Source organism: Pseudomonas protegens (assembly GCF_003363755.1).
Classification (GTDB): domain Bacteria; phylum Pseudomonadota; class Gammaproteobacteria; order Pseudomonadales; family Pseudomonadaceae; genus Aquipseudomonas; species Aquipseudomonas danubii.
This window is the reverse complement of the sequence record NZ_CP031396.1, coordinates 2991729-3216570: the sequence shown is the minus strand read 5'-3', so window position 1 is coordinate 3216570 and position 224842 is coordinate 2991729. Positions and strand designations below refer to the sequence as shown.

At 62.9% G+C, this 224842-nt stretch carries 212 protein-coding genes, 1 other RNA gene and 1 riboswitch (2 of these 214 only partly in view); of the genes, 116 read left to right on the top strand and 97 right to left on the bottom strand.

Annotated elements, in window-relative coordinates:
* The 3 genes from rbbA to DWF74_RS14465 form a co-directional block, all read right to left on the bottom strand.
* A protein-coding gene (rbbA, locus tag DWF74_RS14475; RefSeq protein ID WP_115581179.1) for a ribosome-associated ATPase/putative transporter RbbA crosses the window boundary here: on the bottom strand, positions 1–292 show its 5' end (the start). Its footprint begins 2423 nt before the window's first position; the window shows 292 of its 2715 coding nt (coding positions 1–292); the start codon lies at positions 290–292; the stop codon falls past the left edge of the window.
* On the bottom strand, positions 289–1254 hold the full coding sequence (locus DWF74_RS14470) for an HlyD family secretion protein (RefSeq protein ID WP_102862190.1): 966 nt from the start codon (positions 1252–1254) through the stop codon (positions 289–291). Before DWF74_RS14470 ends, rbbA begins: the two co-directional genes overlap by 4 nt.
* 184 nt (positions 1255–1438) lie before the next feature.
* Entirely contained in the window at positions 1439–1888 is a 450-nt protein-coding gene (locus DWF74_RS14465) for an EVE domain-containing protein (RefSeq protein ID WP_102862189.1), read from the bottom strand.
* 47 nt (positions 1889–1935) lie between these two features.
* Here DWF74_RS14465 and DWF74_RS14460 point away from each other — a divergent pair, with 47 nt between their 5' ends.
* Positions 1936–2232 carry a hypothetical protein gene (locus tag DWF74_RS14460; protein ID WP_102862188.1) on the top strand — a complete coding sequence of 99 codons (297 nt, stop codon included), beginning with the start codon at positions 1936–1938 and terminating at the stop codon, positions 2230–2232.
* Positions 2233–2265: 33 nt separating this feature from the next.
* Here the strand turns inward: DWF74_RS14460 and DWF74_RS14455 are convergent, their stop codons facing one another.
* The 4 genes from DWF74_RS14455 to DWF74_RS14440 all read right to left on the bottom strand — a co-directional run bounded on the left by DWF74_RS14455 (position 2266) and on the right by DWF74_RS14440 (position 3692).
* Positions 2266–2871 (bottom strand): 5-formyltetrahydrofolate cyclo-ligase, encoded by a 606-nt coding sequence (locus DWF74_RS14455; RefSeq protein ID WP_102881235.1) that lies wholly within the window; start codon positions 2869–2871, stop codon positions 2266–2268.
* A gap of 89 nt (positions 2872–2960) precedes the next feature.
* Positions 2961–3139: non-coding RNA, 6S RNA (gene ssrS / locus DWF74_RS14450), on the bottom strand.
* A gap of 23 nt (positions 3140–3162) precedes the next feature.
* Positions 3163–3486 carry a cell division protein ZapA gene (locus DWF74_RS14445; protein ID WP_016962902.1) on the bottom strand — a complete coding sequence of 108 codons (324 nt, stop codon included), beginning with the start codon at positions 3484–3486 and terminating at the stop codon, positions 3163–3165.
* Positions 3483–3692: a TIGR02449 family protein gene (locus tag DWF74_RS14440; protein ID WP_011064144.1), complete on the bottom strand. Its 210-nt coding sequence runs from the start codon at positions 3690–3692 to the stop codon at positions 3483–3485. Before DWF74_RS14440 ends, DWF74_RS14445 begins: the two co-directional genes overlap by 4 nt.
* Positions 3693–3926: 234 nt before the next feature.
* On the opposite strand from DWF74_RS14440, the gene DWF74_RS14435 reads away from it, so the two are divergent.
* From DWF74_RS14435 to gcvH, 9 genes are all read left to right on the top strand, one after another.
* Positions 3927–4484, top strand: a complete 558-nt coding sequence (locus DWF74_RS14435) for a YecA family protein (protein ID WP_102862186.1) — start codon at positions 3927–3929, stop codon at positions 4482–4484.
* 23 nt (positions 4485–4507) lie between these two features.
* Complete coding sequence (gene pepP, locus DWF74_RS14430; protein ID WP_102862185.1) at positions 4508–5842, top strand: Xaa-Pro aminopeptidase; 1335 nt, start codon at positions 4508–4510, stop codon at positions 5840–5842.
* Complete coding sequence (gene ubiH, locus DWF74_RS14425) at positions 5839–7026, top strand: 2-octaprenyl-6-methoxyphenyl hydroxylase (protein WP_102862184.1); 1188 nt, start codon at positions 5839–5841, stop codon at positions 7024–7026. Before pepP ends, ubiH begins: the two co-directional genes overlap by 4 nt.
* Entirely contained in the window at positions 7019–7504 is a 486-nt protein-coding gene (locus DWF74_RS14420) for a DUF4442 domain-containing protein (RefSeq protein WP_102862183.1), read from the top strand. Before ubiH ends, DWF74_RS14420 begins: the two co-directional genes overlap by 8 nt.
* 9 nt (positions 7505–7513) lie before the next feature.
* On the top strand, positions 7514–8731 hold the full coding sequence (locus tag DWF74_RS14415; RefSeq protein ID WP_162884162.1) for a 2-octaprenyl-3-methyl-6-methoxy-1,4-benzoquinol hydroxylase: 1218 nt from the start codon (positions 7514–7516) through the stop codon (positions 8729–8731).
* A 137-nt stretch (positions 8732–8868) separates the two neighbouring features.
* Positions 8869–9870, top strand: coding sequence for an extracellular solute-binding protein (locus DWF74_RS14410; RefSeq protein WP_102862181.1), 1002 nt, complete (start codon positions 8869–8871; stop codon positions 9868–9870).
* A gap of 241 nt (positions 9871–10111) precedes the next feature.
* Positions 10112–11728, top strand: a complete 1617-nt coding sequence (locus DWF74_RS14405) for an ABC transporter permease (RefSeq protein ID WP_102862180.1) — start codon at positions 10112–10114, stop codon at positions 11726–11728.
* Positions 11729–11882: 154 nt separating this feature from the next.
* On the top strand, positions 11883–12965 hold the full coding sequence (gene gcvT, locus DWF74_RS14400) for a glycine cleavage system aminomethyltransferase GcvT (protein WP_102862179.1): 1083 nt from the start codon (positions 11883–11885) through the stop codon (positions 12963–12965).
* A 52-nt stretch (positions 12966–13017) separates the two neighbouring features.
* Positions 13018–13401, top strand: coding sequence for a glycine cleavage system protein GcvH (gene gcvH, locus DWF74_RS14395; RefSeq protein ID WP_115581178.1), 384 nt, complete (start codon positions 13018–13020; stop codon positions 13399–13401).
* 61 nt (positions 13402–13462) lie between these two features.
* On the opposite strand, the gene DWF74_RS14390 is transcribed toward gcvH, so the two are convergent.
* Positions 13463–14602, bottom strand: a complete 1140-nt coding sequence (locus tag DWF74_RS14390) for a DegT/DnrJ/EryC1/StrS family aminotransferase (RefSeq protein ID WP_115581177.1) — start codon at positions 14600–14602, stop codon at positions 13463–13465.
* Positions 14603–14793: 191 nt separating this feature from the next.
* On the opposite strand from DWF74_RS14390, the gene gcvP reads away from it, so the two are divergent.
* Positions 14794–17667: an aminomethyl-transferring glycine dehydrogenase gene (gene gcvP, locus DWF74_RS14385; protein WP_115581176.1), complete on the top strand. Its 2874-nt coding sequence runs from the start codon at positions 14794–14796 to the stop codon at positions 17665–17667.
* Between the two features lie 7 nt (positions 17668–17674).
* Here the strand turns inward: gcvP and DWF74_RS14380 are convergent, their stop codons facing one another.
* The 6 genes from DWF74_RS14380 to DWF74_RS14355 all read right to left on the bottom strand — a co-directional run bounded on the left by DWF74_RS14380 (position 17675) and on the right by DWF74_RS14355 (position 24027).
* The gene (locus DWF74_RS14380) at positions 17675–18607 is read right to left on the bottom strand and encodes a fumarylacetoacetate hydrolase (RefSeq protein WP_115581175.1); all 933 of its coding nucleotides are present in this window, start codon (positions 18605–18607) and stop codon (positions 17675–17677) included.
* A gap of 6 nt (positions 18608–18613) precedes the next feature.
* Positions 18614–19891: an MFS transporter gene (locus DWF74_RS14375; RefSeq protein WP_102862174.1), complete on the bottom strand. Its 1278-nt coding sequence runs from the start codon at positions 19889–19891 to the stop codon at positions 18614–18616.
* A 110-nt stretch (positions 19892–20001) separates the two neighbouring features.
* Positions 20002–21051, bottom strand: coding sequence for a type III polyketide synthase (locus DWF74_RS14370; protein ID WP_115581174.1), 1050 nt, complete (start codon positions 21049–21051; stop codon positions 20002–20004).
* A 208-nt stretch (positions 21052–21259) separates the two neighbouring features.
* The gene (locus DWF74_RS14365) at positions 21260–21700 is read right to left on the bottom strand and encodes a Zn-ribbon domain-containing OB-fold protein (protein WP_102862172.1); all 441 of its coding nucleotides are present in this window, start codon (positions 21698–21700) and stop codon (positions 21260–21262) included.
* A 12-nt stretch (positions 21701–21712) separates the two neighbouring features.
* Complete coding sequence (locus tag DWF74_RS14360) at positions 21713–22909, bottom strand: thiolase family protein (protein WP_102862171.1); 1197 nt, start codon at positions 22907–22909, stop codon at positions 21713–21715.
* A gap of 29 nt (positions 22910–22938) precedes the next feature.
* A complete protein-coding gene (locus DWF74_RS14355; RefSeq protein WP_102862170.1) occupies positions 22939–24027 on the bottom strand; it encodes a hydroxymethylglutaryl-CoA synthase in 1089 nt (362 codons plus the stop codon).
* 462 nt (positions 24028–24489) lie between these two features.
* Between DWF74_RS14355 and DWF74_RS14350 the strand changes: the two genes are divergently transcribed.
* Positions 24490–25092: a TetR/AcrR family transcriptional regulator gene (locus DWF74_RS14350; RefSeq protein WP_102862169.1), complete on the top strand. Its 603-nt coding sequence runs from the start codon at positions 24490–24492 to the stop codon at positions 25090–25092.
* 52 nt (positions 25093–25144) lie between these two features.
* Here DWF74_RS14350 and phlG read toward each other — a convergent pair whose 3' ends face one another.
* Positions 25145–26029, bottom strand: coding sequence for a 2,4-diacetylphloroglucinol hydrolase (gene phlG, locus DWF74_RS14345; protein WP_115581173.1), 885 nt, complete (start codon positions 26027–26029; stop codon positions 25145–25147).
* A gap of 142 nt (positions 26030–26171) precedes the next feature.
* On the opposite strand from phlG, the gene DWF74_RS14340 reads away from it, so the two are divergent.
* The gene (locus DWF74_RS14340) at positions 26172–26846 is read left to right on the top strand and encodes a TetR/AcrR family transcriptional regulator (protein WP_102862167.1); all 675 of its coding nucleotides are present in this window, start codon (positions 26172–26174) and stop codon (positions 26844–26846) included.
* A 72-nt stretch (positions 26847–26918) separates the two neighbouring features.
* Here the strand turns inward: DWF74_RS14340 and DWF74_RS14335 are convergent, their stop codons facing one another.
* From DWF74_RS14335 to DWF74_RS14310, 6 genes are all read right to left on the bottom strand, one after another.
* Positions 26919–27236 (bottom strand): DUF2388 domain-containing protein, encoded by a 318-nt coding sequence (locus DWF74_RS14335; RefSeq protein ID WP_016966055.1) that lies wholly within the window; start codon positions 27234–27236, stop codon positions 26919–26921.
* Between the two features lie 71 nt (positions 27237–27307).
* On the bottom strand, positions 27308–27757 hold the full coding sequence (locus tag DWF74_RS14330) for an NfeD family protein (protein WP_115581172.1): 450 nt from the start codon (positions 27755–27757) through the stop codon (positions 27308–27310).
* Positions 27758–27767: 10 nt separating this feature from the next.
* Positions 27768–28688: an SPFH domain-containing protein gene (locus tag DWF74_RS14325; RefSeq protein WP_102862164.1), complete on the bottom strand. Its 921-nt coding sequence runs from the start codon at positions 28686–28688 to the stop codon at positions 27768–27770.
* A gap of 138 nt (positions 28689–28826) precedes the next feature.
* Positions 28827–30434, bottom strand: a complete 1608-nt coding sequence (locus DWF74_RS14320; protein ID WP_115581171.1) for a methyl-accepting chemotaxis protein — start codon at positions 30432–30434, stop codon at positions 28827–28829.
* A gap of 80 nt (positions 30435–30514) precedes the next feature.
* Entirely contained in the window at positions 30515–32293 is a 1779-nt protein-coding gene (locus tag DWF74_RS14315) for a GspE/PulE family protein (protein ID WP_115581170.1), read from the bottom strand.
* A gap of 111 nt (positions 32294–32404) precedes the next feature.
* Entirely contained in the window at positions 32405–32734 is a 330-nt protein-coding gene (locus tag DWF74_RS14310; protein WP_102881221.1) for a hypothetical protein, read from the bottom strand.
* A 124-nt stretch (positions 32735–32858) separates the two neighbouring features.
* Between DWF74_RS14310 and DWF74_RS14305 the strand changes: the two genes are divergently transcribed.
* Complete coding sequence (locus DWF74_RS14305; protein WP_065902318.1) at positions 32859–33329, top strand: Lrp/AsnC family transcriptional regulator; 471 nt, start codon at positions 32859–32861, stop codon at positions 33327–33329.
* A 9-nt stretch (positions 33330–33338) separates the two neighbouring features.
* Here DWF74_RS14305 and DWF74_RS14300 read toward each other — a convergent pair whose 3' ends face one another.
* Positions 33339–34706: an inorganic triphosphatase gene (locus DWF74_RS14300; protein WP_102862160.1), complete on the bottom strand. Its 1368-nt coding sequence runs from the start codon at positions 34704–34706 to the stop codon at positions 33339–33341.
* A 159-nt stretch (positions 34707–34865) separates the two neighbouring features.
* Here DWF74_RS14300 and argE point away from each other — a divergent pair, with 159 nt between their 5' ends.
* From argE to coaA, 11 genes are all read left to right on the top strand, one after another.
* Positions 34866–36023 (top strand): acetylornithine deacetylase, encoded by a 1158-nt coding sequence (gene argE / locus DWF74_RS14295; protein ID WP_115581169.1) that lies wholly within the window; start codon positions 34866–34868, stop codon positions 36021–36023.
* A 136-nt stretch (positions 36024–36159) separates the two neighbouring features.
* Positions 36160–37458: an amino-acid N-acetyltransferase gene (argA, locus tag DWF74_RS14290; RefSeq protein WP_102862158.1), complete on the top strand. Its 1299-nt coding sequence runs from the start codon at positions 36160–36162 to the stop codon at positions 37456–37458.
* A 499-nt stretch (positions 37459–37957) separates the two neighbouring features.
* Positions 37958–39316, top strand: a complete 1359-nt coding sequence (locus tag DWF74_RS14285) for an OprD family porin (protein ID WP_110652463.1) — start codon at positions 37958–37960, stop codon at positions 39314–39316.
* 274 nt (positions 39317–39590) lie between these two features.
* Positions 39591–40229 (top strand): peroxiredoxin, encoded by a 639-nt coding sequence (locus tag DWF74_RS14280; protein WP_102862156.1) that lies wholly within the window; start codon positions 39591–39593, stop codon positions 40227–40229.
* A 312-nt stretch (positions 40230–40541) separates the two neighbouring features.
* On the top strand, positions 40542–41135 hold the full coding sequence (gene ssuE / locus DWF74_RS14275; protein ID WP_102862155.1) for an NADPH-dependent FMN reductase: 594 nt from the start codon (positions 40542–40544) through the stop codon (positions 41133–41135).
* Positions 41136–41225: 90 nt separating this feature from the next.
* Positions 41226–42191 carry a sulfonate ABC transporter substrate-binding protein gene (locus tag DWF74_RS14270; RefSeq protein WP_102862154.1) on the top strand — a complete coding sequence of 322 codons (966 nt, stop codon included), beginning with the start codon at positions 41226–41228 and terminating at the stop codon, positions 42189–42191.
* Positions 42192–42215: 24 nt separating this feature from the next.
* Positions 42216–43364 (top strand): FMNH2-dependent alkanesulfonate monooxygenase, encoded by a 1149-nt coding sequence (gene ssuD, locus DWF74_RS14265; protein WP_102862153.1) that lies wholly within the window; start codon positions 42216–42218, stop codon positions 43362–43364.
* Between the two features lie 9 nt (positions 43365–43373).
* Positions 43374–44162, top strand: coding sequence for an aliphatic sulfonate ABC transporter permease SsuC (ssuC, locus tag DWF74_RS14260; protein ID WP_115581168.1), 789 nt, complete (start codon positions 43374–43376; stop codon positions 44160–44162).
* On the top strand, positions 44159–44965 hold the full coding sequence (gene ssuB / locus DWF74_RS14255; protein ID WP_102862151.1) for an aliphatic sulfonates ABC transporter ATP-binding protein: 807 nt from the start codon (positions 44159–44161) through the stop codon (positions 44963–44965). Before ssuC ends, ssuB begins: the two co-directional genes overlap by 4 nt.
* Positions 44966–45000: 35 nt before the next feature.
* Positions 45001–45216 (top strand): TOBE domain-containing protein, encoded by a 216-nt coding sequence (locus DWF74_RS14250; RefSeq protein ID WP_011064106.1) that lies wholly within the window; start codon positions 45001–45003, stop codon positions 45214–45216.
* A gap of 201 nt (positions 45217–45417) precedes the next feature.
* The gene (coaA, locus tag DWF74_RS14245) at positions 45418–46254 is read left to right on the top strand and encodes a type I pantothenate kinase (protein WP_240322052.1); all 837 of its coding nucleotides are present in this window, start codon (positions 45418–45420) and stop codon (positions 46252–46254) included.
* A 4-nt stretch (positions 46255–46258) separates the two neighbouring features.
* Here coaA and DWF74_RS14240 read toward each other — a convergent pair whose 3' ends face one another.
* Positions 46259–46897 (bottom strand): TetR/AcrR family transcriptional regulator, encoded by a 639-nt coding sequence (locus DWF74_RS14240; protein WP_110594277.1) that lies wholly within the window; start codon positions 46895–46897, stop codon positions 46259–46261.
* Positions 46898–47032: 135 nt separating this feature from the next.
* Positions 47033–48409, bottom strand: a complete 1377-nt coding sequence (locus tag DWF74_RS14235; RefSeq protein WP_085581012.1) for a glutamine synthetase family protein — start codon at positions 48407–48409, stop codon at positions 47033–47035.
* Between the two features lie 278 nt (positions 48410–48687).
* Here DWF74_RS14235 and DWF74_RS14230 point away from each other — a divergent pair, with 278 nt between their 5' ends.
* The 8 genes from DWF74_RS14230 to DWF74_RS14195 all read left to right on the top strand — a co-directional run bounded on the left by DWF74_RS14230 (position 48688) and on the right by DWF74_RS14195 (position 57873).
* Positions 48688–49470 carry a gamma-glutamyl-gamma-aminobutyrate hydrolase family protein gene (locus DWF74_RS14230; RefSeq protein WP_115581166.1) on the top strand — a complete coding sequence of 261 codons (783 nt, stop codon included), beginning with the start codon at positions 48688–48690 and terminating at the stop codon, positions 49468–49470.
* 38 nt (positions 49471–49508) lie between these two features.
* Positions 49509–50867, top strand: a complete 1359-nt coding sequence (locus DWF74_RS14225) for a glutamine synthetase family protein (RefSeq protein WP_102862147.1) — start codon at positions 49509–49511, stop codon at positions 50865–50867.
* Positions 50868–50923: 56 nt separating this feature from the next.
* Positions 50924–52288, top strand: coding sequence for an aspartate aminotransferase family protein (locus DWF74_RS14220; protein WP_102862146.1), 1365 nt, complete (start codon positions 50924–50926; stop codon positions 52286–52288).
* Positions 52289–52473: 185 nt separating this feature from the next.
* Positions 52474–53571: a polyamine ABC transporter substrate-binding protein gene (locus DWF74_RS14215; RefSeq protein ID WP_102862145.1), complete on the top strand. Its 1098-nt coding sequence runs from the start codon at positions 52474–52476 to the stop codon at positions 53569–53571.
* 189 nt (positions 53572–53760) lie between these two features.
* Positions 53761–54855 carry a polyamine ABC transporter substrate-binding protein gene (locus tag DWF74_RS14210; protein WP_110652456.1) on the top strand — a complete coding sequence of 365 codons (1095 nt, stop codon included), beginning with the start codon at positions 53761–53763 and terminating at the stop codon, positions 54853–54855.
* 71 nt (positions 54856–54926) lie between these two features.
* A complete protein-coding gene (locus tag DWF74_RS14205; RefSeq protein WP_041120308.1) occupies positions 54927–56069 on the top strand; it encodes an ABC transporter ATP-binding protein in 1143 nt (380 codons plus the stop codon).
* Between the two features lie 35 nt (positions 56070–56104).
* The gene (locus DWF74_RS14200) at positions 56105–56986 is read left to right on the top strand and encodes an ABC transporter permease subunit (RefSeq protein ID WP_177431301.1); all 882 of its coding nucleotides are present in this window, start codon (positions 56105–56107) and stop codon (positions 56984–56986) included.
* Positions 56983–57873 carry an ABC transporter permease subunit gene (locus DWF74_RS14195; protein ID WP_102862142.1) on the top strand — a complete coding sequence of 297 codons (891 nt, stop codon included), beginning with the start codon at positions 56983–56985 and terminating at the stop codon, positions 57871–57873. The genes DWF74_RS14200 and DWF74_RS14195 overlap by 4 nt, the downstream gene beginning before the upstream one ends.
* A 176-nt stretch (positions 57874–58049) precedes the next feature.
* On the opposite strand, the gene DWF74_RS14190 is transcribed toward DWF74_RS14195, so the two are convergent.
* Together DWF74_RS14190 and DWF74_RS14185 are read right to left on the bottom strand one after the other, a co-directional pair.
* On the bottom strand, positions 58050–60458 hold the full coding sequence (locus tag DWF74_RS14190; protein ID WP_115581165.1) for a penicillin acylase family protein: 2409 nt from the start codon (positions 60456–60458) through the stop codon (positions 58050–58052).
* Positions 60459–60565: 107 nt separating this feature from the next.
* Positions 60566–61144: a DUF6436 domain-containing protein gene (locus DWF74_RS14185; protein ID WP_115581164.1), complete on the bottom strand. Its 579-nt coding sequence runs from the start codon at positions 61142–61144 to the stop codon at positions 60566–60568.
* 111 nt (positions 61145–61255) lie between these two features.
* On the opposite strand from DWF74_RS14185, the gene DWF74_RS14180 reads away from it, so the two are divergent.
* A complete protein-coding gene (locus DWF74_RS14180) occupies positions 61256–62194 on the top strand; it encodes an alpha/beta hydrolase (protein WP_102862139.1) in 939 nt (312 codons plus the stop codon).
* A 147-nt stretch (positions 62195–62341) separates the two neighbouring features.
* On the opposite strand, the gene DWF74_RS14175 is transcribed toward DWF74_RS14180, so the two are convergent.
* Positions 62342–63094: a DUF2059 domain-containing protein gene (locus DWF74_RS14175; RefSeq protein ID WP_102862138.1), complete on the bottom strand. Its 753-nt coding sequence runs from the start codon at positions 63092–63094 to the stop codon at positions 62342–62344.
* 162 nt (positions 63095–63256) lie between these two features.
* On the opposite strand from DWF74_RS14175, the gene DWF74_RS14170 reads away from it, so the two are divergent.
* Together DWF74_RS14170 and DWF74_RS14165 are read left to right on the top strand one after the other, a co-directional pair.
* Complete coding sequence (locus tag DWF74_RS14170; protein ID WP_162884161.1) at positions 63257–63889, top strand: 2OG-Fe(II) oxygenase; 633 nt, start codon at positions 63257–63259, stop codon at positions 63887–63889.
* A gap of 2 nt (positions 63890–63891) precedes the next feature.
* Entirely contained in the window at positions 63892–64380 is a 489-nt protein-coding gene (locus DWF74_RS14165) for a DUF523 domain-containing protein (RefSeq protein ID WP_102862529.1), read from the top strand.
* Positions 64381–64531: 151 nt separating this feature from the next.
* Here DWF74_RS14165 and DWF74_RS14160 read toward each other — a convergent pair whose 3' ends face one another.
* Positions 64532–65317: a transporter substrate-binding domain-containing protein gene (locus tag DWF74_RS14160; protein ID WP_102862136.1), complete on the bottom strand. Its 786-nt coding sequence runs from the start codon at positions 65315–65317 to the stop codon at positions 64532–64534.
* 132 nt (positions 65318–65449) lie between these two features.
* On the opposite strand from DWF74_RS14160, the gene DWF74_RS14155 reads away from it, so the two are divergent.
* Positions 65450–65887, top strand: coding sequence for a DUF4399 domain-containing protein (locus DWF74_RS14155; RefSeq protein ID WP_115581163.1), 438 nt, complete (start codon positions 65450–65452; stop codon positions 65885–65887).
* 123 nt (positions 65888–66010) lie between these two features.
* Here DWF74_RS14155 and serA read toward each other — a convergent pair whose 3' ends face one another.
* Positions 66011–67240 (bottom strand): phosphoglycerate dehydrogenase, encoded by a 1230-nt coding sequence (gene serA / locus DWF74_RS14150; RefSeq protein WP_011064084.1) that lies wholly within the window; start codon positions 67238–67240, stop codon positions 66011–66013.
* 204 nt (positions 67241–67444) lie between these two features.
* Between serA and DWF74_RS14140 the strand changes: the two genes are divergently transcribed.
* The 4 genes from DWF74_RS14140 to DWF74_RS14125 all read left to right on the top strand — a co-directional run bounded on the left by DWF74_RS14140 (position 67445) and on the right by DWF74_RS14125 (position 71649).
* The gene (locus DWF74_RS14140) at positions 67445–68839 is read left to right on the top strand and encodes an FAD-binding oxidoreductase (protein ID WP_115581162.1); all 1395 of its coding nucleotides are present in this window, start codon (positions 67445–67447) and stop codon (positions 68837–68839) included.
* Between the two features lie 43 nt (positions 68840–68882).
* Complete coding sequence (locus tag DWF74_RS14135; protein WP_102862133.1) at positions 68883–69548, top strand: fumarylacetoacetate hydrolase family protein; 666 nt, start codon at positions 68883–68885, stop codon at positions 69546–69548.
* A 162-nt stretch (positions 69549–69710) separates the two neighbouring features.
* A complete protein-coding gene (locus tag DWF74_RS14130; RefSeq protein WP_102862132.1) occupies positions 69711–70643 on the top strand; it encodes an SdiA-regulated domain-containing protein in 933 nt (310 codons plus the stop codon).
* Between the two features lie 97 nt (positions 70644–70740).
* On the top strand, positions 70741–71649 hold the full coding sequence (locus tag DWF74_RS14125) for an SdiA-regulated domain-containing protein (protein ID WP_102862131.1): 909 nt from the start codon (positions 70741–70743) through the stop codon (positions 71647–71649).
* Between the two features lie 83 nt (positions 71650–71732).
* Here the strand turns inward: DWF74_RS14125 and rpiA are convergent, their stop codons facing one another.
* A complete protein-coding gene (gene rpiA, locus DWF74_RS14120; protein ID WP_102862528.1) occupies positions 71733–72404 on the bottom strand; it encodes a ribose-5-phosphate isomerase RpiA in 672 nt (223 codons plus the stop codon).
* 227 nt (positions 72405–72631) lie between these two features.
* On the opposite strand from rpiA, the gene ilvA reads away from it, so the two are divergent.
* Genes ilvA through DWF74_RS14100 form a run of 4 tightly spaced genes read left to right on the top strand, consistent with a single transcriptional unit; the run spans position 72632 to position 76351 of the window.
* A complete protein-coding gene (ilvA, locus tag DWF74_RS14115) occupies positions 72632–74146 on the top strand; it encodes a threonine ammonia-lyase, biosynthetic (protein WP_102862130.1) in 1515 nt (504 codons plus the stop codon).
* Between the two features lie 40 nt (positions 74147–74186).
* Positions 74187–74615, top strand: coding sequence for a DUF2269 family protein (locus DWF74_RS14110; protein WP_115581161.1), 429 nt, complete (start codon positions 74187–74189; stop codon positions 74613–74615).
* A 15-nt stretch (positions 74616–74630) separates the two neighbouring features.
* Positions 74631–75887: an SDR family oxidoreductase gene (locus tag DWF74_RS14105; RefSeq protein ID WP_115581160.1), complete on the top strand. Its 1257-nt coding sequence runs from the start codon at positions 74631–74633 to the stop codon at positions 75885–75887.
* Positions 75884–76351, top strand: a complete 468-nt coding sequence (locus tag DWF74_RS14100; RefSeq protein ID WP_102862127.1) for a DUF2269 family protein — start codon at positions 75884–75886, stop codon at positions 76349–76351. The genes DWF74_RS14105 and DWF74_RS14100 overlap by 4 nt, the downstream gene beginning before the upstream one ends.
* 52 nt (positions 76352–76403) lie before the next feature.
* On the opposite strand, the gene DWF74_RS14095 is transcribed toward DWF74_RS14100, so the two are convergent.
* Positions 76404–77060, bottom strand: coding sequence for an HAD family hydrolase (locus DWF74_RS14095; protein ID WP_102862126.1), 657 nt, complete (start codon positions 77058–77060; stop codon positions 76404–76406).
* 144 nt (positions 77061–77204) lie between these two features.
* Here DWF74_RS14095 and DWF74_RS14090 point away from each other — a divergent pair, with 144 nt between their 5' ends.
* Positions 77205–77684, top strand: a complete 480-nt coding sequence (locus tag DWF74_RS14090) for an RNA pyrophosphohydrolase (RefSeq protein WP_011064073.1) — start codon at positions 77205–77207, stop codon at positions 77682–77684.
* A gap of 22 nt (positions 77685–77706) precedes the next feature.
* A complete protein-coding gene (gene ptsP, locus DWF74_RS14085) occupies positions 77707–79986 on the top strand; it encodes a phosphoenolpyruvate--protein phosphotransferase (protein WP_102862125.1) in 2280 nt (759 codons plus the stop codon).
* Between the two features lie 73 nt (positions 79987–80059).
* Here the strand turns inward: ptsP and DWF74_RS14080 are convergent, their stop codons facing one another.
* On the bottom strand, positions 80060–80806 hold the full coding sequence (locus tag DWF74_RS14080; RefSeq protein WP_102862124.1) for an NRDE family protein: 747 nt from the start codon (positions 80804–80806) through the stop codon (positions 80060–80062).
* Positions 80807–80929: 123 nt separating this feature from the next.
* Here DWF74_RS14080 and DWF74_RS14075 point away from each other — a divergent pair, with 123 nt between their 5' ends.
* The 4 genes from DWF74_RS14075 (at position 80930) to DWF74_RS14060 (ending at position 84391) form a co-directional block, all read left to right on the top strand.
* Positions 80930–81712, top strand: a complete 783-nt coding sequence (locus DWF74_RS14075; RefSeq protein WP_102862123.1) for a sulfite exporter TauE/SafE family protein — start codon at positions 80930–80932, stop codon at positions 81710–81712.
* Between the two features lie 81 nt (positions 81713–81793).
* Positions 81794–82603 (top strand): prolipoprotein diacylglyceryl transferase, encoded by an 810-nt coding sequence (lgt, locus tag DWF74_RS14070; RefSeq protein WP_102862122.1) that lies wholly within the window; start codon positions 81794–81796, stop codon positions 82601–82603.
* 46 nt (positions 82604–82649) lie between these two features.
* On the top strand, positions 82650–83621 hold the full coding sequence (locus DWF74_RS14065) for a thymidylate synthase (protein ID WP_015637397.1): 972 nt from the start codon (positions 82650–82652) through the stop codon (positions 83619–83621).
* Between the two features lie 179 nt (positions 83622–83800).
* Complete coding sequence (locus DWF74_RS14060) at positions 83801–84391, top strand: undecaprenyl-diphosphatase (RefSeq protein WP_115581159.1); 591 nt, start codon at positions 83801–83803, stop codon at positions 84389–84391.
* Between the two features lie 23 nt (positions 84392–84414).
* Here DWF74_RS14060 and cadR read toward each other — a convergent pair whose 3' ends face one another.
* Positions 84415–84864: a Cd(II)/Pb(II)-responsive transcriptional regulator gene (gene cadR, locus DWF74_RS14055; RefSeq protein ID WP_092308673.1), complete on the bottom strand. Its 450-nt coding sequence runs from the start codon at positions 84862–84864 to the stop codon at positions 84415–84417.
* Positions 84865–84952: 88 nt separating this feature from the next.
* Here cadR and DWF74_RS14050 point away from each other — a divergent pair, with 88 nt between their 5' ends.
* The 7 genes from DWF74_RS14050 (at position 84953) to DWF74_RS14020 (ending at position 94164) form a co-directional block, all read left to right on the top strand.
* Positions 84953–87304, top strand: coding sequence for a heavy metal translocating P-type ATPase (locus tag DWF74_RS14050; RefSeq protein WP_115581158.1), 2352 nt, complete (start codon positions 84953–84955; stop codon positions 87302–87304).
* Between the two features lie 115 nt (positions 87305–87419).
* On the top strand, positions 87420–88283 hold the full coding sequence (locus tag DWF74_RS14045; RefSeq protein WP_102862527.1) for a LysR family transcriptional regulator: 864 nt from the start codon (positions 87420–87422) through the stop codon (positions 88281–88283).
* Positions 88284–88515: 232 nt separating this feature from the next.
* Entirely contained in the window at positions 88516–89592 is a 1077-nt protein-coding gene (locus DWF74_RS14040) for a putative 2-aminoethylphosphonate ABC transporter ATP-binding protein (protein ID WP_102881196.1), read from the top strand.
* A 1-nt stretch (position 89593) separates the two neighbouring features.
* Positions 89594–91318: a putative 2-aminoethylphosphonate ABC transporter permease subunit gene (locus tag DWF74_RS14035; protein ID WP_115581157.1), complete on the top strand. Its 1725-nt coding sequence runs from the start codon at positions 89594–89596 to the stop codon at positions 91316–91318.
* A 48-nt stretch (positions 91319–91366) separates the two neighbouring features.
* Positions 91367–92392 carry a putative 2-aminoethylphosphonate ABC transporter substrate-binding protein gene (locus DWF74_RS14030; protein ID WP_115581156.1) on the top strand — a complete coding sequence of 342 codons (1026 nt, stop codon included), beginning with the start codon at positions 91367–91369 and terminating at the stop codon, positions 92390–92392.
* Between the two features lie 90 nt (positions 92393–92482).
* Positions 92483–93616, top strand: a complete 1134-nt coding sequence (locus tag DWF74_RS14025) for a TIGR03364 family FAD-dependent oxidoreductase (RefSeq protein ID WP_102862116.1) — start codon at positions 92483–92485, stop codon at positions 93614–93616.
* Positions 93616–94164, top strand: coding sequence for a phosphonate degradation HD-domain oxygenase (locus DWF74_RS14020; protein ID WP_102881192.1), 549 nt, complete (start codon positions 93616–93618; stop codon positions 94162–94164). The genes DWF74_RS14025 and DWF74_RS14020 overlap by 1 nt, the downstream gene beginning before the upstream one ends.
* A 125-nt stretch (positions 94165–94289) precedes the next feature.
* Here DWF74_RS14020 and DWF74_RS14015 read toward each other — a convergent pair whose 3' ends face one another.
* Together DWF74_RS14015 and DWF74_RS14010 are read right to left on the bottom strand one after the other, a co-directional pair.
* Positions 94290–95669: a GTPase/DUF3482 domain-containing protein gene (locus tag DWF74_RS14015; protein WP_115581155.1), complete on the bottom strand. Its 1380-nt coding sequence runs from the start codon at positions 95667–95669 to the stop codon at positions 94290–94292.
* Entirely contained in the window at positions 95662–97041 is a 1380-nt protein-coding gene (locus tag DWF74_RS14010) for a DUF2868 domain-containing protein (protein ID WP_115581154.1), read from the bottom strand. Before DWF74_RS14010 ends, DWF74_RS14015 begins: the two co-directional genes overlap by 8 nt.
* Positions 97042–97137: 96 nt before the next feature.
* On the opposite strand from DWF74_RS14010, the gene DWF74_RS14005 reads away from it, so the two are divergent.
* On the top strand, positions 97138–97650 hold the full coding sequence (locus DWF74_RS14005) for a dihydrofolate reductase (protein ID WP_115581153.1): 513 nt from the start codon (positions 97138–97140) through the stop codon (positions 97648–97650).
* A gap of 56 nt (positions 97651–97706) precedes the next feature.
* Here DWF74_RS14005 and DWF74_RS14000 read toward each other — a convergent pair whose 3' ends face one another.
* Entirely contained in the window at positions 97707–99098 is a 1392-nt protein-coding gene (locus tag DWF74_RS14000) for an L-cystine transporter (RefSeq protein ID WP_102881188.1), read from the bottom strand.
* A 240-nt stretch (positions 99099–99338) separates the two neighbouring features.
* On the opposite strand from DWF74_RS14000, the gene DWF74_RS13995 reads away from it, so the two are divergent.
* The 4 genes from DWF74_RS13995 (at position 99339) to DWF74_RS13980 (ending at position 104537) form a co-directional block, all read left to right on the top strand.
* Entirely contained in the window at positions 99339–100394 is a 1056-nt protein-coding gene (locus DWF74_RS13995; RefSeq protein WP_102862110.1) for a phosphorylcholine phosphatase, read from the top strand.
* Positions 100395–100773: 379 nt separating this feature from the next.
* Positions 100774–102174, top strand: a complete 1401-nt coding sequence (locus DWF74_RS13990; protein WP_240322051.1) for an MBOAT family O-acyltransferase — start codon at positions 100774–100776, stop codon at positions 102172–102174.
* Positions 102161–103312, top strand: a complete 1152-nt coding sequence (locus DWF74_RS13985; protein ID WP_115581152.1) for an SGNH/GDSL hydrolase family protein — start codon at positions 102161–102163, stop codon at positions 103310–103312. The genes DWF74_RS13990 and DWF74_RS13985 overlap by 14 nt, the downstream gene beginning before the upstream one ends.
* A gap of 1 nt (position 103313) precedes the next feature.
* Positions 103314–104537: an SGNH/GDSL hydrolase family protein gene (locus tag DWF74_RS13980; protein WP_115581151.1), complete on the top strand. Its 1224-nt coding sequence runs from the start codon at positions 103314–103316 to the stop codon at positions 104535–104537.
* Between the two features lie 148 nt (positions 104538–104685).
* Here the strand turns inward: DWF74_RS13980 and ilvD are convergent, their stop codons facing one another.
* Positions 104686–106527 carry a dihydroxy-acid dehydratase gene (gene ilvD / locus DWF74_RS13975; RefSeq protein WP_102862106.1) on the bottom strand — a complete coding sequence of 614 codons (1842 nt, stop codon included), beginning with the start codon at positions 106525–106527 and terminating at the stop codon, positions 104686–104688.
* A 313-nt stretch (positions 106528–106840) separates the two neighbouring features.
* On the opposite strand from ilvD, the gene DWF74_RS13970 reads away from it, so the two are divergent.
* A complete protein-coding gene (locus DWF74_RS13970) occupies positions 106841–107407 on the top strand; it encodes a hypothetical protein (protein ID WP_115581150.1) in 567 nt (188 codons plus the stop codon).
* 212 nt (positions 107408–107619) lie between these two features.
* On the opposite strand, the gene DWF74_RS13965 is transcribed toward DWF74_RS13970, so the two are convergent.
* The gene (locus DWF74_RS13965; protein ID WP_102862104.1) at positions 107620–108816 is read right to left on the bottom strand and encodes a class I SAM-dependent rRNA methyltransferase; all 1197 of its coding nucleotides are present in this window, start codon (positions 108814–108816) and stop codon (positions 107620–107622) included.
* Between the two features lie 214 nt (positions 108817–109030).
* Between DWF74_RS13965 and DWF74_RS13960 the strand changes: the two genes are divergently transcribed.
* Both DWF74_RS13960 and mutM read left to right on the top strand, forming a co-directional pair.
* The gene (locus DWF74_RS13960) at positions 109031–109843 is read left to right on the top strand and encodes an HDOD domain-containing protein (protein WP_162884160.1); all 813 of its coding nucleotides are present in this window, start codon (positions 109031–109033) and stop codon (positions 109841–109843) included.
* 33 nt (positions 109844–109876) lie between these two features.
* Entirely contained in the window at positions 109877–110689 is an 813-nt protein-coding gene (gene mutM / locus DWF74_RS13955; RefSeq protein ID WP_102862102.1) for a bifunctional DNA-formamidopyrimidine glycosylase/DNA-(apurinic or apyrimidinic site) lyase, read from the top strand.
* A gap of 84 nt (positions 110690–110773) precedes the next feature.
* On the opposite strand, the gene DWF74_RS13950 is transcribed toward mutM, so the two are convergent.
* From DWF74_RS13950 to DWF74_RS13930, 5 genes are all read right to left on the bottom strand, one after another.
* A complete protein-coding gene (locus DWF74_RS13950; protein WP_011064042.1) occupies positions 110774–111025 on the bottom strand; it encodes a YfhL family 4Fe-4S dicluster ferredoxin in 252 nt (83 codons plus the stop codon).
* A 133-nt stretch (positions 111026–111158) separates the two neighbouring features.
* A complete protein-coding gene (gene coaD, locus DWF74_RS13945; RefSeq protein WP_003195136.1) occupies positions 111159–111638 on the bottom strand; it encodes a pantetheine-phosphate adenylyltransferase in 480 nt (159 codons plus the stop codon).
* A 115-nt stretch (positions 111639–111753) separates the two neighbouring features.
* Entirely contained in the window at positions 111754–113349 is a 1596-nt protein-coding gene (locus tag DWF74_RS13940) for a GMC family oxidoreductase (RefSeq protein WP_115581149.1), read from the bottom strand.
* 175 nt (positions 113350–113524) lie between these two features.
* Positions 113525–114070, bottom strand: coding sequence for a twin-arginine translocation pathway signal protein (locus tag DWF74_RS13935; protein ID WP_102862100.1), 546 nt, complete (start codon positions 114068–114070; stop codon positions 113525–113527).
* Between the two features lie 27 nt (positions 114071–114097).
* Positions 114098–115528, bottom strand: coding sequence for a coniferyl aldehyde dehydrogenase (locus tag DWF74_RS13930; RefSeq protein ID WP_102862099.1), 1431 nt, complete (start codon positions 115526–115528; stop codon positions 114098–114100).
* A gap of 145 nt (positions 115529–115673) precedes the next feature.
* Here DWF74_RS13930 and DWF74_RS13925 point away from each other — a divergent pair, with 145 nt between their 5' ends.
* Together DWF74_RS13925 and DWF74_RS13920 are read left to right on the top strand one after the other, a co-directional pair.
* On the top strand, positions 115674–116345 hold the full coding sequence (locus tag DWF74_RS13925) for a TetR/AcrR family transcriptional regulator (RefSeq protein WP_102862098.1): 672 nt from the start codon (positions 115674–115676) through the stop codon (positions 116343–116345).
* 33 nt (positions 116346–116378) lie between these two features.
* Entirely contained in the window at positions 116379–117233 is an 855-nt protein-coding gene (locus tag DWF74_RS13920; protein ID WP_102862097.1) for a sulfurtransferase, read from the top strand.
* Between the two features lie 88 nt (positions 117234–117321).
* Here the strand turns inward: DWF74_RS13920 and DWF74_RS13915 are convergent, their stop codons facing one another.
* From DWF74_RS13915 to DWF74_RS13895, 5 genes are all read right to left on the bottom strand, one after another.
* Positions 117322–118152, bottom strand: coding sequence for an AraC family transcriptional regulator (locus tag DWF74_RS13915; RefSeq protein ID WP_102862096.1), 831 nt, complete (start codon positions 118150–118152; stop codon positions 117322–117324).
* Positions 118145–119146, bottom strand: a complete 1002-nt coding sequence (locus tag DWF74_RS13910; RefSeq protein WP_115581148.1) for a hydrolase — start codon at positions 119144–119146, stop codon at positions 118145–118147. Before DWF74_RS13910 ends, DWF74_RS13915 begins: the two co-directional genes overlap by 8 nt.
* A gap of 74 nt (positions 119147–119220) precedes the next feature.
* A complete protein-coding gene (gene rsmD, locus DWF74_RS13905) occupies positions 119221–119841 on the bottom strand; it encodes a 16S rRNA (guanine(966)-N(2))-methyltransferase RsmD (RefSeq protein ID WP_102862094.1) in 621 nt (206 codons plus the stop codon).
* A complete protein-coding gene (locus DWF74_RS13900; RefSeq protein ID WP_102862093.1) occupies positions 119841–121331 on the bottom strand; it encodes a M16 family metallopeptidase in 1491 nt (496 codons plus the stop codon). The genes rsmD and DWF74_RS13900 overlap by 1 nt, the downstream gene beginning before the upstream one ends.
* Positions 121324–122679, bottom strand: a complete 1356-nt coding sequence (locus tag DWF74_RS13895) for a M16 family metallopeptidase (RefSeq protein WP_115581147.1) — start codon at positions 122677–122679, stop codon at positions 121324–121326. Before DWF74_RS13895 ends, DWF74_RS13900 begins: the two co-directional genes overlap by 8 nt.
* Before the next feature lie 355 nt (positions 122680–123034).
* Here DWF74_RS13895 and ftsY point away from each other — a divergent pair, with 355 nt between their 5' ends.
* The 4 genes from ftsY to rpoH all read left to right on the top strand — a co-directional run bounded on the left by ftsY (position 123035) and on the right by rpoH (position 127219).
* Positions 123035–124564 (top strand): signal recognition particle-docking protein FtsY, encoded by a 1530-nt coding sequence (ftsY, locus tag DWF74_RS13890; protein WP_115581146.1) that lies wholly within the window; start codon positions 123035–123037, stop codon positions 124562–124564.
* Positions 124561–125232 (top strand): cell division ATP-binding protein FtsE, encoded by a 672-nt coding sequence (gene ftsE, locus DWF74_RS13885; RefSeq protein WP_016967614.1) that lies wholly within the window; start codon positions 124561–124563, stop codon positions 125230–125232. The genes ftsY and ftsE overlap by 4 nt, the downstream gene beginning before the upstream one ends.
* Entirely contained in the window at positions 125229–126251 is a 1023-nt protein-coding gene (ftsX, locus tag DWF74_RS13880; protein WP_102862090.1) for a permease-like cell division protein FtsX, read from the top strand. The genes ftsE and ftsX overlap by 4 nt, the downstream gene beginning before the upstream one ends.
* Before the next feature lie 113 nt (positions 126252–126364).
* The gene (gene rpoH / locus DWF74_RS13875; protein WP_016967616.1) at positions 126365–127219 is read left to right on the top strand and encodes an RNA polymerase sigma factor RpoH; all 855 of its coding nucleotides are present in this window, start codon (positions 126365–126367) and stop codon (positions 127217–127219) included.
* 97 nt (positions 127220–127316) lie between these two features.
* Here the strand turns inward: rpoH and mtgA are convergent, their stop codons facing one another.
* Positions 127317–128039, bottom strand: a complete 723-nt coding sequence (mtgA, locus tag DWF74_RS13870; protein ID WP_115581145.1) for a monofunctional biosynthetic peptidoglycan transglycosylase — start codon at positions 128037–128039, stop codon at positions 127317–127319.
* A gap of 74 nt (positions 128040–128113) precedes the next feature.
* Here mtgA and DWF74_RS13865 point away from each other — a divergent pair, with 74 nt between their 5' ends.
* The 4 genes from DWF74_RS13865 (at position 128114) to trmB (ending at position 130458) form a co-directional block, all read left to right on the top strand.
* Positions 128114–128494 carry a DUF423 domain-containing protein gene (locus DWF74_RS13865; RefSeq protein WP_115581144.1) on the top strand — a complete coding sequence of 127 codons (381 nt, stop codon included), beginning with the start codon at positions 128114–128116 and terminating at the stop codon, positions 128492–128494.
* Between the two features lie 71 nt (positions 128495–128565).
* Entirely contained in the window at positions 128566–128766 is a 201-nt protein-coding gene (thiS, locus tag DWF74_RS13860; protein WP_162884096.1) for a sulfur carrier protein ThiS, read from the top strand.
* A gap of 162 nt (positions 128767–128928) precedes the next feature.
* A complete protein-coding gene (locus DWF74_RS13855; RefSeq protein ID WP_007921204.1) occupies positions 128929–129723 on the top strand; it encodes a thiazole synthase in 795 nt (264 codons plus the stop codon).
* A 9-nt stretch (positions 129724–129732) separates the two neighbouring features.
* The gene (gene trmB, locus DWF74_RS13850; RefSeq protein ID WP_102862086.1) at positions 129733–130458 is read left to right on the top strand and encodes a tRNA (guanosine(46)-N7)-methyltransferase TrmB; all 726 of its coding nucleotides are present in this window, start codon (positions 129733–129735) and stop codon (positions 130456–130458) included.
* 79 nt (positions 130459–130537) lie between these two features.
* On the opposite strand, the gene DWF74_RS13845 is transcribed toward trmB, so the two are convergent.
* The 11 genes from DWF74_RS13845 to DWF74_RS13795 all read right to left on the bottom strand — a co-directional run bounded on the left by DWF74_RS13845 (position 130538) and on the right by DWF74_RS13795 (position 138087).
* Positions 130538–131086: an RNA 2'-phosphotransferase gene (locus DWF74_RS13845; protein WP_115581143.1), complete on the bottom strand. Its 549-nt coding sequence runs from the start codon at positions 131084–131086 to the stop codon at positions 130538–130540.
* A gap of 27 nt (positions 131087–131113) precedes the next feature.
* Entirely contained in the window at positions 131114–131437 is a 324-nt protein-coding gene (locus DWF74_RS13840) for a DUF3392 domain-containing protein (RefSeq protein ID WP_011064021.1), read from the bottom strand.
* A gap of 9 nt (positions 131438–131446) precedes the next feature.
* Positions 131447–132649, bottom strand: coding sequence for a radical SAM family heme chaperone HemW (hemW, locus tag DWF74_RS13835; RefSeq protein ID WP_115581142.1), 1203 nt, complete (start codon positions 132647–132649; stop codon positions 131447–131449).
* A complete protein-coding gene (gene rdgB, locus DWF74_RS13830) occupies positions 132646–133242 on the bottom strand; it encodes an RdgB/HAM1 family non-canonical purine NTP pyrophosphatase (RefSeq protein WP_025131031.1) in 597 nt (198 codons plus the stop codon). The genes hemW and rdgB overlap by 4 nt, the downstream gene beginning before the upstream one ends.
* On the bottom strand, positions 133239–133673 hold the full coding sequence (locus DWF74_RS13825; RefSeq protein WP_115581141.1) for a DUF4426 domain-containing protein: 435 nt from the start codon (positions 133671–133673) through the stop codon (positions 133239–133241). The genes rdgB and DWF74_RS13825 overlap by 4 nt, the downstream gene beginning before the upstream one ends.
* 26 nt (positions 133674–133699) lie before the next feature.
* Positions 133700–134320 (bottom strand): methionine biosynthesis protein MetW, encoded by a 621-nt coding sequence (gene metW / locus DWF74_RS13820; RefSeq protein WP_115581140.1) that lies wholly within the window; start codon positions 134318–134320, stop codon positions 133700–133702.
* A 7-nt stretch (positions 134321–134327) separates the two neighbouring features.
* A complete protein-coding gene (gene metX, locus DWF74_RS13815) occupies positions 134328–135467 on the bottom strand; it encodes a homoserine O-succinyltransferase MetX (RefSeq protein WP_102862082.1) in 1140 nt (379 codons plus the stop codon).
* 163 nt (positions 135468–135630) lie between these two features.
* A complete protein-coding gene (locus DWF74_RS13810) occupies positions 135631–135924 on the bottom strand; it encodes a DUF167 domain-containing protein (protein WP_102862081.1) in 294 nt (97 codons plus the stop codon).
* On the bottom strand, positions 135924–136511 hold the full coding sequence (locus DWF74_RS13805; protein ID WP_102862080.1) for a YggT family protein: 588 nt from the start codon (positions 136509–136511) through the stop codon (positions 135924–135926). Before DWF74_RS13805 ends, DWF74_RS13810 begins: the two co-directional genes overlap by 1 nt.
* A 24-nt stretch (positions 136512–136535) precedes the next feature.
* On the bottom strand, positions 136536–137354 hold the full coding sequence (proC, locus tag DWF74_RS13800) for a pyrroline-5-carboxylate reductase (RefSeq protein ID WP_102862079.1): 819 nt from the start codon (positions 137352–137354) through the stop codon (positions 136536–136538).
* A 34-nt stretch (positions 137355–137388) separates the two neighbouring features.
* Complete coding sequence (locus DWF74_RS13795) at positions 137389–138087, bottom strand: YggS family pyridoxal phosphate-dependent enzyme (RefSeq protein WP_102862078.1); 699 nt, start codon at positions 138085–138087, stop codon at positions 137389–137391.
* A gap of 183 nt (positions 138088–138270) precedes the next feature.
* On the opposite strand from DWF74_RS13795, the gene DWF74_RS13790 reads away from it, so the two are divergent.
* Positions 138271–139305: a type IV pilus twitching motility protein PilT gene (locus tag DWF74_RS13790; RefSeq protein ID WP_115581139.1), complete on the top strand. Its 1035-nt coding sequence runs from the start codon at positions 138271–138273 to the stop codon at positions 139303–139305.
* Positions 139306–139391: 86 nt separating this feature from the next.
* On the opposite strand, the gene DWF74_RS13785 is transcribed toward DWF74_RS13790, so the two are convergent.
* Positions 139392–140015 carry a C40 family peptidase gene (locus DWF74_RS13785; protein WP_102862076.1) on the bottom strand — a complete coding sequence of 208 codons (624 nt, stop codon included), beginning with the start codon at positions 140013–140015 and terminating at the stop codon, positions 139392–139394.
* 251 nt (positions 140016–140266) lie between these two features.
* On the opposite strand from DWF74_RS13785, the gene DWF74_RS13780 reads away from it, so the two are divergent.
* The gene (locus DWF74_RS13780) at positions 140267–140686 is read left to right on the top strand and encodes an NINE protein (RefSeq protein WP_102862075.1); all 420 of its coding nucleotides are present in this window, start codon (positions 140267–140269) and stop codon (positions 140684–140686) included.
* 127 nt (positions 140687–140813) lie between these two features.
* Here DWF74_RS13780 and DWF74_RS13775 read toward each other — a convergent pair whose 3' ends face one another.
* The 7 genes from DWF74_RS13775 to gshB form a co-directional block, all read right to left on the bottom strand.
* The gene (locus tag DWF74_RS13775) at positions 140814–142085 is read right to left on the bottom strand and encodes a dihydroorotase (protein ID WP_115581138.1); all 1272 of its coding nucleotides are present in this window, start codon (positions 142083–142085) and stop codon (positions 140814–140816) included.
* A complete protein-coding gene (locus DWF74_RS13770) occupies positions 142082–143086 on the bottom strand; it encodes an aspartate carbamoyltransferase catalytic subunit (RefSeq protein ID WP_011064007.1) in 1005 nt (334 codons plus the stop codon). Before DWF74_RS13770 ends, DWF74_RS13775 begins: the two co-directional genes overlap by 4 nt.
* A 25-nt stretch (positions 143087–143111) precedes the next feature.
* Positions 143112–143618, bottom strand: a complete 507-nt coding sequence (gene pyrR / locus DWF74_RS13765; RefSeq protein ID WP_060841533.1) for a bifunctional pyr operon transcriptional regulator/uracil phosphoribosyltransferase PyrR — start codon at positions 143616–143618, stop codon at positions 143112–143114.
* Positions 143619–143734: 116 nt separating this feature from the next.
* The gene (gene ruvX / locus DWF74_RS13760) at positions 143735–144172 is read right to left on the bottom strand and encodes a Holliday junction resolvase RuvX (RefSeq protein WP_102862073.1); all 438 of its coding nucleotides are present in this window, start codon (positions 144170–144172) and stop codon (positions 143735–143737) included.
* Positions 144172–144741, bottom strand: coding sequence for a YqgE/AlgH family protein (locus DWF74_RS13755; RefSeq protein ID WP_102862072.1), 570 nt, complete (start codon positions 144739–144741; stop codon positions 144172–144174). Before DWF74_RS13755 ends, ruvX begins: the two co-directional genes overlap by 1 nt.
* Before the next feature lie 129 nt (positions 144742–144870).
* Positions 144871–145770 (bottom strand): energy transducer TonB, encoded by a 900-nt coding sequence (locus DWF74_RS13750; protein WP_102881163.1) that lies wholly within the window; start codon positions 145768–145770, stop codon positions 144871–144873.
* 130 nt (positions 145771–145900) lie between these two features.
* The gene (gene gshB / locus DWF74_RS13745) at positions 145901–146872 is read right to left on the bottom strand and encodes a glutathione synthase (protein ID WP_102881162.1); all 972 of its coding nucleotides are present in this window, start codon (positions 146870–146872) and stop codon (positions 145901–145903) included.
* Between the two features lie 236 nt (positions 146873–147108).
* Between gshB and pilG the strand changes: the two genes are divergently transcribed.
* The 6 genes from pilG (at position 147109) to DWF74_RS13715 (ending at position 157103) form a co-directional block, all read left to right on the top strand.
* On the top strand, positions 147109–147513 hold the full coding sequence (pilG, locus tag DWF74_RS13740; RefSeq protein WP_025131048.1) for a twitching motility response regulator PilG: 405 nt from the start codon (positions 147109–147111) through the stop codon (positions 147511–147513).
* 57 nt (positions 147514–147570) lie between these two features.
* Positions 147571–147936: a twitching motility response regulator PilH gene (gene pilH, locus DWF74_RS13735; RefSeq protein WP_011064000.1), complete on the top strand. Its 366-nt coding sequence runs from the start codon at positions 147571–147573 to the stop codon at positions 147934–147936.
* Between the two features lie 10 nt (positions 147937–147946).
* Positions 147947–148486: a chemotaxis protein CheW gene (locus DWF74_RS13730; protein WP_102881161.1), complete on the top strand. Its 540-nt coding sequence runs from the start codon at positions 147947–147949 to the stop codon at positions 148484–148486.
* Between the two features lie 140 nt (positions 148487–148626).
* Complete coding sequence (locus tag DWF74_RS13725; protein ID WP_110652425.1) at positions 148627–150690, top strand: methyl-accepting chemotaxis protein; 2064 nt, start codon at positions 148627–148629, stop codon at positions 150688–150690.
* 55 nt (positions 150691–150745) lie between these two features.
* Complete coding sequence (locus DWF74_RS13720; protein WP_115581137.1) at positions 150746–156661, top strand: Hpt domain-containing protein; 5916 nt, start codon at positions 150746–150748, stop codon at positions 156659–156661.
* On the top strand, positions 156654–157103 hold the full coding sequence (locus DWF74_RS13715) for a chemotaxis protein CheW (protein WP_102862066.1): 450 nt from the start codon (positions 156654–156656) through the stop codon (positions 157101–157103). The genes DWF74_RS13720 and DWF74_RS13715 overlap by 8 nt, the downstream gene beginning before the upstream one ends.
* Before the next feature lie 73 nt (positions 157104–157176).
* Here DWF74_RS13715 and DWF74_RS13710 read toward each other — a convergent pair whose 3' ends face one another.
* Positions 157177–157737, bottom strand: a complete 561-nt coding sequence (locus DWF74_RS13710; RefSeq protein ID WP_110594344.1) for an NADAR family protein — start codon at positions 157735–157737, stop codon at positions 157177–157179.
* A gap of 193 nt (positions 157738–157930) precedes the next feature.
* Here DWF74_RS13710 and mdcA point away from each other — a divergent pair, with 193 nt between their 5' ends.
* From mdcA to madM, 9 genes are all read left to right on the top strand, one after another.
* Entirely contained in the window at positions 157931–159607 is a 1677-nt protein-coding gene (gene mdcA / locus DWF74_RS13705; RefSeq protein WP_115581136.1) for a malonate decarboxylase subunit alpha, read from the top strand.
* A complete protein-coding gene (locus DWF74_RS13700) occupies positions 159607–160482 on the top strand; it encodes a triphosphoribosyl-dephospho-CoA synthase (RefSeq protein ID WP_115581135.1) in 876 nt (291 codons plus the stop codon). The genes mdcA and DWF74_RS13700 overlap by 1 nt, the downstream gene beginning before the upstream one ends.
* Positions 160482–160781 carry a malonate decarboxylase subunit delta gene (locus DWF74_RS13695; protein WP_102862062.1) on the top strand — a complete coding sequence of 100 codons (300 nt, stop codon included), beginning with the start codon at positions 160482–160484 and terminating at the stop codon, positions 160779–160781. The genes DWF74_RS13700 and DWF74_RS13695 overlap by 1 nt, the downstream gene beginning before the upstream one ends.
* Positions 160774–161625 carry a biotin-independent malonate decarboxylase subunit beta gene (locus DWF74_RS13690; RefSeq protein WP_115581134.1) on the top strand — a complete coding sequence of 284 codons (852 nt, stop codon included), beginning with the start codon at positions 160774–160776 and terminating at the stop codon, positions 161623–161625. The genes DWF74_RS13695 and DWF74_RS13690 overlap by 8 nt, the downstream gene beginning before the upstream one ends.
* A complete protein-coding gene (gene mdcE / locus DWF74_RS13685) occupies positions 161622–162425 on the top strand; it encodes a biotin-independent malonate decarboxylase subunit gamma (RefSeq protein WP_115581133.1) in 804 nt (267 codons plus the stop codon). The genes DWF74_RS13690 and mdcE overlap by 4 nt, the downstream gene beginning before the upstream one ends.
* Entirely contained in the window at positions 162422–163048 is a 627-nt protein-coding gene (locus tag DWF74_RS13680; protein ID WP_102862059.1) for a malonate decarboxylase holo-ACP synthase, read from the top strand. The genes mdcE and DWF74_RS13680 overlap by 4 nt, the downstream gene beginning before the upstream one ends.
* Positions 163045–163980: a malonate decarboxylase subunit epsilon gene (mdcH, locus tag DWF74_RS13675; RefSeq protein WP_115581132.1), complete on the top strand. Its 936-nt coding sequence runs from the start codon at positions 163045–163047 to the stop codon at positions 163978–163980. Before DWF74_RS13680 ends, mdcH begins: the two co-directional genes overlap by 4 nt.
* Before the next feature lie 67 nt (positions 163981–164047).
* Complete coding sequence (gene madL, locus DWF74_RS13670) at positions 164048–164440, top strand: malonate transporter subunit MadL (protein ID WP_047306475.1); 393 nt, start codon at positions 164048–164050, stop codon at positions 164438–164440.
* 5 nt (positions 164441–164445) lie between these two features.
* Complete coding sequence (gene madM / locus DWF74_RS13665; RefSeq protein WP_016968745.1) at positions 164446–165213, top strand: malonate transporter subunit MadM; 768 nt, start codon at positions 164446–164448, stop codon at positions 165211–165213.
* Between the two features lie 126 nt (positions 165214–165339).
* Here the strand turns inward: madM and DWF74_RS13655 are convergent, their stop codons facing one another.
* Complete coding sequence (locus tag DWF74_RS13655; protein WP_115581131.1) at positions 165340–166257, bottom strand: LysR family transcriptional regulator; 918 nt, start codon at positions 166255–166257, stop codon at positions 165340–165342.
* Positions 166258–166412: 155 nt separating this feature from the next.
* Between DWF74_RS13655 and trhA the strand changes: the two genes are divergently transcribed.
* Complete coding sequence (gene trhA, locus DWF74_RS13650) at positions 166413–167030, top strand: PAQR family membrane homeostasis protein TrhA (protein WP_102862057.1); 618 nt, start codon at positions 166413–166415, stop codon at positions 167028–167030.
* On the opposite strand, the gene DWF74_RS13645 is transcribed toward trhA, so the two are convergent.
* The gene (locus DWF74_RS13645; protein ID WP_115581130.1) at positions 167025–167930 is read right to left on the bottom strand and encodes a LysR family transcriptional regulator; all 906 of its coding nucleotides are present in this window, start codon (positions 167928–167930) and stop codon (positions 167025–167027) included. The genes trhA and DWF74_RS13645 overlap by 6 nt on opposite strands.
* 106 nt (positions 167931–168036) lie before the next feature.
* Here DWF74_RS13645 and DWF74_RS13640 point away from each other — a divergent pair, with 106 nt between their 5' ends.
* Genes DWF74_RS13640 through DWF74_RS13630 form a run of 3 tightly spaced genes read left to right on the top strand, consistent with a single transcriptional unit; the run spans position 168037 to position 170582 of the window.
* A complete protein-coding gene (locus tag DWF74_RS13640) occupies positions 168037–169278 on the top strand; it encodes a D-amino acid dehydrogenase (RefSeq protein WP_115581129.1) in 1242 nt (413 codons plus the stop codon).
* 21 nt (positions 169279–169299) lie between these two features.
* Entirely contained in the window at positions 169300–169650 is a 351-nt protein-coding gene (locus DWF74_RS13635; protein ID WP_102862054.1) for a RidA family protein, read from the top strand.
* A 29-nt stretch (positions 169651–169679) separates the two neighbouring features.
* Positions 169680–170582, top strand: a complete 903-nt coding sequence (locus DWF74_RS13630; RefSeq protein ID WP_102862053.1) for a transporter substrate-binding domain-containing protein — start codon at positions 169680–169682, stop codon at positions 170580–170582.
* Positions 170583–170710: 128 nt separating this feature from the next.
* Here DWF74_RS13630 and DWF74_RS13620 read toward each other — a convergent pair whose 3' ends face one another.
* Both DWF74_RS13620 and DWF74_RS13615 read right to left on the bottom strand, forming a co-directional pair.
* On the bottom strand, positions 170711–171430 hold the full coding sequence (locus DWF74_RS13620; protein ID WP_102862052.1) for a 16S rRNA (uracil(1498)-N(3))-methyltransferase: 720 nt from the start codon (positions 171428–171430) through the stop codon (positions 170711–170713).
* 121 nt (positions 171431–171551) lie between these two features.
* The gene (locus DWF74_RS13615) at positions 171552–172958 is read right to left on the bottom strand and encodes an adenosylmethionine--8-amino-7-oxononanoate transaminase (RefSeq protein ID WP_115581128.1); all 1407 of its coding nucleotides are present in this window, start codon (positions 172956–172958) and stop codon (positions 171552–171554) included.
* Between the two features lie 298 nt (positions 172959–173256).
* Between DWF74_RS13615 and DWF74_RS13610 the strand changes: the two genes are divergently transcribed.
* Together DWF74_RS13610 and DWF74_RS13605 are read left to right on the top strand one after the other, a co-directional pair.
* A complete protein-coding gene (locus DWF74_RS13610) occupies positions 173257–173808 on the top strand; it encodes a cytochrome b (protein ID WP_016968753.1) in 552 nt (183 codons plus the stop codon).
* Between the two features lie 32 nt (positions 173809–173840).
* On the top strand, positions 173841–174437 hold the full coding sequence (locus tag DWF74_RS13605; protein WP_031320659.1) for a YceI family protein: 597 nt from the start codon (positions 173841–173843) through the stop codon (positions 174435–174437).
* A 303-nt stretch (positions 174438–174740) separates the two neighbouring features.
* Here DWF74_RS13605 and DWF74_RS13600 read toward each other — a convergent pair whose 3' ends face one another.
* The 4 genes from DWF74_RS13600 to ahcY form a co-directional block, all read right to left on the bottom strand.
* A complete protein-coding gene (locus DWF74_RS13600; RefSeq protein WP_102862050.1) occupies positions 174741–176609 on the bottom strand; it encodes a DEAD/DEAH box helicase in 1869 nt (622 codons plus the stop codon).
* A 223-nt stretch (positions 176610–176832) separates the two neighbouring features.
* Positions 176833–177648: a substrate-binding periplasmic protein gene (locus DWF74_RS13595; protein ID WP_102862049.1), complete on the bottom strand. Its 816-nt coding sequence runs from the start codon at positions 177646–177648 to the stop codon at positions 176833–176835.
* A gap of 120 nt (positions 177649–177768) precedes the next feature.
* Positions 177769–178614: a methylenetetrahydrofolate reductase [NAD(P)H] gene (gene metF, locus DWF74_RS13590; protein ID WP_102881139.1), complete on the bottom strand. Its 846-nt coding sequence runs from the start codon at positions 178612–178614 to the stop codon at positions 177769–177771.
* Positions 178615–178803: 189 nt separating this feature from the next.
* On the bottom strand, positions 178804–180213 hold the full coding sequence (gene ahcY / locus DWF74_RS13585; protein WP_102862047.1) for an adenosylhomocysteinase: 1410 nt from the start codon (positions 180211–180213) through the stop codon (positions 178804–178806).
* A gap of 21 nt (positions 180214–180234) precedes the next feature.
* A riboswitch (S-adenosyl-L-homocysteine riboswitch) is annotated at positions 180235–180341 on the bottom strand.
* A gap of 199 nt (positions 180342–180540) precedes the next feature.
* Between ahcY and DWF74_RS13580 the strand changes: the two genes are divergently transcribed.
* Together DWF74_RS13580 and DWF74_RS13575 are read left to right on the top strand one after the other, a co-directional pair.
* On the top strand, positions 180541–180936 hold the full coding sequence (locus DWF74_RS13580; protein WP_060841501.1) for an acyl-CoA thioesterase: 396 nt from the start codon (positions 180541–180543) through the stop codon (positions 180934–180936).
* Between the two features lie 118 nt (positions 180937–181054).
* Positions 181055–181942, top strand: coding sequence for a formate/nitrite transporter family protein (locus DWF74_RS13575; protein WP_102862046.1), 888 nt, complete (start codon positions 181055–181057; stop codon positions 181940–181942).
* Here the strand turns inward: DWF74_RS13575 and DWF74_RS13570 are convergent, their stop codons facing one another.
* Positions 181943–183202: a cation:proton antiporter gene (locus DWF74_RS13570; RefSeq protein ID WP_115581127.1), complete on the bottom strand. Its 1260-nt coding sequence runs from the start codon at positions 183200–183202 to the stop codon at positions 181943–181945.
* A 365-nt stretch (positions 183203–183567) separates the two neighbouring features.
* On the opposite strand from DWF74_RS13570, the gene DWF74_RS13565 reads away from it, so the two are divergent.
* Both DWF74_RS13565 and DWF74_RS13560 read left to right on the top strand, forming a co-directional pair.
* Positions 183568–184401, top strand: a complete 834-nt coding sequence (locus DWF74_RS13565; protein ID WP_115581126.1) for an EamA family transporter — start codon at positions 183568–183570, stop codon at positions 184399–184401.
* Between the two features lie 34 nt (positions 184402–184435).
* A complete protein-coding gene (locus DWF74_RS13560) occupies positions 184436–184819 on the top strand; it encodes an MAPEG family protein (protein ID WP_102862043.1) in 384 nt (127 codons plus the stop codon).
* Between the two features lie 66 nt (positions 184820–184885).
* Here the strand turns inward: DWF74_RS13560 and mltA are convergent, their stop codons facing one another.
* A complete protein-coding gene (gene mltA, locus DWF74_RS13555) occupies positions 184886–186061 on the bottom strand; it encodes a murein transglycosylase A (protein ID WP_110652415.1) in 1176 nt (391 codons plus the stop codon).
* Positions 186062–186193: 132 nt separating this feature from the next.
* On the opposite strand from mltA, the gene DWF74_RS13550 reads away from it, so the two are divergent.
* On the top strand, positions 186194–186643 hold the full coding sequence (locus tag DWF74_RS13550) for a c-type cytochrome (protein WP_025131121.1): 450 nt from the start codon (positions 186194–186196) through the stop codon (positions 186641–186643).
* 67 nt (positions 186644–186710) lie between these two features.
* Here DWF74_RS13550 and DWF74_RS13545 read toward each other — a convergent pair whose 3' ends face one another.
* From DWF74_RS13545 to DWF74_RS13530, 4 genes are all read right to left on the bottom strand, one after another.
* Positions 186711–187106, bottom strand: a complete 396-nt coding sequence (locus DWF74_RS13545; protein ID WP_102862041.1) for a DUF1090 domain-containing protein — start codon at positions 187104–187106, stop codon at positions 186711–186713.
* Between the two features lie 123 nt (positions 187107–187229).
* Positions 187230–188912 carry an NAD-dependent DNA ligase LigB gene (ligB, locus tag DWF74_RS13540; RefSeq protein WP_430757466.1) on the bottom strand — a complete coding sequence of 561 codons (1683 nt, stop codon included), beginning with the start codon at positions 188910–188912 and terminating at the stop codon, positions 187230–187232.
* A gap of 216 nt (positions 188913–189128) precedes the next feature.
* Positions 189129–190319 (bottom strand): methionine adenosyltransferase, encoded by a 1191-nt coding sequence (gene metK / locus DWF74_RS13535; protein ID WP_110594377.1) that lies wholly within the window; start codon positions 190317–190319, stop codon positions 189129–189131.
* A 19-nt stretch (positions 190320–190338) separates the two neighbouring features.
* Positions 190339–191334 carry an ArsR/SmtB family transcription factor gene (locus DWF74_RS13530; protein ID WP_110594379.1) on the bottom strand — a complete coding sequence of 332 codons (996 nt, stop codon included), beginning with the start codon at positions 191332–191334 and terminating at the stop codon, positions 190339–190341.
* Between the two features lie 259 nt (positions 191335–191593).
* Between DWF74_RS13530 and tkt the strand changes: the two genes are divergently transcribed.
* From tkt to fba, 6 genes are all read left to right on the top strand, one after another.
* The gene (tkt, locus tag DWF74_RS13525; RefSeq protein ID WP_102862037.1) at positions 191594–193591 is read left to right on the top strand and encodes a transketolase; all 1998 of its coding nucleotides are present in this window, start codon (positions 191594–191596) and stop codon (positions 193589–193591) included.
* Between the two features lie 157 nt (positions 193592–193748).
* On the top strand, positions 193749–194828 hold the full coding sequence (epd, locus tag DWF74_RS13520; protein ID WP_115581124.1) for an erythrose-4-phosphate dehydrogenase: 1080 nt from the start codon (positions 193749–193751) through the stop codon (positions 194826–194828).
* Between the two features lie 17 nt (positions 194829–194845).
* Positions 194846–196009, top strand: coding sequence for a phosphoglycerate kinase (locus DWF74_RS13515; protein WP_102862035.1), 1164 nt, complete (start codon positions 194846–194848; stop codon positions 196007–196009).
* 32 nt (positions 196010–196041) lie between these two features.
* Entirely contained in the window at positions 196042–196263 is a 222-nt protein-coding gene (locus tag DWF74_RS13510; RefSeq protein WP_102862034.1) for a hypothetical protein, read from the top strand.
* Positions 196264–196323: 60 nt separating this feature from the next.
* A complete protein-coding gene (locus DWF74_RS13505; protein WP_102862033.1) occupies positions 196324–196653 on the top strand; it encodes an MliC family protein in 330 nt (109 codons plus the stop codon).
* A 209-nt stretch (positions 196654–196862) separates the two neighbouring features.
* Complete coding sequence (gene fba, locus DWF74_RS13500; RefSeq protein ID WP_003229012.1) at positions 196863–197927, top strand: class II fructose-bisphosphate aldolase; 1065 nt, start codon at positions 196863–196865, stop codon at positions 197925–197927.
* 73 nt (positions 197928–198000) lie between these two features.
* On the opposite strand, the gene DWF74_RS13495 is transcribed toward fba, so the two are convergent.
* A complete protein-coding gene (locus DWF74_RS13495; RefSeq protein WP_102862032.1) occupies positions 198001–198672 on the bottom strand; it encodes a polysaccharide lyase family 7 protein in 672 nt (223 codons plus the stop codon).
* 319 nt (positions 198673–198991) lie between these two features.
* Here DWF74_RS13495 and DWF74_RS13490 point away from each other — a divergent pair, with 319 nt between their 5' ends.
* From DWF74_RS13490 to DWF74_RS13480, 3 genes are read left to right on the top strand one after another with little or no spacing between them, the layout of a single operon-like run.
* On the top strand, positions 198992–201115 hold the full coding sequence (locus tag DWF74_RS13490; RefSeq protein WP_102862031.1) for a putative bifunctional diguanylate cyclase/phosphodiesterase: 2124 nt from the start codon (positions 198992–198994) through the stop codon (positions 201113–201115).
* A gap of 42 nt (positions 201116–201157) precedes the next feature.
* Positions 201158–201670: a M48 metallopeptidase family protein gene (locus DWF74_RS13485; protein WP_102881129.1), complete on the top strand. Its 513-nt coding sequence runs from the start codon at positions 201158–201160 to the stop codon at positions 201668–201670.
* 23 nt (positions 201671–201693) lie between these two features.
* Entirely contained in the window at positions 201694–201990 is a 297-nt protein-coding gene (locus DWF74_RS13480; RefSeq protein ID WP_102862029.1) for a winged helix-turn-helix domain-containing protein, read from the top strand.
* A 3-nt stretch (positions 201991–201993) separates the two neighbouring features.
* On the opposite strand, the gene DWF74_RS13475 is transcribed toward DWF74_RS13480, so the two are convergent.
* Positions 201994–202446, bottom strand: a complete 453-nt coding sequence (locus DWF74_RS13475) for a GNAT family N-acetyltransferase (protein ID WP_102862028.1) — start codon at positions 202444–202446, stop codon at positions 201994–201996.
* A gap of 277 nt (positions 202447–202723) precedes the next feature.
* Between DWF74_RS13475 and DWF74_RS13470 the strand changes: the two genes are divergently transcribed.
* Entirely contained in the window at positions 202724–203461 is a 738-nt protein-coding gene (locus DWF74_RS13470) for a substrate-binding periplasmic protein (protein WP_102862027.1), read from the top strand.
* A 92-nt stretch (positions 203462–203553) separates the two neighbouring features.
* On the opposite strand, the gene yccS is transcribed toward DWF74_RS13470, so the two are convergent.
* The 9 genes from yccS to betI form a co-directional block, all read right to left on the bottom strand.
* A complete protein-coding gene (gene yccS, locus DWF74_RS13465) occupies positions 203554–205746 on the bottom strand; it encodes a YccS family putative transporter (RefSeq protein WP_115581123.1) in 2193 nt (730 codons plus the stop codon).
* Positions 205747–205975: 229 nt separating this feature from the next.
* Entirely contained in the window at positions 205976–207154 is a 1179-nt protein-coding gene (locus tag DWF74_RS13460) for an NAD(P)/FAD-dependent oxidoreductase (RefSeq protein WP_115581122.1), read from the bottom strand.
* A gap of 160 nt (positions 207155–207314) precedes the next feature.
* Positions 207315–208652 carry an ATP-dependent RNA helicase DbpA gene (gene dbpA / locus DWF74_RS13455; RefSeq protein ID WP_240322050.1) on the bottom strand — a complete coding sequence of 446 codons (1338 nt, stop codon included), beginning with the start codon at positions 208650–208652 and terminating at the stop codon, positions 207315–207317.
* A gap of 242 nt (positions 208653–208894) precedes the next feature.
* Positions 208895–210325: a multidrug transporter subunit MdtD gene (gene mdtD, locus DWF74_RS13450; protein WP_102862025.1), complete on the bottom strand. Its 1431-nt coding sequence runs from the start codon at positions 210323–210325 to the stop codon at positions 208895–208897.
* A 64-nt stretch (positions 210326–210389) separates the two neighbouring features.
* Positions 210390–211727, bottom strand: coding sequence for a TldD/PmbA family protein (locus DWF74_RS13445; protein WP_115581121.1), 1338 nt, complete (start codon positions 211725–211727; stop codon positions 210390–210392).
* Entirely contained in the window at positions 211727–213169 is a 1443-nt protein-coding gene (locus DWF74_RS13440; protein ID WP_102862023.1) for a TldD/PmbA family protein, read from the bottom strand. The genes DWF74_RS13445 and DWF74_RS13440 overlap by 1 nt, the downstream gene beginning before the upstream one ends.
* Positions 213170–213410: 241 nt before the next feature.
* On the bottom strand, positions 213411–215114 hold the full coding sequence (gene betA, locus DWF74_RS13435) for a choline dehydrogenase (protein ID WP_102862022.1): 1704 nt from the start codon (positions 215112–215114) through the stop codon (positions 213411–213413).
* Positions 215115–215288: 174 nt separating this feature from the next.
* Complete coding sequence (gene betB, locus DWF74_RS13430; protein WP_102862021.1) at positions 215289–216761, bottom strand: betaine-aldehyde dehydrogenase; 1473 nt, start codon at positions 216759–216761, stop codon at positions 215289–215291.
* Between the two features lie 81 nt (positions 216762–216842).
* On the bottom strand, positions 216843–217463 hold the full coding sequence (betI, locus tag DWF74_RS13425; RefSeq protein WP_016966359.1) for a transcriptional regulator BetI: 621 nt from the start codon (positions 217461–217463) through the stop codon (positions 216843–216845).
* A gap of 486 nt (positions 217464–217949) precedes the next feature.
* Between betI and DWF74_RS13420 the strand changes: the two genes are divergently transcribed.
* A complete protein-coding gene (locus DWF74_RS13420) occupies positions 217950–219902 on the top strand; it encodes a BCCT family transporter (RefSeq protein ID WP_240322063.1) in 1953 nt (650 codons plus the stop codon).
* Positions 219903–220083: 181 nt separating this feature from the next.
* Here DWF74_RS13420 and choV read toward each other — a convergent pair whose 3' ends face one another.
* From choV to DWF74_RS13405, 3 genes are all read right to left on the bottom strand, one after another.
* On the bottom strand, positions 220084–221262 hold the full coding sequence (gene choV / locus DWF74_RS13415) for a choline ABC transporter ATP-binding protein (RefSeq protein ID WP_102862018.1): 1179 nt from the start codon (positions 221260–221262) through the stop codon (positions 220084–220086).
* Complete coding sequence (gene choW / locus DWF74_RS13410) at positions 221259–222104, bottom strand: choline ABC transporter permease subunit (RefSeq protein ID WP_102862017.1); 846 nt, start codon at positions 222102–222104, stop codon at positions 221259–221261. Before choW ends, choV begins: the two co-directional genes overlap by 4 nt.
* Positions 222105–222169: 65 nt before the next feature.
* Positions 222170–223117, bottom strand: a complete 948-nt coding sequence (locus DWF74_RS13405; protein WP_102862016.1) for a choline ABC transporter substrate-binding protein — start codon at positions 223115–223117, stop codon at positions 222170–222172.
* 427 nt (positions 223118–223544) lie between these two features.
* On the opposite strand from DWF74_RS13405, the gene DWF74_RS13400 reads away from it, so the two are divergent.
* On the top strand, positions 223545–224842 hold the 5' portion of the coding sequence (locus DWF74_RS13400) for an L-serine ammonia-lyase (protein WP_102862015.1). Its footprint extends 79 nt past the window's final position; the window shows 1298 of its 1377 coding nt (coding positions 1–1298); its start codon is at positions 223545–223547; the stop codon falls past the right edge of the window.

Genomic DNA, 224842 nt, shown 5'->3' with positions numbered 1-224842 from the left:
ACAGGTCGGGATACAGGTTGCCCCCCAGCCCCTGGGGCATGAAGGCGATGCGCGGGTATAGGCTTCTGCGGTGGCGGCGCTGGGAGATGGCTCCGCCGAGTACCTCGAGCTCGCCTTGCTGAAGCTTCTTGACCCCGGCAATCAGCCCGAGAAGGCTCGACTTGCCGGCACCGTCAGGACCGATCAGGCCGCAGCGTGTGCCTGCCGGCAGGCTGAAACTGATGTCGATCAGAGCCTGCTGGGCACCGTAGCGATGGCTGATGCCGGTGGCGTGCAGCGCCAGGGCATTCATTGCAGGTTAGCCGGCCAGTCCACGGTGGCTGTGCGCACATAACCGGCACCGGGCATGCCCGGTTTGGCCTGGGGCACGGCGGCGGGTTGAGTCAGGCGCACCTTGACCCGGAATACCAGTTTCTGGCGTTCGTCACGGGTTTCCACTTCTTTGGGGGTGAATTGCGACTTGGCCGCGACGAAGCTGATCTTTGCCGGCAGTGGCTGGTTGGGCAGGGCGTCGAGAACAATCCGCGATTCATCGCCCACCGTCAGGCGCCCGGTGACCGAGGCTGGCAAGTAGAGGTTCATGTATTGGTCGTTGGGGTCGATCAACAGCAGTACTCGGCCGCCGGCACCCAGGACTTCGCCAGGCTCGGCCAGACGCAGTTGGATGATGCCGTCGATGGGGGCTCGCAGGCTGCTGTCGTCGATCTCGCTGGTGAGCTGCGCAACCTGGGCCAGGGCGGCGCCGATAGCGGCCTTGACCGCCGCTACCTGGGCCTGGGCCGCCAGCACGGCGGCATTGCCGGTGTTCAGCCGTGCCTGTTGCTGATCGATGATCTGCTGGCTGGCGAAGCCGCGCCTGAACAGTTCCTGGGAGCGCTTGAGTTCCTGATTGGCCAGGAGCAATTCGCTCTGGCGCAGTTGCACGTTGGCTTCTGCGGCGGAGAGGTTTTCCCGGGCACGCAGCACTTCGGCTTCGGCCTGGCTGCGCTGGGCTTCCAGGGTGCGGGTATCCATCCGGGCCAGCAGTTGGCCCTGGAGCACTTTGTCGCCTTCATTGACCCGCACTTCCGCCAGGCGTCCGGGAATCTTGCTGGCGATCTGCACCTCAGTGGCTTCGAGACGGCCATTGCCCATGCTCAGCCCTTCCGGCAGACGATCCTGGAGGGATTTCCAGTAACCGAAGCCACCAGCGGCGAGCAACAGAATCAAGAGGGAGACAGCGAAAAGGCGGGAAGAACGGTGGTTCGTCGACATGTGTTCTGCGTCCTGCGGCTATAGCGTCCTAGTCTGACGTATCAAGGCTTTTACCCGCTTGATGCTCGTCAAATGAAAGGGCCAAGCCTAAACCTATTGTTCGCAGGCTGCATGGCGATCGGGGCAAAAAACTGGCGCCAGTGCCGTTGCGCTTGCCAGGTCACGGCACACCGGGGCGGGTTGCTCAACGTAGAGAGAGCACAGCCGCCCATTGCTCTGCGGTCACTGGCATGACTGACAGGCGACTGCCTTTTTGCACCAGGGGCATTTCAGCGAGGGCAGTCTGCTGCTTGAGATAGTCCAGGCGCAGGACCTTGTTGAAGGTTTCCACGTGGGCTACGTCGATTGCGCTCCAGGCATTTTTCTCGGCGCTGGACTTGGGGTCGAAGTAGACGCTGTCCGGTTCCAGGGCGGTGGGGTCCGGGTAGGCCGCCTTGATGATTTGGCCGATGCCGGCGATGCCTGGCTCCGGACAACTGGAGTGGTAGAAGAAGAACTCATCGCCGACGGCCATGGCGCGCAGGAAGTTGCGTGCCTGGTAGTTGCGCACACCGTCCCAACGGGCCTTTCCAAGCTTGTTCAGGTCCTGGATCGAGAGTTCGTCTGGCTCGGATTTCATCAGCCAATAGGCCATGTTTCTTACCCTCCAAAGGGTGGTTGGGTAGGTTGTCGGAGGATTTTATGACAAACCGACAGTCGGTTGACGCCAGCATTTGCGTGTCGGTTCACGTTATCGCAGAATGCCGGGATTTTAAGCTTGACGCTGCTGCACGGCCTGTTATGGAAACCGTTGCTGTCATCGTGTGTGACTTGCCCGAGGGGGGGCAATCGATGAAACGCCAACCGGATTTACTATGGATTTTGGTTATTTTGTTCGGTTTGGGCGTTGTGACCACTGGTTATGCGCAGAGCTTATGGGCCAACAAGACCGATGCCCCGATCGAGATTGCCCAACAGCCGCAACCCTTCAAGCGTTGAATCCGTCCCGGCGTCGCTGAGCCAGCGCGACGTCTATCGGGCGCAGTACCATCCCTGATCAGTCACGGTGCCCTGTAGCGGCACATCCCAGCTGGCCTGATCCAGTCTCGCGACCTTCTGACATTCATGGGCCAGCCCCAGCAGCTTCGGCTTGCGCCAGCTCTTGCGCCGCGCCAGGTAAGCCAGGCTGCGGTCGTAGAAGCCGCCGCCCATTCCCAGGCGTCCGCCGTCTTCGTCAAATCCCACCAAGGGCAGGAGCACCAGATCCAGCGCCCAGACCTTGCGTTGGCGTGCGACGTTTATCCTGGGTTCGAGGATGCGAAAGCGGTTGGGGCGCAGTTTTTCTCCGGGCCGTACGCGCTGGAAGACCATCTTGGTCCGTGGCCAGGCACTGAGCACTGGCAAGTAGGTGGCCTTGCCCCGGCGTTGCGCGGCACGTAGCAGCAGGCGCGGATCGATCTCTCCGTCAGTGGGCAGGTACAGGGACAGGTGTCGGGCTCGGCGAAACACTGGATTCTGCGCCAACTGGCGGTACAGCCCGCTGGCGGCCTGGCGTTGCTGGGCAGGTGTCAGGGAGCGACGGGCTTTACGCAGCATGCGTCGAAGTTGCGGGCGGGAAAGCGGCGCAGGTTCGGTCATGGATGAGGCTATGGAAAGTCGGACATGGCAGAACAGCCTACCCGGAAAAACCAATGCCAGCATGGATAACTGGCATTGGCTGAGAATTCAGGCTCCCCAGGCGAACCGCTGTCGACTTAGCCCTTGAACCCGAAAGTTCAAGGCGGAAGATGCAGCAGGCTTTAAGGCTTTCCGTCTAGCGGACATGCACACCAGCCCAACGTGCAACTTCCAGGGTAGTGCGAATCGGCTCAGGGACATCGCCAACTGGCAAGCACCCCAGGGAGTGGCGGGAGTATACCGCAACCGCTGTCAGGAATCAGCCTTGCTTGCGTCCGAATCGGTGGCCAGGACCAGGTCGACGCGTTCCAGAAGATCGCGCACTTGTTCGCGAGTGGTGGCGCTGGCCTGCACGTCCGGACGCTCCTGGCGGTGCAGCAGATCGTGGGTGATGTTCAGCGCGGCCATGACCGCGATGCGATCGGCACCGATGACTTTGCCGCTGCTACGGATCTCGCGCATCTTGCCGTCCAGGTAACGGGCTGCGCTCACCAGATTGCTGCGTTCTTCCTGGGGGCAGATGATCGAATACTCTTTGTCGAGGATCTGCACGGTAACGCTATTGCTTGAACTCATGAGTCTTGCTCCAGGGCCTTGAGGCGCGAAATCATCGATTCGACCTTACGCCGGGCGATTTCGTTTTTTTCAATGAGGTGCGCGCGTTCCTCGCGCCAGGTCTTTTCCTGAGCTAATAAGAGTGCGTTTTGACTCTTTAGTTGCTCGACCCGGGTAATAAGCAGTTCGAGTCTGGCCATCAGTGCGTGCAGGTCGGTGTCTTCCATTGTGTCCCACTGAAGTTGGTCTGATGAGTGGCAACTGGCTGGGCAGCGCCTGGACGGCCCGAACAGTCCTGGCGCATCGGGTGCTGTCGGTCGGCAATCTGTCCGTCGCCCCAGGCCCCGCGGACCGCTGTAACGGGGCGCAAGGCGCAACGCGGCGCTGGCAATGAATGATGACACGCCCTACGATACAAGGCCTTCATTCTAGACATTGCGCCGCTTGGCGCCTAGCTGCCCATGCCCATTCAGAATTCCCCGTACAACGCCTTCGCCACCCTGCTCAGCAGCAGCGGTCATCCTGTTTCTCCTGCCGAATTGCACGGCCTGTTGCTGGGCCGTAGCTGCGCTGGCGCCGGCTTCGAGGTCGACGGCTGGCTGGTGGACGCTTCCGAGTTGCTCGAAGGCGAGCCACAAGAAAATGTGCGCAACGCCCTGATCGGCCTGCAGGAAATGGTCAAGGGCGAGCTCACCAGCGACGACATGACCGTGGTCCTGCTGCTGCCCAGCGACGACGCGCCATTGACCGAACGTGCCGCGGCCCTGGGCCAGTGGTGCCAGGGTTTCCTCGCCGGTTTCGGCCTCAATTCCCGTGACAGCAGCGCCCTGAGCGTCGAGGCCACGGAAGTGTTGCAGGACCTTGCAGCCATCGCTCAGGTACAGGATGCGCTGGAAGAGTCCGACGACGGTGAAAGCGACTACATGGAAGTGATGGAGTACCTGCGGGTCGCGCCATTGCTGCTGTTCACCGAAACCAACAAGACCGTTGCACCGGCTGCCAAGCCTTCTCTGCACTGACTGACAGGGAACTGCATCTGCCCATGATTCATATCCCTAGAGCGGAATACAGCCGTCGCCGCAAGGCGCTCATGGCGCAGATGGAGCCCAACAGCATCGCGATCCTGCCGGCGGCGGCCGTGGCCATTCGCAACCGCGATGTGGAGCACGTCTACCGCCAGGACAGCGATTTCCAATACCTCAGCGGTTTTCCCGAGCCCCAGGCCGTGATCGTGCTGATGCCCGGTCGCGAGCATGGTGAGTACGTGCTGTTCTGCCGTGAGCGCAATGCCGAGCGGGAACTGTGGGATGGCCTGCGGGCTGGTCAGGAAGGTGCGATCCGTGACTACGGTGCGGACGATGCGTTTCCCATCACTGATATCGACGACATTCTCCCGGGGCTGATCGAAGGTCGTGACCGGGTCTATTCGGCCATGGGCAGCAACCCCGAGTTCGATCGCCACCTGATGGACTGGATCAACGTGATCCGCTCTAAAGCGCACCTTGGTGCCCAGCCGCCGAACGAATTCGTTGCCCTGGATCATCTGCTGCACGATATGCGCCTGTATAAATCGGCGGCGGAAGTGAAGGTGATGCGCGAAGCCGCACGGATTTCCGCCCAGGCCCATATCCGGGCCATGCAGGCCAGTCGCCCCGGATTGCACGAGTTCAGTCTGGAAGCCGAGCTGGACTACGAGTTCCGCAAGGGCGGGGCGAAGATGCCGGCTTATGGTTCCATCGTCGCTGCCGGGCGCAACAGCTGCATCCTGCACTACCAACAGAATGACGCCCTGCTCAAGGACGGTGATCTGGTATTGATCGACGCTGGTTGTGAAATCGACTGCTATGCCAGTGATATCACCCGGACCTGGCCGGTCAACGGTAAGTTCTCGCCCGAGCAGAAGGCGATCTACGAACTGGTGCTGGCGGCCCAGGAAGCGGCGTTTGCCGAGATCGCCCCGAACAAGCACTGGAACCAGGCCCATGAGGCAACGGTCCGGGTGATCACCGCCGGTCTGGTGAAGTTGGGTCTGTTGGAAGGCGCAGTCGACGAGCTGATTGCCAGCGAGGCTTACAAGACGTTTTACATGCACCGCGCCGGGCATTGGCTGGGCATGGATGTACACGATGTCGGCGAATACAAGGTCGGCGGCGAGTGGCGGGTGTTGGAGGTCGGCATGGCGCTGACCGTGGAGCCGGGCATCTACATCTCCCCGGACAACCAGCAAGTGGCGAAGAAGTGGCGCGGCATTGGCGTGCGCATCGAGGACGACGTGGTAGTGACCAAGCAGGGCTGTGAAATTCTGACAAGCGGCGTGCCCAAAAGCGTCGCCGAGATCGAGGCACTGATGGCAGCAGCCCGAGTTCAGGCCTCATGAGCCGGGTCAATCTGGCCATCATCGGTGGCGGCCTGGTCGGCGCAAGCCTGGCCCTGGCTCTGCAGGCCGGAGCCAAGGCCCGGGGCTGGAAGATCGTGCTGATCGAACCCTTCGCCCCCGGCGACAGCTTCCAGCCCAGCTACGATGCGCGTTCTTCGGCACTGTCCTTTGGCGCCCGACAGATCTACCAGCGCCTGGGCTTGTGGCAAGCGATCTCCCGGCGCGCCGAGCCGATCAAGCAGATTCATGTGTCCGACCGTGGGCGGTTTTCCACTGCGCGCCTGTCGGCCATGGAAGAAGGGGTTCCGGCCCTGGGTTATGTGGTGGAAAACGCCTGGCTCGGTCAATGCCTGTGGCAAGGACTGGACAAGGACGTGATCAGCTGGCGCTGTCCGGCGGAGGTCACTCGCCTGGAGCCTCTGGAAGGCGGCTATCGCCTGACCCTGAATGACGAAACCACACTGGAATGCGACCTTGCGGTGCTCGCCGACGGTGGCCGCTCCGGCCTGCGCGAACAATTGGGTATCGGGGTCAAGAATCGCCCCTATAACCAGAGCGCGCTGATTGCCAACATTACCCCCAGCGAAGCCCACAACGGCATGGCCTTCGAGCGCTTCACCGATGACGGACCGATGGCGTTGCTGCCATTGCCGGAAAACCGCTGCGCGCTGATCTGGACCCGCCAGGGCATGGACGCTCAGCGTCTGGCCGACCTGGATGACCGTAGTTTCCTCAGCGAATTGCAGGGCGTATTCGGTTATCGCCTGGGCACCTTGAAACAAGTGGGTGCTCGGCATTTGTATCCGCTGTCCCTGGTAGAAGCCGAAGAGCAGGTGCGCTCCCATCTGGTGGTGCTGGGCAATGCCGCCCACAGCCTGCATCCGATTGCCGGACAGGGCTTCAACCTGTCGCTGCGTGATGCCCAGGCCCTGGCGGATGCCTTGCTGGCCAGCGAACAACTGCCGGGCGATTTTGCCGTGCTGCAGGCTTATCGCGAGCGCCAGCGCCTGGACCAGAGCCTGACCGTGGGTTTTTCCGATCAGGTCACGCGGCTGTTCGGCAGCAAGCTGCCCCTGCTGTCGGTGGGGCGCAATCTTGGCTTGCTCGGACTGGACCTGCTGCCCCCGGCCAAGCGCTGGTTCGCGCGCCAGGCCATGGGCCTGGGCACTCGTCCGGATGCGTGAGTGGCTGACTCGACGCGTCGGCAAGGCACGCTTGCTGCGCTGGGTGATGAACCTGTATCCGCCCTATCTGGGGGCAGGTGTGCGGGTTCGCCAGATCAGCGCGGATTTCCGCGAAGTCCAGGTCTCCATGGGTCTGGGCTGGTACAACCGCAACTATGTCGGCACCCAGTTCGGCGGCAGCCTGTATTCGATGGTGGACCCGTTTTTCATGCTGATGCTGATGGAGAACCTGGGACGCGACTACATCGTCTGGGACAAGGCCGCGGCCATCGACTTCATCGCCCCGGGCAAGGGGCCGGTGTTTGCTCGGTTCAGCATTGACCAGGCGCTGCTCGACGAAGTGCGCCAGCAGACCGCAACGGGCGAGAAGTACCTGCCGCAGTTGCAGGTAGAGATTCATGACGGCTCCGGCACCCTGGTGGCGCGGGTCGATAAAACCCTTTATGTGCGGCTCAAGCCGCAAGCGAGACAGGCCTAAAGCATGGAAATGCGCGCAGATGTGCTGATTGTCGGAGCTGGAATGGTCGGCAGTGCCTTGGCGTTGGCGTTGCAGGGCAGCGGCCTGGAAGTGCTGCTGCTCGATGGCGGCTCCCTGAGTGTCAAACCCTTCGACGCCGAGTTGCCGTTCGAACCCCGGGTCAGTGCCTTGTCGGCCGCCAGCCAGCGGATTCTGCAGCGCCTTGGCGCCTGGGACGGTATTGCCGCACGGCGCAGCAGCCCCTACTGCGACATGCAGGTCTGGGACGGCAGCGGCACCGGGCAGATTCACTTCTCGGCCTCCAGCGTGCATGCCGAGGTGTTGGGACATATCGTCGAGAACCGCGTGGTTCAGGATGCCTTGCTTGAGCGTTTGCACGAGTGCGACATCGGTTTGTTGGCCAATGCCCGCCTGGAGCAGATGCGCCGCTCCGGCGATGACTGGCTGCTGACCCTGGCGGACGGCCGGGTCCTGCGAGCGCCTTTGGTCATCGCCGCCGATGGCGCCAACTCGGCCGTGCGTCGCCTGACCGGTTGTGCTACCCGGGAGTGGGATTACCTGCATCACGCCATCGTCACCAGTGTGCGCAGCAGCCAGCCCCATCAACTGACCGCCTGGCAGCGTTTCACCGACACCGGCCCGTTGGCGTTTCTGCCGTTGGTACGGGACGGGCAGCACGACTGGTGCTCCATTGTCTGGTCCACCACGCCCACCGAGGCCGAGCGCTTGATGGCCCTGGATGACGCCGCGTTTTGTGCTGAGCTGGAGCGCGCCTTCGAAGGTCGCCTGGGCACCGTGCTCAGCGCCGACCCTCGGCTTTGCGTGCCGCTACGCCAGCGCCACGCCAAGCGCTACGTGGCCGAAGGCCTGGCCCTGATCGGCGACGCCGCCCATACCATTCATCCGCTGGCGGGACAGGGGGTCAACCTGGGTTTCCTCGATGCCGCAGTGCTGGCCGAAGTGCTGCTGCAAGCGGCCAGCCGTGGCGAGCGCTTGGCCGAGCTCAAGGTGCTGAGCCGTTTCGAGCGTCGGCGCATGCCTCACAACCTGGCGCTGATGGCGGCCATGGAAGGCTTCGAGCGGCTGTTCCAGGCCGATCCGTTGCCGCTGCGCTGGCTGCGCAACACTGGCCTGAAGATGGTCGACCAGATGCCCGAGGCCAAGGCGCTGTTCGTGCGTCAGGCACTGGGCCTGAGCGGCGATCTACCAGAGCTGGCCCAAGCGTAGGCGCCGGCTGGCCGGCGAAGCTTCCTGGCGGACGGCTCTACGCAACATCTGGTAACGCCTCGGCGTCAGGTTCGGTTGAGAAGGCAAATGGGAGTCCTTATCATTTCGCCTCATTTTATAATCGAGAGACTGCTCCCATGTTGGCACCGAAGCGTCTACTGACCGCCCTGGCACTCACTTTCATCGGCACCGCCGCCCATGCTGCCGATGAAGTCGTGGTCTACTCCTCGCGTATCGATGAGCTGATCAAGCCGGTGTTCGATGCCTACACCCAGAAGACCGGGGTGAAGATCAAGTTCATCACCGACAAGGAAGCGCCGCTGATGCAGCGGATCAAGGCCGAGGGCGAAAACGCCACCGCCGACCTGCTGCTCACCGTGGACGCCGGCAACCTCTGGCAGGCCGAGCAGATGGGCATCCTGCAACCGTTCACCTCCAAGGTCATCGACAGCAACATCCCTCTGCAATACCGCTCTTCCAACCACGCCTGGACCGGCCTGAGCCTGCGGGCGCGGACCCTGGCCTACTCCACCGAGCGGGTCAAACCTTCCGAACTGACCACCTATGAAGCCTTGGCCGACAAGCAGTGGGAAGGCCGTCTGTGCCTGCGTAGCGCGAAGAAGGTCTACAACCAGTCGCTGACTGCCACCCTGATCGAGACCCACGGCGCGGCGAAGACCGAAGAGATCATCAAGGGCTGGGTCAACAACCTGTCCACCGATGTGTTCTCCGATGACATCGCGGTGCTGGATGCGATCAACGCCGGCCAATGCGACGTTGGCATCGTCAACACCTACTATTACGGCCGCTTGCACAAGCAGAAGCCCGACCTGGCGGTGAAGCTGTTCTGGCCGAACCAGGGCGATCGCGGGGTGCACGTCAACCTGTCGGGTATTGGCCTGACCAAGTACGCGCCGCATCCGGAGGCGGCCAAGGCGCTGGTGGAGTGGATGACCACGCCTGAAGCGCAGAAGATCTTTGCCGACGTCAACCAGGAGTTCCCGGCCAACCCGGCGGTGGCGCCTTCTGCGGAAGTGGCCAGCTGGGGCAAGTTCGTGGCCGATACCCTGCCGGTTGAGATCGCCGGCAAGCGCCAGGCCGAGGCCATTCGCTTGATGGACCGCGCTGGCTGGAACTGAGACTGCCGTTATACTGCGCCCCGCTTTTGCGGGGCGTTTTGTTTAACGGTTGGGCTTTTGTGGCGAGGGAGCTTGCTCCCGTTCCACCGCGTAGCGGTGGCAAGCCCTGAATACGTGATTCAACTGGCGTAACGTGGTTGCAGCCGTTGGGGCGGCCATGGCACCCAGCGGGAGCAAGCTCCATCGCTCCACGCGTTTTGCGCAAGTATTTTTGTCTGTTCCACCTGCCCGAGAGTTCTTTGTGGCCCATCCTGCCCAACGTCGCTGGTATCCCCTGGTCTTCGCCGTAGCGGCCCTGGTCCTGTTGCCGCTGAGTGTGCTGCTGCTGTCCTGGCAGGCCGTCGACCAGCAGATCTGGTCCCACCTGTGGGACACGCAGATGCCGCGTCTGTTGAGCAACACCCTGACCCTGGTGTTCGGGGTCGGCGTTGGCGTCACGCTGCTGGGGGTGAGCCTGGCCTGGCTCACCAGCCTCTGCGAGTTTCCCGGACGGCGCTGGCTGGATTGGGCGCTGATGCTGCCCTTCGCGATCCCGGCCTATGTACTGGCCTTTGTCTTCGTCGGCCTGCTGGATTTTTCCGGACCGGTGCAAAGTCTGCTGCGGGAATGGTTCGGCACAGGCTTGCGGCTACCGAGAGTGCGCTCCACCGGCGGCGTGATCCTGGTGCTGGTGCTGGTGTTCTATCCCTACGTCTACCTGTTGGCACGCAACGCCTTCCTGGCCCAGGGCAAAGGCTTAATGGAGGCCGCTCGGGTACTTGGGCAGTCGCCCTGGCAGGCCTTTTGGCGCGTGGCGCTGCCGATGGCGCGGCCGGCCATCGGCGCTGGGGTCGCCCTGGCGCTGATGGAGACCCTGGCGGATTTCGGCGCGGTGTCGGTGTTCAACTTCGACACCTTCACTACCGCTATCTACAAGACCTGGTACGGGTTTTTCAGTCTATCCAGTGCCGCGCAACTGGCCAGCCTGTTGCTACTGGCGGTGATGCTGGTGCTGTACGGCGAGCGACGCGCCCGCGGCGCCAGTCGCACCGGCAACGAGCGGCCCCGGGGCAAGGCGCTGTACCACCTGTCTGGGCTCAAGGCCATGGCGGCTACGGGCTGGTGCCTGCTGGTATTTGCCTGTGCCTTCGTGATCCCGCTGCTGCAACTGCTGGTGTGGTTCTGGCAGCGCGGGCGCTTCGACCTGGATGAGCGCTATGCCGGGCTGATTGTCCACACCCTGTACCTGGGAGGCATGGCGGCGCTGATCACCGTCTGCGTGGCTTTGCTGTTGGCATTCGCCCGACGCTTGGCGCCGACCCGAGGCATCCGCGCCGGGGTCAGCCTGGCCAATCTCGGTTACGCCTTGCCCGGCTCGGTGTTGGCGGTATCGATCATGCTGGCCTTCAGCTATCTGGACCGGGAACTGGTGATTCCGTTGTCCGGCTGGTTGGGCGGGGCCGGCAAGCCGCTGTTGCTGGGTAGCCTGTCCGCCTTGTTGCTGGCCTACCTGGTGCGTTTTATCGCGGTGGCCTACGGACCGCTGGAAAACAGCCTGGAGCGGATTCGCCCGTCGCTGCCCGAAGCCGCGCGCAGCCTGGGGGTGGGTGGGCCGCGACTGTTTTTCAAAGTGTATCTACCGTTATTGCTGCCCGGGACCCTGAGCGCGGCCTTGCTGGTGTTCGTCGATGTGCTCAAGGAAATGCCCGCCACCTTGCTGATGCGCCCGTTCGGCTGGGACACGCTGGCGGTGCGGATCTTCGAAATGACCAGTGAAGGGGAGTGGGCGCGAGCTTCGTTGCCGGCGCTGACCCTGGTACTGGTTGGCCTGCTGCCGGTGATTGGCCTGATTCGTCGCTCAGCCCATCGAATCGGTTAGGTGCCAGCCTTGCACCTTGCGGCTACAATGCGCGGCATTCGGTGCGGCCTGTTGTTTGGCCGGGACGCTGAAATCGGCTGCAAGCCATCTATTTCAAGGCTTTCACCCTAGCAGCGCCAGTCCGCACCCTCGCCACGCCCGGAAGGAGAAACCCATGGGACAGCGTACGCCTCTGTATGACCTGCATCTCGCCCTCGGCGCGAAAATGGTCGATTTTGGCGGTTGGGATATGCCTTTGCATTACGGCTCGCAGGTCGAGGAGCACCATCAGGTGCGACGTGATTGCGGTGTGTTCGATGTATCGCACATGACCGTGATCGATGTCAGCGGCGCCCAGGCCAAGGCCTGGCTCCAGCACTTGCTGGCCAATGATGTCGAACGTTTGCAGCACCCTGGCCAGGCCTTGTACAGCACCATGCTCAATGAGCGCGGCGGCATCGTCGACGACATGATCGTCTACCGCCTCGAGGACGCTTATCGCCTCGCGCTCAACGCCGCCACCCGGGATCAGGACCTGGCCTGGATGCAGGCGCAGTTGGGTGAGTTCCAGGTGCAACTGCGCGAGCGACCGGAGCTGGCCATGCTGGCGATCCAGGGACCTCAGGCCCGGCACAAGATCGCCGAGTTGGTGACCCAGTCCCGTGGCGCCCTGATTCAACAGCTCAAGCCTTTCGAAGCCGGCACCGACGGTGACTGGTTCATCGCCCGCACCGGTTACACCGGTGAGGATGGACTGGAAATCGTCCTGCCCGCCGATCAGGCGCCGGCCTTTTTCAACGATCTGGTGGGAGCGGGGATCTCGCCCATCGGCCTGGGCGCCCGGGATACCCTGCGCCTGGAAGCCGGCATGAACCTCTACGGCCAGGATATTCACCAGGATGTTTCGCCCTTGGCAGCGAACATGGCCTGGAGCATTGCCTGGGAGCCGTCGTCACGCAAATTCATCGGTCGTACCGCTCTGGAGGCTGAGCGAGCGTCCGGGGTGAAGCAAAAGCTGGTGGGGTTGGTACTGGAAGAGCGTGGGGTTTTGCGCGCGCATCAAGTGGTTCGCATCGCCGATGTTGGCGAAGGTGAGATCACCAGTGGTAGTTTCTCCCCTACGCTGAGTAAATCGATCGCACTGGCGCGGGTGCCGATGGCCACCGCTGACCGTGCCGAAGTGGAAATCCGCGGCAAGTGGTACCCGGTCCGGGTGGTCAAACCGACCTTCGTGCGCCACGGCAAGACCTTGATCTAACTATTTCCAGCCGGCATTGCGCCGCTGACACTTCTTCTTGAGGACACAGAACATGAGCGATATCCCTGCCCACCTGCGTTTTGCCGATAGTCACGAATGGGCCCGTCTGGAAGCTGACGGCAGTGTGACCGTGGGTATTAGCGACCACGCCCAGGAAGCCCTGGGCGATGTGGTATTCGTCGAGCTGACGGAAGTTGGCAACGTGTTTGGCGCAGGGGACCAGGCGGGCGTGGTGGAGTCGGTCAAGGCCGCTTCCGACATCTATGCCCCGGTGGCCGGTGAAGTGATCGCGGTCAACGAGGATCTGAGCACCAGCCCCGAGCTGCTCAACAGCGAGCCTTACGACGCCTGGATCTTCAAGCTCAAGCCGAGCAACCCGGCCGATCTGGAGAAACTGCTGGACGCCGCCGCCTACAAGGCCGCCATCGGCGAATAAGTCGCTCCTGCAAGCAGGCCCGCTCCTGTTGTGCAGGAGCGAGCTTGCTCGCGAAGGCCCTTTAAGCCTGCAACACCTCTTTCACCGCCGCCACCGCACGTTCCACGTCGGCCTTGCTCATGGCGGTGAACATCGGCAACGAGACGATCAGACGACCGACCCGTTCCGCCACCGGGAACATTCCCTCCTTGAAACCGCGCTCGCGGTACAGGCTCAGCAAGTGAATCGGCGGATAGTGATAGCCGATGCCGATGCCCCGTTCCTGCATCTGCTCCATGAAGACGGCGCGAGCCGGCTTGCCGTCCTTGCGCTCCGGAAGCACCAGCTGGAACAGGTGCCAGTTGCTGTTGCTGAAGTCCGCCGGCGGTAGCTGGGCGCCATAGCGGGCCTCGAAGTCGCTGCCGAAGCATTCGAAGTAGTGCCGGGCCAGCTCGCGGCGGTGGGCGGTGATCGCCTCGATATGGGCAAACTGCCCCAGGCCGATGGCGGCGGCGACGTCGGTCATGTTGAACTTGCCCCCCAGCACATCCACATCCAGACCGTCGAAGCCGTTGCGGGTGACCCCTTGCAGGCGGTACTTCTCGGCCAGGCGCACTTCTTCAGGGGTATTGAGGACCAGGCAGCCGCCCTCGGACGAAGTGACGTTCTTGTTGGCCTGGAAGCTGAAGGACACGAAGTCGCCACCGGCGCCGATGCGTTGGCCATTCCAGCTGGAACCCAGGGCCTGGGCCGCGTCTTCCACCACCCGCAGGCCGTGTTTCTTGGCCAGGGCATACAAGCGGCTCATGTCCACCGGCAAGCCGGCCAGGAACACCGGGATAATGGCTTTGGTGCGTGGCGTAATAGCAGCTTCCACCTGGGCCAGGTCGATGTTGCGGGTGATCGGATCAATGTCGGCGAACACCGGCGTGGCACCCACTTCGAGAATCACGTTGGCGGTGGCCACCCAGGAAATCGGTGTGGTGATGACTTCATCTCCAGGGCCGATGCCGGCAATGCGCAAGGCGATCTCCATGGTGCAGGTGCCGGAGTTGAAGGTACGCACGCTGCGTCCGCCGAAGAACGCCGAGAGCTGGGCTTCGAACGCCTGGACCTTGGGGCCGCTGGTGATCCAGCCCGAACGCAGCACTTCGCCGACGGCGGCGATGGTGGATTCATCGATGGTGGGTTTGGAGAACGGCAGGAAAGACGGTTGGCTCATGACGATGGGGCACCCGATAAGCGGACGATGAGAGCAGGGGTTGCGGCGCACCGGGGCCGGCGCGCGGACGCCCTGCATGATGGTACCGATTGCCTCGGGATGCCAGCGCGTCGACGCGCAGAATCGGCTGCTATGCTGCTTGGCACCCTGTTGCATCGACGCTGAGCGCCGCTTATCGGAGAGAGCCTGCCATGTCCCTGTCGCCATCCCTGAGCCAGTTACGCGAGCCCAACGCATTTCTCCACCGGCACCTGGGGCCCGATGCCGAGGAGCAGCAGGCGATGCTTGCCAGCCTCGGGCTGGGGAGTCGGATCGAGCTGATCGAGCAGACGGTGCCGCCGGGCATCCGCCTCAATCGCGCCCTGGACCTGCCACCGGCACTGGATGAGCAGGCGGCACTGGCCAAGCTCAAGGGGTATGCCGCGCAGAACCAAGTCTGGACCAGCCTGATCGGCATGGGTTACCACGGCACCCTGACGCCGACGGTGATCCTGCGCAACGTGTTGGAAAACCCCGGTTGGTACACCGCCTACACGCCCTACCAACCGGAAATCGCCCAGGGCCGACTCGAAGCCCTGCTGAATTTCCAGCAGATGACCATCGACCTCACTGGCCTTGATCTGGCCAACGCCTCCTTGCTGGACGAGGCCACCGCAGCGGCCGAAGCCATGGCCCTGGCCAAGCGCGTGGCCAAGTCCAGGAGCAATCTGTTTTTTGTCGATGAACACTGCCATCCCCAGACCATCTCCGTGGTGCGCACCCGGGCCGAGGGGTTCGGTTTCGAGGTGATCGTCGACGCTGTGGATAACTTGCCCGCGCATCAGGTGTTTGGCGCGCTGTTGCAGTACCCGGATACCCACGGCGAGATCCGCGACCTGCGGCCGTTGATCGATCAGTTGCATGCCCAGCAGGCCCTGGCCTGTGTGGCCACCGATCTGCTCAGCCTGTTGGTACTGACCCCGCCCGGCGAGCTGGGGGCCGATGTGGTCCTGGGCTCCTCCCAGCGCTTCGGCGTGCCCATGGGCTACGGCGGTCCTCATGCAGCGTTTTTCGCTTGTCGCGACGAGTACAAGCGGGCGATGCCCGGGCGCATCATCGGCGTGTCCAAGGATGCCCGCGGGCAGGTGGCCTTGCGCATGGCTCTGCAAACCCGCGAGCAGCATATCCGCCGCGAGAAGGCCAACTCCAACATCTGCACCGCCCAGGTGCTGCTGGCCAACATCGCCGGCTTCTATGCGGTCTATCACGGTCCGGCTGGCCTCAAGCGCATTGCCCAGCGGGTGCATCGATTGACCTGCATCCTCGCTGCGGGCCTTGAGCGCCACGGCATAACGCGGGTCAACCGGCACTTCTTCGACACCCTGACCCTGGAGGTGGGCGGCAGTCAGACCGCGATCATCGAGAGCGCCAAGGCGCTGCAGATCAACCTGCGGATTCTCGGCCGTGGCCAGTTGGGCCTGAGCCTTGATGAGACCTGTGACGAAACCACCGTGGCCCGGCTGTTGGACGTGTTTCTCGGCGCGGATCATGGATTGGACGTCGCCGAACTGGATGCCGAGGTGCTGGCCTCGGGTCTTCCTGACAGCCTGTTGCGCCGCAGCCCCTACCTGACGCATCCGGTGTTCAGCGCCCATCACAGCGAAACCCGGATGCTGCGCTACCTCAAACAACTGGAGAACAAGGACCTGGCGCTCAACCAGTCGATGATCCCCTTGGGCTCCTGCACCATGAAGCTCAATGCCAGCAGCGAGATGATCCCCATCACCTGGCCGGAATTCGCCAACCTGCACCCCTTTGCCCCTCGGGAGCAGGCCGTCGGCTACACCTTGATGATCGAGGAACTGGAGCGTTGGTTGTGCGCCATCACCGGCTTCGATGCCATCTGCATGCAGCCCAACTCCGGTGCCCAGGGCGAATACGCGGGGTTGCTGGCCATTCGTCGTTACCACGAGAGCCGCCAGCAAGGCGGGCGGCACATTTGCCTGATACCGGCCTCGGCCCATGGCACCAACCCGGCCTCGGCCCAAATGGCCGGGATGCAGGTGGTGATCGTCGAATGCGATGAGGCTGGCAACGTCGACCTGGAGGATCTGACGGCCAAGGCCCAGGCCGCCGGTGATCGGCTGTCCTGCCTGATGGCCACTTACCCCTCGACCCATGGCGTCTATGAAGAGGGCATCAGCCAGATCTGTGAAGTTATCCACAGCCACGGCGGCCAGGTGTACATGGACGGCGCCAACCTCAATGCCCAGGTGGGCCTGACTCGGCCTGCGGACATCGGCGCCGATGTCTCGCACATGAACCTGCACAAGACGTTCTGCATTCCCCATGGCGGCGGCGGGCCGGGGATGGGGCCGATCGGCGTGCGAGCCCATCTGGCGCCCTTTATCGCCAATCACCCGGTGGTGCCCATCGACGGGCCGCTTGCAGAGAATGGCGCGGTCAGTGCGGCGCCCTGGGGCAGCGCCAGTATCTTGCCCATCAGCTGGATGTACATCGCTCTGATGGGGCCGCAACTGGCGGATGCCAGCGAGGTGGCGATCCTCGCCGCCAACTACCTGGCCGCCCAGCTCAGCGGCGCCTTCCCGGTGCTCTATAGCGGGCGTAATGGCCGAGTGGCCCATGAATGCATCCTCGACCTGCGGCCGCTCAAGGCGCTGACCGGGATTACCGAGGAGGATGTGGCCAAGCGTCTGATGGATTACGGCTTTCATGCCCCGACCATGTCCTTCCCGGTGCCGGGCACGCTGATGGTGGAACCCACCGAAAGCGAGTCCAAGGCTGAGCTGGACCGCTTTGTCGAGGCCATGCTGAGCATTCGTGCCGAGATCGCCCAGGTCCAGGAGGGCAACTGGCCGGCCGAGGACAATCCGCTCAAGGGCGCTCCCCATACCCTGGCGGACATCACCGGGATCTGGGCGCGGCCCTACAGCATCGAGCAGGCGGTGCTGCCCAGTGGCCATGCCCGGGCCCACAAGTACTGGCCTGCGGTGAACCGGGTGGACAACGTCTACGGCGATCGCAACCTGTTCTGCGCCTGTGTCCCGGTGGCGGCCTATCGCTGAGTCCGCCTCAGTAGTGCTGGCGTAGCTGCGTGGGACGGCTGCCGTGGGCGCGGCCCCGGTGTGGCTGACTCTCCAGGGGATAGAGGTGCAGCAGCTCTTCTTCGCTGACCTGGTTGCTCAGGCCCAGCTCCAGCTCCGGGCAGTCCAGGTCCAGCCAGTCGCCGTGCTGCAGCTGCAGTTCGTTCTCACGCCGGCAGGCACTGTGGAACACGTAGTGGACCATGCCCGGTTGCAGGAACTGCTCATGCTGTTCGAGGAAGGCCTGGGAGTATTTGCGGATCGCCCACCAGTTCTGCAGATCGAGGCGATAGCTGAGGTAGGACAACTGCACGCCCTGGCGTTCAACCCGTACATTGAGTGACAGGCTGCTCTGCAGCTCGCCGAGGATCAGCGCCGGAGTGATGGCGCACTGGCGCAGGCGTGATTGTGCGCAGGAACTGGCGTCCTGGCGGCTGAGCAGCGGGTCATGGATGTCATGACCCAGGCTGAAGCCGACAAAGCGCAGTTGCTTGAAGTGGTCCACCAGATACACGCAGAACACGCCCGGCTGACTGCAAATGCTCAGGGCGTGATACGGGATCATCAGCGCCTCGCCGTCGGTCTTGAGCAGGCTGCCGTTGCCCTTGTAGAACCAGCCCTGGCGGGTGTTCGGGGTGTTCAGGCTGACCTCGCTGACCTGGGCCAGGAGGCTGTCGCTGGGTTTGAGTGGCGGACGCAGCGGCCCTTGCGGGTGTCCCTCGCAAGGCTGTTGCGGATGGGCTGGCAGGCTGCGCAGGTACTCGCTCCAATCCAGGTGCCGGCGGGCGCAGAAATGCAGGGTTTCGTATAACCCACCGTGTTCGGACAGGGCATGCATGCTGCGACCATTGTGCAAGTCGAACAGCCCGATGGCGCGCTGTTCCTTGTGGCAGACATCCAGCAACAGCAGGTAATCGTCCATGATTCTCTAGTCCTTCAGGGGCAAGGGGGCGGGGAGGATGGGCAGCGGCTCGGGGGCTCGCGTCCGGCGAGGTTCGAGCGCACTTTCCTTGAGCAGAAATGACATCAGCAAGCCGATCAGGCTGCCGCTCAGGGCCACGTACAGGATCGACGGCAGGCCGAAATGGCTGGCGGCAAACCCGGCCACGGCCGGGGACAGCCCGCCCCCGAGAATCTCGCCGAAACCCACGACAATCCCGGTCGCCGTCGGCAGCAGGGCCGGGGCCACGGATTCACTGGTCAGCGGGCCGACCGTCATGCAGATCAGGCTGAAATTGAAAAACGACAGCAGGAACAACAGCAGAAACAGCAGCCAGGGAATCGCCGGGCTGACGATCAGCAGGCCCACCAGGGTGCTGCTGGTCATGAAACAGGCCGATACCACCGGTTTGCGTCCGAGGCGGTCGGACATTCCGGGAATGATCAATTGGCCGATGAAACCGCCTAGGCCGATGGCCGAGATGACAAAGGCCATGGACAGGGTTTCCAGGTGCAGGTGGTCGGTCAGGTAACTGGGCAGCATGGCGCAGAGCACGAACTGACAGGTGAGGATGCAGAACATGATCAGGATGTTCAGGCTGACGTTGCCGCTCTTGAACGCCGCCAGCCAGTTGCGCCCGGCGCTGCCAGACAGGCCTGCGGTGGAGGGCGCCGGCAGCGGCCGGTAGACCTTCCACAGGTAGCCGGCCAGCAGCAGGCCCGGCAGGGAAATGATGGCGAACACCGCCCGCCACGAGCCGGAAAGCTGCAGCAGGTAGGCGGCGATCAGTGGCCCCAGGCACAGGCCGAGAATCGGGAACAGCGCCTGCTGGATACCCAGGTTCAGCCCGCGTCGGTCAGGGCGCGAGACTTCGTTGGTGACAATGATGCTGGTCGGGGTAAAGGCGCCTTCGCAGATGCCCATCAACCCGCGCAGGATCACCAGCCCCAGCACGCCGGTGGCCAGCGCGGAGAAGCCGGACAGCAGCGACAGCACGGCAATCGAGGCCACCAGCACGCGGCGGGTGCCCAGGCGTTCGATCACGCCGCCCATGCCCAGGGCGGACAGCCCCCAGGTGAAGGCCAGCGCGGCGGACAGGTAGCCCAGGTCCTGATAGTCCAGTTGCAGGTCGTGCATGATCACCGGAAACAGCGGCAGGATGATGAAGCGATCAAGCCCCACCAGCCCGAAACTCAGTGACAGCAACAGCACCATGGATCTTTCGTAACGGCTGTCGGCAGCCGTGGTTGGTATTCCAGCGTTCATCGCTCTGCTTCCTTGAAAACCATGAACCCGGCGCGGCGCGCCGTGAGGGTGCGGCCTGACGTTGCCTTACAGCCCGGCAACGTCAGGTCGGACAGACGCAGGTTTTCCCGTCAGGCGGTCCACTCACCGACGGCCATTTCCGCAGTGAAGCCTGGGCCGAAGGCTGCCAGCAGGCCGATATCGCCTCGATTCAGGTTGGAATCGAACTGCCGCTTGAGCACGTCGAACACCACCACGCTGGCGATGTTGCCGGCTTCCGAGAGGCTGCTGCGCGATTGCGAGACCCGGTTCGAGGCCAGGTCCAGGTGCATCACCAGCTCGTCGAGGATCTTGCGTCCCCCGGTGTGGAAGATGAAGAAGTCGTTGTGCGCGCAGTTCTGTTCGAACGTCTCGTAGTTGAGCTTCTCCATCACCGGCGCCACATCCTTGATGGAGTTCATCACCGCCTTGTCCAGGGTGAAGTGGAAGCCGGTGTCCTTCACGTCATATTTGATGTAGTGCTCGCTCTTGGGCAGGAAGAACGACTCGGTCTTCTTGATCTTGAAACCGCCGGCCTGGTCGTCGGCGCGCAGCACGCAGGCCGACACCGCATCGCCGAACAGGGCCGCGGAGATGAAGGCATGCAGCTTGGTGTCGTCTGGCTGATAGCACAGCGAAGAGAACTCCAGGGACACGATCAGCACATGGTTGCGAGCATCGAGCCGGGCGAAATCGTTGGCCCGGTTGATGGCCGCGGCCCCGGCCACGCAGCCCAGCTGGGCGATGGGCAGTTGCGCGGTGGAATTGGGCAGGCCGAGGTCGTTGATCAGGTGCGCGGTCAGCGACGGCATCATGAAGCCGGTGCAGGAGGTGACGATCACCATGCGGATGTCGCTGATCTGCAACCCGGCATTTTCGATGGCCTGGCGCGCCGCCGCCGACGACATCTGCCGGGCTTCACGCTCATAGACGATGCTGCGGTGGGTGAAGCCGGTGTGTACCGCCAGTTCGTCGATCGGCAGCACCAGATGGCGCTCGTTGACTTCAGTGTTGGCGATCATGCGTTTGGCCAGGGCCATGCGCGGATGGTCGGCGTGGAGGTTTTCCAGGTGATCAACCATCTGCTGTTGGGTGATCTTGTGTTGCGGAAACATGACGTGTGGAAGGCAAAGAGTAGACATGATGGGTCCTTGGCTCTAAGTAAGCCAATAAGTTAAGGGGTGGGGATAGTCCCCGTTCATAGGCACAGGAATCTGTAGGCCCTAAAGGAAATCAGGGCCTTAAGGCAACTTCGAGGCGTGAAGCGGCCGTTGATGTAACTTTTAAGTTGGATTTTATTTTAATGGCTAACTTCAAGGTGCCTTATATAAAGGCACCTTGAACAACAACTTATATATCCAGTACGAACTTATAAGCGTATTGCCAGGCCAGGTTGCTTTCGCGCACATGCTTGCGAATCACCATGCGCACTGGCGCGCCGACTTTCAGCTGCTGTGGATCGCAGACATCGACGATCTCCGAGGCAATCACCAGGCCGTCATCCAGGCGCACCATGGCCATGACGCGCGGCACGGTTTCGCCATAACCCATGGCGGCCAGGACCGGGTTCTCGGCGTGGGCCATGACTTCGATCTTGCCCGTGCGCTTGCAGCGGTAAGGCTTCACGCTCAGGGAATTGCAGGCGCCGCAGACGGTGCGCCTTGGGAAGAAGATTTCGTTGCACTCTTCGCACTGGCTGCCTTCGAGGCGGTACTTGCCGCCATGCTCGCGCCATTCGCGGAGCATGCTGGCAGTGGTCATTCTGTGGATCTGTTCTGGGTACATGGACATGGTCCGGGCTCCTTAGTCGTTCGAGAGGACAATCACTGAGTTGTGCGCCGCATAACCGCCAAGGTTCTGCGACACGCCGATGCGTGCGCCCTTGACCTGGTTGTCGGATTCACCCCTCAGCTGCCGGAACAGCTCGGTGATGTGCAGGATGCCGTCGCAGCCCGAGGCGTGGCCGCGGCCGATGTTGCCGCCGTCGGTGTTCAGTGGCAGTTGGCCGTCCAGGGCGATGCCGCCTTCGAGTACGAAGTCGCCGGCCTGGCCCTTGCCGCAGATGCCCATGGATTCCATCTGGATCAGCCCGGCGCCGAGCAGGTCGTAGACCTGTGCCACGTCGATGTCCTTGGCGGTGATCCCGGCTTTCTTGTAGGCAATTTCCGCGCAGGCGATGGAGTTGGCCGAGACGGCCATGCCCACGTCCTTGGGCAGGCCCGGGTGATGCAGGGTCGGATTGTGGAAGCGCGTGCCGAAGTAGTGTGAGACCCCGGTGTAGGCACAGCCGCGCACAAACACCGGCTTGTCGGTGTACTTGTGGGCCAGGTGTTCGGCCACCAGGATGGCGCAGCCACTGGCTTCGCCCCAGGCCAGCATCGAACCGCAGGCTTCGCTGTTCTTCAGCGCTTCCAGGGTGGGAATCGGCTGGCCATAGCGGGTGGCGGTCGGGGTGTTGTGGGCATAGATGCGCATCTGCCGGCCAAATGTGGCCAGTACATCAGCCTCGCGACCGGCGTAGCCGAACTTCTGGAAGTACTCGGCGGTGGCCAGGGCGAAGGCGTCGGTATGGGAGATGCCGAGGAAGTAATCGTATTCACATTCAGTGCTGGAGCCGATGTACTCGGCGTAGTTGAAGTGATCGGTCATCTTCTCGAAACCGCCGCACAGGACGATGTCGTACTCACCGGACGCGACCATCTGGTGACCCATCTGGAACGACACCGAACTGCTGGTGCAGTTGGCGGTGCTCATGAAGGTCGGCGCCGGGCTGATGCCCAGGGCGTCGGAAATGGTCGGCCCCAGGCCGCCATATTCGGAAATGCCTTCACCGTGATAACCATAGGCGACCCCCTGGATTTCCCGGGGGTGCATCTTGGCGTCCTTGAGGGCTTTATAGGCGGACTCGACGATCATTTCCTTGAACGTCTGCCGAACTCGTGAACTTCCGGGCTTCGGCGTATAGGCGGCCGAAACGATTGCAACACGACGTGCGCACATGTACATGCTCCTTGCGTAGACAGGCGTAATCAGAGGTAGGCGGTCAGGGCGTAGTCAGCCCGCAGGTACTTGAACTCGTACTTGATGGAGGTGCCGTAATCGACATAGGTCTTGGCTTCGAGCAGTTCGCGCAGGGGTGTGTTGTGCTTCTGGTACTGCTCGATGGCGTCGGTGACGGTCAGGGCAATGGCGTCACTGCCGGCCCCGAAACCATAGGACACCATGAGGATCTTCTGCCCCGGACGGGCCTGGTCCAGCACGTTGATCAGGCCGAGCAGCGGGCTGGCGGCGCCAGTGTCACCCACATCGCCGGCGTAGATCCCCGGTTCGATCTGCTTGGTGTTGAAACCCAGGTGCTTGCCCAGGGAATAGGGCGTGGACACCAGGTTCTGCTGGAACACCACGTAGTCATAGTCGGCGGCGCTGGTACGCAGTTTGGCCATCAGGCCCTCGGCGGCGCGGCGGGTCTGATCTTCCAGGCCGATGCTGTTCTTGTCCGAGCCCAGGCCCATCCCGGAACGAATGTAGCGATCGCCCTGGGGGCGGATGTTGTCGGCGATATCGGCTGCGCAGGAAAAACTGCCGTCAAACTCGGCGATGACGTTCTGATTGCCGATCAGCAGGGCGGCGGCGCCGGCTCCAGCATAGGACTCGGTCAGGTCGCCCGGCGCGGTGTTGCGGTTGATGGTGTCGGCGCCGATGGCCAGGGCGCTGCCGGTCATGCCGGAGGCCACCAGGGCCTGGCAGATCTGCAGGGCGGAGGTGCCGGACTTGCCGGCAAACTGCACGTCGGCGCAATAGGCGTCGTAACCGCTGCCGAGCATTTCCAGGATGATCGAAGCCGAGGCTCGTGAGTCGTAGGGGTTGGTGCAGGTACCCAGGTACAGGGCTTCGAGCTCATGGCCGGGGACTTTATCCAGGGCCCGTTGCGCCGCCAGCACACCGAGGGTGATGACATCTTCATCGGGCTGCAGCACGGCTCTTTCAGTGACGCCGAGGTTTTCCTCGACCAGCTTGAGCTCGGTGTTTTTCCAGACGTTGATCACGTCCTGGACTTTGAGGCGGCATACCGGAATACCCGCGCCATAGCTGACAATGCCTACTTTTTTCACGTTCATTTTCCTCTTGATTCCATTCTTTTTGAGAAAACTGGGTCGTGCCTGCTCAGAAGCACCCTTGAAACATGCGGAAAACAATTTTGCTGTCTGTCTCGTGGCGACACCGCATAAACCGGCGGCCCAGAGGAGGGGGACAGCAGACTCCGAATAGGGGAAAACCCACTCGAAAGCTGTTTTTCTTAACCTCTCTATGCTATGATACGGAACGTTTCGTTTAGTAATAATTTCAGACGATCTAGTCTCTTTTTGGGAAGCGGACCGCAGCCTCGAATCCGAGGGACTCGCAGTTGCAGGGCCTGATTTACTCAACCCTAATGAGATACTTTAAAAACTAGATAGATCGGTGCAAGAAGTTCATGATTCTTTTAAGAATGAAACGAAACGGACCGTTTCATTTCGATTCGGAGGAATCCTATACCCTGCGTTGCGTTTGTCAAGCGCCCTGCCTGGAGATTTTTTATTGTGGCTCGTACCCCATCTCGCAGCTCCATCGGCTCGTTGCGAAGTCCCCATACCCATAAAGCCATCCTCAGTTCCACCATCGAAATCCTTAAGGAATGCGGTTATTCCGGGCTTAGTATCGAGTCCGTCGCCCGCCGGGCGGGTGCCAGCAAGCCGACGATCTATCGGTGGTGGTCGAACAAGGCGGCATTGATCGCGGAAGTTTATGAAAACGAGAGTGAACAGGTCAGGAAATTTCCTGATCTCGGCTCGTTCAAGGCTGATCTCGACTTTTTGCTACGCAATCTCTGGAAAGTCTGGCGAGAAACCATATGCGGAGAGGCTTTCCGCTGTGTCATCGCTGAAGCGCAGTTGGATCCAGCAACATTGACCCAGCTCAAGGATCAATTCATGGAGCGCAGAAGGGAGTTGCCGAAAAAGCTGGTGGAAAATGCCATCAGCAATGGCGAGCTCCCCAAGGACACCAACCGTGAATTGCTGCTGGATATGATTTTTGGTTTTTGCTGGTATCGGTTGCTGACCGAGCAGTTGACGGCGGAACAGGACATTGAGGAGTTCACTTCTCTGCTGATCAACGGTGTTTGTCCTGATACGCCACGTTGATTCATTGCCAGCCATTAAGCCCTTGAGTTGTGCGGGCTTAATGGCTGTTGTTTCAGGCTGAAGTCGCGCCGAACTCCCGATACAGGTCCGGCAGGAAGCTGGCCAGATGATTGAACTCGCACATATCGTGCACGGCAAATTCATAGGCCAGGGTTTCCAGCTCGGCTTCGCCAAAGCCACTTTCCTTGAGCAGCGCCGATGTTTTTTCAGCTCCGGGAAAGCGGGCCATCGATGGGTGCGATCCGACCCAGTAACGGCTGGTCAGGTACATGCCGCCCGGCACCTCCTTGAACAGATGCACCATCAATGACACCGGCACCTCTGGGTGATCGGCCAGGCTCATCAAGGCACTGACGCTGCCGTCGATTTTCGCTTCGCGATACAGGTCAGGGTCAAGGCCCAGGCTGGCTGGTTCCTGAAAATCGATGTGCAAGTGCATCAGGCGATCGCCGACATACTCCGATGCGCAGAAAGTGTTGCCATACAGCCGCTCCTCGAAGCTCAAGGATTCGTCGCTCAGGCGCTGATGGTTCACGCAGGGGTTGCTGACATGGGCGTAGGGGAACCACAGGGTATAGCGCTCCGATTCCGCCGGGTGCCACATGAACCACCACTTGAACATCTGTGCGGTGCAGCCGGGGAAGAACTTGCGGCTTTGCACATAAGCCATCGGCCCCGGTAGCAGGGCGTAGCCGGACTCCTCACTGACGAAGTCCGGGTCGAGCAGACGATTGATGTCCTCGACGCTTGGGGTCAGGGTGTCTTTCAGGTCCATCGGGCCTTGTTGGATCTTGCGTACAGCGGACAGCGGCACGCGCATTTCCGAGCGGAAATACTTGGCGTAGGGCTTGTTTCGGATTGCCACCTGGTTACGCAGGAAGAGCTTCTGCATGGGCAGTGAGAAGTAGGTGAAGGGAGTCATGATGCGCGCTTCCATGCTGATATCCTTTGGCGTGAATTGACGAGTAGCCGCCACGTTCGTGCAATCCGCTCGCGGAGTTGAACGAGAAACTGGCGCTTTTTAGCTAAGCAGTCCATAAACAAAAGTCAAATTTGAATTTAACTTAGTGAGAGCGTCTATGGTCGTTTCCGCTTCCCCGCCGCCTGCTGCGGCCCGTGCGCCGCGTCAGGATGGCCAGGCAACTCGCCAGCAGATCCTGGAAACGGCTGGCCAGCTCTTTGCCGAGCTGGGGTACGCCAACACCACCAGCAAGCAGATTTGCGAAAACTCCAAGGCCAACAACGCCTCGGTCAACTATCACTTCGAGAACAAGGACGGCCTGTACCGGGCGGTGCTGCGCGAAGCCCACGATCGCCTGGTGCGGATCGAGACCATGATCAGCCTGAGCGAGAGCCAGGACAGTGCCGAAGACAAGCTGCGGGCGATCATCACTGTGCTGATCGAGGGGCTGAACAATCAGCGCGAGGGCTGGGCACTGAAAGTGCTGACCCGCGAGCTGCTGTCGCCTTCGTCGGTGCTGCCGGCGGTCCTGGAGGAGCAGGCGTTCCCCAAGGCGAAGATCGTGCGCACCATTCTCGGCCAAATCATGCACCTGTCGCCGGAAGATCCGGCCACGTTGCGCAGTGCCGTCAGTGTGTTCGCGCCCTGCCTGTTCCTGCTGATCGCCCATCAGCCGCTGGCGCGCAACGTACTGCCCGGCCTGGAGCTGGACCCGCCGGCCCTGATCGAGCACATGATGAGCTATGCCCTGGCTGGCCTGGCGGCGGTGGCCCGGGCTTCTGGCAGAGCCTAGCGTGTCATTCGGGCGAAAAAAAACGCCGACCCTGAGGTCGGCGCTTTCTGTCAGCCATCCCTGGGACGATCCTTACTCCTGTGCGACGGCGTTCTTCGCCAGGATCGCGTTGGCCAGTTCCATATCAGTGGCCTTGAGGCCGGGATTGTCGGCGCGGACTTTCTGCATGGCGGCTTCCAGGTACGGGCCGCGAATGCTGCCTTCGCTGGCGACGAAGCTGCCGGCGTCGTCCTGGGCGGCGACGATCAGCTTGTGATCCTTGAAGGTCAGGTAAGTGGAGCCGGTGGTGGCGCCGGAGGAAATGACGTTACGCCAGAAGGTGTCGGCCATTGCCGAACCAACGGGAAGAGAAAGCAGGGCAAGGGTGGCGACAGCTATTTTCAGACGCATGATGGGTGACTCCAACTGGGGGTTATCTGCACCGTTTGATTCTAGATACCCCAGCGGAGTTCCGTGACCCATCAGTCAAGGTTTTCGACCAGCAGAATGGCGCCTTCCTGGCCAATCACACGCACCCGGGCGCCCACAGGCGCGTCGGCGCCCTTGGCGATCCACACCCCATCGGCGACCTTGATCCGGCCACGGCCGTCAACGATCGCCTGATGCACCACGAAGGTCTTGCCGACCAGCTCCTGCCCTCGCAGGTTCAGGTTCGGCTGGTCGCTGGGGCGCACCACACTGCGTTGGCGACGCCACCAGTACAGGGCAGTCAGCACCGATAGCAGGCCGAACAGGAGGAACTGCAGCTCCCAGGTCAGGCCGGGAATCAGAAAGGTCAGGACCCCTACGGCGGCAGCCGCCAGGCCGATCCACAGCAGGTAGCCGCCGGCACCGAACACTTCGAGAATCAGCAATACGGTGCCCAGGGCCAGCCAGTCCCAGAACGATAGGGCGTGCAGGAATGCCAACATGGATCGGGCCTCAGACCTTCTTGCCGTCGAACGTGGCCTTGACGATTTCGCCAATGCCGCCCACGGCGCCGATCACCTGGCTGGCTTCCAGTGGCATCAGGATCACCTTGCTGTTGTTGGCCGACGCCAGCTTGCCCAGGGCATCGATGTACTTTTGCGCGACGAAGTAGTTGATCGCCTGGACGTTGCCGCTGGCGATCGCCTCGGATACCACCTGGGTCGCCCGGGCCTCGGCTTCGGCCTGGCGCTCCCTGGCTTCGGACTCAAGGAAGGCTGCCTGACGTTCACCCTCGGCTTCCAGAATCTGCGCCTGCTTCTTGCCTTCGGCGGTCAGAATGGCCGCTGCCCGCAGGCCTTCGGCTTCGAGGATCTGGGCGCGCTTGACCCGTTCGGCCTTCATCTGCCCGGACATGGCCGCCATCAGGTCGGCAGGCGGGCTGATGTCCTTGATCTCGATACGGGTGATCTTGATTCCCCAGGGCGCGGTGGCTTCGTCAACGGTTCGCAGCAGTTTCTCGTTGATGCCGTCACGTTGGCTCAGCATCGCGTCCAGTTCCATGGAACCGAGCACGGTACGGATATTGGTCTGCAGCAGGTTGCGGATGGCGTGCTCTAGGTTGTTGACCTCGTAGGCCGCCTGGGCGGTGTTGACCACCTGGAAGAAGCACACGGCGTCGATCTGCACCGTGGCGTTGTCGGCGGTGATGACTTCCTGAGGGGGAATGTCCAGCACGCTTTCCATGACGTTGATCTTGCGACCGATGCGGTCCATCACCGGAATGATGATGTTCAGCCCCGGCTTGAGGGTGTTGGTGTAGCGACCAAAGCGCTCCACTGTCCACTGGTAGCCTTGGGGCACGACCTTGAACCCCATGAACACCAGGGCCACCGCGAGGCCGACAAAAAGTAACAGTACGCTTCCGATCTGCATAACATTCACCTGTTCAGTCATTGCTCAAGGGCTCGAGGAGCACGAGTGTACGGCGGTGTCCGGCCCGGCGCCGGCATACCTTGGTCCTTGCATCATCAGGACACACATCACTGGCGCGATTCGGGCACGCCGCAAGGTTCAAAGCTGGAAGCGGGTGACCGAGGTTTGCAGGGTCGCCACAGAGTTTTCCATCTGCTCCACCGTTTGGGTCAGCTCACGCATGGCCTGGCTGTTGCGCCGGGCTACCTGACTGATCATCTCCACCCGTTGCGCCACTTCGCTGCTGGCCTTGGACTGCTCGCCGATGGTGTGGGAAATCTCTTCCACCATCAGCGCCGAACGTTGGGCACCCTGGCGAATCTCGTTGATCGAAGTCCCCGCCTGCTGGGCCATGTGCACCCCGTCGCTGACCCGGCTGACCCCGGTTTGCATGCTGCTCACTGCTTGCTCGGTGGTTTCACGGATGCGCTCGATCATGCCGGTGATCTCCCGGGTGGATTGCGCGGTGCGCGCCGCCAGGTTGCGCACCTCGTCGGCGACCACGGCGAATCCGCGTCCGGCCTCGCCGGCCCGGGCCGCTTCGATGGCGGCATTCAGGGCCAGCAGGTTGGTCTGCTCGGCGATGCCATTGATCACCTGGATGATCGAATGGATCTCCTCCGAGGACTGGCCCAGGGCGGTGATGCTCTGGGACGACTGGTTCACCGCCTCGGCGATGTGGCTCATGCCGTCCACGACCCCGAGGATCACCTGGCCGCCGCTGCCGGCCAGGGACTCGGACTGGGCGGCAATGCCCTGGGCGTTGCGGGCGTGCTCGGCGACCTGGGCAATGTTGCTGATCATCTGCTCCATGGCTGCTGCCATGTCGGTGGCGCCGTCGGCCTGCTCGGTGGCGCCGTCGGCGATGCCCAGCGAGGTGTCGCTGAGGCTGTGGGAACGCCCCCGCAACTCCTCGCTCTCATGGCGGATGGTGGTGATCATCTGCCGCAGGTTGTCCTGCATTTCGCCAAGGGCCTGTTGCAACTGGCCGGCTTCGTCCCGGCTGTCGACACTGATGGGCATGGTCAGGTTGCCCTGGGCGATGGCCCGGGCCGTGGCGACGGATTTTTCCAGGGGCTTGAGGACCCGGATGAGCAACTGGCGGGTCAACAGGCACAGGGCCAGGGCGGCAATCAGGCTGCCGCCGATCAGCCACCAGGCGGCTTGGCGTACGGCGGTTTCACTGTCTGCGCTGGTCTGTGCGGTAGCGGCTTCGATCTTGCTGCTCAGTGCCGAGTTGCGGGTCTCCACTTCACTGAAACGCTGAGAAAACTCCGGCATTTGCAGGCGCGCGGTCTGGGGGGCCTTGAGGGCCTGTTCGGCGATGCTTTCGGCCGCATGAATGTAGCTTTCCAGGACTGGCTGCAACTCGCTGATGGCATCGCGGATATCCGGCGCCAGGGGCAGCCGGGCGTTTTCCGCCAGGGCCTTGCGGAACCAATCGCCGTGTTCGCGCAGACTGTTGCGCACCTCCTCTGCGGCCGCGCTGTCGCCAGGCTGGCTGCTCAGAGCCTCCAGCACATCGGCCCGCAGGGCGTCGTGCATCATGTCGGCTTCCAGGTGATTGCGCAGGGCACTGGCATTGACTTCATTGTCATGCAGGGCCTTGGCCAGGCGTGACTGTCCCCAGAGGCCGAGGCCGGCTACCAGGGCAATGGCCAGCAGGCTGAGAACCCCGGAGGCGATCATGTTGTGACGAATATTCATGCCTGGCTTCCTGCTTGTCTTGGCGGTGGTTAAAGCGTAGCCCAGCACTTGGGGTTCGCCTCCGGGCGAGCGGGGTCTGGTTACTGGTTTTCGCTTTGAGGTGTCACCCGCAGCACTTCCTCCAGGCTGGTCAGGCCATCGGCAAGCTTTTGTGCGGCGGCCAGGCGCAGGCTGCGCATGCCGTCGTCGCAAGCCTGGCGACGCAGGCTGGCGAGGTCGAGGTCGTCTCGAACAAGGGCTTTGAGCGGGGTACTCAAGGGCATGATTTCGTAGACGCCGGTACGTCCGTGATAGCCGGTGCCACGGCACTCTGCGCAGCCCACGGCCTTTTTGCTCAGGGGCGGGAGCGGCAATTGTCGGGGGGAGGTCAGGCTCTGCCAGTCATCCGGGGCGAGGGCGGCGGGCGCCTTGCAGTGGGGGCACAGGGTACGCAGCAAGCGTTGGGCCATGACGCCGATCAGGGTGGCCTTGATCAGATAGTGAGGCACTCCCAGTTCCAGTAGGCGGCTGATGGCTCCGGGGGCATCGTTGGTGTGCAGGGTGGAGAGCACCAGGTGCCCGGTGAGTGCAGCCTGGATAGCCATTTCGGCGGTCTCCAGGTCGCGGATCTCGCCGATCATGATGATGTCCGGGTCCTGGCGCATCAACGCACGCACGCCGCTGGAAAAACTCAGGTCGATATTGTGCTGCACCTGCATCTGGTTGAACGCCGGCTCGATCATCTCGATCGGGTCTTCGATGGTGCACAGGTTGATCTCGGGGCTCGCTAGCTTTTTCAAGGTGGTGTAGAGGGTGCTGGTCTTGCCCGAGCCTGTGGGGCCGGTCACCAGGATGATGCCGTGGGCCTGCGCGGTCATGGCTTGCCAACGGTTCAAGTCGTCGGCGCCGAAGCCCAGCTGATCGAAATCCTTGAGCAGCACCTGCGGGTCGAAGATGCGCATCACCAACTTTTCGCCAAAGACCGTGGGCAGGGTCGAGAGCCGCAACTCGATCTCGCTGCCTTCTGGAGTACGGGTCTTGACCCGGCCATCCTGGGGTTTGCGTTTTTCCGCGACGTTCATCCGTCCCAGGCTCTTGAGGCGGCTGACGATGGCCAGGGTCACCTGGGGTGGGAACTGGTAGACGCCGTGCAGCACCCCGTCGATGCGAAAGCGCAGGGTGCCGTGCTCGCGGCGGGGCTCGATATGGATATCGCTGGCCCGTTGCTGGAAGGCGTACTGAAACAGCCAGTCGACGATGTTGATGATGTGGGCGTCGTCGGCATCCGGCTCCTGGTCGCTGGCCCCGAGCTTGAGCAGTTGCTCGAGGTTGCCCGGGCCGCTTGTCCTTTGCTCGCTGCTGGCCCCGCTGACCGATTTGGCCAGGCGATAGAACTCCAGGGTCAGGCGCTGGATATCCACCGGGCTGGCCACCACCCGGTGGATCGAGCGCTTGAGGACATGGGCCAGATCGGCCTCCCAGGCGCTGACATAGGGCTGGGCGCTGGCCACGGTGACGCTTTGGGCATCCACCGCCACGGCGAGGATCTTGTGCCGCTGGGCGAAGGCGCAGGACATCAGCGGGGTGATGCTGGCGACGTCGATCTGCAACGGGTCGATGCGCAGGTAGGGCTGGCCGGCGCGCCGGGCCAGCCACGCGGTGAGGCTGTCCAGGTCCAGATGCTGGCCGGGACGCTGCAAGTCCGGCAGATGCTGACTGGCAATCAGTTCCAGGGGATGCAAGGGGGGGCTGGTGCCATGACGTCGGATGCTGAGGGCCTGTTCGGCGGCATCCTGGCTGATGCGGCCCTGGGCCAGCAGTTCACGCAGCAGCTCACTGAGGTCCAGCCAGTGATCCTGGGCAATGTGTGCGGCAGCCATGGGGGCTCCTCGGGGCTGTTGTCCAGACGCGGGTCTCTGACCACAAATGGCCAAGAATAGCCCCGCCAGACTGGGCCGCCGCCTGCCAAGGGTTGCAGGGTTTTTCCGGCCTCAGCCAGCGGCCTGCAGTTGCGCCGGCTCTGCCCGTTCCAGTTCTACCGAGCAGACGCTGATCAGGTTGCGCAACTTGTCGCCGATCACCCGAGCCCGGTGCCAACTCAGGCCGTCGAGTTCCACGTCGATGTGCAGCGTGGCGTCTTGCTGGATCACCGTGACCCGCTGGGGCACCAGAAATTGCAGGGCGAAGTGGTTGAGCACCCGACACAGGACATCGGCTTCGGCCTCGGCCGTCATCTGATAGTGCACGCGACAGTGGACATTGTTCTGGTTCCAGACATCGGCGCGGGATGATTGGCCAGGGGCGGGTTCGAGATGGGGCATGGCAGTCTCCAGATCAGTGGAGAAATTTTTACATTCGGTTTCGGGTATTTCTTATCTAAGATTGAGCGGAATTCATGAAAGTAGAATTGTTTGATTCAAGTTTTTATAGATAAGGGAATTTATTATGCATAGCGAGCTGGACGCCTACGACCGCCGGATACTCGCGTTGCTGCAAGAGGACGCGTCACTTTCCAGTGCGCAGATTGCCGAACAGGTGGGCTTGTCCCAGTCACCGTGCTGGCGGCGGATCCAACGCTTGAAGGAAGAGGGGGTGATCCGTGGCCAGGTGACCTTGCTTGATCGCAAGAAGATCGGCCTCAACACGCAGATCTTTGCCGAGATCAAGCTCAACGCCCACGGACGCTCCAACTTCACCGAGTTCACCGAGGCGATTCGCGGTTTTCCGGAGGTGCTGGAGTGTTATGTGCTGATGGGGGCGGTGGATTTCCTGCTGCGCATCGTGACCGCGGACATCGAAGCCTATGAGCGGTTTTTCTTCGAGAAACTGTCCATGGTGCCCGGCATTCAGGAGGTGAACTCGATCGTTGCCCTGTCGGAGATCAAGTCCACCACCAGCCTGCCGGTACTGCGCTGAGGGGGCGGCTTACATGCGCAGCAGGGTTTTCCAGGCGCGGTTCTGGAACACCGCGATGGCCTGTTGCTTGCGGGCATCGAGGGCTTCGTCGGTAATGGGCTCGTTGGCCAGTTGTGCCAGCTTGTTCAGTTCACCGTAGAGGCGGTCCAGCTCCGGAATGTCCAGCGCGGCGCGGGCGTGGTGCAGCCAGGCCTGGATACGTTCGATCCGCGGCAACTGCTCGGCCAGATCTTCCGGCTGCTGCTGGTAGCGCGGCAGTTGCAGGGAGGTCGCTTCCTCGGCCAGCAGGCGTGGCAGCCAGCTGCCCAGTTGCGCAGCACCCTGGCGGTTGCCACGGGTGTTGCGCTCGGCGGTCCAGGCTCGGGCCAGCAGCCAGCGCGAGGTGTTCAGGGAGAACAGGCCCCAGCGTACGTCCTGCAGTTCCTCGATGAACTGCTCCGGCGCGGCTTTGCGCACGTCTTCATCGTCGAGGCCGGCTTGTACCAGCGGACGCCAGTCTTCCAGCAGGGCATCCAGGGCGCTACGCAGCTCAGCGGTGGATTGGCGTGGCGCCGCTTGGCCCAGGCTGCTGGCCAGAGCTCGCAGCTCGGCGAGGTTATCCACCCAGTCCTGCAGCAGGCGCCAGTGACCGTTGAAGCGATACTGTTCGGCCAGGCGCTGGCTGCTGCCCAGCAGGTGCCAGGCCAGGGCGGCGAAGGCATCGTCCAGTGGAGTTTCGGCGCTCAGTTGTGGCGCCGGCAGGCTCAAGGAGTAGCTACCGGCATCGAACAGGCGATAGCCACGCTCGGCCTTGCTGATGTCGCAGGGCATCAGGGGCAGGGTGAGGGCCAGCTCCGCCGCCAGTTCCAGCAGAGCAGCGGGTTCGCCTTCACGCAGTTCCAGCTCCAGCTCGCAGATTTCTTCCTTGTGCTTGCCGGCGATCACCTGGCCCAGGTCCAGGGCCGCCTCGATCACCACTTTGGCCTTGCCACGGCCCCAGGCGATTTCCGCGCGTTCACGGACAAAGTCGGTGGTGAACAGCGGCTTGAGGGTCTTTTTGTCCAGCTCGGCCAGGGCTTCGGGCCAGCATTCGCCGTCGAGTTTTTTCACGTCGAGCTTGGCTTTGGCCAACGACCAGTCGTACTCGTTGCGCTCGGACAGGCCGGCAACGCTCTGGCCGCTGGTCTTGAGGGTCTGGATCACTGCGTCACCGTCACGACGCAGGCGCAGGGCGACTTTGGCCCGGGCCAGATCGCGCTCTGGGGTGTCGAAGTACTGGTTCATCAGCTCACGGCGTTCCCAGCCACTTTTGTTGCGTTTTTTCAGTAGCGGGTGCTCGCGCAGGGCGGCGAGGGTTTCGCGGCTGACGCGGAGTTTGATTTCGGTTTCTTTCTGCATGGCCGGAAAATCCAGGATCGGGAGTGCAGCCGGGGGAAGAGTTGGCTGCCAAGGCCGTGCAGTGTACAGGACCAGGCGCCCGGAGGCGCCACGACGGTTCCTTCCTCTCACGAGATGCCTCTATGATGGTCCTCATCTTGGGATTTGCGGAGCCAGTTCATGCCATTGCCGTCCATGAAAGATCAGTTCGCTGCACTGATCGCCGCGCCGTCGGTGAGCTGCACTCAAGCTGCGCTGGACCAGTCCAACCGTCCGGTCATCGACTTGTTGGCCAGTTGGCTTGGCGACCTCGGTTTTGCCTGCGATATCCAGCAGGTCAGCCCCGGCAAGTTCAATCTGCTGGCCAGCTTCGGTAGCGGTCCCGGTGGCCTGGTACTGGCCGGGCACAGTGATACGGTGCCGTTCGATGCCGCTTTATGGCAGACCGATCCGCTGAAGTTGACCGAGGTCGACGGCCGCTGGGTCGGTCTGGGCAGTTGTGACATGAAGGGCTTTTTCGCCTTGATCATCGAAGCGGTGCGACCGTTGCTGGAGCAGCCATTCAAGCAGCCGCTGCTGATCCTTGCGACCTGTGATGAAGAAAGCTCCATGGCCGGTGCCCGGGCCCTGGCGGAAGCCGGGCGGCCCCTGGGGCGCGCGGCGGTGATCGGCGAGCCCACGGGCCTCAAGCCGATCCGCCTGCACAAGGGGGTGATGATGGAGCGCATCGATATCCTCGGGCGCAGTGGTCATTCCTCTGACCCGCGCCTGGGGCGTAGCGCTCTGGAGGCCATGCACGACGCCATCGGCGAACTGCGGGGGTTGCGGCTGCTGTGGCAGCGCGAGTACCGCAATCCACAGTTCAGCGTGCCGCAACCGACCTTGAACTTCGGCTGCATCCACGGTGGCGACAACCCCAACCGTATCTGCGGCCAGTGCTCCCTGGAGTTCGACCTGCGTCCCTTGCCGGGCATGGACCCGCAAGTGCTGCGCGAGGCGATCCGGCAGAAACTTCAACCCATTGCCGAGCGGCATGAAGTGCAGATCGACTATGCGCCGCTGTTCCCTGCGGTGCCGCCGTTCGAGCAGCCCGAGGACGCTGAGCTGGTGCGGTTGGCGGAGCGGCTTACCGGGCATCGTGCCGAAGCAGTAGCGTTTGGCACTGAAGCGCCTTATCTTCAGCGCCTTGGCTGCGAGACGCTGGTGCTGGGCCCGGGCGATATTGCCTGCGCCCACCAGCCTGGGGAGTACCTTGAAATGTCACGCTTGCAGCCTACTGTGCAGTTGCTACGAGAGTTGATTGAACATTACTGCCTGACGCCGGCCCAATTTCAGTAAATTACCGTCGTCCTGATCCGTACCCATGAGGAGAGTAAGCGTGTTGCCAAGCCTGTTCCGACGATAACCATCAGCCCGCTGTGCGTTTTCCGTTTCGTCCTTTTATAGGCTGCTTTTTATTTACAGGCTCAGGTTCATGCCCGAATACGTCAATTGGCTCCGCCACGCGTCTCCCTATATCAACGCTCACCGTGACTGTACCTTCGTGGTCATGCTCCCCGGCGACGGCGTTGAGCACCCCAACTTCGGCAATATCGTCCACGACCTGGTGCTGCTCCACAGCCTGGGGGTTCGCCTGGTGCTGGTGCACGGTTCACGGCCACAGATCGAAGCCCGTCTGGCGGCTCGCGGTCTGGCGCCCCATTACCATCACGGCCTGCGGATTACCGACGCGGCGACCCTGGAGTGCGTGATCGACGCCGTGGGCCAGTTGCGCATTGCCATCGAGGCGCGTCTGTCCATGGACATGGCCTCCTCGCCCATGCAGGGCTCGCGGTTGCGGGTCGCCAGCGGCAACCTGGTGACGGCCCGTCCGATCGGCGTGCTGGAAGGTGTCGACTACCACCACACCGGTGAGGTGCGTCGGGTCGATCGCAAGGGCATCAATCGCCTGCTGGACGAGCGCTCCATCGTGCTGCTGTCGCCTTTGGGGTATTCGCCCACTGGCGAAACCTTCAACCTGGCTTGCGAGGACGTGGCCACTCGCGCCGCCATCGATCTGGGGGCCGACAAGCTGCTGCTGTTCGGTGCCGACCCGGGGCTGCTGGATGAAAACGGCAAGCTGGTGCGCGAGTTGCGCCCGCAACAGGTTCCGGCCCACTTGCAGCGTCTGGGCAGCAATTACCAGGCCGAACTGCTGGATGCCGCTGCCGAGGCCTGTCGTGGGGGTGTGGGACGTAGCCACATCGTCAGTTATGCCGAAGATGGCGCCCTGCTGACGGAACTTTTTACCCGTGATGGCGGCGGCACCCTGGTGGCCCAAGAGCAATTCGAGCGGGTGCGCGAGGCGGCGATTGAAGATGTCGGTGGTTTGTTGGATCTGATCAGCCCGCTGGAAGAACAGGGCATCCTGGTACGGCGCTCCCGGGAGGTGCTGGAGCGTGAGATCGAACAGTTCAGCGTGGTCGAGCGCGAGGGCATGATCATTGCCTGCGCTGCCTTGTACCAGATTGCCGACTCCGACGCCGGCGAGCTGGCCTGCCTTGCGGTGAACCCGGAGTATCGTCATGGCAAGCGCGGTGATGAACTGTTGGAAAGGATTGAAACCCGGGCCCGTGCTCAAGGGTTGAAGACTTTGTTCGTCCTCACTACCCGCACCGCCCACTGGTTTCGCGAGCGGGGTTTTGTGCCCAGCAGCGTCGAACGTCTGCCGTCGGCCAGGGCCTCGCTGTACAACTACCAGCGCAATTCGAAGATCTTCGAAAAGGCCCTCTGAGTCCATTTCTGTTCTGCAATACACAGCGCCTCGACCCCAGGATCGAGGCGTTGTCGTTTTCTGCACATGTCAGAAAAATTTCATTTCGACACAAAAACTGTAACAAATTGACGGGAGGATAGGCTCTTAGCCATGATGCGTCGCTTTTTCGATCCTCCATGACGTTTTACGCCTCTGGCGCGGGGAGGACCTTGAAGGGCTGAATCGGGGAAAAATTTTCAGAAATAAGCTTGCGAGTGCCTAGGCCGGGACTCTCGGCTTTACAGTGGCTAGCGTTATTCCTGAAAAGCATGAAAAAGGACTAAACAATTCTTTTTGGGTTTATGAGTAATTCATTACCCTGCATGGACCAAATCACTGCGATTAGACCATGGTCGTAGACATAGATAGTTACGATTGACTTGTCGGTCACGGTCTGGCGCTAATCGCGCATCTGTGGCACCCGGGCGTTCGATCTGGGGCCAGGAACCACAAGAATTAGAAACGAGAGGAGCGAAACATGAACAAGTCCACCTTGGCCCTGGCTGTGGCCGTAGGGGTTTTGGCGCAGCAGGCAGGCGCCGCCGGTTTCATCGAAGACAGCAAGGCTACCTTGGGGCTGCGCAACTTCTACATCAATAACGATAACCGCGACTCCGGCACTAAAGCCGCGAAGGCCCAGAGCAAGGCGGAAGAGTGGGGTCAAGGCTTCCAGCTCAACTTCACTTCTGGTTATACCCAAGGCACTGTTGGCTTTGGTGTCGATGCTATCGGCCTGTTGGGCATCAAGCTGGATTCGGGTGGCGGTACTAACGGCGCTTCGAACAACTCGTATGGCGGCACCGTCTTTCCAAGCAAGTCCAACGGCGAAGCGGTTGATAATTACTCTAGCTTGGGCCTGACTGCCAAAGCCAAGATCTCGCAGACCGAATTGAAGCTGGGCACTCTGCAACCCAAACTGCCGGTTATCGTGACCAACGACGGTCGTATGCTGCCGCAAACCTTCCAGGGCGGTCAGATCACGTCTAACGATATTAAGGACCTGACTCTGGTCGGTGGCCAGATCGAGCATGCCAAAGGTCGTAACTCCAGTAACAATGAAGAGTTGTCGATCGCTGGTGCTAACGGCCGCACCGCGAATGGTCGCGATAGCAACAAGTTCTACTATGGCGGCGGTGACTACAAACTCACCAAAGACCTGACAGCGCAGTACTACTACGGCAACTTGGAAGACTTCTACAAACAGCACTTCCTGGGCTTGACTCATAACTGGTCTATTGGCCCTGGTGTGTTGAAGTCCGACCTGCGTTATTTCAATAGCCGTGACGACGGCGCTAATGGTCACGATGCCAACTACTTCACTACCGGCAACTATTCCGGTGTGCCAAGCGGTAAGGGCAAGGTTGATAACAACCTGTATAGCGGCCTGTTCCTGTACTCGGTGGCCGGTCACACTTTTGGTGGTGGCTACCAAGTCAGCAACGGCAGCAGTGACTTCCCATTCCTCAACCAAGGTGATGGCGCTTCCGCTTATCTGACTACTGATATGCAGATCGCCAAGTTCAACCGTGCTGGTGAGCGTACCTGGCAAGCTCGTTATGCCTATGATTTCGCCAAGCTGGGGGCACCAGGCCTGACCGCTGGTGTTATCTACCTGCGTGGCGACAATATTGACACCGTCACCTCTAAAGGTGCTGTTGCCGGCAGCGGCCGCTCCGAGTGGGAACGCGACCTGACCGTTGCCTACGTGATTCCGGAAGGTCCGTTGAAAAACCTCGGCCTGACCTGGAAGAACGCCATGTGGCGTAACGACATCCCGGGCCAGCGCGATCAGGACGAAAACCGTCTGATCGTCAGCTACTCGATCCCGCTGTTGTAATAGCGCGATAAAGCCTCGCCCGGCGCAATGCCGGGCGAGGTATTGCTTCAAGTCAGGCCCACCCCCGTGAGCCCTTCCTGAATCCCCCTCTTTGTACAGCTACTCAAGGCCTTCTCGAACCTTGTTGAGAAGGGTGGTCTTCGCCTGCGCGCGCGTCCAGTGAAGAGATTTTTAATATTCAATTTGGTTATGAATAAATCGATATTTATTCTTTTTAAATAAGCTCTGGTGCAGGCAGAGTAGCTCCATCACGCACTCACAGGAGCAGCACCCCATGAGCCTCAGACTGGGCGACATCGCCCCCGACTTCGAACAGGATTCCAGTGCCGGCAAGATTCGTTTCCACGAGTGGCTGGGCGATAGCTGGGGCGTGCTGTTTTCCCACCCCGCAGACTTCACGCCGGTGTGCACCACCGAGCTGGGTTTCACCGCCAAGCTCAAGGACGAGTTCGCTCAGCGCGGAGTCAAAGCCATTGCCCTGTCGGTGGACCCGGTGGATTCCCATCACCGCTGGATCGAAGACATCAACGAAACCCAGCACACCATCGTCAATTTTCCGATCCTGGCGGACGCCGATCGCAAAGTGTCGGACCTCTATGACCTGATTCATCCCAATGCCAGCGACACGCTGACCGTGCGTTCGCTGTTCGTCATCGACCCGAACAAGAAGATTCGCCTGACCATCACCTATCCCGCCAGTACTGGGCGCAACTTCCACGAAATTCTCCGGGTGATTGACTCGTTGCAACTCACCGACAACTACAAAGTGGCCACTCCGGCCAACTGGCAGGACGGTGACGAGGTGGTGATAGTGCCCTCGCTCAAGGACGAGGAAGAGATCAAACGCCGCTTTCCCAGAGGTTATCGCGCAGTGAAGCCTTACCTGCGCCTGACGCCGCAGCCCAATCGCTGACCCACTCACTGCTGTAGGAGCCGGCTTGCCGGCGAAGGCGGTGGTGAGGCCGGTGCAGGTTTTGCGGAGCCTTTCGCGGGCAAGCCCGTTCCTACGCAGAGCGCCGAGGTAACAGAACCACAAAGCAGGGGTTTTAAGGCCGTTTCGACGGCCTATTTTTTTGCCTGGAAATCATCGTTCCTTATATTCATTTAAGGAATAAACAAATGAATAAATAAGATTTATGGATATAAAAATAGGCTGTTAAGGTCTGTTCAGTCCGGCGAGATCGCATCCCGCGAATCGCTTTATCTTGTTCAAGGAATCCCCTGCATGCTGGTGGTCTCTCTCGGTGGCAGTCCCAGCCAACGCTCCCGTTCCGGGGTGCTGCTGGAGTTGGCCAAGCGCTGGTTGCAGCAGCAAGGCGTGGAAGTGGTCAGTTACCAGGTGCGGGACTTCCCGGCCGAGGATCTGCTTCACGCTCGCTTTGACAGCGCCATGGTCATCAACCTGCTGCAACACATTGAACAGGCCGACGGCCTGCTGATCGCCACACCGGTGTACAAGGCGTCGTTTTCCGGGGCGCTGAAAACCCTGCTCGATCTGCTGCCGGAACGCGCACTGAGCCACAAGGTGGTGCTGCCCATGGCCACAGGCGGCAGCATCGCCCACATGCTGGCGGTGGATTACGCCCTCAAGCCTGTGCTTTCGGCACTCAAGGCTCAGGAAATGCTCCAGGGCATCTTTGCCGAGGACAGCCAGATCGCTTATGGCGAAGGCAGTGTGCAGCCGCAGCTGGCCGAGGCTCTGGAGCTGCGTTTGAAAGAGGCTCTGGAGCAGTTTCACAGCGCCATGGCCCGTCGCCCCAAACCGCTGGACCCGCATGTATTGAATGAACGGCTGTTGAGTGCTCGCTGGAGCATTTGAGCCACACCCCTGATTTGAAGTACTGGCCTTACTCGCCCGCCAACGGGCAAGCAGGTGCAGCCACAACCCCACAGCAAAAAGGAGAGCGCCATGCGCCCTGTCATTTTGCGTCGCGGTCTGGTCGCTCTGTTTGCTGCGGCTGTGTCCTTCGGCGCCATTGTTCAAGCTCAAGCCGAGACCTTGCGTATCGGTTATCAGAAATACGGCACCCTGGTGCTGCTCAAGGCCAAGGGCACCCTGGAAAAGCGCCTGGCACAGCAGGGTGTGGACGTGAAGTGGACCGAGTTTCCTGGTGGTCCGCAGTTGCTGGAAGGGCTGAACGTCGGTTCCATCGACTTCGGCGTGACCGGCGAAACCCCGCCGGTGTTCGCCCAGGCCGCCGGTGCCGACCTGCTCTATGTGGCCTACGAACCACCGGCGCCCCATAGCGAAGCGATCCTGGTGCCCAAGGACTCGCCGATCAAGTCGGTGCAGGACCTCAAGGGCAAGAAAGTGGTGCTGAACAAGGGCTCCAACGTTCATTACCTGCTGGTCCGCGCCCTGGAAGACGCCGGCCTCAAGTACAGCGATATCCAGACCGTGTTCCTGCCTCCGGCCGATGCCCGAGCGGCGTTCGAGCGTGGCAGCGTCGACGCCTGGGTGATCTGGGACCCCTACCAGGCGGCAGCCGAGCAGCAACTGCAGGCACGCACGCTGCGTGACGGCAGTGGCATCGTCGACAACCACCAGTTCTACCTGGCGACCAAACCCTACGCACAGCAGCACCCCGAGGTGATCAAGGCCCTGGTGGAAGAAGTGCGGGCCGTGGGCGAGTGGTCCAAGGCCAACCCGCAGGAGGTCACCCAGCAAGTGGCGCCGCTGCTGGGTCTGTCTACCGACATCACCCTGACCTCGGTGAAACGCCAGGGCTACGGTGCGGCCTTCCTGACCCCGGAAGTGATCGCCGCGCAGCAGAAAATTGCCGACAGCTTCTATCAGCTCAAGCTGATTCCCAAGCCGCTGAGCATCAAAGACGTGATCTGGACGCCCCCTGCCGCCGTGGCCAAAGCGCCGTAAATCGACCCCTTAGGAGACAACTCCATGAGCCTCAACATCTTCTGGTTTCTGCCCACCCACGGCGACGGCCATTACCTTGGCACCGCCGAAGGCGCTCGCGCCGTGGATCATGCTTACCTGCAGCAGATCGCCCAGGCCGCCGACCGCCTGGGGTTTGGCGGGGTGCTGATCCCCACCGGGCGCTCCTGCGAGGATTCCTGGTTGGTGGCGGCTTCGCTGATTCCGGTGACCCAGCGTCTGAAGTTCCTGGTCGCCCTGCGCCCCGGGATCATTTCCCCGACGGTGGCGGCGCGTCAGGCGGCAACCCTGGATCGCTTGTCCGGTGGCCGGGCGCTGTTCAACCTGGTGACCGGGGGTGATCCGGACGAACTGGCCGGCGATGGCCTGTTCCTCGACCATGAAGAGCGTTACCAGGCCTCCGTGGAGTTCACCCGTATCTGGCGCCGGGTGCTGGAAGGCGAAACCGTGGACTATGACGGCCAACACATCAGCGTGAAGGGCGCCAAGCTGCTCTATCCACCGCTGCAGCAACCGCGCCCGCCGCTGTATTTCGGTGGCTCTTCGGAAGCCGCCCAGGATCTGGCCGCCGAGCAGGTGGACATGGTCCTGACCTGGGGAGAGCCGCCGGCCGCCGTGGCCGAGAAGATCCAGCAAGTGCGGGACAAGGCAGCCAAGCTCGGACGCTCCGTGCGCTTCGGCATCCGCCTGCATGTGATTGTGCGGGAAACCAATGCCGAGGCCTGGCAGGCCGCCGAGCGCCTGATTTCCCATCTGGACGACGACACCATCGCTCGGGCCCAGGCGTCCCTGGCGCGCTTCGATTCCGTGGGCCAGCAGCGCATGGCGGCCCTGCATGGGGGGCGTCGCGACAAGCTGGAAGTCAGCCCCAATCTCTGGGCCGGAGTGGGTCTGGTGCGTGGCGGGGCCGGCACCGCACTGGTGGGCGACGGCCCTACGGTGGCGGCGCGGATGAAAGAGTACGCGGACCTGGGCATCGATACCTTCATCTTCTCCGGTTATCCACACCTGGAAGAGTCCTATCGCGTGGCCGAGTTGCTGTTTCCGCACCTGGATATCGAACGGCCCAAGCTGCCCGAAGCCGCCGGTTACGTCAGCCCGTTCGGGGAGATGGTCGCCAATGACATCCTTCCCAAAGCCGCGTCCCAGAGCTGAGGTGCGGCCATGAATGGACAACGCATAGTGCGTCGGCTGGCGCCCTGGGGGCTGCCGTTGCTGTTGCTCGCGGTGTGGCAACTGTCGGTGTCGGCGGGTTGGCTGTCGACCCGCATCCTGCCGGCTCCCAGCGCGGTGATCGAAGCCGGGATCAGCCTGGTCCGCAGCGGTGATATCTGGACCCACCTGGCTATCAGTGGCTGGCGTGCGGGGCTGGGCTTTGTCATCGGTGGCGGTATCGGCCTGGTGCTGGGCTTCATCACCGGCTTGTCGAAATGGGGTGAACGCTTGCTGGACAGCTCGGTGCAGATGATCCGCAACGTACCGCACTTGGCGCTGATTCCCCTGGTGATTCTGTGGTTCGGCATCGACGAGTCGGCGAAGATTTTCCTGGTAGCGCTGGGCACTCTGTTTCCGATCTACCTCAACACGTACCACGGCATTCGCAACGTCGATCCGGCGCTGGTGGAAATGGCCCGTAGCTACGGCTTGTCGGGGTTTGCGCTGTTTCGCCAAGTGATCCTGCCGGGAGCCTTGCCCTCGATCCTGGTGGGCGTGCGTTTTGCCCTGGGCTTCATGTGGCTGACCCTGATCGTCGCGGAAACCATCTCCGCCAGCTCCGGCATCGGCTATCTGGCCATGAATGCCCGGGAGTTCCTGCAGACCGATGTGGTGGTGCTGGCCATCGTCATGTATGCGCTGCTAGGCAAGCTTGCAGACCTTGCGGCGCGGGGCCTGGAACGAGTCTGGCTGCGCTGGCATCCGGCCTATCAAGTGGCCAGGGGAGATGCCCAATGACGGCTCAACAACCTCCACGGCTGCTGCGGGGCATTCCCCTGGCCGTGCGCAAATTGCAAAAGACCTTTGGGGCGCGGCAGGTGCTGCGGGAAATCGATCTGCACATTCCTGCCGGTCAGTTCGTGGCTGTGGTGGGCCGCAGCGGTTGCGGCAAAAGCACCTTGCTGCGCCTGCTGGCCGGTCTCGACCAGCCTTCGGGCGGTGAGTTGCTGGCCGGTTCCGCGCCCTTGAGCGCAGCCATCGAAGACACCCGGCTGATGTTCCAGGAGGCGCGTTTGCTGCCCTGGAAGAAAGTCATCGACAACGTTGGGCTCGGCCTCAAGGGCCACTGGCGGCCCCAGGCCCTGGAAGCCCTTGAGGCGGTGGGCCTGGCCGATCGCGCCCATGAATGGCCGGCGGCGCTGTCAGGTGGCCAGAAGCAGCGGGTGGCCTTGGCGCGAGCCCTGATTCACCAGCCGCGACTGTTGCTGCTGGACGAGCCGCTGGGAGCACTGGATGCCTTGACCCGGATCGAGATGCAGCAGTTGATCGAACGTTTATGGCAGCAACATGGCTTCACCGTATTGCTGGTGACCCACGATGTCAGCGAAGCCGTGGCAATTGCCGATCGGGTGATCCTGATCGAGGACGGCGAGGTGGGCCTTGACCTGCACGTCGAGCTGCCACGCCCGCGGGTGCGCGGTTCCCATCGCCTGGCGGCCCTGGAAACCGAAGTTCTCAATCGCGTGCTGTCACTTCCAGGCTCACCGCCGGAGCCGGAACCCGTTTCACCCTTGCCCACGCAGTTGCGCTGGGCTCTTTAAAACAGCGACTCATATTCGACCCCAGGAGAAATACCATGACCATTAAAGCCATCAACGTACGCAATCAGTTCAAAGGCACCATCAAGGAAATCGTCGAAGGTGATGTGCTGTCGGAAATCGATGTGCAGACGGCTTCCGGGATTGTCACTTCGGTGATCACCACCCGCTCGGTCAAGGAGCTGGAACTGTCCATCGGCAGCGAGGTGATTGCCTTCGTGAAATCCACCGAGGTGTCGATCGCCAAGTTGTGAGCGATGCAGTGCAACAGCCCCGAAGGGTGCGAGTCCTTCGGGGCTTTTTTCATGGACGCTGTAAATAACGGTCAGATTTGATACTTTCCCTGCTTTCGGCAAGGCCTGAACAGTACAAACATGACAACAGAGCAGGGTCCAAACGTAGGGTATCTGGAGTTTGATCGCGAGCGCTGGTCAGCTCTGCGGGCCGCAGAACCCATGAGTCTGTCACCGTCCGAGATGGAGACGCTGACCAGTCCGACCCAGCCCATGGCGCCCGAGGAGGTGAGGCAGATCCTGCTCCCGCTGTCGCGCCTGCTGCATTTGCATGCGGCCCAGGTACAGTCACTCAAGGCCCCCCAGGCAGGTTTCAAGGCGCCTTATGTCATAGGTGTTTCCGGCAGTGTCGCGGTGGGCAAAAGCAGTTTTGCCAGGGTCCTGGCGGCCCTTCTGGCCTATTGGCCGGACAAGCCCAATGTGCATCTGGTGACTACGGACTCCTTTCTTTTCCCCCTGGCGACCCTTCAGGAAAAAAATATCCTGCACCGCAAGGGATTTCCCGAGTCCTACGATGAGCCGTTGTTCGTGGATTTTCTGCAGTCGGTGTGCAGGAAGGGCGAGCCGGTGAAGATCCCCATCTACTCCCACGTCCGCTACGACATCCTGGCCGATGAGGCGCAGTCGGTGGAGGCTCCGGACATCATCATCCTCGAAGGCCTCAATGTGTTGCAGGGGGAGCAGGGGCAAGGCCTGAGCTCCCGGGATTTCATCGACTTCTCCATTTACGTCGATGCGTCCGAGGAGGCGATCAAAGCCTGGTACCTGGAGCGCTTTGTCTACTTGAAGAACACCGCTTTCCAGGCGGCAGATTCCTATTTCAACAAGTACAAGGGGCTTTCGGACCTTGATGCCTTGTCGGTGGCGTCCGATACCTGGGACCGGGTCAATCTGAAGAATCTCGTCGAAAACATCCTGCCGACCCGGGAACGGGCGAACCTGATCATTCACAAATCAGCGGATCACAGCATCGACAGGTTGCTGCTGCGGCAGGTGTGAGCGCTCAGAGCGGCGTTGGGCGCTTGGGCAGGTAGGGCGGCAAGTAAAGGCTCAGGTAGGCATCGAAGACCCGCATGCCTTCCTCCGCCATGCGCGGGGTGATCTGCCCGTGCTGCTGCACCGATCGCGCGTACACCCGGTCTCCCAGCTCCATGGCCAGGGCGAATACATCCACATCCTGGGGCAGTGTCGGCAGCTCGAAGTGGTGATTGAACAGCTTGTGCATCAGGTCACCCAGCTCAATGTCGTGCTGGCGATCGGCCTGGGTGACTTCCGTCAAACCGTGCTGGGCAAGGATCAACTGGCGGGCCGCCGCGTCCTCGCCGTAGATGTCGAGCATGCGTTGTTCGACCAGGCGTGACAGGTCCCGCCAACTGTCGAGCCGGTCGTGGTCGATGGGCGCTTGCAGGCAGGCGCGAAACGCTGCGTGAACATCGGCGGTCAGGGCTTCCAGCAGGGCCGGGACACTGGCGAAGAAGTGATAGACCGAGGACGGTGGAATCTGCGCCCGTTCGGCCACGCTGTAGATCGACAGGCTGGCCACACCCTCGCTGGCTAGCAGGGTCCGGGCGGCGTCGAGTATCGAGTCGATCCGGGCCTGGCTGCGTGCACGGGGTTTGCGAAGAGGGGCGGTGCGCGTCATCGGTGTCTCCTACTGGGCAGCGGGCATTGTACGCGAGAGCGTCAGAATTCCTGTATCCGCCGGCCATGGATCAGTGGCACAAAAAAACGCCGCGGGGCTGTCAGCTCCGCGGCGTTGTTTTTTTGCAACAACCGCTTAAACGGTGTGCAGGTACCAGTTGTACTCGAGGTCGGAGATGGAGTGTTCGAACTCTTCCAGCTCGCTCTCCTTGCAGGCCACGAAGATATCGATGTACTTCGGATCGATGTACTTGGCCATTACCTCACTGTCGTCCAGCTCGCGCAGGGCATCGCGCAAGTTGTTCGGCAGGCTCTGCTCGTTCTGCTCGTAGCTGTTGCCTTCGGTCGGCGCCGGTGGCTCGATCTTGTTGGTCAGGCCGTGGTGCACGCCCGCCAGGACCGAGGCCATCAACAAGTACGGGTTGGCGTCGGCGCCAGCGACCCGGTGTTCCAGGCGCACGGCATCGGCCGAACCGGTCGGCACCCGCAGGGCCACGGTACGGTTGTCCAGGCCCCAGCTCGGCGAGTTCGGCACATAGAACTGTGCGCCGAAACGACGGTAGGAGTTGACGTTCGGGCAGAGGAAGGCCATCTGCGCCGGCAGGGTCTCGAGCACACCGCCGATCGCGTGACGCAGTGCGGCGTTCTGCTCGGGATCCTCGCTGGCAAAGATGTTCTTGCCATCTTTATCCAGAACCGAAATGTGGACGTGCAGACCGTTGCCCGCCTGGCCTGGGTAAGGCTTGGCCATGAAGGTGGTATCCATCTCATGGTCGTAGGCGATGTTCTTGATCAGGCGCTTGAGCAGTACCGCGTAGTCGCATGCCTTGATCGGGTCGGCCACGTGGTGCAGGTTGACTTCGAATTGTGCCGGGGCACTTTCCTTGACGATGGCGTCGGCCGGGATGCCTTGTTCCTTGGCACCTTCCAGAATGTCCTGGAGGCAGTCGACGTATTCGTCGAGATCGTCGATCAGGTAGACCTGGGTGGAATGCGGGCGTTTGCCGGAGATCGGCGAACGTGGCGGTTGTGGACGGCCGTTCACGTTCTCCTGGTCGATCAGGTAGAACTCCAGTTCGAAGGCGGCGCAGATGGTCAGTCCCAGTTCGTCGAACTTGGCCACGACCTGGCGCAGTACTTCTCGTGGATCGGCGAAGAACGGATCGCCTTCAAGCTCGTGCATGGTCATCAGCAGTTGCGCGGTAGGACGCTTCTGCCAGGGCTCGTTGCACAGGGTATCGGGGATTGGATAGCAGATTCGGTCAGCATCGCCGATGTCCAGGCCCAGGCCGGTGCTTTCCACCGTAGAGCCATTGATATCCAGGGCAAACAGGGAGGCCGGCAGGTTGATGCCTTTCTCGTAAACCTTGTGGAGGCTGGTGCGTTCGATGCGCTTGCCGCGCACCACACCATTCATATCCGCAATCAGAAGGTCAACGTACAGAACCTCAGGATGTTCCTTAAGGAACGCGTTCGCTTCGTTGAGCTGAACGGCACGCGGGGGTACCGACATGATGCAACACCTTTGTTGTTAAAAATATCAATCATTGATCTTTTCTGGTTTCAGTCAACCCGAACGGCATGCCGAAGTCAAGTAAGGCTCTTTACGCCCTAATAAAGGGCTGGCGAGGCTCTTTTGGGGCAAAACAGGGCGTTTTTTGGGACTCGACTGCCTCGGGTAGCGCAGACTTGAGCGGGCCGTGTTGTATTTTTTACGGGGGTGTTGTGTAAAAAAATGAACAAGGCTAAGCTCGAATCAAACCCATAACAGCAATAATACCGGGGTGTTTCATGTCTCGCCTGCCGTTAATCGGCATCACCGCCTGCTCCAGGCAGATCGGTCTGCATGCCTATCACATCAGTGGCGACGAGTATGTACAGGCAGTAGCCAGCGCAGCCCAGGGCGTGCCGGTGATTCTTCCGTCCATGGCGCAGTTGCTTTCCCCGTCCGATATTCTGGACGGTCTGGACGGCATCCTCTTTACCGGTTCTCCCTCCAATATCGAACCTTTCCATTACCAGGGGCCTGCCAGCGCACCGGACACTGCTCATGATTCTGCACGGGACGCGGCCACTCTGCCGCTGTTGAATGCCGCCGTCCAAGCCGGTGTTCCGGTGCTGGGCATCTGTCGCGGATTCCAGGAAATGAATGTAGCCCTGGGCGGCAGCCTTCATCAGAACGTGCATGACGTGCAGCCGTTCATGGACCACCGCCATGATGACGAGCCTGGTCAGCCCCTGGATGCCTGGTACGCGCCTGCCCATGATTTGCACGTCCAGGCGGGTGGGGTCCTGGCGAATCTGGGCCTGCCGCAGAAGATTCAAGTCAACTCGATTCATGCTCAAGGCGTTGAACGTCTGGCGCCGGGCCTGCGGGTCGAGGCGCTGGCGCCTGACGGTCTGGTGGAGGCCATCTCGGTCGAGGGAGGCAAGGCATTTGCTTTGGGGGTGCAATGGCACCCCGAATGGCAGGTAAGCTGCAATCCTCACTATCTGGCCATCTTCCAGGCTTTTGGTGATGCCTGCCGCAAACGGGCAAAACAACGCGACGCCGAAGCGTCACACAACGCCTGACTTAATAGAGAGTCAGGAAACTCAGCCTAGAGGCATTTATGAGTAACAACCTCGACCAGCTCACCGATTGGTTGAAAGACCACAAGATCACAGAAGTCGAATGCATGATCGGCGATTTGACCGGTATCACCCGGGGCAAGATCTCGCCGACCAACAAGTTCATTGCCGAAAAAGGCATGCGCCTGCCCGAGAGCGTGCTGTTGCAGACCGTGACCGGCGACTATGTCGAAGACGACATCTATTACGAGTTGCTGGACCCGGCGGACATCGACATGATTTGCCGCCCCGACCAGAACGCGGTGTACCTCGTGCCCTGGGCCATCGAACCCACTGCCCAGGTGATCCACGACACCTACGACAAGCAGGGCAACCCCATCGAGCTGTCGCCCCGCAACGTCTTGAAGAAGGTGCTCAAGCTCTACGCCGACCACGGCTGGCAGCCCATCGTGGCGCCGGAGATGGAGTTCTACCTGACCAAGCGCAGCGACGACCCGGACTACCCGCTGCAGCCGCCGATCGGCCGTTCCGGCCGCCCTGAAACCGGTCGTCAGTCGTTCTCCATCGAAGCGGCCAACGAATTCGATCCGCTGTTCGAAGATGTCTACGACTGGTGCGAACTGCAGGAGCTGGACCTGGATACCCTGATCCATGAAGACGGCACGGCGCAGATGGAGATCAACTTCCGTCACGGCGACGCCCTGTCCCTGGCCGACCAGATCCTGGTGTTCAAGCGCACCATGCGCGAGGCGGCCCTCAAGCACGACGTGGCGGCCACCTTCATGGCCAAGCCCATGACCGGCGAGCCTGGTAGCGCCATGCATTTGCACCAGAGCATCATCGACATCAACACCGGCAAGAACGTCTTCTCCAACGAAGACGGAACCATGAGCCAGCTGTTCCTCAACCACATTGGCGGGCTGCAGAAGTTCATCCCCGAGTTGCTGCCGCTGTTCGCTCCCAACGTCAACTCGTTCCGCCGCTTCCTGCCCGATACCTCGGCGCCGGTAAACGTCGAGTGGGGCGAAGAGAACCGCACCGTGGGCCTGCGGGTGCCGGATGCCGGACCGCAGAACCGTCGGGTGGAAAACCGTCTGCCGGGCGCCGACGCCAACCCTTACCTGGCCATTGCTGCCAGCCTGCTGTGCGGCTTCATCGGCATGGTCGAAGGCCACAACCCGAGCGCGCCAGTGGTCGGTCGTGGTTATGAACGACGCAACCTGCGCCTGCCGTTGACCATCGAGGACGCCCTGGAGCGTATGGAAAACAGCAAGACCATCGAGAAGTACCTGGGCCAGAAGTTCATCACCGGCTATGTCGCGGTGAAGCGGGCCGAGCACGAAAACTTCAAGCGCGTGATCAGTTCGTGGGAGCGGGAATTCCTGCTGTTCGCCGTCTGATTCGCCGGGCGCCGCTGCCCCCCAGCGGCGCCTTCACTGACACTTAGGAGAGATTGATGACTCATAAAAACCCGCAAACCCGCGAGTGGCAAACCCTCAGCAGTGATCACCACCTGGCGCCTTTCAGTGACTTCAAGCAATTGAAGGAGAAGGGGCCGCGGATCATCACCCATGCCAAGGGGGTGTACCTCTGGGACAGTGAAGGCAATCAGATTCTCGACGGCATGGCCGGTCTGTGGTGCGTAGCCATTGGCTATGGCCGTGATGAACTGGCGGAAGCGGCCAGCAAGCAAATGCGCGAACTGCCCTATTACAACCTGTTCTTCCAGACCGCCCACCCGCCGGTGCTGGAGCTGTCCAAGGCGATCGCTGATATCGCGCCAGAAGGCATGAACCACGTGTTCTTCACCGGTTCCGGCTCCGAAGGCAACGACACCATGCTGCGCATGGTCCGCCATTACTGGGCGATCAAGGGCCAGCCGAACAAGAAGACCATCATCAGCCGGGTCAACGGCTACCACGGTTCCACCGTGGCCGGTGCCAGCCTCGGCGGCATGACCTACATGCACGAACAGGGCGACCTGCCGATCCCGGGTATCGTTCATATCCCGCAACCGTACTGGTTCGGTGAAGGTGGCGACATGAGCCCCGAAGAGTTCGGTATCTGGGCGGCCAACCAGTTGGAAGAGAAGATTCTGGAACTGGGTGTGGATAACGTCGGTGCCTTTATCGCCGAGCCGATCCAGGGCGCTGGCGGCGTGATTGTGCCGCCGGACAGCTACTGGCCGCGGATCAAGGAAATCCTCGCCAAGTACGACATCCTCTTCGTCGCCGACGAAGTGATCTGTGGCTTCGGCCGCACCGGTGAGTGGTTCGGTAGCGATTTCTACGACCTCAAGCCCGACATGATGACCATCGCCAAGGGCCTGACCTCCGGCTACATCCCCATGGGCGGCCTGATTGTCCGTGACGAAGTGGTGGCGGTGCTCAACGAGGGCGGCGATTTCAACCACGGTTTCACCTACTCCGGCCATCCGGTGGCCGCAGCCGTGGCCCTGGAAAACATCCGCATCATGCGCGATGAAAAAATTATCCAGCGCGCTCACGAAAAAGCGGCACCCTATTTGCAGAAACGTCTGCGTGAGCTGAGTGATCATCCGTTGGTGGGTGAGGTTCGCGGGGTAGGCCTGCTGGGGGCGATCGAGCTGGTCAAGGACAAGGCCACCCGCGCGCGCTATGAAGGCCGCGGCGTGGGCATGATCTGCCGACAGTTCTGCTTCGATAACGGTCTGATCATGCGTGCCGTGGGCGACACCATGATCATTGCACCACCGCTGGTGATCAGCGAGGCGGAGATCGACGAACTGGTGGCCAAGGCGCGCAAGTGCCTGGATCTGACCTTGAGTGTGCTGCAGAACTGAGTGCTAGGCTTTGAGCGTGGTGCTTGCGGGCACGGCGCTCGAAGCAGATATAAAGGATGGGTCTTTCCTTGAAAGCCGGCCTTGGATCTTGCCAGACTACCCGCCGTTTTGGTTGCCCTGAGACTGGCCGCTGAGCGAGTGGTTAAAAAAGAATAATTGGAGCATTACGCATGAAGGCATTAGGTATGAAGTTAGCTGGCAAGACCCTCCTCGCCATGTCCCTGATGGGCGTGATGGCGGCGGCAGCGCAGGCGGACGATAAAGTACTGCACGTTTATAACTGGTCCGATTACATCGCCCCGGACACCATCAAGAAATTTGAAGCCGAGTCGGGCATCAAAGTGGTCTATGACGTGTTCGACAGCAACGAAACCCTGGAAGCCAAGTTGCTCGCCGGCAAATCCGGTTACGACGTAGTCGTGCCTTCCAACAACTTCCTGGCCAAGCAGATCAAGGCCGGTGTCTATCAGGAACTGGACAAGTCCAAGTTGCCGAACTGGAAGAACCTCAACGAATCGCTGCTCAAGGCGGTATCGGTGAGCGACCCGGGCAACAAGCACGCCTTCCCTTACATGTGGGGTTCGATCGGCATCGGTTTCAACGCCGAGAAGGTCAAGGCGGTATTGGGTGCCGACGCACCGACCAACTCCTGGGACCTGCTGTTCAAGCCGGAAAACGCCGAGAAGTTGAAGGCTTGTGGCGTCAGTTTCCTCGATTCGCCAACCGAGATGATTCCTGTGGCGCTGCACTACCTGGGCTACCCGACCGACAGTCAGGACAAGAAGCAACTGGCTGAAGCCGAAGCCCTGTTCCTCAAGATCCGTCCTTCGATCGCCTATTTCCACTCGTCCAAGTACATCTCCGACCTGGCTAACGGCAATATCTGCGTCGCCGTGGGTTACTCGGGCGATATCTATCAGGCCAAGGCCCGTGCCGCCGAAGCCGGTGACAAGGTCAAGGTCAGCTACAACATTCCAAAAGAGGGTGCTGGCAGCTTCTACGACATGGTCGCCATCCCTAAAGACGCGGAAAACGTCGACGGCGCCTACAAGTTCATGACCTTCCTGCAAAAGCCTGAAGTCATGGCCGAAATCACCAACGCCGTGCGTTTCCCCAACGGTAACGCGGCTGCAACCCCGTTGGTCGATAAAGACATCACCAGCGACCCGGGCGTTTACCCGCCAGCTGACGTACAGGCCAAGCTGTACGCGATTGCCGACCTGCCGGCCGCGACCCAGCGCATCCTGACCCGCAGCTGGACCAAGATCAAATCCGGCAAATAAGCCAATTTGCAGCACGACCTGTTGCCGTCATCGTGGCGAGGGCGGCAACAGGTAACAATTAAATGACAGAAAGTTTTGCTGGATTGGTTTATCGAGGGTAAGTTGCGCGCCGGTTTTGTTGCTGGGCAGCTCGGAGGCTGTCAGGTAGCGCGGGGCAACTTGGGCCCAACTATTTAAGAGGACCTCCACTTGCCTATTTCTTTATTTCGCAAAGCCATGCTGGTCGCCGCCAGCCTGACGCTGGTGGCTGGCGCGCAGGCTGCACCGACCGTGCATATTTATAACTGGTCCGACTACATCGGTCAGAACACCCTGGCCGAATTTGAAAAAGCCACGGGCATCAAGCCGGTGTATGACGTTTTCGATTCCAACGAAACCCTGGAAGGCAAGTTGCTGGCCGGTCGTACCGGTTATGACGTGGTGGTGCCGTCCAACCACTTTCTGGGCAAACAGATCAAGGCCGGGGCTTTCCAGAAACTCGACAAGAGCCTGCTGCCTAACTACTCCAATCTCGATACGGCGCTGCTCAAGCGTCTGGAGATGAACGACCCGGGCAACCAGTACGCGGTGCCGTACCTGTGGGGCACCAATGGCATTGGCTACAACGTCGACAAGGTCAAGGCCGTGCTGGGCGTGGACAAGATCGACTCCTGGAGCGTGCTGTTCGAGCCGGAGAACATCAAGAAGCTCAACAGCTGCGGCGTGGCCTTCCTTGATTCTGCCGATGAAATGATGCCCACGGTCCTCAATTACCTGGGCCTGGATGCCAACAGCACCAACCCCCAGGACTACAAGAAGGCCGAAGCCAAGTTGCTGGCGGTGCGTCCCTACGTGACCTACTTCCACTCGTCCAAGTACATCTCGGACCTGGCCAACGGCAATATCTGCGTGGCCATCGGCTTTTCCGGCGACGTGTTCCAGGCCAAGGCCCGGGCCGCCGACGCTGGCAAGGGCGTGAACATCGCCTACGCGATTCCGAAGGAAGGCGGTGCCCTGTGGTTCGACATGCTGGCGATCCCCAAGGACTCGACCAACGTCAAGGAGGCTCACGCCTTCATCAACTATTTGCTGCAACCTGAGGTGATTGCCCAGGTCAGTGACTACGTCGGTTACGCCAACCCCAACCCTGGGTCGGACAAGCTGATGGAGCAGTCCATTCGCACCGACGAAGCGGTTTATCCACCGCAAGCTGTACTCGACAAGACCTACGTGTCCATCGAGTTGCCACCCAATATCCAACGCTTGATGACCCGTAGCTGGACCAAGGTCAAGACGGGTAAGTAGTTCCACAGGCTCAAACTATCCAAGGTCCGCCCACGTGGGGCGGGCTGCAAATTTTGTTGGGAGTTTCGCAAATGGCAGTTGCCTCCGGCGCCTATAAGAAAGCCCTCGAGGGCGACCAGACACCTAAGCAGGTGCTGGTCAAAATCGACCGGGTCACGAAGAAGTTCGACGAGACGGTTGCCGTGGACGATGTGTCCCTGGAAATCAAGAAGGGCGAGATCTTCGCCCTGCTCGGCGGCTCGGGTTCGGGCAAGTCCACCTTGCTGCGGATGCTGGCCGGTTTCGAACGGCCAACGGAGGGGCGAATCTTCCTCGATGGTGTGGACATCACCGACATGCCGCCCTATGAGCGGCCGATCAACATGATGTTCCAGTCCTACGCGCTGTTCCCGCACATGACCGTGGCCCAGAACATCGCCTTCGGCCTCAAGCAGGACAAGATCCCAGCGGCCGAAATCGACGCCCGGGTGGCGGAGATGCTCAAGCTGGTACAGATGAGCCAGTATGCCAAGCGCAAGCCGCACCAGCTGTCCGGTGGCCAGCGCCAGCGCGTGGCCCTGGCTCGCTCCCTGGCCAAGCGTCCCAAGCTGTTGCTGCTGGACGAACCCATGGGCGCCCTGGACAAGAAGCTGCGCTCGCAGATGCAGCTGGAACTGGTTGAGATCATCGAACGCGTAGGCGTGACCTGCGTGATGGTGACCCACGACCAGGAAGAGGCCATGACCATGGCCGAACGCATCGCCATCATGCACCTGGGCTGGATCGCCCAGATCGGCAGCCCGATCGATATCTACGAGACTCCGGTCAGCCGCCTGGTCTGCGAATTCATCGGCAACGTCAACATCTTCGAAGGTGAAGTGGTGGACGATGCCGAAGGTCACGCCCTGATCACCTGCAAGGACCTGGACCGCAGCATCTATGTCGGCCACGGCATCAGTACCTCGGTGCAGGACAAGTCGGTGACCTACGCGATCCGCCCGGAAAAGCTCCTGGTGACCGCCGAGATGCCGACCTGCGAGTACAACTGGTCCAGCGGCAAGGTGCACGACATTGCCTACCTGGGCGGCCACTCGGTGTTCTACGTCGAGCTGCCGAGCGGCAAGCTGGTGCAGTCCTTCGTGGCCAACGCCGAGCGTCGCGGCGCCCGGCCGACCTGGGGTGACCAGGTTTACGTCTGGTGGGAAGACGACAGCGGCGTGGTACTGCGCTCATGAACATGCGAAAGCTCAAGCGCCGACTCAATCGAATAATTCCCGGTGGCCGTCAGCTGGTCATCGGGGTTCCGTTCATCTGGCTGTTCCTGTTCTTCATGCTGCCGTTCTTCATCGTACTGAAGATCAGCTTCGCCGAAGCGGACGTGGCCATTCCGCCGTATACCGAGATCTACAGCTACGTCGACCAGAAGCTGCAGGTGCTGCTCAACCTGGGCAACTACGCGATGCTCGGCGACGACGAGCTGTACATCGCGGCTTACCTGGGCTCGCTGAAGATGGCGTTCTTCAGCACCATCCTCTGCCTGCTGATCGGCTACCCGATGGCCTATGCCATCGCCAGTGCCCGTAAAGAGCTGCAGACCGTGCTGGTGCTGCTGATCATGATGCCGACCTGGACCGCGATCCTGATTCGGGTCTATGCCTGGATGGGCATCCTCAGCAACAACGGCCTGCTCAATGGCTTCCTGCTGTCCATGGGCTGGATCAACGAGCCGCTGCAGATCCTCAACACCAACATCGCGGTGTACATCGGCGTGGTCTATTCCTACCTGCCGTTCATGATCCTGCCGCTGTACGCCAACCTGGTGAAGCACGACACCAGCCTGCTGGAGGCCGCGGCCGACCTGGGTTCGAGCACCTTCAACAGCTTCTGGAAGATCACCGTGCCGCTGTCCAAGAACGGCATCATCGCCGGTTGCATGCTGGTGTTCATCCCGGTAGTGGGCGAGTTCGTGATTCCGGAACTCTTGGGCGGCCCGGAAACCCTGATGATTGGTAAGGTGCTCTGGCAAGAGTTCTTCAACAACCGTGACTGGCCGGTGGCATCCGCCCTGGCGGTGGTGATGCTGGCGATCCTGATTGTGCCGATCATCCTGTTCAACCGCAGTCAGGCCAAAGAAATGGAGGGCAAGGAATGAAGCGCTTCAGTTTCTCAAGCATGATGCTGGTGCTGGGCCTGTTGTTCATCTACCTGCCGATGCTGATCCTGGTGATCTACTCGTTCAACGCCTCGAAACTGGTGACGGTCTGGGGCGGCTGGTCGATCAACTGGTACATCGGCCTGCTGGATAACACTCAGCTCATGGGCTCGGTCCTGCGCTCCCTGGAAATTGCCTGCTACACCGCCGTTGCCGCGGTGGCCCTGGGCACCCTGGCGGCGTTCGTCCTGACCCGGATCACTCACTTCAAGGGCCGCACCCTGTTCGGTGGCCTGGTGACGGCGCCGCTGGTGATGCCTGAAGTGATCACCGGCCTGTCGCTGTTGCTGCTGTTCGTGGCCATGGCTCAGGCGGTCGGCTGGCCTCAGGAGCGTGGCATCGTCACCATCTGGATTGCCCACACCACGTTCTGCGCGGCTTATGTGGCGGTGGTGGTGTCGGCTCGCCTGCGCGAGCTTGACCTGTCCATCGAAGAGGCGGCCATGGACCTGGGCGCGCGGCCGTGGAAGGTGTTCTTCCTGATCACCATCCCGATGATCGCGCCTTCGCTGGCAGCGGGGGGCATGATGTCCTTCGCCCTGTCCCTGGATGACCTGGTCCTGGCGAGCTTCGTCTCTGGCCCTGGCTCCACCACCTTGCCGATGGAAGTGTTCTCGGCGGTGCGCCTGGGGGTCAAACCGGAGATCAACGCCGTGGCCAGCCTGATCCTGCTGGCGGTGTCCCTGGTGACCTTCCTGGTCTGGTTCTTCAGCCGCCGCGCCGAAGAAGCTCGCAAGCGCGCGATCCAGCAAGCCATCGAAGAGAGTGCTGCCGACTCCTGGAAGCAGCCTGACGTACGTCGGGCCCAGGCGCCGGAAGCGGTCTGACCTCAGGTTCGCAATAAAAAACCTCGCCCCGTAACCGGGAGCGAGGTTTTTTATTGCCTCATGCCGCCGGTTTCGCCGTAGGAGCCGGCTTGCCGGCGAAAGCGTTCGCGAGATGTTCGCCAGGCTTGCAGGCTTCTTCGCTGGCAAGCCAGCTCCTGCGGGGCGGGGCGGGGCGCTCAGGGGCGGCGCGCCGGCAGCAGCTTCAGGGTGCTGCGGGTGTTGGCAGTGACTTCCTCTTCGCTGAAGTGCGCCTGTTGGTAGACCCCTTCGATGTAGGCCTCGGCCTGGTCGTCGTAGTGCTTGTCGAACAGCACGCCGCTCTGGCCCACGGGGTTGATGGTCAGGCTGTGGGCCGGGTCGGCGAAGTCGATGATGCGCCGGGTCGAGGGGCCATACACCACGGACCAGGGCGCCGGACCGATCTTGGCAGTGAGGTTGTTCGGCACTTCATGGCTGCCTGGGGCGTCCAGGGGGCCGACGTTGAATACCCGGTCCAGAGGCTTCTGCATCCCCAGCGGGTGGCCGTGGGTCAGGGTATGGGCGCTGCCCCAGCGCCATTGCGCGGGGTTGGCGCCCAGGGTGCGCTTGAGGTGGTCGATGCTGGCGTGCCAGGCCACCTTGACCGTGTCGGCCCGGCTTTCACGCTGGGGCGTGGTGCGGTTGTCCCACCAGGGGGAATCGGGATCGGCCGCCAGCCGGGGCAGGGCAGCATCCACCACTCGGGCCTGGATCAGGGCGTCGAAGTAGGCGTCGCCGAGTTTTTCATGGAAGGTGGCGTTGGCCAGCTCGAACAGGAATTGGTTGAACAGGGTGGCGCTGGTGGAGTCCAGCGGGTAGTCGCCCTGCCACTTGGCCAGTTGCTCCACCAGTTTCAGTTCCTCGGGGGCGTCGACCACTTCCCGCAGCACGGGCAACAGCGGTGCCAGCAGGCGCGGCCCGTAGGCGGTTGTCGTGCCCAGCTGCAGCTTCTGGGTGTTTTCCAGGTCCCATTTCACGCTTTTGTCACTGAGCTGACGGTCCAGTTGCTGGCCCCGGTCGGCGAGGTTGTAGTAGCCGGGGATCTCCATGCCGGTCGGGGAGACGGGCTGGAAGTTGGCGGAGACGATATAGCCCCTGGCCGGGTTCTCTTCCTGGGGGTTGGCGCTAAAGGGGTAGAAGCCCTCCTTGTCAGCCATGGCGGTGCTGCCGTCGAGCAGGAACGCCGGTTTCGCCCCGGTCGGGCGCTTGGGCAGCAGCGCCGCCGCCCACCAGCCGATATCGCCCTTGGCGTTGGCCCAGACAATGTTCAGGCCGGGGGCGTGGATCTTGGCGGAGGCCGCTCGGACCTTGGCCAGGGTATCGGCGCGGTTGAGCTGGTAGAAACCATCGAGGATCGGGTTGGGGGTTTCCAAAAAGCCCCACCACATGGCCACCGGGGCCTTGCCTACGGTGGTGCCGAGCATGTCGTTGATGATCGGGCCGTGGGGCGACTGGCGCAGGGTCAGGGTCACCGGCGCCTGTCCCTTGACTGCAATCTGCTGCTCGCTGCTGATCAGATCGACCCATTTGTCATGGAACCAGACCTGATTGGGGTTTTCCGGGTTGACCTTCTCGACGATCAGGTCGAGATCGTCGTTCTGGAACATGGTCAGGCTCCAGCCGAAGTCCAGGTTGTGGCCCAGGAAGGCGAAGGGCACCAGGGCCTGATGATGGCCGTAGAGTTCGAAGCCCGGTGCCGAAAGCTGCGCCTCGTACCACACCGACGGCAGGGAGTAGCGGATGTGCGGATCGCCGGCCAGCAGCGGGCGTCCGCTCTTGGTTCGAGCGCCGGCCACGGCCCAGGCGTTGCTGCCTTCAAATTGCGGCAGTCCGGCCTCGCTCAGGGCTTGCTGGCTCAGGAGGGCGATCTGCCCCAGGTCCTGCCAGTCGACAGCGGCCAGGGGCTGTGAAGGTTGCGGCTTGCCTTTGGCCAGCACGCCCTTGGGCTGCCAGTCGAGGTCGAAGACCTTCAGGTAATCGTTGCCCAACTGGTCGCGGATGTAGGTCAAGAGCGGTTCGGTGCGAAAGGCCATGGCGAAGCTGTAGGCCATGAAGCCGGCGACGCTGACGGTGTCTTCTGCGGTGAATGGCCGCTTTTGGATGCCCAGGACATCGAACTCCATGGGGCTGGCGTGGCTGTCCTGATACTGGTTGATGCCATCCAGATAGGCTTCCAGGGCCTTCCAGGCGGGAGACTGACGGTCGAGCCCGGCCACATAGCTGTCAGCGCGCTCGCGGATGCGCAGGCTGCGGAACAGTTTGTCGGTATCCAGTAGCTTGGGCCCCAGGACCTCTGCCAGTTCGCCCCGGGACAGGCGCCGCAAGACTTCCATCTGGAACAGTCGGTCCTGGGCGTGGACGTAACCCAGGGCGCGATACAGGTCGGTTTCGTTCTCCGCGCGGATATGGGGCACGCCACGCTCGTCGTAACGCACAGTGACCGAGCCTTGCAGGCCACGGACTTCCACCTGGCCCTGCCGCGTCGGCTGCTTGCTGTAGAGATAACCGACGACACCCGCCAGCAGGGCGAGGATCAGGACAGCGACGACGGTCAGGCTGCGTTTCATGCGGGCTCCTTGCTGTTGTTTTCAGTGCCGCCCTGGAAGAGCAGCAGAGATTTAGCACAAGTCATGGGCCTCGCGCAGGAGGCAGTCCTTGAATAGTCGCGAATGCCTTAATTGGCAGTGACTGGCCAGGGACAGTAGCAGCCTACCGCCAGGGTGTGGGTGGCATTGATCTGGCGATGGTTCTCGAGCGCCTGGAGGATAGGCTCGATGAAGCTGTTGCTGGAGTTGCAGGTCAGGCCTTCGCTGTAGGGCCCGAAGTAGGCCAGCTTGCCGTTGCGGTCCCAGATCGCCACCGCCGGACTGGCGGGAATCTGTTCGGCACCGGGCAGGCTGTCGAGGGGCTTCAGGCGGCCCAGGGTGGCGGGCAGTTGGCCGTGGCTGCCGGGCTTCTGCACGGAATAGAACTCCACGCCCCGCGGACCATAGGTTTCGATCAGTTCAGCCAGGTGCTGCTGGTTGCCGACGTTGCAGGGGCAGGCCGGGTCCCAGAAGTGCACCAGGCGGATGGCGCCGGGGCCGGCCAGCTCGGCGGGCAGTTGCAGCGGGTCGCCGGAGAACACCGCGGTGTGCTCACTGAAGGCCCGCAGATAGCGTCCCTGGAACCAGTCGTAGGCGCACCACAGCACCACGGCGCAGATCAGGACGAGCAGGCTGGCAAGCAGGGAGGTGCGGTAAGGCTGGCGCATTAAGATCGGTCCTCGAAGGTCGCGTAGCTTGCCATGCTTGCCGCGACAGATGAATATCGCAGGCCTAGAAAGCCTGTTTTATCCCCGGTGCCCCCCGCTTTGGAAAATCCCATGTCCGTGACCTTCGACCCCGACCACCTGCGTGCCAGTCTGCAACCTCTGGTGGCTGGGCAGCCCTTGTCGGTGGAGGCCCAGGCCTATCAACGCTTCTATGGGCTGGACTTCGCCGGACGGGCGCTTGTGCCACGCAGTCGCCTGGGGCGCTTTCAAGTGGAGGGCTACGAGGTGGTCACGCAGGTGTGGTGGCCGGAACAGCCACAGGCAACGCTGTTTCTGTTCCACGGTTTCTACGATCACATGGGCTTGTACCGGCATGTGATCGAGTGGGCTCTGCAGCGCCGCTTCGTGGTGATTTCCTGTGACCTGCCCGGGCACGGCCTGTCCAGTGGCGAGCGCGCCAGCATCGATGATTTCGCGGTGTATCAACAGGTACTGCAAGGCCTGTTCGCCGAGGCGCGGTCTCTGGAGTTGCCCCAGCCCTGGCACTTGTTCGGGCAAAGCACCGGTGGCGCGATCATCATGGATCACTTGCTCAACCAGGGCGCCGAGAGCCCGGCCCAGGGGCAGGTGGTGCTGCTCTCGCCCTTGGTACGGCCGCGGGCCTGGGGCTGGTCGATGCTCAGCTATTACCTGTTGCGGCCATTTGTCAGCGGCATTGCCCGGCGCTTCAGCGAGAACTCCAACGATCCGGATTTTCTTGCCTTCCTCCAGGCCGATCCGTTGCAGCCACAACGTTTGCCCACTGCCTGGGTCGGCGCGTTGGCGCGTTGGATCAAGCGGCTGGAAGCGGCCCCGCGCAGTTCAAGGCAGCCGCTGATCGTGCAGGGGCAGGCGGACATGACGGTGGATTGGGAGCACAACCTGCAAGTGATTCGCGGTAAGTTCACGGCCCCCGAGGTCTTGATGCTGCCGGAGGCGCGGCATCACCTGGCCAATGAAATTCCCTTGTACCGCGATCAGTACTTCGCCTTTCTGACCCAGCACGTCTGAGCCCCGGGAGATGGGTGTAGCCGCTGCCGTAGGCGGCGAACGGCCCGAAGAGTCGCTGGAGGTTCGGCGCTGGATTGCCAGGCAAGGTCCTGCGGAGCTTTGCGCAGCCTCGCGGGCTCGGCAGCGGCTACAGGTGCGTTGGCTGGATCAGGGGGCGAGGCTGGAGGTACTCTGGCCGACCGCCAGACCGGCGCGAATCGCTGCCAGGGCTGCCTGGTAATAGGCCTTGCCCTCAGTGGATTCGGCGAAGGTTGCGAATTCTTCCAGCTCGGTGTCGGACAGGTCCCGGTAAACGTACAGCAGGGTGTTGTTCAGGTCGTTGCCGATCTGCTGCATCAATCGCTGGCGCTGACCGTTGAGCATGCCCTGGGCCTGCCCCCCTCCCAGCAGGCCGGGAATCATCTGGCTCAGGCTGTCTGCGGCGACTCCGGCGATCGCCAGGCTGACCTCCGCGCCGGCCTCCTTGGCCGGCAGTGCCTGGGCCAGGTGGCCGATGATCAATTGGCGGTTATCGCTGACCTGCATCTTCGGCAGGCCCTGAGCATTCTTGGCCAACTGGTCGCGACGGGTGGCCAGCAGTTCGGCGGCGACGATCTTGCGGCCCAGGGGCGACTGGAAGAAAGCCAGGGCGGGGGCGGGATTGGCGAGATGCCGGCGCAGTTGCTCTTCGGCGCGACGGTCCACGGCCTGGGGCGCAAAGCGCTGGTTGCTGTTGTCCACCAGGGCCTGGTAGACCGCTGGCGGCAAGCTGTTCTGGTAGCGCTGCTGGGCGGCGCTGAGGGCATCGTTGAAATGCGCGCGCTGTTCCGGCCAACCGGCGACCTTGTACAACTGGTCGTGGCTGTCTGCCCAGGCAGGCAAGGCGCAGAACATCAACAGTGAGAAAAGCAAACGGCGCATAAGGACTCCTGTCAGCAGGCGACTATTCTCCGGGGCAAGGCGATGGTTGTCGAGAATTCGTATCAGGATCGCCCGCTAAAGTAATGAGTGGAAAGTGCATTGGAAAAAAATGCGTGATCCTCCGCTCTGTGGCTCTGTCAGATTTATCTGATGCTGGATACTATGCGCGCCATGCAAATACCCTCTGATCATCCGCTGTTGTTGCGTATCGTCGACGACCTGGCCGCCTGTGGCTGGTCGCAGCAGAATATTTTCCTGCCCGAGGGTCTGACCCTCGAACTGGCGGCTGAGTGCCGTAAACGTGCAATAGAAGGTGAACTGGCGCCTGCGGCGGTAGGGCGAGGCCCGGCCCAGGAGATACGCGAGGGTATTCGCGGCGACCATATCCAGTGGCTCGAGCCCGGCCAGGCCGAGGCCGTCGATACCTATCTGGGGTTGATGGACAGCCTGCGCGAGGCCCTCAATCGAGGCCTGTTTCTCGGGCTTGAGGATTTCGAATGTCACTTCGCGATGTACCCGCCGGGCGCCTTCTACAAGCGTCACGTGGATCGCTTTCGCGATGACGACCGGCGCATGGTGTCGGCAGTGATCTACCTCAACTCGCAATGGTTGCCCGAACACGGCGGGCAACTGCGCATGTACCTGAACGATCAGGAACCATACGATGTAGCCCCTGTCGGGGGCCGGCTAGTGGTGTTTCTCTCTGGCGAGGTACCCCATGAAGTCCTCCCAGCGACCCGGGAACGCCTGTCCTTGACCGGTTGGTTCCGGCGTCGTGGTAACGAGCCGTTCTGATGATGCACAAGGTTCTGGTCAGTCGCTGTCTGTTGGGCCACCGCGTACGCTACGACGGCGGCGCCAGCGGCCCGTTTGATCAACTGGCCGCCTGGCTGCAAGAGGGGCGGGTGGTTGCGCTCTGTCCGGAAGTGGCCGGTGGCTTGCCGACGCCACGGGCGGCGGCGGAGATTCCCGGTGGTCAGGGCGGCGATGTGCTTGCAGGGCGGGCACCGGTGATGACCACGGAAGGCGAAGATGTCAGCGCCCAGTTCCTCTCTGGGGCGCGCCAGGCGCTTGAGCTGGTGGAACAGCACGGGATTCGCGTTGCCGTGCTCAAGGCCAACAGCCCATCCTGCGGCAACCTGCTGACCTACGACGGCACCTTCAGCGGGGTCAAAGTCCAGGGCGAAGGGGTGACCGCGGCTTTGCTGAAGCGGCACGGGGTTCAGGTCTTCAGCGAACTGCAACTCCCCGAAGCCGCTGCCGCCCTGGCCACATTGTCCTTGTAGCCGCTGCCGAGCCCCGGCGAGGCTGCGAAAAGGCTCGCAGAGCGTTGCCTGGCGGTCTCTCGCCGACCTCTAGCGGCCAAATCCCTGCGTCCCTTCGGGCCGTTCGCAGCCTGCGGCAGCGGCTACAGGTCAATCCGGCAGGATGTGTCGTTTACTGCCCGGCGTCGCTCTTGGGCGGTTTGCTCGCATCCATGCCGAACCATTTTTCCGACAGGGCCATCAATCGCCCATCGGCCTTGATTCGCTGCAGGGCGCTGTCCAGGCTCGCCTGGAACGCCGGGTTTCCTTTCTGGAAGGGAATCGCCAGGCTCAGGGTCGGGCCCACCTTGGCGCCTTCCTTGACTGGCAGGCGACTGTCGCGAATGGCGTAGGGAATCAGCAGGCGGTCGCTGATGGCCGCGTCGATCTGTTTGTCCGCCACATCCTTGATCGGTTGCTGGGCATCGGCATAGCTGCGCAGGTTGATGCCTTCCACGGTCCGTGCCTGATCAACGAACTGGCTGCCCTGAGCCACGCCCAGCGCCTGGCCACGCAGGGCCTGGAGGGAGAGCAGCGGGCGTTGTTCTTCCTTGCGCACGATCAACTGGGCGCTGGAATAGCTATAGGGCTCGCTGAAATCGAAACGATCCTTGAGTTCCGGGGTCACTGCTATGTGGTTGATGGCCACGTCGAACTTGCCGCTCTCCACACCTGGCAGCAACTCGGCCGCCGCGGTCACCACGAAGTCCGCGCGCACGTCCAGCTCACTGGCCAGCAACTGCCCCAACTCCACCTCGAAGCCGGTGAGTTTGCCGTCGTCCTTGAAGTTGAAAGGTGGCGTATTGGCTTCCAGGGCGATGCGCAGTTCCCCGCGGTCATTGATGTCGTCCATCAGTTCGGCTTGAGCGCCAGTGCTCACAAGGGGTAGCAAAAGTATCAGGCCAGGCAGGAAACGCATGGTCACTCCTTGAATTTATATGAGCGATGCGCCGTTCAGGCTCGCTTTGCTAAGGTGTTGAGTGCCTTCGACAACGAATCGCCACGAAGTTGTCATAACCGTAAAAGATTTGCGGAAAAACTGGAGAAGATAATGAAAAATTTTATGTCCCGTGCGGCCTTGGCCAGTCTGTTGCTTGGAGCTTCGATGCTGGCGGGCGCGGCGGATATTCCTCGTACTCAGGCACCAGCGGGCGCCAAGGTGTTCATCGTTTCACCTGCTGATGGAGCCAGCGTGGACAAGACCTTCAAGGTCAAGTTCGGCGTTGAAGGCATTGCCCTGGCACCGGCGGGCGATCAGACCGCCAATACCGGCCACCATCACCTGCTGATCGATGTCGATCAACTGCCGGCCGAGAACCTGCCGATCCCGATGGACGCCAACCACCTGCATTTCGGCAAGGCCCAGACCGAGACCGAAGTGACCCTGACCCCGGGCAAGCACACCCTGCAGCTGGAGCTGGGCGACAAGAACCACGTGCCGTTCAGCCCGGTCATCGTCTCCAAGAAAATCACAGTAATAGTGAAATAATCGTAAACGCTGCGCAAAAAAAGGGAGCCTTGATGGGCTCCCTTTTTTGCGCAGCTAGCTGCAAGGTTTCAGCTACAAGCTGCAAGCCAGTTATGGCTTGCAGCTTGCAACTTGCCGCTGCTCTTAGAACAGCACACGGCAACGGATGGTGCCGTTGATGTGCTGCAGCTTCTCTTGCGCCAGGTCCGAGTACTCGGCGTCGACGTCGATTACCACGTAGCCGACCTTTTCGTTGGTCTGCAGGAACTGACCGGAGATGTTGATGCCGTTTTCGGCGAAGACCTTGTTGATCTCGCTCATCACACCCGGGATGTTCTCGTGGATGTGCAGCAGGCGGTGCTTGCCAGGGTGGGCCGGCAGCGCCACTTCCGGGAAGTTGACCGAGGAGACCGAAGTACCGTTGTCGCTGTACTTGACCAGCTTCTCTGCCACTTCCAGGCCGATGTTGGCTTGGGCTTCAGCGGTGGAGCCGCCGATGTGCGGAGTCAGGATCACGTTGTCCAGGCCGCGCAGCGGGCTTTCGAACTCTTCGTCGTTGGAGCGCGGTTCAACCGGGAACACGTCGATGGCCGCGCCGATCAGGTGCTTGTCCTTGATCGCGTCCGCCAGGGCGTCCAGCTCAACCACGGTGCCGCGAGCGGCGTTGATCAGGATGCCGCCTTTCTTGATGGCACGGATTTCCTTTTCGCCGATCATCCACTGAGTGGCCGCGGTTTCCGGCACGTGCAGGGTGACGATGTCGGACATGCCCAGCAGTTCGTGCAGGTTGCCCACCTGGGTGGCGTTGCCCAGTGGCAGCTTGGTCACGGTGTCATAGAAGAACACCTGCATCCCCAGGCCTTCGGCCAGGACCGACAGCTGAGTACCAATGGAGCCATAACCGACGATACCCAGCTTCTTGCCGCGGATTTCGAAGGAGTTGGCCGCGCTCTTGATCCAGCCGCCACGGTGGCAGGAAGCGTTTTTCTCAGGGATGCCGCGCAGCAGCAGGATGGCCTCGGCCAGTACCAGTTCGGCGACCGAACGGGTGTTGGAGTAAGGCGCGTTGAACACCGCGATGCCGCGCTCGCGAGCGGCGGACAGGTCAACCTGGTTGGTGCCGATGCAGAAGCAACCCACTGCGACCAGTTTCTTCGCGTGGTCGAAGATCTCTTCGGTCAGTTGAGTGCGGGAGCGAATGCCGATGAAGTGTGCATCGGCGATCTTTTCCTTGAGCTGGGCTTCCGGCAGAGAACCGGTGAGGTACTCGATGCTGGTGTAGCCGGCGGCCTTGAGGACGTCGACAGCGGATTGGTGGACGCCTTCGAGGAGAAGGAACTTGATCTTGCTCTTATCGAGAGAAGTCTTGCTCATCTGCGTAAACCTGTGTCCCGGAGAAAAATGGCAGGGAAATGGACAGCTTGAGCTGACCTGGACGGCATGCAACCGCCACCGCAGAAAGGCCCTTGGGCACTCTCCTGCGGGGGCGGTATGCTAGCATACGCGCCCCGCTAAACACTCATTCCTGCGACGTGAAGCGTTCTCAGGATGACCATGAATTGTTCGAGAGTTCTGTCGATGACCAATCCTGCCCTGATTGATGAACTGAAGACCCTGGTTGAGCCTGGCAAGGTGCTGACCGACGCTGACTCCCTGGAAGCTTACGGCAAGGATTGGACCAAGCATTTCGCCCCGGCCCCCACGGCCATCGTGTTTCCCAAGACCATCGAGCAGGTCCAGGCCATCGTGCGCTGGGCCAATCAGCACCGGGTGGCCCTGGTGCCTTCCGGCGGACGTACCGGCCTGTCGGCCGCCGCCGTGGCAGCCAATGGTGAAGTGGTGGTGTCTTTCGACTACATGAACCAGATTCTCGACCTGAACCTGACGGATCGCACGGCGGTGTGCCAGCCGGGCGTGGTCACCGAGCAGTTGCAGAACCTGGCGGAAGAAAACGGCCTCTACTACCCGGTGGACTTCGCTTCCGCAGGTTCCAGCCAGATTGGCGGCAACATCGGCACCAATGCCGGTGGTATCAAGGTGATTCGCTACGGCATGACCCGCAACTGGGTGGCCGGTATGAAAGTGGTGACCGGCAAGGGCGACGTGCTGGAGTTGAACAAGGATCTGATCAAGAACGCCACCGGCTATGACCTGCGCCAGTTGTTCATCGGCGCCGAAGGCACCCTGGGCTTCGTGGTCGAGGCCACCATGCGTCTGGATCGGGCGCCAAAGAACCTCACCGCGATGGTGCTTGGCACCGCCGATTTCGACTCGATCATGCCGGTGCTGCACGCTTTCCAGAGCAAGCTCGACCTGACCGCCTTCGAATTCTTCTCCGACAAGGCCCTGGCCAAGGTCCTGGCCCGTGGTGACGTGCCGGCTCCCTTCGAGTCCGACTGCCCGTTCTACGCCTTGCTGGAGTTTGAAGCGACCACTGAAGAAGTGGCCAACCACGCCCTGGAAACCTTCGAGCATTGTGTCGAACAGGGTTGGGTGTTGGACGGGGTGATGAGCCAAAGTGAAACCCAGTTGCAGAACCTGTGGAAGTTGCGGGAATACATCTCCGAGACCATTTCCCACTGGACCCCTTACAAGAACGATATTTCGGTCACTGTTTCGAAAGTGCCGGCTTTCCTCAAGGAAATCGATGCCATCGTCGGTAAACACTATCCGGACTTCGAAATCGTCTGGTTCGGTCACATTGGCGACGGCAACCTGCACCTGAACATCCTCAAGCCGGACAACCTGAGCAAGGACGAGTTCTTCGCCAAGTGCGCCACGGTCAACAAGTGGGTATTCGAAACCGTCGAGAAGTACAACGGTTCGATTTCCGCCGAGCATGGCGTGGGCATGACCAAGCGCGATTACCTGACCTACAGCCGCTCGCCGGTTGAGATTGAGTACATGAAGGCAGTCAAGGCAGTGTTCGATCCGAACGGCATCATGAACCCGGGCAAGATCTTCGCTGTTTGAGTGCAAGCAGCGCCCTGATGAAGCACACGAGCAGGAGTCGGTAATGAGCTATCAGCACCAGTATGTCGACGGTACCCGGATTCATTTCCCTCTGGGCAAGGTGGTTTGCATCGGTCGTAACTACGCCGAGCACGCCAAGGAGCTGGACAACCCGGTTCCCACCGAGCCCCTGCTGTTTATCAAGCCCGGCAGTTGCGTGGTGCCGCTGGAAGGTGGTTTTGCCATTCCCACCGAGCGCGGCTCGGTGCACTACGAGGCGGAAATCGCCGTGCTGATCGGCAAGCCATTGTCCACCAAGCCCAGCCGCGAAGAAGTGCTGGACGCCATCTCCGGTTTCGCCCCGGCCCTGGACTTGACCCTGCGCGACAAGCAGGCCGAGCTCAAGGCCAAGGGCCTGCCTTGGGAAATCGCCAAGTCGTTCGATGGCGCGGCGGTTATCGCGCCATTCGTGGTGGGCAGCAGTTTTGCCGACCTGACGGATATCGGCATTCGCCTGACCATCAACGGTGAGGTACGCCAGGACGGCAACAGCAGCGATATGCTCAATCCCATCGTGCCGATGATCCAGTACATGGCCGGCTGCTTTTCCCTGCAGGCCGGCGATGTAATTCTCACCGGCACCCCGGTTGGCGTCGGGCCGCTGAATGTCGGTGATGAACTGGTGCTGGAGCTGCCGGGCGTCAGTCGCTTCACCAGCAGCGTCCGTTGATCGGGAACTTTCTACGAGGACCCGGGAATCCGGCACACCTCGTAGAAAGATCATGGCCTTTTACTGTTTTTTCACATTCGTTCCGGATAATTCCTAGGTCTATGGTTCGCCGATCTGAACACTGCGTGCTATTAACCATGGCCGACCTCTGGAACTCTTGTGATGGATGCTCCTCCCCTGACTAAGCCTCTCGGCAGTCGTATGTCGCGTATTCGCCTGCGCATGCGCTGGTACTCCTGGCTGCTGCTGGCGGGTGTGATCTGCTATGGCGTTGCCAGTCTCCTGCATTGGGACGACCGTGGCGCGCTCTGGGTGCAGGAGCGGTTTGTCAGTCCTTCCGAGCGCAGCGCCAGCATCTGGCTACCCGGTTACCGCGTGGTCATCGATGCCAAGGCGCTGCCTGGCATGGAGAGCGATGAAGCGTCGGATCTCTCCTACAACCCGCAGACCAAAACCCTGTTTTCGGTCATGGGCAAGCATCCGTTCCTGGCGGAGCTGACCCTGCAAGGCGACGTCCTGCGCAAGATCCCTCTGGTGGGCTGGAGCAACCCGGAAGGGGTGGCAGTCCTGGAGAATGGCTTACTGGCGATAGTCGATGAGCGTCAGCATTCGCTGGTGATCGTCAAAGTTGATGCCAGTACCAAAGAGCTGAACATCGCCGATTTTCCGCGCTACGACCTGGGCCCTTCGGAAGATCAGAACAAGGCTTTTGAAGCCATTGCCTGGAACCCGCGCAAGCAGCAACTGCTGTTGGGCGAGGAGCGTCCAGCGGCACTCTTCACCTGGAGCAGCGATGGCAGCCAGGTGCTCAAGGGCAGCAAACAGAAACTCGCCAGTGAGGAGCTCGATTTGCGCAACCTCTCGGCCCTGGGCATTGACCCGCGCACCGGTCATACCCTGGTGCTGTCCGCCGACTCTCATCTGTTGCTGGAGCTGGACGAGCAGGGTGAGCAAGTCAGCTTCATGGCCTTGCTCGGCGGCTTCAACGGCCTGCAGAACACCATTCCCCGGGCCGAAGGCGTGGCCATGGATGAGGCCGGCAACCTGTACATGGTCAGCGAGCCCAATCTGTTCTATCGCTTCGAGAAGCAATGATCTCCTGGTCCGACGCCTTTGCCGGATCGTCGATTAAGCTTGAATTCAGACGGCTGTGATATTTCATCAGCCTGTCCTGATTTCGAGTTCGCCCGCCATGTATCGTCTGACCCGCTTGCAACCTCTCTATCTGATCCTCTGCCTGATGGCGGTGCTGCTTGCCGCGTTTGCCCACAACCATCGGTTGTGGCAGCGCGCCTGGTTCGACTGGCAATCCTACTGGCAAGTGACGGCCCCGCAATCTCTGGGCCTGGGTGATTATCGAGTGGTACTGGAGGCGCAGCCTATTGAGGGGCTGGATGAGGTTTCGGCACTGACCTACGATCCGCTGCGCAACAGCCTGTTCACCGTGACCAACAAGAATTCCGAGCTTGTAGAGCTGTCCCTGGACGGGCAGGTCCTGCGGCGTATCGCTCTGCTGGGCTTTGGTGATCCGGAGGCAGTGGAGTTCATTAGCGCCAATACCTATGTGATCAGCGATGAACGGCAGCACCGGTTGATCAAGATTCAGCTGGACGACGAAACCACCGTGGTGGATGCGGCAGAGGCCGAGCAGATCACGCTCGGCGTGCACCTTTCGGGGAACAAGGGCTTTGAAGGCCTGGCTTACGATTCACAGGGCCAGCGCTTGTTCGTCGCCAAGGAACGCGACCCGATGCTGATCTATGAGGTGCAGGGCTTTCCCCATCACGATCCGGAAAAGTCCTACGGGGTGCATGTGCTGAACAACCCCAAGCGGGATGCCGGGCTCTTTGTACGCGACCTCTCCAGCCTGCAATACGACGAGCGCAGCGGCCATCTGCTGGCCTTGTCGGACGAGTCGCGCCTGGTGGTGGAACTGGACGTCGACGGGCGCCCGCTGAGCACCCTGGCATTGGGCAAGGGCCGCCAGGGCCTGAGCAAGGCCGTGCCCCAGGCCGAAGGAATAGCCATGGATGACGACGGCACCCTGTATCTGGTGAGCGAGCCGAACCTGTTCTACGTCTTCAAGAAGCCTGAACTGTAGAGGCGGTCGGGCGGCATTCTGCTTGCCGGCGAGGCCCTTGGGACGGCCTCGCCGGCAAGACTGAGCCTACCCGCAAAGCAGGCTCAGGCCTTGAGGGTTTTCACCCCTTCGGCCGTACCCAGCAGCAGTACATCCGCGGGGCGCGCAGCGAACAGACCGTTGGTGACCACGCCAACGATGGCATTGATCTGGCGTTCCAGCTCCACCGGGTTGGTGATCTGCATGTTGTGCACGTCGAGGATGATATTGCCGTTGTCGGTGATCACCCCTTCGCGGTACACCGGGTCGCCGCCCAGTTTTACCAACTCGCGGGCTACGTGACTGCGGGCCATCGGGATCACTTCCACCGGCAGTGGGAAGTTGCCCAGCACTGGTACCAGCTTGCTGGCGTCGGCGATGCAGATGAAGGTCTTGGCCACGGCGGCGACGATCTTTTCCCGGGTCAGGGCTGCGCCGCCGCCCTTGATCAGGTTCAGGTGCTCGTCGCTCTCGTCGGCACCGTCGATGTAGAACTCCAGGTCGCTGACGGTGTTGAGCTCGTACACCGCAATCCCGTGGCCCTTGAGGCGTGCGGCGGTGGCTTCAGAGCTGGCTACGGCGCCGTCGAAGGCGCCCTTGTGCAGGGCCAGGGCATCGATGAAGCAGTTGGCGGTGGAGCCGGTGCCGACCCCGACGATGCTCTTGTCATCGAGTTTCGGAAGGATAAGGTCGACGGCGGCCTGGGCGACTGCCTGTTTGAGTTGATCCTGGGTCATGCGGGCTCCGAAGCGGGCAATGGGGGGCACAAAGGCCGGCATTATAGGCGCCGCGACAGATCCGGTCATTGCCCGTTTGGCTAATCGGCCAGGCCGGGCAGGAGAGTTGGCAATCCGCAGGAGGGCGGCGAGGGCGCCGGCTAAAACCTCTGTATTCGTGTGGTCGCCCGGGCAAACGCTGGGTTAGACTCCTTGGCCCTGCCCAACCCGCTCAGTGATGCTTTCCGATGCTCGAACAGTACGTCAAGAAGATCCTCACCTCGCGCGTTTATGACGTTGCCGTAGAAACCCCATTGCAGACTGCCCGCCAGCTCTCCGAGCGGCTGGGCAATCAGGTCTGGCTCAAGCGTGAAGACTTGCAGCCGGTGTTCTCGTTCAAGATTCGCGGCGCCTACAACAAGCTGACCCAACTCAGCGACGCCGAGCGCGCCCGTGGGGTGGTCACCGCATCGGCGGGTAACCATGCTCAAGGCCTGGCCCTGGCGGCCAAGGTGCTGGGGGTCAAGGCCACCATCGTGATGCCCAAGACCACGCCGGAGATCAAGGTTGAAGGCGTGCGCTCCCGCGGCGGCAAGGTGGTGCTGCATGGCGACTCTTTCCCCGAAGCGCTGGCCTATTCGCTGAAGCTGGTGGATGAAAAAGGCTACGTCTATATCCATCCTTACGACGATCCCCACACCATTGCCGGGCAGGGCACTGTGGCCATGGAGATTCTGCGCCAGCACCCGGGGCCACTGGACGCGATTTTTGTGCCGGTGGGCGGCGGCGGGCTGATCGCCGGTATTGCCGCTTATGTGAAGTACCTGCGTCCTGAGATCAAGGTGATCGGTGTCGAGCCGGACGACTCCAACTGCCTGCAAGCGGCCATGGCAGCGGGTGAGCGGGTCGTGCTGCCGACGGTGGGCATTTTCGCCGACGGCGTGGCGGTGGCGCAGATCGGTCAGCACACCTTTGATATCTGCAAGGACTATGTGGATGAAGTGATCACCGTCAGCACCGATGAAATCTGTGCGGCAATCAAGGACATCTACGACGATACCCGCTCGATCACCGAGCCAGCCGGCGCTTTGGGCGTTGCGGGGATCAAGAAGTACGTCGAGCAGCGCGGTATCACCGGGCAGACCCTGGTGGCCATCGATTCCGGGGCCAACGTCAATTTCGACCGCCTGCGCCACGTCGCCGAGCGCGCCGAGCTGGGCGAGGGCCGCGAAGCCATCATCGCCGTGACCATTCCCGAGAAACCGGGCAGCTTCAAGGCGTTCTGCGAGGCGGTGGGCAAGCGTCAGATCACCGAATTCAACTATCGCTACAACACCGGCAGCGAAGCCCATATCTTTGTCGGCGTTCAGACCCACCCGGAAAATGATCCACGTAGCGCCTTGATCGCCAGTCTGACCGAGCAGGGTTTTCCGGTGATCGACCTGACCGACAACGAACTGGCCAAGCTGCATATCCGTTACATGGTCGGTGGCCATGCCGAGAAGGTCAGCGACGAAGTGGTGCTGCGCTTCGAGTTCCCGGAGCGTCCGGGGGCATTGTTCAACTTCCTCAACAAACTGGGCGGGCGCTGGAATATCTCCATGTTCCATTACCGTAACCATGGTGCGGCCGATGGCCGAGTGGTCGCCGGCCTGCAAGTACCGGCCGATGAGCGTCATCTGGTACCGGCGGCTCTGGAGCAGATCGGCTATCCGTACTGGGATGAAAGCGATAACCCGGCTTATCAGCTGTTCCTCGGCTGAACGACTACGCTGAGGATCGGAGTCTTAAGGAAGCGAGAACATGGAAACACTGACCACGCTGAAGACGCTTCATGTGCTGGCCACCGTGCTGCTCTTGGGCAGTGCGCTGGGTTTGGCGATCTGGGTCTGGCGCCTGCGCCGCCAAGGTGATGCGACGGTCTACAGCCGCGTGCTGCACCGCCCGGGACTGTTCGGCTGGCTGCTGCTGGCGGTGGGTTTGCTGGCCCTGCCATTCAGCGGCTGGTGGCTGGTGCATCTGGTGGGTTGGCCGCTGGGGCAGACCTGGGTTCTGGGCTCCAGTGTGCTCTACACCCTGGGCGCTCTGGCCTGGCTTTGGCTGATGGTGCGCCTCAACCGCCTGCGTCTGGCCAAGGCGGCCAGTGGCCTGACCTTCACCCTGGCACTGGCAATCTTCAGTGCGGTGTGTTTCGTCACCATTGCTGGCCTCATGGGCGCCAAGCCGGTCTAAGCCTTAAGGATTGCCATGAAGGTTGTTCTGGTGGGGGCGACAGGGTTTGTCGGCCGTCATCTGCTGGCGGCGTTGCACGCCGCCGGCCATCAACTCATCGCCACCAGTCGCCGTCGGCAAACCCGGAGTCTGCCTGGCGTGGAATGGCGGCAACTGGACCTCGATCGCCTGGGCCTTGAGCCCCAGCCTTTTGACTTGCCCGCTGATACCGACCTGTTGATCAACGCTGCGGGGTTGTTGAGCAATGATGCCCAGGCGTTGACCCTGACTCAGGATCTGGGGACTCGTGCGCTGTTTGATCTGGCGGCGGCCCGGGGTGTGCGGGTGTTGCAGATTTCCGCCTTGGGCGCCGGCCAGCAGCCGCAAGTGCCGTTTCTGGCGAGCAAGGCGGCTGCGGATGATTACCTGCTGCGCCTGGGGATTCCGGCCGTGGTGTTGCGTCCATCCCTGGTGCTCGGCGCGGGTGGCGCCAGCAGTGGCTGGCTGGCCCGGCTGTCGCCCTGGCCGCTGATTCCGTTGTTGTCCGCCAAGGCCCGAATGCAGCCCCTGCATGTGGATGACTTGAGCGCTGCCGTGCTTGCGTTGATCGGGCAATGGCCTGCGCAGTCCATGGTGCTGCCGCTGGTTGGCCCTGAACGGATGACCATGGCGCAGTTGCTGGATCGTCTGCGTGCGGCCCAGGGCTGGGCCCCGGCGCGCTACTTCCAGTTGCCCTCAGTGGTCCTGGCGCTGGTCGCAGGGGTGGGGGAGCGCCTGGGCTGGCGGGCCCTGAACCGGCAGAGTCTGAGCATGGCCCGTTGCGACAACCTGGGGGACCCAGAAGTACTGGCGTCGGTCTGCGGTTATCACGCCGCGCCCTTGGCAGCCCGGCTGCAAGACTGGCCGCAGGCCGCGCAGAGCACCCAGTTGGCCCTGCGACCGCTGCTGCTGGCGGTCATGGTGCTGATCTGGCTGGGTACGGCGGTGGTGTGCATCGGTCCCGGCTACGACTGGGGCCTGCGGATCATGGTCGAGGCCGGGGTGCAGGGCGCCTGGGCGGTACTGGCGGTGATCGCGGGATCGCTCTGTGACGCGGTGCTGGGTGTCGGTCTGCTGCTGCGGCGTTGGCGCCGGCGGGCCCTGCAGGCGCAGCTCGCACTGATGCTCGGCTACACCCTGATCATCAGCCTGATCCTGCCGCATTTCTGGTTTGACCCTTATGCCGCCGTGGCCAAGAACCTGGTGCTGATGGTGGCGACCCTATGGCTGTTGTGGACTGAACCCCGTCGATGAGTGCTTATCTGCTGTTGAAAACCCTGCATATCCTGTCCTCGACCGTTCTTTTCGGCCTCGGCGCGGGCTCGGCCTATTACGCACTGCGAGCCTGGCGCAGCGGCAAGCTGGAAGTGATTGCCGTGACGTTCAAGCATTTGGTGTTCGCCGATTGGGCCTTTACTGCAACGACGGCCGTCTTCCAGCCGTTGAGTGGGCTGGGATTGGTGCATCTGGCGGGCTGGCCGATCCAGCAAGCGTGGCTGATGTGGAGCTTGGGGCTCTATGTCCTGGCGGGGCTGTGCTGGTTGCCGGTGGTCTGGTTGCAGATCCGGGTGCACAAGATGGCTGAGCAGGCGCTGCGGGACGGCGTGCCGATGCCACTGCGGGCCAATCTTTACATGCGCTGGTGGTTCGCCTTGGGCTGGCCGGCGTTTCTGGCCTTCATGGCGATTTTCTATCTGATGGTGGCCAAGCCGGTTTAGCAGCCTTCGCCGGCAAGCCGGCTCCTACGGCTTGCAGGAGCCGGCGAAGTGCTCAATCCCGCAGGCTGATCACCTGCCAGCCGCGCTTGAGAGCCTCGGCACGCAGGTTTGGATCAGGGTCGACGGCCACTGGGGTGGCCACTTGCTCCAGCAGCGGCAGATCGTTCATCGAGTCGCTGTAGAAGTAGCTGCCTTCCAGGTCATGACCGGTTTCTTCCAGCCAGCGCTGCAGGCGGATGACCTTGCCTTCACGGAAGCACGGTACGTCGGTGCTGCGTCCGGTGTAGCGGCCGTCCTGCATTTCGCATTCGGTGGCGATCAGGTGTTCCACCCCCAGGCGCTCGGCGATCGGCGCGGTGATGAAACGATTGGTGGCGGTGATGATCACCAGCTTGTCGCCGGCCTCGCGGTGCTGGGCCAGCAGGGCCTGGGCCTTGGGCAGCAGGATGGGCTCGATGCAGTCGCGCATGTAGTCGCGATGCCATTGCTCGAGCACGGCCATCTCGGTGCGGCCGAGGATTTCAAGGCAGAAGTTCAGGTAGGCGGCGTTGTCGAGTTTGCCGGCCAGGTAGTCCTGGTAGAACTCGTCGTTGCGGGTCTTGTAGGCGACGGCGTCGAGGAAGCCCCGCTCGCACAGGTAGTCGCCCCAGGCGTGGTCGCTGTCGCCGCCCAGAAGCGTGTTGTCCAAGTCGAATAAAGCCAGGCGCATTGCAGTTACTCGCTGAAAAGTCGCGGAAAAAGGTGCCCAGAATACGGTCTTTTCACAAGAGTGCACATAAGGTAAGCAGCCTCGTTGCTGCATTCCCAAGCTTTGTGGAACAATGCGGCGACATGCGTTTGCGAGGTTGTAGCCGTGATCGACCCCGATGGTTTCCGCCCCAATGTCGGGATCATTCTGACCAATGATGCCGGACAGGTGCTATGGGCTCGCCGTATCAATCAAGATGCCTGGCAGTTTCCTCAAGGGGGCATCAACCCCGACGAGACGCCGGAAGACGCCTTGTATCGCGAGTTGAACGAAGAAGTAGGGCTGGAGCGCGAAGATGTGCAAATTCTCGCCTGCACCCGGGGCTGGTTGCGCTATCGTTTGCCGCAGCGCCTGGTCCGGACCCACAGCCAGCCGCTGTGCATCGGCCAGAAACAGAAATGGTTTCTCCTGCGCCTGATCTCCAACGAGCAGCGGGTGCGGATGGATTTGACCGGTAAACCGGAATTCGATGGCTGGCGCTGGGTCAGTTATTGGTATCCGTTGGGCCAGGTGGTGACATTCAAGCGCGAAGTGTATCGCCGCGCTCTCAAAGAGCTTGCCCCGCGCCTTTTAGTGCGCGACTGACGACGGAGTTCGACCCCGAGCCATGCTCAATACGCTGCGCAAGATCGTCCAGGAAGTTAACTCCGCCAAGGATCTCAAGGCGGCGTTAGGGATTATTGTATTGCGCGTCAAAGAGGCCATGGGCAGCCAGGTCTGCTCGGTCTACCTGCTGGACCCGGAAACCAACCGTTTTGTGCTGATGGCCACTGAAGGCTTGAACAAGCGTTCCATCGGCAAGGTCAGCATGGCCCCCAACGAAGGCCTGGTGGGCTTGGTGGGCACGCGGGAAGAGCCCCTCAACCTGGAAAACGCCGCCGATCACCCGCGTTATCGCTACTTCGCCGAAACCGGTGAGGAGCGTTACGCCTCGTTCCTCGGCGCCCCGATCATTCACCATCGCCGCGTAGTTGGCGTACTGGTCATCCAGCAGAAAGAGCGCCGCCAGTTCGACGAGGGTGAAGAAGCCTTTCTGGTGACCATGAGCGCGCAACTGGCCGGGGTGATCGCCCACGCCGAGGCCACCGGGTCGATCCGCGGCCTGGGGCGTCAGGGCAAGGGGATTCAGGAAGCCAAGTTTGTCGGCGTGCCAGGTTCCCCCGGCGCCGCGGTAGGTAGCGCGGTGGTGATGTTGCCACCGGCTGATCTGGATGTGGTCCCGGACAAATACATCACCGACATTGACGCTGAACTGGCGCTGTTCAAGACCGCCCTGGAAGGGGTGCGCGCCGATATGCGCGCGTTGTCGGAAAAACTTGCGACCCAACTGCGTCCGGAAGAGCGCGCGCTGTTCGACGTCTATCTGATGATGCTCGACGACGCCTCCCTGGGCAGCGAAGTGAAGACCGTGATCAAGACCGGGCAATGGGCCCAGGGTGCGTTGCGCCAAGTGGTCACCGATCACGTCAACCGTTTCGAACTGATGGACGACGCCTACCTGCGCGAGCGCGCCTCGGACGTCAAGGACCTGGGGCGGCGGCTCCTGGCCTATCTGCAGGAAGAGCGCCAGCAGACCCTGGTCTACCCCGACAACACCATCCTGGTCAGTGAAGAACTGACCCCGGCCATGCTCGGCGAAGTGCCGGAAGGCAAGCTGGTGGGGCTGGTCTCGGTGCTGGGTTCGGGCAACTCCCACGTGGCCATCCTGGCCCGGGCCATGGGCATTCCCACGGTGATGGGCCTTGTCGACCTGCCGTATTCCAAGGTCGATGGCATTCAGATGATCGTCGACGGCTATCACGGCGAGGTCTATACCAACCCCAGTGACGTGCTGCGCAAGCAGTTCGCCGATGTGGTGGAAGAAGAGCGGCAACTGGCCCAGGGCCTGGACGCCTTGCGCGACCTGCCTTGCATCACCCCTGATGGCCACCGCATGCCGCTGTGGGTCAACACCGGCCTGCTGGCCGATGTGGCCCGGGCGCAGAAACGCGGTGCCGAGGGCGTAGGCCTGTATCGCACCGAAGTGCCGTTCATGATCAACCAGCGCTTTCCCAGCGAGAAAGAACAGCTGGCGATCTATCGCGAGCAGCTGGCGGCCTTCCACCCGCAACCGGTGACCATGCGCAGCCTGGACATCGGTGGCGACAAGTCGCTGTCGTACTTCCCGATCAAGGAAGACAACCCCTTCCTCGGCTGGCGCGGCATCCGCGTGACCCTCGACCACCCGGAAATTTTCCTGGTGCAGGCCCGGGCCATGCTCAAGGCCAGCGAGGGCCTGAACAACCTGCGCATCCTGCTGCCGATGATTTCCGGTATCCATGAGCTGGAAGAAGCCCTGCACCTGATCCACCGTGCCTGGGGTGAAGTCCGCGATGAAGGCACCGACGTACCCATGCCGCCAGTGGGGGTGATGATCGAGATTCCGGCGGCGGTGTATCAGACCCGGGAACTGGCGCGCCAGGTGGACTTCCTCTCGGTGGGCTCCAACGACCTGACCCAGTACCTGCTGGCGGTAGACCGCAACAACCCGCGGGTCGCCGACCTCTACGACTACCTGCATCCGGCCGTGCTGCAAGCGCTGCAGAACGTGGTGCGTGATGCCCATGCCGAAGGCAAGCCGGTGAGCATCTGTGGCGAAATGGCCGGCGATCCGGCGGCGGCGGTGCTGCTGATGGCCATGGGTTTCGACAGTCTGTCGATGAACGCCACCAACTTGCCGAAAGTGAAGTGGATGCTGCGTCAGATCAACATGAGCAAAGCCAAGGAACTGCTGGACGAGATGATGACCATCGACAACCCGCAAGTTATCCACAGCTCGCTGCAATTGGCGCTGAAGAAACTCGGCCTGGCACGGATGATCAATCCGGCTTCGAGCAAGACCCTGTAATCGAAGTATTTGCTTCGCCGGCCAGCCGACTCCTACAACGGCCTGTGTAGGAGCCGGCTGGCTGGCGAACGTTTCACACTTTCAGCTCGACCTCTCCCAGATGCCCGCCATAAGGGCCAAAACTGCGCTCCAGCAGATGCCGCGAGCCGTCCGCGTTGACGATCAGCGCGGTGCTGGCGCGGGTGCCGTAGCTGGGGCTGGCGATGAATACGCTGGACAGCAGGCTTTCCGTAGCCAAACCCACTCCGGTGTCCGGCAGTTCGGCGAAGGGCGCGGTGTGCGGATCGCTGAGTAACGCCAGCAGGGCCTGGGGTTGTGGATTGGACAGCACTTCCTGCAGCGCGGCCTTGGCCTTGAGCAGCTTGGGCCACGGCGTATCGAGCCCGGCATTGGACAGGCCGTAGACGCCGGGCTTGAGCAATTGCGGTTGCACATCCTGGGCGTTGTAGTGCCACAGTTGCTCTGCTGTGCCCAGCAACAGGTTGAACCCGGCGTACTCCACCGAGCGGCCCACCACATCGTGCAGATAATCTTCCAGGGCTACGTCGCCTTCGAGAAAGCGCGCCACCAGTTCGCCCCGGGAGCGTCGTGCCGGGGGCTGATGCGGGTTGCGGATATTGGTCAGGGCGGCAAAGCGGCCCTTGGCACCGACACCAAGCCAGGTGCCTCCGGCCTCCAGGTCGCGTCCGGCGTGGATCTGCGGCGACTCCGGCCATTGCCCCAGGGGCAGGCTGGGCCGGGCGTAGAATTCGTCACGGTTGGCCGCGACGATCAGTGGCTGAGCATGACCCGGCCGCCAGGCGAATACGATCAAGCACATTAAGGTGGCCCCCTGTGTGTTTTTGCCCACTTTACGCACAGATCCAATGGGTATCCATCGCCATCCAGTGGAGTCCGGGGCGGCGCATCCGTTACCATGCCGGTCTTATTTTCGGATGCTCCCATGGAATTTCTGCTCTATCTGCTGCTGGGCGCCTGTGCAGGTGTGCTGGCCGGGCTGTTCGGCGTGGGCGGCGGGATCATCATTGTCCCGGTGCTGGTGTTCAGTTTCACCCTGCAAGGCTTCGATGCCTCGGTGCTGACCCATCTGGCGGTCGGCACTTCTTTGGCCAGCATCATCTTTACCTCGGTCAACGCCGTTCGCGAACACCATCGCCGTGGCGCGGTGCGCTGGCCGATCTTCGCCTGGATGGCCCTGGGCATCCTGCTGGGGGCCGGTTTCGGCGCGCTGACCGCCGAAGCGATTTCCGGCCCGCACCTGCAAAAAATCATCGGCGTCTTCGCCCTGGTGGTGGCCTTGCAGATGACCCTGGAGCTCAAGCCCAAGGCCAGTCGCCAGGTGCCCGGCAAGCTGGGTTTGGCGGCGGCCGGCGGTGTGATCGGCTGGGCTTCGGCGATCTTCGGCATTGGCGGCGGTTCGCTGACGGTGCCGTTTCTCACCTGGCGCAGCGTACCGATGCAGCAGGCGGTGGCTACATCCTCGGCGTGCGGCTTGCCCATCGCCCTGGCCAGCGCCTTAAGTTTCATGATTCTGGGCTGGCATGATCCGCAGCTTCCGGCTCATAGTCTCGGCTTCGTTTATTTGCCGGCGCTGCTGGGCATTGCCCTGACCAGCATGGTGTTCGCCCGTATCGGTGCGCGCCTGGCCCACACACTGTCGCCACGCCTGTTGAAACGCTTGTTCGCCGCGCTACTGTTCTGCGTGGGGATCAGCTTCCTGTTCTGAGTGGTGACGCAATCCTGGCTTAATCCTGGGCTGGCAGTTTGCCCCGGGACATTTGAGTTCTAACCCTTACGAGGAGTCGCAATGCTGCCTTACCCGCAGATTGATCCGGTGGCCCTGGCCATCGGCCCGCTGAAAATCCACTGGTACGGCCTGATGTACCTGATCGGCATCGGCGGTGCCTGGCTGCTGGCCTCGCGCCGGCTGAACCGTTTCGATCCGACCTGGAGCAAGGAAAAGCTCTCGGACATGGTGTTCTGGATGTCCATGGGGGTGATCGTCGGTGGGCGACTGGGTTACGTGCTGTTCTACGACCTCAGCGCCTATCTGGCCAACCCGACCCTGATCTTCGAGGTGTGGAAGGGCGGCATGTCGTTCCACGGCGGTTTCATCGGAGTAATGCTGGCGGCCTGGTGGTTCGGCAAGCGCAACAACAAGACGTTCTTCGAACTGATGGACTTCGTCGCGCCCATGGTGCCAATCGGCCTGGGTGCCGGGCGAATCGGCAATTTCATCAACGCCGAATTGTGGGGTAAACCCACCGACGTGCCATGGGCGATGATCTTCCCGCCGTTCAGCGATCCGGCGCAGTTGCCGCGTCATCCGTCGCAGTTGTATCAGTTCGCCCTGGAAGGCGTGGCGTTGTTCCTGATCCTGTGGCTGTTCTCGCGCAAACCCCGGCCGACCATGGCGGTTTCCGGTATGTTCGCCCTGTTCTACGGGATCTTCCGTTTCATCGTCGAGTTCGTCCGGGTGCCGGACGCACAGCTGGGCTACCTGGCATGGAACTGGCTGACCATGGGTCAGGTTCTGTGCGTGCCGATGATCCTCGGCGGCCTGGGACTGATCTGGCTGGCTTATCATCGCGCTCCGGCCCAGAGCGCGGCGCAATAAATTCGAATCCCGGGGCGTGCCCCGGGTTCAAGGATGCAGGTAATTCATGAAGCAATATCTTGATCTGGTGGCCCATGTCATCAACAACGGCACCAAGCAGGCCAACCGCACCGGTGTGAACACCATCAGCTTTCCCGGGGCCATGCTGCGCTACGACCTCAAGGAAGGTTTCCCGGCCATCACCACCCGCAAGATGGCCTTCAAGTCGGCCATCGGCGAGATGGTCGGCTTCCTGCGTGGGGTGAACAACGCCGCCGAGTTCCGTGCCCTGGGCTGCAAGGTCTGGGACCAGAACGCCAACGAAAACGCCCAGTGGCTGGCCAACCCGTTCCGCCAGGGCGATGACGATCTGGGCGAGATCTACGGCGTGCAGTGGCGCAAGTGGCCGGCCTACAAGCAGATCAAGACCAGCAACCAGGCCGCCATTGACCTGGCGTTGAGCCAGGGCTACCGGCAGATCGCCGCCGGCGAGGAAGACGGCCAGGGTTACGTGGTGCTGTACAAGGCCATCGATCAGGTGCGCCAGTGCGTTGACACCATCATCAACGACCCGGGCAGCCGGCGAATCCTGTTCCACGGCTGGAACTGCGCGCAGCTGGATGAAATGGCCCTGCCGCCGTGCCATCTGCTGTACCAGTTCCACCCTAATGTCGAGACCCGGGAAATCTCCCTGACCCTCTACATCCGCTCCAACGACCTGGGGCTGGGGACGCCGTTCAACCTCACCGAGGGCGCCGCGCTGCTGAGCCTGATCGGTCGCCTGACCGGCTACACGCCGCGCTGGTTCACCTACTTCATCGGTGATGCCCACGTTTACGAAAATCACCTGGACATGCTCAACGAACAGCTCAAGCGCGAGCCGTTCCCGATGCCCAAGCTGGTGATTTCCGAGCGCGTGCCGGAGTTCGCCAAGACTGGCGTCTACCAGCCGGAGTGGCTGGAACTGATCGAGCCGAGCGATTTCTCCCTGGAAGGCTATGAGCACCACGCGCCGATGACCGCGCCGATGGCGGTTTAAGTCTTTTAGCGGCTGCACCCAGGGGCCGCGCGGCCCCTGTCGATTTCCCCCGATATCTTTATCGACCTTTGCCCGGGAGCTATTCCGGGCATTGCCCTGCCTGCCGGGCGTCAAGGCTCTCAGGAGTGGTCCGGGAAAGCCTGGACGTCGTCCTTTTGACGTTGATCGCGAGCCCCTGAATGGAAGAACTCAATCGCAGCCTGTTCCTGGCCATCAATGCCAGCGCCGAGGCATCGCTGCCGATGCGTGAACTGGCGATTTTTCTCGCCCAGTGGGTGGTCTTTTGTGTCCCGCTGCTGCTCCTGATGCTCTGGGTCTTTGGCGAGCGCCGGCAGAAAATGATCGTCCTGCTGGCGACCTCGAGCATCGTGGTCGCCCTGGCCTGCAACCTGGTGATCCGTGGCCTGTGGTTTCATCCGCGGCCCTTCATGCTGGAGTTGGGGCAGAATTTCCTCGCCCATGCGCCTGGAGCCTCTTTCCCCAGCGACCACGCCAGCGGCATGTTCGCCATGGCTTTTGCCCTGATCCTGGCGTCCCTGCGCAAGACCGGGCTGGTCATGCTGGCCCTGGCAGTGCTGGTGAGCTGGGCGCGGGTCTACCTGGGCGTGCATTTCCCCTTCGATATTCTTGGCGGTTGCCTGGTGGGTTTGTTCAGCGCATGGCTGGTGCGCCTGGGCCTGGCCTGGCGACGGCTGGATCAGCGTCTGCTGGATGTGCTGGAGCTTGTGTATCAGCGACTGCTGGCGGCGGCTGGGCGCCGGGGTTCCTGAAACCACGGCGCCCAGCCCCAGGCTCAATGCCCGTGGCTGCGGCCGACATGGGACGGCTCGGCCTCGCTGGGAGCCACCGAACCGCTGACTTCCAGGCGCTGGAGGATGCCGCAGTGATCCAGGTCCGGCCCTTCGCTGCAGCGCTGGCGCAGGTCCAGCAGTTGTTCCTGGAGCACCAGTAGCCCGTCGATGCGCGCCTTGACGTGGTGGATGTGCTCGTCGATCAGGGCGTTGACGCTGGCGCACTGGCCTTCGGGGCTGTCCCGCAGGTTGAGCAGGCTGCGGATTTCCTCGAGGGTCATGTCCAGGCTGCGGCAGTTGCGGATAAAGGTCAGGCGCTCGGTGTGGGCCTGGGTGTAGAGGCGGTAGTTGCCTTCGCTGCGGGCCGGTTCCGGCAGCAGTCCTTCGCGCTCGTAGTAACGGATGGTCTCGACCTGACAGTCGGTGAGTTTCGCCAGTTCGCCAATCTTCATTGCCGCCGTCTCCGAATGGGTGCTTGACCCTATAGTGGCTACAGGGTGTTCACTTGGCAACAAGCACCTTTATACGGACGCGACCCCTATGAGCGACTCCATTCACAACCCGCGCAAACCCGACGCCCAGCACGCCCATGCTGATCACGATCACGATCACGATCACGATCACGATCACGATCACGATCACGATCACAGCCATTCCCATGCCCCTGCCTCTGCGGGCAAGCTGCAGCCGGTCAAGGCGCACGATCACGCCACCCACGGTGCCTCCTGCTGCGGTTCTGCCGGCCCGGCGCCGTCCAAGGTCACCCTGAGCGAAACACCGACTGCCGGCGCGCGTCTGAGCAGCTTCCGCATTGAAGCCATGGATTGCCCCACCGAGCAGACCCTGATCCAGAACAAGCTGGGCAAGCTGGCGGGGGTTCAGGCGCTGGAGTTCAACCTGATGAACCGCGTGCTGGGGGTGACCCACGACCTGCCGAGCACGACGCCGATCATCGAAGCGATCAAATCCCTGGGCATGCACGCCGAGCCTCTGCAGCAGGACGGCGCCGAAGTCGCGCCTGCCGCAGCGCCGGTGAAGAAAGCCTGGTGGCCGCTGGCCCTGTCCGGTATCGGCGCGCTGGCCGCCGAAGTCATTCACTTCACCAATGTCGCACCCGACTGGGTCGTGGCGCTGGTGGCCCTGGTGTCGATCCTCAGTGGCGGCCTGGGCACCTACAAGAAGGGCTGGATCGCCCTGAAGAACCGCAACCTGAATATCAATGCGCTGATGAGCATTGCCGTGACCGGTGCAGTGCTGATTGGCCAATGGCCGGAAGCGGCGATGGTGATGTTCCTGTTCACCGTGGCCGAGTTGATCGAGGCCCGCTCCCTGGACCGGGCGCGCAACGCCATCAGCGGCCTGATGCAGATGACCCCGGAACAGGTCACGGTGCAGCAGGCGGACGGCAGCTGGAGCGAACTGGAGGCGAAAAACGTCGAACTGGGCGCCCGCGTGCGAGTTCGCCCGGGAGAGCGCATCGGTCTGGACGGCGAGGTCGTGTCCGGCAGCTCCACCATTGACCAGGCGCCGATCACCGGTGAAAGCCTGCCGGTGGAAAAAACCGTGGGCGACAAGGTGTTCGCCGGCACCATCAACCAGGCCGGTTCCCTGGAATATCGCGTGACCGCCGCCGCCAACAACTCGACCCTGGCACGGATCATCCACGCCGTGGAGCAGGCCCAGGGCGCCCGGGCGCCGACCCAGCGCTTCGTCGATACCTTCTCGAAAATCTACACCCCGGCGGTATTCGCCTTCGCCCTGGCCGTAGCGCTGATTCCACCGCTGTTCATGGGTGGCGTCTGGTTCGACTGGATCTACCGCGCCCTGGTGTTGCTGGTGGTGGCCTGTCCCTGTGCCCTGGTGATCTCCACCCCGGTGAGCATCGTCAGCGGCCTGGCGGCTGCGGCCCGCAAGGGCATCCTGGTCAAGGGCGGGGTCTACCTGGAGGGCGGTTACAAGCTCGACTACCTGGCCCTGGACAAGACCGGCACCATCACCCACGGCAAACCGGTACAGACCGATTTCCTATCCCTGGACCCGTTGGCGCAGGACACGGCTCCGGCCCTGGCCGCGAGCCTGGCGGGACGTTCCGATCATCCGGTGTCCCTGGCCATTGCCCAGGCGGCTGTGGATAAGCAGCTGGCGCTGCATGCTGTGGATAACTTCGAAGCCCTGACTGGGCGCGGAGTGCGCGGCGAAATAAACGGCCAGCTGTATCACCTGGGCAACCACCGCCTGGTGGAAGAGCTGGGCCTGTGCTCCCCGGCCCTGGAGGAAAAACTCTTCGCCCTGGAGAAGCAGGGCAAGACCGTGGTGCTGTTGCTGGACAGCAATGGCCCCCTGGCACTGTTCGCCGTGGCCGACACGGTCAAGGAATCCAGCCGCGAGGCCATCCAGCAGTTGCATGAGCTGGGGATCAAGACCCTGATGCTCACCGGCGACAACCCTCACACCGCCCAGGCCATTGCGGCCCAGGTGGGCATCGATCAGGCCCGGGGCGACCTGTTGCCCACCGACAAGCTGCAAGCCATCGAGGCGTTGTATGCCCAGGGGCATCGGGTGGGCATGGTGGGCGACGGCATCAACGACGCCCCGGCCCTGGCCCGGGCCGAGATAGGTTTCGCCATGGCCGCGGCGGGCACCGATACGGCCATCGAGACTGCGGATGTAGCGCTGATGGACGACGATCTGCGCAAGATTCCGGCTTTTATTCGCCTGTCGCGCCAGACCTCGGTGGTGCTCAAGCAAAATATCGCCCTGGCCCTGGTCATCAAGGCGATCTTTCTTGGGGTAACCTTTGCCGGGCTCGCCACCATGTGGATGGCGGTGTTCGCCGACATGGGCGTCAGCCTGCTGGTGGTATTCAACGGCCTGCGCCTGCTGCGCAAATAGGCCACCGTAGCGGCAAGCAACAAGCAACTGAGGGGAAAACCAGAGTGATGAACTCACACGCACCGGCTTCAGCTTGCGGCTTGCCGCTCAAAGCTTGCAGCTGCGGCAAGCCGCCATGCTGAGTGCCGAGCTGAAGGCTTTTTACATGGTCGCCCGCCTGGGCAGCATCACCCTGGCGGCGAAGAAGCTTGGCCTCAGTCAGCCGACGGTGACCACGCAGATCCGCAACCTGGAAAGCCAGTATTCGGTGGAGCTGTTCTACCGCGGCGGTCGGCGCCTGAGCCTCAGCGACGAAGGCACGCGCCTGCTGCCCATGGTCAAGGACCTGTTGCAGCAGGAGGCTGACATCGAGTTCTTCCTGCGCAACAGCGGGCAGGTGCAGGGCACATTGCGCATCGCTGCCACCGCGCCGTACTACATCCTCGATCTGGTGAAGACTTTCCGCGAGCGATTGCCCCAGGTCGAAGTGTCGGTGGAGATCGGCAACTCCCAGCAAGTCCTCGAAGCCCTGGAAGACTACCGGGTGGATGTGGCGGCCTCCTCGCAACTGCTGGAGGATGCGCGGCTGATCCGCCGGGTATTGGGCAGCGATCCGCTGGTGCTGGCGGTGCATCGCAACCACCCCCTGGCGGCGCTGGATCACGTGCCGCTCAATGCCCTGGCCGGGCATACCCTGTTGATGCGTGAACCGGGCTCCACCACCCGCAGCCTTACTGAAACCTTGCTCAAGGACGCCAACGTCAGCTTTGGCCCGCTGCTGGAAATCGGCAGTCGCGAATCGATCCGCGAGGCGGTGCTGCGCAATATCGGCATCAGCATCATTGCCCGTCAGGAAGTGCCCCACGATCCGCAACTGCGGGTCCTGACCATCGAGCATGCGCCGCAGATCGTCGAGTACCTGTACTGCCTCAAGGAGCGCAAGAACGCGCGCCTGCCCGCGGCCTTCCTCGGCCTGGCCCAGGAAATGGCTCCCGCCTGAAAGACCTGCATCGGTCATGCCGATGCCTTCGCGAGCAAGCTCGCTCCTACATTGAAATGCATTCCCCCTGTGGGAGCGAGCTTGCTCGCGAAGGCGTCAGATCAGGCAGCACCTGACTTACAGGTTGAACCAAAATCCCTGAATACCACTATCGGTCGTTTTTGCCTTACTGCCATATGGCCGACGCATTACAACTCTAGGATTTGCCTCATCTGCTAGATGAGGTCCGTCCATGAACCACTCCACTGCAACTGCCCTGAGCAACCCCGGCGCGCCGATGAAGGTGCGGGGTATCCAGAAGCGTTTTGGCGCCTTCACCGCCCTGGACAACGTGTCCCTGGACGTCGCGGCCGGCGAACTGGTGTGTCTGCTGGGCCCGTCCGGCTGCGGCAAGACCACACTGCTGCGCTGCATCGCCGGCCTTGAGCGCCAGGACCAGGGCGAGTTGTACCTGGGGGACCGGGATGTTTCGCTGCTGGCGCCACAAGCCCGGGACTACGGCATCCTGTTCCAGTCCTATGCGCTGTTTCCCAATCTCACGGTGGAAGCCAATATCGCCTACGGCCTGGCCGGTAGTGGCCGTGAGGAAGTGCGCAAGCGTGTGGCACAGATGCTGGAACTGGTCGGGCTGACCGGCAGCGAGAAGAAATACCCCGGCCAGCTGTCTGGCGGCCAGCAGCAGCGCGTCGCCCTGGCCCGTGCCCTGGCGCCGTCACCGTCGCTGCTGCTGTTGGACGAACCGATGTCGGCCCTGGACGCCCGGGTCCGCGAGCACTTGTGCACCGAGCTGCGCCAGCTGCAACGGCGTCTGGGGATCACCACCCTGATGGTCACCCACAATCAGGACGAGGCCATGTTGATGGCCGACCGCATCGCCGTGATGAACAACGGCAAGGTCGAGCAGTACGCCACGCCCCAGGAAATCTACGATCGTCCGGCCACGCCCTTCGTCGCCGAGTTCGTCGGCCAGGGCAACTGGCTGCCTTTTAGCCGCAACAGCGACAGCCACGCCCAGGTCGGCGGGATGAATGTGCGCCTGGCCGACGATTCGGCCAAGGCCGCTTCGGGTCGCCTGTTCTGTCGTCCGGAAGCCATCAGCGTGAACCCGCCGGTGCATGAGGAAAACCTGTTCCCGGCCAAGGTCCGCGAGATCACTTTCCTCGGCAATCGCTGCCGCATGAGCTTTGAACTCAACGAGCTGCCGGGGCATGCACTGCTGGCGGAGCTGGCCCCGGAAGCCATGCCGCGCCTGGGCGCCCAGGACATCTGGGTGGCCTTGCCGCCGCGCAGCCTCCAGGTGTTTGCCTAAGATGAGCGTGCCAATGTCCCTGCCGCTACCTGCCAAGCGGGCGCGCCAGGCTTCTCGTGCCGAGATCGGCGACCGTATCTTTGTCGTCGGCGGCAAGGTTCTGCTTCTGCTCCTGCTGGGTGTAGCGGTGCTGTTGCCCCTGTTGGCGATCTTCTGGCGCGGTTTCAGCGCCGAGGCCGGGCAGGGCGGTGGCTGGGTGGCGGCCCGTGAACTGGTGACCAGCGACAACTTCCACTGGTTGCTGGGCAACAGCCTGAAAGTCTCCCTCAGCGTGGCCGCCATCGTGGTGCCCCTGGCTTATCTGTTCGCCTACGCGCTGCAACGCACGCTGATTCCCGGCAAGGGCCTGTGGCGTGGTCTGTCGCTGTTGCCGCTGATGGCGCCGTCGATGCTGCCGGGCATTGCCCTGGTCTATCTGTTCGGCAACCAGGGGATGCTGCGTGGCCTGTTCGCCGAGAACATCTACGGCTTCTGGGGCATCGTTCTCGGCGAAGTCATCTACACCTTTCCCCATGCCCTGATGATCCTGCTCTCGGCCCTGTCCCTGGCGGATGCGCGGCTGTTCGATGCCGCATCGAGCATGGGCGCCAGCCCCGCCAAGGCCTTTCGCAGCATCACCTGGCCGGCCACCCGGCAAGCGGTGTTCGCCGCGTTCTGCCTGGTGTTCACCCTGACCATCACCGACTTCGGCGTGCCGGTGGTGGTGGGCGGCGACTATCAGGTATTGGCCCTGGAGGCCTACAAGGCGGTGGTGGGCCAGCAGCAGTTCGGCCGCGGCGCCTTGATCGGCATGGTGTTGCTGCTGCCGGCGTTGTTCAGTTTCGGCGTCGATGCCTGGTTGCGCCGTCGTCATGGCGACTCCATGAGCGGTCGTGCCCAGGTGTTCAAACCGGCGCCGTCGCGGCTGCGCGATGGTTGCTACCTGGCCATCGTGCTGCTGATCTGCGCGACCTTGCTGCTGGTGTTCGGCATGGCGGTGTATTCCTCCCTGGTGAAGTTCTGGCCCTACAACCTGTCGCTGTCGCTGAATCACTACCAGTTCAACGACACCGCCGGTGGCGGCTGGCTGGCCTACCGCAACAGCCTGACCATGGCCCTGTGCACAGCGTTGATCGGCAGTGTGGTGATCTTCACGGGGGCCTACCTGATGGAGAAAACCAGCGGCCAGCGTGGCCTGAACCTGGCGTTGCGCATGCTCAGCTTCGTGCCGATGGCGGTGCCCGGTTTGGTGCTGGGCCTGGGCTATGTGTTCTTCTTCAACCTCAACGGCAATCCGCTGCATGTGTTCTACGGCAGCATGGCCCTGTTGGTGGTGTGCACCATCGCCCACTACCTCACCACCGCGCAGATGACTGCCACCACCGCCCTGCGCCAGCTGGATGCCGAGTTCGAGGCCGCCGCGCTGTCGCTCAAGGCGCCGCTGTACCGGCACTACCTGCGGGTTACCGTACCGATCTGCCTGCCGGCGTTGCTGGACATCGTGCGCTACCTGTTCGTCTCGGCCATGACCACGGTGTCGGCAGCGATCTTCCTCTACAGCCCCGACACCATCCTCGCCGCCGTGGCCGTGCTGAACATGGACGACGCCGGCAATGTGGGCGGCGCTGCGGCGATGTCGACCCTGATCCTGTTCACCTCGGCCGGCGTCTCGCTGCTGCTGGCCGGGGCTTCCCGCGGGCTGTTGCGCCGCTCCCAGGCCTGGCGGCAAAGCGCCCCGGGCCACTGATTTCCTGCTCACTCACCCTCTGATCTGCACTCACTAAGGAACCGCACCATGTTCAAGCCCCTGGCTCTTGCCGCTGCCGTCCTCTCTGCTGTCAGCCTGAACGCCTTTGCTGCGAAAACCGAACTGACGGTCTACACGGCCCTTGAAGCCGAGCAATTGAAGTCCTACAAGCAAGCCTTCGAAAAGGCCAACCCGGACGTGGAGATCAAGTGGGTGCGTGATTCCACCGGGATCATCACCGCCAAGCTGCTGGCGGAAAAAGCCCGTCCACAAGCGGACGCGGTCTGGGGCCTGGCGGCGTCCAGCCTGGCGATCCTCGATCAGCAGGGCATGCTGCAAAGCTATGCGCCCAAGGACCTGGGCAAGATCGGCCCGAACTACCGCGACGCCGCCAACCCACCGACCTGGGTCGGCATGGACGTGTGGGCCGCGACCATCTGCTTCAACACCGTGGAGGCCGAGAAGCAGGGCCTGAGCAAACCGGTGAGCTGGCAGGACCTGACCAAGCCCGAGTACAAGGGCAAGATCGTCATGCCCAACCCGGCGTCTTCGGGCACCGGCTTCCTTGACGTCAGCGCCTGGCTGCAGACCTTCGGCGAGAAACAGGGCTGGCAGTACATGGACGACCTGCACCAGAACATCGGCCAGTACGTCCACTCCGGCTCCAAGCCGTGCAAGCTGGCCGCCGCCGGCGAGTTCCCGATTGGCATTTCCTTCGAATACCCGGCCGTGCAGCTCAAGCGCCAGGGCGCGCCGCTGGACATCATCCTGCCCAAGGAAGGCCTGGGCTGGGAAATCGAAGCCACCGCAGTGATCAAGGGCACCCCTCATGAAGAGGCGGCGAAGAAGCTCGCCGACTTCTCTGCCAGCCCCGAAGCCATGGAGCTGTACAAGGAAAACTTCGCCGTCCTGGCTCAGCCGGGCATCGCCAAGCCGCAGACCGAGCTGCCAGCGGACTACGAGCAGCGCCTGATCAAGAATGACTTTGCCTGGGTCTCGAAGAACCGCGACCAGATACTCGCCGAATGGCGCAAGCGCTATGACGGCAAGTCGGAAAAAGTTGCCAAGCAGTAACCGATCAATCGCTTTCGCCGGCCAGCCGCTTCTACCGGGTTTGTAGAAGCCGGCTCGCCAGCGAAGGCGCTTCCCACCAGGACACCACTCATGACCCATCACAGCGATCTACTGATCGTCGGCGCCGGCATCCTCGGCCTGTCCCACGCCTACGCGGCTGCCAAACGCGGTCTGCGGGTGCGAGTTTTCGAGCGCAGCGCCACGCCTTTGGGCGCTTCGGTGCGCAACTTCGGCCAGGCCCTGGTCACCGGCCAGCCACCGGGCCGCATGCTGGAGCTGGCCCGTGCCAGCCGCGATATCTGGGCGGATTGGCAACAACTGGCAGGCCTGCCACTCAAGCGCAACGGTTCTTACCTGTTCGCCCGCAACGAAGCCGAAGAGCAGTTGCTGGAGGCCTTCTGTGCCGGCCGCGCGCGCGAGCACGGCTACCGCGTCGAGCTGCTTCAGGGCGCGGCGCTGAATGATCTGTACGGTGGCCAGTTCCGCCATCATCGGGCGGCGTTGCATGGCTTGGACGACCAGCAGCTGTATTCCCGGGAAGCCATTGCGCTGTTGATCGACTACCTGCGCCGCGACCTGGGGGTGCAGTTCCACTTTTCGACCCTGGTGCGTGACATCGAGCCGGGGCAACTGCACAGCACCGCTGGCCGCTTCCAAGCGCCACGCATCGTGCTGTGTTCGGGGCACGATTATCAGACCCTGCTGGCCGAGCAGATCGCGGCCTTGCAACCGCAGATCTGCCGCTTGCAGATGCTTCGCGCCCGGCCCCAGGTCAACCTGAACTTGCAACATGCGTTGCTCACCGGGCTCAGTTGCGTGCATTACGGCGCCTTTGCCGATCTGCCGGAAGCGGCCGCCGTACAGGCGCAGATCCTGCGTGAAGCGCCACACCTGCATGAGCACGGCATTCACTTGCTGATCAGCCCGACTCCTTATGGCGAGGTGATCATCGGCGATTCCCATGATTACGGCAGCGATCCGTCGCCTTTCAATAGCGAACAGGTGGATAACTGGCTGATCGAGCTGGCCGAGCAGACCCTGGGCTGCAAGGTCCAGGTGGTGGAGCGCTGGCAGGGCGTCTATGGTGCTCGCGGGCCTGGGCCGTTCTCCTTCCTGGAGGCGGCCCCCGGGCTCTATGTGGCGCTGATGCACACTGGGGTGGGCATGAGCGTCGGTCCGGCCATGGCCGAGGGCAATATCGTCCGGGTACTGGAGGAGGCGTGATGAGTCGCCAGCAAGTGATTGATGAGGTTTTCGGCCTGTACGAGCGCTTTGGCGATGACGACTACATCGGCGAGCCGGTGTCGCAGATCGAGCATATGTCCCAGGCGGCGCAGTTGGCCCTGGCGGAAGGTTATGACGACGAAGTGGTGCTGGCGGCGTTCTTCCACGATATCGGGCACATCTGTCAGCAGGATGCCGAGAACATGGGCGGTTTTGGCGTGGTCAGCCATGAGCGCCTGGGGGCCGATTATCTGCGCCGGGCGGGCTTCAGCGAGCGCCTGGCACGACTGGTGGAATACCACGTCCAGGCCAAGCGTTACCTGACGTTCAAGGAGCCGGGGTATTACCAGCGGCTGAGCGAGGCCAGCCGACGTACCCTGGCGTATCAGGGTGGGGTGATGAGCGCGGCAGAGGCGGCGGCCTTTGAACTCGACCCGCTGTGTGCGTTGAGCTTGCGCATGCGTCACTGGGACGAGCAGGCCAAGGAAATGTGGGTGCCGGTGATGGACCTGCAGATCCTCAAGGATAAGGCCTTGGCGCTGCTTTGATCGTGGTTCAGGCTTGGTTTTTGTAGCTGCTGCCGCAGGCTGCGAACGGCTGCGCAGGAGGCGCCGCTTCTGGGAGTGTTGAAGGTCCTGCGGCCCTTGGCGCAGCCTCGCGGGCTTGGCAGCGGCTACAGCAGATGTTGAGCCAGGGCCTCGATCTGCTCCTGGCGCTCGGTCTGACTCAGGCGCGCATGGGGATTGAGCGATGACCACTGCGGATGAGCCCGAGCCTTGCTCAAGGCTTCCGGCAACTTGCCCTCGCGCCAGCTCTTATCCTCCGGCGTGGCCAGGCGGATGCTGTCCATGGCCGCGTGTCCGCGCAGGTTCAGCGCCTGCACCAGCTGCCGCTGACGCAGTGCCAAGAGGCGCAGCACGCTGTCGTCCACGGTCAATTCGCGCTGGCCCTTGAGCTTGCCCAGCAGGCGACTGCCATAACTGCGTGCGGTCTGCAGCGCGCCGCCGGCAATGGCCCCGGCCAACGCCGCGGCGCCCAGGGTCAAGCCGCCCACCAGCAGATCCACGCCGGCCCCGGCCGCCGCGCCCGCGGCGATTCCGCCACCGACACGCACCCCCAGTTGCTTGAGGGTTTCCGGGTTGAACAGGTCGTCGCCCCAGCGCCCGTCCAGCAGCGGCAGATCGCTGGCCGAGGCGTCCTGAGGGCGGAAAGCGTAGAGCTTGAGCAGGGCTTCGACGCAGCGCTGTTCACGCTGGCGAATCGCCTGACGCAACTCACTGATGGCTTGCTGTTCCTGCTGAGTGTCGCTGGCTACGCTGCGGCGGCAGGCGGCGCAGTCCACCAGCAGTTCGGCAATCAGCCGTGCCGCACTTTGCTGGCGCACCAGACGTTGGGCCTGCTGGTCGTCGATCAGCCGTTGCAGGGCCGGGCGCGCATGCTCCAGCAGCAGGGACAGGCTTTCATACAGGCGCCGTTCGCCGTCTTGCGGTGGCGCCACGCTGTCGAACCGCACCAGGGCGTGCAGCCCCAGGCGGGCCAGGGCTTCGCGCCAATCGCCTTCACGCTGCTCGGCGCTGCTGACGAAGTTCAGCACCGGCAGCAGCGGCTTGCCGCAGCCGCTCAGCACTTCCAGCTCATCCCGGTACTTGGCCAGCACCGGTTCCCGGGCGTCGATCACATAGAGCCCGGCGTCCGAGGCCAGCAGCTGGCGCAGGACCTTGGCTTCCTGCTCGAAGCGTTGCCGAGCCTCGCTGCCGTCGAGAAAGCGTGCCAGCCGGGCCGGGCCGTCCAGGCGCTCGCCCGGGCGCTCCAGGCGCTCCAGATAGTCCAGCAGGGCGATGGCGTCTTCCAGGCCCGGGGTGTCGTAGAGCTCCAGCAGGGGTTGGCCATCCACCGACAGGCGGGCGCCCTCCACATGCCGGGTGGTGCTGGGGCGGTGGGAGACTTCGCCAAAGTCCACGTCCCGGGTCAGGGTGCGCAGCAGCGAGGTCTTGCCGACGTTGGTGTGGCCGACCACCGCCAGTTTCAGGGGTTTTTGGCGAACATCAGTCATGACCGGTCTCCAGCCAGTTGAGGGGCGCGCAATCGGCGAACGGCAGCTCCAGCTGCTGCAGGGCGGTGTGCCAATCCCCCAGGCGGTCGGCATCCAGGGCCTGGCCGGGCGGAGCTTGCAGCAGCCAGACCCGGGTGGCGCTGGCGCTGCGGGCCAGTTCGGCGATCAGTCCCAGGCTGCCGCGATCCGGCGAGCGTCGCGGATCGCAGGCGATCACCAGGCGCGCCGGGGGAAAGCGGCTCATCTGCTCCAGCAGGCGGTTGCGCGACTCGCGGCTGTCGAGGATGCCGGCGTTCTTGACGCTGTCCGGCAGTTGCGGCGGCCAGGGACGCTGGTCGTCCAGCTCGATGGCCACCAGTAGGGCGCCGCTGCTGTCCTGGGCGCTGACCCCGCCTTCGACGCGGTGCAACTGCTTGGGTGCGGCATCGTTGACCCCCAGGCGCTCGCTACTGGGCATCAGGCGCTCACGCAATTGGGCGTAGCCCGGCAGCTTGAGGTCCAGTTGCAGGCGGGCCTGTCCGCGTTTCCAGCGCCAGCGGCAGAACAGCATCAGCAGCAGGCGCGGCAGCACGCCGTAGATCATCACCAGCACCACCAGCCAGATGGCCCAGGACTGGCGGATCAGCTCGGTGTTGTAGACGTCCCGGGTGCTGGCCTGGATGCTCGCCACGCTCGGCGCGCCAAAGCCCAGGCCACGGGGCAGGGCACTCAAGGCGTTGGTAATGGCCACGAAGGCATCGGCGCCCAGCAGGGTGCTTTCCCAGACAAAGCTGTAGCGGTGGGTGGTCAGCAGCAACAGCAGCATGACCACGGCGCTGAACAGGGCCAGGCACCACAGGCCGTTGACCAGGGCGCCCAGGGCCCAGCGATTGAGCTTGCGCCGCTGCAGCAACAGCAACAGGGCCGGTGGCAACTGCGCGGCTTTGGCGTCGCGGGAGAACTTTTCACTCAGCCATAGCCACAGCCGGCCCAGGCTGGCGCTGTGCTCGCCGGCGAACAGCAGGCCGATCAGCCAGCTCAGCAGCAGGATCAGGTTCAGGCCCAGCAGGCTGCCCAGGGCCCAGAACACATTGACCGGTTGCTGGGTGTTGCCCAGGGCGCTGAAGGCCAGGCCGGCACCGCTCAGGACCGCCAATACTGCCAGCATCAGCAAGGCCAGGCGTGCGCCTTGCAGCCAGTGCAGCAAAGCGCTGTGCAGACCGTCGCGCTGGGCCAGCCACAGGGCTCGGGTCTGGATGCGGGTGGCCAGGTCGCCGCCCTGGTTGCGGGCCAGGCGGTTGGCTTCCTGATCGTCCAGTGGCCCGGCGTGCTCCTCGCGCAGGCGCACGGTTTCGGTCAGCCACAGTCGTTGCAGGGGAGTCAGTGCAGTCACGCGTCATTCCATCGCTTTAAAGTGCGCTGAGCATAACTGCTGCAGCGGCGGTCGGGTGAAGTTGCCAGGCTTGGGCCCTCTGGTATCCTCGCCGGCATGAAAAAATCTCTCCCTCTCAGCCTGATCGCGGCCCTCGGTGAAAACCGCGTGATCGGCGTCGACAACAGCATGCCCTGGCACTTGCCGGGGGATTTCAAATACTTCAAGGCCACGACCCTGGGCAAGCCGATCATCATGGGGCGCAAGACCTGGGACTCCCTGGGCCGGCCCTTGCCGGGGCGGTTGAATATCGTGGTCAGTCGTCAGACCGATCTGGTGCTCGAAGGTGCCGAGGTTTATCCGTCATTGGAGGCCGCGGTGGTCCGTGCCCAGGAGTGGGCCCTGGAGCAGGGGGCCGACGAGCTGATGCTGATAGGCGGCGCGCAGCTCTATAGCCAAGGCCTGGAGCAGGCCGATCGTCTGTATCTGACGCGGGTGGCCTTGAGCCCGGAAGGGGATGCCTGGTTTCCAGCGTTCGATCTGGACCAATGGCAGTTGGTGTCGGATGTGCCGAATCCGCCGGAAGGGGACAAGCCGGCGTACCGCTTCGAGGTGTGGGAGAAGCGTTAAGCGCTTCGCCGGCAAGTCGTCCCTCGTCGGGGGTGGCTTGCCGGCGAAGAGGTCAATCAAGCCTGAGCCAGTTCCGCGTGCTCATCGGCGTCCAGCAACGCCTTGTCGGTTTGCTGCATCACTTGGCTGGTGATGGCGCCGGCGGTCATCGAACCGCTGACGTTCAGCGCCGTGCGGCCCATGTCGATCAGCGGCTCCACGGAAATCAGCAACGCCACCAATGACACCGGCAAGCCCATGGCCGGTAGTACGATCAGTGCGGCGAAGGTCGCGCCGCCGCCCACGCCGGCCACGCCCGCGGAACTCAAGGTCACGATAGCCACCAGGGTGGCGATCCACAGCGGGTCCAGCGGGTTGATGCCCACGGTGGGGGCAACCATCACCGCCAGCATGGCCGGGTACAGGCCGGCGCAACCGTTCTGGCCGATGGTGGCGCCGAACGAAGCGGCGAAGCTGGCGATGGACTGGGGAATGCCCAGGCGCCGGGTCTGGGCTTCGATGCTCAGGGGAATGCTGGCGGCGCTGGAGCGGCTGGTGAAGGCGAAGGTCAGCACCGGCCAGATCTTGCGGAAGAAGCGCAGCGGGTTGATCCCGGCCAGGGCCACCAGCAGGCCGTGGACCACGAACATCAGGCCCAGGCCGAGGTAGGACACCACCACGAAACTGCCGAGCTTGATGATGTCCTGCAGGTTGGAACCGGCCACCACCTTGGTCATCAGCGCCAGCACGCCGTACGGGGTCAGCTTCATCACCAGGCGCACCAGGCGCATTACCCAGGCTTGCAGGGTGTCGATGGCGTTGAGCACTTTCTGGCCCTTGTCGGCGTCATCCTTGAGCAGTTGCAGCGCCGCGACACCGAGGAAGGCGGCGAAGATCACCACGCTGATGATCGAGGTCGGCTTGGCCCGGGCCAGGTCGGCGAAAGGGTTCTGCGGGATGAACGACAGCAGCAGCTGCGGCACGTTGAGGTCGGCGACCTTGCCCGCGTAATCGCTCTGGATCACTTGCAGGCGGGCCATTTCCTGGGTGCCGGCCACCAGCCCTTCGGCCGTCAGGCCGAACAGGTTGGTCAGGCCGATGCCCACCAGCGCCGCGATGGCGGTGGTGAACAGCAGGGTGCCGATGGTCAGGAAGCTGATCTTGCCCAGGGACGAGGCGTTGTGCAGGCGGGCCACGGCGCTGAGGATCGAGGCGAACACCAGTGGGATCACGATCATCTGCAGCAACTGCACGTAGCCATTGCCCACCAGGTCGAACCAGCTGATGGAGGCCTTGAGCACCGGGTGGCCGGCGCCGTAGAGGCTGTGCAGGGCGATGCCGAAGACCACGCCCAGCACCAGGGCCAGCAGGACCTTCTTGGCCAGGCTCCAGGTGGTGTGGCGGGTTTGTGCCAGGCCCAGCAGCAGGGCCAGGAACACCAGCAGGTTGAGGATCAGCGGCAGATTCATTGGGGCTCCGATAAGACTTGTGTCAATCGCGGCTCAGGGCGATTGCGAACCGGCAAGCCTAACAGCTTGAAATCTATTGAATTAATAACGATATCGCATGGCAACTGTCGTTTTTGGAATAAGCGGCTGACGCTCAGGCGCATGTGGTTGGCGCTCTCGGGACGCAAGCGGTCGCGTAGAGACGGGAACTGTCACAGGGATTTGTTAGCGTCGAACCTTTCACTCAGGGAGAAACCGCAGATGAAGTTCGCGCCGAAATTTCTAGCCGTTGCACTCTGCCTGGGCCTTGCCGGCCAGGCCTTCGCTACCGAGTTGAAGCACTGGCCGCAGGAGCAGGCCAAGCAGCTGGACGCGATGATCGCGGCCAACGCCAACAAGGGTAACTTCGCGGTGTTCGACATGGACAACACCAGTTACCGCTACGATCTGGAAGAGTCCCTGCTGCCCTTCATGGAAAACAAGGGGCTGATCACCCGCGAGACCCTCGACCCGTCGCTGAAACTGATTCCGTTCAAGGACACCGCCGAGCACAAGGAAAGCCTGTTCAGCTACTACTACCGCCTGTGTGAAATCGACGACATGGTCTGCTACCCCTGGGTGGCGCAGGTGTTCTCCGGCTTCACCCTCAAGGAACTCAAGGGCTACGTCGACGAGCTGATGGCCTCCGGCAAGCCGGTGCCGAGCACCTATTACGACGGTGACGTGGTCAAGACCATTGAGGTCAACCCGCCCAAGGTCTTCACCGGCCAGACCGAGCTGTACAACAAACTGATGGAGAACGGCATCGAGGTCTATGTGATGACCGCCGCCTCCGAAGAGCTGGTGCGCATGGTCGCCTCCGATCCCAAGTACGGCTACAACGTCAAGCCGCAGAACGTGATTGGCGTGACCACCCTGCTCAAGGACCGCAAGACCGGCGCCCTGACCACCGCGCGCAAGCAGATCACCGACGGCAAGTACGACGAGAAAGCCAACCTTGGCCTGGAGCTGACGCCTTACCTGTGGACCCCGGCCACCTGGATGGCGGGCAAGCACGCGGCGATCCTGACCTACATCGACGAGTGGAAGAAACCGGTGCTGGTAGGTGGCGACACCCCGACCAGCGACGGCTACATGCTGTTCCATGATGTGGACGTGGCCAAGGGCGGCATCCACCTGTGGATCAACCGCAAGGACAAGTACATGACCCAGCTCAACGGCATGATGGCCAAGCACGCCGCGGCCCAGGCCAAGGAAGGCCTGCCGGTGACCGCCGACAAGAACTGGGTGATCGTCAAGCCCGAAGACATCCAGTAACCCCGGCCTCCCCACCGTTGCAGGAGCCGGCTTGCCGGCGAACAGGCCTTTGGGTCTGGCGTCGCCCTCGTGGACGCTTTCGCTGGCAAGCCAGCTCCTACGGTAAACCGATCCGCCAAGCCGCTTTCATCCGTAGGAGCCGGCTTGCCGGCGAAGAGTTCCTTGGATCTGGCATCGCCCTTGTGGACGCTTTCGCTGGCAAGCCAGCTCCTGCAAGGGGCGCCTGTCGTTCGGGGCGGAGCCGGCGTCCGCTCCAGGCGGAGGATGTTTCAACTTGTGACTGCCAAACCCCCTCTGCCATAATCGCGCCCGTTTCCACTCCTCCTGCCTGCTCTCCCTGTGCCGGGTTTGTCCCCGTCTGCACGTAATGGACTACGTTGTGAGCTATCTCTCGATCGAATTCGGCCTCTGTTTCATCCTGTTCTTCATTCTTTATTGGGGGTTGGGCTTCAGCCTGCGCCTGCAGAACGGCCTGCTACTGGCCGCCAGCTACGCGATCCTCGCCAGCTTCAGCCTGAACTTCCTCTACATCCTGCTGGGCTATACGGCCCTGGTGTATCTGCTCGGCCTGTTGAGCCAGCGTTACCCCGGGCGGGGCTGGGTCAATGGCCTGATGTTGCTGCTGGTGCTCGGGGCCTTTTACCTGTTCAAGTACCAGGATTTCTTCACCAGCACGGTGCAGAACGCCTTCGCCCAGTTCGGTATGGAAGTGTCGTTGCCGCTGCTGGAGGTGCTGTTGCCGGTGGGGCTGTCGTTCTATGCCTTCCACTCGGTCAGCTACCTGGTGTCGATCAACCGTCGAGAGCTGACGCCGGGTTCGCCCTTCGACCTGGCGCTGTACCTGGCGTTTTTCCCCAGCCTGATTGCCGGTCCGGTGAACCGGGCGATCCCCATGCTGGAACAGATCAACCCGCCGCAGTTGCGTCAGGTGCTGGAGCCGCAGCGGGCCCTGGGCCTGATCGCCGTGGCGGTGGTCAAACTGTTCTTCCTCAGCTCGTGGCTGGCCAATGAATGGGTCGACCCGGTGTTCGACAGCCCGGTGGCCTTCTCGGCCGAGCAGATCCTGCGGGCGGTGTACGGTTATTCGTTCCTGATCTACTTCAACTTCAGCGGCTACACCGATCTGGTGACCGGTATCGCCCTGTTGCTGGGCTTCCGTCTGCCGTTGAACTTCAACTACCCCTATGCGGCGCGCAACCTCAAGGAGTTCTGGGGGCGCTGGCACATCAGCCTGTCGACCTTCATCCGTGACTACGTGTACATCCCCCTGGGGGGCAACCGTGGCCCGGTGTGGCGCGGCAACCTGAACATGCTGCTGGCGATGCTGATCTCCGGCCTGTGGCACGGCGCCAGCGCCAACTTCATTATCTGGGGCGCGCTGCACGGCGTTGGCCTGGCGCTGTACAAACTGTGCAGCCCGTTGCTGGCCCGGGGGCCGAGCTGGATCGGTTCGGATCTGATGGCTCGCCTGCTGACCTTCCACTACGTGGCTTTTGCCTGGATCTTCTTCCGCTGCGCGACCTTGTCCGACGCCATGGACATGCTCAGTGGCCTGGGCGGCCTGTCCTTCAGCGGGCTGGCCAGCAGCGCCTTGAGCCTGTTGGGCTGCTTGTTGTTCGTCGCCTTCTACCCACGGATCGTGGCGCTGCTGCAGCGCCTGTTCGCCGCTGCCACCGGCTTGCCATGGCTGTTGTATCCAGTGCCGCTGGGGCTGTTCATCTGCGTAGTCATCTTCGCCTCACCGTCGGGCGTGCCGGGGTTCATCTATGCCAGTTTCTAACCGTTCGCCCTTATCGGTCAGCCTCGGCAGCGCAGCCAAGGTGTTCTATGCCCTGGTGGTGACCAGCCTGTTACTGGTGTGGTTCAACCAGCAGTCGATCCGTCTCTACTGCCAGCAGAAGTACCACGATGACTGCGAGATCCCGGGGCTGTCGCAGAACCCGCAGTGGCGCTTTGGCGCGCAGCTCAACCAGGCCCTGGAAAATGCCCGGGTGGCCTTTGTCGGCAGCTTTGCCGCAACCGCCGACCTGAGCCTGGTGGCCCAGGCTGAAGCAGCCGCGGACGAAGAGCCTGCGCCGTTGCCGAAGGTCGCGGCGGCACCGGCGCCCGAGCACCCGCCGCTGAGTGCTGCGCACGCGGCACCGACCCATACGGCCACCCAGGCTCCTGTCCCGGCCCCGGTGCATCCGCAGCCAGTGGCCGTGGCTCCTGTGGTCAGCCATCCGCCTCAGGTGGAGCCGGGACGCACGGCGCCGCTGATGGCCAGCCTGGCCACGGGGGATGAGGTGTTCTTCGTCGGTGACTCCTTGATGCAGGGCGTGGCGCCGCACATGGCCAACACCTTGCGCAAACGCTACAACGTCAAGAGCCTGAACCTCAGCAAGCAGAGCACTGGCCTTGCCTACCCGAGCTTCTTCAACTGGCCCAAGACCGTTGAGAGCACCTTGGCCAGCAACCCCAACATCCGCCTGATGGTGATCTTCCTCGGTCCCAACGATCCGTGGGACATGCCGGTGGTCAAGGGCAAACCGTTCCTGCGCTTCAAGACCCCGGACTGGGAAGCAGCCTATCGCCAGCGCATCGATTCGATCCTCGACACCGCCCAGGCCCACAATGTGCAAGTGATCTGGGTCGGTCCGCCGAACATGGAGAAGCCCAAGCTGTCTACGGCCATGGCTTACCTGAGCGACCTGTACAAGAGCCAGATCGAGCGCTATCAGCAGCATTTCGTCTCGGCCAACGAGATTCTCGGCTACCAGAACGACGAGTTTTCCTATTACCGCACCACCGGCGATGGCAAGAAGGTCAAGACCCGGGTCGACGACGGTATTCATTTCACCACCACTGGGCAGAAGCTGATCGCTGAGCGTGTGATCTCGCTGATCAACTTTCCCAGTCAACAATTGACGGAGCACTGATATGGGGCGACTGCAAGGCATTGCGCTGTTGCTGGGCATTACCTTGCTGAGCAGTTGCAGCCCGACCACCGAGGTCCAGGCCACTCCGGCCTCGGCCCTGGCCCGGTCCGGGAGCGGAACCAAGAAAGTCGTGACCACCGGCACCGACCCGAACCTGGCACTGCTGGCGCGCAAGTTCAGCACCTCCAACCGCACCCCCATCAGCATCGTGCAACTGGGTGACTCCCATACCGCCGCCGACCTGTTCAGCGGCGAGATGCGCCGCCTGTTGCAAGCGCAGTACGGCGATGGCGGTATTGGTTTCGTGGCGGCCACACCGGTGCCCGGCACCCGCTATGAACGGGTGATCCTCGGGGCTGCCAAGCGCCAGTGGTCCCTGGTATCGGCGCGCAACCAGCAGAGCAACCAGTTTCCCCTGGGCGGTTACCTGTCGCTACCGATGACCCCGGGGGCTCGGGTGCATATCGCCGAGCGCCAGCCGAGCAACCAGCAGTACCGGATTTCCGCGCTGTACCAGGCGTCCAGCAACAACACCCTGACTGCTCGGGACAACCTCAACAAAAGCAGCCGCATGCTGGCCGCCACCGGGGGCCAGTGGCGCTTCAGCCCGCCGTTCAACAACCTGACCCTGCCGCTGGACTTCAACGTGGCCAACAACCAGGGCCTGGCTCTGGGCGGCTGGAACATCCTCGGGCAGAAGAGCGCCGGGGTGAGCTACTCCTCCCTGGGCATCAATGGCGCGCGCCTGGATGTGCTGGACAAGTGGCAGCCCGGCTGGCTGGAAACCCTCAAGGCCCTGCGCCCGGACATGGTGGTGCTGGCCTATGGCACCAACGAAGCCTTCGATGACGATCTGGATCTGCAGCTGTACCGCAGCCAGTTGCAGGAAAAGGTCAGGCTGCTGCGCAAGAACCTGCCCAAGGCCGTGATCCTGCTGGTGGGGCCGCCGGACTCCATCAAGCGCCGCAATGCTGGCAGCTGCGCGGCTTCCCAACCGCAACCGCTGCGGCAGATCGTGCAGATCCAGAAGGATGTGGCGAAGAGCAGTCGCACCCTGTTCTGGGACTGGCAGGCGTTCATGGGCGGGGATTGCTCCATCAGCAAATGGCAGGGCAGCGACCTGGCGCGTAACGACCTGGTGCATCTGACCGCCGACGGCTACCGCAAGAGCGCCGATGGCCTGTACCGCTTCCTGCGTGGGCAGTTGGGCGAACGCATGCCCTGAGAACCCGGAACCGGCTCCTACGGTGGCGGCGCCAGCACCTCGAATGCTGCTGTGGGAGCTGGCTTGCCAGCGAAGGCGTCCGCAAGGGCGATGCAAGGCCAAAAAAATGCCCCGCACTTGGCGGGGCATTTTCATTTGCGGGCGACGATCACAGGCCGTCGAGCATGGCCTTGTTGCGTACCGCGCCCTTGTCGGCGCTGGTGGCCAGCAGGGCGTAAGCCTTCAGCGCGGTGGTCACTTTGCGTGGGCGAGCTTCCACGGGCTTCCAGCCTTTCTTGTCCTGTTCGACGCGGCGCGCCGCCAGTTCCTCATCGCTGACCAACAGGTTGATCGAACGGTTGGGAATGTCGATCAGTACCTTGTCGCCGTCCTGCACCAGGCCGATGGCGCCGCCGGCCGCCGCTTCTGGCGAGGCGTGGCCGATGGACAGGCCTGAAGTGCCGCCGGAGAAGCGGCCGTCGGTGAGCAGGGCGCAGGCTTTGCCCAGACCCTTGGACTTCAGGTAGGAGGTCGGATAGAGCATTTCCTGCATGCCCGGGCCGCCTTTCGGACCCTCGTAACGGATGATCACGATGTCGCCTTCTTTCACTTCGTCGGCGAGGATGCCGCGCACGGCGCTGTCCTGGCTTTCGAAGATCTTGGCGTTGCCTTCGAACACGTGGATCGACTCGTCGACACCGGCGGTCTTCACCACGCAGCCGTCCAGGGCAATGTTGCCGTAGAGCACGGCCAGGCCACCTTCTTTCGAGTAGGCATGCTCGACACTGCGGATGCAGCCGTTTTCACGGTCGTCGTCCAGGCTGTCCCAACGGGTCGACTGGCTGAACGCGGTCTGGGTCGGGATGCCCGCCGGGCCGGCCTTGAAGAAGTGGTGCACGGCTTCGTCGCTGGTCTGGGTGATGTCCCACTGGGCGATGCCCTCGGCCAGGGTCTTGCTGTGCACGGTGGGCAGGTCGGTGTGCAGCAGCCCGCCACGGGCCAGTTCGCCGAGGATGCTGAAGATGCCGCCGGCGCGGTGCACGTCTTCCATGTGGTACTTCTGGATGTTCGGCGCCACTTTGCACAGCTGTGGCACGTGGCGCGAGAGGCGATCGATGTCGCGCAGGTCGAAGTCGATCTCGGCTTCCTGGGCGGCGGCCAGCAGGTGCAGGATGGTGTTGGTGGAACCGCCCATGGCGATATCCAGGGTCATGGCGTTCTCGAACGCCTTGAAGTTGGCGATGTTGCGCGGCAGCACCGACTCGTCGTTGTCGCCGTAGTAACGCTGGCACAGCTCGACGATGGTGCGCCCGGCCCGCAGGAACAGCTCTTCGCGGTCGCTGTGGGTGGCCAGGGTCGAACCGTTGCCCGGCAGGGCCAGCCCCAGGGCTTCGGTCAGGCAGTTCATGGAGTTGGCGGTGAACATGCCGGAGCACGAACCGCAGGTCGGGCAGGCGCTGCGCTCGTACTCGGCAACCTTCTCGTCAGAAGCGCTGGAGTCGGCGGCGATGACCATGGCGTCCACCAGGTCCAGGCCGTGGCTGGCGAGCTTGGTCTTGCCGGCTTCCATCGGGCCGCCGGAGACGAAGATCACCGGGATGTTCAGGCGCAGGGCGGCCATCAGCATGCCGGGGGTGATCTTGTCGCAGTTGGAGATGCAGACGATGGCGTCGGCGCAGTGGGCGTTGACCATGTATTCCACGGAGTCGGCGATGATCTCGCGGCTCGGCAGGGAATACAGCATGCCGTCGTGGCCCATGGCGATGCCGTCGTCCACGGCGATGGTGTTGAATTCCTTGGCCACGCCACCGGCGCGTTCGATCTCGCGGGCCACCAGCTGACCCAGGTCCTTCAGGTGCACGTGCCCCGGGACGAACTGGGTGAAGGAGTTGGCAATGGCGATGATCGGCTTCTTGAAGTCGGCATCTTTCATCCCCGTGGCGCGCCACAGGGCGCGAGCACCGGCCATGTTGCGGCCGTGGGTGGATGTTTTCGAGCGGTAATCAGGCATGGAGCACTCCGGGCGGCTAATCAGGGAACAAATGGGGAGTGAGCTTCTATTGACCTTGGGAACACTCAGAAATGGCCGTGTGTCCGAAAGCTGCCGATGACGCCGCGGGATCGCCGCGCGCCTCAGCCTGAGCTCATAAACCCGCCGGGGGATGACTGGCGATGAATTCGCCGATTCTACACCGCTGGCGTCAGGAAGGAATGCCGTGGCCGCTCTGTGGCGTGCGATTGCCAGGATCTGAGAGGGAGGCTGCCCGTCTGGCCGCTCCTGGTTTAGACTCGCCGCCCCTCGATCACCTTCCAATGGAGCTGGAATGTCCGCGAACATGCGATCCCTGAGGTTCTACCTCGGCACGGGCCTGCTGCAAGGGCTGATGCTGATGTGGCTGGTGCTCTATAGCGACTGGCCCGGCAGCACCATGGCCGTGGTGGGCGCGGCCCTGCTGACGGGCGGCGGCTTCGTGCAACTGCTGGCCGGGCAGCGGCGCCAGTGGCGCACCTGGAAGGCCGCACTGTTGCTGGCCTTTGCGGCGGCGGTCGTGGTGCAGGCCTGCAGTGAGTTGCCCTTTACCCGCGGGGTGATCTACAGCGTGGTGGCGTTCCTGCTGCTGATGACGCTGCTCAGCGCCACCTGGCTGCCGGGACGTGACGGTTTTAAACGACGGCTGTTGGGTGACGGAGCCTGGATGCTGGTGGCTCTTTGCGCTGCGTGGCTGGTGCAGGCGTTGTTCGATTTCTGGACCCGCGAGCACCATCTGGACCCCTTCAAGAGCGGGTTTTTGTCCTTGCGCTACTTCACTGGCCCGCCCTTGGCGTTTTCCTTCCTGCTGTATCTCAGGGATCTGTGTCGTCTGCGCGATCTTCAGACGCAAGCGTCCTGATAACGACGGTTGATCGGGCTGTTCAGGCCCTGGGCGGCAGCGCTCAGCAGCAGAATGACTACCGAGGTCTTTTTCGTGGTCGCGGGGGAGTGGCCCATGGTGTGGCGCTCTCGGTCCTTGAGACGGTGCCGAGAGTCGAACCATGGTCGTGCAAAGTCAATCGAGGGCGGTGGCCATTCCCGCGCTGGGCAGGAATGGCCGTCGGCCCGGGCTCAGCTGTTAGGCAGCAGGCGGCAGGTGATGCTCTTGATGTAGCGGGTTTCCGGGATGGCTGGGTGCACCGGATGATCCGGGCCCTGGCCGCCGCGTTCCAGCAGTTGGATATTGCGGTCCAAGTGACGGGCACTGGTCAGCAGAATGTTCTGCAGGTCGTCCTCGGGCAGGTGCATCGAGCACGAGGCGCTGACCAGGATGCCGTCCTTGTTGAGCAGGCGCATGGCTTGCTCGTTCAGGCGGCGGTAGGCGCCTTCGCCATTCTTCAGGTCTTTCTTGCGCTTGATGAAGGCGGGTGGGTCGGCAACGATCACGTCGAAGCGCTCTTCACTGGCTTTCAGTTCTTTCAGGGCTTCGAAGACGTCGCCTTCGATGCAGGTCATTTTTTCGGCGAAACCGTTCAGCGCGGCGTTGCGCTCCACGCCATCGAGGGCGAAGGCTGAGGCATCGACGCAGAACACTTCACTGGCGCCGAACGCCGCGGCTTGCACACCCCAGCCGCCGATGTAGCTGTACAGGTCCAGCACGCGCTTGCCCTTGGCGTACGGCGCCAGGCGGGCGCGGTTCATGCGGTGGTCGTAGAACCAGCCGGTTTTCTGGCCCTGGATCACCGGGGCTTCGAACTTGACGCCGTTCTCTTCCAGGGCAACCCACTCCGGCACCAGGCCGAACACGGTTTCGACGTAGCGGTTCAGGCCTTCGGCGTCACGGGCGGCGGAATCGTTCTTGAACAGGATGCCGCTGGGCTTGAGCACCTGGGTCAGGGCGGCAATCACGTCGTCCTTGTGGGTTTCCATGGTCGCCGAGGCGATCTGTACCACCAGGATGTCGCCAAAACGGTCGACCACCAGGCCCGGCAGCAGGTCGGAGTCGCCGTAGACCAGGCGGTAGAACGGCTTGTCGAACAGGCGCTCGCGCAGGGACAGGGCCACGTTCAGGCGGTGCACCAGCAGCGACTTGTCCAGGGCCAGCTTGGCGTCCCGGGACAGCAGGCGGGCGCAGATCAGGTTGTTCGGGCTCATGGCGACGACGCCCAGGGGCTTGCCGCCGGCGGCTTCCAGTACCGCCTGGTCGCCTGCCTTGAAGCCGTGCAGAGGGGTGGCGGCTACATCGATTTCGTTGCTGTAGACCCACAGGTGGCCGGCGCGCAGGCGGCGATCGGCGTTGGCTTTGAGGCGCAGGCTTGGCAGGGACATGACGTCGCTCCGGAAAAAAGGGCGCGATTATACCTTGCTGCGCAACTTCAGCGACGGCCAATGGACCTGCGGCTAAAGGCGCAGGGTAAAGTTCCTGTCCGTTCGCCCAACATTGGCTCGTTAGAGGTTAGAATCGCCGCCTCAGCCAGAGTGTGTACTTATGTCCCAAGAGCTATCAGCCGAACAGATTCAGCAGGCCCTGCAAGGCATCAGCGTGCCGCCTCAACCGCAAATCATGGTGGATTTGCAGATGGAGCAGTACATGCCCGACCCCGACCTGGAAGTGATTGCCAAGCTGATATCCCAGGACCCGGGCCTGTCCGGCGCGCTGCTGAAGATCGTCAATTCGCCGTATTACGGCTTGAGCAACAAGATCGCCTCGATCCAGCGTGCGGTGAATCTCTTGGGCAGCCGCTCGATCATCAACCTGATCAACGCGCAGTCGATCAAGGGCGAGATGAGCGATGAAACCATCGTCACCCTCAACCGCTTCTGGGACACCGCCCAGGATGTGGCCATGACCTGCCTGACCCTGGCCAAGCGCACCGGCTCCCAGGCGGTGGATGAAGCCTATGCCCTGGGGCTGTTCCACGACTGCGGCGTGCCGCTGATGCTCAAGCGTTTCCCCGACTACATGAGCGTGCTGGAAGAAGCCTATGGCAGTGCCGGGCCGGAGCAGCGGGTGGTGGACACGGAAAACCGTGCCTTCAACACCAACCACGCGGTGGTGGGGTACTACACCGCCAAGTCCTGGCGCTTGCCGGAGCATGTGACCAATGCCATCGCCAATCACCACAACGCCCTGGCGATCTTCAGCGACGAGTCCTCGCGCAACAGCCAGCTGAAGAACCTGCTGGCGATCCTGAAAATGGCCGAGCACATCTGCGCGTCCTACCGGGTGCTGGGCAACCAGGTGGAAGATCACGAGTGGAACAGCATTGGCCATCTGATTCTCGACTACGTCGGTCTGTCGGATTACGACTTCGAGAACCTCAAGGAAACCGTGCGCGAGCTGGGCGCACACTGATCGTTCATTTCGCAATGAGTGCCAGGGGCGGACATGCCTGAATTACCTGAAGTCGAAACCACCCGGCGCGGGATCGCACCGCACCTGGAAGGCCAGAAGGTCAGTCGGGTCATCGTCCGTGACCGGCGTTTGCGCTGGCCGATCCCCGAGGATCTGGATGTGCGCCTGTCCGGGCAGCGCATCGTCCAGGTGGATCGTCGGGCCAAGTACCTGCTGATCAATGCCGAGGTCGGCACCCTCATCAGTCATCTGGGCATGTCGGGCAATCTGCGCCTGGTGGAAATCGGCCTGCCGGCGGCCAAGCACGAACATGTGGATATCGAACTGGAGTCGGGCCTGGCCCTGCGCTACACCGACCCGCGCCGGTTTGGCGCCATGCTCTGGAGCCTGGACCCGCTGAACCACGAGCTGCTGGCGCGCCTGGGGCCGGAGCCGCTGACCGACCTGTTCGATGGTGAGCGCCTGTTCCAGTTATCCCGGGGACGCTCCATGGCGGTCAAACCGTTCATCATGGACAACGCGGTGGTAGTGGGGGTGGGCAATATCTATGCGACCGAGGCACTGTTCGCCGCAGGCATCGATCCACGTCGTGAAGCCAAGGGCATTTCCCGGGCCCGCTATCTGCAACTGGCGATCGAGATCAAGCGCATCCTGGCGGCGGCCATCGAGCGGGGCGGCACCACCTTGCGCGACTTTATCGGCGGCGACGGCCAGCCTGGGTACTTCCAGCAGGAGCTGTTCGTCTACGGACGTGGCGGGGAGCACTGCAAGGTCTGCGGCACGGGGCTGCGGGAGATCAAGCTGGGCCAGCGGGCCAGCGTCTATTGCCCACGTTGCCAGCGCTGAGAAGCTGCGCCGGCAAGCCGGCTCCTACGAACGCCGTAGGAGCAGGATTGCCGGCGAAAATGCCCTGAAGGGCCGCTGAATTCCTCAAGCCTTGCCGGTGATCTTCCGGTACTTGGCCATCAACTCTTCTTCGGTTTCCGGACGCGCCTCGTCCAGCGGAATGCAATCCACCGGGCATACCTGTTGGCATTGCGGCTCGTCGTAGTGGCCGACGCACTGGGTGCACAGGTTCGGATCGATGACGTAGATCTCCTCGCCTTGGGAGATGGCCGCGTTGGGGCACTCGGGTTCGCAGACGTCGCAGTTGATGCAATCGTCGGTGATGATCAGGGACATGGGGGACTCCGGCCTGGGCGGCAGGCCCGGGCATGTAAAAACGAATGCGCGCAATTGTGCCGTATTGACGCCCGCAGTGCACGCGGGCGCGATGGCTGACGCCTGGCAAGGGCCCTCTGCGGGGCCGCACGGCTTATTTCTTGAAGCGCAGGGTCAGTGCATCGGCGACGGCCGGATGGACGAACTTGGTGATATCGCCACCCAGGGCAGCAATTTCACGAACCAGCGTCGAGGAAATGAACGAGTAGCGCTCCGACGGCGTCAGGAACAGGCTTTCCACGTCCGGCGCCAGTTGGCGGTTCATGTTGGCCAGCTGGAACTCGTATTCAAAGTCCGAAACTGCTCGCAGGCCCCGCAGAAAGACATTGGCGTTCTGCTCCTTGGCAAAGTGCGCCAGCAGGGTGGAGAAGCCGACGACTTCAACGTTGGGCAGGTGCTTGGTCACCTCTTGCGCCAGTTCCACGCGTTGTTCCAGGGGGAACAGCGGGTTTTTCTTGGGGCTGGCGGCAACGGCGATGATCACGTGGTCGAACAGCCGGGAGGCGCGCTCGACCAGATCGCCGTGGCCCTTGGTAATAGGGTCGAAGGTACCTGGGTACAACACTCGGTTCATCGCGTCGTCCTGGCGGGAATCCGTTGGGGAGTCGGATGGTATCGCAGCCTTCCCGGTCGGCCAAGTCGCCTTTTAGGGAAGAAAGCACTATAGACGACGAAAATACCCCGCTTTTTCACGCCGTTTTCAAGCGCTCCGCCAGGGCTGTGGCCAATTGCGCGGTCAGGCCGTAGACCGACAGCTGCGGGTTGGCACCGATGCTGGTGGGAAACAGCGAGCCGTCGTGGATCGACAGATTGCGCAGTTGATGGTGGCGCCCGAGGCTGTCGGCCACGGCGTTTTTCGGGTCTTCGCCCATGGCGCAGCCACCCATCACGTGGGCGCTGCCCAGGCGGGTGCGGTACAGCGCCAGGTCCAGGCCGTCGATCTGGGTGCGGACTTCATTCAGGGTCTTGGCGAAGCGGGCGTCGCTGTGCAGCGGCTTGACCGCCTTGGCGCCGCCGGCGAACTGGATCTCCGCCATGCTGTGGAAGGCCCGGCGCAGGCCGTCCCAGGCGTAGGGCGAGACCTGATAGTCGAGCACCGGGGTGCCGTCACCGCGCAGCTCGACGTTGCCGCCGGTGCTGTCGGGGTGGAAGCCGTCCCGCAGCAGGGCCAGCATGGCGTGGGTGTGGGGCAGTTGCTCCATGGACAACCCGCTCTGCGGCCCGAAACCACCTAGCAGGGTGCTGGCCAGGGCCGGTTGCAGGGGTGGCACTTCAAGTTTGTAGGACATCTTGCCGGTGGTGCCGTCCTGCCACTGGAAATGGTCGGAGTAGATCGATTGCGGCGCGCCGTAGAACGGGTTGATCACCTCGTCGAACTGGCCGGCGGAGAAGTTCACCAGGTGCAGGAAGGTGCGTTTGCCCAGGCGCGAATGCGGGTCCGGGGCATCGGAGCGCAGCAGCAGGGCGGGGCTGTTGATGCCGCCACCAGCCAGCACGTAGTGCCTGGCCTTGACCGTGATGGTGCGCCCGGTGGGGGCGACGCAGCGGGCGTCCATGGCCTGGCATTGCAGGCCGCTGACCTTGTCATCCTTGATCAACAGGCGTTCGGCCCGGGCCAGGTACAGCAGCTCACCGCCTTTCTCCAGGGTTGCCGGAATGGTGGTCACCAGCATCGATTGCTTGGCATTGGTGGGGCAGCCCAGGCCGCAATAGCCCAGGTTCCAGCAGCCACGGACGTTGCGCGGAATCACGTGCCAGCTGTAGCCCAGGGCTTCGCAGCCCTTGCGGATCACGTCGTTGTTGGCGTTGGGCGGCATGACCCAGGGCGCCACCCCCAGGCGCTGCTCCATTTTCTCGAACCAGGGCGCCATCTCCGCCGAGCTGTGGCCCACCACCCCGTGTTCCCTGGCCCAGTGTTCCAGGGTCGGGTCGGGAGTGCGGAAGCTCGATGTCCAGTTGATCAGGGTGGTGCCGCCCACGGCGCGGCCCTGGAGGATGGTGATGGCGCCGTCCTTGCTCATGCGCCCGATGCCTTCCTGATAGAGGCTGGTGTAGGCCTGGTCCTCCAGCATCTTGAAGTCGTCGCTGGTTTTGAGCGGGCCTTCCTCGATCAGCAGCACCTTGTAGCCGGCGGCGCTGAGGATTTCGGCGGTGGTGCCGCCACCGGCGCCGCTGCCGATGATGGCGACATCGGCTTCCAGGGTCAGGTCCTGCTCCAGCTGCGAGCCGTTGTAGGTTTTCCAGCCACGGTTCAGGCCTTCGCGGAACAGATCAGGTACAGGCATATCGGACGCTCTCTTATTATTGAAGGCTCGGCGCGGATCCACTGTAGCCGCTGCTGAGCCTGCGAAGCTGCGAAAAGGCCCGCAGGGCCTTGCTTGACGATCCCCAGCCGCTGCCCCATCGCCCCACGAACCTAAGCGCTCGTGCGCAGCCTGTGGCAGCGACTACAAAGGCCGGTCAGACCTTCGGTGGCCCGGGATAACCGCAATGGGCCCAGGACTCAGGGCGGGTGTACCAGGCCATCATCACCAGTTGCAGCAACGAGGCATGGCCCATGCGCAGCAGGGCCAGGAAGCTGTTTTCCCAGCGGCTGAGGAAGTTGCGGATGGCCTCGGCGCTGGCGTTTTCCCAGCTGCCCCAGATCCCCGTCAGCGGGCCGCGGGTGACCGCCATGCCCAGCACATCGAACAACTGCTGGGTGAGCTTGAACATTTCCGGCGATAGGTGATTGAGGGCGTTGTCCAGGTTGGCCAGGGTGCCGTCGATGGCGGCGGGCATCTTGTCCGCCGCCACGGCGCCTTCAAGCATCACCGGGATCAGCGCCCGCAAAAACGGCAGGTCATTGCTGCGCAGCATGGCGAAGCCGCTGGCGGGCGTGCTGGCAGAGCAACCGCTGAGGCTTGCGCCCAGTCCCGCGGTGGCCAGGAAGGCGCTGGCGCAAAGGCTGATTTTCAGCAATCCGCGCCGTGACAGCGCGGGTGTTTCAGACAGGCTAGGGGTCATTGTTGTTATTACCCGGCGATGTACTGGTTAACGAATGAACAGCTTCTGGATGAGTTTCTGGATCGATTTTCCATAAGGTGGGTAGATCAGGCGCGCCGCGTTGAAGCGCTGCTTGATGAACACTCCCTTGGCCTTGCTGAAGGTCAGGAAGCCTTCATGCCCGTGGTAGTGGCCCATGCCGGAAGGGCCGACACCACCAAACGGCAGGTCATCCTGGGCCACATGCAGCAGGGTGTCGTTGAGGCACACGCCGCCGGAGTGGGTTTCGTTGAGCACCCGCTGCTGTTCGGACTTGTCGTAGCCGAAGTAGTACAGGGCCAGGGGGCGCGGACGCTGGGTGATATAGGCGAGGGCCTGGTCCAGGGTCTTGTAGGGCACGATGGGCAGGATCGGACCGAAGATCTCGTCCTGCATCACGGTCATGTCGTCGGTGACATTCAAGAGCAGGCTATGGCCCAGGCGCCGCTCCTGGCTCTGTTCGAACAGCGGCACCAACAGCGCGCCCTTGCTGGTGGCGTCGCTCAGGTAGCCGTTGAGCCGGGTCAACTGGCGCTGGTTGATGATCGCGGTGTAGTCGGGGTTGTCCGCCAGGGTCGGGAAGAAACCACGCACCACCTGGCGATAGGCTTCGACAAAGGCACCGATGCGTTCTTCCGGCACCAGCACGTAGTCCGGGGCGACGCAGGTCTGCCCGGCGTTCAGGGTCTTGCCGAAGGCGATACGTTCGGCGGCGTCCTTGAGGGGCACGGTGTGGGACACGATGGCCGGGGACTTGCCGCCCAGCTCCAGGGTCACCGGGGTCAGGTTTTCCGCGGCGGCGCGCATCACATGCTTGCCGATGCTGGTGGCGCCGGTGAACAGCAGATGATCGAAACGCAGCTTGGAGAACGCCATGCCCACTTCGGCTTCGCCCAGCACCACGCACACCAGATCCTCGGGGAACACCCGGGCCAGCAACTGTTTGAGCAACTGGCCGGTGGCCGGGGTGGATTCACTGAGCTTGAGCATCACTCGGTTGCCGGCGGCCAGGGCCCCCACCAACGGGCCCATGCACAGGTACAGCGGGTAGTTCCACGGCACGATGACGCCCACCACCCCCAGCGGCTGATAAACCACCTTGGCCGAGGCTGGCTGGAAGGCCAGGCCGACGGCGCGACGAGACGGCTTCATCCATTTTTTCAGGTGCTTGCTGGCGTAGTGAATGCCATGCAGGCTGGGCATCAGCTCGGCCAGCAGGGTTTCATCGGCGCTGCGGTTGCTGAAGTCCTGGCTGATGGCATCGATCAGCGCCTGGCGTTCGGTGTCGAGCAGGTTCTGCAGTGATTTGAGCCATTGTTGGCGTTGTGCGGCCGGTGGCATGGGATTGGCGGCGAAGGCCCGGCGCTGGGCTTCGAACAGCGCATGCAGCTCGTCCTGTTGCTGAAGGGAATCCTGCAGGTAAGCGATTTCGGCAGACATGGACGGGCTCCGGTTTTTATAGGGTGGCTAGTTTTTTAGAGCTTATGCTCTAAATTGTCAAATACCATCCGGTGCCGGTCGCGATTTATCCACAGGGGGATAGAACGTAAGATGCACCCCAGCCTTCTGATTAAAGCCCACGCCCATGGCCCCACGTATAAAAACCCGCGAGCGCATCGTTCAGTTCAGTCTTGAGCTGTTTAACCAACAGGGCGAGCGCAACGTCAGTACCAACCATATTGCTGCGCACATGGAGATTTCTCCGGGCAACCTGTACTACCACTTCCCCAACAAGCAGGCGATCATCGCCGTGTTGTTCGCCGAGTACGAGAGTCTGGTGGACAGCTTCCTGCGCCCGCCCCCCGGGCGTGCGGTTACCGTCGAAGACAAGCGCTATTACCTGCAGGCGCTGCTGGCGGCCATGTGGCGCTATCGCTTCCTGCACCGCGACCTGGAGCACCTGCTGGACAGCGACGCCGAACTGGCGGCTCGCTACCGGCGCTTCTCCCAGCGCTGCCTGATCCAGGGCATGGCCATCTACGGACGTTTCGTCGAGGCCGGGATCGTCGCCATGGACAAGGTGCAGATCGAATCCCTGACCCTCAATGCCTGGATCATCCTTACTTCCTGGGTGCGTTTTCTGTGCACCACCCGGGAGAACTCCACCCACCTGAGCGAGGAAGCCATCAAGCGCGGCGTCTATCAGGTGCTGGTGCTGGAAGCCGGTTTTGTCACCGAGCAGGCCCGGGAAGCGGTCAACGGCCTGTTCGAAGAGTTTTACGTGCCGCTGGCCCAAGCCCTGGAAGAAGTGCAGTAGGATCAATCTCCGACTTACTCACAGGAGCCCGCTATGCCCCTCGCGCAGTTGATCAGCCCGCTTGCCCTGGACCAGAAAAAACAACAGCCCGGCCTGGTGATTCTGGATTGTCGCTTTGCTCTGGAAGACCCGGATTACGGCCAGCGCAGTTACGCCGACGGGCATATCGCCGGGGCCCATTTCGCCGATCTGAACCGGGATCTGAGCGCGCCGGTGATCAAGGGCGTGACCGGCCGGCATCCGTTGCCGGAACCGGCGCAACTGGTGGCCCGCCTGCAGGCCTGGGGCATCGATAACGACAGCGAGATCGTGCTCTATGACGACGGCCCCGGTGCCTACGCTGCCCGCGCCTGGTGGTTGCTGGCCTGGTTGGGCAAGCGTGATGGCGTGTTCATTCTCGATGGCGGCCTCAAAGCCTGGCACGCCGCGGGCCTGCCCCTGAGCCTGGATGCACCGCAAACCGTGCCGGGCCGGTTCGCCGGCCAGCCCGACCACAGTCTGCTACTGGATGCCGAGCACTTGCGCCAGCGCCTGGGCCAGGCGGACCTGACCCTGCTGGATGCCCGTGGCCTGCCGCGTTTTCGTGGTGAGGTGGAGCCCATCGATCCGGTGGCCGGGCATATTCCCGGTGCCCAATGCGCGGCATTCACCGACAACCTGGGCGAGGACGGGCGCTTCCTTGCGGCCGACCGACTCAAGCAGCGATTCGCGCAAAAGCTCGCCGGACGCTCCCCGGAGCAGTTGGTGGCTTACTGCGGCTCTGGCGTCACCGCTTGCCACAACCTGTTCGCCTTGTGCCTGGCCGGCTACCCGCTGGGGCGCCTGTATGCCGGTTCGTGGAGCGAATGGATCACCGATGCCCAGCGGCCTGTCGCCACCGGCGATTGACGGGCTGCCCCCGTCGGCCTCTTCGCTGGCAAGCCAGCTCCTGCGGCCCGCAGGCCCCCGCGAACCTGCTCGCGAAAGCCGCGCCGCCCTACTTCAGAGCGGCGCTGCGATAAGCCGCCGGCGTCACCCCATACACCTGTTTGAACTGCCGGCTCAGATGGCTTTGGTCGGCAAATCCCAACTGTGTCGCCACTGCCAGCGGCAGGCAGCCATCACGCAACAAGGCCCGGGCTTTGGCGATGCGCTGTTGCATCAACCAGGTATGGGGTGCAATCCCGGTGGTCCGGCGAAACACCCGGGCGAAATGAAACGGCGACAGGTTTACCGCCGCCGCCAACTCTTCCAATGACGGCGGCGCGGCCAGTTGCGAGCGCAGCAGTTCCTTGGCTTGGACAATCGCCCGGTGTTCCTGCCCAGGTTCACCCGGTGCCCGGACGCCGGCGTGGCGCTGCAACAGCATCAGCAGCATTTCACGCCACTGGGTCTGTTGTTGCAGGGCGGTGGCCGGGCTTTCCAGCAGGTGGTGCAGGCGGGCAAAGCCCTGCACCAGATCCGGGTCTCGATACAGGGTGGCGCCAAAGGCCGGCAGGCTGCCGCTGGGTAGTTCCAGTTCATCCAGCAAGCCGAGAATCTGCCGGTTGTCCGGGTAAAAGGCCCGATACAGCCAGCCGTCTTCAACACCCTTGGCCCCGGTGTGCAATTCGTCCGGGTTGATCAGCACCAGGGTGCCGCTGCCCGCCAGGTGTTCGGCCCCGCGGTAGCGGTAGCGCTGAGCGCCAGCCATGATCATGCCGATCACATAACCCTCGTGCACATGGGGCACGAAGCGCTGTTCGATATAACGCGCGGCCAGCAACTCGACCCCGGCCAGGGGCGCGGTCTGCCAGAAGCGGATCGACTCCCGGGCGGGCTTATCCATGGCGGTCCAGGCCGGTCAGCCATTGTGGGATGCGTTGTTCCAGGTAGTAGCTCGGGTGTTTCAGGCTGCCTCCGACAAAGCCCACGTGGCCGCCCTTGGCCTGCAGTTCGAACTGGGTACTGGCGGACAGTTCGCCGGCCTCGGGCAGGCTGTGGGGGAACACAAAGGGATCGTCCGCGGCCTGGATGATCAGGGTCGGGGTACGGATTTCCCCGAGGTAATAGCGGCTGGAAGCGCGGCGGTAGTAGTCCTGGGCATCGGCAAAGCCATGCAGCGGCGCGGTGACCCGGCCATCGAAGTCCCAGAAGGTGCGCATCTTGGTCAGCGGGCCCAGTTGCGCCAGGGTCGCCAGGCCTTCATGGCGACCGTCGTGCTGGAACTGGCGTTGCTTGTCCTTGATGTAGGCCAGCATCTCGCGCATGAAGTGGGCCTGATAGACCTTGGAGAACCCCTGGCCAATGCGGTCGGCGCACTGGTCCAGGCGAAACGGCACCGACACCGCCGTAGCCCCTTGCAGCGGACTGGCGCTGCCGCTTTCCCCCAGGTACTTGAGCAGTACATTGCCTCCCAGGGAGTAGCCCACCGCGTACAGCGGTGCCTGGGGGCGCTTGGCCCGCAGATGGGCAATGGCTGAAGCCAGGTCTTCGCTGGCGCCGGAGTGGTAGCTGCGGGGCAGCAGGTTGGGTTCGCCGGAGCAGCCGCGCCAGTTCAGCGCTGCGCTGGCCCAGCCTCGGGTGGCGAGGGCCTGTTGCAGGCCGGCCACATAAGGTGAATTGGAAGAACCGGTCAGCCCATGCAGCACCAGCACCAGCGGGGCCTCGGCGCTATGGGGGCCGTGCCAGTCCAGATCGAGAAAGTCGCCGTCATCCAGCCACAGACGTTCGCGCTGGCGCTCAAGGTGGGTGGTTGGGCGCCACAGCGGACCCCACAGCGTCTGCAGGTGCGGGTTGCCAAGGCCGAAGGCGGGGATGAAACGATCAGGCGAGTTGGGCACGGGGTGAGTCTCGATGCGGCGCTGCGCAGCCCGGGTGGGCTGCGCAGCTTGTTCCGGCCGAGCGTAAACAGGTTCTACGCGGCGCTGTCTGCCATACGTTGCCACAAGGAGTAATACACCTGCCCGGATTTTTGTTCACGGTGCAGGCGCCAACTGCCGGGCAGACCCAGGGTCGATGGCGCGGTTTCGCTTTCGGTGTAGATCCAGGCGTCGTCCGCCAACCAGCCGCGTTCCTCCAGCAGGGCGCAGGCGGCGGGCAGCAGGTTCTGGTTGAACGGCGGGTCCAGAAACGCCAGGTCGAACGGCGTGGCCGGCTGGGTTTCCAGGTAGCGCAGGGCGTCAGCGGTCTGCGCCTGGCCCACAGTGCAACGCAGCGTTCCCAGGTGCTCGCGCAGGCTGGAGACCGCTACGTTGCTGCTGTCCAGGGCCAGCCCCGAGGCGGCGCCGCGGGACAGGGCTTCAAGGAACACCGCACCGCTGCCGGCGAACAGGTCGATGACCTTGGCCCCGGCCACATAGGGGGCCAGCCAGTTGAACAGGGTTTCGCGCACCCGGTCCGGGGTCGGGCGCAGCCCCGGCAGATCGGGGAAGCTCAGCTTACGGCTGCGCCACTCGCCGCCGATGATGCGCAGCTGGCCCACGCCATTGTGCTGGTTGTGGACGGGCTTCTTGCTGGGACGGGCTGGACGGGCCATCAGTGCTCCGGAACCCCGAGCGGCTGCTCGGCGGGTTTGTCAGTGGGGGGCGGCAACGGCTTCTGCGCGACGGTGGGGCCGGCGCTGACGATGACCATCTTGTCGACGCCGAGGTGTTTGTTCATGGCGGCCTTGACCTGTTCCACCGTCAGTGCCTGGGATTGACGCATGAAGTCTTCCAGGTAGCTCAACGGCAGGTTGTAGAAGCCCATGGCGCCCAGCTGGCCGACGATATCGGCGTTGCTGGCGGTGGACAGCGGGAAGCTGCCGGCCAGTTCGCGCTTGGCGTCATCCAGTTCCTTCTGGGTCGGGCCGTTTTTCAGGTAATCGGCGAACACGTCCTGCACCAGTTTCAGGGTGCCTTCGCTCATTTCTGCGCGGGTCTGCAGGTTGATCATGAACGGCCCGCGGGCCTGCATCGGGGTGAAGCCCGAGTACACGCCGTAAGTCAGGCCGCGTTTCTCGCGCACTTCACTCATCAGCCGGGTGCCGAAGCCGCCACCGCCGAGGATCTGGTTGCCCAGGGACACGGCGGCGTAATCCGGATCGTCACGGTCGATCCCCAGTTGCGCCAGCAGCAGGTTGGTCTGGCTCGACGGGAATTCGATGTGGCCGATGCTGGCCTTGGGCTCAGTGGGTTGCTCGACCTTCGCCAGGGCCGGGCCTTTGGGCAGGGCGGCGGAGACTTGCGCGGCAATTGCCTCGGCGTCGCTGCGGGACAGATCGCCGACCAGAGCGATCACCACGTTGCCGGCGGTATAGGCCTTGGCGTGGAAGGCCTGCAGTTGCGCCTGGGTGATAGTCGGAACGCTCTTGGCATTGCCTTCGCTGGCATGCGCATAGGGATGGCTGCCGTACAGGCGCTGCATCAGCTCCAGGCTGGCCAGCTTGCCGGGGTTCTGCTTCTGGTACTCGAAGCCGGCGAGCAACTGGTTCTTGATCCGCGCCAGGGAGTCGGCAGGGAAGGTCGGCTTGCCCACCACTTCGGCGAACAGCTCAAGCGCCGGTTCGCGTTTATCCACAGCGCTGAGGCTGCGCAGCGAGACCACGGCCATGTCCTTGTAGGCACCGTTGCCGATATCCGCGCCCAGGCTTTCAAAGCCCTGGGCGATGGCGCCCACATCCTTGCCGGGCACGCCTTCGTTGAGCATGGCGTTGGTCAGCAGGGCCAGGCCGGAAGTGTTGCCGTCCTGGCTGCTGCCGGCGGCGAAGATCAGGCGCATGTCGAACATCGGCAGCTCACGGGCTTCGACGAACAGCACCTTGGCGCCTTCGGCAGTGTTCCAGGTCTGCACATTGAGGTTGCGATGGCTGGGGGCCTTGCCATCCAGCTCGGCCAGAGATTGCAGCTTCTGGCTGCTCTTGGCGTTGTCCAGGGCCTGGCTGGCATTGCTCTCGCCGGAGCGCGACAGGTACAGGCCACCGGCGGTAAGCAGGGCGACCAGGGCCAGGCCCAGCAGGACCGGTGAAGCATTCTTGCGCTTACTCATGAGCGGACTCCTCAGGCAGTACATGGGCCACGCTCATACGCTCCCGAGTGAAATAGGTGCGGGCGGCTTTCTGGATGTCTTCCGGGGTCACGCTTTGCAGTTCCGCCAGCTCGGTGTCCATCAGCTTCCAGGACAGGCCGACGGTTTCCAGCTGGCCGATGGCGCTGGCCTGGCTGGTGATCGAGTCACGCTCGTAGACCAGCCCGGCAATCACTTGTGCCCGGACCCGCTCCAACTCTGCGGCCGACGGCGGGGTGGTTTTCAGTTGGTCCAGCAGGCGCCACAGCCCGGCTTCGGCCTGGGCGATGGTTTTCTTCTTCTGGCTGTTGGGGGTGGCCGAGAGCATGAACAGGCTGTCGCCTCGGGTGTAGGCGTCATAGCTGGTGGAGCCGTTGGACAGCAACTCTTCGCCGCGCTCCAGCTGGGTCGGAATGCGCGCGCTGTAGCCGCCGTCCAGCAGGGCCGCGGCCAGGCGCAGGGCGTTGACCGAACGCTTGTCTTCAGCTGTGGCGATGCTGGGCACGTTGAAGGCCAGCATCAGACTCGGCAGTTGGGTCTTCACATGCAGGGTGATCAGGCGCTCGCCGGGTTCGGCCAGCTCCAGGGGGATCTTCGCCGGTGGCACGTCGCGCTTGGGGATGGCGCCGAAATAGCGTTGGGCCAGAGCCTTGACCTCATCCGGGGTGACATCGCCCACCACCACCAGGGTGGCGTTGTTCGGCGCGTACCAGGATTGGTACCAGTGGCGCAGTTCCTCGACCTTCATCCGGTTCAGGTCGGCCATCCAGCCGATGGTCGGCGTGTGGTAGCCGCTGGCGGGGTAGGCCATGGCCTTGAAGCGCTCGTAGGCCTTGGACAGCGGCTTGTCGTCGGTGCGCAGGCGGCGTTCTTCCTTGATCACTTCGATCTCGCGGGCGAACTCGTCGGCCGGCAGGCGCAGGCTGGCCATGCGGTCGGCTTCCAGCTCCAGGGCTACGCTCAGGCGGTCGCGGGCCAGGACCTGGTAATAAGCGGTGAAGTCGTCGCTGGTGAAGGCGTTCTCTTCGGCGCCAAGATCCCGCAGGATCAGGGACGCTTCACCCGGGCCGACCTTCTCGCTGCCCTTGAACATCATGTGTTCCAGGGCGTGGGACAAACCGGTCTGGCCCGGGGTTTCGTAGCTGGAGCCGACCTTGTACCAGACCTGCGACACCACTACCGGTGCGCGATGGTCTTCGCGGACCACCACTTTGAGGCCGTTGTCGAGGGTGAATTCGTGGGTGGGTTGCGGGTCGGCAGCCAGGGCTGCAAGGGGCAGACAAACTGTGCTGAGCAGCAGGCCTGCAGCGCGGCGGGCTAGAGCATTCATTCGTTTTTAAACCTGTTGGGCTGCCCGCTTGGTCTTAGCCTGTGCGGGCGAGGAGGTGCTAGGATACTGATCCGTTTTACTGGCGGCCACGCCTATCAGGCTTGCACGAATCAGAGTGTGCTTGAGCAGGTTGTATGAGTTACCGGCAAAAAGCCTTGATTTGTCAGCTAAACTTCGACTTTTCGCCGATTTTGCCGTTCCAGTCCTTAAGTAAAATCGATCCTTGAAGTGCTTTTGGGCATTTCGACAACATGTTGCGCGTGAACAAGCTGGATGAAACACAGTCTGTTCTGCATCGAATATTTATTTACCGAAGCGCCCACTGGCGCATCGCTACCTTGAGATAGCCGTCTCCATGTTTGGTTCCAACGACGACAAAAAGACCCCAGCCGCGGCTGGCGAGAAGAAAGGCCTGTTCGGATGGCTGCGCAAAAAGCCGCAGGAACCCGTCGTCGAACAGCCGCAAGTGCCTGTCGAGCCGGTGCCGGCTCCAGTTATTGAAACCGCTCCCGGCGTTGCCCCGAGTGAGCCGGTTGTGCTGTCGACCGGCGAGCCGGTGCTGCAACCCCGGGGCGAGGCCGAGCCGGTAGCGGCCGTTGCGCCCGAGTTGCCCCTGACTCCGAGCCCGGAGCACAAGCCCTGGCTGACTCTACCGGTAGCGGAAGAGCCGGTGGCCCTGGTGGAGGACGCTCAGGCGGAGCACGTCACTCCGCCGATTCCAGCCCTGACCCCAGCATCTGAACCGGTGGTCGAAGCGCCGGTTGTCACCCCGGCTCCGGTGCTCGAAGTGCAAACGCCGGTAGCGCCGGTATTCGTCGCGCCGGAGCCTGTTGCTCCTGCTCCTGCTCCTGCTCCTGCTCCTGCTCCTGCTCCTGCTCCTGTTGCCGAGCCGGTTGCCCAGGTGGCGGAGCCCGAGCCCGTGGTCGAGCCGGTCCGTCCTGTTGAAGAGAACAAGGTCGGTTTCTTCGCCCGCTTGAAGCAGGGCCTGTCCAAGACCAGCGCCAGCATTGGCGAAGGCATGGCCAGCCTGTTCCTGGGCAAGAAGGCCATCGATGACGAGTTGCTGGAAGACCTGGAAACCCGTCTGCTGACCGCCGACGTCGGGGTCGAAGCGACTTCGGTGATCATCCAGAACCTGACCCAGAAGGTGGCGCGCAAGCAACTCACCGACTCCGATGCGCTGTACGCCTCGTTGCAGGCCGAACTCACCAGCATGCTCAAGCCGGTGGAGCAGCCGCTGAAAATCGTCGCCCAGAACAAACCCTTCGTGATCCTGGTGGTGGGCGTCAACGGCGCCGGCAAGACCACCACCATCGGCAAGCTGGCGAAGAAACTGCAGCTGGAAGGCAAGAAAGTCATGCTGGCGGCCGGCGACACCTTCCGCGCCGCGGCGGTGGAGCAACTGCAAGTCTGGGGCGAGCGCAACAAGATCCCGGTCATCGCCCAGCACACCGGAGCCGATTCCGCTTCGGTGATCTTCGACGCCGTGCAGGCGGCCAAGGCTCGTGGTATCGATGTGCTGATCGCCGACACGGCGGGGCGCCTGCACACCAAAGACAACCTGATGGAAGAGCTGAAGAAGGTCCGCCGGGTGATCGGCAAGCTCGACGCCGATGCGCCGCACGAGGTGCTGCTGGTGCTGGACGCCGGTACCGGCCAGAACGCCATCAACCAGGCCAAACAGTTCAACCAGACCGTGGAATTGACCGGCCTGGCCCTGACCAAACTCGATGGCACGGCCAAAGGCGGGGTGATCTTCGCCCTGGCCAAGCAATTCGGTCTGCCGATCCGTTATATCGGGGTCGGTGAAGGCATCGATGACTTGCGTACTTTTGAAGCAGAACCCTTTGTCCAGGCACTGTTTGCCGAGCGGGAGCGTTCATGATTCGTTTCGAACAGGTCGGTAAGCGCTATCCCAATGGCCACGTTGGCCTGCATGAGCTGAGCTTTCGCGTCCGTCGTGGCGAATTCCTGTTTGTCACCGGCCATTCCGGCGCCGGCAAAAGCACCTTGCTGCGCCTGCTGCTGGCCATGGAACGCCCTACCTCCGGCAAATTGCTGCTGGCGGGTCAGGACCTGGGTCAGATCAGCAATGCACAGATCCCTTTCCTGCGGCGGCAGATCGGCGTGGTGTTCCAGAATCACCAGTTACTGTTCGATCGCACGGTGTTCAACAACGTCGCTCTGCCGTTGCAGATCCTCGGTCTGTCCAAGGCGGAAATCGCCAAGCGCGTGGATTCGGCCCTGGAACGCGTGGCCTTGTCGGACAAAACCGATCTTTACCCAGGTGATCTGTCCACCGGTCAGCAACAGCGCGTAGGTATTGCTCGGGCCATCGTCCATCGCCCGGCTCTACTGCTGGCGGACGAACCCACCGGTAACCTCGACCCGCGTCTTGCGGCGGAAATCATGGGCGTGTTCGAAGACATCAACCGCCTGGGCACCAGCGTACTGATCGCCAGTCACGACCTGGCGCTGATCGCGCGCATGCGTCACCGCATGCTGACCCTGCAGCGCGGCCGATTGATTGGTGACGGGGAGGCCGGCGTATGAGTGCCACACGTACTCCTAAAGTGGCGGAGCGCGTAGCGCCCAAGGCCTCCGAAGCACCGCCACCGAAGAAAAAACGCGACGAGGACGACGGTCCGGATTTCGCCACCCTGTTGCATGCCTGGATCGAAAGCCATCGCGCCAGCTTGCTGGACAGCCTGCGGCGCCTGGGCAAGCAGCCCATCGGCAGTTTCTTTACCTGCCTGGTGATGGCTGTGGCCCTGAGCTTGCCCATGGGCCTGTCGTTGCTGCTCAGCAACGTCGAGCGCCTGGGCGGTTCCTGGCAGCGGGCAGCGCAGATTTCGCTGTACCTGGATCTGGGGGCTTCAGCCAGCGAAGGTGAGAAGCTTGGCGAAGAGATCAAGGGCCTGCCCGGTGTGGCGGATGCCGAGTTCATCAGTAAGGAAAAGGCGCTGGAAGAATTCCAGCAGCAGTCCGGCCTGGGTGAGGCTTTGCGCGAGCTGCCCCACAATCCGCTGCCGGGCGTAGTGCTGGTCACGCCGAGCGAAGTGGACAAGGCGACCCTGGAGGCCTTGCGTCAGCGGTTGTCGGAAATGCCCAAGGTGCAACTGGCGCAGTTGGACCTGGTATGGGTCGAGCGGCTGGCGGCCATCCTCAAGCTGGGGGACCGTTTTGTCTTCGGCCTGACGGTGTTGCTGGTTTCTGCATTACTTTTGGTGATAGGCAATACCATTCGTCTTCATATTGAAAACCGCCGCACAGAGATAGAAGTGATTAAACTCGTCGGCGGCACAGACAGCTATGTGCGCCGTCCCTTCCTTTATATGGGCGCGTTGTATGGCTTCGGTGCGGGGATTCTGTCCTGGGGCGTATTGGCGTTTGGCCTGAACTGGCTGAACGACGCGGTGATCGGCTTGGCCGGCTTGTACGGCAGTGATTTTGCCCTGGCAGGGGTGCCGGTTGCTGATGGTCTATCGCTCTTGCTTGGTGCGGTGCTGTTGGGTTATATCGGTGCGTGGATTGCGGTGGCCCGCCACCTGAGGGAGCTGGCACCGAAGTAATGTCATTTTGCTTGTATTGACCTTTCAGAATATTTGGGAACTTGTTTCGCGGTTTCCGGTCAATTTTCGCAGTGCTGAACTGCACGAGTTATGTGAGTCGGAGGTTTTTTCGTATGACCACTTCTTTGCAACCTGCTTACGCATTGGTTCCAGGCGCAAACCTGGAGGCCTATGTGCACACGGTGAACAGCATTCCATTGCTGACGCCCGAGCAGGAGCGTGAACTGGCCGAGAGTCTCTACTATGAGCAGGATCTTGAGGCGGCTCGGCAGATGGTGCTCGCCCACCTGCGTTTTGTCGTACATATCGCCCGTAGCTATTCCGGCTACGGGTTGGCCCAGGCTGACCTGATCCAGGAAGGCAACGTTGGCCTGATGAAAGCCGTGAAGCGCTTCAACCCGGAAATGGGTGTGCGCCTGGTGTCCTTTGCGGTGCACTGGATCAAGGCGGAAATTCACGAGTTCATCCTGCGTAACTGGCGGATTGTGAAAGTCGCGACCACCAAGGCTCAGCGCAAGCTGTTTTTCAACCTGCGCAGCCAGAAGAAGCGTCTGGCCTGGCTGAACAATGAAGAAGTGCATCGCGTGGCGGAGAGCCTGGGCGTTGAGCCCCGTGAAGTGCGCGAGATGGAAAGCCGTCTGACCGGCCAGGACATGGCCTTCGATCCGGCTGCTGAAGCGGATGATGACAGCGCCTTCCAATCGCCGGCCAACTACCTGGAAGACCATCGCTACGACCCGGCGCTGCAACTGGAAGATGCCGATTGGAGCGACAACTCCACCCACAACCTGCACGAAGCGCTGGAAGTGCTGGACGAGCGCAGCCGTGACATCCTCTACCAGCGCTGGCTGGCCGAAGAGAAAGCCACGCTGCACGACCTGGCGCAGAAGTACAACGTTTCGGCCGAGCGTATCCGCCAGCTGGAAAAGAGCGCGATGAACAAGTTGAAGCTGTCCATCGCCGCTTAAGCCTGAAGCGTCATGCAAAACGCCCCGAGATGATCGGGGCGTTTTTGTTTGCGCGTCTTTTGTAGGGGTGGCTTGTCGGCGAATAGGCCTGGTTTACCTAACCCGCCCACGGCGCTTTACGGGCTTCATTCAACCGATTCAGGTAATCAGCCCCACCCAACTGGCTCATCTGCCGCCGAACCCAGCCCGCCCGCTGCATCACATAAGTGCTGGGCCGCGCTGCGCTCCACACCCTTGGATTGGGCAGGACAGCGGCCAGCAGGCTGGCTTGCTGGCGTGACAGGTTGGCCGCGCTGACGCCGAAGTGATGGCGCGCCGCGGCTTCTGCCCCGAACACCCCTTCATCCCATTCGACACTGTTGAGGTAGACCTCAAGAATCCGCTGCTTGGGCCAGAACACCTCGATCAGCGCGGTGAACCAGGCTTCCAGCCCCTTGCGCAAGTAGCTGCGGCCGGACCAGAGGAACAGGTTTTTCGACACTTGCTGACTCAGGGTGCTGGCACCACGGATCGAACCGCCCCGTTCGTTGTGGATCAACGCTGCCTGGATTGCATCGATATCAAAGCCCCAATGCTCGGGGAATTTCTGATCCTCGCCGGCGATCACCGCCACCTTGAGGTTGTCGGAGATTTCATCCCAAGGCTTCCAGGTGCGTTGCAGGTCGATGGTGTCGTTGTCGATCCAGGATTCGACCTTGCGCTCCACCATCAGGGCGGTGCCCGGCGGCGGCACGAAACGGAACAGCAGCACCAGCAGCACGCTACCGACGACGAACCACATCAAGGCTTTTACAAGGCGACGAAACAGATAACGCAGCATAGAGATGGCTTGGCCGAACCCGTTGAGCGCGCCATTATACAGACCCTTTGCGCTGAATCTGACTGGAGTTCCTCATGTTGCGTGGCTTCCTGATGCTGGCCGCTTTCTTCGGTTTCACCGGGGTCGCCCTCGGCGCCTTTGCCGCTCACGGTCTGAAAAACCGCCTGAGCACCGAGTGCTTGGCTATTTTTCATACAGGGGTCACTTACCAGCTGGTGCATACCCTGGCGCTGTTCGGCGTCGCCTTGCTGGCGGCGCATATTCCAGGGCGGCTGGTGACCTGGGCCGGTATCGCGTTCACCCTGGGCATCCTGTTGTTCTCCGGCAGCCTGTACCTGCTGACCCTGAGCGGCATCAGCAAGCTGGGCATCATCACCCCCTTCGGTGGCCTGGCCTTCCTGGTTGGCTGGTTTCTGCTGGGCCTTGCCGCCTGGCGCCTGCAAGGGGCCGGCTGACGCTTGTAGCTGACCTTTAGGTCACGATCGGGCTAGAATGCTGGCCCCTAAAAATGATGGCGGCCTCGAGCATGCGCATTCAGTTGAACGGTGAATCCTTTGAACTGCCCGACGGCTCGACCGTTGCGGCCCTGCTGACCCGTCTGGACCTGACCGGACGCCGGATCGCGGTGGAACTCAATCTGGATATCGTTCCGCGCAGCCAGCACGCCGAGACCGCCCTCAACGAGGGCGACCAGGTGGAAGTGGTCCACGCCATCGGCGGCGGCTAGCCACTGGCGTCAATCGCGCTGCTACGTATTCCGCGCAGCGCCCTGGCCCGGCTCCGGGCCTCTCCCATGGAAGACGCGTTCACCGGCCCCGGAATGAGGGCTCCAGGGCCCCGGGCCTGATACAGAATTCTGCAAGAACCTCACCCCAACAGAGGATTTCCGATGAGCAACGTTCGTAGTGACAAGCCTTTCGTCCTGGCCGGTCGGACGTACCAGTCGCGTTTGCTGGTAGGCACCGGCAAGTACCGCGACATGGAAGAAACCCGCCTGGCCATCGAGGCCTCGGGTGCCGAGATCGTCACCGTCGCCGTGCGCCGGACCAATATCGGCCAGAACCCGGGCGAACCGAACCTGCTGGATATCCTGCCACCGGATCGCTACACCATCCTGCCCAACACCGCCGGCTGCTATGACGCAGTGGAAGCGGTACGCACCTGCCGCCTGGCTCGCGAACTGCTAGACGGCCACAACCTGGTCAAGCTGGAAGTCCTGGCCGACCAGAAGACCCTGTTCCCCAACGTGCTGGAAACCCTCAAGGCCGCCGAAGTGCTGGTCAAGGAAGGTTTCGACGTGATGGTCTACACCAGCGATGACCCGATCATCGCTCGCCAACTGGCGGAAATGGGCTGCATCGCGGTCATGCCCCTGGCGGGCCTGATCGGCACCGGGCTGGGGATCTGCAACCCGTACAACCTGCAGATCATCCTCGAAGAAGCCAAGGTCCCGGTGCTGGTGGATGCCGGTGTCGGCACTGCCTCCGACGCCACCATCGCCATGGAGCTGGGGTGTGAAGCGGTGCTGATGAACTCGGCCATCGCCCATGCGCAGCAACCGGTGCTGATGGCCGAAGCCATGAAACACGCAATTGTCGCGGGCCGCCTGGCGTACCTCGCCGGTCGCATGCCGAAGAAACTCTATGCCAGCGCCTCTTCGCCGCTGGATGGTCTGATCAAGTAAGAGCCATTGATGACTGAATCAAACGACACGCCAATCCAGCCGGAAGCCGGCGACGAGCGCCAACACCGCCGCATCAAGAGTTTCGTGATGCGCGCCGGGCGCATGACCGAAGGCCAGCAGCGCGGCCTGGATCAGGGCGCGCCGCTGTATGTGCTGCCCCTGGCTGACGCCCCGGTGGACTACGACCAGGTGTTCGGCCGTTCAGCGCCGCGCTCTTTGGAAATCGGCTTCGGCATGGGCCACTCGCTGCTGGAAATGGCCGCGGCGGCTCCGGAGCAGGACTTCATTGGTGTGGAAGTTCACCGTCCGGGCGTCGGCGCGCTGCTCAATGGCGTGCTGACTCAGGGCCTGACCAACCTGCGGGTCTACGATTGCGACGCGATTGAAGTGCTCAATCGCTGTATCGCCGACAACAGCCTGGATCGGCTGATGCTGTTCTTCCCCGATCCGTGGCACAAGAGCCGGCACCACAAGCGCCGCATCGTCCAGGCCTCTTTCGCCGAACTGGTGCGCAGCAAGCTCAAGGTGGGCGGCATTCTGCACATGGCCACCGACTGGGAGCCCTATGCCGAATACATGCTGGAGGTGATGAACGTCGCCCCGGGTTACCGCAACCTGGCCGAAGACGGCAAGTGCGTGCCGCGCCCGGCTGAACGCCCGATCACCAAGTTCGAGCGTCGTGGCGAGCGCCTGGGCCATGGTGTGTGGGATCTGAAGTTCGAAAAGCTCGACTGAGCCCCGTACAGCCGCTGTTGTAGGCGCTGGTTTGCTAGCGAAGGTGCCCTCAAGGACGCCTTCGCCAGCCAGCTGACTCCTACAAGGCTTTGATGAAACTGACCGGCACCTGGTCGGTCAGCCACACCCCATTCTCTGCCTGATAGAAGGTGAAACCCTGGGCCTGCATGGCCTGGGCGTCGATCTGCAGGATCACCACCTTGCCGTAACGCTGGCCCACGGCCCGGGCGGTGTCGATTTCCTGGGACAGGTGCACGTGATGGCGTGAGCCCGGGATCAGCCCCTTCTCATTGATCGACTCCATGAAGCGCGTGGCAGTGCCGTGGTAGAGCACGGCGGGCGGTTGCTTTGCCTCAAGCTGCAATTGCACGGCCTTGTTGGAGTGTCCCTGAACGGCGCGGATTTGCTGGCCGTCAGCGGAGAGGGCGAAGCGCTTCTTGTCGTTGCCTTCGACCACCCGCTCGATCAGTTCCCGGCTCAGTTGCCGGCCGTTCTTGGCCGCGCCGCTGATCAGTGCGTCGAGATCGCCCCAGCCTTGGCTGTCCAGCTCAAGACCGATGGCCTGGGGCTCGTGGCGCAGCACGTAGCTGAGGAACTTGCTGGTGTCTTCGATGACTTTCTTGCTCATGTTCTTCCTTGAATAGCGGGCTGCAGGTCAGCGGCGGTCGGCGACCACGCCAATCAGCACCAGCACCACCAGCAGCACTGGCGCCAGGCTGTAGTTGTTGAACTGGCTCAGGCCGCGGACGATCCACGGCGTGGCGTAGATCAGCGCCAGGCCGCTGCCGACCATGCACAGCAGGGCCATCAGCGGCACGCGCAGGGCACCGGCGATGCCGCCCAGGCGCTGCTCGACCCAACCCTTGATGTCCGCGCCGAACAGCACCAGCAGGCAGCCCACCAATGCCAGGGCGATTTCCGAGAGGTTGCTGCGACTCCAGCGGGACACGGTGGCAAGCAGGTCGAGTACCAGATCCATGTGATTTCCTTAGATCAGAAAGTATTGCAGCAGGTCATTGAGGAAGAGTTGCCCGCGGGCCGTGGCCGCCAGGCGTGACGGTTCGACCTGCAACAAGCCACTTTGTTCGGCCTGACGCCGACCTTCGGCAAGGCTGGCCAGATCCAGGCCGGTGCGCTGGGCGAACAGTGCGGCGTCGACGCCATCGGTGAGGCGCAGGGCGTTCATCAGGAACTCGAACGGCAGCTCGTCGTTGCCCAGGGTCTTCTCGCCAGCCTTGAACGGCTTGGCCGGGTTCAGGTAGTCCTTGGGCAGGCGGGTCTTCCAGGTGCGCAGAATGCGCCCGTCCGGGTGGCTGAGCTTGCCGTGGGCGCCGGCACCGATGCCGATGAAGTCGCCGAAGCTCCAGTAGTTCAGGTTGTGCCGCGCCGCGCGTCCGGGCTGGGCGTAGGCCGACACTTCATACTGGGCGTAGCCATGCTCGGCCAGCAGTGCCTGGCCGGCTTCCTGGATATCCCACAGGGTGTCGTCCTCCGGCAGCACCGGCGGCTGGTTCCAGAACACCGTGTTGGGTTCCAGGGTCAGCTGATACCAGGACAGGTGGGTCGGCTTCATCGCAATGGCCTGACGCAGATCGCCCAGGGCATCGTCCAGGGACTGATCCGGCAAGCCGTGCATCAGGTCCAGGTTGAAGTTGTCGAACCCGGCCTGGCGCGCCATGCCGGCGGCGCGTACCGCTTCGTCACCGTTGTGGATGCGGCCCAGGGCCTTGAGCTTCTGTTCCTGGAAGCTCTGGATGCCGATGGACAGGCGGTTGATTCCCAGGGCGCGATAGGCGGTGAATTTCTCCTGCTCGAAGGTCCCGGGGTTGGCTTCCAGGGTGATTTCGATATCGCTGGCGAAGGCGATGCGTTGTTCCACGCCCTGGAGCAGCCGCCCCAGGGCCTGGGCGCTGAACAGGCTCGGGGTGCCGCCGCCGAAGAAGATCGAGCTCAGCTCGCGGCCATGCACCGCGTGCAGCTCCAGGTCGAGGTCGGCCAGCAGGGCGTCGACGTACTCTTCTTCCGGCAACGTCGGGCTGGCGGCGTGGGAGTTGAAATCGCAATAAGGGCATTTGCGTACACACCACGGGATGTGGATGTACAGCGCCAGGGGCGGCAACTGGGGCAGCGCCGCCCGAGGCGTTGGCGCGCCGCCGAGAATCAGCGGCGACGCGGATCGGTCCTGGCTCATTTCAGGCCCAGGCGTTGCCGCAGAATGGCCATGGCGCGGGCGCGGTGGCTGAGCTGGTTTTTCTCCACGGGGCCCAGCTCGGCGCTGGAGCAGTCACGTTCCGGCACCCAGAACAACGGGTCGTAGCCGAAACCGTGTTCGCCACTGGCGGCGGTGAGGATGCGCCCGTGCCACAGGCCTTCGCAGAGGATCGGCAACGGATCGTCGGCGTGCCGCACCAGGGCCAGGACGCAGACGAACTGCGCGCCGCGCTGGGCTTCGGGGACGTCTTTCAGGGCTTCGAGCAGCTTGGCGTTGTTCGCCGCGTCGCCCTGGCCGTCGGCATAGCGCGCCGAGTAGATGCCCGGCGCGCCGCCGAGAAAGTCCACCGCCAGGCCGGAATCGTCCGCCAGTGCCGGCAGGCCGGAAATGCGTGCGGCATTGCGCGCCTTGAGGATGGCGTTTTCGACGAACGACAGACCGGTTTCTTCCGGCTCGACGCTGCTGAACTCGCCGATCGAGCGCAGTTGCACCGAGGCGCCGAGCATGGCCTGGAGTTCTTTGAGTTTGCCGGCGTTGTGGCTGGCCAGTACGAGTTGCGTAAGGTTCATTATTCGCCCGGGAATAGCTCTTGGTTGAAGCTGAAGCTGTTGGTATCGCCACCCGTTTGCACGGTGATGGTGAAGGTACGGGTTTCCTGCTGTTCCACTGGGAACTGGGCGATGTAGTAGATCGCGCCCTGTTCGGTGATCTGGCGGAATTTCAGCGGGATGCTCTTGCTGGTCAGGTCCTTGACCGTACCGCTGACCTGGCCGACCAGCGGCTTGCCATCCTTGATCAGGGAGACGTTGATCACGCCCTGGCTCTTGCTGCGAACCAGCTCCGCGGCCCTGGCGACGTCAGGTTGCAGGTAGGTGGAGTTGAAGGTGTTGTAGTGCACGGTGATGTCACCGAACACCTCCTTGCGCTCGCTCTTGATCGGGTCTGCCGCCAGGGCACTGAAGCTCAGGCAGGCAGCCAATAGAAATGTCACCAGACGTCCCATGATGGTTCTCCTCGATGCAACGTGGTTTATACCGCGACCTTGTGATCTTGCAGGCCGGGACTGCTGACGCGGTAGATGCCGATCTCTCCCAACAGATTAGGCCATAGCTTACTGGCCCACCCGTGATGGTGTTGTTGATCGACGGCAAGGCGGTTGATCACCCGGGCTTGGCGCTCGCGGCACAGCTCTTCGAAGTCCTCGAAGGTGCAGAAGTGGATGTTCGGCGTGTTGTACCAGGTGTACGGCAGGAACTCCGAGACCGGCATCCGCCCCTTGCTGGCCAGGTACCAGCGGCAGCGCCAGTGGCCGAAGTTGGGGAAAGTGATGATGCACTGGCGGCCGACCCGGAGCATTTCGTCGAGGATCTTGTCCGGGTAGTGCACGGCCTGCAGGGCCTGGGTCATGACCACGATATCGAAGCTGTTGCTGGCGAAGTTGCCCAGACCCTTGTCCAGGTCCTGCTCGATCACGTTGATGCCCTTGGCCACGCACTCGGCAATGTTGTCCGGGTCGTTTTCCAGGCCGTAGCCGGTGACTTGCTTGTGTTCCTGCAGCCAGCTCAGCAGCTCGCCGTTACCGCAGCCCAGGTCGAGGACGCGGCTGCCGGCGGGGATCCATTCCTGGATGATTTCCAGATCGGCTCTCATCGTGTCCTCACAAGGTAATGCGGTTCATGTAGTGACTAAAGGCCTGCAAGTAGCGCGGGATCGGGATCAGGAAGGCGTCGTGCCCCTGGGGTGCGTCGATCTCCAGGTAGCAGACGTCCTTGCGCGCCGCCATCAGCGCGTCCACCAGCTCCCGGGAACGGGCCGGGGAGAAGCGCCAGTCGGTGGTGAAGGACATCACGCAGAACTTGGCGCTGGCGTTGGCGAAGGTCTTGGCCAGATCGTCGTCAAAGTTCGCCGCCGGGTCGAAATAGTCCAGGGCCTTGGTCATCAGCAGGTAGGTGTTGGCGTCGAAACGCCCGGAAAACTCTTCGCCCTGGTAGCGCAGGTAGCTTTCCACCTGGAATTCGACGCTGTGGAAGTCGTAGTTGAGCTTTTCGCTCTTGAGACCGCGGCCGAATTTCTCGCCCATGGAGTCATCGGACAGGTAGGTGATGTGCCCGACCATGCGCGCCAGCATCAGCCCGCGTTTAGGGATCACGCCTTGTTCCTGGAAAGAACCGCCGTGGAACTCCGGGTCGGTGAGAATCGCCTGGCGCGCCACTTCGTTGAAGGCGATGTTCTGCGCCGAGAGCTTGGGCGCCGAGGCGATGGCCAGGCAGTGCCGTACCCGGTCCGGGTAGGTGATGGTCCATTGCAGGGCCTGCATGCCGCCCAGGCTGCCGCCGATCACCGCTGCCCACTGGGCAATGCCCAGGCGGTCCGCCAGGCGCGCCTGGCTGTGCACCCAGTCTTCCACGGTGAGCACCGGGAAATCGGCGCCGAACGGCTTGCCGGTTTCCGGATTGAGGCTGCTGGGGCCGGTGGAGCCGTTGCAACCGCCGAGGTTGTTGAGGCTGACCACGAAGAACTTGTTGGTATCGATGGGCTTGCCGGGACCGATGCAGCTGTCCCACCAACCGGGCTTGCGGTCATCGACGCTGTGGTAGCCGGCGGCGTGATGATGGCCGGACAGGGCGTGGCAGATCAGCACCGCGTTGCTGGCGCTGGCGTTGAGCTGACCATAGGTTTCGTAGATCAGGTCGTAGGCCGGTAGCGCGCGTCCGCAGGCCAGGGCCAGAGGATCGCTGAAGTGCGCTATTTCTGGCGTGACCAGACCAACAGAATCGGGGGGAAAGGCAGTTGGCATCGACCCTGCTCTCATTTAAATGAGGCGTAAGTCTAAAGACCGCTGCCCCCAGCGGCAAGCAAAGCCCGGGGCTGTATTTGGTTGGAGAAATGGCGGGGTGAGATTCGCTGGCAAGCCAGCGCCTACAGCGGACCTGGGACGTAGGAGCCGGCTTGCCGAAGAATCAGGCAGGGCGCGCCAGCCCCGGCAGATCCGGCAGCTTCTTCGGCGCTTGCAGGCGCACGCGCTTCTGCCGGTTCAACTCGCCACTGACCAGGCTGACGTGGCTCTTGGGAATGCCGAAAGCCTTGGCCAGGAACCCCATCAAGTGAGCATTGGCCTTGCCCTCCACAGGCGGGGCGGTGAGGCGGATCTTCAGCCGCTCCCCATGCAGGCCAGCGAACTCGTCGCTGCTGGCCTTGGGTTGCAGGTGACAATCGAGAATCAGATCGTCACCGTCCCAGCGGAAGTAGCTCATCAGATCAGCCCGAACAACTCAGGGGGCATGAAGGTGTAGAGCGCCAGGCGCGGAATCAGCCACTGTTGCACCAGCTGGATCACGATGAAGGCCAGGATCGGCGAGATGTCCAGGCCGCCCAGGTTGGGCACGATGCGCCGGAATGGGGCCAGCAGCGGCTCGCTGATCTGGTAGGCCAGTTCCGCGCCCGGGCTCTGGCTGCCAGGAGCGACCCAGGACAGGATCACGCTGATGATCATGGCGAAGAACCAGATCTTCAGGAACAGCGCAAAGATCCCGATCGGCGCCCACAGCAGCAGTCCCAGGGCATTGAAGGAGATTTGGCTGAGGGTCAGGACGATGGCGAACAGCGCCATTTGGACGATCAGGGCCAGGACCAGCGAGGACATGTCGAGCCCGAACATGCTGGGGATCACCCGGCGCAGGGGTTTGAGCAATGGCTGGGTGGCGCGCACGATGAACTGGCAGATAGGGTTGTAGAAGTTCGCCCGCACCACTTGCAGCATGAAGCGCAGCAGGACCACCAGCAGGTACAGGCTGCCCAGGGTCTGAATCACAAAAATGGCAGCGTCGTTGAGTCCGAACATTATCGATTCCTTTGTAGGGGCGAGTTAACGACCGAGTTGTTCGGCCATTTCGGCCGAGCGGTGCGCGGCGGCACCCAATGCTTTTTCCACCAGGGCTTCAAAGCCGTTGGCCTGGAACGATTTGATCGCGGCTTCCGTGGTGCCGGCTGGCGACGTTACGCGGCGGCGCAGCTCGGCGGCGTCGACGTCACTGGACACTGCCATGTGAGCCGCCCCCAGGGCGGTCTGCAGGGTCAGTTGGGCGGCGGTTTCCCGAGGCAGGCCGAGCTTTTCGCCAGCGGCGGTCATGGCTTCGATCAGCAGGAAGAAATACGCCGGGCCGCTGCCGGACACCGCGGTCACAGCGTCCAGTTGTTGCTCTTGATCCAGCCACAGGGCGATGCCCACGGCGGACAGCAGTTCTTCGGCCTGATGGCGCTGTTCAGGGCTGACCTGGGCGGTGGCATACAGGCCGCTGACGCCCTGGCGCAGCAGCGCCGGGGTGTTGGGCATGCAGCGCACGATCGGTTGCTCGCCGAGCCAGTGGTTCATGCTGGCGCAGGTGATGCCGGCGGCAATGGACACCACCAGCTGCTGCGGCTGCAGGCTCGGGCGCAGGGCTTCGCACACGGCTTTCATGGCCTGGGGTTTGACCGCCAGGACGATCACATCGACGCCGGCGATGGCTTCGGCGTTGTCGGCGAACACCTGGATGCCGTGTTCGGCAGCCACCTTGGCCCGGGTTTCGGCGCCGGGGTCACTGGCACGGATCTGTGCCGCCTCAAGGCCTTTGGCCCGCAGGCCACCGATGAGGCTGGCCGCCATGTTGCCGGCGCCGATAAAAGCGATACGAGTCGTGTTCATGACAGGTCCTTATGAGAGGTCAGGGTCAGTCGCATTAGGACTGACTGTAGTCGCGGGCACCAAACAGTGCGGTACCGATCCGCACCCAGGTGGCGCCCTGGGCGATGGCCGCTTCGAGGTCGTGGCTCATGCCCATGGAAAGGGTGTCCAGGGGCAGCTTGAGGTTGTCGCGCAGTTGGTTGTTCAGGGCCTGCACCGCCGCGAAGGCGGCTTCCTGGGCGGCGCGGTCCTCGGTGGGCTCGGGAATCGCCATCAGCCCGCGCAGTTGCAGGCGTGGCAAGGCGCTGATGGCCCTGGCCAGGTCTGGCAGGTCGGCCGGGGTACAGCCGGACTTGCTGGCTTCGCCACTGACATTCACCTGGATGCAGATGTTCAGCGGCGGCAGCTCGGCAGGGCGTTGCTCGGACAGGCGTTGTGCGATTTTCAAGCGATCCACGGAATGCACCCAGGCAAAGTGCTCGGCAATGGCGCGAGTCTTGTTCGACTGAATGGGGCCGATGAAGTGCCAACTCAAGGGCAGGTCCGCCAGTTCCTGTTGTTTGCCCAGGGCTTCTTGCAGGTAGTTCTCGCCGAAGTCCCGCAGGCCGGCGGCATAGGCTTCGCGCAGGGCGGCGGCGGGTTTGGTCTTGCTCACGGCCAGCAGCATGACGCTGTCCGGGGCACGCTGTACGGCCTGGCAGGCGCTGCGGATGCGCTCGGCTAGCTGGGCAATGTTGTCTGCTATCGTGGACATTCGATTTCTTCTCAAAAGTACCGGCGACCGGGAGCCTGTGACCTTGGCCGCCAACCGCCGCATGAATCCACCAGACCCTGATTGTCGACCGGCCCGAGCATCGCTCAAGGGCCGCGCCGGTCATTGCCCGGCATGGCGGCTGGGTCTGAAGCTCGCGGCATTCTACTGGAATTGGGGTGCACTATGGACATCACCGAACTCCTGACTTTGAGCATCTCCCGGGGTGCTTCCGACTTGCATCTGTCTGCCGGACTGGCGCCGATGTTGCGCATTGATGGCGATATTCGTCCGCTGGACAGCCCGGCCCTGGATGCACAGCAGGTGCTGTCCTTGATGCATGGCCTGATGAGCGAGCCACAGCGGCAGGTATTCGCCAGCCAGCAGGATCTGGACTTTGCCTACGAACTGCCGGGCGTGGCGCGGTTCCGGGTCAATGCCTTCCAGCACGTCCGGGGAGCGGCTGCAGTGCTGCGCCTGATCCCGTCACGGGTACAGAGCCTGGAGGCGTTGGGACTGGGGCAAGTGTTTCAGCAGATTGCCGAAGCGCCTCGGGGGCTGGTGCTGGTCACCGGGCCCACCGGTAGCGGCAAGTCCACCACCCTGGCGGCGATGATCGATCACCTGAACCAGCATCGGCAGCAGCACATCCTCACCCTCGAAGACCCCATCGAGTTCATTCATCCGCAGAAAAGTTGCCTGATCCACCAGCGCGAGGTGCCGCGTGATACCCGCAGTTTCGCCACCGCCTTGCGTGCGGCGCTGCGGGAGGACCCGGACGTGATCCTGCTGGGAGAGTTGCGCGATCTGGAAAGCATTCGCCTGGCCCTGACCGCCGCCGAAACCGGGCACCTGGTGTTCGCCACCCTGCACACTGCATCCGCGGCCAAGAGCATCGACCGGCTGGTGGACGTGTTCCCGGGGGAGGAAAAGGCCCTGGTGCGCTCGATGCTGGCCGAGTCGCTGCAGGCGGTCATTGCCCAGGTGTTGCTGAAGAAAGTGGGCGGTGGGCGGGTGGCGGCTCACGAAATCATGCTGGGCAATGCGGCGATCCGTAACCTGATTCGCGAGGACAAGGTGGCGCAGATGTATTCGGCGATCCAGACCGGCGGGGCCCAGGGCATGCGCACCCTGGACATGAGCCTCAAGGCATTGCTGGGGCAAGGGCTGATCAGCCGTGAACAGGCGCGGGAGCAGGCCCGGATGCCGGAGAGCTTTTGACAGGGCTGGAAATGCATTCGCCGGCAAGCCGGCTCCTACAGGTGGGTGTAGGAGCCGGCTTGCCGGCGAATGGGCGAATCAGCAGATCAGCGCTGCACGACCCGCAGAGGTGCCTGTTCCTTGGGCAGTACCCGCTTGGCAACCACGTAGTGGCTCTGCCAGTAGGGTTTCTTCAGGGTGTCGATGGTCACTGCCTTGCCGCGCCGTGGGGCGTGGATAAAGCGGTCTTCGCCCAGGTAGATGGCGACGTGGTTGACCTTGCGGCTCTTGATGTTGAAGAACAGCAGATCGCCCGGCTTCAGGTCCTTGCGCTCGACCTTCTGCCCGTGGCCGCTGGCCATGGCGTTGGAGGTGCGTGGCAGGTCCACGGCGGCGACGTCATTGAAGGCGTAGCGCACCAGGCCGCTGCAATCGAAGCCTTTACTTGGGCTGCTGCCGCCCCAACGATAGGGGGTGCCCAGCACATTGACCGCACGGCTGAGGACAGTGGTGCTTGGCCGGCCGGCGTTGTTGGCCACCAGCTTGCTGTCGGCCTTGCTCAGGCGGGTGGGGTGCTTGATGGTGGTCTTGTTCTTGGCGGTGACCGTCGAAACATGGGGTTTCGGGGTGTAGCCATTAACGTTGGGAAGTCGTTGCTCACGGTTGGTGGCGTGGGCGGCCAGTGGCATTAATAGGCAAATGGTTAGCCATGTCTTGAAAAATGGTCGCATTAGGCAAGGCTCTTATTTGGTTAGCGCGCAACTTTATAACAGCTTTCAGGTCACTTCCGTGGCCGTTTGTCGATTCAACCTTGGGGTCAACTTCGGCAAAGAGGTGGCAACTTGACGCAGAAAACCGTCAGAAGTCAGGCAGTACAAGGCTTTGGCGGAACAGAAGGTAACATTGTCCACACGTCGAAAGCCTGTAAAAAAGTCACAAAGATTTTAAGAATATTTATCTATCACCTAGCAAGAGGCTCTTAATGAACACCTATCGTCAGGATGCATCTGCCCATGACACCCACAGCAAGGTGATCGGTTACCTGTTGTGGATTCTCGGTTTTACCGGCGCTCACCGCTTCTATTACGGCAAGCCGGTGACCGGGACCATTTGGTTCTTCACCCTTGGTCTATTGGGCATTGGCTGGCTGATCGACTTGTTCCTGATCCCGTCCATGGACCGGGAAGCGGACTTGCGCTTTACCTCTGGTCCCGTGGAATACAGCGTGGCTTGGATTCTGCTGACCTTCCTCGGGGTATTTGGCGTACATCGCATGTACCAGGGCAAATGGCTGAGCGGTGTGCTCTACCTGTTCACCGGTGGTTTGTTCTTCCTGGGGGTGCTGTACGACTTCTGGACCCTGAACGACCAGGTCTCCCTGGAAAACGCCAAACGCCGCTGATCCAGTCAGCGGCGCAGGCGGTGATGGCGTTGCATGGGGCTGTTGCCGCAGGCGGCCATCAGGAGCGGCGGCTCCTTCGGAGCCGTTTGCAGCCTGCGGCAGCGGCTACAGGGCGCCAGCCAGGCAATCAGCCTTGATAGCTGATATGCCCATCCACCAGGGTGTAGCGCACGGCGCCCGGCAGGCTATGGCCGAGGAATGGGCAGTTCTCGCCCTTGGACAGCCAGCGCTCGCCGGCCACGGTGGAACTGGCCGGGTCGAACAGCACCAGGTCCGCTGCACCCCCTTCCACCAGCTTGCCCGCCGGCAGGCGCAAGGCCTCGGCAGGACCAGCGCTGAGGCGCGCCAGCAGGGTCGGCAGGTCCAGTAAACCGTCCTGAACCAGGGTCAGGGCCAGTGGCAGCAGCAACTCGACGCTGCTGATGCCGGGCTCGGTGGCTCCGAACGGCGCCAGCTTGGCATCGCGCTCGTGGGGCTGGTGATGGCTGGAGATGGCTTGCACCACCCCGGACTTCACCGCCTCGCGCAGGGCATCACGGTCGGCCCGCGAGCGCAGTGGCGGCTGCACGTGATACAGGCTGGAGAAGTCGATCAGCGCCTCATCGGTGAGGATCAACTGATACAGCGCCACATCGGCGGTCACTGGCAGGCCGCGGGCCTGGGCCTGGGCGATCAGCTCAACGCCCCGGGCGCTGGTCAGCTGGCTGAAGTGAGCGCGCACGCCGCTTTGTTCCACCAGCAGCAGGTCCCGGGCCAGGGCCACGGTTTCCGCGCTTTCGGGAATCCCCGGCAAACCGAGGAAGCTGGCGGTAGCACCTTCATGGGCCAGGCCGCCTTCGGCCAGGTCGCGGTCCTGGGAGTGGAAGATCACCGTCAGGTCGAAGGTGGCGGCGTATTCCAGGGCGCGGCACAGGGTGCGGGTGCTGCGGAAACCGTCCAGGCCATTGCCGAAGGCCACGCAGCCGGCGTCACGCAACGCGATCAGCTCGGCCAACTGCTCGCCTTCCAGGCCCTTGCTCAGAGCCCCGATCGGGAAGACTTTGCTGTTGCCGGCTTCCCGGGCGCGGTCGAGGATCAGTTCGGCCACGGCCGAGGTATCCAGTACCGGTTTGGTATGCGGCGGGCAGCACAGGCTGGTGACGCCACCGGCCGCGGCGGCGCGGGTTTCGCTGGCGATGCTGCCCTTGCGGCTGTAGCCCGGCTCGCGCAGGGCCACGCTCAGGTCCACCAGGCCGGGCGCGGCCACCAGGCCCTTGGCGTCGATGATAGTGACGGCATTGAAACCATTGGGGGCGGCGCCGATGGCGACGATCTTGCCGGCTTCCAGGTGCAGATCAGTGGTTTGATCCAGGCCGCTGCTTGGATCGATGACGCGGGCGCCGAGAATGCTGAGCTTCACTGGGCGTTCTCCTGCTCGAATTGTCGCTGGGCGGTCTGCCCGCTCATGGCCATGGACAGCACGGCCATGCGCACTGCAATGCCGTAGGTCACCTGATTGAGGATCACCGAGTGCGGACCGTCGGCCACCGCCGATTCGATCTCCACGCCGCGGTTGATCGGGCCCGGGTGCATGACGATGGCGTCGGGCTTGGCCCCGGCCAGGCGTGCGGTGGTCAGGCCGAACAGGCGGTAGAACTCGCCTTCGCTGGGCAGCAGGCCGCCCTGCATGCGCTCACGTTGCAGGCGCAGCATGATCACCACGTCCACGTCTTTCAGGCCTTCGGTCATGTCGGTGTAGACCTTGACCCCATACTGCTCGATGCCGATGGGCAGCAGGGTTTTCGGTGCGATCACGCGGATGTCCGGGCAGCCGAGGGTTTTCAGCGCCAGCATGTTCGAGCGGGCTACCCGCGAGTGCAGGATGTCGCCGACGATGGCCACCGAGAGGTTCTCGAAGCCGCCCTTGTGCCGGCGGATGGTCAGCATGTCGAGCATGCCCTGGGTCGGGTGGGCGTGACGGCCGTCGCCGCCGTTGATGATCGCTACCTGAGGGCACACGTGTTCGGCGATGAAGTGCGCGGCGCCGGAGTCGCCGTGGCGTACCACGAACATGTCGGCGGCCATGGCTTCCAGGTTGCGCAGGGTATCCAGCAGGGTTTCACCCTTGCTCGCCGAGGAGGTCGAGACATTCAGGGTGATCACGTCCGCCGACAGCCGCTGGGCCGCCAGTTCGAAGGTGGTGCGGGTCCGGGTGGAGTTCTCGAAGAACACGTTGCACACGGTCTTGCCGCGCAGCAGCGGGACTTTCTTGACCGCCCGGGCGCCGACTTCGAGGAAGGAGTCGGCGGTGTCGAGGATTTCTGTCAGCAGCTCGCGGTTCAGGCCGTCGAGGGACAGGAAATGGCGCAGCTGGCCCTGATCGTTGAGCTGCAGCGGGCGCTTGGCGTCTAGAGGCGTCATCGCAATGGACTCTTAAAAGGGCGAGTTAGAGGGCGAGGTCTTGGAGCTCGAGTTGAAGCGGCGCAGGACCGGACAATTTTACCCGCTCGTGGGCGGCCAGCGACAGGGTCGCGCCCACCACATTCGGACGAATCGGCAGCTCGGCGGCGTTCAGGTCCAGCAGGCAGACCAGGGTCACGCTGGCTGGACGGCCATAGTCGAACAGCTCGTTGAGGGCGGCGCGGATGGTCCGGCCGCTCATCAGCACGTCATCGATCAGCACCAGATGCTGGCCTTCGATCTCGAACGGCAGTTCCGAAGGGCGAACTTGCGGGTGCAGGCCGTTCTGGCTGAAGTCGTCGCGGTAGAAGGACACATCCAGGGTGCCCAGGGGGGCGTCGCTGCCCAGGGCTTCCAACAGGGCCTGGGCCACCCACACGCCACCGGTACGGATACCGATGAAGCGCGGCTCGCTGATGGCGCGCTGGGCCAGGTGGGCGTTGAGATCAGTGGCCATCTGGCTGATCAGGGCGGCGGGATTGGGCAGGCTCATGGTGGCTCCTTCGTGGGCTCGCGCCTGCTGCCGGGCAGCAGGGCACGGGAACTTACGGCTGGTGTTGGGCCAGGAGGCGCGCAGCCTTGGGCCGCGCATCTTCAGGATTCGGGATCTCAGGTATTCAACAGCGTGGCGTTTTCGTCGAGCCAGCCCTGCAGCAGCAGGGCCGCGGCGATGGCGTCTACCGGGTTGTCGCGGTAACTGCCTTTCTGCCCGCCCCGGGCCAGGCGTTCGCCCTTGGCCTCGAAGGTGGTCAGGCGTTCATCGTGGGTATAGAAGGGCACATTGAAGCGGCCGTTCAGGCGCCGGGCGAACTTCTCGGCGCGCACGCACATGTCGCTGGGGCTGCCGTCCATGTTCAGGGGCAGGCCCACCACCACGGCGTCGGGTTTCCATTCCGTCATCAGCGCTTGCACCTGATTCCAGTCCGGCACGCCGTTCTGCGCCTTCAAGGTGCACAGCTCCCGGGCCTGGCCGGTGATGGCCTGGCCGACGGCAACGCCGATCTGCTTGGTGCCGTAGTCGAAGCCCAGGATCAGTCGCAAGGCCATCAGGCGTGCCCCGCCTGGCTGGTGAGCAGGCTGAGGTTGACCCCCAGGTGCCGGGCGGCGGCTTCCAGGCGCAATTCGCTGCTGGTGTTGAACAGGATGTCGGCGTCGAAGGGGCAGGTCAGCCAGGCGTTGTCCGCCAGTTCGGCTTCCAGCTGCCCGGCTTCCCAGCCGGCATAGCCCAGGGCGATCAGGCTCTTGGCCGGGCCCACGCCGTCGGCAATGGCGAACAGCACATCCTGGGAGGTGGACAGGGACAGTCCTTCGAATTCCACCGTGGCCTGATAGATCGGGCCGTTGGGGTGCAGGACAAAACCGCGATCAGTCTGCACCGGGCCGCCGCTGAAGATCGGCACATGCTGGCACAGCAGCGACGGTTCTTCGTCGGGGCGCAATTGTTCGAGGATATCGGCCAGGCTCAGGTCCAGGGGCCGATTGATCACCAGGCCCATGGCGCCGCTGGCATTGTGCTCGACGATATAGGTCAACGTCTGGGCAAAATTCGGGTCGGCCATATGGGGCATGGCGATCAGGAAGTGATGCTTGAGATAGCTGGGGCTGACATTTTTCATGAGCGCTAGTGTGGCGGTGGCGGGCCCGGCTGACAAGCGCGCCCTGTGCAGGAGCTGGCTTGCCAGCGAAGGCGTCATTGGGATTTGCGCCACTCTGTCGGGCCTCTTCGAGGCCGCAGGGGCGAACGATCAGTTGCTGGACAGTTTGTCGCCCCGGGCGAAGCGCCAGGTGCGGATGATTTCCAGGCGGTCGATGTCCGACAGATCGCCGGTAAAGGGGGCGAACGGCGCCGCCAGGCGCACGATGCGTTGGGCGGCCTGGTCCAGCAGCGGCTGACCGGAGGACTCCAGCACCAGCACTTCGTACAGGGAACCGTCGCGGTTGATCGAGACCATCAGCCGCAAGTTGCCGTAGATCTGCTTGCGCCGGGCTTCCTCGGGGTAGTTGAGGTTGCCGATGCGCTCGACCTTCTTGCGCCACTCGTCCTTATACCAGGCGCCCTTGTCGCGCATGGTGGAGGCGGCGCTCAGGCGGTGGATGCGTGGACGCTTGGCGTACAGCTGCTGTTCGTTGGCCAGTTCGGCTTCCAGGCTGGAAATCTCGCTGGACAGTTGGGCGCTGTCGAAACGCGGGGTATCGGCCTTGGGCGTCGGGTCTTTCTTGACCTCTTCACGCTGGGTCACGGTCTTTTTCGGCTTCGGCGCGGTGGTGGCCACGGCCGCTTTGGGCGCGACTTCCTTGACTTCAGGTTTGACTGACGGTGGCGGCACGACCTTTTTCACCGAGTTGTCCTGAAAGGGGGCGACTTCGGTGGTTTTCGGAATGGCTTTCTTGTCCAGGGTGCCGCTGCCTTCCTGGTTTTCCTGGGCGAGGAAGTCGGCCTTCTTCGGCTTGGTCTCGCTCTTGAAGGTGGCCAGGGTGATTTCCAGGGTCTTGCTGATCGCCTTGGGTTCGGCAAAGGAAAAGCCCAGGCCGAGGATCAGTGCCAGGTGCAGGAGCGCCGCCAGGAACAGGGTAAATCCCAGGCGATCGGCCGCGCGCACGCCGCTATGGGCCAGCTCGGGGGGCAGATCGGACGGGAGGTTCATCGACGGTTCGACATCACAGGAGGCATCACACAACCAACATCACGGTTTCACAGGCGGCGCATGATAACGCAATGTTGGTTTCAAGCCTTGAGTGCCAAGCTTCAAGCGACAAGCTGCAGCTTGATGCAGATCAAGCTTGCGGCTTGTTGCTGGCGGCTTGCAGTTTACGTTCGATGGCATCCATCAGCCGCGCGCCGATCTGGGTGCCGAAGGCATTGTCGATTTCACGGATGCAGGTGGGGCTGGTGACGTTGATTTCCGTCAGGTGCTCGCCGATCACGTCGAGGCCGACGAACAGCAGGCCCTTGGCCCGCAGAGTCGGGCCGACCTGAGCGGCAATCCAGCGATCCTTGTCGCTCAGTGGACGGGCCTCGCCACGACCGCCGGCGGCCAGGTTGCCACGGGTTTCACCGGCGGCGGGGATGCGCGCCAGGCAGTAATCCACCGGTTCGCCATCGATCATCAGGATGCGCTTGTCGCCGTCCTTGATGGCCGGCAGGTAGGCCTGGGCCATGATCTGCTGGCTGCCGAGCACGGTCAGGGTTTCCAGGATTACCGACAGGTTCGGGTCGCCGGCGCGGTGACGGAAGATCGAGGTGCCGCCCATGCCGTCCAGGGGCTTGAGAATCACATCGCCATGCTGGGCGGCGAACTCGCGCAATACATCGGCGCGACGGCTGACCACGGTGGGCGGGGTGCACTGGGGGAACAGGGTGGCAAACAGCTTTTCATTGCAGTCGCGCAGGCTCTGGGGCTTGTTGACCACCAGCACGCCGGCGCTTTCGGCCTGTTCCAGCAGGTAGGTGGAGTAGACGAACTCCATGTCGAAGGGCGGGTCCTTGCGCATCAGGATCACGTCCAGATCGCTCAGCGGGCAGTCGATCTCGGCGTCCAGCTCGAACCATTTCTCCGGGTTGGCGAACACCTGCAGCGGCCGCATGCGCGCCCGGGCCACGCCGGCGCCCTGGTACAGGTCGCGCTGCTCCATATAGAAGAGGGTCCAGCCGCGCTCCTGGGCGGCCAGCAGCATGGCCAGCGAGCTGTCCTTCTTGTAGGAAATGCTGGCGATAGGGTCCATGACAATCCCGACGCGAACGCTCATGGGTGGATTCCTTTAAGAAAATGAGTGGAAGCAAGGCAAAAAAAGTGGCGTCAGAGTGGCGCTGACAAGGGCCTGGGTCAAGGAAAAACCACTGCCTGGCGTGGTCCATAGATTGCAGGGGGGAGAGTGTGCTAAAAAGGCTCGCAGGCCGGGCCGAGGCCTTGAAGTTCAAGGGTTTGGGGCGTTGGCCAGCAGTACCGGATCAAATCATTCGCTGGGGCGATGGCAGAGCAGATATGGAACAGCATTCCAACGCCTTGAAGGTGATGGTGATCGACGATTCGAAGACGATTCGCCGCACGGCCGAAATGCTGCTGAAGAACGTCGGCTGTGAAGTCATTACCGCAGTGGACGGCTTCGAAGCGCTGTCGAAGATCGTCGACCACCACCCCGGAATCATTTTCGTCGACATCATGATGCCGCGGCTCGACGGTTATCAGACCTGTGCGCTGGTGAAGAACCACAGCGCGTTCAAGTCCATTCCCGTGATCATGCTGTCCTCCAAGGACGGCCTGTTCGACAAGGCCAAGGGGCGTATCGTCGGCTCCGACCAGTTTTTGACCAAACCCTTCAGCAAGGAAGAACTGCTGAGCGCAATCAAGGCCCACGTTCCGGACTTTGTCGCGCTTGCGCCACAGTAGACACGCACAATGGCGTCCGGCCCGCGGGCCGCGCGCCTATACCGTATGGGGAAGACCATGGCTCGTATTCTGATCGTCGATGACTCGCCGACTGAAATGTACAAACTCACCGGCATGCTGGAAAAGCACGGCCATGAAGTGCTCAAGGCCGAGAACGGTGCCGATGGCGTGGCCCTGGCCCGGGAAGAAAAACCCGATGCGGTGCTGATGGACATCGTCATGCCCGGCCTCAACGGCTTCCAGGCCACCCGGCAGTTGACCAAGGACGCCGAGACCAGCCACATCCCGGTGATCATCATCACCACCAAGGATCAGGAAACCGACAAGGTCTGGGGCACCCGCCAGGGCGCCAAGGACTACCTGACCAAGCCGGTGGACGAAGAGACCCTGATCAAGACCCTGAACAACGTCCTGGCCGGCTGATCGCCCGGCCATGAGCGAATCCCAGACCGCCTTCGAGCTGCTGCTGGAGATCGACCAGCGCTGCCGCCTGCTGGCTGCCGACCTGCCGTCCCAGGAAACCCGCCAGCACAGCTGGAGCGGTATCGGTTTCCGCCTGGGAGAGCACTGGTACGTCGCGGCCATGGGCGAGATCAGCGAGGTCCTGCACGAGCCGCGCTACACCCTGCTGCCCGGGGTCAAACCCTGGGTCAAGGGCGTGGCCAACCTGCGTGGGCGCCTGCTGCCGATCATGGACCTGTGCGGTTTTTTCGGTCATGAACTGTCGCCCCTGCGCAAGCAGCGGCGAGTGCTGGTGGTGGAGTACAAAGAGCTGTTCGCCGGCCTGCTGGTGGATGAGGTGGCCGGCCTGCAGCACTTTGCCCAGGACAGCCTGGAGCCCGGCCTTGGCGGATTCTGCGACGCCGCGATCAATCCCTACCTGCAAGGGCAGTTCCGTCGTGATCAGGTCTGGCAGGTGTTCAGCCCCTTCGCCCTGGCCCGTTCTCCCGGGTTCCTGGAGGTGGCGGCATGAATGACTCCCCGACGGCTGTGCAGCCCGTTTGCAGTGCCATGGCAGGCCCGTGCCTTCCTGGATCAATCCATGCTGCCCTGGCGATGCGTGCGTCCCGGGGACCCGAACGCGGGACCGCCCGCTCGCCACAGGCCTGATCGATGACCAAAGCCAAAACCGGCAAGCCCCTGGAGGGCTCCCGCAGTCGCTCGCAGATCATCGTGCTGTTCATCGCACTGATCGTGTTCATCATGCTGCTGTTCGCCAACTTCGCTTACCTCAATACCCAGGCCACCTACGACAAGCAGTACATCGGCCATGCCGGCGAGCTGCGGGTGCTGTCCCAGCGCATCGCCAAGAACGCCACCGAAGCGGCGGCGGGCAAGGCCGCGGCGTTCAAGCTGCTGGGGGATGCACGCAACGACTTTGCCCAGCGCTGGGGCTATCTGAAGAAGGGCGACCCGGCCACCGGCCTGCCCGGGGCCCCGGTGGCCCTGCGCCAGGAAATGCGCGCCGTACAGCTGGACTGGGAAAAACTGCTGAAGAACACCGACGCGATCCTGGCCAGCGAACAGACGGTGTTGTCCCTGCATCAGGTGGCTGCGACCCTGGCGGAAACCGTGCCGCAGTTGCAGGTGGAATACGAAAAGGTGGTGGAGATCCTGCTCCAGCGCGGCGCCCCGGCAGCCCAGGTGGCCATGGCCCAGCGCCAGTCGCTGTTGGCCGAACGGATTCTCGGTGCGGTGAATACGGTGCTGGCCGGCGACGAAAACGCCGTGCAGGCCGCCGATGCATTCGGCCGCGATGCCGCGCGTTTCGGCCAGGTGCTCAACGGCATGCTGCAAGGCAACCCGGGGCTGAAGATCAGCCAGGTCGAAGACCTCGACGCCCGGTCCCGCCTGACGGAGATTTCCGAACTGTTCGAGTTCGTTTCCGGTTCCGTGGACGAGATCCTCGAAACCTCGCCCGAGCTGTTCCAGGTCCGCGAATCGGCGAGCAACATCTTCAGCCTGTCCCAGACCCTGCTGGACGAAGCCTCGCTGCTGGCCACCGGCTTCGAGAACCTGGCCGGCAGCCGCAAGCTGGACACCATCGGCGGTTACGTCCTGGGCCTGCTGGCACTGGCGTCGATCATCCTCATCGGCCTGGTGATGGTCCGCGAAACCAACCGCCAGTTGCGGGAAACCGCCGAGAAGAACGAGCGCAACCAGAACGCGATCATGCGTCTGCTGGATGAGATCGAGGACCTGGCGGACGGCGACCTGACAGTGACCGCTTCGGTGACCGAGGACTTCACCGGCACCATTGCCGATTCCATCAACTATTCCGTCGACCAACTGCGCGACCTGGTGGCCACCATCAACCTCACGGCGGGTCAGGTGGCCGGCGCGGTGCAGGAAACCCAGGCCACCGCCATGCAACTGGCGGAAGCCTCGGAGCATCAGGCGCAGCAGATTTGCGAAGCCTCCACGGCGATCAACGACATTGCCCAGTCCATCGATCAGGTCTCGGCCACCGCGGCGGAGTCCTCGGCGGTGGCCGAGCGCTCGGTGGAGATCGCCAACAAGGGCAACGAAGTGGTGCACAACACCATCCACGGCATGGACAACATTCGTGAACAGATCCAGGACACCGCCAAGCGCATCAAGCGTCTGGGTGAGTCTTCCCAGGAAATCGGCGATATCGTCAGCCTGATCGACGACATTGCCGACCAGACCAACATCCTGGCCCTCAACGCGGCGATCCAGGCCTCCATGGCCGGGGATGCCGGGCGCGGTTTTGCCGTGGTGGCCGATGAAGTGCAACGGTTGGCGGAGCGCTCCTCGGCGGCCACGCGACAGATCGAGACCCTGGTGCGGGCGATCCAGACCGATACCAACGAGGCGGTGATCTCCATGGAGCAGACCACCACCGAAGTGGTGCGCGGTGCGCGCCTGGCCCAGGACGCTGGGGTGGCCCTGGAAGAAATCGAAGGCGTATCCAGGACCCTGGCGGCGCTGATCCAGAGCATCTCCAATGCGGCCCAGCAACAGACCTCCTCGGCCGGTCAGATTTCCCTGACCATGAACGTGATCCAGCAGATCACCTCGCAAACCTCGTCCGGCTCCACTGCGACCGCCGAGAGCATCGGCAACCTGGCGAAGATGGCCAGCCAACTGCGCCGCTCTGTATCCGGCTTTACCCTGCCGGCGACCCGGGGACCGGCCCCGAATGACAACCGCTGACGCTGGGAACCCGTTTGCGATCTGGCGAGCACAGAAGGTTTTGACTGGAGTGGTTATGGTTGACCGGCATGACTATGTGGCCCTGGAATGGGTCAAGGGCGAAATTGCCGAGACCTTGAAGCAGGCCTATCAGGCACTGGAGCACCTGGCGGACGATCCCCAGGCCTTGGACGCCCTCGACCAGTGCCTGGAGGGGATTCATCAGGTCCATGGCAGCCTGCAGATGGTGGAGTTCTACGGCGCCGCGCTGTTGGCCGAGGAGATGGAGAAACTCGCCCTGGCCCTGCAGCAACAGCGGGTGGCCCAGCGTGACGAAGCCCTGCGCCTGCTGCGCCAGGCCATCAGCCAGTTGCCCCAGTACCTGGACCGGGTGCAGAGCGCCCGGCGCGACCTGCCGTTGGTGGTGTTGCCACTGCTCAACGACCTGCGCAGCGCCCGGGGTGAAAGCCTGCTTTCGGAAACCAGCCTGTTCAGCCCGCAATTGCCCAGCCTGCCGCCTCTTTCCGACAAGGCCCTGGCAGCCCTGGAACCCCTGGAATTCCCGACCCAGTTGCGCAAGCTGCGACACATGCTGCAGACCGCGCTGGTGGACCTGCTGCGTGAGCAGGACGCCGACATTTGCCTGGGCCACATGGCCAAGGTCTTCGAGCGCCTGGAGGCCCTGTGCCAGGATGCACCGCTGGCGCCCTTGTGGCATATCGCCTCGGCCCTGGTGGAAGGCATGCGCCAGAACGAAATCGCCAACAGCCCGGCGGTGCGCAGCCTGCTCAAGGACGCCGACAAGGAACTCAAGCGGCTCCTGGAGCAGGGCATGCCCGGCATCAACCAGGCGGCGCCCGCCGAGTTGCTCAAGAGCCTGTTGTTCTACATCGCCAAGGCGCGCCATCCCACTCCATTGATGCTGACCATGAAAGAACGTTACGGACTGGACGATGCCTTGCCCGACAGCGCGGTGGTCGATGAGGAGCGGGCCCGCATGGCCGGCCCCGATCGCGATGCCATGCGTTCGGTGCTGGCGGCCGTGTGCGACGGCCTGGTGCGGGTCAAGGAGCGCCTCGACCTGTTCGTGCGCAGCGATCGCCAGCATGCCGGCGACCTGGACAGCCTGCTGTCGCCGCTGCGGCAGATCGCCGACACCCTGGCGGTGCTGGGGTTCGGCCAGCCGCGCAAGGTGATCATCGACCAGTTGGCGGTGGTGCAGAGTCTGGCTCAGGGCCAGCGGGCGCCGGACGACGCGGTGTTGATGGATGTGGCCGGTGCCCTGTTGTATGTCGAGGCGACCCTGGCCGGCATGGTCGGTACTGTGGAGCCGGAGAGTCGCGAAGAAAGCCGCCTGCCCACCACCGACCTGACCCAGATCCACCAACTGGTGATCAGGGAGGCACGGCTCTGCCTGCAGCAGGCCAAGGACCTGATCATCGAGTGCATCGAAGGTGACTGGGAGCGCGAGCTACTGGTTTCGCTGCCAGAGCTGCTGACCCAGGTGCGCGGTGCCCTGGCGATGATTCCGCTGCCCCGCGCCGCCAGCCTGATGGAGGCCTGCAACCAGTTCATCGTCGAGCATCTGCTGCTGGCGCAACCCAGGCCGGCCTGGCAGCAACTGGACCATCTGGCTGACGTGATCACCAGCCTGGAGTACTACCTGGAGCGCTTGAGCGAGGACCATGAAGCCCCGGGCGAAAAGATCCTCGACGTTGCCGAGCAAGGCCTGGCCGCCCTCGGCTATGTACCGGTGGAACAGGTGCCGTTGCTGGATCAGCCCCTGAGTCCCAACCAGGCCCAAGTGGCGCAGGACCTGCAGGCGCAGGATGATCCCCAGGTGGCGCAGTCCCTGGCGGATGCGCTGGCGCTGCCGGTATCGGCCCTCAACCCGCCGGCCCTGATCACCCCGGGCAGCCTGCTGCCGCCCCCTCGGGACGAGGAGCCCGTGGACGACGAACTGCGGGAAGTGTTCCTCGAAGAAACCGAGGAAGTGCTGGAAATGCTTCGCGAGTACTTGCCGCGCTGGGCGGCCGACCCCCAGGGCACGTCCGCCCTGAGTGAGCTGCGGCGGGCCTTTCATACCCTCAAGGGCAGCGGCCGCATGGTGCGCGCGCTGGTGCTGGGGGAGTTGGCCTGGGCGGTGGAGAACCTCCTCAATCGGGTGCTGGAACACAGCGTGGCCCCCGGCCCCGAGGTCCTGCAGCTGGTGGCGGACACGCTGGAGCTGTTGCCTGAGCTGATCGCCGAATTCGCCGTCCAGGGTCAGCGTCAGCGCGATGATGTCGATCGCCTGGCGGCGCGTGCCCATGCCCTGGCCAAGGGCGCCGAGGAGCCTGCCAGCGTGGCGCCGGACGACCACGCCCTCGACCCGCAGTTGCTGGAAATCTTCCGTGCCGAAGCCCAGACTCACCTGGACAGCATCCAGCGTTTTCTCGATCAGGCCGCCGAGCACGTGCCGTTGCAGGCCAGCGACGCACTGCAACGTGCCCTGCACACCCTCAAGGGCAGCGCCTCCATGGCCGGAGTGCTGCCCATCGCCGAGCTGGCCGGGCCCTTCGACCAATTGGCCCGGGAGTACCGGGCGCACCTGATTCCCCTGGACCTGGACGAAGTGGAACTGCTGCTGGAGGCCGAAGGCCTGCTGCGCCGTGGCTTGCGGCAGCTGGACAGTGATCCGCTGGCGCCCATCGATGGTGCCCGCTCATTGGTCGGCCGCGTCCTGGTGCTGCTGGGGGAGCGGCTGGAAGCCTTGCTCAACGCCCCGGACAGTGCCCCTCGGGCCAAGCGCGATCCGCAACTGATCAACAACTTCCTGGCCCAGGGCATGGACATCCTGCTGGATGCCGAAAGCCTGTTGCGGCGTTGGCAGCAGCATCCCGGCGAGCGCCAGGAGCTCAGCGCCTTGCTGGACGAGTTGACCACCCTTGGCGAAGGCGCTCACCTGGCCGACCTGCATCCGGTGGATGAGCTGTGCGAGGCCCTGCTCGATCTCTATGGCGCCGTGGAGGAAAGCAGCCTGGCGGTCAGCGAGGGCTTCTTCAATGAAGCCGAAAGCGCCCATGAAGCCCTGATCAACATGCTCGACGAGCTGGCGGCGGGCCAGGAAGTCAGCCCGCGGCCGGAGCGGGTCGAGGCCCTGCGCGAACTGTTGCACCAGGGCCTCGACCCGTCCGCCACCGGCTTGATCAGAAGCGACGGCAGCCGTGTCCTGAGTATCAGTGAACTGGGGGCGGCCACCGCTGGCCTGGAGCAGGTTGCAGATCCTCTGCAAGCCGATGACGAGATCGTCGAGATCTTCCTCGAAGAAGCGGTGGATATCCTCGAAAGCGCCGACCAGGCCTTGCAGCGCTGGCTGGCCGATCCTGAAAATGCTGCACCGCTGTCGTCCCTGCAGCGGGACATGCATACCCTCAAGGGCGGTGCGCGCATGGCCGAAGTGGCCCCGGTGGCGGAACTGGCCCATGAGCTGGAGTCGCTGTACGAGGGGCTGGTGGACCGGCGCTACAGCCACAGTCAGCACCTGGGCCTGCTATTGCGCAGCAGCCATGAGCAGTTGGCGCTGCTGCTGGAACAATTGCAGGGGCAACGGCCGCTGGACGAGTCCCGGGCCCAGGTCGATGCCGTGCGGGCCTACCGGCAGCAGGCCGCAAGTCCTGCGGAGCCGGTGCCGAGCGCGGCGCAGGAAGACAGTGCCGCCCAGGACCCGGAGCTGCTGGAGATCTTCCTCGAAGAGGGCTTCGACATCATCGACAGCTCCGCCGCGGCCCTGGGGCGCTGGCAGGCCGACCCCCAGGCCCGCCAGGAAGTGGAAACCCTGCTGCGGGACCTGCACACCCTCAAGGGCGGTGCGCGGATGGTGGAGATTGCTCCCATCGGCGATCTGGCCCACGAGCTGGAGTTTCTCTTCGAAGGCCTGTCCGCCGGCCTGCTGCAACCCAGCCCGGCGCTGTTCACCCTGTTGCAGAAAAGTCACGACCGTCTGGCGCAGATGCTCGACGCAGCCCGGGCTGGCCAGCCCATCGAGGCGGCGCAGAAACTCATCGACGCCATCCACGACCTGAGTCATCCCCGTGTGCCGTCCACGTCTGGGGTGCCAACCCCGCTACCGGCGAGCAAGCCCGAGCCTGTTGCACCCGCTCCAGAAGCGGCGGCAGCCGGGGACATGGTCAAGGTATCGGCGGAGTTGCTGGACGACCTGGTGAACCTGGCCGGGGAGACGTCGATCTTTCGTGGCCGCATCGAACAACAGGTCAACGATGCCCGGGTGGCCCTCGGCGAGATGGAAACCACCATCGAGCGGATGCGTGACCAGCTGCGCCGCCTGGACACCGAGACCCAGGGACGGATTCTCAGCCGCCAGCAGGTGGAGGCCGAGCGCCTGGGCTACGAAGAGTTCGACCCCCTGGAAATGGATCGACACTCGCAGTTGCAGCAGCTGTCCCGGGCCCTGTTCGAATCGGCCTCGGACCTGCTGGACCTCAAGGAAACCCTCGACCGGCGCAACCATGACGCCGAGAACCTGTTGCAGCAGCAGGGGCGCATCAACACCGAGTTGCAAGAAGGCCTGATGCGCACCCGCATGGTGCCTTTCGAACGCATGGTGCCAAGGCTCAAGCGCATCGTGCGCCAAGTGGCCGAAGAGCTGGGCAAGGACGTGGAATTCGTGGTGGGCAATGCCGAGGGGGAAATGGACCGCAACGTGCTCGAACGCATGGTCGCGCCCCTGGAGCACATGCTGCGCAACGCCGTGGACCACGGCCTGGAATCCGTCGAGGCGCGGCTGGCCGCCGGCAAGCCGCGACAGGGGCGGATCACCCTCGACCTGTCCCGCGAGGGCGGCGACATCATCTTCGACATGCGCGACGACGGTGCCGGAGTGCCCCTGGAGGCGGTGCGCAACAAGGCCATCAAGCGCGGCCTGCTGGACCCGCAAGCCCCCATCAGCGACCGCGAGGTGCTGCAGTTCATCATGCAGCCGGGCTTTTCCACCGCCGAGAAGATCACCCAGATCTCCGGGCGCGGCGTCGGCATGGACGTGGTCCATGAAGAAGTACGCCAACTGGGCGGCAGCATGAGCATTGATTCGGTGGCTGGGCAGGGGGTGCATTTTCGTATCCGTTTGCCATTCACCGTCTCGGTCAACCGGGCATTGATGGTGCAGTGCGCCGACGAGCAGTACGCCATCCCGCTGAACACCGTGGAAGGCATCGTCCGGGTGCTGCCGGGTGAGCTGGACGCCTATTACCAACTCGACCCGCCGCGCTATGAATACGCCGGCCAGCGCTATGACCTGTGCTACCTGGGGGAGCTGCTGCACACCGTGCCGCGGCCCAAACTCCTGGGCCAGGTGCTGCCGTTGCCGGTGCTGCTGGTGCACTGCAACGAGCAGCGTATCGCGGTGCAGGTGGACACCACGGCCGGCACCCGGGAGATCGTGGTCAAGAGCCTGGGCCCGCAGTTCGCGGCGGTGCAGGGCCTGTCCGGTGCGACCATTCTCGGCGATGGCCGGGTGGTGCTGATTCTCGACCTGCTGGCGCATATCCGCGCACAGCAGTTGCAAGCGCCCGTGCCGCGTCCGGTCGGGGAAGAAGCACTCAGCGAGGTGGAGCCGCCACGGCCGATGCTGGTGCTGGTGGTGGATGACTCGGTCACCGTGCGCAAGGTCACCAGCCGCTTGCTGGAGCGCCACGGCATGAACGTGCTCACTGCCAAGGACGGAGTCGATGCCATGGCCGTGCTGGCCGAGCACACCCCGGACCTGATGCTGCTGGATATCGAGATGCCGCGCATGGACGGCTTCGAAGTGGCGATCCAGGTGCGTAACGATCCCCGTCTGCAGCACTTGCCGATCATCATGATCACCTCCCGTACCGGCCAGAAACACCGCGATCGGGCCATGGCCATTGGGGTCAACGACTACCTCGGCAAGCCTTATCAAGAGTCGGTGTTGCTGGAAAGCATCGCCCTGTGGAGCAAGAACCATGCTTGATCACCGCTCCAGCACCCTCACCGGTCTGTTGTTGCCCCTGGCTGACCGCACCCTGATCTTGCCGAACGTGGCGGTGGCCGAGTTGATCGACTACCAGCAGGGCGCCTTCGACCTGGACTCGCCACCCTGGTACCTGGGCCAGGTGCTCTGGCGCGAGCGGCGGATTCCGTTGATCAGTTTCGAATCGGCCTGTGGCAACAAGACGGTGATCGGCGAGCGGGCTCGCATCGTGGTGCTCAATGCCCTGGGCGGGCGCCCGGAACTGAAGTTCATCGCCTTGCTGGTGCAGGGCATTCCCCGCTCTTGCAAGCTCGACAGCCAACTGAGCTATGTCGACGTGCCCCTGGCCCCCCTGGAAAAAGCCGCGGTGCAGGTGGCCGAGCTGGTGGCCAAGGTGCCGGATCTGCTGGCGCTGGAAGAGTTGCTGGTGGGGGGGCTTTAGGGCCGCTTCGCCGGCAAGCCGGCTCCTGCACAAAACCGCCTGTAGGCGCGGGCTTGCCAGCGAAAGCAGCGCCTCAGGCAGTACGCAACCTGTCCCGCACTTCCATCAGCGCATAGCCCAGCAGGTTCAGGCCGCGCCATTGCTCCGGCCGGCTGGCCTTGGCGTCCTCGGCGGCCAGGCCAATGCCCCAGATCCGGTCCACCGGGCTGGCTTCCACCAGCACCTGGTCCCGGGTGGACAGCAAGTACTCGCCCAGGGCCGAGTGCTGGCTGAACTTGGCCAGGTTGCCCTGGACCACGATGTCGAAGCGCGCCGCTTGCCATTGCGTGTCATCGAAACCACGAACCTCACGGCCCAGTTGCTTCACATCGGCGGGCGTCACGGCCTTGAGGATGCGCCCGTGGGTTTCCCGGTCGTCGAACAGCAGGGCCTTGCCGGCCATCATGAAGTGCTCGGCGCTGGGATAGTGGATGCCCTCGATCTCGAAACCGGCGGCAAACCACTGGCTGAAGCAACTCGGGGAAGGGCGCCCGTCCCGGGTCGGCTGGTGCCCCCAGAACATCAGATAGTCGGGCTTCAGGCCGTGCTTGATCTGTTCCAGCAACGCCTGGTTCGAGCGAATCGGTGTGTCCATGCTGACTCTCATTGTTGTCTGCTCAGGCCATTGGCTGGCCGGTCCGGTGGGCATTGTGTACCGAGAGCGAGAAACGGCGCCATTGGCTTGGCAATCGTTACGCTCAGCGTAACTATCCAACGCCGGGCTTGATTGATGACCCCAGGTTTCACTCCTATGGTGACTGCCACGACAGCGAACCCGTGGAGTGAGCATGACAACAATAATTTCCCCCGACGCGCGCTGGTCGCGGCGGCGCAGCGAAAAGCAGCGGCGCCTCGAGCAGGTGCGGGCCATCGCCGATGGCGTGGTGTTGCCGAGCGACAAGATCGTCGCCGCCCTGGAAGCCCTGATCCTGCCCGGCGACCGGGTGGTGCTGGAAGGCAACAACCAGAAGCAGGCGGACTTTCTCTCCCGCGCCCTGGCCAAGGCCGACCCGGCCAAGCTGCATGACCTGCACATGATCATGCCCAGCGTCGGTCGTTCCGAGCACCTGGACCTGTTCGAGCGCGGCATCGCCCGCAAGCTGGACTTCTCCTTCGCCGGCACCCAGAGCCTGCGCATCAGCCAGTTGCTGGAAGACGGGCTGCTGGAAATCGGCGCCATTCATACCTACATCGAACTCTATGCGCGGCTGGTGGTGGACCTGATCCCCAATGTGGTGCTGTCCGCCGGCTTCATGGCCGACCGCGCCGGCAACATCTACACCGGCCCCAGCACCGAGGACACCCCGGCACTGATCGAGCCGGCGGCCTTCAGCGACGGCATTGTCATCGTCCAGGTCAACCAGTTGGTGGATGACGTCAGCGAGCTGCCCCGGGTCGACATCCCCGCCTCCTGGGTCGACTTCGTGGTGGTGGCCGACAAGCCGTTCTACATCGAACCGCTGTTCACCCGCGATCCACGGCATATCAAGCCGGTGCACGTGCTGATGGCGATGATGGCGATCCGCGGCATCTACGAAAAACACAAGGTGCAGTCGCTGAACCACGGCATCGGTTTCAACACCGCGGCCATCGAGCTGATCCTGCCGACCTACGGCGAGTCCCTGGGGCTCAAGGGCAAGATCTGCCGCAACTGGACCCTCAATCCTCACCCGACCCTGATCCCGGCCATTGAAAGCGGCTGGGTGGAAAGCGTGCATTGCTTCGGCACCGAACTGGGCATGGAGAACTACATCGCCGCGCGTCCGGACGTGTTCTTCACCGGCCGCGACGGCTCGCTGCGGTCCAACCGGATGTTCTGTCAGCTGGCCGGGCAATACGCGGTGGACCTGTTTATCGGCGCCACCTTGCAGGTGGACGGCGACGGTCACTCTTCCACCGTGACCCGCGGCCGCCTGGCTGGTTTCGGCGGCGCACCGAACATGGGCCACGACCCACGCGGGCGGCGCCACGGCACTCCGGCCTGGCTCGATATGCGCCAGGATCAGAGCGATGCACCCCAGGCCATGCTCGAACGCGGCAAGAAGCTGGTGGTGCAGATGGTGGAAACCTTCCAGGAAGGCGGCAAACCGACCTTTGTCGAGACCCTGGATGCCGTGGAGGTGGCGCGCAAGAGCGGCATGCCCCTGGCGCCGATCATGATCTACGGCGACGACGTCACTCACCTGCTCACCGAGGAAGGCATCGCCTACCTGTACAAGGCCCGCTCCCTGGAAGAACGCCAGGCGATGATTGCCGCCGTGGCTGGGGTGACCGCCATCGGTTTGCGCCACAACCCCAAAGACACCGCGCGCATGCGCCGTGAAGGGCTGATCGCCTTGCCCGAAGACCTGGGCATCCGCCGGACCGACGCCAGTCGCGAGCTGCTGGCGGCGAAAAGCGTCGCCGATCTGGTGCAGTGGTCCGGTGGCTTGTACAACCCGCCCGCCAAGTTCAGGAGCTGGTAATGCACGCACTCAACCTGCAATCAAACAGCCTGAGTCTGGCCGAACGCCTGGCGGACCTGGCGGTGGACGCGCTGATCGACGAGGCCGACCTGTCGCCTAAGCCGGCCCTGGTGGACCGCCGTGGCAATGGTGCCCATACCGATCTGCACCTGGGCTTGATGCACGCTTCGGCCCTGGCCCTGTGGCCGGCCTTCAAGGAGATGGCCGAAGCGGCGCTGGCGTTCGGTGAAGTCGGCCTGCCTCTGCGCGAAGCCCTGGGCCGCATCGGCCGCGAAGGCGAACAGGCCATGCTCGCCACCACGGCGGGGGTGAATACCCATCGTGGGGCGATCTGGGCCCTGGGCCTGCTGGTGGCCGCCGCCGCACTGGAACCACGATCCACAGGTGCCGGCAGTGTCGCGCTGCGGGCTGCGCGCCTGGCCCTGCTGGAGGATCGCTATGCACCACGGCCCTTGAGTCATGGCGCCCAGGTGGCGCTGCGCTACGGCGTGCGCGGTGCTCGGGAAGAAGCCCAGCAAGGCTTCCCCGCGGTGCTGCAATGGGGGCTGCCACAGCTCAAGCGCAGCCGCGCCCAGGGCCATGGCGAACAGAACGCCCGACTCGATGCCTTGCTGGCGATCATGAGCCGTCTGGCGGATACCTGCGTGCTGTACCGCGCCGGTGAGCAAGGCTTGCAGGCCATGCAGCAGGGCGCCCAGGCGGTGCTCGATGCCGGTGGCAGCGCCAGTCTCGCCGGTCGTCGTCGTTTGCATGAGCTGGACCTGCAACTGTTGACCTTGAATGCCTCGCCCGGCGGTGCTGCTGATTTGCTGGCGGCCAGCCTGCTGTTGGACCGGATTGAATCCGCCGACGCCTTTATCCAGGGAGCGCTGTAATGGAAACCTTGTCTTTTCAATTCCCCGCCGGCCAGCCCGGCCGTGGCCGCGCCCTGGTGGGCTGTGTGGGCTCCGGCGACCTGGAAGTGCTGCTGGAGCCGGGTCAGCCCGGCACATTGACCATCCAGGTGCAGACTTCGGTAAACGGCAGCGCCGCCCGCTGGCAGCACCTGTTCGAGCGCATGTTCGACGGCCAGTTGCCGCCGGCGCTGCTGATCGACATCCATGATTTCGGCGCCACTCCCGGGGTGGTGCGCCTGCGCCTGGAACAGGGCTTCGAGGAGATCGGCCATGACTGACAGCGCACGTTTATTGAACAAGCACAGCTTCGTCGAACTGGGCGCCCGGCAGCGGGCCCGGGCCTTGCTGGATGCCGGCAGTTTTCGCGAGCTGCTGGACCCTTTCCAGCGGGTCATGTCGCCCTGGCTGGCGCGTCAGGGCGTGGTGCCCCAGGCCGACGACGGCGTGGTGATCGCCAAGGGCAGCATCGCCGGTTTGCCGGTGGTGATTGCCGCCATCGAAGGCGCGTTCCAGGGCGGCAGCCTGGGTGAAGTGGGCGGGGCGAAGATCGCCGGGGCCCTGGAACTGGCTGCCGAGGACAACCGCAACGGCATCCCGACCTGTGCCGTGCTGCTGCTGGAAACCGGTGGCGTGCGCCTGCAGGAAGCCAACCTCGGGCTGGCGGCGATTGCCGACATCCATGCGGCGATTGTCGACCTGCGCCAGTACCAGCCGGTGGTCGGCGTGGTGGCCGGCAGTGTCGGCTGTTTTGGCGGCATGTCGATTGCCGCCGGGCTGTGCAGTTATCTCGTGGTCACCCAGGAAGCGCGCCTGGGGCTCAACGGCCCGCAAGTGATCGAGCAGGAAGCCGGGCTTGAGGAGTACGACTCCCGGGATCGGCCGTTCATCTGGAGCCTGACCGGCGGCGAGCAGCGTTTTGCCAGCGGCCTGGTGGACCGTTACGTGGCCGACGACGTGGCGCAGATCCAGGCCCAGGTCCGCGAGTTGCTGGCCCTTGGCTTGCCCGAGCGGCAACGCAGCCGCGAGGCCGATCTGTACCTGCAACGCCTGGCCCGTTTGGACACCACGGCGCAAATCGATGCGGCGACGGTTCGCGATCTGTATCAAGGAGACCGCTCATGAGTGCTTGTTCTTTGCGGGGTTTGAACTGGTTCAACGCCTTGAGTGGCGGCGCCGCGCTGGTGGCCGGCCTGCCGCCGTCGCTGCGGGTGGCCGATGGTGAATTGGCGGGGCAGCCGGTGCGTTTTATCGCCGTGGTGGCCGACCCGGAAAATCGCTTTCCCCGTGCCCGTCAGGGCGAGGTTGGATTACTGGAAGGCTGGGGCCTGGTCAAGGCCGTGGATGAGTTGATCGATGCCGACTGCGACCAGCCTCACAAGCGGGCGCTGCTCGCCATTGTCGATGTGCCGAGCCAGGCCTATGGCCGTCGCGAAGAGGCCCTGGGCATCCATCAGGCCCTCGCGGCGGCGGCCGACAGCTACGCCCGGGCGCGGCTGGCCGGGCACCCGGTGATTGCCCTGTTGGTGGGCAAGGCCATGTCCGGAGCCTTTCTGGCCCACGGTTATCAGGCCAACCGCTTGATCGCCCTGCGCGATCCCGGGGTGATGGTGCATGCCATGGGCAAGGCCTCGGCGGCGCGGGTCACACTGCGCAGTGTCGAGGAACTGGAAGCCCTGGCCGCCAGCGTGCCGCCCATGGCCTATGACATCGGCAGCTACGCCAGTCTCGGGCTGCTCTGGGAAAGCGTATCGGTGCGGCAGATTGAACAGCCGGCAGTGGAGGATCTGGCGGTCGTCGAGGAATGCCTGTTGGCGGCGATTGCCGATGTGCGGGCCAAAGGTGTCGACCTGAGCTGCCGTCTGGGGGCGTCGAACCGGGCGGCGTCGAGCCGGGTTCGCCAATTGCTGCGGGAACAGTGGTGAACGGCCTCGGCCCCTGGCTGCCCCACGACTTGCTGTGGGGCATGACCCCGGCGCAGTTGGCCGCCGATGCGCCGGATTGGGCCTTTGCCGTACTGGAGGCCGGGCAGCCGGTGGTGGTGCGGCGGGCGCTGACGGCGCCGGGGCAGATTGCTGTCGGCCTGCGCGGTCGCACCCGTGAGCAGCGCTACCCGGCTGTGCTGGCGTTGGAGTCGGTGCAGCGTGGGGTACATCCCGAGGCGCTGTGCCGGATGTCCGGCTCGCGCTCATTGCCGGCGCTTCGGGCGTTGCAGCAGTTACGCGGCGAGCTGGATGCCCTGGGCCTGGTCTGGGGCGTCAGCGGCAGCGCCGGTTTTGAGTTGGCCTGTGGGATTGCCGCGCTGCATCAGCACAGCGACCTGGACCTGATCCTGCGCACGCCGGAACCTTTTTCCCGGGCTCAGGCCCGCGAGTTGCTGGCCCTGCTGGAGTGCGCCGAGTGCCCGGTGGATCTGCAATTGCAGGTGCCGGCCGGCGCTCTGGCCCTGCGGGAATGGGCGGGAACGGCGCCTCGGGTGCTGCTCAAGAGTGCCGGGGGCGCACGCTTGGTCAGCGACCCCTGGTGCGCGCTGGAGCAGGCGGCATGAGCAGCTTGCTGGTGTTTCCGGGCCAGGGCGCGCAGCAGCCGGGGATGCTCCAGCGTTTGCCGCCAAGCCCTGAAATCCGCGCCTGCCTGGACGAGGCCAGCGAAGTGCTGGGCGAGGATGTGCTGACCCTGGATTCGCCCCAGGCCCTGGCCAGCACACGGGCCGTGCAGTTGTGCCTGTTGATCGCTGGCGTGGCCTGTGCCCGGACCCTGCTGCAAGCGCCGGTCAAGGCGGACTATGTGGCGGGCTTGTCCATCGGCGCCTACCCGGCGGCGGTGGTGGCCGGGGCCTTGGGGTTTGCCGATGCGTTGCGACTGGTGAGCCTGCGTGGCCAGTTGATGCAGCAAGCCTATCCGCAGGGCTATGGCATGACCGCATTGATCGGCCTGGATCTGGCGCAGGTGGAGGGGTTGCTGGCCCAGGTCCACAGCCCGCAAACGCCGGTGTACCTGGCCAATATCAACGCCGACAGCCAAGTGGTGATCGCCGGCAGCGATGCGGCGATGCATGCCGTGGCCGAGTTGGCCCGGGGGTGTGGAGTCGGCGTGGCCAAGCGTCTGGCGGTCAGCGTGCCGTCCCATTGCCCGTTGCTGGAACAACCGGCCCAGATCCTGGCCGCCGCTTTTGCCGAAGTGCCCTTGCAGGTGCCCGCCCTGGGTTATCTGAGCGGCAGCCGGGCCCGACCGTTGCGCACGGTGGAACAGGTGCGCGATGACCTGGCGTTCAACATGTGCCGGGTGGTGGACTGGCGCGGCACCGTGCAAAGCGCCTACGAGCGCGGGGTGCGCCTGCAGATCGAACTGCCACCCGGCGCGGTACTCACCGGGTTGGCCCGCCGCGTGTTTGCCCAGGGGACGGTGATCGCCTTCGACGGCGCGCGCCTGGACACCTTGCAGGCGCTGATGCGTGAGGAGGGAAGCCGCGACCGATAGAGCACCGACTCAGGCTGACGAAGCACAAGAACAACAACTTCGACGATGCACTTTGAGGACAACAACAATGATTATCTACGGTGTGGCCTTCCTGGCCTTTTGTACCCTGGTGGGTATTTTCATCGGTGAGCTGCTGGGCAAATTGATCGGCGTGCCGGCCAATGTCGGCGGCGTCGGTATTGCCATGCTGCTGTTGATCGGCCTGGGCAGCTACCTGCACAAGCGCGGCTTGTTCGCCGGCAAGTCCGAGCAGGGCGTGGAGTTCTGGGGCGCGGTGTACATCCCCATCGTGGTGGCCATGGCCGCCCAGCAAAACGTGTATGGCGCGCTCAAGGGCGGGCCGATGGCGATCCTGGCGGGCACCCTGGCGGTGGTGATCGCCTTTGCCCTGGTGCCGGTGCTGGTGCGCATCGGCAACAAGGCGCCGGATGCGGCCGTTGCTCAGAAAACAGCGGGGTAAGGGCCATGTACGAATCGATGATGAAGGTCATTACCGGCTACGGGCTGATCAGCGGTTTTGCAGTGATCGGGATCACCATGTGGGTCTCCTACTGGATCTCCAACACCTTTACCAAGGGCCGCCTGCATGGCTCGGCCATCGCCATTTTGCTGGGGCTGGTGCTGTCCTACGTGGGCGGCGCCTTCACCGGTGGGCAGAAGGGCGTGGTGGATATCCCGCTGCTCTCGGGCATCGGCTTGTTGGGCGGAGCGATGCTGCGGGACTTCGCGATTGTCGCCACCGCCTTCGGTGTCAGTGTCGAGGAGCTCAAGCGCGCCGGATTCGTAGGGGTGCTGGCGCTGTTCGTCGGGGTTGGCTCGTCCTTTGTGGCGGGAGTGGGGGTGGCCATGGCGTTTGGTTACACCGATGCGGTGAGCCTGACCACCATTGGCGCCGGGGCGGTGACTTACATCGTCGGGCCGGTGACTGGCGCAGCCATCGGCGCCAGCTCCGAGGTCATGGCGCTGTCGATTGCCGCGGGGTTGATCAAGGCGATTCTGGTGATGGTGATGACACCCTTCGTGGCACCGCTGATCGGCCTCAACAACCCGCGCAGCGCGGTGATCTTCGGCGGTTTGATGGGCACTTCCAGCGGCGTCGCCGGGGGCCTGGCGGCCACCGATCCGAAGCTGGTGCCCTATGGTTGCCTGACGGCGGCGTTCTACACGGCCCTGGGCTGCCTGCTGGGGCCGTCGCTGCTGTTCCTGCTGATGCGTGGCCTGCTGGGCGCGTAGGCGCCGGCTTGCCGGCGAAGGGGCCTTTGAGACGTGCACAGGTCTTATGGACGCCTTCGCTGGCAAGCCAGCTCCTACGGCGGGTTGCGGTGTTGCCAATGACGCGTTTTGGCAGGAACCGGCTTCCTACGTGACTTGCCGATTGGCGTACATCCGGCATTCGGCCAACAGTGCCAACAGGTTCGGGTCGCGTTCCTTGGCCTTGAGAAACACCACGCCGATATGTTGCTGCAGGCGGTAGCGCGCCTGCAGCGGTATCAGTTTCACGCGGTTCTCGTAGACGGCCGCGATCCTCCCCGGCAGCAACGCGTAACCCACCCCTGAGCTGACCATGCTCAGCAAGGTGAAGATGTCGTTGACCTGCATCGCTACCTTGGGTTCGAACCCCGCCTGCTTGAACACCCGCACCCCATCCTGATGAGTGGCAAAGCCTTGGGTCAGGGTTATGAAGGTGGCATCGCGCACGTCGGCCAGGTCCACTTCACGCTGCTGGGCGAAGGGCGAATCGGCCGGGGTGGCGAGGAAGATATCGTCGGAAAACAGCGGCAGTTGTTCACAGTCCGGGTCGTTGACGCTGTCGTCCAGGGAAATCAGGATGGCGTCCACTTCCATGTTCTTGAGCTTGTACAGCAGGTCGATGTTGGAGCCCAGGATCAGGTCGATGTTCAGTTCGCTGCGGCGCAGCTTCAGGCCCATGATCAGATGCGGCACGGTTTTCACCGTCAGCGAATAAAGCGCGCCGAGTTTGAAACGTTCTGCGGAAAAGCCCGCCGCTTCACGGGTCAAACGCACGCTCTCGACCACGTCCTGGACCAGCTTCTGGGCGCGTTCTTCGAGGACGAAGGCGCTTTCCAGCGGCGTCAGGTTGCGCCCCTCATGCTTGAACAGCGGGCAGCGCAGAGCGTTTTCCAGGGAGTGGATGGCGCGGTGCACGCTGACATTGCTGGTCTGCAACTCGGCGGCAGCGCGGGCCAGATTGCCGGTGCGCATGAAGGCCAGAAACACTTCGAGCTTTTTCAGGGTCAACTCTTCGTCGATGAGCATGGACTGGCCTCGGCTGATGAGGGGCTGATGATGCCCGATGGGTCAGGGCGTGGCCGCTGGTTTTTTATTGGCCGTGCCCCAATAGACATGTTGCGCTTTCAAGCTGCAGGCCTGAGCCTTGCGTGTTTTTTCAATGTTTCAAGGGTGAGCGACAGATGTATCACGGAGAAAGATTCAACGCCTGGACCCACTTGCTGGGTGCGATCGCCGCGTTTGTCGGTGGGATCTGGCTGGTGGTGCTGGCCAGCCTCGATGGCGACCCGTGGAAGATCGTCGGTGTGGCGATCTATTCCTTCACCTTGCTGGTGCTCTACAGCGTGTCCACGGTCTACCACAGCGTGCGTGGGCGGGCCAAAGGCATCATGCAGAAGGTCGATCACTTTTCCATCTATCTGCTGATTGCCGGCAGCTACACCCCCTTCTGCCTGGTGACCCTGCGCGGGCCCTGGGGCTGGACCCTGTTCGGGATTGTCTGGGGGTTGGCGCTGATTGGCATCCTGCAGGAGATCAAGCCGCGTTCCGAGGCGCGAATTCTGTCCATCGTGATCTACGCAGTCATGGGCTGGATCGTGCTGGTGGCGGTCAAGCCGCTGCTGGCGGCTTTGGGCCCCGCCGGTTTTGCCTGGCTGGCCTCGGGTGGCGTGCTGTACACCGTGGGCATCATCTTCTTTGCCCTGGATAGCCGCCTGCGTCATGCCCATGGCATCTGGCACCTGTTCGTGATCGCCGGCAGCCTGCTGCACTTCATCGCCATCCTGTTCTACGTCCTATAAGGGGTGGTCCAGCTGGGCCTGGGCCTGGTGGGCGAAGATCTCCAACAGGCTGGCCAGGGTGTGGGGCGGTGGTTCGGCGGCGCGGGTCACGGCGTACAGGGTGATGGGCAGCGGCGGGCTCAGGGGGCGGATGGCGGTGCTGGCGGTTGACGCGCCCAGGGCGGTGAACGGGTCGATCAGCGCCAACCCGGCGCCGGATTCGACCATGGCCCGGGCCAGGGAATAGGTCTGTACGGCAATGCTGACCCGCGGCGGCGGTTCCACGGCCTTGAGGTAGCTGTCGAGCCGGGCCGACAGCGGGTCGCTGCTGCTCAGGCCAATCAGTGGTGCATCCGCCAATTCCATCAACGCCAGCGGCTGGCCGTGCATGGCGGGCGGCCAGTACTCCTGCGGGGCCAGGGCCACCAGCACGCCCTCGGCCAGGGGCTGTGCACAGAGCCCGGGGTGGTCCGGGCGCTGCAGGGTCAGGGCCACATCGATTTCCCGCATCAGCAGGTTCTGCACCAGTTCGCGGCTATGGGCGCTGGACAGTTCGCACAGGCTGTCCGGGTAGCGGCGGGTCCATTCGCTGATGGCCGGCGGCAGCAGTGCCAGGGCCAGGGCCGGGGTGGCGCCGATGCGCAGGCTCTGGCCCGGCGCCCGGCGCAGGTTCTGCGCCAGCCGCCTGACCCCTTGCAGGCTTTCGCTGACCTTGTCCACTTCCCGCTCCAGCTCCAGGGCTTCGGGCGTGGGCTGCAACTTGCCCCGTACCCGCAGGAACAACGGAAAACCCAGTTGCAGTTCGGCGTGCTGCAGGACCTTGCTCACTGCCGGCTGGGAGACGTGCAGCAGCTGCGCGGCGCCGCTGATGGAGCCGGTCTGGCGAATGGCCTGGAAGATTTCGATGTGACGCAGTCGCATGGGCAGTCCATAACCTTTGTTTATGGGTGGTCCATCTTTATTCATTGTTCGGCGCCTGTCACCTGCCCCTAACCTTGCGCCATTCAACAAGCGGTCGGGGACAGTCATGAGTCAGCGGGTTTGCATCATCGGCGGTGGCGTCATTGGCCTGGCCAGCGCCTATGCCCTGGTTCGCCAGGGCCTGGAAGTGACGCTGGTGGAAGCCCAGGATGCCCTCGGCAGCCAGACCAGCTTCGCCAATGGCGGGCAGTTGTCCTATCGCTATGTAGCGCCCCTGGCCGATGCCGGTGTGCCTTGGCAGGCCCTGGGCTGGATGCTCAAGGGCGACTCGCCGCTCAAGCTGCGCCCGCGCCTGGACCCGGCGCAATGGCGTTGGTTGGCGGGGTTTCTCGGCGCCTGCCGGCATTCGGTGAACCAGCGCAATGCTGCTCATCTGCTGCGCCTGGCGCTGCTCAGCCAGAGCACGTTGCAGAGCTGGCGCGAGGACGACGGCTTGGCGGGCTTCGACTGGCGGCGCAATGGCAAGCTGGTGACCTTTCGTGAGCGTGGCAGCTTCGACCACGCTCGGCACAACCTCGCGGACCGCCGCCAGCAGCAGGTGTTGTCGGCCGCCGAGTGCGCGGCGCTGGAACCGACCCTGGGCGACGCGCCCTTTGTCGGCGGCATCCACACCCCCGACGAGGAAGTGGCCGATTGTCATGGCTTCTGCCAGCAGTTGGCGGAGCGGCTGCGGGCTTCCGGGCGTTGCGAGATTCTCCTGGGCCAGCGGGTTCGGGGCATTCATCACCAGGGCGACCGGGTGCAGGCCATCGATCTGGGCGACCGGCTCTTACCGGTGGAGCACCTGGTGCTGGCGGCCGGTCACCGCAGCGCCGAGCTGCGCCTGCCCGGGCTCAAGCTGCCCCTGTATCCGCTCAAGGGCTATAGCCTCAGCGTGCCCATCGGTCCTGAGCACCGCGCGCCGGATATCAGCATCACCGACTACAACCGCAAGATCGTCTACGCCCGGATCGGCCAGCAGTTGCGGGTGGCGGCCATGGTCGACATCGTCGGCTTCGATCCGTCCCCGGACCCGGCTCGGCTGGCCTTGATGCGGCGTCAGGCCGAGCAGACCTTCGCCGCCGCCGGTGATTATGCGGCGGCCAGCGAATGGGCCGGGATGCGTCCCGCCACTCCCAGCGGCGTGCCGCTGATCGGCGCCACCGCTTATCGCAATCTGTGGCTCAACCTTGGTCACGGCGCGCTGGGATTCACCCTGGCCTGTGGCAGTGGCCAACTGCTGGGCGAACTGATTGGCCAGCGTTCCACCAGCATCGACATGCAGGGCCTGGCGCCCCGCGTCGCCTGAACGTTCAACAGGAGTCTTCAGATGAGTATCCAGCGTATCCACAGCAACCATCGCCTCAGCGGTGCCGTCACCTTTGCCGGACTGGTGTTCCTTTCCGGCCAGGTGCCGGGGGCCAGCAGCGACATCGGCGGCCAGACCCGGGAGGTCCTGGAGAAGATCGACGCCTTGCTGGCCGAGGCGGGCAGTGACAAGGATCATCTCTTGAGCGCGACGATCTACCTCAAGGACATCCAGGCCGATTTCGCGGTGATGAACGAAGTCTGGTCGGCCTGGCTGTCCCCCGGGCAGGCGCCGGCGCGCACGACCTTGCAGGCGGCCCTGGCGCGCCCGCAGATCCTCGTCGAAATCAGCGTCATCGCTGCTCGCCGCTGAATCACCTCTACCCACAACGGAGAATAACAATGCATAAGATCACGTTGCTCGGCTGCACCCTGGGGCTGTTGTTCAGCGCCGTTTCCCAGGCCAACGAGGCGCCCCTGGACGGCACCCTGGCCAAGATCGCCAATAGCTCCAGTATTACCTTGGGTTATCGCGATGCCTCGGTGCCCTTTTCCTACGTCGGCGACAACAGCGGCCAGCCCATGGGCTATTCGGTGGAGCTGGCGGGCAAGGTGGTGGAGCGCATCCAGCAGCAGTTGCACCTGCCCAAGCTGAAGGTGAAGTACAACCTGGTGACGTCCCAGACGCGCATTCCCCTGGTGCAGAACGGCACCGTGGATCTGGAGTGCGGTTCCACCGGCGTGACAGCCGAGCGGCAGAAGCAGGTGGCGTTTTCCTACGGTTTTATCTACGTCAAAGGGCAACTCTTGACCGCCAAGGACAGCGGGATCAAAAGCTTCGCCGATCTGCGGGGCAAGAACGTGGTGACCACGGCGGGGACCACCAACGAGCGGTTTCTCAAGAGCTACAACGTCGAGCACAAGATCGACATGTTCGTGATCAGCGCCAAGGACCACGGCGAGGCATTCCAGATGCTGCAGTCGGGGCGTGCGGCGGCGTTCTACATGGATGATGCGCTGCTCTACGGCGAACGGGCCAAGGCGCGGGACCCGCACAATTGGGTGGTGGTGGGGGAGGAGCAGTCGCGGGAGATCTACAGCTGCATGGTGCGCAAGGATGACCCGCAATTCCTGGCCCTGGTGAATGGGGTCCTGGCGGATCTGTATCGCAGTGGCGAGATCAACGGCATCTACCAGCGCTGGTTCCAGCAGCCGATTCCGCCCAAGGGCCTGAACCTGGAGTTCCCCATGACTGCCGAGCTGAAGGCGATCATCGCCCAGCCCACCAGCGACCCGGTGCAATAACCGGCTGTTGCGCCGCCACCTGTAGGACCCGGCTTGCCGGCGAAGGGGCCTTTGATACGTGTACGGGGCTGATGGGCGCCTTCGCTGGCAAGCCGGCGCCTACGGTGGGTGTTTGAACGGGGACTGTTTTAGAAGTCGCCCCACAGTTGCTGGGCCACGGCCAGGGCGACCACGGGGGCGGTTTCGGTGCGCAGCACGCGAGGACCAAGACGGGCAGGCAGAAAGCCTGCACCGTGGGCCTGATCCACTTCGGCATCGGACAGACCGCCTTCCGGGCCAATCAGGAAGGCCAGGGTCTGGGGTTTGGCGTGGCTTTCCAGGGGCTGGGCCACGGGATGCAGGACCAGTTTCAGGTCCGCCTGGGTCTGCTTGATCCAGTCCGCCAGCAATACCGGTGGATGAATCAGCGGAACGCGGGAACGACCGCATTGCTCACAGGCGCTGATGGCCACCTGGCGCCAGTGCAGCAGGCGTTTGTCGGCGCGTTCGTCCTTGAGCCGCACTTCGCAGCGCTCGCTGAAGATCGGGGTGATTTCGCTGACCCCAAGTTCCGTGGCTTTCTGGATCGCCCAGTCCATGCGTTCGCCCCGGGACAGGCCCTGGCCCAGGTGAATCTGCAGCGGTGATTCGTCCTGGCCGGCAAAGCGTTCATCCAGCTGCACCCGTACCCGCTTCTTGCCCACTTCCAGCAGCGTGCCGCGAAACTCCATCCCTGAGCCGTCGAACACCTGCAAGGCATCACCTTCGGCCATGCGCAGCACGCGTCCGATGTAATGGGCCTGGGCTTCCGGCAGTTCGTGTTCGCCAAGGCTCAAGGGGGCGTCGATAAAGAAGCGGGACAATCTCATCTGGTTTCTCTGTGCTGTAGGAGCCGGCTTGCCGGCGATAAACGATGGTGCGCTGCGTGGCGAAGCGCTTCGCTGGCAAGCCCGCTCCTGCGCCAGAGGGTGCAGGAGCAGGGCGAGGGACTCAGCCCGGATCGCGGAAGCCCGGGTGGAAGTCCTTGGGCACGGCCATGCTGACGCTGTCGCGGGTGGCGATGTCGATGCCTTCGCTGGCGACTTCGGCGAGGAAGTCGATCTGCTCCGGGGTGATCACGTAGGGCGGCAGGAAATACACCACGTTGCCCAGGGGACGCAACAGGGCGCCGCGCTCCAGGGCGTGCTGGAAAACCTTCAGGCCGCGACGTTCCTGCCACGGGTAGGCGCTCTTGCTGGCCTTGTCCTGGACCATTTCGATGGCCAGGACCATGCCGGTCTGGCGCACTTCGGCCACGTGGGGGTGATCCACCAGATGCGCAGTGGCGCTGGCCATGCGCTGGGACAGTGCGCGGTTGTTCTCGATGACGTTGTCCTGCTCGAAGATGTCCAGGGTCGCCAGCGCCGCCGCACAGGCCAGCGGGTTGCCGGTGTAGCTGTGGGAGTGGAGGAAGGCGCGCAGGGTCGGGTAGTCATCGTAGAAGGCGCTGTAGACCTCATCGGTGGTCATGCACGCGGCCAGAGGCAGGTAGCCGCCGGTCAGGGCCTTGGACAGGCATAGAAAGTCCGGACGGATGCCGGCCTGCTCGCAGGCGAACATGCTGCCGGTGCGGCCGAAGCCCACGGCGATCTCATCATGGATCAGGTGCACGCCATAGCGGTTGCAGGCTTCGCGCAGCAGCTTGAGGTACACCGGGTGGTACATGCGCATGCCGCCGGCGCCCTGGATCAATGGCTCGACGATGACCGCGGCTAGCGTGTCGTGGTGTTCGGCCAGGGTCTGTTCCATGGCGGCGAACATGTTTCGCGAATGCTCTTCCCAGCTCATGCCGTCGGGACGCAGGTAGCAGTCCGGGCTAGGCACCTTGAGGGTGTCCAGCAGCAGGGCCTTGTAGGTCTCGGTGAACAGCGGTACGTCGCCCACCGACATGGCGGCGATGGTTTCGCCGTGGTAGCTGTTGCTCAGGGTGACGAAGCGCTTCTTGGCCGGCTGACCGCGGTTGAGCCAGTAGTGGAAGCTCATCTTCATCGCCACTTCGATGCACGACGAACCGTTGTCGGCGTAGAAGCAGCGGGTCAGGCCTTCGGGGGTGATCTGCACCAGGCGCTCGGACAGCTCGATCACCGGCTGGTGGCTGAAACCGGCGAGGATCACATGCTCCAGCTGGTCCACTTGATCCTTGATGCGTTGGTTGATGCGCGGATTGGCATGGCCGAATACATTGACCCACCAGGAACTGACCGCGTCCAGGTAGCGTTTGCCTTCGAAGTCTTCCAGCCAGACGCCTTCACCGCGCTTGATGGGGATCAAAGGCAGTTGTTCGTGGTCTTTCATCTGGGTGCAGGGATGCCACAACACCGCGAGATCGCGTTGCATCCACTGGTTATTCAGGCCCATGTAGAGTCTCCTGGAGGCGGAATCGGGCAAGCCTATGCAATGCATGGCCGCGGGACAACCTATTGTGTGGGGCGACGGTCAGACAAATGCGCCCTGTACGCAAAGACGTGTCTGAGAGCTGCCAGGGCACCCGCCCTTGGTTATCCCTGAGTCTTCTGAAACGGTCCTTAATCTTTTCTTAACGAGCTCGGCCCAGACTATCGATCGTATTTCTCGATATTTCAAAGCAAAATTTTTCGCTTTAATTCGATAGGTAAATCGCTAGTCTTGGTCAGCGTTTCTTACAGGATGCAACTCGATGCAGTTACGTAATTCTTCTTCGCGCTACGGCTGGGTAAGCATTGTTCTGCACTGGGGCGTGGCCCTGGCCGTCTTCGGATTGTTCGCTTTGGGCCTGTGGATGGTCGGTCTCGACTACTACAGCACCTGGCGCAAAGACGCCCCGGACCTGCACAAGAGTATTGGCCTGACGCTGTTTGCGATCATGCTGCTGCGGGTGCTGTGGCGTTTTGTCAGCCCACCACCACCGGCACCGGCCAATCATGGGCGTCTGACCCGCCTGGGGGCCAAGTTGGGACATGGGTTCCTGTACCTGGGTCTGTTCGCGGTCATGATTGCCGGTTACCTGATCTCCACCGCAGACGGCGTCGGTATCCCGGTGTTTGGCTTGTTTGAAGTTCCTGCCCTGGTTTCCGGACTGCCGGACCAGGCAGATGTAGCAGGCGTGGTGCATCTGTACCTGGCCTGGGCGCTGGTGATCTTTGCCGGCATCCATGGTCTGGCGGCCTTGAAGCACCACTTTATCGATCGTGATGCGACCCTCACCCGTATGCTGGGTCGCAAAGCCTGATGTTCAACCTCGACTCAAAAGGAATAGAAAGCATGTTGAAAAAGACTCTCGCCGCTCTGGCAATCGGATCGGCTGTATTGGCGGCCGGTCAAGTGATGGCAGCGGACTACGTGATCGACAAGGAAGGCCAGCACGCCTTCGTCGACTTCAAGATCAGCCACCTGGGCTACAGCTTCATCACCGGTACCTTCAAGGACCTGGACGGCAAGTTCAGCTTCGACGCGGCCAAGCCTGAAGACGCCAAGATCGAAGTCAATGTGCGCACCGCCAGCGTGTTCACCAACCACGCCGAACGTGACAAGCACATCACCAGCAAGGACTTCCTCGACGCTGGCAAGTTTGCCGATGCCAAGTTCGTCTCCACCAGCGTCAAGCCTACCGGCAAGAATGCCGACGGCAAGCTGACCGCTGATGTGGCCGGCGACCTGACCCTGCACGGTGTGACCAAGCCGGTTGTGGTCAAGGCCACCTTCCTGGGTGAAGGCAAGGACCCATGGGGCGGCTACCGTGCCGGTTTCGAAGGCACCACCAGCATCAATCGCCAGGATTTCGGCAAGATGATGGACCTAGGCCCGGCGTCCAACAACGTCGACCTGTACATCACCTTCGAAGGTGTGAAAGCGAAGTAATGCTTCGTCTGTAGCCGCTGCCGCAGGCTGCGATAAGGCCCGCAGGGCCTTCGCGATTCAATTCGCACAGCCCTTATTGGACTGATCGCAAGCTGCGCCAGGGCAAAAAAACGCCCCCGACCACAAATCGGGGGCGTTTTTTATTGCCCGTCATGCAACCCGGTGAGCCTGGCAGGCCCTTGCGCCGGGCTCCCCGTCGTTCGCAGCCTGCGGCAGCGGCTGCAGAAAGCGCCCTCGACCAGCCGCCACAAAAAACGCCCCGGGTCTTGCGACCAGGGGCGTTTTTCATTGCAGCCTGCGGACTCAGCGATTGCGGGTCAGCAGTGCCGGCTTCTCGCCCCGTGGGCGGCTCGGTAACTGGTCCAGTTGCTCAGGCGTCGGGAAGCGATCGGCCTTGGACTCCTTGTGCATGATCTTCGGCTGGTTGCCCCGAGGATTCTGCACTGCCGGCTCCTGGCGTGGCTGTTCGTCACGGTTCGGACGACGATTGCGCGACTCGTCGCGACGACCCTGGCTGTCACGAGGGGCGCCGTTGCGTGGACCGCCGCTGCGCTTGGCCGGTGCGGTGCCGGTGGTGCTGCCGTTGCTGTTGCGTGGGTTGCCGGAGCGACCCTGACCACCACCAGCGCCACCGCGTGGCGGATTGCCGGCACCGGCGCCCTGGGCCGGAGCCCCTGGACGGCGACCACGGCCCTGGTTGTTCTTGTTCTGGTATGGGCTGACGTAGTCAGCGCGGTTACCGAAGTTGTCCACGTCGTCGTCGAGGAACTCATCCGGTGCCCGGTCGGCACGTGGCGTCGGCTGGCGCTGTTCGCGGGCCGGAGTGCCTTCACGCGGTTTCTGCTCGCGGGCCGGGCGCTCGCCACGGGCCGGCTTGTCTTTGCCGCCCTTGTCCTTGCCCTTGTCCTTGCGACCACCGCCGCCACCGCCGCCGTTCGGGCCGTCGCCACGTGGGCCACGAGGATTGCGCGGGTTGCGTACGTCCGGACGCTCGCGCACTTCCGGCTTCTCGGCTTCCACGGCGCTGGCATCGAAGCCCATCAGGTCGCCATCGGCGATCTTCTGCTTGGTCATGCGCTCGATGCTTTTCAGCAGTTTCTCTTCGTCCGGAGCCACCAGGGAGATGGCCTCGCCCGAGCGACCGGCACGGCCGGTACGACCGATACGGTGCACGTAGTCTTCGTCGACGTTAGGCAGCTCGAAGTTGACCACGTGGGGCAGTTGGTCGATATCCAGGCCGCGGGCGGCGATATCGGTGGCTACCAGAATGCGTACGTCGCCGGCCTTGAAATCGGCCAGGGCCTTGGTGCGGGCGTTCTGGCTCTTGTTACCGTGGATCGCCACAGCGCTCAGGCCGTGCTTGTCCAGGTACTCGGCCAGGCGGTTGGCGCCGTGCTTGGTACGCGTGAACACCAGCACCTGTTCCCAGGCGCCGGCGGTGATCAGGTGCGCCAGCAGCGAGCGTTTGTGGCTGGCGGGCAGGCGGAACACCCGCTGCTCGATACGCTCAACCGTGGTGTTGGGCGGGGTGACTTCGATGCGCTCGGGGTTGTGCAGCAGCTTGCCGGCCAGGTCCGTGATGTCCTTGGAGAAGGTCGCGGAGAACAGCAGGTTCTGACGCTTGGCCGGCAGGCGCGCGAGGACTTTCTTCACGTCATGGACGAAGCCCATGTCGAGCATGCGGTCGGCTTCGTCGAGCACGAGGATTTCCACGTGGGACAGGTCGACGCTGCCTTGGCCGGCCAGGTCCAGCAGACGGCCGGGGCACGCCACCAGCACATCGACGCCACGGGCCATGGCCTGGACCTGCGGGTTCATGCCGACGCCGCCGAAGATGCAGGCGCTGACGAACTTCAGATCGCGGGCATACAGCTTGAAGCTGTCATGCACTTGCGCGGCCAGTTCGCGAGTCGGGGTCAGGACCAGTACGCGCGGTTGGCGCGGGCCGTGACGCTGGGATTTGTCCGGGTGACCGTTGGGAAACAACCGCTCCAGGATCGGGAGGGCGAAACCGCCGGTTTTACCAGTACCTGTCTGTGCCGCGACCATCAGATCGCGACCTTGCAACACGGCGGGAATGGCCCGCTGTTGCACCGGAGTAGGCTGGGTGTAGCCGGCGGCTTCGATGGCACCGACTAAAGCCTCGGAGAGACCGAGGGAAGCAAAGGACATGAGTAATCCTGTTTTAGTGAGGGCTTGGCCCAAAGGGATAATCTTGCCGGGCGTGAATGGCGTTTAAGAGGACGCAATCCCGTCCGGTCCTGCTGGCCTGAAGACTCATCCAACGCAGGCTCGCGCGGGCCGGTTGGCTGCGCCGTAGCGGGGTGGAGAGGCCTTGAACAGGTTCCAGCGTCCGGGCGTGAGCCTGGCGGGAGGCGGGAGTATAACAGAGCAATCAGTATGCGCTGCTTTCCTGCTGCTCAACGGTTTTTTCTGACCCCCGGGTAGAGGATGACCTGACAGGGGGCAGAACAGGTTCCGCTCCGTACTTGGCGCTCAACTCGGCGTAGGCCGGCTCGCGCTTGAAGCGCTTGAGTTCGGCGCCGAAGCGTTGCACCAAAAGGTCCATCCCGGCGTTGCGGCGCAGCGCCAGGTACTGGCTCTGGCGGCTGATGACCGTAGGGTTTTGGCTGACCTGATCGCGAATGCCCAGGCTGTCCAGCAGATGCTGGCCCACTCGCTTGTCGGTGATCAACAGGTCGATGCGTCCCAGTAGCAGCTTGCCGAAGTTGGCTTCATGGGTCGGTGCCGGCTCGCGGTTGAACAGGGTCGAATTGCTGAAGTCATCGCTGTACAGGTAGCCGGGAGAGGTGCCGATGGTCAGGCCCTTGAGTTCATCCAGGTGCTTGAACGGATGTGGGCGCTGCTTGGCGTAGAACATCACGAACTCCACATCCGAGAGAGGCTCGCTGGGATAGAGCAAGGTATGGTCGCGCTGGTCGCTATGGAAGATATCCAGGGCTCCGTCGGCCTGGCCGGTTTCCAGCATGGCCAGGCAGCGTTTCCACGGCAGGAACTGCCATTCGACTTCTATCCCCAGACGCTGAAAGACAATGGCCGTGGTTTCGTAGTCCAGCCCCAGGGCCTTGCCGTTTTCCTCATAGACATAAGGCGCCCAGGGTTCGGTGACAATGCGCAGCTTCTCGCCATGGGCGGCGACGCTCAGGCAAGTGCAGAGGAGGGCTATCAGCAACTGGGCAATGACGGACATTGCTGGAGATTACGACGAGAGATCATGCAATTGCTAGGGGGAGTTCCAGCCGCTCTGGCTCAAGGCTTGGGCAAATAAAAAGGCCCCGGTTTGCGCCGGGGCCTGGTGAAGGGTTGCCGATCAGCGCGGCAGCTTCAGGTTGTTCCAGATGGCCAGGCTCGGGTCGGCCTGGTTCAGGGTGTAGAAGTGCAGTCCTGGTGCGCCGCCCTGCAGCAGGCGCTCGCACATCTGGCTGATGACCTGCTCACCGAAAGCCTGGATGCTGGTGCTGTCGTCACCGTAGGCTTCCAGTTGCTTGCGGATCCAGCGAGGGATCTCCGCGCCGCAGGCGTCGGAAAAACGCGCCAGCTTGCTGTAGTTGGTGATCGGCATGATGCCCGGCACGATCGGGATGTTTACGCCCATCTTCTGCACGCGCTCGACGAAGTAGAAGTAGCTGTCGGCATTGAAGAAGTACTGGGTGATCGCACTGTCGGCACCGGCATTGGCCTTGCGTACGAAATGGGTGAGATCGTCTTCGAAGTTGCGCGCTTGCGGGTGCATCTCCGGATAGGCGGCGACTTCTATATGGAAGTGGCTGCCGGTTTCTTCACGAATGAAGCTCACCAGATCGTTGGCGTGGCGCAACTCGCCGCTGGCCATGCCCATGCCCGAAGGCAGGTCGCCGCGCAGGGCAACGATGCGCTTGATGCCAGCTGCCTGATACTGCTGCAGCAGACCGCGCAGGTCGTCCTTGCTGTCGCCGACGCAAGACAGGTGCGGTGCGGCAGGGACTTTTACTTCGCTCTCCAGTTGCAGCACGGTGTTGACCGTACGATCACGGGTCGAGCCGCCGGCACCGTAGGTGCAGGAGAAGAAGTCGGGGTTGTAGCTGGCCAGCTGACGGGCAGTGGCAAGCAGTTTTTCATGCCCAGCATCGGTCTTGGTCGGAAAGAACTCGAAGCTGTAGCGACGATCTTGGGACATGGAAGCAACCTCCAGCTACAAGCCGCAAGCTGAAAGCGCCAAGAGAAGCGTGGGTGCGCTCATCTCCTGATTCTGGAGCCTGTTGCCTGACACTGTTTAAGCAAATAGGGGCAAAGCTTGAGGCTCTGTGCGGCAAGCCCGGCTTGTGGCCCTGGCTTGCCGCTTGAAGCTCAACGCTTGCAGCTGCTCTTAGTAGCGATAAGCGTCTGGCTTGAACGGACCTTCGACGGTCACGCCGATGTAGTCAGCCTGTTGCTTGGTCAGTTGAGTGACCACGCCGCCGAAGCCGCGAACCATTTCCAGGGCCACTTCTTCGTCGAGCTTCTTCGGCAGGACTTCAACGGTCAGGCGCTCGGCTTTCTGGGCCGGCGACAGGTCGGCGTACTTCTGGCCGAACAGGAAGATCTGCGCCAGAACCTGGTTGGCGAACGAACCGTCCATGATGCGGCTTGGGTGACCAGTGGCGTTGCCCAGGTTCACCAGGCGGCCTTCGGCCAGCAGGATCAGGTAGTCGTCGTTCTGTGGGTCGAAATCGCCATGGCCGGTACGGTGGATCTTGTGTACCTGTGGCTTCACTTCTTCCCATGCCCAGTGCTTGCGCATGAAAGCGGTGTCGATTTCGTTGTCGAAGTGGCCGATGTTGCAGACCACGGCGCGCTTTTTCAGGGCCTTGAGCATGTTGGCGTCGCAGACATTGACGTTGCCGGTGGTGGTCACGATCAGGTCGATCTTGCCCAGCAGGGCCTTGTCGATGCAGGCTTCGGTGCCGTTGTTGATACCGTCGATGAACGGCGAAACCAGTTCGAAACCGTCCATGCAGGCTTGCATGGCGCAGATCGGGTCGACTTCGGACACCTTGACGATCATGCCTTCCTGACGCAGGGACTGGGCCGAGCCCTTGCCCACGTCACCGTAGCCGATGACCAGCGCTTGCTTGCCGGACAGCAGGTGGTCGGTGCCGCGCTTGATGGCGTCGTTCAGGCTGTGACGGCAGCCGTACTTGTTGTCGTTCTTGCTCTTGGTCACCGAGTCGTTGACGTTGATCGCAGGAATCTTCAGCTCGCCCTTGGCCAGCATGTCCAGCAGGCGGTGTACGCCGGTGGTGGTTTCTTCGGTCACGCCGTGAACGCGATCCAGTACCTGTGGGTATTTGTCGTGCAGCAGCTGGGTCAGGTCGCCGCCGTCGTCGAGGATCATGTTGGCGTCCCAAGGCTGGCCATCCTTGAGGATGGTCTGCTCCAGGCACCACTCGTACTCTTGTTCGGTTTCGCCTTTCCAGGCGAACACAGGAATGCCGGCGGCGGCGATGGAGGCAGCGGCCTGGTCTTGAGTCGAGAAGATGTTGCAGGACGACCAGCGTACTTCGGCACCCAGGGCAACCAGGGTTTCGATCAGCACGGCGGTCTGAATGGTCATGTGGATGCAGCCGAGGATTTTCGCGCCCTTGAGTGGCTGTTCAGCCAGGTACTTGCGGCGCAGACCCATCAGAGCGGGCATTTCCGACTCGGCGATGATGGTTTCGCGACGGCCCCAGGCGGCCAGGGAAATGTCGGCGACTTTGTAGTCGGTAAAATCTGCAGGCGTGTTTACAGCGCTCATGAAGAGCCTCCATTCGTAGTGTGCGAATGGGCGCCGTTGTGCGTTTAGTGTCCGTACAGGGAAGCCTGTACCGACAACGCCCCATCCGAGCCTGACAGGTCATGCCTGCTGCAGCGCCCCTCGGACAGGTGGCGGGAAAACGGTATCAAGTGCAGATGACCGTTTTGAAACGGTGGCGATTATAGCCGCCAGAGCCAGACTTCCAAAAGTGTTTCTGTCGCCTGGATGAAGATCGTTAATCGCGACCATAGTCGATGTTGCGTAGAGCATGACCGTCCGGTCTGCCATTATGCCGGGCATCAATTGGCAGGACGGTCAGGAGTGAATATGAATTTCCACACCCGCAAGTGGGTAAAGCCCGAAGACCTCAACCCCAACGGCACGCTGTTCGGCGGCAGCCTGTTGCGCTGGATCGACGAAGAAGCGGCGATCTACGCCATTGTCCAGCTGGGCAACCAGCGAGTGGTCACCAAGTACATCTCGGAAATCAACTTCGTCAGTGCCTCACGCCAGGGCGACATCATTGAGCTGGGCATCACCGCCACCGAGTTCGGTCGCACTTCCATTACCCTGACCTGCGAAGTACGCAACAAGATCACCCGCAAATCCATTCTCACCGTAGAGAAGATGGTCTTCGTCAACCTGGGTGAAGACGGCCTGCCGGCGCCTCACGGGCGCACCGAAATCAAATACGTCAAGGACCAGTTCAAGGACGAAGCCTGAACCCACGCGCCAGCGAGTGCCTTGACCCCATTCGCCAGCCTGAGGCCTCCAATCCGAACGGAACAGCCCTGAACCTCGCGTGTCGTAACTCATACGACCCACCTGGTTCAGGACTCCCATGGACACTCGACACGACGGTAAAACCCCTGGTCTTTCGGCCGCGGAGCAGCAGGACGTCGACCGTAACCAGCCGCCCCGCGCGGCGGTCCTGCATGAAATCATCCGCACCCAGGGCGATCAGGAGCTGGAGCGCAGCGTCGCTGCCCTGTGGTGGTCGGCCTTGGCTGCCGGCCTGACCATGGGCCTGTCCCTGATGGGCATGGGCCTGCTCAACTCCCGCCTGCCGGATGGCGAAGCCTTCAAAGTGATCGCCAGCTTCGGCTACTGTGCGGGCTTTCTGGCGGTGATTCTCGCGCGCCAGCAACTGTTTACGGAAAATACTCTGACCGCGGTATTGCCGGTGATGAGCAAGCCGAGCCTGCAGAACTTCGGGCGGTTGTTGCGCTTATGGGGCGTGGTGCTGGTGGGTAACCTGTGCGGCACCTTGCTGGTGGCCTACGTGATGCTGCACCTGCCGATCTTCGACAGCCGAACCGACCAGGCCTTTCTGGAAATCGGTCGCAAGGTGATGGAGAACGACAGCTCGCAGATGTTCGCCAAGGGCATCATCTCCGGCTGGATGATCGCCACCATGGTGTGGATGATTCCGTCCATGGAGAGCGCCAAGATGTGGATCATCATCCTCATCACCTACCTGATGGCGCTGGGGGACTTCACCCACATCGTGGTGGGCTCGGCCGAAGTCTCTTACCTGGTGTTTGCCGGCGAGTTGGGGTGGCGGGATTTCTGGCAGGTGTTCGCCGGGCCGACCCTGGCGGGGAACATCATCGGCGGCAGTTTCATCTTCGCTCTGATCAGCCATGCCCAGGTGCGCAGCGAGAGCGGCACGCCGAACAAAAACGCGGATCGGGCAGGGGCACCCGATCCGCGACAGATCAAGAAGTGATCAGTGGGCCTCGGTCTTGGTTGCCGGGGTTTCCTGGGTGACGTGGCGCACCAGCTTGCCGATGCTCAGACCCTGCAGCAGGATCGAGGACAGCACCACGATGTAGGTGATGCTCAGCACCAGGTCGCGTTCCGGCCCCAGGGGCAGCGCCAGCGCCAGCGCCACTGAGACGCCACCGCGCAGGCCACCCCAGGTCAGCACGCGAATGGTGCCCCGGGGCACGCTGCGCCAGCGACGCAGCAGGAGGATTGCCGGGGCCACGGTCAACAGGCGCGACAGTATGATGGCCGCTGCCAGCAGGCTCGCGGCCGCCAAGTGCAGCCAGTTGAACGGCAGCAGCAACAGTTCCAGGCCGATCAGGGCGAACAGCAGGGCGTTGAGCATGTCGTCCAGCAGTTCCCAGAAACCATCCAGGTAACGCCGGGTCATGTCGTTCATCGCCAGGTTGCGCCCCAGATTGCCGATGATCAGGCCGGCTACCACCATGGCGATCGGTGCCGATACGTGGATCTCGCTGGCCATGGCCGAACCGCCGATCACTAGAGCCAGGGTCAGCATCACTTCGATCTGGTGCTGCTCGATGCTCTTGATCATCAGGTACACCAGGTAGCCGATCAGCCCGCCGAACACCACGCCGCCGATGGCTTCATGCACGAACAGCCAGGCAGTGGCGCTCACCGTTGGGGTTTCACCCAGTTGGGCGATGCCCAGCAGCACGGTGAACACCACGACCGCCGTGCCGTCGTTGAACAGCGACTCGCCGACGATAGTGGTCTTCAGCGGCTTGGAGGCGTTGGCGGTCCGCAGTACGCCCAGCACAGCGATGGGGTCGGTGGGGGAGATCAGTGCGCCGAACAGCAGGCAGTAGAGGAAGCTCACGTGCCAGCCGAACAGGCCGAAGATCCAGTAGGCCAGGCTGCCGATGACGAAGGTGGCGATCAGCACGCCGACGGTGGCCAACAGGCCGATGGGCCAGCGATAACTGCGCAGATCGTTGAGGTTGACGTGCAGGGCGCCGGCGAACAGCAGGAACGACAGCATCCAGTTCATCAGCAGGTCGCCGAAGTCGATCTTGCCGATCAGTTCCTCGACATGCTCTTCCAGGCCGGGGAAACCGAAGTAGCTCAGTCCTTGCAGCAACAAGGAAAAGAGCAGGGCGGTGACCATCACGCCGATGGTCGGCGGCAGGCCGATAAAACGGAAGTTGACGTAGGTGAGCAGGGTGGTCAGGCAGATAAAAGCAGCGACAAGTTCAAGCATCCGGACTCCTTTGGATGATCGCAGGAAAAACAGCCTGAACTCTTTCAGGCCAAAGGTTTGATGTGCCGGCGACGGGACGGGACACAGTTCGTTATGGCGCGGGAGTCCGCTCCCTTGCCACGGCAATGCTGTTGAGCCGCACCCATTGACCGCAGCGAGGGGGCGACGTTGCAGGCCTGGCGGTAAAAATGCCCCGAGCACGCCCATGCTGCCGAATTCGCTGTCGCCACTGCCAAAAAAGCGGGCAACCAGTGCAAGCCGGGCAGCCGGCATGCGAGGATTCCCGCTCTGTGGTCGGGCACTCTGCCCAAGCATGACCGTGCCGCACGAGATCCGATGACCTTCAGGCAAACAGGGAGTGTGAGGTGCTGGCGACAAGTCTGGTTCTGGTGGCGGCGCTGCTACATGCGGCATGGAACACCCTGATCAAGTTCAGCGGTGAACGATTGTTGGTGGTGGCCTGCATGGACAGCGTGGCGTTGCTGTTCGTGGCGATCATGCTGTTTTTCCTGCAGTGGCCGCCGCCGCAGATCTGGCCCTGGATCATCGCCTCGGCGGCCTTCGAGCTCTTGTACCGCTATCTGCTGATCCAGGCGTATCGGGTAGGTGACCTGGGGCTGGTCTATCCGTTGATGCGCGGCTTGTCGCCCCTGGTGGTGCTGGCCCTGACCCTGATTTTTGCCGGTGAGGTCCTGAGCACCCAACAAATCTTCGGCATCCTGCTGATTCCCTTCGGCATGCTGTGTCTGCTCTGGCAAGGCGGGGGCGGCGCGCGCCTGCCCTGGAGCATGCTGCCGGTGGTGGCGCTGATCGGCCTGTGCATCGGTTGCTATACCTTTATCGACGGCCAGGCCCTGCGCCGCTGGTCGCACCCGCTGGACTACCTGACTTGGGTCACGCTGCTCAGCGCCTGGCCTTTTCCCCTGGTGGCCGTGGTGTGGAAACGGCCTGCGTTTGCGCAGTTCTGGCGTGAGCAGTGGCGCCTGGGGCTGAGCGTCGGCTTCTGTGTACTGTTGAGCTACGCTCTGGTGCTTTGGGCCATGCAGTTGGGCTCGATTGCAGAAGCGGCGGCGCTGCGTGAAATCAGTGTGATTCTGGTGGTGCTGTTCGGTGTGCGCTACCTGAAAGAACCTTTCGGCCGGCCACGGCTCTTAGCCTGTGGATTGGTGCTGATTGGCATGTTGGTGATGAAGTTCTGAACACTCCCTAAAACTCTAAAAAAGGATTTGCTCCATGACTGTCGCTTTCTGGTGTGTGTTGATCGCAATTGTTCTGCCGTACCTGTGTACCGCCATCGCCAAGGGCGCAGGTAAATACGGGCTTCGCTACAACCATGACCCACGGGCGTTCCTGAGTACCCTGGAGGGGCTGCCCAAGCGTGCCCACAACGCGCAGCTCAATGGCTTTGAGGTGACTCCGGCATTTGCTGCTGCGGTGATCATTGCCCATGTGGCGGGTAACGCCGAACTGGTGACCATCAACGTCCTGGCGGTGCTGTTTGTCACCAGCCGCCTGCTGTACATGATCTGCTACCTGGCGGACTGGGCGATCCTGCGGTCCCTGGTGTGGTTCGTGGGCATGGGCCTGATCGCCAGTTTCTTCTTCGTTTCAGTCTGAAACACCCTCTTGCCGGCGAAAGCGTCTTCATGGTCGCCTCCGCCGGCAAGCTGGCTGCTACTGGGGTCAAGGGGTATCGGGCACTTCCGGTACTTTGGGCAGCGCCGCGCCCTTGGGCCAGAGCATCCAGATCTGCCCCTGCTGCTTCATGTCGCCGGCCAGTTGCCCGGCCGCCTCGCCTGTGCCCCAGAACAAATCGGCACGGACTTCTCCGGTAATCGCGCCGCCCGTGTCCTGAGCGGCCACGGGACGTACCAGGCTGCTGCCGTCGGGACGGGTGGTAGACAGCCACAACAGGCTGCCCAGGGGAATGACCTTGCGATCCACTGCGACGCTGTAGCCGGAAGTCAGCGGCACGTTCAATGAGCCACGGGGGCCTTCGTTGCTGTCCGGATTGCGATTGAAGAACACGTAGCTCGGGTTGCTGCCCAGCAGTTCGGGAATCCGCGTCGGATGGGCCTTGGCCCAGGCGGCGATGGTGCCCATGGTCACGTCCTCTTTTTTCAGTTCTCCCTGCTCCACCAACCAGCGGCCGATGGGCCGGTACGGGTGGCCGTTCTGGTCGGCGTAGCCGATCCGCAGTTGGCGACCGTCATCCAGCTGGATCCTTCCCGACCCCTGGATCTGCAGGAATTGCAGGTCCATCGGATCGGTCAGCCAGGCCAGCACCGGAGCCTTCACCCCCTTGGCTTCGATGGTCGCGGCATCGTCATAGGGCTTGAGCACCCGACCTTCGAGACGGCCCCTCAGGCGCTTGCCCTTGAGTTCCGGATAGAGGCTGTCCAGAGCGACGATGATCATGTCGTCCGGCACGCCGTACACCGGTACATTGGCCGTTCGGGTCTGGGTCAGGCTGCCGGGATACACCGGTTCGTAATAGCCGGTGATCAAGCCGGTGCTGCTGCCGCTGCCCGAGCGCAGCCCATAGACTTCCAGGTGTTCCTTGAGAAAGTCGCGGATGGCGGCCGGAGTCTGTGGCACGTTGGCTGCTGCAGCGCAGGTGGCGCCCCACACCGGGTCGGCTTTCAGGCGGTTGCAGGCACTGCGCCAGGAGCCGAAGCCGGCCAGCAGGTCGTTATCGGCTACGCTGGGCAACGACTCCCAGGGCGCACTGTTGTAGGTGGCCAAGGCGTGGGTTGGCGCAGGCTTGCCGTTATCGCCGCCGTTGCAGCCGGCAAGCAGCGCCAGGGCTGGCAGGGTCCAGAGCAGGTGGCGACGCCAGCGGAGGAAGCTCGGGTTCATGCTGTATTTCCTTGAAGGGTCATCCACAGACTGGGTGGCAGTGGGCAACCCCTATTGTTAATAGGGCTATTGGTGTTTGCCGGGGAGGCGAGGATACTGGCCGCCGTTTCCGTGACCTGACCTGAAGCCACCATGACGCTAAAAAGACTTTCTGTTGTATTGCTGGCCTGCCTGACGCTTTCCGCCTGTGGCGGTGTCGACCCCAACTCTCCCCTGGGTCAGCGCAAGGCGATCTTCAAACAGATGCTCAAGACCGGCGAGGACCTGGGGGGCATGCTGCGTGGGCGGATTCCTTTCGACGGTGCACGTTTTGCCGAAGGTGCGGTCAAGCTCGACAGCCTGTCCCATGAACCCTGGAAGCACTTCCCCGAGGTCAAGGAAGAAGATCACACCAGCGCCACCGATGACGTCTGGCGCAAGCAGGCGCGATTCCAGGAGCTGGCACGCAACCTGGAGGCGGCCACCGGCGAACTGGTGACCATCAGCCAGGTCCAGCCTTACAAGGCCAGTAACCTGGGGCCGGCAGTGCAGAAGGTCGAGGATGTCTGCAGTGCTTGTCACAAAGAATTCCGCAATCACTGAGTGGCGGTTCTGACAAGGTGTTTTGCGCTGGCGAGGGAGCAGTCTCCCTCGCCACGACAAGCGCTGCTTACTTGTCCAGCTCGTCCAGGGCTTGCTGCAGTTCCTTGCGGGATTCGGCGAGTTTGTCCTTGCGCTTGTTGATCTTCTCCGAGTCGCCTTTCTTCATGGCTTTTTCCAGATCGGCCTGGCGCCGGCTGACTTCGTGCTTGGCTTCCAGCACCTTGTTTTCCCGATCCTTCTTCAGCGAGGCATCGGTGCAGTGGGCGTTGACTTCACTCAGGGCGCGCTCCAGGCCGGCTTGCTGATTGCTGTTGCCATGAGCCTTAGCTTGTTCAATCTGGGTCATGATCGCTTGGCGCTTGGCGGCACAACCGGTCAGTTGCGGAGCTTGTTCGGCGGCCAGCAGGGGCGCGCTCATCAGGCTGCACAGGGTCAAGGCAGCGAGGGATGGAAACAGTTTCATGGAAGGCTCCAGGTGGAAAAAAATCAAAAAATAACCAATTAAAATATTGACGCTGGCATCGGGAGTGGGGTGTTGGAGCCCAATCCCGCCTGGGTGGTTCAACCTGCGTCCCAGGATGATGGATTAAAAACCTTCGATACCCGCTTCACTCAAGGTGGCACGCAGGGCCAGTACCTGTGGATCACGAAAGAATGCCGTCAGTTGCGCAGCACGTTCCGCTCCTATTCCTGCCTCGTCCTGCCAGTCCTGGCTGCTTTTCAGCGCCAGGGTTTGCCATGGCCCGCTCAGGTCAGCTGAGCCGCTGGGTGGCAGCCCCAGGGATTTCAGCCAGCGAGGGAAGGGTTGCTGTCTTGCCCGGTGCAGGCTCTCGAGTAAACGAGAGCTGCTGCGCTTGCCGAAGCCGGCAATGTTAGCAAGCTCCGCCTGATCCAGGGTCAGCCAATCCAACAGGCCTTTGATACGCCCTGTTTCAATCAGCCTGCTCCAGGTTCGCTCGCCGATATTCTGCAGGTCCAGGCCCTGTTTGCTGCTGAGCCAGGTCAGTCGCGCGAGAAACTGACTCTCGCAACCGGGAGAGGGCTGCCAGCAGCTCAATCCATGAAAGTCCTCCTGGGCCGGAGCCTGGATGGCCTGGCGTTGCGGGCTCCTGAGTACCACGCTCTCCAGGCGCGGAATGGTCAGTCCGGCAAGGCTGATGGCCACCTGATCGCCGGGTACTATGTCCAGTGCCCGCCAGCGTTGTAGCGAGCCGACGCTGACGCGACGGATCTGTCGGTCGTCGAGGGTGACAGGCTCGATATCCAGCAAAGGGGTGATGCGTCCGGTGCGGCCGATGCGGAATCGAACCTGACGCACATGGGCCAGGGCCTGGGCGTAGGGATACTTCCACGCGGCGATCCAGTGCGGCGCTTTGGCCTGCCAGCGCTCGGCGGCCGGGCGCTGGCTCTGCCGCAGGATGATGCCGTCGCTGGCGAAGGGCAGGGGTGAGCGGTACCAGTGTTCTCGCCATTGTCGAGCTTCGCTGAACCCGGTGATGGGCCGGCTGTATTCACGGCCCTCGGGAAAACCCAGTTGCGCCAGTTGCTCCAGGCGTTCACTCAAGGTGGCGGGGCCTTGGGGCCAGTCCCAGACAAACAGGCCGATCTGCTGTGCTTCTGCCATCGACAGGTGTTTGCGTGCCAGCCATCCGGCGACCCGGCTGCGGGCATTGAGGCTGCCCGCGCGGGACTGGATGTGTTGCTCCAGTCGTTGATACAGCTCCCCTTGCAGCAGCAGGTCCACGGGCTGTGGCAATTGTTTGGGGATGGCCGGGATCTGATGGGCGCTGGCGCTCCAGTCATGGCCCAGCAGGCCGTCACCCCGACTTAACGCCTGGTGGAAGCGACCCTGGCGGTAGATCAGGGTCACGGCCACGCCGTCGATCTTGGGTTGCGCCCAAACACCTTCGCGACCTTTTAGCCAGAGCTGGACGGCATTGTCATCGGGGAGTTTTTCCACTCCGGTGTGAGCAATAGGGTGGGGGATGCTGCCCCGGGCGTCGAGCAACGGCCGGTCCGCAGTCACGGGAATCTGTGGAAAGCAGTGCCGCAGGTTGGCCAGGCGCTGACGGGACTGGTCGTACAGCTCGTCGGCTACAGGCGATTGGCCGTGCCGGTGGTAGCGGGTATCCCAGTTCTTGAGCTGTTGTTGCAGGGCGGTGATTTCCAGGTTGGCCTGGGACGTTGGCCAGTCGGGACATTGGGCCTGAGCGGTTGGAGCGGCGAGGGCCAGAAGCAGCAGGAAGAGTCTTGGCGGCATGGGGAGCATCCTTGCTCTGATGGGCATGCGCTAAAGGCTAGAGGGGATTGGCTGTGGGCTTGGACGAAGGTGTTTGCCGGGTGTTTCATCGGGCGCCAAAACTTGTCGTCAATGGCGCAGGGCCCTGTATCGACGGTTGTCGGCTGGCTTTGCAAGGAAACCTTCAGCCACAAAAAAGCCCCGCCAGGCGAGCCGGACGGGGCTTTGGATGTTGCCAGGTGAAGCTTACAGGCCGGCAGCAGCGCGCAAGGCGTCGGCGCGGTCGGTTTTTTCCCAAGTGAAGGTGGTGAAGGTGTCCTCACCCACGGTCTTGGTTTGTGGGGCACGGCCGAAGTGACCGTAGGCCGCGGTTTCCTGGTACATCGGGTGCAGCAGGTCAAGCATGGTGGTGATCGCGTAAGGACGCAGGTCGAAGTGCTCGCGTACCAGCTTGACGATCTTGTCGTCGCTGATCTTGCCGGTGCCGAAGGTGTTCAGCGAGATCGAAGTCGGTTGCGCCACGCCGATGGCGTAGGACACCTGGATCTCGCAACGCTCGGCCAGGCCGGCTGCAACGATGTTCTTGGCCACGTAGCGACCAGCATAAGCGGCGGAACGGTCAACCTTGGATGGGTCCTTGCCGGAGAACGCGCCACCGCCGTGACGGGCCATGCCGCCGTAGCTGTCGACGATGATCTTGCGGCCGGTCAGGCCGCAGTCGCCCACCGGGCCACCGATGATGAACTGGCCGGTCGGGTTGATGTGGAACTGGGTGTCCTTGTGCAGCAGCTCGGCTGGCAGCACGTGCTTGACGATCAGTTCCATCACGCCTTCACGCAGGTCGTTGTAGGACACTTCCGGGTTGTGCTGGGTCGACAGCACCACGGCGTCGATGCCGACCACGATGCCGTTTTCATAGCGGCAGGTGACCTGGGACTTGGCGTCCGGGCGCAGCCATGGCAGCAGACCCGATTTGCGAGCTTCAGCCTGGCGATGGACCAGTTGGTGGGAGAAGGCAATCGGCGCCGGCATCAGCGCTGCGGTTTCGTTGCTGGCGTAGCCGAACATCAGGCCCTGGTCGCCAGCGCCCTGATCTTCAGGCTTGGCGCGGTCAACGCCCTGGTTGATGTCGGGGGACTGCTTGCCAATGATGTTCATCACGCCGCAGGTGGCGCCGTCGAAGCCGACGTCCGAGCTGGTGTAGCCGATGTCGCAGATCACGTCACGGACGATCTGTTCCAGGTCGACCCAGGCGCTGGTGGTGACTTCGCCGGCGACGATGGCAACACCGGTCTTGACCAGGGTTTCCACCGCGACACGGGCATGCTTGTCCTGGGCAATGATGGCGTCCAGCACCGCATCGGAAATCTGGTCGGCGATTTTATCCGGATGCCCTTCAGACACGGACTCGGAGGTGAAAAGGGAGTATTCGCTCATCTCGACGGGTTCCTAAAATTTACCGATGGTGAGTGTCGCCAGCCGGTCGCTGAAAGTGGCGGACCTGGATCTGGAAACCATTACGTAAGCCTACATAGAGACTTTCCCCGGGAGTCAGTCCCGCAGCGCTGGCCCAGCGGGCCAAATCATCTTGTTCGAACCCTAGCCAGAGATCGCCGCAAGCCTCTTTGGCCCAACTCTGGTTGTGGCTGCACAAGTCTGTTACCAACAGGCTGCCGCCTGGTTGCAGCAATCGGGCCATCTGCTTGAGGGCTTCGGCCGGTGCGGCGAAATGGTGCAGGACCATATTCAGCACTACGCAATCGGCCGTCAGTGGCACGCCATCCAATGCATCGGCCAATTGCAGGCTGACGTTAGCCAATGTTTCGCGCTCACACAGCTGGCGCGCCAGTTCAAGCATTGCCGGACTGTTGTCCAGAGCGGTGACCTGGGCAAAGCGTCGGGCCAGCTCAGGGAGAAATCCACCGTCACCGGGACCCACTTCAATGGCCGTGGCCATTGGCTTGAAACTCAGCTGGTCCAGCAGCGCGAGAACACTGTCGCGGTACTGCGGCAGTCCTGCGATCAGGTCCTGCTGGGCGCGGAACTTCTCCGCCACCCGGGAAAAAAAGTCCTGGCTGGCTGCGGCCCGTTGCCGGTGCACCAGGCCGATCCGGCCCTGGACATCCGCCGGTAGCCGCACCTGGTCCACTTCGTCCAGCAGTGCTGCGTGAAGCTTGCCCCCCAGGAGCTCGGTATGGGGCAGGGCGCGGCGATAGAAAATCGCATTGCCTTCACGGCGGGTCGCCACCAGGTTGGCCTGGGCCAGGACCTTCAAATGGTGACTCATGCCGGACTGGCCGATGGCGAAGATCTGAGCCAGTTCCAGTACACCGAACGAGTCGTTGCTCAGCGCGCGCAATACATTGAGCCGCAGAGGATCGCCGCCGGCCTTGCACAGGGCGGCCAGTTCGTCGCAATCGTCATGCTCAATGGAGGGTGCGTGCAGGTTCATAGGGGCGCAGTCTAGAGGTGCCTGCAAAGCCCTGCAACACCAATATCAAAACTTTTTGATATTGGTGTTGCAGGGGCCTTTGCCAGAGCCGTTCGTTGCCTTGTCAACGAACGGCGAGCGGGTTTCTCCAGTGGATTGAGTACTTATCCTTGGGAAAAACATGCCTGAGTGACTATCTGTCATTGCCCCCGCCAGACGCCTGAGGGAAAATGCAGGCCTTTTTTCCGTTTCGTTTTATTCAATCCTCAGGAGATCAGCGATGCCCAGCCGTCGTGAGCGTGCCAACGCCATTCGTGCCCTCAGCATGGATGCCGTGCAAAAAGCCAACAGCGGCCATCCAGGTGCCCCCATGGGTATGGCGGATATCGCCGAAGTACTTTGGCGTGACTACCTCAAGCACAACCCGAGCAATCCATCCTTCGCCGACCGTGACCGCTTCGTGCTGTCCAACGGTCACGGCTCGATGCTGATCTACTCGCTGCTGCACCTGACCGGCTACGACCTGTCGATCGATGACCTGAAGAACTTCCGCCAACTGCACAGCCGCACTCCGGGCCACCCGGAATTCGGCTATACCCCGGGTGTGGAAACCACCACTGGCCCACTGGGTCAGGGCCTGGCCAATGCCGTGGGCTTCGCCCTGGCGGAAAAAGTCCTGGCGGCGCAGTTCAACCGTCCAGGCCACGACATCGTTGATCACCACACCTACGTATTCCTGGGTGATGGCTGCATGATGGAAGGCATTTCCCACGAAGTGGCCTCCCTGGCCGGCACCCTGGGCCTGGGCAAGCTGATCGCCTTCTACGATGACAACGGCATCTCCATCGACGGTGAAGTCGAAGGCTGGTTCACCGACGACACGCCCAAGCGTTTCGAAGCCTACAACTGGCAAGTGATCCGCAACGTCGACGGCCACGATCCGGAAGAGATCAAGACCGCCATCGACACCGCGCGCAAGAGCCCGCTGCCAACCCTGATCTGCTGCAAGACCACCATCGGTTTCGGTTCGCCGAACAAGCAGGGCAAGGAAGACTGCCACGGCGCGCCACTGGGTGCCGAGGAAATCGCCCTGACCCGCGCCGCGCTGAAATGGAACCATGGCCCGTTCGAAATCCCGGCCGACATCTACGCCGAGTGGGACGCCAAGGAAGCCGGTCGCGCCGTGGAAGCCGAGTGGGATCAGCGTTTCGCCGCCTACTCCGCTGCGTTCCCTGCCGAAGCCAATGAACTGGTACGTCGCCTTGCGGGCGATCTGCCCGCGGACTTTGCCGAGAAGGCCAACGCCTATATCGCTGAAGTCGCGGCCAAGGGCGAAACCATCGCCAGCCGTAAAGCCAGTCAGAACACCCTGAACGCCTTCGGCCCACTGCTGCCTGAATTCCTCGGCGGCTCGGCTGACCTGGCCGGCTCCAACCTGACCCTGTGGAAAGGCTGCAAGGGCGTCAGCGCTGAAGATGCCAGCGGCAACTACATGTACTACGGCGTGCGCGAGTTCGGCATGACCGCCATCATGAACGGCGTTGCCTTGCACGGTGGCCTGGTGCCTTACGGCGCGACCTTCCTGATGTTCATGGAATACGCACGCAACGCCGTGCGCATGTCGGCGCTGATGAAACAGCGGGTGATCCATGTCTACACCCACGACTCCATCGGTCTGGGCGAAGACGGCCCGACTCACCAGCCGATCGAGCAACTGACCAGCCTGCGCAGCACCCCGAACCTCGACACCTGGCGTCCAGCTGATGCCGTGGAGTCGGCGGTGTCCTGGAAGTACGCCCTGGAGCGCAAGGACGGCCCATCGGCGCTGATCTTCTCCCGCCAGAACCTGCAGCACCAAACCCGTGATGCCGGGCAGATCGCCGACATCAGCCGCGGTGGCTACGTGTTGAAAGACTGCGCAGGCGAGCCTGAGCTGATCCTGATTGCCACCGGTTCGGAAGTGGGCCTGGCGGTCCAGGCTTTCGACAAGCTGACTGAGCAGGGCCGCAAGGTGCGCGTGGTTTCCATGCCGTGCACCAGCGTGTTCGACGCTCAGGACGCGGGCTACAAGCAATCGGTTCTGCCGTTGCAGGTCAGCGCGCGGATCGCCATCGAAGCTGCTCACGCCGACTTCTGGTACAAGTACGTGGGTCTGGAAGGCCGGGTGATCGGCATGACCACCTACGGCGAGTCGGCGCCTGCGCCGGCCTTGTTCGAAGAGTTCGGTTTCACCCTGGACAACATCCTGGGCCAGGCCGAAGAGCTGCTGGAAGACTAAAAAAGCACGCGGTGGCCCAGCCACCGCGATCCCTTTGTAGGCGCTGGCTTGCCAGCGATTCGCGGCCTGCCTGACACGCCGCTGATCGCTGGCAAGCCAGCTCCTGCGATGGGGTGCGTATAACAAGTTCGTCTGCCTGTGCCTGATCGAGAACCCCATGCCTCAATCGCGTCCCTATAAAGTTGCACTCAACGGCTACGGCCGGGTTGGTCGTTGTGTCTTGCGTGCTCTGTTCGAGCGGGGGGCTGCGGCTGGATTCGAGATCGTCGCCATCAACGATCTGGCCGACATGGCCAGTGTTGAATACCTGACACGCTTCGACTCGACCCACGGCCGGTTTCCCGGCGAGGTGAAGGTCGATGGCGACTGTCTGCATATCAATGGCAACTGCGTGAAAGTGCTGCGCAGTGCCACCCCTGAAGGCATCGATTGGGCGTCCCTGGACGTCGATCTGGTGCTGGAATGCTCCGGTGCCTACCACACCCGGGCAGACGGCCAGCGTTTCCTCGACGCCGGCGCGCCACGGGTGCTGTTCTCCCAGCCGATGGCCAGCGAGGCGGATGTCGATGCCACCGTCGTTTACGGGGTCAACCAGGAGTGTCTGACCGGCGCCGAGCTGCTGGTCTCCAACGCCTCCTGCACCACCAACTGTGGTGTGCCGCTGTTGCGCCTGCTGGATCAGGCCATCGGCCTGGAATATGTGTCGATCACCACCATTCACTCGGCGATGAACGACCAGCCGGTGATCGACGCCTATCACCACGAGGATCTGCGTCGGACCCGTTCGGCGTTCCAGTCGGTGATCCCGGTGTCCACTGGTCTGGCGCGTGGTATCGAGCGCTTGTTGCCGGAACTTGCCGGGCGAATTCAGGCCAAAGCTGTGCGAGTGCCGACGGTCAATGTGTCCTGCCTGGATATCACCATGCAGACCGTGAGCGATACCGACGCCACCGAGGTCAACCGGATCCTGCGCGAGGCCGCCACCAGCGGTCCGCTCAAGGGCTTGCTGGCCTATACCGAGTTGCCTCACGCCAGCTGTGATTTCAATCATGATCCCCATTCGGCGATCGTCGATGCCAGTCAGACCCGCGTTTCCGGCCCTCGGCTGGTGAACATCCTGGCCTGGTTCGACAACGAATGGGGCTTTGCCAACCGGATGCTGGATGTTGCTGGGCACTACCTGCAAACAGCCACTCCACGCTCTGACTCTAAACTCTCTGTTTCTGAACAACAGTAACCCAGGAATTGCGACCCATGACCGTGTTGAAGATGACCGACCTCGATCTGCAAGGTAAGCGCGTACTGATCCGCGAAGACCTCAACGTCCCAGTCAAGGACGGTGTTGTCACCAGCGATGCGCGGATCCTGGCTTCGCTGCCGACCATCAAGCTGGCCCTGGAAAAAGGCGCGGCGGTGATGGTCTGCTCGCATCTGGGCCGCCCGACCGAAGGCGAGTTCTCTGCCGAGAACAGCCTCAAGCCGGTAGCCGATTACCTGAGCCGCGCCCTGGGCCGTGAAGTGCCACTGGTGGCCGACTACCTGGGTGGTGTCGAGGTCAAGGCCGGCGACATCGTGCTGTTCGAAAACGTGCGCTTCAACAAGGGCGAGAAAAAGAACGCCGACGAACTGGCCCAGCAATACGCTGCCCTGTGCGACGTGTTCGTGATGGATGCTTTTGGCACCGCGCACCGCGCCGAGGGTTCGACCCATGGCGTGGCCAAGTTCGCCAAAGTAGCCGCTGCAGGTCCTCTGCTGGCTGCTGAGCTGGAGGCCCTGGGCAAGGCCCTGGGCAACCCGGCCAAGCCGATGGCGGCCATCGTTGCCGGTTCCAAGGTGTCCACCAAGCTGGATGTGCTCAACAGCCTGAGCCAGATCTGCGACCAGTTGATCGTCGGTGGCGGCATCGCCAACACCTTCCTGGCCGCTGCCGGGCATCCGGTGGGCAAGTCGCTGTACGAGCCGGACCTCTTGGACACCGCCCGTGCCATCGCCGCCAAGGTCAGCGTACCGCTGCCGGTGGACGTGGTCGTGGCCAAGGAGTTCGCCGAAAGTGCCGAAGCTACCGTCAAGCTGATCGCTGATGTTGCCGCTGACGACATGATCCTCGACATCGGTCCACAGACTGCCGCGCAGTTCGCCGAGCTGCTGAAATCCTCCAAGACCATCCTCTGGAACGGTCCTGTAGGCGTGTTCGAATTCGACCAGTTCGGCAACGGCACCCAAGTGCTGGCCCAGGCCATCGCCGACAGCGCCGCGTTCTCCATTGCTGGCGGTGGCGACACCCTGGCGGCCATCGACAAGTATGGCGTGGCCCAGCAGATCTCCTACATTTCTACCGGTGGCGGCGCTTTCCTCGAGTTCGTCGAGGGCAAGGTACTGCCGGCGGTTGAAGTCCTGGAAGCCCGGGCCAAGGCCTGAGATTCCCGTTGGCCGGGCAAAGGAGTGTTCTGATGGTCAAGACATTGCCACTGTTGATCGCCGCGGCTTTGCTGGCGGGGTGCTCCGGCACTGCGCAGGTAAAATCGGCCGATGAGGCCGGTGAGCCGGACAAAGGCTGCTATCAGGCCGATTGGCAGGCCGAGACGGCGCCGGTGATTAACAAGCGTCTGGGCCCAGAGGGCCTGGAGAAGTACGAGACACCGTCAAAGACCAGGGAACAGGGCTGCCCTTGACGGGTCGGATTGGTTAACGCAACGCGCTGGGGCCTGTGGGCTGTCAGCCGAGGAACATCGATGAAAGGTTTGATCGCCGTGGCGATGCTGGGCTTGCTGGCAGGGTGCGCCAACCTGAACCTGCTCAAGTCGCCGGCTCCCGACAACTGGACGACCTGGGTGTGTGACAGCCAGGCACAAGTGCTTTGGCGCTACACCGACGACAGCCGCAAGGCGGTCGACGTGCGCCTGGGGGGCGACGATCAGGTTCGGCGCCTTAAGCTTGAGCCCAGTGGTTCGGGTTCGCTGTACAGCGATGACATGCTGGCGTTTCACGTCAAGGGTGAAGAGGGCCTGGTTTACTGGGTCGCCACCAATGACTTGATCGGCCGCGGCTGCAAGGCCCAGTAGCAGCTGGCTTGCCAGCCAAGGCGGCGTCCAGGCCGGTGCAAGGTCAAGGGCCCCTTTACCGGCGAACTGGTTCCTGAAGGGCTGTAGAGATTTGGTTTTAACGGATACAACAGGGCGGGCTGACCCCCGATCTGCAATCACTTGAATAGCAGTCGCCGCTACGGCAGGCTTGCACGATTAACGACCCTCGACCGGGAGAGACACACACAATGGCACTCATCAGCATGCGCCAGATGCTGGACCACGCAGCCGAGTTCGGCTACGGCGTCCCAGCCTTCAACGTCAACAACCTTGAGCAGATGCGCGCCATCATGGAAGCCGCTGACAAGACTGACTCCCCGGTGATCGTTCAGGCGTCCGCCGGTGCGCGCAAGTACGCCGGTGCGCCGTTCCTGCGTCACCTGATCCTGGCGGCGATCGAAGAGTTCCCACATATCCCGGTGTGCATGCACCAGGACCACGGCACCAGCCCTGACGTCTGCCAGCGTTCCATCCAACTGGGCTTCTCCTCGGTGATGATGGACGGCTCCCTGGGCGAAGACGGCAAGACGCCGACCGACTACGAATACAACGTGCGCGTCACCCAACAGACCGTGGCCATGGCCCACGCCTGCGGCGTGTCGGTAGAAGGCGAGCTGGGCTGCCTGGGTTCCCTGGAAACCGGCATGGCCGGTGAAGAAGATGGCATCGGTGCCGAAGGCGTGCTGGACCACAGCCAGATGCTGACCGATCCGGAAGAGGCCGCGGACTTCGTCAAGAAGACCCAGGTCGACGCCCTGGCCATCGCCATCGGCACCAGCCACGGTGCCTACAAGTTCACCAAGCCGCCTACCGGCGACGTGCTGGCCATCGACCGCATCAAGGAAATCCACAAGCGCATTCCCAACACCCACTTGGTGATGCACGGTTCTTCGTCGGTTCCGCAGGAGTGGCTGGCGATCATCAACCAGTACGGCGGCGACATCAAAGAAACCTACGGCGTGCCGGTTGAAGAAATCGTCGAAGGCATCAAGTACGGCGTGCGCAAGGTCAACATCGATACCGACCTGCGCCTGGCGTCCACCGGTGCCATGCGTCGCCTGATGGCCACCAACCCGAGCGAGTTCGACCCACGCAAGTTCTTCGGTGCCACCGTGACCGCCATGCGCGACGTGTGCATCGCCCGTTACGAAGCCTTCGGCACTGCCGGCAACGCTTCGAAGATCAAGCCGATCTCCCTGGAAGCGATGTTCCAGCGCTACCTCAAGGGTGAGCTGAACGCCAAGGTCAACTAAGCCTTAGCGTCATCCGGAAAGCCCGCAGCGATGCGGGCTTTTTTGTGCCTGGGATTCCTGCACAGAGACGGGGTTAGATTTTGTTGTGGTCGATATCCAGCTTGGAGAAGGTCACCTTGCCGCCCTCGCTGGTGTAGCCGCTGTTGTCCTGGACATAAACGCCAGCCTTGAAATACAGCGGCTTGTCGCGCCAGGTGGCGCTCAGTTGGCCATCCCATTGATAGCCCGCAGCACTGATCCCCAGGGCACCACCGGGGCTCAGGTGGATCAGGTAGGAAAACTCCCGATCCATGGGCACGTTCCTGGCGATGGTGATGACCCGGCCTTCGTCGTCATCCGGGCGCATGCGCACCTTGGCCACGACATTGCCGCTGCCCTGGCGGGTCTTGTACTGGTACTCCACTTTCACCAGGGGCTTGGTGCTGTTGTAGGCATGGATCTGGCCGACGACGATCTTGCCCGATGAGGGCACCTGCTTCACTGCCAGGGTGGCGTACAACAGGTTGTCGGCCTCGGGGTAGGTCCAGTTGCGCAGGTTTCCGTTGGAATAGGTTTCCCGCAGCTCGGTGCGCGGGTAGATGGCGTTCTCGGTTTTTGATCCGGTCACCGGCGACCAGAAGAACAGGGTGCCGCTATCGGAGTGGAAGTACTGGTCCTTGAAGCCTTTGACCAGGGCGGGGGTGTCAATGGTTGCCGGTGGGCTGCCGACGGGAACGCTGAGGTTCCAGGTTGCCAGATCGATCATGGTGAGAGGTTCCGCAAGGAAAGGTCTGGTGCAGGTCGCCGAGGGCTTTAGCCTGCGCTTCTTCGGGCGTCTTTATAACGCAGAACGGATGCCGGGCGAGGTCCGTACGGCGGATATCTGACGTCAGCAAAATATCGAAATGCCATCCTTCCCGGTTTTTATGCTGCACAACTGTGACCGTTAGTCGGGAGTCGGCGCCATTGGCGGAGTGATGGCGTCATGGCGGCTTCTGCTTTTCAAGATCCGGGTCTAGAGTGAATTCACAGTTTTAGCCAGGTTTTCTCACCCGCTCAGTCTTATTACAGGCAAGAGAAGCAGCATGGAATGCGTGCACCCGGAGGTGGCCGAAGGCCACTCCACTCTTCTGATCGTTGATGACTATCCTGAAAATCTCCTAAGCATGCGTGCTCTGTTGCAGCGCCAGGACTGGCGGGTGATGACCGCTGCCTCCGGTGTCGAGGCCCTGGGCCTGTTGCTCGAGCATGAGGTGGATCTGGTGCTGCTGGATGTGCAGATGCCCGGCATGGATGGTTTTGAGGTGGCTCGACTGATGCGCGGCAGCCAGCGTACCCGGCTGACACCGATCATCTTCCTCACCGCGAACGAGCAGTCCCAGGATGCCGTGATCAAGGGCTACGCCAGTGGCGCAGTGGACTACCTGTTCAAACCCTTCGACCCGCAGATCCTCAAGCCCAAGGTCCAGGCTTTGCTGGAGCAACAGCGCAACCGCCGAGCCCTGCAGCACCTCAGTCATGATCTGGAGGTGGCGCGAGCGTTCAACGCCGCGGTGTTGGACAACGCCGCCGAAGGCATCCTGGTGGTGGACGAAGGCGGCCATGTGCGCTTCGCCAATCCAGCGGTCTCGCGCTTGCTCAATGCCCAGGTGCAAGATCTGGAAGGTTCGCCCTTCCTCGATTACCTGCAAAAGCCCCACGTCCCCGACTGGAACGAATCCGAGCTCTACGCCTGCTACCGCAGGGGCGAGACCTATCGTCTGCATGACGCCCTGTTGCGTACCGTCCCCGGCCAGCAGATCTGTGTGGCCCTGTCCTGCGCGCCCCTGCCCAGCGAACAGAAGGCCATGGTGGTGACCTTGCTGGACATGTCCGAGGTTCGACACCTGCATCAACAGCTGGAGTACCAGGCCGTTACCGATCCGCTGACGGGCCTGCTCAACCGGCGCGGTTTCTATCAGACCGTGGAGAACATCCTGCTGCGCAGCGATCGCTCGGGAAAGTCTCTGGTGCTGCTCTACCTGGACCTGGACGGCTTCAAACGAGTCAACGACTCCCTGGGGCACGATGCCGGTGACCGGGTGCTGCGCTGGGTCTCCGAGCAGTTGAAGGAATGCCTGCATTCGTTCGATATTCTCGGGCGCATGGGCGGCGACGAGTTCACGGCCCTGCTGGAGCTGAGCTTCCCGGAGCAGGCGGCAAAAATCGCCGAAAAACTGATCGAACGCCTGTCCATCAGCCAGCAGATCGATGGCATGGAGGTGGTGCTGGGGGCCAGCATTGGCATCGCCATCTACCCTGACTGCGGTTCCAATCTGGATGGCCTGTTGCGCGCGGCGGATATCGCCATGTACGAGGCCAAGCGTGCCGGCCGTCAGCAGTACCGTTACTACGACCATGAAATGAACGGCCGTGCCCGGTCCCGGCTGATGCTTGAAGAAAGCGTGCGCAGCGCGGTGGAGCGCAAGGAGTTCACCCTGGTGTATCAGCCCCAGGTGGCCATTGCCGATGGCCGCTTGCGAGGGTTCGAGGCGTTGCTGCGCTGGCGGCACCCGAGTGTCGGCGATGTACCGCCGGGGCTGTTTCTGCCGTTGCTGGAAGAGGCACGGTTGATCAGCCGCCTGGGCAGTTGGATCTATCAGCAGGGCGCCGCTCAGCGCAAGGATTGGGAACAGGTATTCAGCCCGGACCTGGTGCTGGGGGTCAGCCTCAGCGCTACCCAGTTCGGCATGCCCAACCTGGCAACCGAACTGCGCCAGGTGTTGTTGCGCCATGGCCTGCTGCCTCGTCAGCTGGAGGTGGAGGTGACCGAGGCGGCACTGACCCAGAACCTGGACGAGACCCGCAAGCAGTTGCAGCAGTTGCATGAACTGGGGGTGCGGGTGGCCCTGGACGATTTCGGATCAGGCAGCTGCTGTCTGGCGTACCTGCGTGACCTGCAGTTGGACACCCTCAAGCTTGACCGGCACCTGATCGCTCGCCTGCTGACTTCGCCGCGAGATGCCGCCATCGCCCGCAGCGTGATCGATCTGTGCAAACAGTTCGGCCTGCTGGTGATTGCCGAAGGCGTGGAAACCCTCGAGCAATTCGAGTGGCTCAAGGCCAATGGTTGTGAATATGTGCAGGGTTTCCTGGTGGCGCGCCCCCTGACTGCCAACAGTGCCAGTCAGTTTGCCCAGCCTTTTGACTGGAGCGCGTTGCCGGCCTGAATTCGCTACACTGGCGCTCTTTGCACCTTGCGCTGCCCCTTCATGACTGCACTCAAATACCTTCAGGCCTACCCCGTCGCCCTGCAACAGCAAGTGCGCCAGCTGATCGACGAAGATCGCCTGGGGGACTACCTGAGCCGGCGCTATCCGCACAAGCACGCGGTACAGAGCGACAAGGCGTTGTACAACTACGCTCTGGAACTGAAGCAGGAATACCTGCGCAACGCCCCGGCCATCGACAAGGTGCTGTTCGATAACCGTCTGGACCTGACCCACCGCGCCCTGGGCCTGCACACCACGGTGTCCCGGGTGCAGGGCGGCAAGCTCAAGGCCAAGAAGGAGATCCGCATCGCCTCCCTGTTCAAGGAGGCGGCGCCGGAGTTCTTGCGGATGATCGTGGTGCACGAACTGGCGCACTTCAAGGAATCGGATCACAACAAGGCGTTCTACAAGCTCTGCGAGCATATGCTGCCGGGCTATCACCAGCTGGAGTTCGACCTGCGGGTCTACCTGACCTGGCGCGACCTGCAAGCCAAGGCAGGAGCGGCGGATTAGTGCTTAGTGAAAGGGAGTAGGCGATGGATGTCAGCAAGACCAAGAGCAGTTTCTACCGCCGCCTGTATGTGGCGTATCTGATCGACAGCGGCCTGGCCAGCAGTGTGCCGGCGCTGACCGAAGTCACGGGCATGCCCCGACGCACCGCCCAGGACACCATCGCCGCCCTGGCGGACCTGGACATCCTCTGCGAGTTCGAGCAGCAGGATGGCGCCCGCAATCATGCCGGGCGCTACCGGATCCATAGCTGGGGGGCCATCGACAAGGGCTGGATCGAGCCCAATCTGCGGCAGATCAAGACAGTGCTGGGTTATCCCTGAGTCTCAGGCCCGGCGCATGCCGATATGGGGAATGCCGTCCTCAAGGTATTCCTCACCCGCGACGATGAAGCCGTAGCGTCCGTAGTAATCCTGCAGATGGGCCTGGGCCGAGAGGTAGATTGGGGTTTCTGGCCAGTGCCGTTGTGCCTGTTTCAGCGCCTGCTCCATCAGGGCATGACCCAGGCCCTGGCCACGGGCCTGTTCGGCGATCACTACGCGGCCGATCACGACGTCGCCGCCTTGGGAGATCGGGTCCAGCAGGCGCAGATAGGCCAGCAGGCGGTCGTCGTCCCAGGCCATCAAGTGGCAGGTATCGCCTTCAAGGTCGCGGCCGTCCACTTCCTGGTAGGGGCATTTCTGTTCCACGACAAAGACTTCGGTGCGCAGTTGCAGGATGGCGTACAACTGTTCCTTGCCCAGATCGGTGTGATGCTTGCAGACCCATTCGATGGTCATCTTCATATCCTGTAGAAAGTGCTGTGCGAAATACTAGGCACATCGCCGCCGGATGTCTTGTCGAGCAGCACCCAGAGGCTGTTTCTGTGAGTTAGGTCAAAATGCCACCATTGTTGTTACTGGCCTTTGTCTTCTTTGTGTAATCTGTTTTCAAGTCCTGTGCAGCGGTTTTGATGAGCTAGTGTTAGGGGCTGGGCTGCCCTGTCGAATACCGGCAGGGGCCCTCGAGTGTCGGCTGGAATGCGCTGGGCCCTGTGCCCGCTAAGGATCTTTTAGCATGCTGCGATTGCATCGAGCTTTGGCTTTGATCGGATTGCTGTTGCTGGGCCACAGCGCTTCTGCACAGAAGCTGCGCCTGGTCGCTGACGCCTGGCCCCCCTTTACCGACGCGACCCTGGTCAACGGCGGGGTGGCCACCGATATCGTCAGCACCGCCCTGTCCCGTGCCGGCTATTCCAGCGAGTTCGAGCAGGTGCCCTGGGCTCGGGCTCTGATGGGGGTGGGCGAGGGGCGCTACGACGTACTGGTCAATGCCTGGTACAACGAAGAGCGCACCCATCTGGGGCAGTTTTCATCGGAGTACCTGGTCAACCGAGTGCGCTTCATCAAGCGCAAGGATGCCTCGCTGGAATACAACAACCTCAAGCAACTGCATGAGTACCCGGTGGCGGTAGTGCGTGGCTACGCCTATTCGCCGGAGTTCGACAACGACCCGAACCTGCAGAAAGTTCTGGTGCACAACTTCGCCATGGCCGTGCGCATGCTGGCGGCGGGCCGGGTCAAGCTGACTCTGGAAGACGAATACGTCGCCCGCTACTACCTGGCCCGGGAATCGCCTCGGGTGCGCAACGCCGTGGAGTTCCTGCCCAAGCCCCTGAGCGAGAACGGCCTGCATATCCTGGTCAGCCTGAAAAACCCCGAACACGCGCAGATCGTTGCCAAGTTCGACCGGGAAATTGCCGCCATGAAGGCCGACGGCAGCTACGACCGGCTGTTGCGCCAGCACGGTATGTAACCGAACAGGGAGCTGCATCAGTTGGCTTGCCAGCGAGCGCGGCCCCGGACCTTGCATTAATCTTGCGGCCCCTTTCGCCGACAGGCCTATTCCTACGGTTTTTCGGTGTCGCTGGTGTCTTTGATCAGGTGCGCCGCCAGGGTCCGCAACGGGCCCAGTTGTCGACAGATCAGTGCCAGCTGGGTCTGCACCAGACGCTGGCCTTCGTCGATTTCATCCGGCATCTGCTCCAGCTCATTGGCCAACGCTTCCTCGGCATCGCTCTGGATGGCGATCGGGGTCTTGTTGGCCAGGCCCTGGGCAATCTCGTCGATGCTCGCCGCCAGGCTGACCCCGGCACCGTCGATCAGGTGCTCGCGGACTTCCCCCGGCAGTTGGGTTTCCCGGTGCGCGCCCAACCCCGACAGGTAGCTGAGCAAGGTGTGGGACAGCACCAGGAAGCGGAACCCCACGTCGGCTTCCTTACGGAAATGCCCCGGCTCCATGAGCATGTTGGCCAGGGTGGTGGACAGCGCCGCATCGGCGTTGTGGGCGTTGCGCCGGGCCAGCCGGTAGGCCAGGTCGTCGCTTTTGCCCGCGGCGTACTGCTGCATGATCTGGCGCAGGTAGATGCTGTTGCAGGTCAGGGTGTTGGCCAGCACCTTGTTCAGGCGTCGGCCCTGCCAGTCCGGCAGGAACAGGAACACCGCCAGCCCGGCGATCAGGCTGCCCAGCAGGGTATCGAACAGCCGCGGCAGGAACAGCCCGTAACCGTCGCCCACCTGGTTGAAGCAGAACAGCACCATCAGGGTGATGGCGGCTGTGGCCAGGGTGTAGCGGGTGGTGCGGTTGGTAAAGAACACCACCCCGGCGGCGATGGCGAACAGCGATTGCACCAAGGGGCTCGGGAACAGGTCGAACAGCGCCCAGGCGATGGTCAGGCCGATGGCGGTGCCGACGATCCTTTGGCCCAGCTTGCGCCGGGTGGCGCCGTAGTTGGGCTGGCAGACGAACAGCGTGGTGAGGATGATCCAGTAGCCCTGGGATGGGTGGATCAGATGCACCATGCCGTAGCCGATACTCAGCGCCAGGGGCAGGCGCAGGGCATGGCGGAACAGCAGTGACGTCGGTGTCAGCTGGGTGCGCAGGCGAGTCCAGACATCCTTGAGGTTGCGCGGCGAGCGGTCCAGCAGGCTGCTGTCGGTGGCATCGGCCAGGGCGTCAGGGTTGCTGGCGTCGCTGAGCAGGCGGTCGAGGGTACCAAGGTTGGCCGCCAGGGCGCGCAGCGAGCGCAGCAGCCCGCGCCAGGCCGGGTTGCTCTGGATGCGCAGGTGTTCCAGGGAGGCGTGCAGGTCGCTCAGGGCCTCGGCGAAGCTGGCGTCATAGACGAACGGCTGGCGCAGCTGGATGGATTCGGCCAGGGCGCGGCAGGCCTTGCCCTGCTGGCGCAACAGGCGCTGGCAGCGAAACAGCACGTCGCTGTGGAAGAAGGCGTCGGTCAGGGCGTTATAGGGGTAATGGGACGAACTGGCGCGCTCGTGGATGTCCTGGGCCAGGAAGTACAGCTTCAGGTAGCGGCTGACTTTCGACCCCGGCCGGCCATTGCCCACCCGGTGCAGGATGATCTCCTTGGCGGCGTTGAGAGCTGCCACGACCTTGCCATTTTGCTGGGCCAGCTCCAGGCGCCGGGCTTCCACATCCAACTGGCGGATCGGCTCGAACAGGGATGACTTGAGCTTGAGGTAGAAACCCAGCTCACGAAACAGCCGGGCCAGGCTCTGCTGCACCGGCTGGTTGGAGAACAGCGCCTGCCAGAGTACCGAGAGCAGGCCATACCAGGCCGCGCCGGCTACCAGCAGCAGCGGCTCGTGCCAGAAGTCGATCACCGCGCCGCCGCGCTGGTCGACGCCGATCATGGTGTAGACCGAGAGAATCAGGGTCGCCGAGGCGATGGCGCCATAGCGTTCCCCCAGGGCCCCGAGCATGGTCAGGCCGAAGCTGGCCAGGGCCAGGGCAATGGCGAAGATCCAGGGGTAGGGGAACAACAGTTCCACCGACAGCGCGGCGATGCTGAAGCACACCAGGGTCACGGCCAGGGCGTTGAGCCGGCCTTGCCAGCTGTCGTCGGTTTCCGCCAGGGCGCTGGCGATGATGCCGAGAAACAGCGGGATCAGCAGGCCCATTTCATCCTGATACCAGCACAGCGCCATGCTGCCGGTCAGGGCGATGAACACCCGCACGCTGTAGCTGAATTTATCCAGCGCCCAGAGGCGGCGCAGAGACTGACGAAAAGAAGTCGATGACATGGAGTGGGACAGGCCTTCCGGGGCGATGCAGCTAAATTGAGCCAGTATTGACGACGGCGCAATGCCGTCGTCACATCCGCCGGCAAATTCTGTTGCTGTTGCCGGTCGGGCGCCTGTAGCCGCTGCCGTAGGCTGCGACAGGGCCGTAGGACCTCAGCGGACATTGGATCGCCGCGCCCCTTCGGGGCGTTCGCAGCCTGCGGCAGCGCCTACAGGGATGCACAGCGGCTCAGACGTATTGCGCCGCCGCGTAGCCCGAGGCCCAGGCCCACTGGAAGTTGAAGCCGCCCAGGTGGCCGGTGACGTCCAGCACTTCACCGATGAAATACAGCCCCGGGCTCTTCAGCGATTCCATGGTCTTGGACGACACCTCGCGGGTATCGACCCCGCCCAGGGTCACTTCGGCGGTGCGGTAGCCCTCGGTGCCCGCCGGCACCAACTGCCAGCTGCCGAGTTTTTGCGCCACGTCCGCCAGTTCCGCCGGGGTGTACTGCTTCATCGGCTTGGAGACGAACCAGTGCTCGGCCAGCAGTCCCGCCATCTTCTTGGTGAAGATTTCCCCCAGCAGGGTTTTCAGCTCGCTGTTGGGGCGCTCGGCCTGCTGCTGTTGCAGCCAGCCGAGGGCGTCGTGGTCTGGCAGCAGGTTGATCTCGACACTGTCGCCGGGTTGCCAATAGGACGAAATCTGCAGGATCGCCGGGCCGCTGAGGCCACGATGAGTGAACAGAATGTTCTCGCGAAAGCTCTGCTCGTTGCAGCTCACCAGACAGTCCACCGAGGTGCCCGACAACTCGCTGCACAGTTCCTTGAGCTGGTCGGTGATGGTGAAGGGCACCAGGCCGGCACGGGTCGGCAGCAGTTCATGGCCGAACTGCTTGGCGACCTGATAGCCAAAACCGGTAGCGCCCAGGGTCGGGATCGACAGGCCGCCGGTGGCGATCACCAGGGACTGGCACTGCACCGCGCCCAGGGTGGTCTGCAGCAGGTAGACGGACTCAAGCTTCTCGATCTGCTGGATCGAGGTGTCCAGGCGCAGCTCGACGCCGACCTGATCGCATTCGTCGAGCAGCATGCCGAGGATGTCGCTGGACTTGTTATCGCAGAACAGCTGGCCGAGTTTCTTCTCGTGGTAGGGCACGCCGTGCTTGGCCACCAGGCCGATGAAGTCCCACTGGGTGTAGCGGGCCAGGGCCGATTTGCAGAAATGCGGATTCTGCGAAAGGAAGTTGGCGGGCTCGGTGTACATGTTGGTGAAATTGCAGCGGCCACCGCCGGACATCAGGATTTTCTTGCCGGCCTTGTTGGCGTGGTCCAGCAACAGCACCTGGCGGCCCCGGCCGGCCGCGGTCAGGGCACACATCAGGCCGGCGGCGCCAGCGCCGATGATCACGACTTCGGTAGAACGCAAAACGGAGTCCTCGTTAGGAGCGAATGACCCTGTAGCCGCTGCCGCAGGCTGCGATAAGGCCGAAGGCCTTCAGCGATCTCAAGATCCAGCGCCCCTTCGTACGGAGTGCCGACCAGATCGATCGCAGCCTGTGGCAGAGGCTACAGGCCAAGCAGTGGAGTTAGAGGACGCGCACGCGCAGCGAACGGCCCTTGATCTTGCCGTTGTTCAAACGTTGCAGCGCCTGCATGACCACGGTGCGATCAACCGCCACATACGACTGGAAGTCGAAGATCGCGATCTTGCCGACCTGGGCGCCCGGGATGCCGGCGTCGCCAGTCAGTGCACCGAGAATATCGCCCGGACGCACTTTGTCCTTGCGCCCGCCCGCGATGCACAGCGTGCTCATCGGTGGCTGCAGCGGGGCGCCGCCCTGGGACTTGAGGTTGTCGACCTGATCCCAGTTCAGCGGGGCTTTCTGCAGCTGTTCGATGGCTTGCGCGCGATGGGCTTCGGACGGTGCGACGAGGCTGACCGCGATACCTTTTTCGCCAGCGCGACCGGTACGGCCAACGCGGTGAATGTGGATTTCCGAATCGCGGGCCAGCTCGACGTTGATCACCATGTCCAGCGCATCGATGTCCAGGCCACGGGCGGCCACGTCGGTGGCGACCAGTACCGAAGTACTGCGGTTGGCGAACATCGCCAGCACCTGATCGCGGTCACGCTGTTCCAGATCACCGTGCAGGCCGACGGCGGAAATGCCTTTGGAGGTCAGGTGATCGACGGTTTCCTGCACTTGCTGCTTGGTGAAGCAGAAAGCGACGCAGGAAGCCGGGCGGAAGTGGTGCAGGACTTTGGTCACTGCGCTCATGCGTTCTTCCGGGGAAATCTCGTAGAAACGCTGTTCGATCTGCGTGTCGTCGTGGAACGCTTCGGCTTTCACCGTCTGCGGATCACGCATGAACTTCGACGCCAGTTGCTTGATGCCCACCGGGTACGTGGCGGAGAACAGCAGGGTCTGCCGGCGCGACGGGGTCTGCTCGATGATGTCTTCGATGGCGTCGTAGAAACCCATGTCGAGCATGCGGTCGGCTTCGTCGAGGATCAGCGTGTTCAGGCCATCAAGCACCAGCGAACCCTTGCGCAGGTGTTGCTGGATACGCCCCGGGGTGCCGACGATGATGTGGGCGCCGTGTTCCAGGGAGGCGATCTGCGGACCGAAGGACACGCCGCCGCACAGGGTCAGGACCTTGATGTTGTCTTCGGCACGGGCCAGGCGCCGGATTTCCTTGGCCACCTGGTCGGCCAGCTCGCGGGTCGGACAGATCACCAGGGCCTGGCAGCCGAAGTAGCGCGGGTTGATCGGGTTCAGCAGGCCGATGCCGAAGGCCGCGGTCTTGCCGCTGCCGGTCTTGGCCTGGGCGATCAGGTCCATGCCCTTGAGAATCACCGGCAAGCTTTGCGCCTGGATCGGCGTCATCTGGGCATAACCGAGGGAGTCGAGGTTAGCCAGCATGGCGGGAGACAGAGGCAAAGTATTAAAAGCGGTGGCAATGGTGGTCACGGGACTGGCCTGCAAAACAAAATGTCGCGCAGTGTATCAGTCTCGCTCCCACAACCTGCAAATTCTGGACGAGCAACCGCGCAGGGGCGGTGTTGTGTAGGAGCTGGCTGGCCAGCGAAGGCGACCGAGAGTTTGGCGCAGGGCTCGGGGGCTCTTCGCCGGCGAGCCGGCTCCTACGGAGGGAAGTGTGCGGCTCAATGCTCGATGTGCTGTTCCTCGACCTTGCGCGCCCTTCGGCCATCGGTGGGCGACAGCTGGAGGAAGATCGCCGCCGCCAGCATCGCCATGATGCCCACGGTGAGGAAGGTCAGCTGGAAGGCGCCGAGCACGGTGTTCACTCCGTCATTGCCTACTTGTGCAGTAAAACCGCCTAGCAGCGCACCGGCACAGGCCACCCCCAGGCTCAGGGACAGCTGCGCCACCACCGACAACAGGCTGTTGCCGCTGCTGGCGGCGGCATCGTCGAGGTCGATCAGGGTCACGGTGTTCATCGCGGTGAACTGCAGCGAGTTGATCGCCCCCAGCACCGCCAGCATGCCCAGCAGCAGGGGATAAGGCGTGTGCTCGCTGACCAGCCCCATGCTGGCCAGCATCAGCCCCAGGGCCAGGGTGTTGCCGGTGAGCACGATGCGGTAGCCCAGGCGCTCGATCAGGGGCCGGGCAATGGACTTGGCCAGCATCGCCGCGGCCGCCAGGGGCAGCATGCTCATCCCCGCCTGAGACGGTGAATAACCCAGCGCCACCTGCAGCAGTAGCGGCACCAGGAACGGCAGGGCACCGCTGCCCAGGCGGGCGAACAGGTTGCCGAGGATGCCCACGGCAAAGGTTCGTACCTTGAATAGCGAGGGCGCAAACAGCGGGTTATCGGTGTGCACGGCCCGCAGCCAATAGGCCGCCAGGCAGGCCAGCCCACCAAACAGCAGCAACATCACCCGCAGGTGCGGCAGGTGCAATTCCCCCAGGCCTTCCATGGCAATGGTGATCAGCACCATCGCCGCGCCGAACAGCACAAAGCCCAGGCCATCGAAACGGGTGCGCTCGCTGCCTCGCAGGTCTGGGATAAAACGCCACACCGCATAGCAGCCGACGACGCCCACCGGCAGGTTGATCAGAAAGATCCAGTGCCAGGTCAGGTATTGCACCATCCAGCCGCCCATGGTCGGGCCGATCAGCGGGCCCAGCAGGCCGGGAATGGTGATGAAGCCCATGATCCGCACCAGCTCCGAGCGCGGGTAGGCCCGCAGCACCACCAGCCGTCCCACCGGCAGCATCAGTGCCCCGCCCAGGCCCTGGATCACCCGGGCGCCGATCAGTTGGCTCAGGGTGTTGGACATCGCGCACAGCAGGGAGCCGATGCTGAAGATCAAGATGGCGCCGAAGAAGATCTTCTTGGTGCCGAAGCGGTCGGCGATCCAGCCGGACGCTGGGATCAGCAGGGCCACGGTGAGCATGTAGGCAATGATCACCCCCTGCATGCGCAGCGGGTCTTCCGCCAGGTCCTGGGCCATGGCCGGCAGCGCTGTATTGAGGATGGTGCCGTCCAGGGATTGCATGAAGAAGGCGATGGCCACCACCCAGGGCAGCCAGCGGGCGGTGGTAGCGTCGAGAGGCGGGCGTTCGGGCATGGGACCTCTATGTCAATTCAGGTCGGAGCTGGCTTGCCAGCTCCGACAGCTTTGAGGGCAGTTCCTACAGGGTCAGGGTCAGGCGGCTGACCAGGGCTCCAGGCAAATGCATCGAGGCGGTCTGGCGCTGGCCGTAGGTGCTGGCCGAAAGCAGCAGTTCCCGTTGCGCCGTCAGGGCCTCCAGTTGCGAACCCAGCAGGCTGTAGACGCTGTCATCGAAACGCATGGTGTTCACCGGGGCCTGGATCTCGCCGTTCTCCACCCAGAAGGTGGCGAAGCGGGTCATGCCGGTCAGGCGCGCTGCCGGCAGGTCCGAGTAGTTGAGGTACCACAGGTTGCTGATGTACAGGCCGGTGCCCAGTTGCTTGAGGATCTCCTGCTGCGACAGCTGCCCGGCGGCCATGTTCAGCGCACTGGGGTATTCGCCGCTGCCGGCGCCGTTGCTGGTCAGGCCATACTCGGCGGCGCTGCGGGAGTTGATCAACTGGGCGTTGGCATTGCCGGCGGCGATCAGCGACAGGTCGCTGCGCGGGTAGCCCTCATCGGAAAAGGCCGGACTCAGGGAGCCGCTGACCTGTTCGTCCAGGGACACCAGGGGGCTCAGGGCGGCATCGCCCGCGTAGAGTTTCTGCAGGGGGCTGTGCTTGCTGGCAATGGACTGGGCCGAGAACCCGCCCCAGGCCAGCATGCCCATGATCTCCTCCAGGGCCGCCGGTGCCAGGTAGGCACGGTACTGTCCCGGCGCCAGGGTGCGCAGCGGTCGACCGAGGAACTCCAGTTGCTGACGGGCCTGGTCGAAGCGCTGGGCGAAGGCTGCGTCGTCCCAGGCGTGTCCCGCGTAGCTGGCCTTCACCGCTTCGCCATTGGCGTGGAACAGGCTGAAGTCGAAGTTGAAGCTGTTGGCCTGATGCCAGCCGAACGCTCCGGCGGAACTGGCAAAACCTCGGCTGATGGGGCCGGCGGCATAGATACCCACCAGATCCAGGCCGGCACCGGCGCGGCCGATCTGTGCCACCACCTGCTCGCTATCGGGCAGTGGATGGTCCTGCACATGGTGGGATTGCCATTGGGCGTGATTGAGCATCAGGTACGGGTCCGCCGGCAGCAGCGGCAGGGTTTCGCGCAACTGTTGCAGGGCTTCGACCAGGCGCTGACGGTCCACCTCGGGGTCGTTGCTCAAGGTGATGCTCAAGTCGGCGTGGCGTCCGTCGTCGATCAGCTTGAAGTGCAGGCTGGCCTGTTGCACCTGCCCGGCCTGACGCACCTTGGCGTGGTTGAAACGGATGAACTCCGAGGACTCGGCCGAGTAGCTCAGGGTGAACTGTTCCGATTCCTTGATCGCGTCCTGCAGCCACTGCACCCATGCCTTGAACTGCTCGGCCTGATTCATCGTCCTGGTCATCAGGCGTCTCCTCCGAATACGTCAATCTTGCTGAACACGCAGGCCGGCGAAGCGTGGCCGACGCGGATTACCTGGTTGGGCTCGCCCTTGCCGCAGTTGGGCGTGCCCAGGACCTGGAAGGTGCTGCGATCGCCCACCGCGCTGAGGTTGCGCCAGAACTGTGCGGAGATACCCCGGTAGTTGGGGTTCTTGACCACGCCCTTGAGCTCGCCGTTTTCGATCAACTGGCCCCATTCGCAGCCGAACTGGAACTTGTTGCGCGCATCGTCGATGGACCAGGAGCGATTGGTGGACATCAGGATGCCGTGTTCGATCTGGCCGATCAGGCGGTCCAGGGGCTGCTCGCCGGGCTCGACGTTGAGGTTGGCCATGCGGTCGATGGGCGCGCGGTTCCAACTGCTGGCGCGGCTGTTGGCAACGCCGTCGAGGCCACTGCGGTATTGCGACAGGGCACTGCCCAGGGGACGTACCAGCAGCCCCTCGCGGATCAGGAACTGCTTGCTGGCGGCGCTGCCATCGTCGTCATGCCCATAGCTGGCCAGTTCCTCGGGAATCTCCGGGTCGAAGGTCACGTTGAGCAGCGAGGAGCCATATTGCAGGCGGCCGAAATCTTCCTGTTTGACGAAACTGGTGCCGGCGTAGTTGCGCTCGTCGCCGAGGATACGGTCCAGTTCCAGGGGGTGGCCGATGGACTCGTGGATCTGCAGCATCATCTGGTCCGGCATCAGCAGCAGGTCCCGCTGGCCCTGCGGGGTGTTCGGCGCCAGCAGCAGTTGCAGCGCCTGGTCGGCCACCCGTGGCGCCGCGCCTAGCAGGCCACAGCGGCTGATCACATCACCGGCGCCCTGCTGGCCGAAGTTTTCCCGGCCCAGGCTGCGGGTCTGACTGTCGCTACCGTCGTAGGCGGTGACATCCAGGCCCGGGTAGACGAAGCGCTGAGCCTGGCGCAGCTCGGCACCGGCGCTGTTGAGGTAGATCTGCTCGACCTGGGTCACGCCGATGCCCACTTGCCAGTTCACCAGGCGCTCGTCCTTGGGCACCGAGGCCGATTCGTCGCCCAGCAGCTGGTAGCAGTCGCTGAGGGATGGGAAGGGCTGGTCCAGATTCGGCGAAAGGTAATCGCCACGGTGGCTGGATACCGGTTGCTCGCGCAGGTCCAGCAGGGCGTGGGCGGCGATCACCCGAGCCAGCTGTTCGGCGCGGTCGAGGGCGGCTTGCAGGCCGCCTTGCGAGAGGTCACTGGTGGCGGCGTAGGCTTCCACACCACGCACCCTTGCGGTCAGCATCGCCCCTTCGTCGCGGCCCAGGCTCGGTGGTTCGGCAACGTTCTTGCGTACTGACAGGTATTGGTCCGACTCGCGCACGTAGCGCAGGGAAAAGAATTCGGCGCCCGTGCGCAAGGCAGCAAAGCGCTGCTTGAGCTGGGGGTGAAAGTCGAACATGGAGAACCTCCTTGTGAGACGCGATAGCGGGCGGGTCTTGTCGCCAGCAAACGGAACGCTGCCCGGCGGCTCCTACAGATATAGGCGTCGGTGGACTCCGGGGCGAAGGGGATGGGCAAGTTGCAGAACTGTAGCTGCTGCCGGAGGCTGCGATCAAGGATGCAGTGCGGGCAATGCGGGGGCAGGAAATACGCGGGGAGGTGAAAAAGGCACCGACCCTTGCGGTCGGTGCCCGTGCGGCTTACTGCGCGGTCGGAGTGATATCGCGCATTGGCTTGCCACGCACCGGGGCGTTGCCCGCTACGTAGTAGTCGGCCTTGCTGCGGGGCAGCGGCTGACGGCCACGGATTTTGTCGGCGATTTTCTCGGCCATCATGATGGTCGGCGCATTGAGGTTGCCGGTGGTGATGATCGGCATGATCGAGGCATCCACCACGCGCAGGCCTTGCATGCCGTGCACGCGACCCTGGCCATCCACTACCGCCATGTCGTCGGTGCCCATCTTGCACGAGCAGGATGGGTGGAACGCGGTCTCGGCGTGCTCGCGGATGAACTTGTCCAGTTGCTCGTCGGTCTGCACCTCGATGCCCGGGCTGATTTCTCGACCGCGGAAGGCGTCCAGGGCCGGCTGTTGCATGATTTCCCGGGTCAGGCGGATGCCGTCGCGGAATTCCTGCCAGTCCTGCTCGGTGGCCATGTAGTTGAAGAGGATGCTCGGGTGCTGGCGCGGGTCCTTGGACTTGATCTGCACGCGACCACGGCTCGGCGAGCGCATGGAACCCATGTGCGCCTGGAAACCGTGCTCTTTAACACCGTTGCTGCCGTTGTAGTTAATCGCCACCGGCAGGAAGTGGTACTGGATGTTCGGCCATTCGAACTCTTCACGGGTGCGGATGAAACCGCCGGCTTCGAACTGGTTGCTGGCGCCGATGCCGGTGCCGTTGAACAGCCACTCGGCGCCGATGGCCGGCTGGTTCCACCACAGCAGCGATGGGTACAGCGACACCGGTTGGGTGCAGGCGTACTGCAGGTACAGCTCCAGGTGGTCCTGCAGGTTTTCACCCACGCCCGGCAGGTCGTGGACCACCGGGATGTCCAGGCTTTCCAGCAGGGCGCGGGGGCCGACGCCGGAGCGTTGCAGCAGTTGCGGCGAGGCGATGGCGCCGGAGCTGACGATGACTTCCTTGCGGGCGCGGGCTTCCACGCGCTCCTCGGTGCTGCCTTGCAGGTAGCTCACGCCGACGGCGCGCTTGCCGTCAAAGAGGATCTTGTCGGTCAGGGCGTGGGTGACGATGGTCAGGGTCGAACGCTTCTTGGCGATGTCCAGGTAGCCGCGGGCGGTGCTGGAGCGACGACCTTTAGGGGTGACCGTACGGTCCATCGGGCCGAAGCCTTCCTGCTGGTAGCCGTTCAGGTCTTCGGTGCGCGGGTAACCGGCTTGTACACCGGCTTCGACCATGGCGTGGAACAGCGGGTTGTTGCCGGCTTTGGGCGTGGTCACGCTGACCGGGCCTTCGCCGCCGTGGTAGTCGTTAGGGCCGATGTCACGGGTTTCCGCCTTGCGGAAGTACGGCAGGCAGTCCAGGTAGGTCCAGTCTTCCAGGCCTGGCAGCTTGGCCCAGCCGTCGTAGTCCATGGCGTTGCCGCGGATGTAGCACATGCCGTTGATCAGCGACGAGCCACCCAGGCCCTTGCCGCGACCGCACTCCATGCGACGACCGTTCATGTGTGGCTCTGGATCGGTCTCGTAGGCCCAGTTGTAGCGACGGCCTTGCAGTGGGAAGGCCAGTGCCGCCGGCATCTGGGTACGGAAGTCGAAGCGATAGTCCGGGCCGCCGGCTTCCAGCAGCAGGACGGTGACGCCTTCGTCTTCAGTCAGACGGGTCGCCAGGGTGTTACCGGCAGAGCCGGCACCCACAATGATGTAATCGAATTCTTGGGACATTGAATGCACCCTCTTTGAGATTGGTCAGGTCGCACGATCAATAGGCCTGTAGCTGCTGCCGAAGGCTGCGATCGGCCGCGCAGCGGACGTGCTTCGGCGATCGCAGGAAGGTCCTTCGGACCTTTTCGCAGCCTGCGGCAGCGGCTACAGGGGGTGTCGTTCAGGCTGGGTGTCTTAGAACACCGAGGCGTAGTCGCCCAGCTCGACCTGTACCGACTTGATGCGGGTGAAGTTGTTCAGCGAGCTGATGCCGTTCTCACGGCCAACACCCGATTGCTTGTAGCCGCCAACCGGCATCTTGGCGTCGGATTCGCCCCAGGCGTTGATCCAGCAGATACCGGCTTCGAGCTGATGAATCACGCGGTGGGCGCGGTTCAGATCCTTGGTGACGATACCGGCGGCCAGGCCGAAGTCGGTGTCGTTGGCGCGGCGGATCACTTCTTCTTCGGTTTCGTAAGTCAGGATCGCCATCACTGGGCCGAAGATTTCTTCACGGACGATGGTCATGTCGTCGGTGCAGTCGGTGAACACGGTCGGTGCAACGAAGGCACCCTTGGCGAATTCGCCGTCGGTCAGGCGCTCGCCGCCGCACAGTACGCGGGCACCTTCTGCTTTGCCCTTGGCGATGTAGCCCAGCACGCTTTCCATGTGCTGGAAGCTGACCAGCGGACCGAAGTTGGTGTTTTCGTCTTCCGGGTTGCCGATGCGGATGCGCGCTACGCGCTCGGCGATCTTGGCTTCGAAAGCGGCTTTCAGGTGGCTCGGTACGAACACGCGAGTACCGTTGGTGCAGACCTGACCGGAGCTGTAGAAGTTGGCCATCATGGCGGTGTCGGCGGCGCGATCCAGGTCAGCGTCGTCGAAGATGATCAGCGGCGACTTGCCGCCCAGTTCCATGGTCACGTCTTTGAGCGAGGAGCTGGAAGCGCTGGCCATGACCTTCTTGCCGGTGTCGGTGCCGCCGGTGAAGGAGACTTTCTCGATGCGCGGGTGCTCGGTCAGCCAGGTGCCGACTTCACGGCCGCTGCCGGTCAGCACGTTGAACACGCCAGCCGGTACGCCGGCTTCGGTGTAGATCTCGGCCAGTTTCAGGGTGGTCAGCGAGGTGACTTCGCTGGGCTTGAAGATCATTGCGTTGCCGGCGGCCAGGGCTGGCGCGGATTTCCACAGGGCGATCTGGATCGGGTAGTTCCAGGCGCCGATGCCGGCCACTACGCCCAGCGGCTCGCGACGGGTGTAGACGAAGGATGTGGTGCGCAGCGGGATCTGCTCGCCTTCGATGGCCGGTACCAGGCCTGCGTAGTATTCCAGCACGTCAGCGCCGGTGACGATGTCCACGTACTTGGTTTCGGAGAAGGCTTTACCGGTGTCCAGGGTTTCCAGGGCGGCCAGTTCGTCGTTGCGCTCGCGGAGGATTTCCACGGCGCGACGCAGGATGCGCGAACGCTCCATGGCGGTCATGGCGGCCCAGATCTTCTGGCCTTTTTCGGCGCTGACCACGGCGCGTTCCACGTCATCAAAGGTCGCACGCTGCACTTGTGCGAGAACTTCACCGTTGGCCGGGTTGATGGCATCGAAAGTGGCGTCGCTGCCGGCATCGGTGTAGCCGCCGTCGATGTAGAGTTTTTGCAGTTCGAAACGGGCCATAGTGTCCTCGCAAGTGCATTAAGTAGTGGGCTTGACCACCGGGCGTATCCCGAAGTTCAGGACACGTTGATCAGTGGCGGGTCAGGGGCCGAGCGTCTCTTTTGTGCTCTGGCGCTCCTGCTTAGCCAGTTGTAGATCCATGTATTCGTAAGCGATCCGTATCGCCTGGTCGGTGTCGAATGCATCACCCGACAAGGCACCACGCAGCCACAAACCGTCGATCAAAGCCGCCAGGCCGCGAGCTGCCTTGCGCGCATGGTAGAGCGGCAGGGCACGGCGGAACTGGCAACACAGGTTGGAATACAAGCGGTGGTCGTTGATCCGCTGCAACCTGTGCAAATCGGGCTGGTGCATGCTGGAGGCCCAGAAGGCCAACCAGGTTTTCATGGCCGGGCCGTTCACCTGGCTGGCATCGAAGTTGCCCTCGATGATCACTTTCAGGTGAGCGCGCGGGCTGTCGTCCGTCAGGGCCTGGCGGCGTGCTCTGACGCCTTCGTTGAGCATGCTCATGATGTAACCCATCGTCGCTGCGATCAGGCCGTTCTTGTCCCGAAAGTAGTGACTGATGATGCCGTTTGAAACACCGGCCAAACGGGCGATCAGCGCAATGCTGGCGTCCCCCATTCCGACCTGATCGACGGCCTGTAGCGTGGCTTCGATCAATTGCTGGCGGCGTATGGGTTGCATACCGACCTTGGGCATCTGATACCTCTCCTTAGGCCTGTCGGCGGGCGTATGACGCCGGTCGACTTGTGGGCCAGTCTATTTTGTTTTGATTGAACGTTCAATCAACAAAGAATAAGATCTGCGACAAATCGTCGCTGCCTGGGGAGGTTTTCCTACTCGCGGACGGCGGGAAAACGACCTCCGAAATAGCCCAAAACTTACACGTGGCATGGCGTGGACCGGCAAGAGTAAGGACGTGTTGAAGGGGCAGGACGCTCCGGGGAACAGACGACGAGCTGCAGGTTCGTCACTGACCTTGGATGCGGGTGCGCAACGCGGCTTTTGCGGTTTCGGGCTTTTTCGGGGTGTCTTTATATCACCCGATGATCGGCTGCCAACTAACCGATTGGTCGGGTGCGGTGTTGCCTTGTGTCCTTCTCTCGCACTGCCTGGAGCATCTGTGCAATGAGTTCTGCCTCTCTTATAAAGACCCCACCGGAGAAGGTGCGGGTCAACGGTTGGGTGTTCTACACCTCCACCGCGCTGATCCTGTTGTTGACCGCCATTCTGATCATCGCCCCGCAAGAGGCCGGCAGATTGCTGGGCATTGCCCAGGCCTGGTTGTCTCGCAGCTTCGGCTGGTACTACATGGTGGTGATCGCCGCTTACCTGGTGTTCGTGGTGGGCCTGGCGTTCTCCTCCTACGGCAAGCTCAAGCTGGGGACCAAGCAAGACACCCCGGACTTCAGCTACGGTGCCTGGGCCGGGATGCTGTTCTCCTCCGGTATCGGTATCTCGCTGCTGTACTTCGGTGCTTCCGAGCCCCTGGACCACTACTTCAATCCGCCGGAAGGCGTACCCGGCAGCAACCTGGCCGCACGCCAGGCGTTGCAGCTGACCTTCCTGCACTGGGGCCTGCATGGCTGGGCGATCTACGCCCTGGTGGGCCTGGCGGTGGCGTACTTTGCCTATCGTCATAACCAGCCGCTGGCGTTGCGTTCGGCGTTGTATCCGCTGGTGGGCGAGCGCTGGGTCAAGGGCGCGGCCGGCCACGCAGTGGACGGTTTCGGCATGTTCGTGACCCTGCTGGGCCTGGTGACCAACCTCGGGATCGGCTCGATGCAGGTGTCTTCCGGCCTGGAAAACCTGTTCGGCATGGAGCACAGCAACACCAACCTGCTGATCGTGATCATCGTCATGAGCACGGTGGCCACCATCGCCGCGGTGTCCGGTGTGGAAAACGGCATCCGCCGCCTGTCCAACCTGAACATCGTGCTGTTCAGCGGCCTGTTGATTTTCGTCCTGCTGTTCGGCCCGACCCTGCACCTGCTCAACGGCTTCGTGCAGAACATCGGCGACTACCTCAACGGTGTGGTGCTCAAGACCTTCGACCTCTATGTGTACGAAGGCGACAACGCCAAGTCCGACCGCTGGCTGGGCCTGTGGACCCTGTTCTACTGGGCCTGGTGGATTTCCTGGGCGCCATTCGTAGGCATGTTCATTGCGCGTATTTCCCGTGGTCGCACCGTGCGTGAGCTGGTCGCCGGCGTGCTGCTGATTCCCCTGGGCTTCACCCTGGCCTGGCTGTCGATCTTCGGTAACTCGGCCCTGGACCTGGTGGTCAACCAGGGAGCGGTGGAACTGGGCAAGACGGCGCTGGAACAGCCGTCCATGGCGATCTACCAACTGCTTGAGCACTACCCGGCCTCGAAGATTGTCATCGGTGTCTCGATCTTCGTCGGCTTCGTGCTGTTCCTGACCCCCGCCGACTCCGGCGCGGTGATGATGGCCAACCTGTCCTGCAAAGGCGGCAACGTCGACGAAGACGCCCCGCACTGGCTGCGGATCTTCTGGTCGGTGGTGATCACCCTGGTGACCATCGGCCTGTTGTTCGCCGGTAACTTCGAAGCCATGCAGACCATGGTGGTGCTGGCCGGCCTGCCGTTCTCGGTGGTGCTGATCTTCTTCATGTTCGGTTTGCACAAGGCCATGCGCCAGGACGTGCAGATCGAGCAGGAACAAGCGCAATTGGCCGAGCGTGGTCGCCGTGGTTTCAGCGAGCGCCTGACCCAGCTGGACCTGCAACCGACTCAGTCGGTGGTGCAGCGTTACATGGACAAGCACATCAGCCCGGCGCTGCAGGAAGCCGTCGCGCAACTGCGCACCCTGGGCCATGAAGTGCAGACCAACCTGGGCAAGTCCAAGAGTTTGCTGGGCCTGCGGGTGGAAATGGAGGAAGGCAATCCCTTCGTCTATGAAGTGAGCCTGGACGGCTACCTGGCGGCACCGAGCGAATCGGCCCAGCCGGAAGGGGCGGACAGCGAAGTCCGTAGTCGTTTCTACCGCGCCGAGGTGTACCTGCACAACGGCAGCCAGGAATACGACTTGATGGGCTTCACCCAGGAGCAGATCACCCGTGATGTGCTCGATCAGTTCGAAAGCCATCGGCAGCTCCTTGGCCGGGTCTATAGCTGAGTGAAGTGACGGACCGCTCCCGACGGAGCGGCTCCACCCGCTGTAGGAGCCGGCTTGCCGGCGAAGGCGCCCTTAATGGAAGGTTTCAGGGCCTGTTCGCTGGCAAGCCAGCTCCTGCAGAAGGGGGTGTGTCGATAAAGCAAAACGCCGCGATTGCTCGCGGCGTTTTTGTGTCTGCGGCTTAACCCAGGTTCTTGCCAAGCAACGCGTGGTAGAGCTCGCTGTCGCCAAGGATGCCGACGACTTTCTGGTTGTCGTGGAGCACCAGTTTGTTGCCGGTCTGGTAGCGGATCTGCAGCGCATCGCGCATGCCGATGTTGGAGTCCACCAGGGTCGGGCGCCGGCCCAGTTCTTCCACGGACTGCCCCGGAACCCAGTTCTGCAGGTCCATCTGCGAGCCGTTGCGACGGGCGCCCTTGATGGTGTTGCCTTCCGCCAGGTCGAGCCAGGAATCGCCACCCGGGTCCAGGCACACGGAGCCGTTGACCCGCTTGCAGTTGTCCAGGCTGCGCATCAGGCTGCGCCCGCAGAGCACGTTCAGCGGGTTGGTGTGGGCGACGAAGGTGCGCACATAGTCGTCCGCGGGGTTGAGCACGATTTCTTCCGGCTTGCTGTACTGGATGATCCGCCCGTCTTTCATGATGGCGATGCGGCTGCCCAGCTTCAGGGCCTCGTCCAGGTCGTGGCTGACAAACACGATGGTCTTGCTCAGCTTGCGTTGCAGTTCCAGCAGCTCGTCCTGCAGACCCTGGCGGATCAGCGGGTCGAGGGCCGAGAAAGGTTCGTCCATCAGCAGGATATCGGCGTCCATGGCCAGGGCGCGGGCCAGGCCCACACGCTGCTGCATGCCGCCGGACAGCTCGTCGGGCTTCTTGTTGCGCCACTGGGTCAGGCCCACCAGCTCAAGTTTCTCGTCCACCAGCTTGCGCCTTTCCTTCTCCGGTCGGCCCTGCATCTCCAGGCCGAAGCTGATGTTCTCGCGCACCGTCAGCCAGGGCATCAGGGCGAACTTCTGGAACACCATGGCGATGCGCTGGGTGCGCATCATCTTCAGTTCGGCGGGGGAGCAGGAGGCAATGTCGATCTGCTGGCCTTCGTGCTCGACGAACAGCTTGCCGCGGCTCACGGTGTTGAGGCCGTTGATGCAGCGCAGCAGGCTGGATTTGCCGGAGCCGGAAAGGCCCATGAGTACGCAGATCTCGCCTTTCTGGATATCCAGGCTGGCTTTTTCCACGCCGACGATCTGCCCGGTTTTCTTCAGGATCTCGTTGCGGGTCATGCCCTGGTCCAGCAGCTTGAGCGCCTCCCGTGGGTCCTTGGAGAAGATAACGTCTACGTTATCGAAGCGGATTATGCTCATGCGTCACCCCCTACTTTGGCTTCAGGTTGTTTGCAGATGCGGTCGAGCATGATCGCCAGCAGCACGATCGCCAGACCGGCTTCAAAGCCCAGGGCAATGTCGGCGGTATTGAGTGCGTTGACCACGGGTTTGCCCAGGCCGTCGGCGCCGACCAGGGCGGCGATCACCACCATCGACAGCGACAACATGATGCATTGGGTAATACCGGCGGCGATGCTCGGCATGGCGTGGGGCAGCTCAATGCGCGACAACAACTGACGGCGCGAACAGCCAAAGGCCTTGCCCGCGTCCATCAACTCTTGTGGAACATCGCGAATGCCCAGGTAGGTCAGGCGGATCGGCGCGGCAATGGCGAACACCACCGTGGAGATCAGGCCGGGTACCACCCCGAGGCCGAACAGGGTCAGGGTCGGGATCAGGTAGACGAATGTGGGGACGGTCTGCATCAGGTCCAGGACCGGACGCATCATGGTGTAGAACAGCGGTTTGTGCGCGGCGACGATTCCCAGGGGCACGCCGATCAGCACGCAGACCAGGGTGGCGAACAGCACCTGGGCCAGGGTTTCCATGGTTTCCTGCCAGTACCCCAGATTGAGGATCAACAGGAAGGACAGCACGACAAATACAGTCAGGCCCCATTTGCGCTGGATCAGGTGCGCCAGCAGGGCAATCAGGCCGATCAGGGCCAGGGGATTGAACCAGGTCAGCGCGAACGTCACGCCGTGGATCATGGTTTCCAGGGTGGTAGCGATCGCATCGAAGGTGCTGGCACCGTGTTTCGTCAACCAGTCTACGAAAGCCGCGATGTACTGGCCCAGGGGGATTTTCTGATCAGTGAGCATGGTATTGAACGTCCGCATGCAAGGAAAAAACAGCCCGGGCGGGCAAGCCCGCCCGGCGTAAGCGATTACTCAGCAAGCTTGGCTTTCACGGCTTCCAGGCCGGGTTTACCGTCAATGGTGGTCACGCCAGCGAGCCAGGTATCGAGCACCTGTGGATTCTTCTTCAGCCAGGCCTTGGCGGCTGCGTCAGGCTTCATCTTGTCGTCCAGCACGTTGCCCATCAGGGTGCTTTCCATGTTCAGGGTGAACGACAGGTTCTTCAGCAACTGGCCCACGTTGCTGCACTCGGTGGTGTAGCCCTTGCGGGTGTTGGTGTAGATGGTGGCCTGGCCGAAGTTGGGGCCGAAGAAGTCGTCGCCACCGGTCAGGTACTTCATCTTGAAGCGTGTGTTCATCGGGTGTGGTTCCCAGCCCAGGAACACCACCGCGGTGTCGCGACGCTGAGCGCGCTCAACCTGGGACAGCATGCCCGCCTCGCTGGACTCCACCACTTTGAAGCCGGCGTCCTTGAGGCCAAAGGCGTTCTTGTCGATCATCGTCTGGATGGTGCGGTTGCCGTCGTTGCCCGGCTCGATGCCGTAGATCTTGCCGTCCAGCTCCTTCTTGAACTTGGCGATGTCGGCGAAGTCTTTCAGGCCCTTGTCATACAGCGACTCGGGAACTGCCAGGGTGTACTTGGCGTTTTCCAGGTTGGCGCGCACGGTCTCCACGGTGCCGGCATCGCGGTAGGCCTTGATGTCGTTTTCCATGGTCGGCATCCAGTTGCCGAGGAACACGTCCATATTCTTGCCGTCGGCCAGGGACTTGTAGGTCACCGGCACGGAAATCATCGTGGTCTTGGTCTTGTAGCCCAGGGCGTTGAGCACGACGCTGGTGGTGGCGGTGGTCACGGTGATATCGGTCCAGCCGACATCGGAGAAGTTTACGGTGCTGCATTGCTCCGGTTCTGCGGCGTGTGCCAGAAGCGGCAGACTCAGCATGGCGGCCAACAACAACGACGGGGAACCTTTCATAGGGGAGACTCCTGGATGTTTTTTTGGCGGCGTATGGACCGCGCTTATAAGTGTGGCGGTTGGTGTGCCGGGGACAGCTCTACCACCGTGCCTTGCAATCGAGTCGAGACTGATCATGTACCAGTGAAAAACTGTCGCCTACGGGGTGCGTCGTATCCAGTACAGGGAGGGTCGCATCCAGTGTCGGTGAGGTCGCTTACAGTGTTTCCGGGCATTTTTTCCTGCATCTGAGCCGCAAAAAACGCCCAGAACCCGAGCCTCGCGCCAGGCGGCGTTGGTGGACATGAGTGAGTCGGTGTCAGACGTCGCGAGGCGCAGTAAAAGCCTGATGATGCGCCCTTCTCGGCGGATTGCAGCTTGAGCGTAGCAGCTCCGTCAGAGGGCGTTTTCAGCGCCTGGACTGTGCTCATCGAGGAGTTACGCAGTAATGGCTATCAGTGTTTTCGACTTGTTCAAGATCGGCATCGGGCCTTCCAGTTCCCACACCGTCGGGCCCATGCGCGCCGCGGCGTTATTCGTCCAGGTATTGAAGGAACGCCATCTGCTGGAGCAGGTGCGGCGGATCGAAGTGCAACTGTTCGGTTCGTTGTCGGCCACCGGCATTGGCCATGGCAGCGACAACGCGGTGATCATGGGCCTGATGGGGGAGTGGCCCGATGCGATCGACCCGTCGCTGATCGGCCCGCGCATCGAACGGCTCAGGGAAACCCACACCCTGTTGCTGGACGGACGGCTGGCTGTGCCGTTCATCTGGTCCCGGGACATGCGCCTGCTGGACGAAAACCTGCCCTTTCACCCCAATGCCATGACCCTGGTGGCTGAAGGTGAAGGCGGGGAGCTGTTGCGCGATACCTATTATTCGGTGGGCGGCGGTTTTGTCGTTGACCAGGCCCAGGCCAGTAGCGGCGTGGCGGACCTGGATCGTAGCGAGCTGCCTTACGATTTCTCCAGTGCGGTGGAACTGCTCAGCCTGTGCCAGAAGCACAACCTGCGAGTCGCCGAACTGATGCTGGCCAACGAGAAGGTCTGGCGTTCGGAAGAGGAAATCCGCAGCGGCCTGATGACGCTGTGGCGCGCGATGCAGGATTGCGTGGAACAGGGGCTCAAGCACGAAGGCATCCTGCCCGGCGGGCTCAATGTGCGCCGGCGCGCGGCCAGGCTGCATCGCAGCCTGCAGGAACTGAACAAGCCCAATGTGATCGGCTCCACCTTGAGCGCCATGGAGTGGGTCAACCTGTTCGCCCTGGCGGTGAACGAGGAGAACGCCGCCGGTGGGCGCATGGTCACCGCACCCACCAACGGCGCGGCGGGGATCATTCCGGCGGTGCTGCACTACTTCATGAAATTCAGCGAGGACGTGACTGACGCCAACGTGGTGGATTTCTTCCTCGGCGCGGCGGCCATCGGCATCCTGTGCAAGAAGAACGCCTCGATCTCCGGGGCCGAAGTCGGCTGCCAGGGCGAGGTGGGTTCGGCCTGCGCCATGGCGGCGGCGGGGCTGGCGGAGATTCTCGGGGCCAGCCCCGAGCAGTTGTGCAACGCCGCGGAAATCGGCCTGGAGCACAACCTGGGCTTGACCTGCGACCCGGTGGGCGGGCTGGTGCAGGTGCCCTGCATCGAGCGCAACGCGATTGCCGCGGTGAAGGCGATCAATGCCGCGCAGATGGCCTTGCGCGGTGACGGCCAGCATTTCATTTCCCTGGACCGGGTGATCCGCACCATGCG

Excerpts from the sequence above, each read along its gene's own strand:
- DWF74_RS14220 (WP_102862146.1), top strand. The coding sequence starts at position 50,924 with ATGACTCATAAAAACCCGCAAACCCGCGAGTGGCAAACCCTCAGCAGT.
- DWF74_RS13720 (WP_115581137.1), top strand. The coding sequence starts at position 150,746 with ATGGTTGACCGGCATGACTATGTGGCCCTGGAATGGGTCAAGGGCGAA.
- DWF74_RS14320 (WP_115581171.1), bottom strand. The coding sequence starts at position 30,434 with ATGAATATTCGTCACAACATGATCGCCTCCGGGGTTCTCAGCCTGCTG.
- pyrR (WP_060841533.1), bottom strand. The coding sequence starts at position 143,618 with ATGAGCCTGCCCAATCCCGCCGCCCTGATCAGCCAGATGGCCACTGAT.
- DWF74_RS14050 (WP_115581158.1), top strand. The coding sequence starts at position 84,953 with ATGAGCGACTCCATTCACAACCCGCGCAAACCCGACGCCCAGCACGCC.
- DWF74_RS13715 (WP_102862066.1), top strand. The coding sequence starts at position 156,654 with ATGCTTGATCACCGCTCCAGCACCCTCACCGGTCTGTTGTTGCCCCTG.
- dbpA (WP_240322050.1), bottom strand. The coding sequence starts at position 208,652 with ATGCTGGCTAACCTCGACTCCCTCGGTTATGCCCAGATGACGCCGATC.
- DWF74_RS13980 (WP_115581151.1), top strand. The coding sequence starts at position 103,314 with ATGGGGCGACTGCAAGGCATTGCGCTGTTGCTGGGCATTACCTTGCTG.
- DWF74_RS14305 (WP_065902318.1), top strand. The coding sequence starts at position 32,859 with ATGCATAGCGAGCTGGACGCCTACGACCGCCGGATACTCGCGTTGCTG.
- gcvH (WP_115581178.1), top strand. The coding sequence starts at position 13,018 with ATGAGCGATATCCCTGCCCACCTGCGTTTTGCCGATAGTCACGAATGG.
- mutM (WP_102862102.1), top strand. The coding sequence starts at position 109,877 with ATGCCTGAATTACCTGAAGTCGAAACCACCCGGCGCGGGATCGCACCG.
- DWF74_RS13615 (WP_115581128.1), bottom strand. The coding sequence starts at position 172,958 with ATGGGCCTGAATAACCAGTGGATGCAACGCGATCTCGCGGTGTTGTGG.
- DWF74_RS14015 (WP_115581155.1), bottom strand. The coding sequence starts at position 95,669 with ATGACTGATGTTCGCCAAAAACCCCTGAAACTGGCGGTGGTCGGCCAC.
- betA (WP_102862022.1), bottom strand. The coding sequence starts at position 215,114 with ATGTCCCAAGAATTCGATTACATCATTGTGGGTGCCGGCTCTGCCGGT.
- DWF74_RS13580 (WP_060841501.1), top strand. The coding sequence starts at position 180,541 with ATGAATTTCCACACCCGCAAGTGGGTAAAGCCCGAAGACCTCAACCCC.
- DWF74_RS13895 (WP_115581147.1), bottom strand. The coding sequence starts at position 122,679 with ATGAATGCTCTAGCCCGCCGCGCTGCAGGCCTGCTGCTCAGCACAGTT.
- DWF74_RS14095 (WP_102862126.1), bottom strand. The coding sequence starts at position 77,060 with ATGCGCCTGGCTTTATTCGACTTGGACAACACGCTTCTGGGCGGCGAC.
- DWF74_RS13405 (WP_102862016.1), bottom strand. The coding sequence starts at position 223,117 with ATGAAAGGTTCCCCGTCGTTGTTGTTGGCCGCCATGCTGAGTCTGCCG.
- epd (WP_115581124.1), top strand. The coding sequence starts at position 193,749 with ATGCCTCAATCGCGTCCCTATAAAGTTGCACTCAACGGCTACGGCCGG.
- mdcA (WP_115581136.1), top strand. The coding sequence starts at position 157,931 with ATGACAACAATAATTTCCCCCGACGCGCGCTGGTCGCGGCGGCGCAGC.
- ftsE (WP_016967614.1), top strand. The coding sequence starts at position 124,561 with ATGATTCGTTTCGAACAGGTCGGTAAGCGCTATCCCAATGGCCACGTT.
- DWF74_RS14190 (WP_115581165.1), bottom strand. The coding sequence starts at position 60,458 with ATGAAACGCAGCCTGACCGTCGTCGCTGTCCTGATCCTCGCCCTGCTG.
- DWF74_RS13605 (WP_031320659.1), top strand. The coding sequence starts at position 173,841 with ATGTTGAAAAAGACTCTCGCCGCTCTGGCAATCGGATCGGCTGTATTG.
- DWF74_RS14365 (WP_102862172.1), bottom strand. The coding sequence starts at position 21,700 with ATGTCCATGTACCCAGAACAGATCCACAGAATGACCACTGCCAGCATG.
- DWF74_RS13785 (WP_102862076.1), bottom strand. The coding sequence starts at position 140,015 with ATGCGACCATTTTTCAAGACATGGCTAACCATTTGCCTATTAATGCCA.
- serA (WP_011064084.1), bottom strand. The coding sequence starts at position 67,240 with ATGAGCAAGACTTCTCTCGATAAGAGCAAGATCAAGTTCCTTCTCCTC.
- coaD (WP_003195136.1), bottom strand. The coding sequence starts at position 111,638 with ATGAACCGAGTGTTGTACCCAGGTACCTTCGACCCTATTACCAAGGGC.
- DWF74_RS14075 (WP_102862123.1), top strand. The coding sequence starts at position 80,930 with ATGGAATTTCTGCTCTATCTGCTGCTGGGCGCCTGTGCAGGTGTGCTG.
- madM (WP_016968745.1), top strand. The coding sequence starts at position 164,446 with ATGTACGAATCGATGATGAAGGTCATTACCGGCTACGGGCTGATCAGC.
- DWF74_RS13495 (WP_102862032.1), bottom strand. The coding sequence starts at position 198,672 with ATGATCGATCTGGCAACCTGGAACCTCAGCGTTCCCGTCGGCAGCCCA.
- DWF74_RS14030 (WP_115581156.1), top strand. The coding sequence starts at position 91,367 with ATGTTCAAGCCCCTGGCTCTTGCCGCTGCCGTCCTCTCTGCTGTCAGC.
- rsmD (WP_102862094.1), bottom strand. The coding sequence starts at position 119,841 with ATGGCCCGTCCAGCCCGTCCCAGCAAGAAGCCCGTCCACAACCAGCAC.
- metK (WP_110594377.1), bottom strand. The coding sequence starts at position 190,319 with ATGAGCGAATACTCCCTTTTCACCTCCGAGTCCGTGTCTGAAGGGCAT.
- ptsP (WP_102862125.1), top strand. The coding sequence starts at position 77,707 with ATGCTCAATACGCTGCGCAAGATCGTCCAGGAAGTTAACTCCGCCAAG.
- DWF74_RS14465 (WP_102862189.1), bottom strand. The coding sequence starts at position 1,888 with ATGGCCTATTGGCTGATGAAATCCGAGCCAGACGAACTCTCGATCCAG.
- DWF74_RS14420 (WP_102862183.1), top strand. The coding sequence starts at position 7,019 with ATGCGTGAGTGGCTGACTCGACGCGTCGGCAAGGCACGCTTGCTGCGC.
- DWF74_RS13480 (WP_102862029.1), top strand. The coding sequence starts at position 201,694 with ATGGATGTCAGCAAGACCAAGAGCAGTTTCTACCGCCGCCTGTATGTG.
- DWF74_RS14460 (WP_102862188.1), top strand. The coding sequence starts at position 1,936 with ATGACAAACCGACAGTCGGTTGACGCCAGCATTTGCGTGTCGGTTCAC.
- DWF74_RS14240 (WP_110594277.1), bottom strand. The coding sequence starts at position 46,897 with ATGACGCGCACCGCCCCTCTTCGCAAACCCCGTGCACGCAGCCAGGCC.
- DWF74_RS14340 (WP_102862167.1), top strand. The coding sequence starts at position 26,172 with ATGGTCGTTTCCGCTTCCCCGCCGCCTGCTGCGGCCCGTGCGCCGCGT.
- DWF74_RS13930 (WP_102862099.1), bottom strand. The coding sequence starts at position 115,528 with ATGTCTGCCGAAATCGCTTACCTGCAGGATTCCCTTCAGCAACAGGAC.
- DWF74_RS13550 (WP_025131121.1), top strand. The coding sequence starts at position 186,194 with ATGACGCTAAAAAGACTTTCTGTTGTATTGCTGGCCTGCCTGACGCTT.
- DWF74_RS14360 (WP_102862171.1), bottom strand. The coding sequence starts at position 22,909 with ATGTGCGCACGTCGTGTTGCAATCGTTTCGGCCGCCTATACGCCGAAG.
- DWF74_RS14160 (WP_102862136.1), bottom strand. The coding sequence starts at position 65,317 with ATGCGTTTCCTGCCTGGCCTGATACTTTTGCTACCCCTTGTGAGCACT.
- DWF74_RS14375 (WP_102862174.1), bottom strand. The coding sequence starts at position 19,891 with ATGAACGCTGGAATACCAACCACGGCTGCCGACAGCCGTTACGAAAGA.
- rpoH (WP_016967616.1), top strand. The coding sequence starts at position 126,365 with ATGACCACTTCTTTGCAACCTGCTTACGCATTGGTTCCAGGCGCAAAC.
- phlG (WP_115581173.1), bottom strand. The coding sequence starts at position 26,029 with ATGGAAGCGCGCATCATGACTCCCTTCACCTACTTCTCACTGCCCATG.
- DWF74_RS13575 (WP_102862046.1), top strand. The coding sequence starts at position 181,055 with ATGGACACTCGACACGACGGTAAAACCCCTGGTCTTTCGGCCGCGGAG.
- DWF74_RS13515 (WP_102862035.1), top strand. The coding sequence starts at position 194,846 with ATGACCGTGTTGAAGATGACCGACCTCGATCTGCAAGGTAAGCGCGTA.
- fba (WP_003229012.1), top strand. The coding sequence starts at position 196,863 with ATGGCACTCATCAGCATGCGCCAGATGCTGGACCACGCAGCCGAGTTC.
- ilvD (WP_102862106.1), bottom strand. The coding sequence starts at position 106,527 with ATGCCTGATTACCGCTCGAAAACATCCACCCACGGCCGCAACATGGCC.
- DWF74_RS14025 (WP_102862116.1), top strand. The coding sequence starts at position 92,483 with ATGACCCATCACAGCGATCTACTGATCGTCGGCGCCGGCATCCTCGGC.
- DWF74_RS13900 (WP_102862093.1), bottom strand. The coding sequence starts at position 121,331 with ATGAGTAAGCGCAAGAATGCTTCACCGGTCCTGCTGGGCCTGGCCCTG.
- DWF74_RS13805 (WP_102862080.1), bottom strand. The coding sequence starts at position 136,511 with ATGTTCGGACTCAACGACGCTGCCATTTTTGTGATTCAGACCCTGGGC.
- DWF74_RS14330 (WP_115581172.1), bottom strand. The coding sequence starts at position 27,757 with ATGTTGGCATTCCTGCACGCCCTATCGTTCTGGGACTGGCTGGCCCTG.
- gcvP (WP_115581176.1), top strand. The coding sequence starts at position 14,794 with ATGTCCCTGTCGCCATCCCTGAGCCAGTTACGCGAGCCCAACGCATTT.
- DWF74_RS14445 (WP_016962902.1), bottom strand. The coding sequence starts at position 3,486 with ATGAGTTCAAGCAATAGCGTTACCGTGCAGATCCTCGACAAAGAGTAT.
- DWF74_RS13840 (WP_011064021.1), bottom strand. The coding sequence starts at position 131,437 with ATGGATCTGGTACTCGACCTGCTTGCCACCGTGTCCCGCTGGAGTCGC.
- DWF74_RS13790 (WP_115581139.1), top strand. The coding sequence starts at position 138,271 with ATGGACATCACCGAACTCCTGACTTTGAGCATCTCCCGGGGTGCTTCC.
- DWF74_RS14000 (WP_102881188.1), bottom strand. The coding sequence starts at position 99,098 with ATGAATCTGCCGCTGATCCTCAACCTGCTGGTGTTCCTGGCCCTGCTG.
- hemW (WP_115581142.1), bottom strand. The coding sequence starts at position 132,649 with ATGAGCCAGGACCGATCCGCGTCGCCGCTGATTCTCGGCGGCGCGCCA.
- DWF74_RS14215 (WP_102862145.1), top strand. The coding sequence starts at position 52,474 with ATGAAGTTAGCTGGCAAGACCCTCCTCGCCATGTCCCTGATGGGCGTG.
- DWF74_RS14110 (WP_115581161.1), top strand. The coding sequence starts at position 74,187 with ATGGAAACACTGACCACGCTGAAGACGCTTCATGTGCTGGCCACCGTG.
- DWF74_RS14325 (WP_102862164.1), bottom strand. The coding sequence starts at position 28,688 with ATGCAGATCGGAAGCGTACTGTTACTTTTTGTCGGCCTCGCGGTGGCC.
- DWF74_RS13485 (WP_102881129.1), top strand. The coding sequence starts at position 201,158 with ATGACTGCACTCAAATACCTTCAGGCCTACCCCGTCGCCCTGCAACAG.
- DWF74_RS13630 (WP_102862053.1), top strand. The coding sequence starts at position 169,680 with ATGCATAAGATCACGTTGCTCGGCTGCACCCTGGGGCTGTTGTTCAGC.
- DWF74_RS14020 (WP_102881192.1), top strand. The coding sequence starts at position 93,616 with ATGAGTCGCCAGCAAGTGATTGATGAGGTTTTCGGCCTGTACGAGCGC.
- DWF74_RS14250 (WP_011064106.1), top strand. The coding sequence starts at position 45,001 with ATGACCATTAAAGCCATCAACGTACGCAATCAGTTCAAAGGCACCATC.
- DWF74_RS14310 (WP_102881221.1), bottom strand. The coding sequence starts at position 32,734 with ATGCCCCATCTCGAACCCGCCCCTGGCCAATCATCCCGCGCCGATGTC.
- DWF74_RS14125 (WP_102862131.1), top strand. The coding sequence starts at position 70,741 with ATGTATCGTCTGACCCGCTTGCAACCTCTCTATCTGATCCTCTGCCTG.
- DWF74_RS14300 (WP_102862160.1), bottom strand. The coding sequence starts at position 34,706 with ATGCAGAAAGAAACCGAAATCAAACTCCGCGTCAGCCGCGAAACCCTC.
- DWF74_RS14195 (WP_102862142.1), top strand. The coding sequence starts at position 56,983 with ATGAAGCGCTTCAGTTTCTCAAGCATGATGCTGGTGCTGGGCCTGTTG.
- DWF74_RS14390 (WP_115581177.1), bottom strand. The coding sequence starts at position 14,602 with ATGAGCCAACCGTCTTTCCTGCCGTTCTCCAAACCCACCATCGATGAA.
- DWF74_RS13505 (WP_102862033.1), top strand. The coding sequence starts at position 196,324 with ATGAAAGGTTTGATCGCCGTGGCGATGCTGGGCTTGCTGGCAGGGTGC.
- mdcH (WP_115581132.1), top strand. The coding sequence starts at position 163,045 with ATGAGCAGCTTGCTGGTGTTTCCGGGCCAGGGCGCGCAGCAGCCGGGG.
- DWF74_RS13570 (WP_115581127.1), bottom strand. The coding sequence starts at position 183,202 with ATGCTTGAACTTGTCGCTGCTTTTATCTGCCTGACCACCCTGCTCACC.
- DWF74_RS13855 (WP_007921204.1), top strand. The coding sequence starts at position 128,929 with ATGAGCAACGTTCGTAGTGACAAGCCTTTCGTCCTGGCCGGTCGGACG.
- DWF74_RS14470 (WP_102862190.1), bottom strand. The coding sequence starts at position 1,254 with ATGTCGACGAACCACCGTTCTTCCCGCCTTTTCGCTGTCTCCCTCTTG.
- choV (WP_102862018.1), bottom strand. The coding sequence starts at position 221,262 with ATGAGCATAATCCGCTTCGATAACGTAGACGTTATCTTCTCCAAGGAC.
- DWF74_RS14230 (WP_115581166.1), top strand. The coding sequence starts at position 48,688 with ATGTCTCGCCTGCCGTTAATCGGCATCACCGCCTGCTCCAGGCAGATC.
- DWF74_RS13635 (WP_102862054.1), top strand. The coding sequence starts at position 169,300 with ATGAGTATCCAGCGTATCCACAGCAACCATCGCCTCAGCGGTGCCGTC.
- metF (WP_102881139.1), bottom strand. The coding sequence starts at position 178,614 with ATGTCCCAAGATCGTCGCTACAGCTTCGAGTTCTTTCCGACCAAGACC.
- DWF74_RS13780 (WP_102862075.1), top strand. The coding sequence starts at position 140,267 with ATGAACACCTATCGTCAGGATGCATCTGCCCATGACACCCACAGCAAG.
- gcvT (WP_102862179.1), top strand. The coding sequence starts at position 11,883 with ATGGGACAGCGTACGCCTCTGTATGACCTGCATCTCGCCCTCGGCGCG.
- thiS (WP_162884096.1), top strand. The coding sequence starts at position 128,566 with ATGCGCATTCAGTTGAACGGTGAATCCTTTGAACTGCCCGACGGCTCG.
- DWF74_RS13725 (WP_110652425.1), top strand. The coding sequence starts at position 148,627 with ATGACCAAAGCCAAAACCGGCAAGCCCCTGGAGGGCTCCCGCAGTCGC.
- mdcE (WP_115581133.1), top strand. The coding sequence starts at position 161,622 with ATGAGTGCTTGTTCTTTGCGGGGTTTGAACTGGTTCAACGCCTTGAGT.
- DWF74_RS14455 (WP_102881235.1), bottom strand. The coding sequence starts at position 2,871 with ATGACCGAACCTGCGCCGCTTTCCCGCCCGCAACTTCGACGCATGCTG.
- DWF74_RS13770 (WP_011064007.1), bottom strand. The coding sequence starts at position 143,086 with ATGACGCCTCTAGACGCCAAGCGCCCGCTGCAGCTCAACGATCAGGGC.
- pilG (WP_025131048.1), top strand. The coding sequence starts at position 147,109 with ATGGAACAGCATTCCAACGCCTTGAAGGTGATGGTGATCGACGATTCG.
- DWF74_RS14105 (WP_115581160.1), top strand. The coding sequence starts at position 74,631 with ATGAAGGTTGTTCTGGTGGGGGCGACAGGGTTTGTCGGCCGTCATCTG.
- DWF74_RS13750 (WP_102881163.1), bottom strand. The coding sequence starts at position 145,770 with ATGAACCTCCCGTCCGATCTGCCCCCCGAGCTGGCCCATAGCGGCGTG.
- DWF74_RS14180 (WP_102862139.1), top strand. The coding sequence starts at position 61,256 with ATGTCCGTGACCTTCGACCCCGACCACCTGCGTGCCAGTCTGCAACCT.
- DWF74_RS14335 (WP_016966055.1), bottom strand. The coding sequence starts at position 27,236 with ATGCGTCTGAAAATAGCTGTCGCCACCCTTGCCCTGCTTTCTCTTCCC.
- DWF74_RS14370 (WP_115581174.1), bottom strand. The coding sequence starts at position 21,051 with ATGTCTACTCTTTGCCTTCCACACGTCATGTTTCCGCAACACAAGATC.
- gshB (WP_102881162.1), bottom strand. The coding sequence starts at position 146,872 with ATGAGCGTTCGCGTCGGGATTGTCATGGACCCTATCGCCAGCATTTCC.
- DWF74_RS13475 (WP_102862028.1), bottom strand. The coding sequence starts at position 202,446 with ATGACCATCGAATGGGTCTGCAAGCATCACACCGATCTGGGCAAGGAA.
- DWF74_RS13620 (WP_102862052.1), bottom strand. The coding sequence starts at position 171,430 with ATGAGATTGTCCCGCTTCTTTATCGACGCCCCCTTGAGCCTTGGCGAA.
- ftsY (WP_115581146.1), top strand. The coding sequence starts at position 123,035 with ATGTTTGGTTCCAACGACGACAAAAAGACCCCAGCCGCGGCTGGCGAG.
- DWF74_RS14155 (WP_115581163.1), top strand. The coding sequence starts at position 65,450 with ATGAAAAATTTTATGTCCCGTGCGGCCTTGGCCAGTCTGTTGCTTGGA.
- lgt (WP_102862122.1), top strand. The coding sequence starts at position 81,794 with ATGCTGCCTTACCCGCAGATTGATCCGGTGGCCCTGGCCATCGGCCCG.
- DWF74_RS14130 (WP_102862132.1), top strand. The coding sequence starts at position 69,711 with ATGGATGCTCCTCCCCTGACTAAGCCTCTCGGCAGTCGTATGTCGCGT.
- ftsX (WP_102862090.1), top strand. The coding sequence starts at position 125,229 with ATGAGTGCCACACGTACTCCTAAAGTGGCGGAGCGCGTAGCGCCCAAG.
- DWF74_RS13950 (WP_011064042.1), bottom strand. The coding sequence starts at position 111,025 with ATGTCCCTGATCATCACCGACGATTGCATCAACTGCGACGTCTGCGAA.
- proC (WP_102862079.1), bottom strand. The coding sequence starts at position 137,354 with ATGAACACGACTCGTATCGCTTTTATCGGCGCCGGCAACATGGCGGCC.
- DWF74_RS14005 (WP_115581153.1), top strand. The coding sequence starts at position 97,138 with ATGAAAAAATCTCTCCCTCTCAGCCTGATCGCGGCCCTCGGTGAAAAC.
- DWF74_RS14410 (WP_102862181.1), top strand. The coding sequence starts at position 8,869 with ATGTTGGCACCGAAGCGTCTACTGACCGCCCTGGCACTCACTTTCATC.
- argA (WP_102862158.1), top strand. The coding sequence starts at position 36,160 with ATGCCCGAATACGTCAATTGGCTCCGCCACGCGTCTCCCTATATCAAC.
- DWF74_RS13645 (WP_115581130.1), bottom strand. The coding sequence starts at position 167,930 with ATGCGACTGCGTCACATCGAAATCTTCCAGGCCATTCGCCAGACCGGC.
- DWF74_RS14135 (WP_102862133.1), top strand. The coding sequence starts at position 68,883 with ATGAGCTATCAGCACCAGTATGTCGACGGTACCCGGATTCATTTCCCT.
- DWF74_RS13995 (WP_102862110.1), top strand. The coding sequence starts at position 99,339 with ATGAAGTTCGCGCCGAAATTTCTAGCCGTTGCACTCTGCCTGGGCCTT.
- DWF74_RS13865 (WP_115581144.1), top strand. The coding sequence starts at position 128,114 with ATGTTGCGTGGCTTCCTGATGCTGGCCGCTTTCTTCGGTTTCACCGGG.
- madL (WP_047306475.1), top strand. The coding sequence starts at position 164,048 with ATGATTATCTACGGTGTGGCCTTCCTGGCCTTTTGTACCCTGGTGGGT.
- DWF74_RS14270 (WP_102862154.1), top strand. The coding sequence starts at position 41,226 with ATGCGCCCTGTCATTTTGCGTCGCGGTCTGGTCGCTCTGTTTGCTGCG.
- ruvX (WP_102862073.1), bottom strand. The coding sequence starts at position 144,172 with ATGGCCTTGCGACTGATCCTGGGCTTCGACTACGGCACCAAGCAGATC.
- tkt (WP_102862037.1), top strand. The coding sequence starts at position 191,594 with ATGCCCAGCCGTCGTGAGCGTGCCAACGCCATTCGTGCCCTCAGCATG.
- DWF74_RS13530 (WP_110594379.1), bottom strand. The coding sequence starts at position 191,334 with ATGAACCTGCACGCACCCTCCATTGAGCATGACGATTGCGACGAACTG.
- DWF74_RS14060 (WP_115581159.1), top strand. The coding sequence starts at position 83,801 with ATGGAAGAACTCAATCGCAGCCTGTTCCTGGCCATCAATGCCAGCGCC.
- DWF74_RS13510 (WP_102862034.1), top strand. The coding sequence starts at position 196,042 with ATGGTCAAGACATTGCCACTGTTGATCGCCGCGGCTTTGCTGGCGGGG.
- DWF74_RS13825 (WP_115581141.1), bottom strand. The coding sequence starts at position 133,673 with ATGGGACGTCTGGTGACATTTCTATTGGCTGCCTGCCTGAGCTTCAGT.
- DWF74_RS13710 (WP_110594344.1), bottom strand. The coding sequence starts at position 157,737 with ATGGACACACCGATTCGCTCGAACCAGGCGTTGCTGGAACAGATCAAG.
- DWF74_RS13810 (WP_102862081.1), bottom strand. The coding sequence starts at position 135,924 with ATGAGCTACTTCCGCTGGGACGGTGACGATCTGATTCTCGATTGTCAC.
- DWF74_RS13690 (WP_115581134.1), top strand. The coding sequence starts at position 160,774 with ATGACTGACAGCGCACGTTTATTGAACAAGCACAGCTTCGTCGAACTG.
- pilH (WP_011064000.1), top strand. The coding sequence starts at position 147,571 with ATGGCTCGTATTCTGATCGTCGATGACTCGCCGACTGAAATGTACAAA.
- DWF74_RS13915 (WP_102862096.1), bottom strand. The coding sequence starts at position 118,152 with ATGGATAAGCCCGCCCGGGAGTCGATCCGCTTCTGGCAGACCGCGCCC.
- trhA (WP_102862057.1), top strand. The coding sequence starts at position 166,413 with ATGTATCACGGAGAAAGATTCAACGCCTGGACCCACTTGCTGGGTGCG.
- DWF74_RS13695 (WP_102862062.1), top strand. The coding sequence starts at position 160,482 with ATGGAAACCTTGTCTTTTCAATTCCCCGCCGGCCAGCCCGGCCGTGGC.
- pepP (WP_102862185.1), top strand. The coding sequence starts at position 4,508 with ATGATTCATATCCCTAGAGCGGAATACAGCCGTCGCCGCAAGGCGCTC.
- DWF74_RS14205 (WP_041120308.1), top strand. The coding sequence starts at position 54,927 with ATGGCAGTTGCCTCCGGCGCCTATAAGAAAGCCCTCGAGGGCGACCAG.
- DWF74_RS14225 (WP_102862147.1), top strand. The coding sequence starts at position 49,509 with ATGAGTAACAACCTCGACCAGCTCACCGATTGGTTGAAAGACCACAAG.
- DWF74_RS14355 (WP_102862170.1), bottom strand. The coding sequence starts at position 24,027 with ATGAACGTGAAAAAAGTAGGCATTGTCAGCTATGGCGCGGGTATTCCG.
- DWF74_RS13470 (WP_102862027.1), top strand. The coding sequence starts at position 202,724 with ATGCTGCGATTGCATCGAGCTTTGGCTTTGATCGGATTGCTGTTGCTG.
- DWF74_RS14315 (WP_115581170.1), bottom strand. The coding sequence starts at position 32,293 with ATGGCTGCCGCACACATTGCCCAGGATCACTGGCTGGACCTCAGTGAG.
- ahcY (WP_102862047.1), bottom strand. The coding sequence starts at position 180,213 with ATGAGCGCTGTAAACACGCCTGCAGATTTTACCGACTACAAAGTCGCC.
- DWF74_RS13655 (WP_115581131.1), bottom strand. The coding sequence starts at position 166,257 with ATGCTCATCGACGAAGAGTTGACCCTGAAAAAGCTCGAAGTGTTTCTG.
- DWF74_RS13445 (WP_115581121.1), bottom strand. The coding sequence starts at position 211,727 with ATGACCAGGACGATGAATCAGGCCGAGCAGTTCAAGGCATGGGTGCAG.
- DWF74_RS14175 (WP_102862138.1), bottom strand. The coding sequence starts at position 63,094 with ATGCGCCGTTTGCTTTTCTCACTGTTGATGTTCTGCGCCTTGCCTGCC.
- DWF74_RS14440 (WP_011064144.1), bottom strand. The coding sequence starts at position 3,692 with ATGGAAGACACCGACCTGCACGCACTGATGGCCAGACTCGAACTGCTT.
- DWF74_RS14080 (WP_102862124.1), bottom strand. The coding sequence starts at position 80,806 with ATGTGCTTGATCGTATTCGCCTGGCGGCCGGGTCATGCTCAGCCACTG.
- DWF74_RS13845 (WP_115581143.1), bottom strand. The coding sequence starts at position 131,086 with ATGAGCAAGAAAGTCATCGAAGACACCAGCAAGTTCCTCAGCTACGTG.
- DWF74_RS13700 (WP_115581135.1), top strand. The coding sequence starts at position 159,607 with ATGCACGCACTCAACCTGCAATCAAACAGCCTGAGTCTGGCCGAACGC.
- DWF74_RS13920 (WP_102862097.1), top strand. The coding sequence starts at position 116,379 with ATGCCCCTCGCGCAGTTGATCAGCCCGCTTGCCCTGGACCAGAAAAAA.
- DWF74_RS13965 (WP_102862104.1), bottom strand. The coding sequence starts at position 108,816 with ATGTCCCTGCCAAGCCTGCGCCTCAAAGCCAACGCCGATCGCCGCCTG.
- DWF74_RS14170 (WP_162884161.1), top strand. The coding sequence starts at position 63,257 with ATGCGCGCCATGCAAATACCCTCTGATCATCCGCTGTTGTTGCGTATC.
- DWF74_RS14280 (WP_102862156.1), top strand. The coding sequence starts at position 39,591 with ATGAGCCTCAGACTGGGCGACATCGCCCCCGACTTCGAACAGGATTCC.
- DWF74_RS14140 (WP_115581162.1), top strand. The coding sequence starts at position 67,445 with ATGACCAATCCTGCCCTGATTGATGAACTGAAGACCCTGGTTGAGCCT.
- ssuB (WP_102862151.1), top strand. The coding sequence starts at position 44,159 with ATGACGGCTCAACAACCTCCACGGCTGCTGCGGGGCATTCCCCTGGCC.
- ssuE (WP_102862155.1), top strand. The coding sequence starts at position 40,542 with ATGCTGGTGGTCTCTCTCGGTGGCAGTCCCAGCCAACGCTCCCGTTCC.
- DWF74_RS14035 (WP_115581157.1), top strand. The coding sequence starts at position 89,594 with ATGAGCGTGCCAATGTCCCTGCCGCTACCTGCCAAGCGGGCGCGCCAG.
- DWF74_RS14435 (WP_102862186.1), top strand. The coding sequence starts at position 3,927 with ATGCCCATTCAGAATTCCCCGTACAACGCCTTCGCCACCCTGCTCAGC.
- DWF74_RS13970 (WP_115581150.1), top strand. The coding sequence starts at position 106,841 with ATGTCCGCGAACATGCGATCCCTGAGGTTCTACCTCGGCACGGGCCTG.
- DWF74_RS13595 (WP_102862049.1), bottom strand. The coding sequence starts at position 177,648 with ATGTCCGTCATTGCCCAGTTGCTGATAGCCCTCCTCTGCACTTGCCTG.
- DWF74_RS14165 (WP_102862529.1), top strand. The coding sequence starts at position 63,892 with ATGCACAAGGTTCTGGTCAGTCGCTGTCTGTTGGGCCACCGCGTACGC.
- mltA (WP_110652415.1), bottom strand. The coding sequence starts at position 186,061 with ATGAACCCGAGCTTCCTCCGCTGGCGTCGCCACCTGCTCTGGACCCTG.
- betB (WP_102862021.1), bottom strand. The coding sequence starts at position 216,761 with ATGGCCCGTTTCGAACTGCAAAAACTCTACATCGACGGCGGCTACACC.
- DWF74_RS13560 (WP_102862043.1), top strand. The coding sequence starts at position 184,436 with ATGACTGTCGCTTTCTGGTGTGTGTTGATCGCAATTGTTCTGCCGTAC.
- DWF74_RS13755 (WP_102862072.1), bottom strand. The coding sequence starts at position 144,741 with ATGAAAAATGTCAGCCCCAGCTATCTCAAGCATCACTTCCTGATCGCC.
- DWF74_RS13600 (WP_102862050.1), bottom strand. The coding sequence starts at position 176,609 with ATGTCCTTTGCTTCCCTCGGTCTCTCCGAGGCTTTAGTCGGTGCCATC.
- ilvA (WP_102862130.1), top strand. The coding sequence starts at position 72,632 with ATGCTCGAACAGTACGTCAAGAAGATCCTCACCTCGCGCGTTTATGAC.
- DWF74_RS14415 (WP_162884162.1), top strand. The coding sequence starts at position 7,514 with ATGCGCGCAGATGTGCTGATTGTCGGAGCTGGAATGGTCGGCAGTGCC.
- DWF74_RS13545 (WP_102862041.1), bottom strand. The coding sequence starts at position 187,106 with ATGAAACTGTTTCCATCCCTCGCTGCCTTGACCCTGTGCAGCCTGATG.
- DWF74_RS13940 (WP_115581149.1), bottom strand. The coding sequence starts at position 113,349 with ATGCCTGTACCTGATCTGTTCCGCGAAGGCCTGAACCGTGGCTGGAAA.
- DWF74_RS14040 (WP_102881196.1), top strand. The coding sequence starts at position 88,516 with ATGAACCACTCCACTGCAACTGCCCTGAGCAACCCCGGCGCGCCGATG.
- choW (WP_102862017.1), bottom strand. The coding sequence starts at position 222,104 with ATGCTCACTGATCAGAAAATCCCCCTGGGCCAGTACATCGCGGCTTTC.
- DWF74_RS14100 (WP_102862127.1), top strand. The coding sequence starts at position 75,884 with ATGAGTGCTTATCTGCTGTTGAAAACCCTGCATATCCTGTCCTCGACC.
- DWF74_RS13440 (WP_102862023.1), bottom strand. The coding sequence starts at position 213,169 with ATGTTCGACTTTCACCCCCAGCTCAAGCAGCGCTTTGCTGCCTTGCGC.
- DWF74_RS13925 (WP_102862098.1), top strand. The coding sequence starts at position 115,674 with ATGGCCCCACGTATAAAAACCCGCGAGCGCATCGTTCAGTTCAGTCTT.
- mtgA (WP_115581145.1), bottom strand. The coding sequence starts at position 128,039 with ATGCTGCGTTATCTGTTTCGTCGCCTTGTAAAAGCCTTGATGTGGTTC.
- ligB (WP_430757466.1), bottom strand. The coding sequence starts at position 188,912 with ATGCTCCCCATGCCGCCAAGACTCTTCCTGCTGCTTCTGGCCCTCGCC.
- yccS (WP_115581123.1), bottom strand. The coding sequence starts at position 205,746 with ATGTCATCGACTTCTTTTCGTCAGTCTCTGCGCCGCCTCTGGGCGCTG.
- DWF74_RS14235 (WP_085581012.1), bottom strand. The coding sequence starts at position 48,409 with ATGTCGGTACCCCCGCGTGCCGTTCAGCTCAACGAAGCGAACGCGTTC.
- DWF74_RS13730 (WP_102881161.1), top strand. The coding sequence starts at position 147,947 with ATGAGCGAATCCCAGACCGCCTTCGAGCTGCTGCTGGAGATCGACCAG.
- trmB (WP_102862086.1), top strand. The coding sequence starts at position 129,733 with ATGACTGAATCAAACGACACGCCAATCCAGCCGGAAGCCGGCGACGAG.
- DWF74_RS14380 (WP_115581175.1), bottom strand. The coding sequence starts at position 18,607 with ATGGACGATTACCTGCTGTTGCTGGATGTCTGCCACAAGGAACAGCGC.
- DWF74_RS14185 (WP_115581164.1), bottom strand. The coding sequence starts at position 61,144 with ATGCGCCAGCCTTACCGCACCTCCCTGCTTGCCAGCCTGCTCGTCCTG.
- DWF74_RS14285 (WP_110652463.1), top strand. The coding sequence starts at position 37,958 with ATGAACAAGTCCACCTTGGCCCTGGCTGTGGCCGTAGGGGTTTTGGCG.
- DWF74_RS13935 (WP_102862100.1), bottom strand. The coding sequence starts at position 114,070 with ATGACCCCTAGCCTGTCTGAAACACCCGCGCTGTCACGGCGCGGATTG.
- betI (WP_016966359.1), bottom strand. The coding sequence starts at position 217,463 with ATGCCCAAGGTCGGTATGCAACCCATACGCCGCCAGCAATTGATCGAA.
- cadR (WP_092308673.1), bottom strand. The coding sequence starts at position 84,864 with ATGAAGATTGGCGAACTGGCGAAACTCACCGACTGTCAGGTCGAGACC.
- ubiH (WP_102862184.1), top strand. The coding sequence starts at position 5,839 with ATGAGCCGGGTCAATCTGGCCATCATCGGTGGCGGCCTGGTCGGCGCA.
- coaA (WP_240322052.1), top strand. The coding sequence starts at position 45,418 with ATGAGTCTGTCACCGTCCGAGATGGAGACGCTGACCAGTCCGACCCAG.
- DWF74_RS14045 (WP_102862527.1), top strand. The coding sequence starts at position 87,420 with ATGCTGAGTGCCGAGCTGAAGGCTTTTTACATGGTCGCCCGCCTGGGC.
- DWF74_RS13610 (WP_016968753.1), top strand. The coding sequence starts at position 173,257 with ATGCAGTTACGTAATTCTTCTTCGCGCTACGGCTGGGTAAGCATTGTT.
- rpiA (WP_102862528.1), bottom strand. The coding sequence starts at position 72,404 with ATGACCCAGGATCAACTCAAACAGGCAGTCGCCCAGGCCGCCGTCGAC.
- DWF74_RS13985 (WP_115581152.1), top strand. The coding sequence starts at position 102,161 with ATGCCAGTTTCTAACCGTTCGCCCTTATCGGTCAGCCTCGGCAGCGCA.
- ssuC (WP_115581168.1), top strand. The coding sequence starts at position 43,374 with ATGAATGGACAACGCATAGTGCGTCGGCTGGCGCCCTGGGGGCTGCCG.
- ssuD (WP_102862153.1), top strand. The coding sequence starts at position 42,216 with ATGAGCCTCAACATCTTCTGGTTTCTGCCCACCCACGGCGACGGCCAT.
- DWF74_RS13490 (WP_102862031.1), top strand. The coding sequence starts at position 198,992 with ATGGAATGCGTGCACCCGGAGGTGGCCGAAGGCCACTCCACTCTTCTG.
- metW (WP_115581140.1), bottom strand. The coding sequence starts at position 134,320 with ATGAGAGCCGATCTGGAAATCATCCAGGAATGGATCCCCGCCGGCAGC.
- argE (WP_115581169.1), top strand. The coding sequence starts at position 34,866 with ATGCCATTGCCGTCCATGAAAGATCAGTTCGCTGCACTGATCGCCGCG.
- DWF74_RS14065 (WP_015637397.1), top strand. The coding sequence starts at position 82,650 with ATGAAGCAATATCTTGATCTGGTGGCCCATGTCATCAACAACGGCACC.
- mdtD (WP_102862025.1), bottom strand. The coding sequence starts at position 210,325 with ATGCCCGAACGCCCGCCTCTCGACGCTACCACCGCCCGCTGGCTGCCC.
- DWF74_RS13640 (WP_115581129.1), top strand. The coding sequence starts at position 168,037 with ATGAGTCAGCGGGTTTGCATCATCGGCGGTGGCGTCATTGGCCTGGCC.
- DWF74_RS13795 (WP_102862078.1), bottom strand. The coding sequence starts at position 138,087 with ATGTCCACGATAGCAGACAACATTGCCCAGCTAGCCGAGCGCATCCGC.
- metX (WP_102862082.1), bottom strand. The coding sequence starts at position 135,467 with ATGCCAACTGCCTTTCCCCCCGATTCTGTTGGTCTGGTCACGCCAGAA.